This window comes from Ruegeria sp. CH11 (genome assembly GCF_056537105.1).
This window is the reverse complement of record NZ_JBQFQX010000001.1, coordinates 284061-510197: the sequence shown is the minus strand read 5'-3', so window position 1 is coordinate 510197 and position 226137 is coordinate 284061. Positions and strand designations below refer to the sequence as shown.

Below are 226137 nucleotides of genomic sequence, written 5' to 3'. Positions count from 1 at the left end.
GCTTTGAGGCGCGGAAAAATCCGCGCCGAAGAACGGCCCGATATAGGCATAGCCCACCAGCCCGATGAAACACAGGCAAATGAGGTATATCAGGAACTTGAAAAGACGGCCCATGGGTCAACGCTGCCTCAATTTTTGCTTTTGGCCAAGTTATAACTGGCATTTCCCGCAAGATCACGTCATTCACGATGAAATGAGCGAAATTAAGCATAATCCCTCGGTGGCCGGATCGGCGCGGCGATTTGATCTGCACAAAACCGTTGTTTTGGTCGGCATGATGGGCGCTGGCAAGACGGCCGTGGGCCGCGCTTTGGCCGCGCGTCTTGGCGTTCCGTTTCTGGACAGCGATGCCGAGATCGAATCGGCGGCCAATATGACCATCCCCGAGATCTTTGCCCGCGATGGCGAGGCGTTTTTTCGCACCAAGGAAAGTCAGGTCATCGGGCGGCTGCTGGACGAAGAAAAGGGCATCCTGTCAACGGGTGGCGGCGCGTTTTTGTCCGATGCCAACCGTCAGATGATTTCGCAAAAGGGCGCATCGGTCTGGCTGCGCGCCGATCTTGAGGTGCTGTGGAACCGGGTGCGCCACAAGGATACCCGTCCACTTTTGCGCACCACCGACCCGCATGCGACCTTGCGCGCGCTATATGAAGCACGCGTTCCGGTTTATGCGCAGGCTGATCTGGTGGCGGAGTCCGATGGGGAAACCGCAATCGAGGATATGGTAGACCGGGTTTTGGCGGAATTGCTTACGCGCCCGGATGTTTTGGAACTGAAATAGATGCATCAAACGGTACATGTCGAACTGGGCGAACGGTCTTATGACGTTGAGATCGGGCCAGATCTGCTGGCGGAGGCGGGTACGCGGATTGCGCCGCTGCTGCCACGACCCCGCGTAGCCGTACTGACTGACGAGACCGTCGCCGCATTGCATCTGGATGCGCTGCGCGATGGCTTGGGTGCGGCAGGCGTAGAAATGACTGCGCTGACTTTGCCCGCCGGTGAGGCCACCAAAAGCTGGCCGCATTTTGAACGTGCCGTCGAATGGCTGCTATCGGAAAAGGTTGAACGCCGCGATGTCGTCGTTGCCTTCGGCGGTGGCGTGATTGGCGATCTGGCCGGGTTTGCCGCGGCCGTGATGCGGCGCGGCGTGCGGTTCGTGCAGATCCCGACCTCGCTGCTGGCGCAGGTCGACAGCTCGGTCGGGGGAAAAACCGGCATCAACGCGCCACAAGGCAAAAACCTGATCGGCGCGTTCCATCAGCCATCTCTGGTGCTGGCCGATACGTCGATTCTGGAAAGTCTCACAGCGCGCGATTTTCTCGCCGGATATGGCGAGGTGGTCAAATACGGCCTGCTGGGTGATGCCGCGTTTTTTGACTGGCTTGAGGTCAACGGCCCCGCCTTGTCGTCGGGCGACATGGCCGCCCGAGTGCAGGCCGTGACCCGCTCGGTCCAGATGAAGGCCGACATCGTCGCGCGGGATGAGACCGAGCAGGGCGACCGCGCGTTGCTGAATCTGGGCCACACATTCTGTCACGCGCTCGAGGCGGCGACGGGCTATTCGAACCGTTTGCTACACGGCGAAGGCGTGGCGATCGGCTGCGCGCTGGCGTTTGAGCTGTCCGCGCGCCTTGGTCTGTGCGCTCAGGAAGACCCGAGCCGCGTGCGTGCGCATTTGCGGGCGATGGGTATGAAAACCGATCTGTCCGACATTCCGGGGGAATTGCCCGGCGCACAGGCTTTGGTTGATCTGATGGCGCAGGACAAAAAAGTGATCGACGGTCAGCTGCGGTTCATTCTGGCGCGCGGCATCGGACAGGCATTTGTGACTTCGGACGTTCCGCGCGATGCGGTGGTTTCCGTGCTCGAGGATGCCCTGGCGACGTGCTGAGCAAGCCTTAGCGCCCCTGTATGACCATCAGCTCACCGATATTCTCACGGGTGATGTAGCCGACCATATGCCCGGCTTTGGTGATCACCGCCACAGCCGGCGCGCCGCTGTGCAAGCCATCCAGCACCTTATTCAAGCCGCTGGTCAATGTGACTGTCGGGATTTCGGTGTCCATTAGCGAAGTCGCGGGGTCCGAACGGGGATGTTCACTGGCCAAGGCAGCCAACAGCCGGTTGCGCGTGACGAAACCGAGAAGAACGCCATTCTGATCCAACACCGGAAACTCGTGCTGAGTCGTGTGGATGACAGCCTGGGCGGCAGTGTTCAGCGTGTCGTCGGGCGACAAGGCGTGAAACTCGGTGATCATCGCGTCCCGGGCCTGAACCTTGCGAGTCACCGCCCTCAGGGCAACGTCCTGGCTTTCGGCATTGGCGGCGATAAAGACGAATACCGCAATCAGGACAAGGATCGGGTTGCCAGAAGTCAGCCCCAGGAACCCCAGTCCGACAGCAACGATCTGCCCGCCCAAGGCCGCCAGCCGCGTGGCTTTGACGCGATCCATTTTCAGACATAGCAGAGCGCGAAACACGCGCCCGCCATCCATCGGAAAGGCGGGGATCATGTTGAATGCGGCCAGTAGCAGGTTCACATAGGCCAGACGGCCCAGCAGGTCCGCCCTGGCCGAGTCGATCTGCGTCAGCGTATCCATCTGCGTGCCTGCGCCCAAAGCCACCAGAACCAGCCAGATGACAATATTCACCGCAGGCCCCGCCAAGGCTACATAGACCTCTTGCATCGGCTTTTGCGGCATACGTTCCAGCCGGGCCAGCCCGCCGATCGGCAGCAATGTGATATCCGGGGTTCGAATGCCATAGCGCCGCGCCATTAGGGCGTGGCCGTATTCATGGGCCACCACACAAGCGAAAAGAGCCAGAACGAAAACCAGGTTTTCAACTGCGGCTGGCCATCCACCATCCGCATAGGCGGCGAAGCCGACCCATGCCAGAAGAAGAAAAAAGGTGACATGGACCCTCAGCTCAGATCCGAACAAACGACCGAGCGGGAAGGACCATGCCATGATATGCCTCCGTTTCGTTTAGAACGGAATCTCGTCGTCGTCGATTCCGCCAGATGCCGGTGCCGGGGCGCTGGAGGGGCCGCCATAGGGGTCACCGTAACCACCCCCGGCCTGTCCGCCGCCATATCCGCCGGATTGACCACCGCCGCCTTCACCCCGGGAATCCAGCATCGTCAGTTCGCTGCGATAGGGCCGCAGCGCCACCTCGGTCGAGTACCTGTCCTGTCCCGATTGATCCTGCCATTTGCGTGTTTCCAATTGGCCTTCGACATAGACTTTGCTGCCCTTGCGCAGATATTGCTCGGCGACGCGGACCAAAGGTTCTGAGAAGATGGCGACCGTGTGCCATTGGGTCCGTTCCCGACGCTCGCCAGTGTTGCGGTCTTTCCACGTTTCGGAAGTCGCGATGCGCAGGTTACATACTTTTCCACCGTTCTGGAACGACCGTACCTCAGGGTCGGCACCAAGATTGCCGATCAGAATGACCTTGTTGACTGAACCCGCCATAAATTCCCTCGTTTTTGCCTTTGATGTTCTGCGCCCGAATCTGGCGCCTACTCCGCTGCTGACCCTATACGTCCTGCGCCATGGTTAAAACATGGTTGATCGCGCAACGGTGCGCTCTAAAAAGTTAGTGCGGCCTTAACCAAGCTTTCATTTTCGACCGTAATACCTATACTCTGTCTGGTTGTTGAGCGAGCGGGATTGGCTTTAATGCGTGTTCTGGTTGGTGGTTTTGCGGCTTTGTGCCTTTGTCTGACGTCTGTTTCAGTCGGCGCAGAGACTCTATCCACTAAAAACCGCAAAGCAATATTTCTTAAGCAAGCCAAGGTTTTGGACAATAGGGCGTCGACCCAATACCGCGATTCCGAACGGCTGAAGCCGAAAACCAAAAGCAAGGGGTTTTCGAAACGCTATACCGGCAACTACAAGGGCCAGTTTCTGACCCACGCGCGCAACGCAGCGCGCAAGCACAATGTGCCGGAAGAGCTGTTCCTGAGGCTTGTGCAGCAGGAAAGCGGCTGGAACCCCCACGCCAAATCGCACAAAGGCGCATTGGGTCTGGCACAATTAATGCCGCAGACAGCCAGATTGCTGGGCGTGGACCCACTTGATCCGATCCAGAATCTGGAAGGCGGCGCGCGGTACCTGTCCTGGCAGTATCGCAAGTTCAAATCCTGGCGTCTGGCCTTGGCGGCCTATAATGCGGGTCCGCAGGCGGTCGAGAAATACGACGGCGTACCACCTTATGCAGAGACTCAGAACTACGTGAAAGTGATCTGGGGCGGCTGACGAAGCCGTGCCGCAACGCGGCGGATTGGTTTGTTGATCGGCGCCGAAGGGGCGTTGTACGCTTTGGAGGTCCAAACCGAACAAAACCAGCGGCCCAATGACCACCGACCGTCCAGACATTCCGCAGGAAACGATCGCCAACTGGCAGGGGCTTGTCGATCTTGTGGCCCAGCTTGCAGATGTGCCGGCAAGCCTGATCATGAAGACCGACGCGCCAGCGCACGCGGTTCTGATCACCTCGGGCCATCCGGACAATCCATACCCTGAAGGCATGACCTTTCACCTGCATCCCAAACTGTATTGTCAGGGGGTTCTGGCACGCGACGGCGAGCTTGTCGTCGAAGATGCCGACTGCGACCCGCTGTGGATGGACAACGAGGATATGGAACACGGCATGTCCTTTTACATCGGACTGCCGTTGAAATGGCCCGACGGAGGCGTGTTCGGTACGATCTGCGTACTGGACCGTAAGCGCAACCGCCGCGCCTTGCTGTTCCGCGAAGGATTGGCGCAGTTCGCCCGTATGGTCGAAGCGGATTTGGCTTTGTTGCAAGAGGTTTACCTCAGACGCGCGCTTGAGGCGAAGCTGAACGAGACCATGGCGCATCTTGAAAGCCGCGTACAGGAACGCACCCGTGCGCTGCAAGAGACCAACACCGCGTTGCGGGTTCTGCTCAGCAGTGTCGACGCCGACCGAAAGACCCGCGAGCAGGAAATTCTGGAACAGGTCCGCGGCATGGTACTTCCGTATCTGGGTAAGCTGCGCCATCAGGTTGACGGAAACGAAGCCTCGCGGATTTACCTGGATCTGGCCGAAAAGAACCTGCGCGAAATCACCTCGGCGCTTTCAGACAAACTCACTGATGCCTTTTCGGTCATGACGCCGACCGAGATCGAGATTGCGCAGCTCGTCATGTCCGGTAAGACCACCAAAGACATCGCCAAGGCGCTGTCGCGGGAAACCTCGACCATCGATTTTCATCGCAACAACATCCGCAGGAAATTGGGGCTGGACGGGCGGGATCAGAACCTGCGCAGCCATCTCCTCGCGATTTCGTGAACAGATAATATGGGGATCGCCCCCATATTCCCCCCCTGTTTTTCCGATCTGAATCTTAATCAGACCAGTTGCTACCCTTTTTCTGTCGGTCCGGCCCACGCCGGAACCGCGCAAACAAGGGAGAAGTCAGAATGGATCGCAAAGACCTCAGGCCAACGTTGCTGGATGGGACAAAGGATAAATTGGCCGAGGGGCTCTCGCGCCGGTCGTTTTTCATGGCTGCTGGGGCGGCAGGTGTCGGGGCAGGGGCTTCGTTGCTGTCTGGCAAACCTGCTCAGGCTCAGTCACAAGCGTGGTTGCAGCCGGGTAACAACAACCATGTCATCGATTTGCAAGGCTCAACCGGGCAAGCCAGCACCGGTGCGGTTGGCATCGACTATTACGGGCATTGCGCGATCAAGATCACCTCGCCCAGCGGTGCGACCGTTCTGTTCGATCCGTGGCGCGATGATCCCTCGGGCGCGTGGGGTCTGTGGTTCCGCAATGAATTCCCTCAGATCCCGGTGGACATTACCTTATCGACGCATGCGCATTTCGATCATGACGCGATTGAACGGCCCAGTTCGACGATGGTTCTGGACCGCATGGTTGGAAATTTCGAGTTCGCGGATGTGAAGATCACCGGATTTGCGGACAAACACGCCTGCGTGGCGCCCGGTTGGTATGACTGGACCAATGCGCTGGCCGAGTTCGGGGTCGAGGCCTGTCCGCCCAACAATGTGGGCCACATGGATATGGTTGTCTACCTGATCGAGACTGGTGGTATCCGCACCCTTATCTGGGGCGACAACCGCCACAACCCACCGCAAGAGTTCTGGGACGCAATTGGTCAGGTGGACGTACTGACCCTGCCGGTCGACGGATCAGAACATATCCTGAGCTTTGAGCAGGGCAATGACATCGTGTCAAAGCTGAAACCCAAGATCATCATCCCGACGCACTATCTGAACGAAGTCACGTCTTACACGCTGACGACGCTGCAAGCCGCAGATGAATGGGTCAAGGGTCAGAAAAGCCATACGATGCTCGACAGCGCCAGCCTGCAGCTAGAGGCCGGAGAGGTCGCAGGCATGAACCAGGAATTCATGCATTTCGGCAACAATGTCATGACGGGTTAAGGCACCGAATGGGGCTGCCACTCACGCAATCCCATGCACCGCCTGTCTCCCCAACGAACTGCGGTGCGACACGAAAAGGGCCGGTCTGAGGACCGGCCCTTTTTTCTAAGATCGCAGTGGTCTATTCCGCCGCGATTTTGATCACGGGTTCCATCTTGGCCAGAATGTCCTCGGCCAGATGGCATTTGACCTGATGCCCGTCCGCAAGGGTTTGCACCGGCGGAACATGCGACTCGCAGCGGCCATCCGGTACTTCGGATTTCCAGCGACAACGGGTCTGGAATGGGCAACCCGGGGGCGGGTTCATGGCCGACGGAATATCGCCCTCAAGCACGATGTGCTGCTTTTCGACCGAGGTGTCGGCAATCGGCACCGCGCTCAGCAGTGCTTCGGTATAGGGATGGTAGGGCGGGCTAAAGACCTGATCGGTGGTTCCCAACTCGACCACATGGCCCAGATACATCACCATCACCCGGTCGCTGAGATAGCGCACGATTGACAGGTCGTGACTGATGAACAGAAGCGTTGTCTTCTGTTCCCGCTGAATCTCCATCAACAGATCGGTCACGGCGGCCTGAACCGAAACGTCCAGCGCAGACACCGGCTCATCGGCGACAACGATCCTCGCATCCCCTGCAAACGCGCGGGCAATGCCGACACGCTGCTTCTGACCGCCCGACAGCTGGCGCGGCATACGGTCGGCAAAGGCGCGGGGCAGCTTTACCAGATCCAGCAGTTCCAGCATCCGCTTTTTGCGATCAGCCTCGGAATTGCCGACGCCAAAGATTTCCAACGCGCGAATGATCTGACGACCAACCGTCATCGAAGGGTTCAGCGTGTCAAACGGGTTCTGGAACACCATCTGAACCTCGCCAACGGTCTTGGAGTCCCTTTCCTCGATCGGCACATCTTCGATGTTGCGGTTGTCCAGCAAGATCTGCCCGTCGGTCGCCGTTTCAAGCCCCATCAGAACCTTGGCAAATGTGGACTTGCCGCAACCGGACTCGCCCACGATGGCCAGAGTTTCAGATTCGTGGGCCTCAAAGCTCAGCGTTTCATTGGCTTTCACAACCTTGGTGTCGCCGCCACCGAACAAGGCGTTTGCCGCCACTTCATAGTATTTCTTGAGGTTGTCCATTTTCAGAACGGTGCGGCCGATCTCGGCTTTTTCTTTTTGTTCCCCCACCGTGAGTGGCGCGTTCCAGTCGATTTCCTGGAACTTCAGACAGCGCGTGTGATGCCTGTCGTTGCCCGGTACGGCCTCCATCAGAATTTCCTTGGCGTCGCAGCGGCCTTCTTCGAAATAGTCGCAGCGTGGGCCAAAATTACAGCCTGGCGGGCGTTCGTGCGGCAGTGGGAAGTTCCCCGGAATGGCTACCAACGGGCGCGAGTTCTTGTCGGCCCCCGGCAAAGGGATCGAGCGGAACAGCGCCTGCGTATAGGGGTGCTGCATCTCGTCGAACACATCCTGGATCGAGCCACGTTCGACCGCCTCACCCGAGTACATCACGCAAAGCCGGTCGCAGGTTTCCAGAACCAGCCCGAGGTTGTGCGAGATAAACAGCATCGAAGTGCCGTATTTCTTGCCCAGATCCTTGACCAGTTCGACCACGGCAGCCTCGACGGTCACGTCCAGCGCGGTTGTCGGTTCATCCAGGATCAGCAGCGCCGGTTTCGACATCAGCGCCATCGCGATCACGATCCGCTGCTGCTGACCACCCGACAACTGGTGCGGGAAGGAATTTAGCATCCGCTCTGGATCGGGCAGGCGCACATCGGTGACAACCTCTAACGCACGGGCGTAGGCTTCTTCCGCGCCGACGCCCTCGTGGATCATCGGAACTTCCATCAGCTGTTTGCCGATCTTCATCGCCGGGTTAAGCGAGGCCATCGGCTCCTGATAGATCATCGCGATTTCGTTGCCGCGAATGTCGCGCAGTTCTTCGGTGCTCATCTCGGCCAGATCACGTCCCTTGAACTTGATCGTCCCGCCCACAATGCGGCCATTCTTGCCAAGGTCCTGCATGACGCCCAAGGCCACAGTCGATTTACCGCAGCCAGATTCTCCGACCAGACCCACGGCCTCGCCGGGCTGCACGCTGACCGAGAAATCCATCACGGCCGGGATTTCCCTCAGCCGGGTAAAAAAGGATATCGAAAGCTTGTCGATCTCCAGAATTGGCCCTTCATAATCCGCCAGTTTATTCATCTGTGTTTCTCCTCGCGAGAGTCCGGGGGATCCCCTTCATCTGGCTAAAAAATATCCCGGGGGTCTGGGGGCAGAGCCCCCAGCCGACGCCACCTCAATCCTTCAGACTTTCTTCGCGCAGACCATCTGCCAGCAGATTCAAACCTAGAACCAGTGACAGCAACGCCAGCGCAGGCGGAAGGGCAGGGTGCAGATAGATCGACAGAAGCTTGCGCCCCTCGTTGATCGTCGAGCCCCAATCCGGGCTTTCCGGCGGCAAGCCCAGCCCGAAGAAACCCAAGGTTCCCAAAAGGATCGTGGTATAGCCAATGCGCAGACAAAAATCGACGATCAGCGGTCCGCGGGCGTTGGGCAGGATTTCCCACAGCATGATGTACCAAGGACCCTCGCCACGGGTCTGCGCCGCTGCCACATAGTCGCGGGTTTTGATGTCCAGCGCCAGGCCGCGCACGATGCGGAACACCGTGGGTGAGTTCACGAAGACCACCGAGACGAACACCACCAGAATGCCACCCGGAATATCGAACAGATCCAGATAGGTCGGCAGACCCCAGATCCGGTAGCTGTCGGTGTTGATGATGTAGCCGCCGGTCGAGATCAGCGACAGGTAGAACCACAACGCTACGCCCAGCACTCCGATCAGCAGGGGCGTGCGGAAATTCGGACGCGTGTAATAGCGCGAATTCAGCAGGACCCCGAGGAAGATGATCGGGAACACGAACAACACGGCCGCCATATAGTTCGGCACTCCGGTCGCCACGATCTCGGGCGTGACCAACAGGTAGAACAGCAGGATCACCGGGAACGCCAGGATCAGGTTCGCAAGGAACGACAGAAGCGTGTCCAGACGACCGCCATAGTAGCCTGCGGGCAGACCCAACGTGATGCCGACCATGAAGGCGAACATCGTTGCCAAGGGCGCGATTTGCACCACGATCCAGGCGCCTTTGACCATGCGACTAAAGACGTCGCGTGCCAGATTATCGCCGCCCAGAAGGTACCAGGCATACTCCCCGTCTTCGATACTGGGCAACGGCGTCCCGGGTATCTTGTTCTTCATGCCCGAGACCTGATCCAGCGGCTCATGCGTCACGATCAGATCGAGCGCGCCGAAAATGCCGGTGAACACCCAGAACATGACAAGGCCAAAGCCTATCATGCCAATGGGGCTGTCAAACAGTTTGCCATAAAGGCCCAGCTTGCGTTTGAAGGCAATCGACATCGCATAGAGGATGATCAGAGATAGCCAAACCGGCAGGAACTGCTGGGACATCGCCCCGATAATCCCTGCGCTGGTGCCCATCACGATGCCCAGAACGATATAGGCAACCGCAATGGCCACACTGGCCAGAAAGCTGTATCGCAGACTTGATTGGATCAGGATGCGCAGCCCCGAGTTTGATGACAGTGTGCCATCGGCATTGACCGTCATCTGGTCTTCCGGCAGCACGATGCTCGCCAGCATCCAGACCACGATCGACAGCACCATCAACGCCAGCGCGATCATCAGAAGCGGGTTCAGAAAGGCGATAGAGCCGGTCCAGGTAAGAGGTTCCATGTCCTATCCTCCCTTATGAAATGCGGATGCGCGGGTTGAGGTAGACATAGCCGATATCCGAGATCAGCTGCGTCACCAGCACCACAAAGACGGACACGACCGAAATCGCCAGCAGCAGCTGGATGTCGTTGTTGCCCGCCGCCTGAACCAGTGCCCAGCCGAACCCTTTGTAGTTGAACAGGGTCTCGACGATCACCACACCATTCAGCAGCCATGGGAACTGCAGCATGATGACGGTGAACGGCGCGATCAGCGCGTTGCGCAGCGCGTGTTTCATGACGATGTTCGGGAACGAGACACCCTTGAGGCGCGCGGTGCGGATGTACTGGGCCGTCATCACCTCGGTCATCGAGGCGCGGGTCATTCGGGCGATATAGCCCATGCCGTAAAGCGCAATCGTCAGTACCGGCAGAAAAAAGTTCTCGAATGTCGGGTTTTCCATCGCCTGCGTCGCTGTGCCCTTGAACCATTTCAGGCCCACGGCAGAGGATGTGAAGATCGCGATGAAGATAACGCCCGAGACGTATTCCGGCGTCGCAGTGGTCGTGATGGCAAAGGTCGAAAGCGTCCGGTCGGTGGCTGACCCTTCTTTCATTCCCGCAAGAATGCCGAGGATCAGTGCCGAGGGGACCATCAGCAGCATAACCCAGAGCATCAGGCGGCCGGTAAGATGCAGCCGTGTTCCAACAACGGTTGAGACTTCTTCTTTGAAGACGGTTGAATAACCCCAGTAACCTTGGAGGATACCGCAGAACTTCGGTGCCTCTTCGGCGGCCTGACCCGGCAGGATACATCTGCCCTGAACGGTACCGTCTTCGTTGGTGTATCGGAATGATGGCAGCACACCCAGCCATTCGCCATATTTGATCGGCGTCGCCTGAAGATATCCGTTTTTCTCCAGATAACTGCTGACCTGCTCATCCGACATCCGGAAATTGCCCTGCGTCTTCGCAAGCTTTTCCAGGTTCGGGTAGAGGTTGGTCAGAAAGAAGACCAGAAACGTCAGGCACAATGCTGTCAACAGCATGATGCCGACGCGCCTTAGAATGAAAAGTCCCATGTTAGCCCCTGTTGGTAGGCTAGCGTAAATGCCGAAAGGCTTTACGCCTCGCTGTTTTTATGGTCGTCGCGTCAGGACGAAAAGGCCGCGCCAGTGTGGCGCGGCCTGTCATTTGGCTTAGGAGATGAGGCCGAACTTATAAAGCTGCGGCAGGTCCGCAATGTGCTTTTCGACACCCACCATATTGTCACGGTGGTGGCGCATCGCGGTCCGCCAGTACGGCTGGATGACCACGCCTTCGTCGATCATGATTGCCTGAAGCTTGGCCATCACTTCGCGGCGCATATCGACATCCGCGATCGAGTTGGCTTCGGCGAGAAGTTTGTCGAACTCTTCGTTGGCAAAACCGGATTCGTTCCAGGCGACACCCGATTTATAGGCCAGAGCCAGAACCTGCGTGCCCAGCGGACGGTGGTTCCAGTTCGTGGACGAATAGGGGTACTTGGTCCAGTCGTTCCAGAAGGTCGAGCCCGGCAGAACCGTGTGTTTGGCTTTGATGCCCGCGTCGTTCAACTGAGCGACAACAGCCGCGGTGGTGTTCCGGCGCCAGTCATCATCGATCGACTGAACTTCGTGCTCGAAGTCACCCATGCCTGCTTCGTCCATCAGCGCCTTGGCGCCAGCCGGATCATAGCCAATACGCTTGACCTCCGAGTCGTACTCGGGGTGCATCGGTCCTACATGGCAGTTCTCGGCAGGAATGCCGTATCCCGACATACCCAGTTCCAGGCAGACTTCGTTGTCCACGGCCATTGCCAGCGCCTGACGGACCCGCTTATCGCCGTAGATCTTGTTGCCATCGGCGTCTTCGGCCAGCTGGTTGGGACGAATGACGATGGTAAAGCCCGACGGGATTTCCGAGCGAACAAGACCAATGCCGTCAAAGATGTCTACGAACTCACCGACCGACTCCCAGTTCATGTCGATCTCTTCGGCCTCGTATGCGGCCAGGAACGCAGCAGGGTCGGTGCCGTAGTCGATAAACTCGATGCGGTCGATATATCCGCCTTTTCCGGCTTCATATCCCCACCAGTCGAAGTCTTCGTTGCGGACAAGAACACCTTTCACGCCCACTTCGTGGCTTTCGGGCTTCATGAAGCCTGTACCGACCGGATTGCCAAGCATGTCGTTGGCATCAAAGCTGCTGTGCACGATGGCCCCAGGATAGTCAGCCATTCCCGGAATGATCGTGATGTCCGGAGCGTTACACTTCAGCTTGACGGTGTGGCTGTCGACAACCGTGATTGCGCCGTCCGCTGCCTTTTGCGTACCCTCGTCGATAAGCGACGCCATGCGCGAGGCCATCGAGTTGCCTTCGAGCGAGGTATCACACCAGCCGGTGATGTTGCGCGCAACATCTTCTGCGGTGAAGTCGTCGCCGTTGTTCCACTTGACACCTTTGCGGACGTTCAGCGTGTATTCGGTCGCGTCATCGTTGGCTTCCCAGCTTTCCAGTAGCATGGGCTTGAACGAACCGTCATTGTTGTACTCGACCAGATACTCAAGCCAGCCTGCGGTAAAGGTGGCGATCTGCGTCCAGTCATAGGTGCGCGGATCTTTCAGTGCGCGAACTTCCATCTGATAGCGGATGGTGCCGCCACGCTGAGGTTCTTGTGCAGCTGCGGGCGATTGCAGCCCGATCAATCCGTATGCCGTGGGAACGGCAACACCCAGCGCGGTTGCACGAGCCATGAATTCCCGACGGCTCAGATTGCCATCGCGGTATTCCTGCGCGTGCATCTCGGCCGCCCAGTGCACCTTGTCTTCGGTGGATGTGTGATTACTCATAGATGTCTCCCTGTGACACTGATTTTATTGATTGACTGTTGCGCTACGCGATCCGGTTCCTGCCGGACGGTAGGGCAGAGGGTTCTGTCCTTTGGATTCTTTGCATCCCCATGCCGGTATTCGGCACCACTTTTTTGGCAAGGTCAATGTTCGGAATCGTCATCAATTGTACAAAAACGACATTCCTCGGGAAAGTCGACCGGGGATGTCGTAAAGCACTTGTTACAAGTATAGTGGCAACGTGGCCGAGGCGAGCGGGATGAAATCCCTGCCGAATCTGCGATCAAGCCGTTGTAAAGTCGAACCTTTCTAGGTTCGTCACGTCGTGCCGATCCGATGCCAGGCTTTCATACGGGCGCGAAACCATGTTCGCTGGCGTTTGGCGAACTGCCTTGTCGCGATTGTCGCCTGCTCGCGGGCCTGATCCAGCGTGATCTGACCGTCCAAATACGACATCAATTCCGGCACTCCGATCGCCTTGCAAGAGGGCAAGTTCGGCTCAAATCGGTCGCGCATCGCGGCGACCTCATCGAGCGCACCCATCTCGAGCATCAGGTCAAAACGCCGGGTGATGCGGTCCAGTAACCAGTCCTTGTCGGTTTCAAAAACAAGGGGGACGGTGTCTGCAAGATCCAGAACAGGTGGCGGAGTGTCGTCCTGCCAATCCGCCAGGGGACGCCCGGTCGCGGTCTGAACTTCCCATGCGCGCTGAACACGGGCGCGGTTGTTTGTATCCAGTCTCTGCAATGTTCGCGCATCGACGCCCCGGATCAAATCGGGCAGAGGCAACTGATCGGCCTCGGCGCGAACCGTTGCGGGTGTCGCGGGTATATCAGCCATGCCTGCGGTGAGTGCGCTAAAGTAAAGCCCCGTGCCACCAACGATGATCGGGCGCAGGCCACCGGTCAGCAAGGGCGTGACCTCGCGCAGCCAATGACCGGTCGAATAGATCTGATCAAAGGCCACATGGCCGTATAGCGCATGCGGCGCACGGGCTTCGTCTTCCTTAGAAGGTCGGGCAGAAATGACCTGCCAGCAGTCGTAGACCTGGCTGGCATCAGCGTTGACGATAACGCCGCCGAGACGTTCGGCTATTTGCAGCGCAAGTTCGGATTTTCCCGACGCGGTCGGGCCTGCGATCAACACTGGTTTGTCGCTTGGAATGGGGGGCAGTTGATCCCAAAGCCGGGACTTTGAATTGTCGGCCATTTTTGGGTGCCCTATTCCTAACCATCTGCATTGAACCTGCCGCGGTTTTGCTTCATTTTGCGCCGGAAATAAACCCGTGCCAGCCCGGAGCGCCACATGACCCTTTCCCCCGCCACTGAAACCACCGAAACGCCAAAAACCAAGTACAATCGCGTGATGCTGAAGATCTCGGGCGAGGCGCTTATGGGGGATCAGGGATTCGGGCTGCATCCGCCAACCGTCCAGCGCATCGCGCAAGAGGTTAAATCGGTCCACGATCTGGGCGTCGAGATTTGCATGGTCATCGGAGGCGGAAACATCTTTCGTGGGCTGTCCGGCTCGGCCCAGGGGATGGAGCGGACGACGGCGGACTATATGGGGATGCTGGCCACGGTGATGAATGCGCTGGCAATGCAATCCGCGCTGGAAGGGGTTGGTGTGTTTACCCGGGTGATCTCGGCTATCCGCATGGATGAAGTGTGCGAGCCCTATATCCGCCGCCGCGCCGTGCGCCACCTAGAGAAAAAGAGGGTTTGTATCTTTGCCGCCGGTACCGGAAACCCTTATTTCACCACAGACACTGCCGCCACCCTGCGAGCCAATGAAATGGCGTGCGAGGCGATTTTCATGGGCAAGAACGGCGTGGACGGTGTGTATGACAAGGACCCCAAGACCCATGATGACGCCGTGCGCTATGACTCGGTCAGCTATGACGATGTTCTGGCCAAGCGGTTACGGGTCATGGATGCATCGGCCATCGCTCTGGCGCGTGACAACAACCTGCCGCTGATCGTATTCGGGCTGGACGAACCCGGCGGGTTCCGTGGCATTCTTGCGGGCGAGGGGACCTATACCAAGGTCCAGGGCTAGGATGCGGGGCATCAGCATCAAAGTGCCCTGAAAGACAGCATTTGCCAAAAATGAGCCGAGACATGAGTAGATTGGATATCGATTTCGTTCGGGCCCAGTTTCCCGCGTTTGCCGAACCAAGCCTGCAAGGTCAGGCGTTTTTCGAGAACGCGGGCGGATCCTATACCTGCAAGCCCGTGCTTGATCGGTTATTTCGGTTTTACACGCAACGCAAGGTGCAGCCATACTCGGAATTTGACGCCAGCCGACTTGGTGGCGCGGAAATGGACGAGGCGCGCCAGCGTCTAGCCGCGATTCTGGGCGTCGAAACGGATGAGCTGAGCTTTGGGCCATCCACCACGCAGAACACCTATGTTCTGGCGCAGGCGTTCCGTCAATGGCTGCAACCCGGTGACGCCATTGTGGTCACGGATCAGGATCACGAGGCAAACTCTGGCCCTTGGCGCAGGCTGGCCGAAGACGGGATCGAGATTCGCGAATGGCGGATCGACCCCGAAAGCGGAGTGCTGAATCCGCAGGACCTTGAGACCCTGCTGGACGAACATGTGCGCCTTGTGTGTTTTCCCCACTGTTCGAACGTGGTGGGCGATATCAACCCGGTCACCGAAATCACCGCCATCGCCCACGCTGCTGGCGCATTCGTTTGTGTCGACGGTGTATCATATGCGCCGCATGGATTTCCGAATGTCGGACATCTTGGGCCGGATATTTATCTGTTTTCGGCGTACAAAACCTATGGCCCGCATCAGGGCTGTATGGTTATCCGTCGTACGCTTGGTGAGATGCTGCCAAATCAGGGGCACTTCTTTAACGGAGATGTCCTTTACAAGCGCTTTACTCCGGCGGGTCCCGATCACGCGCAGATTGCCGCAAGCGCCGGGATGGCGGACTATGTCGATCTCCTGTGCGACCATCATGGAGGGCCGCAAGGGGATGCCGCCCAGCGTGGAGGCTTTGTGCATGACCTGATGCGCAGTCACGAAGTTGCGTTGTTGCAGCCCCTGTTGGATGCGGTCAAAAACCGCAATGCCGTTCGCCTGCTTGGCCCCTCGGACGCGCCGCGCCGTGCGCCGACGGTCGCATTGGCTTTGAACCGTCCGGCGGCACCTGTTGCGGCTGAACTGGCTGGTCAGGGCATCATGGCAGGGGGCGGAGACTTTTACGCCGTACGGGCATTGCAGGCGATGGGAATCGATCCTGAACAAGGTGTTTTACGGCTCAGCTTTACGCATTACACCTCACAACAGGAAGTCGATCAGCTGCTTGAGGCGCTTGACAAAGTTTTGTGATCCAGTTTCGCTTGGACATCGTACCCCTTGAAAAACAAGGTAAAGTATGAAGTCCGGGCACCCTCCGATCATCATTTGGTTCCGGCGCGACCTGCGCCTTTCTGACCACGCGGCGCTTGAACTCGCAGCGGCGTCAGGTCGTCCGATCTTGCCGGTGTTCATCTGCGACGATCTGGTTCAGGCGCTGGGTGCGGCACCGAAATGGCGGTTGGAACTGGGGCTGGCAACGTTTGCAAAGGCGCTGGCCGAACGCGACAGCCAGCTTGTTTTGCGGCGCGGGCCCGCGCTGGAGGTCTTGCGGCAATTGATCCGCGAAACCGGGGCAACCTCGGTTTACTGGACGCGCACCTACGATCCGGGATCAATTGCGCGGGATACGCAGGTCAAGGAGGAATTGACTCGACTGGGGGTCGATGCGCGGTCCTTCGATGGCCATCTGCTGTTTGAACCATGGGAGGTCGCGACCAAGTCAGGGCAGCCGTTTCGCGTTTTTACACCGATGTGGCGCGCGGTCCGCGACCGTGAGGTCAGCGCGCCGCCCGTAGCGCCCTTGATATTGCGGACGCCGGTGGACTGGCCGCACTCGGACCGCTTGTCGCAATGGCGGTTGGGGAAGGCTATGCAGCGTGGTGCAGCAGTTGTGAAGCCTCATGTCCAGCCGGGCGAGGATGCGGCATTGGCGCGGCTGGATGAATTCCTGGATCGCATCAGCGAATACCAACACAACCGGGATAGGTTGGATCAGGTTGGAACCTCGGACCTGTCCGAATATCTGGCGCTGGGTGAGATTGGACCGCGTACCATCTGGCACCGGGTTCAGACCGCTGCTGCGTTAGGTTCGGCAGGCGCGGATGCCTATTTGCGCCAGTTGGTCTGGCGCGAGTTCGCCTATCATCTGATGTATCACACGCCCCATATGTTGACCGAGAACTGGCGACCCGAATGGAACGGGTTTCCCTGGGAGACCGACGAGGATGCGCGCACGGTTCAGGCCTGGCGGCAGGCGCGGACAGGAATTCCGGTGGTCGACGCAGGGCTGAGGCAAATGTACGTGACCGGGCGGATGCACAATCGGGCCCGGATGATCGTCGCCAGCTATCTGACCAAACATTTGTTGGTTCACTGGAAGATCGGGATGGCTTGGTTTGCCGATTGCCTGATCGATTGGGACCCGGCAGCGAACGCAATGGGGTGGCAATGGGTTGCAGGTTCCGGCCCGGATGCAGCTCCGTTCTTTCGCATCTTCAACCCTCAGACCCAGCGCGAACGGTTCGACCCGAACCTGGACTATGTCAATCGCTGGATCGCCGAAGATCAGCCCGACCCTAGCGCCGAAGCGCTGAGTTATTTCGAGGCTGTGCCCCGGGCGTGGGGACTGTCAGCGGATGCGCCATACCCGCACCCAATCGTCAGTCTGCCCAACGGGCGCAGACGTGCGCTAGCGGCCTATGAAGGCCGAAAATCACCGGTAAGGAATTGAAAACTTGCCAGAAACGATTTCCGGCCCTAGCTTTGAACCGCAACCGCAGAGGGGAGAGCGGATGTTCCTAACGACCACGCAAGGGCAGGAGAATCTGCCAAGGTATTTTGTACAAGTCTTCAAGATGCTGGGCCAGATGAACGCCGGCCGCCTTGATATTTCGCTGCCGGATGGACGCGTCTTTCGCGTCGAGGGGCGGAACCCCGGTCCGGTGGCGCGCGTCGATATTCACGATCCTGAGGTTTTCGCACGCCTGGTCCGAGAAGGTGAGCTTGGTTTTTCCGACGGCTACCTTGAGGGCGACTGGAGCACGCCGGACCTGCGCGCCTTCATGGATCTTGTGCATCTGGGGACCGAAACCGTTTATGACGATTTCACGGGCAAGTTTCTGGTCCGCGCCTATGAAAGGTTGCGGTTCTGGCTGCACCGCAACAACCGATCGCAGGCCAAGAAGAACATCTCGTACCATTATGATTTAGGCAACGAATTCTATGGGTTATGGTTGGATGATACCATGACCTATTCCAGCGCTATTTTTGAGACCGGGCAGGAAAGTCTGGAAAAGGCTCAGACAGCCAAATACGCCAGTCTGGTCGATGAGATGGGAGCAAAACCCGGCGACCACATCCTTGAAATCGGTAGCGGATGGGGCGGTTTTGCCGAATATGCAGCGAAGGAACGCGGTCTGCGCGTGACGGGCCTGACCATCAGTCAGGAACAGTTGAAGTTCGCGAAACAGCGTATTGAAAACGCAGGACTTTCTGATCTTGTAGAGTTCAAGCTCCAGGACTACCGCGACGAGCGCGGCGAATATGACGGCATCGCATCAATCGAGATGTTCGAGGCGGTTGGTCAGAAATACTGGCCGGTTTATTTCGAGACGGTGCGCGACCGTCTGAAACCCGGCGCGCAAGCAACCTTGCAGATCATTACGGTCGCGGATCATCGCTGGGAAATCTACAAGAACGGCATTGATTTCATTCAGAAATATATCTTTCCCGGGGGAATGCTTCCTGCGCCTACTATCCTTAAGGAACAGATTGGTCAGGCAGGGCTTGAGGTCGTCCGATCCAAGGAGTTCGGTAAAAGTTATGATCTGACCCTGCGGCGCTGGTACGAGACGTTCAACGCCAGATGGGATCAGATTGCCGAAATGGGCTTTGATGAGCGTTTTCGCCGCATGTGGAATTATTATTTGACCGCCTGCGGCGCAGCCTTTGACACGGGCAATTGCGATGTGACACAGATCACGATAGCAAAACCCAGTTAAAGGACGGACTTAACGAATGCCTACAGCTGCTCGACTTGTCGCTTCAACCTGTTTGTTGGTGGTGGCTTTTCTGGTCTCGTCGATGATCATGTCAAATGGTGAAGAGGGTAAGTCCTATGGCTATTTTCCTGTCGTCAACATGGCGTTGGGCGTGGTGTGCGGTTGGATCGTCATGGGCAAAAGGGCCGGGCGCGGCTGGACGGCTGGTCTGAACAACGGGCTGACCGGCGTCGCGTCGCTGGTGTTCTGGGGGCTGTTTGTGCAAGGCACCTATGAAATGGTGCAACAGGCCATGCGCAACCGCTACGGCGGCCCGTTCGAGGCGGTTATCGCCATATTCGAATTGGGTGTGGGTTTTGCAAGTCAGTTGTGGGCATCCGAAATCATCCTCACATTGATTGTCGGGGCTATCGTGGCGGGTCTGTTGACCGAAATCGCTGCGCGACGCTGGAATTGACCGCCGAGACTGTCGCAAGGTTCATCACGCGTGACTGATCTGTTTTTCTATGGGACGCTGCGCTACGCGCCGCTGTTGGAATGCGTTCTGGGACGTCCGCTTGGTGATCTGGACGTTGTGGAGGCGTCGCTGCCTGACTACGCGGTCCATGCCGTTCGGGACCAGCCATTTCCCACGCTTGTCGCCGAACCGGGCGGCGCTGCACAAGGCATCGTCGTAAGCGCGCTGGGTCAGGAAGACCTTGACCGGCTCGCCTTTTACAAGGGCGGGTTCGACTACGTGCTGGAAACGCGCCAGGTTGTAACGCCCGAAGGCAAGAGTTCGCCAGCAGAGGTTTTCTTTCCTGCGCCGGGGCTCTGGGCTCCGGTCGCACCTTGGTCCCTGGCCACATGGGTCGATGCCTGGGGGGCTTTGTCGCTCTGTGCGGCAGAGGAAGTGATGGCGTATTTCGGTCGCGCAGACAGCCAGCACATCGCGCGCAACTTTCCCGCGATCCGAACCCGGGCCTGGGCCCGGTTGGCCGCACGGCAGCGCCATACAGGCGATCCCCAGGACGCCGCGCGCGACGTCATCGTTCACAAGCACAGCAGGGCGTATATCAACTACTTCGCCATGGAAGAGATCGATGTGCAGCACCGCCGCTTTGACGGCACCATGGGGCCCACGCTTAGCCGTAGTGGCTTGATGCAGGGCAGTGCTGTTATCGTATTGCCGTACGATCCGGTGCGCGATGCGGTGTTACTGGTTGAACAGTTCCGAGCCCCGGTGTTTCTGATCGACGACCCCGAGCCCTGGATGTGGGAACCCGTCGCGGGGATGATCGACCCGGGTGAGACACCGCAACAGGCCGCCTACCGCGAATCCATGGAAGAGGCCCATATCAGTCTGAACACGTTGGAATATGCAGGCGGGGCCTATTCCTCAAGCGGCTCGTCGACCGAATTTGTTCACCTGTTCGTGGGTTTGGCTGCGCTGACGCAGACGACGGAGCAGGGCGGTGTTGCGTCCGAGGGCGAGGATATTCGCAGCAAAATCCTGTCCTTCGCAGAGTTTATGGATCTGGTCGACCGCCATGTTTACAAGGATTTGCCTTTGCTGACGCTGGCGCATTGGCTGGCGCGGCACCGGGAACGCCTGCGCGCATAAGCATCCCCGCTTGTGGTTGCGGCGGGGCACCTGTAAATCTTCTGCGAAACCAAACGACAAGAGGGCGCCATGCGCATTGCACGAGACCTTGCCGACGCAGTCGGAAAAACCCCGTTGATCCGCCTGCGCCGCATCAGCGAAGAAACCGGTTGTGAAATTCTCGGCAAGGCCGAGTTCATGAACCCCGGCCAATCGGTCAAGGACCGCGCCGCGCTGTACATCATTCGCGATGCGATCGCACGTGGTGAACTGAAGCCCGGTGGCACGATCGTCGAAGGGACGGCGGGCAATACCGGTATCGGTCTGGCCCTGGTCGGCGCATCAATGGGTTTCAAAACGGTTATCGTAATTCCTGAGACCCAGTCGGAAGAGAAAAAGGACATGCTGCGCCTTGCCGGCGCACAGCTGGTGCAGGTTCCGGCGGCCCCGTATCGCAACCCCAACAATTTTGTGCACTATTCCCGCCGTCTGGCCGAAGAATTGGCGCAAACCGAACCCAATGGCGCGATCTGGGCCAATCAGTTTGACAACGTGGCAAACCGGCAGGCACATGTCGAAACCACCGGTCCCGAAATTTGGGAACAGACAGGTGGAAAGGTTGACGGTTTTGTCAGCGCCGTCGGATCGGGCGGTACGCTGGCCGGGGTGGCTGATGCGCTGCAGCCCAAGGGGGTCAAGATCGCTCTGGTCGACCCGATGGGTGCAGGGCTTTATTCCTATTACACCACCGGTGAGATCGCGATGGAGGGGAGCTCAATCGCCGAAGGCATCGGGCAGGTCCGCATCACAAAGAATCTGGAAGGGTTCACGCCGGATTTCTCGTATCAGATGACCGATAACGAGGCGCTGCCCTATATCTTCGATCTGTTGCGTGACGAAGGGCTGGTCATGGGCGGCTCGACGGCGATCAACATGGCAGGCGCCGTGCGTCTGGCCAAGGATCTGGGGCCAGGCCACACAATCGTGACGATTCTGTGCGATTACGGCACCCGTTATCAGTCGAAACTCTTCAACCCCGAGTTCCTGCGTGAAAAGGAACTGCCGGTACCTGACTGGATGACCGAGGCCCCCCGCAGCATTCCCGGCGTGTTCGAGGACGTATGATGATGCGCCAGGCCCGGCTGTTTCTGGCGCTGATCACTCTTTGCCTGATCAGCCTTGCCGGCGCGGCCATGGCGCAACTGTCCGACCGGCAAAGCGATTACTACAAGGGCTGGCTCAGCACCGCTGATCGGGCTGAATCGGTGATTGAGGCCAATCGGGCCTCGGACGCGGCGCTGGAAAATTTGCGCGCAGAAATAAATGATTACCGGGATGACTTTAACCGGGCGCGTGGTGCCAACACCGACCGGATACAAACGCTTGAAGGGCAATTGAAAGCACTGGGCCCCAAGCCCGAAGAAGGATCGTCCGAGCCGGAGGATATCGCGCAACTCCGGTCGCATCTGGAAGACCAACTTAACGGTCTGCGCGTTCCCCGGATCATTTCCGAGGAAGCTTACAGTCGGGCCAATGGCCTGATCAGTGAGATCGACAGGATCATCCGGGACCGCCAAACCAAGGAATTGTTAGAGCGGGGGCCATCCCCGCTTAATCCGATCTATTGGGGGCCTGCATGGGTCGATGTGCAGGAAGCAAGCCGCGCCCTGTTCAACGAGACCGTCAAAAACCTGCAAACAGATGTGGTTCACGAGCAATTGCATCAGCGTGGGCTTGGCATATTGCTTCTGGTTGTCATCGCCGCGGTCTTGTTGCTGTATGGGCGCCACTGGTCCGAAATCGGTGGGGACTATCTTCGCAAGCTGGGCGGCCGGGGCAGCGGTGTCTGGACATTTGTGATCTCGCTGTTTCGGATCCTGCTTCCTTGGCTGGGTGTCTGGGCGCTGGTAATGGCCGTTACCATGACCGGAGTGCTGGGGCTGCGTGGAACGCTTTTGTTTCAAAACATTCCCTATTGGGCCGCAATCGTCTTCTTCTATGACTGGATCGGGCGTCAGATCTACCTGATGGGCGCCGCGCAGAACTTCAAGCGACTGTCTGCGGCAAGGATTACAGAGCTGCGGGTCTATATAGATCTGCTGGCGGTGATGCTGATCCTGCATGAGTTGGCGATCTTGTTCGAACAGATCGAAAACATTTCGGATGCGACCCGAGCAGTCGTCTCGTTCCCGGTGATCGTCGCAACGGCCCTGCTGCTGCTGCGTGTCCGTCAGGTTCGTCAGCCAGCCCGGCTTGCTGAACAGGCAGATGTGGAAAACAACGCACGTACCGCCAGCATCTACCAGGCGATAGAGTTTCTGCGCCGGGCGTTGTTTCTGCTGGGGATCGTGTCGCCGGTCCTTGGGGCTTTCGGCTACATCAACGCGGCCGAAGCGATTGTTTTTCCCACCGTCAAAACTCTGGTGCTGTTTGCCGCGCTGCTGATCCTGCAACGGTTCTTCAGCATGCTCTACGGCTGGATCACGGGGCAGGGTGAGGCGGCCAGAGACTCTCTGTTCTCGGTCCTTGTGGGATTTGCGCTGGCGGTCCTGTCGATTCCGATCCTGGCCTTGTACTGGGGCGTACGCGAGACCGACCTGCTTGAGGCGTGGTCGCGCCTATTGTTGGGGTTCAATGTTGGCGGCGTGACAATTTCGCCCAGCAACTTCCTGACCTTTGTCGCGGTTTTCGTCATCGGCTATACCCTGACGCGGCTGTTGCAGAGCGGATTGCGCAATTCTCTGCTGCCAAAGACCAACATCGATCCCGGTGGACAGAACGCAATAACCGCAGGCACCGGTTATGTGGGGATTTTCCTGGCAGCGCTGGTTGCGATCATGGTCGCCGGTTTTGACCTGTCTTCGCTAGCGATTGTGGCCGGTGCGCTGTCGGTCGGCATCGGTTTCGGCCTGCAAACCATCGTGTCGAACTTTGTTTCGGGCATCATTCTGTTGGTCGAACGTCCGATCTCGAAAGGCGATTGGATCGATGTGAACGGGATGATGGGCTATGTGCGCGACATCTCGGTCCGATCGACCCGGATCGAGACCTTTGACCGCTCGGACGTCATCGTCCCGAACTCGGACCTGATCAGCGGCGTGGTGACGAACTATACCCGGGGCAACACGATCGGGCGTTTGATCGTGCCGGTCGGTGTGGCCTATGGCTCGGATACGCGCCGGATCGAAACCATTCTGGGCGAGATTGCCAATGCCCATCCTATGGTGCTGGCCAACCCCGCACCAAGCGTGGTCTTTCAGGGGTTCGGCGCAGATTCGCTGGACTTTGAAATTCGCGCGATCCTGCGCGATGTGAACTGGGTCCTGTCGGTCAAATCCGACATGAACCACGAGATCAACCGCCGTTTCGTCGAAGAAGGCATTGAAATCCCGTTCGCACAGCGCGACATCTGGTTACGCAACGCCGAGGTCCTGCGCGAAAGCAGTCCCGAAACAGCCGAAGAACCCCCGGAAATGACGCCCGCGCAGAAACAAACCGGACCGGTGGAAATGACCGAATCCGACATGGATTCCGGCGACGGAGACGAGCTGTAATTCTACTGCAATCGGGCCTTGCAAATCCCCGTTCAATGGTTCAAACATCGCCGGCACGGAGAGGTGGCCGAGTGGTCGAAGGCGCACGCCTGGAAAGTGTGTAGGCGGGAAACCGTCTCCAGGGTTCGAATCCCTGTCTCTCCGCCATATCAATTTGTTTCAGATTAATCGACGCCGATATTGTTATACAACGCTTTAGAGTTTTTACCCATTTATGTCGGTGTCTGAATGCGCGTTTATGAGAGAAATTGGGTTTTTCTGTACTCAAGTACTTGCTTATTTTAAATAATGCTCAAAATTTGCCGCTGAACTAAAAAACCGGCACCAAATTCTCTGAGTAGAGTTTCCGGCCCCACGCGCCAGGGTATCAGATGACTAGTACACGACTTCTCTAAGAACTGGTAAGTTGATCGCGTTGTTTCTGCATAAGATCAAAATTGCTCTGATTTCATGTTCCAATATTAACCCCAAGTCGATATGCGCTAGGTGGGTTATAATGTAGCAAGGCTAATATTGTGGTTGAAGTGCTGAACACCATCTATTCCGTTGGTCGGCTTCCGGAATTGCCGAAATTGGCAGAGCGCCTTGAGACTGAGCTGGGATGGAAACCGGTATATTGGATCACGCAGCCGGAATTGGAAGACGCCGTTCAAAACTGTTTCCCGGATGCATATCGTCATGATTTTACGTTGGGAAACCGTGCGTTAGGTGATCCGGTCGCTCGGGGAGATTTGCCACCTTTCACGCGTACAGATGTAACACCGACCGCGTTGGATTGGGTGCTGTTGATCCGGACACTCTCTCGGCATGTATTGGGAAATTCAATTGGCGTCGATCAGCAAATCGCGATCATTCAAGAACGTTTGGACTATTGTTTGCGCGTAGTATCTGCTCTGAAGATCAAGCGTTTCGTGGTTGCGTCGACTCCACACGCTTTGCTCGACATGTGTTTTTATGTGGCTGTGCGCCTACTTGGTGGTGAAGCGCGAATGCAGCATTTGACCGGGTTCCGCGGAATACAGGTTGTATTGGACGAGGTGAACAGCAATCCGTTCGCGCTAGCCGCCGTTGGTCAAGTCGATGATGGTCAGCTTTCGACCGACGGGCAGAATACTCTCTCTGACCTTCTGGATCGCGAACAGGACCAGACACCCTGGTACGTGCAAAGTCAAAACAAGAAGACACAGTCGCAAGCAAGACTGTACGAGGCGGCAGCCAAGTTGCTCGACGCAGGCCAAATTCAGCCCGGACGGGTGCGTTTTGACGCGCCGCCTTTGTTGCCCGAAGTATCAGCACCACCGCCAGCGCCAAAGCGTACACGCGGCGGTCTGTTCAAGCGCAAACCAATTGAGATCGTTGAGACGGTCGCACAGAACCGCGATCCTTTTGCACGCAAATTTCAACCCAAACATGACGAACCCATGCGTCGCGCGTTCATACATCGGTCCGAGGGGTTGGCCGCGCCTGCGATTACCTGGCGTGAGTATTACACCTATCGGGATTGGGCTTTGATCCAGAAACTCGCGTGGCGCCGAAAGTATGAAGAGCTGACCCAAGAGTTCGATGTCGAGGCCAACACCAAAGAGCCTTATGCAGTTTTTGCGCTTCACTACCAGCCAGAGCGGACAACGATGCCTGAAGGTGGTTGGTTTGCCGACCAAGAGTTGGCGATTCGAATGATTGCCGAAGCCTTGCCGGAGGGATGGAACCTGCTGGTAAAAGAACACCCGAGTCAGTTCCTTTGGCAAACAGAAGGAGAGCTAGGCCGCGACAGTGGGTACTATGACCGACTGGCAGACATTCCGGCGGTAAGGCTCGTACCCCTCGATGTTTCGTCTGAGGCTCTGGTTGCAAAGGCAAAGGCAGTCGTAACGATCACGGGTACGATCGGATGGGAAGCCGTTCTCCGCAGCGTGCCCGTCGTGACCATGGCTCACACCTGGTATGAGGCCACCGGCATTACTTTGAGCGCCGAAAATACTTCGGCAATGCTTCAAGCTTTCCAGAAGATAAACGGCGGTTGGCGCCCAGACGTTCAAGAAATTCGCAACCATGTTGCCAGAGTTGAAAAGATCGGAACACGTTGCTTCATGAACCCAAGTCACGCTCCGCTCTATGATGAATTGACTGCAGAAGCAAATTTGGAAGCTCTTGTTGAATTATTCGTCAAATCCGAGCAATTGGCCAGAGCACAGTAGGCGGTTCTTCTAGCGAGCGTGTTTGAAGGCTTGTGTCCACAGCGGGACTTGCACTAGACGTCCCTTTTGAAACGACTGAGAAGTTGAGTGAATGCAAAAACGTGATTGTCGCCTCAACAAAGGCACTGTCGCCGAGGCCGTAAGAATTTGGTTAGACAATGGTGTTGAAGAAATTTGATGTCGATTGAGTTGACCAGCCCAAAGTTGCTAGCAAAATTGAGTTTGGTTGAACTTAAGTTCTTATACGGGTTGGTGTTCGTTAATCGCAGAAAAACAAGGAAAATCCATGATTTCTAATACGAAACGCGCCGACCTATTCGCCAAGGCTCGTACGATCATGGCAAAAGGTGAAAACGTCATTGAGGGTCTGACGCAGCAAGAAAATGCGTCCCGAACTACCGCGATCGAGATAGCCTACGCTCTTCAAGCCGGAAGTTATACGGAATATTCAAAAACAGAAATGGCGGGTCTGACCCGTCGCGAGGGCCATGCCATTCTCGAGCCTCTCTTGAAAGAGTATGTGTGCGAAACGCTTCTTGATTGTGGCGCAGGCGAAGGAACACGATGGCTGGATTTTGGTGCGGTACTAGATGACCTGACCTTGTTGGACGCATCCTGGGCGCGTCTAAAATTTGCCCCAGCGATATTGGATCAGGTCCCCTCAATTGCGTCATATCATCTGGTCAAAGGTAATATGATGGCTCTTCCTTTTGCACCGGGCAGTTTCGATGCGGTTTTTACCAGCCATGCTATCGAGCCGAATACCAACGCAAACGCCGAGCACATCGTCCGCAACCTATTTAAGATGGCACGCAAGTTGGTTGTTTTGTTCGAACCAAACTACCGAGACGCGCATCCTGAAATGCGACAACGCATGGATCGACACGGGTACGCGCAAAACACATGGGATGTTGCTGAGGCTCAAACTGAGTTTTCCATAGTTGCGCAGGGGACATTCAAGTTCAGCCCAAACCCGGACAACCGGACGTCATACATCGCGCTTCGCAGAAATGAGCCGCTAGACAACACAACCGCGCGAATGCGTGCACCGGGACGTGATATCGACCTTTACGATACTCCTGACGGCTTTCGCAGCATCGACGGATCCTTTGCTTACCCGAGAGTGGATGGAATAGCTTGTCTTGCCGAGGAAGACGGTGTCTTCTTGGGCGCGCCGAGTCAGCTGCCAAGTTAGATTGTTGCGGCCTCGTCAGTTACTTGCAGGAACGAGGATACGTTTCAGCATCTTTTTGCTGCTTGGGGTGAGACTATTTTTTGAAACGGAAACTGAAGAAATTCGGTCCTGATCAATTCTGGGCGCCAGAACCCTATGCCGCGAAATACAGTTAGGGAAGGCGACAACTCAACAGGCACGTCGTAGTTCTAAATCTCGGATATCCATTTGCGACCACCATTAATACAGACAAAATCTTTAAGAGTATGTGTATTGTCGGATTGTCCGAGGGTTACTTATCGCGCCTAGCGGGTCGTTGCATTGACGTCTAAGAGATTAGATTGACGCGTACCCTGCGACGCTCGATCCAGAAACTTCGATCCGATCCGTCGCCGCAATACCGCGTCATTTTTGCGGCCTACGCGACCGGTCCTCAGACGGCTCAGAAAAACTCGTTGTCGAATTCGATTTGCTTGCGCGTTCCGCATTCTCCGAGAACTTCTAGCCCGCCGTGGCGTAGGTTTACGGATTGAAGTGGTGACCCTGCTGGCCAAGCGACAGCACCGATCGCGTGTTTGACGACCGACGTATTGTTTGGAGAAAGTTCCAGCGCCCCTGGTCCGTTCAATATGGCATCGCGGTTTTTGCCTAGAATATGCGCCGCAGCGCCTTCTTCGATGCCGAGGCATCCGAAATGACGACCGGACCAAGGCGGAAAATCGCGTCCGCCATTTGAATGCCAGAGCATTGTCATGGGAAGCGCCGTCGCGCGCTTGAGCGAGATGAACAAGTCGCCCTCGACCGGTCTGGTTACCGCTGTCCATCCCAATACCTGATCAGCCATGTCGATGCCCACGACAAAGTCTTCATGGTTTGGAAACCAAGGGTATCGCGTTAGATCTGCGGAGCCTTCTCGCGCGGGGAAACTTCTCGGGTCCTCGCTGGAGGCTGGGTAGATCAGCCCGGATCGACCGCGTTTCGGATCGGATTCCTGTGGTGTTCCAGGCGTCATCCAGCGGGATTTGGGCGAGGTCCGAATTAGGCCGCCATTGGGTAGAGAGATATTCGCGTGGTTGGCGACTGGAACTGAGCCGCTTCCGCCAACGAAGGTATGTTTTTGGTAGACAAACGGATGGCTTGGGCGAAGCCAAAGTTCCTTGTGGACTTCTGCATCGTTAACGCGGTGGTCCAGACGCGCCGACAATCGATCTGGCAATTGGTCGGCGATTGACCAAGGCGCGTTGGCGGGCCAACCATGCAGGGGAGCCCCGTCTTTTTCCTGACCGAACGGAGCGCAGAAAAAGTCGCCTCCAAGCTTGTACAAATGCGGCGCAAGCCCATCGGGAAGATCTTCGTCTACTCCGACCCATGGGGCGCGGTGCAGCGGCGAAATCTCGGTGCCATCTTCGAAAACAGTGAAGCATTTGATAATGCCGATGCTGGCGTCGAACGACAGCCGGATGCCATCTGTGCTTAGATTGATCGTTTCATCGGGCATTGGGCTACCTGGCTGATACTCTGATCTCTGTCGGTTCGCTTGCTTTGTATCCGGTGGGGATTCCTTCAAACAAGAACGAATACGCGGCCGTTTTCGACCTTGGTTTGATAGGTGCCAAGCTTATCACAAGCCGGGGCGCGCAGCGCTTTACCCGAGCGGTAGTCGAAAAGCCCGTTGTGCCTGGGGCATTCGATCTCGTAATCCATCACCAAACCATCCGCCAGATGAACGTGTTCGTGGGTGCAAAGACCGTCGGTGCAAAAAAACGCGCCGTCGGGGCTGCGGACGATCGCAAAGGTCCGATCCGCGTGATCCCAGCGAACGACGTCTTCTTCTTCGACGTCGTCGATTGCGATTGCTTCGATCCAAGGCATCTCGACCTCCTGCCAAATGAGTTAACCGTCGCTGCTCCGATCAGGCACATGTGAATGCAAGTGTTCTTTGTAAGGCTGTGCGGTAGGTGGAAGCGTTCGTCTAAGCACATAGTCCGGATCGCTCCGTTGCCGCATCACGGCCCCCATCATCTCGGTGTAGGCACCCCAGATCGAGGCGTTGGGGGCGGGAAGATCGTCCTTGATTTCCTCGTGCAACGCCGGAAGGGCGTAATATGGCACCATGGGGAACATGTGGTGTTCCACGTGGTAGTTCATGTTCCAGTAAAGCCAGCGACTGATCGGGTTCATGTAAACGGTTCGGGAATTCAGCCGGTGGTCAATGACGTCTTCGGGCAAGCCACCATGTTGCAACAGGCCTGTCATGACAAAATGCCAGCACCCGTAAACGCGTGGGCCGCCGATCAGCAAGATGGGGATTGTCGATTTCCATCCCATCCCGCCTGTAAGCATCAAGCCGGATAGCAGTAATACCGCCGCGTAGATGAGCATATGGATCCGGGCCCAAAACACGGCCTTTGGCCACTCGGTTTCGGGGATATAATCCTGTTCATCGGGCGACAAATGCCCGAGCGCATTGCGAAACAATACGCGCAAAGACAACCAGGTGTCGTAGATTCCGATAAATGCGAGGGCCTTGAGAACAAGGTTGATCGGGTGCATCCAGGCGATTTCTGGGTCCCGACCCACGATCAGAGTGTCGGTGTGGTGTCGTGCGTGGCTCCATCGCCAGTTTACGGGGTTTCGCATGATCTGAAATGACGCGATATGATAAACGACATCGTTCATCCAACGTGTGCGAAACGCGGTTCCGTGCCCGCACTCATGCCAGCGGCTGTCGCAGGCCGAGCCGTACACCACACCGTAGGCCAGCCAGAACGGGACCGCGAGCCAGCTTCCCCAGAAAAAGATGCCCCCGGCAGCAAGAATGATGTGAAGCCCGATCCACAGTGCCGTATCTCGCAGAGCAGGGGCATCCCGGCGTTTCATAAGGGATTTCATAGTTTTACGCGGGATGTCGCTGTGGTACCACTCCGCCGCTGCCAAGCCGATGTCGACGGCATTCCTGCCGGTCTCGCCGGTCAGGGAGTAATCTCGGACCGTTTTCGGCCGAGGCCTATGTTTAGGCGTCTGGGTCATCGGTCTGTGTGGTGTCGCCTCATTTTCAATTCCGGTTTTTCTGGGTGCTATGCACCGCTTGAGTCGGGTGGGGCAGTGCTAGCGCGTTCGATCAACTCGACCGGAACGGGGGCCTCTGGTTCGCCTGTAGCCAAACCTGACGCGAGGCGGTCAAGCAGCAGTTTGGCTGCGCGTTGCCCCAACAGGTGCCTGTTCTGACGGATCGTCGTCAACGCGGGCACATAGTATTCCGACATTTCGATGTCGTCGAACCCGACAACGGAAATATCGGCTGGCACGCGAACGCCACCAGCCTGCAACCCGGCGATCAGTCCAAACGCCACCATATCTGCCGAACAGAATACAGCCGTGGGCCGATCCTGCATCGCCAAGATGCGCGCGGCGGCCTCGTAACCGGATTCAAGCGAGAAATCCCCTCGGATGATCCACTCGGACGGAGCAGGCAGGCCAAGGCGTGCCCGTTCCGAAACCATGCCTTCCCGGCGCGCGGTTGTCAGAACATTCCCTTGCGGCCCTGTGACATGAGCGATCTTTTGGTGGCCAAGTTCGTGCAGATGGCGGATCGCCAACCGCGCACCTTCGACATTGTCGCTCTTGATGACCGGAAAAGTCTGGTCTTCGACCCACTCACATAAGAAAACGATCTTTTCTTTTGCACCGGCCTGAATGCACCTGCTTAGGACTGTTTCCGACAACTGCCCGTCCAGGGAAATCGCGCCATCGATGCGCCCATCAAGGAAGTACTCGGCCAGGGTGGAATCGTGAATCGGGTTGCTTTCTGTGTCTGTGATCAGCACCGCGTAACCGGTGCCCGCAAAGGCCTCGCTGATGCCTGCAAGAATGCCGGAATAGAAGGGTTTGCCCAAATTTGGGACAAGTGTCAGAACCGCATTCGCCCGCTGCATCCTGAGATTTCTGGCGGCCTGATTGACCCGGTAACCTGTGCTCTGGATCGCAAGCATCACGGCATCCTTGGTGGATTTTTTGACAAGGTCCGGATTGGATAAAACCCGGCTGACCGTAGCGGTGGAAACGCTGGCCTCGCGGGCGACATCCTGAATGGTTGCGGGTTTCTGGATCATGGGTCCTGGTTGCAAAGTGAGATTTCAGTTGACTCGAATCTCTGGTGCTGTCGATTATGTAATCGATTTCATCTCTTGAAAAGGGCGAATATCCAAAGATGTAATCGTTTGCAGACGCAAGAATCGCAACTCGGGGGAGTGCAATGATCCGCGCCGTCAAAGCTGCCAAAGGCAAGCCATTGACCCGGTGGACGGTTTGACCGCCACCGTTCAGTTTGACTATTCCGGCGCGCGGGTCACCGTAGTCGGTGCAAGCCGCGGCGGTATCGGGGCGGCCATCGCGCGCGCCTTCAAGGACGCTGGCGCCGAGGTCGAGATCACTGGGGTCGAGGCAGAATGCCTGCCCGAAGACGCTGCCCGGTTCCCATACACCCAGCTTGACGTGGTGGACACCGATGCTGTCAAGGCATTTGGACGAGAACGCGCCGAACTGGATGTGCTGGTCAATTGTGCGGCGATCACGCGGCGCGGAGAGGAAATGGAGCCCGGCTTTTTCAGCCACGTGCTGGATGTCAATCTGGTCGGAACCATGCGTTGTGCGCGCGCCTTGCATTCCGCTTTGCTCGCGCGCCGGGGGCGGGTGATCAACATCGCGTCGATGTACGCCCGTTTCGGGTCTCCGCGTAACCCGGCCTATGGCGCCTCCAAGGCGGGTGTTGAGCAATTGACCAAGTCCCTTGCAGTGGCCTGGGCGTCAGACGGCATTCGCGTGAACGCTATCGCGCCGGGATTCATCGTGACCGAGCAATCGGCAAGGGCGAGGCAGGATCCGGAATTTGTCGATGCGATCAAGGCGCGAACACCAATGTCCCGGTGGGGGATTCCAGCAGATATCGTTGGCGCAGCGCTGTTTCTTGCCTCTGACGCCGCCGCATTTGTAACCGGCATCTGTATGCCCGTGGACGGAGGGTACTCGGTTGTCTGAAGGAGGGAACGATGTCTGACGTCTCGGCCATCCGCGCTGCGGTGATCGGAACCGGTTTTATCGGAACGGTTCACGTTCAGGCCCTGCGCCGCCTTGGTGTCCAGGTTGCGGGCGTGCTTGGGTCGTCGGCAGAGCGCGGGAAAGCACGGGCCGCAGAAATCGGTGTGGCCAAAGCGTATTCGTCGTTGGACGCCTTGCTGGAAGACAACACTGTGGACGCGGTCCATGTCACGTCCCCGAACCACGCCCATTTCCCACAGGTCATGGCGATCCTCAAAGCTGGCAAACACGTGATCTGTGAAAAGCCACTGGCGATGACCAGCGCACAATCGGCTGAGATGGTGGATATGGCGGCCGCGTCGGGGAAAATCTGCGCGGTGTGCTACAACATCCGCTTTTATCCCTTGAACCAGCAAGCGCATGGAATGGTCGAGCAGGGAGAACTCGGGCATATCCGCTTTGTGACCGGTCACTATCATCAGGACTGGCTGGCAAAGCCCACCGACTGGAACTGGCGGTTGCAGTCCGAAATGGGCGGCGCTTTGCGCTCGGTCGGGGATATCGGCACCCATTGGGTCGATCTGACGAGCTTTATAACTGGCTTGAAAGCCAAATCCGTTTTTGCTGATCTGACAACGTTTCTTCCTGAACGGCAGCGACCAACGGGCCCGGTTGAGACGTTTTCCAGTGGCGAAGGTTCGACCGAAACTGTCGCCGTGGACACCGACGATGCCTCGGCGATCATGATCCGCTACGAGGGTGGTGCAAAGGGCGTGATGACCACGTCTCAGATCAATGTCGGGCGCAAGAACTCGCTTGTCTGGGATATTGCCGGCAGCACCGCCAGCGCGGCGTGGAACAGCGAGACTCCGGATCACCTGTTCGTCGGGCATCGGGATGCCGCCAACCAGATTTTGATGCGTGATTTCACTTTGATGAATGCAACCGGCACGCGGGCCGCGACCTTGCCGCCTGGCCATGTCGAAGGGTTCGCGGACAGCTTTCTCAATTTCTTCCGCGCCGTCTACACCGACGTCTGCGCAGGAAAACGCGGACCAGACAGCACCTGGGCGACGTTTGACGACGGACATTATGAAATGAGGTTCTGCGATGCCGTCGTGAAGTCCGCGCGCGAAGACCGCTGGGTCGATCTGGACGAGGTTTGAGGGAACGAAATGAAACTTGGACTACTGACCGCACCATTTGAAGATACGGAGCTGATGGATGTTGCCGCATGGGCGTCAGGCAACGGGTTTGAGGCGTTGGAGATTGCATGTTGGCCGTCCTCCGGTGGCGAACAGCGTCGTTATGCGGGCACGAGCCACATAAATGTCGACGGCCTGACGGTCGCGCAGGGCAAGGACATCGTGGATGAACTGACCGGCAAGGGTATCGAGATATCCGGTCTGGGATATTACCCTAACCCGCTGCATGCGGACGCATCGCATCGCGATGAGGTGATTGAGCATCTGAAAAAGGTGATAACGGCAGCGGGTACCATGGGGCTTTCTGTCGTCAACACCTTTGTGGGGGGCGACAGAACCCTGAATGTTGACGAAAACTGGGCGAGGGCGCAGAGCATCATCTCTCCGATTGTCCATCATGCCCGAGGGCAGGGTGTACGCCTGTGCTTTGAAAACTGTCCGATGATCTTCAGCTACGATGAATGGCCTGGCGGTCATAACATCGCCTATTCACCAAAGATCTGGCGCAGGATATTCGAGGAATGGGGCGACGATGTTGGAATGAATTTCGATCCGTCTCATCTGATTTGGCAGTTTATCGATCAGACAAGGTTCATCAAAGAGTTCGGGCCGCACATCGCGCATGTCCATGCCAAGGACCTGATGGTGGATCATGACGGGCTGTATGAACACGGGATCATGTCGGCAGGCATGGGATGGCAGGTGCCACGGCTCTGCGGTCTGGGCGATGTCGATTGGTCCGACTTTTTCTCGGGCCTCTACCGGGTGGGGTATGACGGCCCCGTCATTATCGAGCACGAAGACAGGCTGTTCGAGGGGACGGACGAAAAGATAAAACGCGGGTTTCTACTGGCACGCGACGTGCTGCAACCGTTCATCAAATAGAAGGGCGAAAGGCCCCGAGCGTATTAATGTTGTTCAAATGGGAGGTACTACCATGAAAAATCTACTCACAGGTGCGGCGACCATCGCCATTGCGGCGGCGTTCACGCCAGCGGCATTTGCTGCCGATTACACGATTGGTGTGTCCAATACCGTGCAAGGCAACGGATGGCGGGAACAGATGATCTGCGCCATGCGGGCTCAGGCCTTGGTTGAAGAGGATGTGTCGAATCTGATCGTCGCCCATCGCAATACCGATTCAGCCGGGCAACTGGAGGATATCAACAACCTGATCGAAGCTGGCGTCGATGCGATCGTCCTGAACCCGTCAAACCCGGACGCATTGAATTCGGCGCTGGATGCGGCGATGGAGAAAGGTATCGTGGTCGTTGCTGTCGATGCAGGCGTAACGGCGGATGGCGCATATATCCTGTCGAACAACCAGGAAGAATACGCCTATCTCGGCGCGAAATGGCTGTTCGAACAGTTGGGCGGCTCTGGTGACGTCGTCTATATGCGCGGCATTGCTGGGGTCTCGGCCGATACCGACCGCGACAACGGCTTCAAGCGCGCCCTGGCGGAATATGACGGCATCAATGTCGTGCACGAGGTGTTCACCGGCTGGCAGCAGGACCAGGGCAAGCAGCAGATTTTTGACTATCTGGCCACAGGTGTTCCGTTCGATGGCGTTTGGACCAGTGGAATTGACAATGTCATTGTGGATGCTTTTGTGGAATCCGGTGCGCCACTGGTTCCAATCGTCGGTGCGGATAATGCCGGGTTTGTCCAGTATTTGACCGAAGTTGACGGTCTTCAGGGCGCTGCCGTCACCAATCCGGGGTCTGTCGGCGGGGCCGGGATCGCCTTGGCGGTCGACATTCTGAATGGCAACGCGCCTGAAAATAAGACCGTTCTTGTAGATCCTGTGCTTTGGGAAAACGCTACGGACGAAGGCGTTGCCACCATTACCGCTGCGCAAAACCCGAACCTTGATCCCGAATGGCCGGTCTCGGTCACTGTTCCCGGCTGGACGGATTACACGATGGAACAGATCATCGAATGTAAGGGTCCGGGCGACAGCTGAGATCATTCGTAATTTGCAGGCATTCCCTCTGCCCGGTTGGGCAGGGGGTGGATTAAACTGGAATAGCGGGCACCGATGACCGAAACACATCTCCTCGACGCTTCAGGGATTGCCAAGAGCTTCGGTGCTGTCCGTGCTTTGACCGACGCCAATCTTTGTGTTTCCAAGGGCGAGGTGGTCGCCCTGATGGGGGCAAATGGGGCAGGGAAATCCACATTCGTGAAGATCATCACCGGTGCTTTGAAACCGGATAGCGGTCAGGTGCTGATCCGCGGGCAATTGGCGCGCGTCGGTAGCCCGGCAGAGGCACGGAAGTCGGGTCTTGTCCCGGTGTATCAAGAGCCCTCGCTGATCCCCGATCTGGATGTGGCCGATAACCTGCGTCTGACGGACACCCCGCTTGAGCCGTTCAGGCATTGGGTCAGCGAACTCGGGATTGAACAGCTGAACTTGTCGGACATGATCGGCGAATTGCCTCTGGCCACGTTGCGCATACTCGACCTCGCGCGGGCGCTGGCATCCGAGCCTGATGTGGTGTTGATGGATGAGATGACGGCCGCACTGCCCACAGATCTGGTTGAGCGGGTTCTGAGCGTCGTGCGTTCGCAAGCGAACCAAGGCATGGGCGTCATCTACGTGTCGCATAGGTTCAGCGAAATTTCTGAGCTGTGTGACCGGGCCTCAGTCTTGCGGGACGGGATGACCGTCGGTGATTTGACAATTGAGCCTGGCGTCGAAGAGCGGGCAGTGGAACTGATGCTGGGGCAAAAACTGGACCTGGGCGATCGTGGAGATACTCATGCCAACGCAGTGCGTGACAAACCGCGCCTGTCCGTCAGGAACCTCGCGATTGCACCGAAAGTGTCGAATATCTCATTCGACCTCTTTCCGGGCGAGGTGCTTGGCGTGGTCGCGCTTGAGGGGCAGGGACAGGATGAGATGTTCGAGTGTCTGGCCGGGTTTCTGCCGCCAACCGCCGGTGTGATCGAGGTCAATGGCTCGCAAGTCGGGTTCAGGCATCCAGCGGACGCCATCGAAGCCGGATTGACCTTTGTTCCGGGTGATCGCGCCGATGCGCTATTGGCACAACGCTCGGTCAAAGAGAACATAGCCCTTCCATTTTCAGCGCGTCTGCGGAATTGGGGCCAACTGAAATTGCGACAGGAACGAGACCGCGTCGATTACGCCATCGAGAAACTACAAATCGATACGCGCGCTCAGGGTGAGGTTCAGCGACTATCGGGGGGAAATCAGCAGAAAGTAACCATCGGCCGGTGGCTCGCCACAGGTGTCGAGACGCTGTTGCTGTTCGACCCGACCCGCGGGATCGATGTTCGGACGAAGCGCCAGATTTACCCTTTGGTGCGGGAACTGGCGCAAAACGGGGCCTCGGTCCTGTTCTACACCTCAGAGCTGGAAGAGGTTCCGCTGGCCTGTGACCGGGCGCTGGTCATCTTCAACGGTCGCGTCGTGGACGTCGTCGACGCAAATGATGCGGATGAGCAAACCTTGCTGCGCGCAGCCTATGGCCTGACGGAAAATGAGAGCGCGGCGTGACTAAGATACTTCGCAAAAATTCCTGGTTGCTCGGACTTGTCGTGTTGCTGCTGGTTCTGTTGGTACTCACCAAACTTATACAACCCTCTTTTGGCGCGTCCGGGCTTGAGAGCATTGCGCGCGCCGCGCTGCCCTTTGCCTTTGCGACGGCTGGTATGGCCGTGGTGGTGATTGTTGGAGGGATTGATCTGTCGGTTGCGTCGATGATGGCGGTTTGCGCAGTTTCTGCTGCTGTGTTGATGGAACGGATGGCGGGCCTTCCGGCTATCGTGATCGTGTTGGGCATTGGCTTGGCGATGGGGTTGGTCAACGGCGCCCTGATCGTATTGACGCGCGTCCCTGATATCGTGGTAACGCTGGCGATGCTGTTTGTCTGGGAAGGGACGGCTCTTCTGATACTCGAAACTCCGGGCGGATCTACAACCGGCTGGGTCCAGCAGAGCATTCGCGGCAGTATCATTCCCGGCCTACCCAGCGCTCTGGCGATAACGGTCGGTTGCATTGCGTTGGTGTGGCTGCCCCTGCGGCGATCCAAACTTGGCATTTCAATCTACGCGGTCGGATCGGACGAACGCGCGGCATTCAGGTCGGGCGTCGCCGTAGGTCGCGTGAAAATCGTATCCTACGGAGTTTGTGGGCTGTTCTGTGCCTTTGGTGGCCTAAGCCTCGCGGCGTTGACCGGGATCGGCGAGCCGGTGCCCGGACCCTATCTGCTGGCATCTGTTGCAGCCGTTGTTCTGGGCGGCGTCGTTCTGGGCGGTGGGCGCGGTGGGTTGCTTGGACCGATTGTCGCTGTGTTCATCCTGCGGATTGTTCGTACGATCCTGACATTTCTGGCCGTGGACCCCAACGTCACGACCATCATCGAAGGAACGATCATGGTAGCCGTCGTGTTGCTTGGCACCGCGGCCTCTGCGCGAGGTGCGAGACGATGAGTATGGCCGTGAATGACCCAACCGTAGTTCGCATCGGTCGATATCTTCGGGATAATCCCGTGATTCCGCTTTTGGTCTTTCTGGTTCTGCTGATCGCCGTTTTGGAGTTTATGCGACCCGGAATAGTCACCCCATTTCGTGCAGGGCGCGATGGGCTGATATCGACCTTTTGGGTCGGTAACTTGATCAAGTTTGCAATACCGCTTGCGATGCTGGCTGCCTGTCAGGTTCTGACCATGCTAACAGCCGGTATCGATTTGTCGGCAGGTATAGTCGCGACCGTCGCGGCCTTTGTCTGTGCAACCCTGACGTCACTTTGGGGCGCGACCCCGGCGGTGCTGGTTGCGTTGGCGTCCGGTTTAGTTGTTGGAGTGGTCAACGGCCTTGGGGTCGGACTGGTGCGGGTGCATCCGCTGATCATGACGCTGGGGACCGGGCTGATCGCCACGGGGTGTCTGCAGGTGTATCAGCGGCTGGTGATCAATGCCGGCTCCGAGATCCCTGCGTTTCTGACATGGCTTGGAACCGGGCGCACTTTGTCCATGCCCAATGGGTTGTTTCTGTTCGTACCTTTCGCGTTGTTCATCTTCTGGCTGATGCGGTTTACCGGATTTGGCAGATTGCTGTTTGCACTGGGCTCAAACGAAAACGCGGCCAAGCTTTCGGGCGTCAAATCCTGGCAGGTCTATCTTGCACTTTACGCTCTGTCCGGAGTGATCGCAGCAGTCGCCGGATTGCTGTATCTTGGAATGATCCGGCAAACCTCGCTGAGTCTGGCCAATCCGCTTTTGCTGCCCTCGGTCGCGGCTGCGGTGATCGGCGGTACTTCGATCTTCGGAGGACGCGGGAGTTTCGCGGGCGCCATCGTGGGCGCGTTGATCATCAGGGTTCTCGATACGATGCTGACGCTGATGCAGATGCCCGAAGGCGCCAGAACAGCCCTGTTTGGTCTGATCATTCTCGCAGTGACCGCCATTTATGTCAGGATCACGGGAAACCGGTAGAACGGAGGAAGCCCATGTTTCGGATTGTTGGAATTAGCTTTGACCACATGCATATGGGTGATCTTCTTCGCATGGTGCATGATCACCCCGACGCTGAAATTGTCGGGATATATGATCCTGATGTGTCCAAGATGGCATCGGCGATCGAGAATTTTGACCTTCCGCAAGACCGGGTGTTTACCGATTTCGATACCTGTATGGCAGCCGGTCCTTACGATATGGCCATTCTGTGCGTCGCCACAGCGGATCACGCCACGTACACCGAAAAACTTGCGGCACATAATCTGCACGTCTTTGTCGAGAAACCATTCGCAGCTTCGTCCGAGGATGCGCGCCGCATGATCGCCGCGATGGAAGGGACCGGGAAGCAGCTAATCATCAACTGGCCATTGCGGTGGGTGGAAAGCCACGTCACTGCCAAGCGCCTGATCGACGAAGGACTGATCGGCGAGTTGCGAGAGGTGCATTTCTACGATGGCAACCGCGGCCCACTGTTTCACCTTGCCGACAAGGTCGAGGTTAGCCCGGAAGAGGTCGAGCAGCAGAAACCAAACTCTTGGTGGTACAGGAAATCGTCCGGTGGTGGATCGTTGCTGGACTACCTGGGTTACGGGGCAACGCTGGGAACCTGGTACATGGAAGGCGAAGCACCAATCGAGGTGACCTGCACGGTCGATGAAACCCCCGGTATCGAAGTCGACCAGCATGCCATCGCTGTCTGCCGCTATGCGCGTGGCCTGTCCAAGATGGAAACCCGGTGGGGGACATTCACCGACCCCTGGACCACGCAACCGCAGCCCACTTGTGGGTTTGTATTTGTCGGAACAGACGGAACGATCTCGTCCCCTGATTACGCAGATCACCTTACGGTTCAGACCCGCGCGCGACCGGAGCGGCACAAGATCGCCGCCGAACCGCTGCCCGAGGGAGAAGGCAACGCGATCGAATACGCCCTTGGCTGCATTCGTCGTGGTGAAACAGTCGCGGGGCCTTTGAGCCCACAACTGTGCCTGACGGCACAAAGGATCGTTGATACCGCTGTGCAGTCGGCCGCTGAAAAACGCACCCTGGAGTTGCTGCCATGAGCGAAGATGCTGCCGACACAGACACTTACGCGTTGAAATCCAAGGATTTACCGGAAATCGACGCGCCCGAAGTCGATTACCAACCACCAAACCCTCAATCCTATCGTCCGCGGATCGGGATGATCGGGACCGGTGGCATTTCAAACAGCCACCTTGATGCCTATCGGTCGGCAGGTTGGGACGTTGTGGCACTTTGGAACCGAAGCCGAGCAAAGGCAGAAGAAAAGGCAGCAGAGTTCTACCCAAATGCCCGCATCGAAGACAGCTATCAGGACCTATTGGACGAAAGCGAAATCGACGTCATCGACATCACATTGCCAACCGACATTCGTGCGCCGGTGATTGAGGCGGCCCTGAAAGCAGGCAAACATGTGCTGAGCCAGAAACCCTTTGTGTCCGACCTGAAAACCGGAAAGGCTCTGGTTGAGTTGGCTGACCAGCACGGCGTGAAACTTGCCGTGAACCAGAATGGACGCTGGTCGCCGCACATGGCCTGGATGCGCGAGGCGTGCCGCGCCGGTCATGTCGGAGACGTGCAATCGGTTCACACTGCCATTCACTGGGACCATGGTTGGACGGCGGGGACGCCATTTGACGAGATTGAGGATCTGATACTTTACGACTTCGGAATTCACTGGTTCGATTTTGTCTCAACTATTGTCGGGGATCGGGCGAGGTCCCTGTTCGCCAGCGCCTCTTGCGCGCGGGGTCAGGCCAATAAAGTGCCGCTTCTGGCGCAGGCAGTGATCAAATTGGATCAGGGGCAGGCCAGTCTTGTGTTCGATGGCAGTACGCAACACGGGCCGATGGATACGACTTACATTTCCGGCACCAAAGGCAGCATATGCTCGACAGGACCTGATCTGGGACAGCAATCTATCACCTTGACGACTGCAGACGGGTCGGCCCGCCCAACGTTACGCGGTACGTGGTTCAACGACGGGTTTCAGGGGGCAATGGGTGAATTGCTTTGCGCCATAGAAGAAAACCGCGCACCCGACAACTCGGCCCGAAACAACCTGAAGTCACTGGCATTGACCTTTGCCGCGATCCAGTCGCAGCGCAGCGGCCAACCGGTCGCGATTGACACGCTGATGTAAGTTCCTCGCGCTTCGAGACGGCGATCCAAAATGCGCGCTTTAAGGCGAACAGGGCGACCGGAGGCGGGTTATTCGGTACCACTGTCCCGCGTGCGGCCCAGCGAAGATGCCAACTCGGGCCGGTAACGATCCAGGATACTGTCGCGCAATGTGACAAGGACCAGTTTGCGCTGAGGAGACGCCTTGGCATCCAGAGTCACCAAATCCGGTGCGCGGTATCGCTCGACATCAGGGACGGGCAGAAGCGTAAAGCCCAGCCCGGCGGAGACGCACTCCATGATGGCCTCCAGGTTATCAAGCACAACGGTCTTGGCCTGCGACGGTCGTTCATGGCGGATCATGACATGGGCAATCAACTTTCCAATTCCGGTGTCTGGCATGAAGTGAAAAAACACGCCTTCGGACAGCAGTTTGGGTGCTCCTTGGTCAAGGAGGTCTTTGTGCGCTGCAAAGACCAGCGGTTCTTTCCGCAAAACCTCCGAGGCCAGTTCGCTGGGCAAGCCGTCCGCGTCGGTGATGATCGCCGCGTCCAGCAACCCGGTCAGGACTTTCTGTTGCAAGTTGGCAGACAAACCGGTCTCGAACTCGAACGAGGCATGGGGCAATTCGCGAGTGGCGGTTTGAAGGAATCCGGGAAGCAGGCGAACTGCCGCAGTTGTCACGAAGCCCATACGGAATTTACCGGCCAACCCGCCACCTTGCCGACAGATTTCCACAAGATTGTCTTCGTGTCGCAGTAAAGGAACCGCTTCTTCGACAATTGCGCGCGCGATTGGTGTCAGGCGTGGTGGTCTGACCGAGCGATCGAATAGCTCGGTCCCTAAGGCTTCTTCCAATGATTTCATCTGCATAGACAGCGCCGGCAATGTCATTCCCAGCTGTTCTGCCGCATCGCTGAAAGATTGGACGCGCGAAATTTTGACGAGGCTTTTCAGAGATCGTGTCTGCATAAGTTCAGCATAGTTGAATAAGATATAAAGTTTAAGTTCGTTTTTTTGAATAAACACTTCTGCTATCCTGGCATTATCACGCCTTCGTGAAGTGTTTGTTGGGAGTTCCTGTGATGTCACGTCGATTGCTCGAAGCAGCCATGGACCTAGCGCCCGAGTTTGAAGCACGCGCTGCCCACTGGGACAAAACCCGCAGCTACTGCTGGAGCAACGTCGCGTCCCTGACCGACGCCGGGATCATGGGCATGACGATCCCGAGGGAGTTTGGCGGTCAGGGGGCAAGTTTTTTCGAGGTTGTCGAGATTGTCGAAGAGATCGCAAAGGTCTGCACATTGACGGCTCGCATCGTTGTCGAAGCGAACATGGGCGGTATCAGCGCGGTCATGGCCTATGGCACTGAGAAACAGAAAGCATTCTGCGCGCGTCATGTTCTGGCAGGGGACAAACCAGCGATCTGCATTACCGAACCGGACGCGGGCAGCGCCGCAACCGACATGCAGACAACAGCCCGCAAGACCGGAGACACTTATGTCATAAACGGTCGCAAACACTGGATCACGGGCGGCGGCGTTTCGAAACTGCACCTGATTTTTGCCCGGGTGATCGATGAAAACGGCGACGAGTTGGGTATTGGAGGGTTTATCGTCTGTGCCGATCCGTTGAACGCTGACCTACCCGACGGGTTTGAGGTCGTGGGCAGGGAAAACACACTGGGCCTGTGCGGTATGCCCGAGGCGGAGTTGAAGTTCACGAACCTCGAGGTACATGAGGATTGGCTACTGCAACCTCCTTCCGGGCTAAGGCGCGGGTTTGCAGATTTGATGGAGGCGTATAACTCGCAAAGGGTGGGTGCGGGTACGATTGCGATGGGTGTGGCAGCGGGTGCGCTGGAACGGGCGAAACAGTATCTGCGTGAGCGCGAGCAGTTCGGTAGACCTCTGGCCGAGTTTCAGGGGTTGCAATGGATGGTGGCTGACATGGATACGCAGGTCCATGCAGCACGTCTTATGTTGCACGACGCCGCAAGGTCTATTGGCGGAAGCCAAGGAGAATTTCCCGACATGGCCAAGGCAGCGCGCGCCAAGCTCTTTGCGTCAGAGATGGCAATCAAGGTTGTGAACGACGCGCTTCAGATGTTTGGCGCGCGCGGCTACAGTGACCGGGAACCTCTGGAGCGCATGTACCGCGATGTTCGGATGTTCACGATCGGCGGCGGAACAGCGCAGATTCTGCGCAATCAGATTGCCAGTTCGGTTTTGGGGATCAAAAGCCCGCAAACGAGGGACGGGTATCTGGCGCAGGCAGTGTCAACGCAAAACCTCGCTGCTGAATAAAGCCTGTGGCTCAGCGCACGTCGCAGCGCCACGCGATATTGCCGAACCGATAGTTCAGGCCGGTTGCGTCGGGCTGAGGTCATTCTGATAACCGAACAATGCAGGCAGTCCGCCTGTATGTATCATCACCACCTTTTGCCCTTGCTCGATCTGCACATGCTCAACCAAATCAAGCAGGCCTGCAAAAGTCTTGGCGGTGTAGACGGGATCAAGGAAAATCCCTTCGGTCCGCGCCATCAATTCCAGCGCTGCCCGGGTCTTTGGACCCAGTTTGCCATAGCCGGGGGCCAGTGCTTTGTCCCAGGTCTGGACATCAGGCACAACCATCGCCGGATCAATGCCCAAAAGATCTGACAGCAACTCAAGGACTGTCACCATCCGGTCTTGCTGCAACTGGCTGTTTCGACGAACACAGATGCCAAAGACCGGGGCCGACACGCCCGAAGTTCTAATGCCCGTCAGCAGGCCCCCGTGCGTCGCCCCGCTACCGGACGGGACAACGACGGCGTCGAAATCCTGCATCTGCTCGCAAAGCTCTTGCCCTGCGGCAACGTAACCAAGCGCGCCCAGAGGCGGGTGATGCAGGCCCAGATGAATGACGTAAGGGGTGCGACCTTGTGCTTTCAACTCCTCGGCCCGGGCGTGCAGGGCTGCGTCCGCTCCGGCTTCGTCTTCGCCGACGGGATAGCTCATGTGTTCGGCCCCGAGGATCTTGGCCAATAACACGTTGCCGGACTGATAATACTCCGCCCCCATATCCGAGACACGCTCTTCCAATTGCAGGACAGATTTCATTCCAAGCCGCGCGGCGGCGGCTGCGGCGGACCTGACATAGTTGGATTGAACCGCCCCGGTAATCAGGATCGTATCCGCACCCTGAGTCAGCGCCTCACCAAAGTAGAACTCAAGCTGCCGCGTTTTGTTGCCGCCAAACCCGAGCCCAGTCAGGTCATCCCGCTTGAGCCACAGGTCGATCCCCAACTTTTCTGACATCCGGTCCAGCCGTTCAATCGGCGTGGTGCCGGACATGAAGCGGGCCCTTGGAAACTTGGAAAGAAGATCTTTTGACATCATTTTCGACCTCTGAAATTCAAGCGACAAGGTAAGCGCGTTGGAAAAGCACAAAGCAGGCCACCAACGAGATTACGCGGATCGCAGCCCTGACAAGGGTTTGGGGCAGGTGCGATCTGACCGCGCGCCCGATCAAGCTGCCGACAAATGCGATGCCCACAAACCCCCAAAGCTGGGACCCAAAGGGAACCGATTGCCAGTCAGAAATCCCGTGCAACAGAAACGCGGCCCCATAGGCAACAAGTGCGATGGGTTGAACCAGAACGGCCACGTCCCGGGCTTCAAAGCCTCGCGCAATCAGCCCAAAGACCATCAGCGGCCCGGGTGTTGCAGCCCACACCGTTGCCAAGCCGGATAGCCCAGACACTGCCCCAAAACCGGTCGCACCAATCGCGTTCCGCATTGGAAGAATGGTCGTGATCACGCCTATCAGCAAAAGCAAACCGGTCAGCGCCAGAACGAAGGCTTCGCTGAGCCACGGGTAGACCATCAGGCCGGCAACGATTCCGACCAGGCAACCGAATATCGCCGTAGATAATGTGCGCCGCTCAGTCGTCACGACGCTCCAATCCGTTGCAACAACAGAAACGATTGTATTCAATAGCAAAAGTGCAGGAACCGCTGTTGTTGTTCCCAACAGGATCATCATCGGCGGACCGGCCAGAATGCTGAATCCGATGCCAATTCCAACCTGTAGCAGCGCACCCAGAAAAACGGCGGCCATCAACAGGGACAATCCCAGCGACATGTCATACATCTCGTGTCACGCTCATCCCCTTAGCTGACCAAAACGCCCAAACAAACGTCTAGATCGGACGAGGACAAAAAGCGAGCGCTGCGACTGCTGTGGATGATCAAGCCCAAGGCATGATGCCACCGTAAGGTGCCCGTGCTGACACCGCGTGGGCCATCTGCGCCAGCGTCGTCAGATCAAAGACCGGCAGCCTAAGCTCTTCCTGAATCCGTGCGGCATAGGGCGGCAAATCCGTGCATTCCAATACCAGCGACCTGATTTCTGGTGCCTCACGTCTCAGCTGATGCGCGGCCTGCAACACTTCGGCCTCGACCAGATCCGTATCCATGCGCGTTCGAGTGTTCCGTAAGATCACTTCGGCGAATTCCTCGGTGTCTTCCAACCCCTTCACGGCGACGGGAACGTTTGCGGCCCCAACGCCTTCGAAATGCCTGGGCGTCAGCGCCGAAGCATCCGCGGTCAAGACACCTACGGGCGCATTGGCCCCGGTCATGTTGAACGCCAGCGGCACTTGTATCAGGCTCGAGGCGAACAGCGGGACCGAGACGCTGGCTGCCAGTTCCTTTTGAAACAAGGCGAGGAAACCGCAACTGCCCGTGATAGCGCGCACGCCCTCGGCTTCCAGCCTCTGTGCGCCCTTGATGAAAGGCTGCAGCAGTTCGGGTCTGGGGTCGTTCAACAAGTCCGGCACGGTCACGCCGTCAATCATTTCGTACAGTACGGGGAAGGGCAGGCTGGACGGGTTCTTGATGTGGCCGGGCGGTTTGGGGAAGTAGCTTTCCAAACACAATACGCCGATGGAGGCACCGCAAATATTTTGTCCACCTTCAAAAATCGGCATGCCTTTTCCTTCCGTTAACAAGTCTTTGGCGCGGATAGAACGCCTAAAACCGATCCAGCGAATAGGGATCAAGTTCAATATTGAGTCGTCGATCTGACAGAAGATCGGCCACAAGCTCTCCGGTTTTTGGGGCCATCATCAATCCGTAGTGGGAATGCCCGAAAGCTGCGTAGAGACCCGACTTGCCGTTCACCTGACCAATCGCCGGTAGACTGTCGGGAAAGGAGGGCCGCCGCCCCATCCAAAAGTGCGCATCCTGCGTGTTCAGGTCCGGCATCATCGCCTTGGCCTGTTGGGTCAGCAGCGCCTTTTTGCGCGGGTCTGGCGGTGCGTCAATCTCTGCAAACTCTGCCGTCCCCGCGACTCTGAGGCCATCCAACATGGAACTGGCGACAACTTTTGCCTCAACGTCCATAACCGAATTGCTCAGTGAGCTTTGGGCATCCGGGAACTCGACGTGATACCCGCGCTCGGCCACCAAAGGCACTTTGATCCCCATCGGTTTGAGCAGATTGGCCGACCATACTCCGGCTGCCATGACGATATGTTGCGCCTGTATCGTTTCGCCCGAGGTCGTCAATTCCCAACTGCCATCCGCGCTTTGCGACAGGGTCCTGACCTCTGCTTTCACGATCTCAGCGCCCTGCGCTTGTGCTTTCTTGGCCAATACAGCGCCAACGCGCCCCGGGGAGAGTATGCGCGCCTGTCCCTTGATCAGCACGGCGGCTTTGAACTCTTCGGACAATGCCGGTTCGATGCGACGAAGCTCAGCGCCATCGACACGCTCGATTTGCGCACCTTTTTCTTCGCGGATTTGATAGTCCAATCCGCCGAGGTTTGCATTGTCGGAACGGCGGAACGCGTGCACATAATAGCTGTCGGTGATCAGGTCTTCGTGCCCGGTCCCGTTCAAATGCTTGCGGTACAGTTCGATGGAAGGGCGGCACAGCAACTCCATAGCGTCCGACGTTTTCCGAACCTTGTTTTCGTTCGAATTGCCCAGGAACCGCAGGCCCCAAGGGATCATCTTGGGCCAAAAGGCGCTGCGCACCGACAACGCGCTTTTTGGGTTTATAAGCATTGCGGGCAGTTGCTTCCAAATACCGGGCATGGCTTGCGGGATAATCGACCATGGCGACACCACGCCCGCATTCCCGAATGAAGTTTCCTGTCCAGGTTCCCCCCGGTCGATCAGGCGCACGGGAATACCGCGTTCCTGAAGCGACAGGGCGCAACAAATGCCGACGATCCCTGCGCCGATGATGGTCACGTGTTCTGTCATCGCGTCACGCCGGAGAGTGGGTGCGATTGCGGGCGATCAGTTGGGTGACGATGACGGGTGCAGCCACGGCGAGCGCGATCAGATCAGCGGTCAAGCTTGGCGCAACAAAGATCACACCAGCGATGGCCATCAGGATACGTGACACCATGTTCAGCGGTTTCAGCCAATAGCCGACCACCGCTGCGGACAAGGCAACAACGCCTGCGATACAGCTGGAAGCGGTGTAGGTGAACTCCCACAGATTGAACCCGGTCGAAGACACGAACAACAGGACCGGCGCATAGACAAACGCCATCGGTGCGATCACCTTGCCCAGCCCGAGCGTGAAGGCCGACAAGCCGGTTCGGAAGGGGTTCGAGTTGGCGATGGCCGCCGCCGCATAAGCGGATGTACAGACAGGCGGCGTAATCTCGGACACCACGCCGTAGTAGAGCACGAACAGGTGGCTGGCGATTGGCGGGACGCCAAGCTGAGCCAGCGCAGGCTGCGCGACCGAGACCAGCATGATATATAGTGCGGTGGTCGGGATGCCTGCTCCCATCAGGATGCAGACGATGGCAATGAAGACCAGCGAGATGAACAGCTGCAGGTCTTCCATCGCAAACAGCTGGAAACTGCCGAACGAGATCATGTTATAGAGATCTGACGCCAGATTGCCCGCGCCCTGCGTGACCATAAAACCGATACGGAAACCAATGCCGGTTGTGTTGATCACACCGACCACGATGCCGACAGCAGCGGCAGCGGCACCTACTGCCAGCGAGTATTTCACACCCAGCTCAATCGCTTGCAGCATCTCGGGCACTTCAATGCGTTTCTGCGGATTTAGTGTTGCGATCAGCGACAGGCCGCAAAGTATGGCTGTCATGGTCAGATCGAATCCGCCGTCCGAGAACTTCCAAAGCACAAAGGCCAGGAACGCAGCCGCGTAGATCAGCGTTGGTGGCTGTTTCAGCCGCGACATGCCCGCGATGACCGCCAGTGATATGCCGCAGAAAGCCGACATGAACGGGGTATAGCCGGTGAACAACACGACAAGCAGCCCGATCAGTGGAACGATATTGGCCCAGCCCTCGGCCCACACTGCCTTGAGTTGCGGCAGTTGCTCTTTCGCCAAGCCTTTCAGGTTCAGCTTGCGCGCCATCAGGTGCACCACGGCGAAAACGCCGACATAGTGCAGGATCGCCGGGAAGATCGCGGCGATGACAATGGTGGTGTAGGGCACCTCGAGGAACTCGGCCATGATGAAGGCCGCGGCCCCCATGATGGGCGGGGTGATCTGGCCACCGGCCGAGGATGCGGCTTCGACCCCGCCTGCGAAATGGCCGGGGTATCCAAGGCGCTTCATGTTGGGAATTGTCAGCGCGCCGGTTGAAACGGTGTTGGCCACCGAGGAACCCGAGATCGTGCCGAAGAAGGCCGAGGATACCACCGACACTTTTGCCGGACCGCCGGTGTAGCGTCCCGCCAAAATAGTAGCGTTGTCGATGAACAATTGCCCCAATCCGGTGCGCTGCGCGATTACGCCAAACAGCACGAAATGGAACACGATGGTGGAAACCACCCAAAGTGTGACGCCGTAGATGCCTTCTTGCGGGAAGTACATTGACGACACGAAGGTTTTGAAGTTCACGCCGGGATGTTGCAGCAGGCCGGGGAAATACGGTCCCAGCAGGGCGTAGGAGATGAAGACACAGATGATCAGCGGCAGCACCCAGCCCAAAGTGCGTCGCGCGATGTCCAACACCAGCAGGATGATGATTACACCTAATATCACGTCATAGGTGTTGGGGTTGCCCATGCGGAACGTCTGTTCCTCAATCCCCAGAAACGGAATGCCGCGCCAGGCAACGCCAACATAGAGGGCAGCAACGATCCCCAGTGCCATGAAAACCAGGTCATAAAGAGGGATGTTGCCGATGCGGAACCGGCTGACCTTAAGCGCATAGAGGCTCTTGGCGCCGATAACCGGGATTGTCGCGTAGACCAGAATGAACAGTAGCGCCAGATAGATGCCCATATGCCAATGGTCGGCGGGCAAGCCGAACCCGGCAGTGAAGAATTCATAAAATGCAAGGATCAGGGCAACGACGCGCAGTACCTTGCCCGCAGTGGGCGTGACCTGCCGCACGGCGGCACCTTCGTCGAACTGTTCTTCGATGGCCGCAAGTTCTTCGGCCGTCAGTTCGTGGTCATCAAGTTTCTGGGTCTCGGACATGATGGCCCCCTGATTTCGCATAGTTCCAGAGTGCGGTGCCCCGGAACAGGGGCACCGGCGATACGGTTCTGTCAGTTGCGGTTACTGAAGAAGGCCGGCTTCTTTATAGAACTTTTCGGCACCCGGATGCAGCGGGACACCCAAAGCCTCAACGCCGTCCAGGGCCGTTTCAGCCGTAATCTGCTTGCCTTTGGCGTGGCCGTTGTCCAGCAGCTTACGTGTATTGTCGTTCCACAGTGCCTTGGTCAGACCATATACCAGATCATCGGACAGTTCTGACGAGACAACCAGCATCGCGCTGACCGCGGGGGTCTTGGTTTCACCGTCGATGCCTTCATAGACGCCGCCCGGTATGGTCGAGGGGATATAGGCCGGGATGATCTCGTTGATCTTCGCCATGTCTTCGTCGGTGAAGGAATGCAGGTTCATGCCCTTGGTCGACGACAGCTGAACCATCGCGGCAACCGGCCAGCCAGCTGCGTAGAAGTAGGCGTCAAGCTGACCATCGGCCAGACGTTCGGCGCTCTGGCTGTTGTTCAGTTCGGCCTCGTCCATGTTGTCGCGGTTGACGCCCCAGGCGTCCAGCATCTGCAACACGGCAACTTGCGTGCCGGAACCCGCCTGCGCGATACCGACACGCTTGCCTTCCAGATCGCTTAGATCGTTGATCGTCTGACCAGCAGGCAGAACCAGATGCAGATCTTCGGGGAACAGGTTCGCGACGATGCGCAGGTTGGGGTGAGGTTTACCGTCGAATTTGCCCTCACCAAGATACATCGATCGGGTCACGTCGGCAGCGGCAAGACCGGCCTCAAGCTCTCCATTTTGCACGGCGGCGTTGTTGAATACCGATGCAGTGGTGGATTGCGCAATCGCAATCAGACCCGGAACACCGCATTGGCCACCTTCTTCACAGGGGCGCGAACCCGGAGGGGCCGAGATACCGTTTGCAATGGTGCCGCCAATGGGGAAATAGGTTCCACCTGCACCACCGGTGCCGATGCGGAAAAAGGTCGGATCCTGCGCCAAAGCCGGGGCGGCCAGCGCGCCAGCCAAAGCCAGACCAGTCAGGCATTTCACTAGTTTCATCGTCGTCTCCGTTGTTGGTTCGTGGGATTCGGTTTGACCGAACCTCGATCCCAAAAGCGTAAAGACAAATTTCATAAAAACAAATTTGTTATATTTCACAAAACTAAAGTTCGGCTTATAGGTTGGGGATGAACCTAACGCAGCTCACAGTCTTTCGCGAGGTGATGGAAACTGGCTCGATCTCGCAGACGGCCCGAAAGCTGAACCGTACCCAGCCAGCAATCAGTCTGGCATTGAAAAACCTTGAAAGAACCCTTGGCCTGACTTTGTTCGAGCGAAAGGGCAGGCGTCTGGTTCCGGTGCCCGAGGCGCATTACCTGTTGGCTGAAACGACAGGTATTCTGGACCGCCTTGCAACGATTTCCAACACCATGGAGGGGTTGATCAAAGGGCACTCGGGCAGCCTGAACATTGCTACAATGCCGGGGCCCTCGGCCTTTCTGTTCCCACGCTTCATCAGCCAGTCGGTCGGAGAGAGCCCGGATATCCGCATAACCTTGTCGACACGCAGTTCACCACAGATCATGGAACTGGCGGGGACGCAGAATATCGATTTTGGGTTTGCTGATTTTGACTTTTCGGTTGGCAAGGAATCTCAATACTCTGTCGAGGTGATTCAGGCCGACTGTTTCTGTGCGATTGACCGGGAAAGCCCGCTTGCCTCGCGTGATAGCATTTCGATCTCTGATCTTGACGGAGTTCCGATGGGCGGTCTGCACGAGACGCACCCGTTCCAGCACAAGATCCGAAGTAAATTTCAGGACGTAGCCGCCAGCTACAATTCGACAGTAACCTGTCAGTATTTTCTGCCTCTCATCCCTTTCGTAAGTTCCGGCCAGTGTTGCACAATCGTGGACCCTTTGACGGTTGCGACCGAGCGTGAACTGAAGTTGTCGGCGGGTAAGGTGGTGTTCCTGCCTTTCGAAGACCCTCTCAGGTATGAATATGCGATACTCGAGCCGGAACATCGCCCACCATCCCAATTGGCCCTAAAGATCAAGGCAGGCTGGAGGGCTGAGATCCTGAAGATGCTTAAGGACGTTGAGGCTCATCCGAGTGTCAAAATGGCCGCGGAAGAGAGTGACGCATGAAAACATAAGGACCAGGCTTTGGCCGGTTCGAGTTGATTCAGATGCGTGACCGTTTTGCTGCCCTCGAAAACCGCATTTGATCCACCCTTGCCGCATCGGCGTTTAAATGTGCAGGGTGGTTCGACGTCGGGGCACGGGGAATCATCATCGAATGACGGATCAGTCCAACAGCACCGCAGTATTTCTGACGGGTAGTCTGATGCGGCATGTGGTGCGCATGTCACTGACCACCAGCATCGGCTTGATGGCCATCTTTGCCGTTGATTTCGTCGATATGGTTTTCATATCGATGTTGGGCAATGATGCCCTGGCCGCAGCCGTCGGGTATGCGGGAACGTTGCTGTTCTTTACCAATGCCGTGAATATCGGCCTGTCCATTGCAGCGGGTGCCCTCGTCGCGCGTGCGCTTGGCGCGGGGCGGTCGGACGAGGCGCGGAAATATGCTTCGAGCGTGGGCGTTCTTGGGATCAGCATCGGCATTCTGGTGTCGTTGCTTGTTCTTTTTAACGTCGAGTTCCTTTTGTCCCTGTTGGGTGCGCAGCAAGAGGTTCTGCGGCTGGCGGTCCGGTATGTTTCGATCATTTTGCCCACCATGTGGGTCATGTCGGCGGCGATGACGGCGATGGCGGTGCTGCGGGCGCATGGCGACGCGCGCCGGTCGATGATGGCCACGATCTACGGCGGTGTGGTCAATGCGGTGCTGGATCCGATCCTGATCTTTGCTGTCGGGCTTGGGTTGGATGGGGCCGCCATCGCGTCGGTCCTGGCGCGGGTTACGATGCTGGCGGCGGCGTTAATACCGGCGTTGCGCGTGCATCGTGGGTTCGCGCGCCCGTCCGCAAGGCAGGTCGCGCAGGATTTCCGGGCGGTGAAAACAATCGCGATCCCTGCGATTCTGACGAATGTAGCCACGCCAATCGGCAACGCCATCGTCGTGCGCGAGATTGCTGAGTATGGAACCGACGCGGTGGCGGGCATGGCGGTGATCGGGCGCCTGCTTCCGGTTGCTTTTTCGGTCATTTTTGCGCTGTCCGGCGCAATCGGACCGATCATTGGCCAGAATTTTGGTGCCGGACGATACGACAGGGTCCGATCTGCGTTCTTGGCCGGGATCAAGTTCACAGGCACTTATGTGCTGATTATGGCCGCGGTCTTGTTCCTGCTGCGGGTACCGATCGCGGATCTGTTTGACGCGCAAGGCGAAACGCGGACCCTGATCTATCTGTTCTGTGGCCCGCTGGCGCTGGCCTCATTCTTCAACGGCGTGATTTTCGTCACCAATGCCAGTTTCAATAACCTGGGCCACCCGGTCTATTCGACCTGGATCAATTGGGGGCGGCATACCGTCGGAACCTGGGTGTTCGTGGTGATCGGTTCTCATCTTGCCGGGGCCCAGGGGGTCCTGCTGGGGCAGGCATTCGGGGGTGTCATCTTTGCGATAGTCGCCTGGCTGCTGGTGAACCGTGTGGTGGCGCACCTGTCGCGCCCAAGTCCGGCCGAACCATTCACCGAACAAGGTCGCATTCATTCGCTTTTCGGTCGTCGTGGCTGGTGAAAACCCGCGCCGCGACGACGCGCAAGCACAGGTTGCCTCAAAACCGTTAACAAAACTGTCAATTTGATATAACCTTGCAGTGTTATTGCAAATTACGAGCCGGTTAGAGTTGTGAGTCAGACGATCTATGAGAAATACGGCGGGTTCAAAACCATCAGCCGTATTGTGATGACCTTCTACGAAATGGCACTGGATTCCGATGAGATCGGTTTTCATTTCGAAGACATTGATCTGCCCCGATTGATCGACCACCAGACCAAGTTCGTGTCCTCTCTGGTGGGTGGACCGGCGTCGTTCAGCGATGACCGGATCGAGGCGGTGCATCGACACCTCAAGATTTCGCACGCGCATTTTGACGAGATGGCGGCATTGTTCAGCGAAGCTCTGGAAATGCACGGGATGTCCGAAGGAGATATCGACATTGCCCTTGCAGCCATCGAGTCGAAACGGTCCATCATCGTCGCGCGGGACGCCGCATGAGTATTCTGGCCATCAACGAGCACCTTCTGCGCGCAATCGGAGTAGGGGTCGCGGTGCTACGCGCGTCCGATCTGACATTTGTGTTTCACAACGGACCATTTGCCGATTGGTTCGGTACCCCGACCGAAGGGCAAACCCTGCTGGACCTGCTGCCGGATCTGGATGCCAAGGAACTGGATGACGTCAAGCAGTCCGGTCTGCGCTATTCCGTTGAATTGCAGATCAAACCCAAGCGCCGGACACTGATTTTTGCCACATCGGTCTCATTGGCCAATGGGCTCGAGGAACAGGTGCTGGTGGTGGAATGCCAGAATATCACCCGCATCCGCGAACTTGAAAGCATGATCGACAGCTACTCGACCATGGTTGAACGGAACACGCGTGAGCTGGAGCGCGAAAAAGAGCGGGTTGAGCGATTGCTGCTGAACCTAATGCCGCGCGCTGTGTACGAAGAGTTCAAAACTTTCGGGGTTGTCACGCCCCAACTGTTCGATCAGGTCTCGGTCGTGATGCTGGATTTTGTTGGTTTCACCGATTTTGCCGCCAAGACCGATCCGACGGTCACGTTGAGCGAATTGAACGACATCTTCACAGCCTTCGACCGGATCGTTGAGCAGTTCGGGTGCGAGCGGATCAAGACCATCGGGGACGCCTATCTGGCTGTCTCGGGCATGCCGGACGCGACGCCGGATCACGCCACCGCCGTGGCCCATTGCGCTGTCAGGTTCCTGCGATACCTGGAACGACGAAACGAAAGCCATCCGCATAAATGGCAGGCTCGGATTGGGCTGGGCATGGGGGCCGCAGTTGGGTCGGTCGTCGGTATTCAGAAATACGTCTATGACGTCTTCGGACCCGCGGTCAACATTGCCTCACGGTTGCAAGTCTTTGCGAATCCGATGAAAATTGTGGCCCCTGAAGAGATGAAATACGCCCTGATCGATGAGTTTCAGATCACTGATCTGGGCGCGGTTGATATCAAGGGGATGGGGCAGATGGAGTTGATCAACGTCACCTCACGCCTGACCACGCCGAAGCCCAGCCGGGTGTTCTAGGCCAGATCACTCGTCCGGTGCGACCAGTCCTAATCCGCGCAGGTAGATTCCGATTCCGGATTCCAGCAGATCTTCGGGCGGAAATGGGGATGTGGCCCCGGTGTTGCGGGCATAAAGCTCGACCACCCCGTGACTCATCGCCCAGATATGGGCGCTGAACATCGAAGCTGGGGGACGCTTTTCCGGGGGAATGTGGCGCGACAGGTCGGCGGCAGCTTTCTCCAGCACTTCCTTGGCCCGGTTGGCCGCCATGGCCAGTTCGGGCGTGCGGTTCAACGAAATGCCGCTTTCGAACATCGCGATGTAATGGCCGGGATGCTTGCGGGCAAATGCCAGATAGGCCCGCCCGGTCGCTTCGAACGCGGCAAGCGCCGAGGGTTGCCCCTTGTTATGTGCGAATTGCATCAGGTCGGCGAACATCTCGAACCCCTGCCGCGCGGCTTCGGCGATCAGGTCTTCGCGCCCGTGGTAATGTCGGTATACCGCCGCAGGGGTGACCCCGGCGGTCTTGGCGGCCTCGGACAATGTGAACCCGGTTGGGCCTTTCTCTTCGATCAGGGAAAGCGCGGCTTCGATCAGAGCCTGCTTCAGATTTCCGTGGTGATACCCGCGCTTTGACATTCCGGCGTTAGCTACCTTTTGCTAGAGGCCAACAGATAAACCAAAGATGGGGGCGCGTCCAACCTGAGAAAAGTGGTGAGGCATCAATACCCTATGACTCCCAGATATCCGGACCACCGCAAATTGCAGGATCCGTGGCGCCCAAGGCCTTTTCGTCCTTCTCGTCATAGTCGAGCCGGGTCAGAACGGTCCGAATGGCGGCAAGCCGCGCGCGTTTCTTGTCGTCCGAGCGTACGATCGTCCAGGGGCAATGTTCCGTATGGGTGCGGGTCAGCGTCTCGGATATGGATTGCGAATACTCATCCCACTTTTCCAGACCGGCAATGTCGATCGGGCTGAGTTTCCACTGTTTCAGGGGATCGCTCTCGCGCGCCAGAAAGCGGTTCAGCTGCTCGGCGCGACCGACATTCAGCCAGAACTTGAACAGTTCGATACCATCATTCACCAGCCCGGTCTCAAGTGGCAGCACCTGACGGAAGAACCGTTCGCGTTCATCGGGCGTGCAAAACCCAAAAACGTTTTCTACGACCCCGCGATTGTACCAGCTGCGGTCGAAAAACACGATTTCTCCGGCAGATGGCAAATGTTGAACGTAGCGCTGAAAATACCATTGGCTGCGTTCCGCATCCGATGGTTTGCTGAGCGCTACATTACGCGCCCCGCGTGGGTTCAGGTTCTCGCGAAACCGTTTGATCGTCCCGCCCTTACCAGCAGCGTCGCGGCCTTCGAATACGATCGCCACCCGTCGACCGGTTTTTTTGATCCACGATTGCATTTTGACCAGTTCGATCTGCAACGCTTCCATCTGCGTGGCATAATCCTTGGATTTCATCTTTTCCGGGTAGGGGTAGGTCGGGTTGACGATATCGCCTTTTTTTGCGTCCTCGATCGCTGTGCGAACAGATTTGGGGGCGTCGTTGCGAAAGTAGCTTTCGATCGCGCCAGTTTGAGAACGGGTCATGGGCGGCCTCGCAATAAAATCCGTAACTTACTATGGATTACAGACAGGCTTAACGCAAACCTGCGCGTTGTGCCGCGCGGTCAATTGCTGCGGCAACCTCGGGCGCTGCGACGACCTGCGGCATATGGCCGATGCCGTCCAACTCGATCAGTTCAGCGCCCGGGATCTGTTCGGTCAGCGGTTGCGAATGCCAGTCCACGCCCACGGTTGTGTCCGCAGTGCCGTGGACGATTTCCGTGGGGACCGAGATTTCCCCATATAGCGGCTGAAGCTCGGTGACCTCGGCCAACAGGTTGGCGCGTTGTTTGGCATTAGCATGCATGGACGCGCGCCTTTGGGTCAGGCCGGGACCGAAATGCTCTGCATACCCTTCTGGCGCTTTCTGAGGCGCAAACACCGCATCAAGTGTCTTGTCAACAAACCAATCCGGCACAAAGGCCGAGATCAGGGGCAGGGCGAGGGCGTTGCCAGCACCCGTGGCGGCGATGGTGTTGAACGCATCCAATGGTGTCTCCCACGGGATCGCAGCAGGCGCGATCAGAACCAGGCCCGACAGATCCTCAGGACGGGTCACAGCCCAAGCAAGCGCAACCGAACCGCCATAGCTTTGACCCGCGACAATAGGCTTGTTCGCGCCAAGCTGCGCCGCTGCCGCTTGCAGGATTTCTGCTTGTTCAACAATCGTTTCTCCGTCCGGGTTAAAGCTCTCGGAATAGCCCAACCCGGGGCGATCAAAGACGATGACGCGGTAGGTTTCGGCCAGTATCGGTGCCAGCGCAAAGGTCATGTCGCGGGTATTGCCGCTAGAGCCGTGGATCAGCACAACATCCGGTCCTTCGCCCATTACAACCGCATGAACGGCGATACCATCGATATCCAATAGCTGGCCTTCGGGCGGGAATGCGGCTTCGGTCCGGGTTTCTGTCCTGGCAGCGCGCCAAGATGCAGCGATCCAGATTATCGCGAGAACAATCAGAAGGATGAGGCCGAAACGCACCATCGCGACTCAGGCTCTCAGATCGGTCATGTCTACGCCGATGCGGTCTATGTCGAACGGCGTCGTTTCATAGATCTCGCTGATCCAGTTGCCATAGAGCAGATGCCCATGGCTACGCCAGCGGTTCTGCGGCATCTGCGAGGGATCGTCATCCGGGTAGTAGTTCATCGGCACATTGATCGGCGTGCCATTGGCAATGTCGCGATCATATTCCTGTTTCAACGTGTCGCTGTCATATTCGAAATGGTTGAAAATATAGAGCGCCCGGTGCGCCTGATCTTCGATCAGACAAGGACCAACCTCATCACTGCCCAGCAGCGTATTCAGGCCGTCTGTTGCGTCAATCTCGGCCTGTTTCATTTCGGTCCAGCGGCTGACAGGAATTACGCAATCATCAGAAAAACCGCGCAAGAACGGTGACGCAGGAGCAAGGTTGCGGTGCCGGAAACAGCCAAAGGCTTTGGCATCCAACATATGCTTTTTGACGTCGTGAAAGTGATTGATCATCGCCATTCCACCCCAGCACACGCCAAAGGTCGAATGCACGTTGGTCTGGGTCCATTCGAACACTTCACGGATCTCTTCCCAATAGGTCACATCCGCGAAATCCAGATGTTCAATAGGGGCACCGGTGATGATGAGACCGTCGAACTTTTCTTCCTTCACCTCCTGAAACGGGCGATAAAACTCGGCCATATGTGCGGCGGCGGTGTTCTTGGTCTGATGCTCGGTCATGCGGATCAGCGACAGCTCGATCTGCAACGGCGTCGCACCGATCAGTCGAGCGAACTGGTTCTCGGTCTGTATCTTTTTGGGCATCAGGTTCAACAGACCGATCCGCAAGGGGCGGATATCCTGACGGGCCGCGTGATCCTCGGCCATGACCATGACGCCCTCGCGGCTCAGGACGTCAAAGGCAGGCAGGTCAGAGGGGATCTTGATAGGCATAGGGTCACGCTGATGAAGTGTTGCGGAATTCTGGAACTTAGGCCCGGCTGGCACGGTTCTCAAGGGCACGTTCGATCACGTCATCGAAATCGACGGAATCGCGAACATTGCTGATGTCATCCGCCGAAACGGTCAGGCCCCAATTCGCAGCCATCGCTTCATATCTGGGTTTGCGATGGGCAAGGGCACGGGCATATGTCCAGCGAATAAAGTCGTCCGGGTTCACCTCGGCGCTGGCGCAGCCATGTTGTTGCAGATAGTCGGCCCAGACCCGCTCAAGAAACTCGGCCTGATAGGACATCGGTTTGGGGGCTTTGTCGAACCGGCGGATCAACTCGGCAGTGTGCGCCTCGTCGCCTTCGATCCAGATCATCAGAGTATGGCAGGACAATTCGGTCAAAATCTGGTCGTTGGGATCGTTCGGGTCCACCCATTCGCAGATCGACCCGCCAGTGTCGCAGATAAAGTTCGGGTACTCGTACAGGCGCTCGGCGCGGTCGATGAAGTACTTGGTGTCCAGCAACGCGTGGATTTCAGCAAGACGGAACTGTTCCTGTCGCCGCCGATACTCGGCAATCTCCAACCCGCCCTGATCGGGATTGCCGGGCTTGCCCAGATAGGTGGAGACCGGCGTTAGGTTGTTGAACGAGATGTTCGAGCCGATATAGATCGAATCCGACAACAGAAGATCGCGCAGAAACGGCACTTTCATCGCCTCGGTCTTGGCGTTGTCGGTGATGTATTCACCCATATAGCGGGTGCCGATGCGGTAATCGATGGAATAGTGAAACCAGTCTCCGGCATCGCGCAGGATGTTGGAAACATAGGTCTTGCCTAGACCGGACATGCCGAAAAACAGCACCTTCTTGCGCGCCGCGTTGCGCCAGTCCTTTGCCGAGGAATAGATCATGTCTCGCCGTCCCTTGTTTTGCCCTAGCTAAAACGGGCCGAACCCGGCGTCAATCGCGTCTGGTGGCGCGGTTGAGGATGATCAGCCCGATGGCAAGGACGGCGAACCCGGCAAAGGCGCTTGGCGGCAGGGATTCGTCGCGCACAACACTGCCCAAAAGGATGGCAACCGGAGGTATAATCAGCGTGACCAGCATGAGGTTGCCGCTGCCCGCCAGGGCAAGCACGCGGTAATACAGCAGATAGGCCCCCGCGGTTGCGATGATCGCATAGTAGGCAATCGCCGCCCAGGTTTGCCACGGCAGCACCAGATCGGGGACGCCATCCACCGACAGCGTCAACGGTAGCATAACGATGGTCGAGGCCGTCAGCATACCGGCGGCTGCAATTTGCGGTGGCAGGTCCCCAAGGTAGAGACGGGCCCAAACGGCGGCAAAAGCGTAGCACAGGGTGCCCGAGAGGATCGCCAACTGACCCAGGCTGCCCGGATTCAGGGCGGTGAAGTTTCCCAGGCCAATGGCGATCGCCACCCCTAGAAACCCAAGACATATGCCCAAAAGACGCATCGGGTTGAGGCGTTCGTCTTGAAAAAACAGCGCGGCGATCAGAACTCCGAACACGGCAGTTGCGGCATTCAAGATCGCGGTCAGACCCGTTTCCACATAGAGCTGCCCCCAGGCCATCAGCGAAAATGGCAGGACATTGTTCAAAAGCCCCATGACAAGAAATGCCCCCCAGACGCGCGGGTTGCGGGGGATCGGCAGCCGTTTGGCAAAGATATAGACCCACAGGACCAGCGTGGCCCAGAACACGCGATGCAGCACCGACGTCATGAACGGGATCGTGTCCAGCGCGATACGGATGGACAGGAAAGAGGCGCCCCAGATTATGCCCAACAGGGTCAGCTCGGCCCAGGCGCGAGGTGTTAGGGTTTTTTGTGTCGTCATGAGGTTTTCATGTCATGCCGCATTGCGCAGAGCGACCCGTTTCATGCGAAAAACCCCGCCGGTTGGCGGGGTTCTCAAAATTGCATTCGTATGGGCGATCAGTCCAGAGCGTAGGTGATCTGAAGTCCGACGCTCCATGCGCTGTTGCCTTCGAACGTGGCGCGGTTGTCCGGTCCGGTTCCGTTTGCGGTGGCATCACCGATATCGGTATAGCGGATACCGCCCGAGATTTTCGCTTTTTCAAGCGAATAGGTACCGCCCAGGCCAATGCTCCAGAATCCGTCGGTCGGGCCGAGGTTCGAAACCGAATTGCCTTGCGACGATTCATACCCAAAGGTCACGGCGCCCGAGAACTCTTCGGTGAACTGATAGCCAAGGCCAAGCGAGTAGGTCCAGGTGGCCTCTTCATAGTCCACAAGGTTGATGCCGGTCAGGCCGGTGTAGACCGGCGGCGCGTAAACGGTTTGCGGCCAATCGACCCAGCGAACCGATCCGAACAGCAGCGTTCTTGGCGCGACACCGGTCTGGAAATCCAGGTTGACCGACTGCGGGGTCACGACCTCGGTCGAGGAATCGGCGCTTGCGCGGGTCACTGTCGGGAACGGGGTGAATGCCAGCGAGTCATTGGCTTCGGACTGCGACAGATCATGAGTGATCTTCGAGTTGTAAGTTAGCGCCACGCGGGCAGCGATGTCGGGTCTTTCCCAAGCAACCCCAACGACATAGCCAAAGTCGATTTCCGCATCGGTTTCGACCCGGTACCCGCCCTGCGGGAACGGTGTAGATCCGGCACCTGCAATCGGAACCGAAACGCTGGCTTTCAGACGTTGAGCGCGGACACCGCCGATAACGCTGAAGCCGCCATCGAACTTGTAGCGTAGTAACGCGGTGATTGCGTCCGTATCGGCCTTGGCGCGCAGAACGTCGGTGGTTGCGCCGGGCAGACCCTGCAGCGCCAGAACGTTCTGAGACAGCGGGTAATTCGCGGCATAGGCGATGTCTGCTCCGAACGGTTGGTCATAGACAAGCGCGAAGTCCAGTTCCTCGGTCAATGCGGTCTTGTACGCCAGGTGGGGCGTCCAGAAATCGTTGGTTACATCGCCGGAATCGATCGTCTCACCAAAAGTGGGGCTGACCGGTATCTGATCCTGCATGGATCCGCTTACGTCGGGATCGGTGTATCCCAGACGAAACTGCACCACCGAACCTTCTTCAAAAAGGATGTTGACGCCCTGACCACTACGATCAAGACCACCCGCTTGCACCGTGGTTGCCCCGACACACACCGCGCACGCTTGTAACAGCGTTTTCTTCATTTCCTCTCCCTTTCACTGTCCGATCGCCTGTTTGTTACGCTTTGTGCGTACATCCGGCTTCGTTACCGGGTTGTTACTTTCTTAAACCTTAATTAATCGTCAACCTGTGACCGAACGTTACCTCGGCGACGTGTCTTGGCTGAGTGTTGCCGATTGGCTACGTTTTTCCGACAGCACGTTCAGAAAGATCCCCGAGAAAATCACGAACGCGCCCAGCAGGGTCCAGTGATCCAGCGGCTCGTGATAAAGCAGCATGCCAATGATTGCGATCGTCGGAAGGCGCGCAAAGTCGAACGGGACAACAACCGTTGCCGGAGCAATTACCAGCGCATTGGTAATGCAGAAATGCGCCAGCAGACCGGCCAGCCCGACCAGCAGAAGATAGGGTGCGGTCGCCGACGTCGGAAAGGTAATTTGACCATCCAGACCCGAGGCGAAGAGACCAAGCCCGGCCTGCATGACGGTCAGCCAGAACAGGATGCAACCGGTGCTGGCAAACCGGGTGAGAGATTTCGTGGTAATTGTTGTTAATGCGAAGAAAATGGCCGACGCGGCGGCCGCGAACAAACCGGCCCCAAACGGCACCGCACCGGGGCGCGTGACGATCAGAACCCCTGCAAAACCAATCAGCGCCGAGAGTACACGTACCGAGGTCAGACGCTCTTTTAACAGCAGCGGAGAAAGCAGGATAACCCAGATCGGCTGGGTGAATTCCAAGGCAAAGACCTGCGCCAGAGGCAAGACGGCGACAGCATAAAACCAGAGGTTTTGTCCGGCGAAATGCATGACATTTCTGATGCCATGCAAACCCAACCGTTGGGTCGAAACCTGGTGCCAGGTTCCCGACAGCGTCAGAACAAGCGCAACCACGCAAATGCCCACCAGGCTTCGGAAAAACATGATTTCGAACGTATCATGCGTCACGCTCAGCTCACGCCCGGCAACGGCCATGGCCGAAAACGACGCAATCGCCCCGGTCATCCACAGCGCCGCTTTACCGATCTGCGCTTTGTCGCTCATGTTTTCCCCAGCAAGGATCGCCGATTAATATTCTGTTTTCGAACAGATTTCTTGAACAAATCAAGAAAAAAAGACCGGGCAAAAGCCCGGCCTGTATCATTCCCACTCGATCGTGCCCGGAGGCTTGGAGGTGATGTCATAGGTACATCTGTTGATGCCCTTGACCTCGTTGATGATGCGGGTTGCGGTCTCACCCAGGAATTCATGACTAAACGGGTAATAGTCGGCGGTCATGCCGTCTACTGACGTTACGGCACGAAGCGCGCAGGCATAGTCATAGGTTCGGCCATCACCCATCACGCCCACGGTTCGCACGGGCAGAATCGCGACAAATGCCTGCCAGATGTCGTCGTAAAGACCGTGTTTGCGAATCTGATCGATATAGACCGCGTCCGCTTCGCGCAGAATGTCCAGCTTTTCGCGCGTGATCTCGCCGGGGCAGCGGATTGCAAGGCCGGGGCCGGGGAATGGGTGGCGGCCGATAAAGCTGGCGGGAAGCCCAAGTTCGCGACCCAGCGCGCGGACTTCGTCCTTGAAAAGTTCCCGCAGCGGCTCGACCAGCTTCAGGCCCATTTTTTCGGGCAGTCCGCCGACATTGTGGTGCGACTTGATCGTCACCGATGGCCCGCCTGAAAACGAGACGGATTCGATCACATCCGGATAAAGCGTGCCTTGGGCCAGAAACTCGGCCCCATCTATTGTGTCCGCATGTTTCTGGAACACGTCGATGAACAGTTTGCCGATGATCTTGCGTTTGGTCTCTGGATCGCTTTGGCCTTCCAACTCGCCGAGGAACAGCTCGCTTTCATCCGCGTGGATCAGTTGGATATTGTAATTGTCTCGGAACATGCCGACCACTTCCTCGGCCTCGTTCTTGCGCAATAGGCCGTGATCGACAAAAACACAGGTCAACTGATCGCCAATCGCCTCGTGAATCAAGATCGCCGCGACCGAGCTGTCGACACCGCCGGACAGCCCGCAAATGACTTTCTTGTCGCCAACCTGGTCGCGGATGGACTGGATCATCTGCTCGCGATAGGCACCCATGGTCCAGTCGCCGGTGAACCCGGCCAGCCTTACAAAGTTCTCGTAGAGTTTTGCGCCGCGCGGGGTGTGATGCACCTCGGGGTGGAACTGAACAGCGTAGAAATGGCGATTTGCGTCGGCAGTGATCGCATAAGGCGCGTTTGGCGATGTGCCGAAAACCTCGAACCCGGGCGCAATTTCGCTAACGTGGTCGCCGTGGCTCATCCAGACCTGTTCGTCACCATCGGTGAACCAGCCATCCAGAATGTCTAGCCGCCCTTTGGGGGTTACGAAGGCGCGACCGAACTCGGCCGTGCCGTGCCCGCTTTCGACCTTGCCACCCAACTGGTGCATCATCACCTGCTGACCGTAGCAGATGCCAAGGATCGGAACCCCGTAGTCAAAAATTTCCTGCGGCGCGCGCGGCGAGCCGTCTCGGGTCACGCTGTCCGGGCCGCCCGAAAAGATCACGGCGCGTGGTGCCAGCTTGCGCACGAAGTCCATCGTGATGTTCTGATAAGGGTGAATTTCGCAATAGACATTCAGTTCGCGCAAGCGACGTGCGATCAGCTGCGTCACCTGGCTGCCAAAGTCGATGATCAGAAGGCGGTCATGGGTGTCTTGGGTCATGCGGTCGCTTTATGCCGCCTATGGCGACAGCGCAAGAGTTTTGCAGACGCTGCAAAACAGTTCGATTTTTTGTTACACTATTGGCATTGTTTGAGTGATTGATGGGTGGGTTGTTATGCCTGAACAAACCGGCTTTGGCCTTGGCGGGACGCAAAAGGTTCTTCGTGACCGGCATCCTGTGCAGAACCACGCGGGATCTTCGAAAAGACCGAAATGCGGGTGTGGGTCCTGGCTGAACCACTGGAAGATCTATACCGGCAACGAAAAGTCGAACCCGTCCTGTTCTTACATGGGGTGCTCGTCCCCGGGAAAGCACGGGGCGCATGTCCGGTTTGTTAAGATCGACAAAACAAGGAAAGACCGGAAGGGGAACTTTGTCCCCAAGCCCTATGGGCAGTCATTTATTGTTCCAATGTGCGAAAAGCACAATAACCCCAGGTTCAAAGGGGCTTTCTTCATTGCCAAAGACCGTTGGACTGTCGACGACAAGGCACGCGAAGAATGTAAGACAGCGACTTATCGCCTGAACCGTCAAAACTACTTTCGGATGAAAGTGATATCGCTGTCCGGGAAGCCGAAATGCGGCTGTCCCAGCTATTTTCAGCACTACCGCAATGTCAGCAAAAGCGGCCGCAAGAAATGCGTTGCGATGGAATGCGGGGCGAATGCCAGCCTTGCCGTCGCGATGAAGTCGCAGGATGGGCGAACCGATTACGACAAATGGATGGCGCCAGTTTGCCGAAAGCACGCAAAATCGGGGCTGGAAATCTACATCAAACGCCAGGCAGACGTCGTCACACCGAAAAAGACGGATGAGTGCGGCTGAAGGCGGGGCATGTCGCTTTTATGTTCCAATGGCCGTTATCTTCCATTGGTCTCCCAAGTGGACAGGGTAAACAGTAGTCAATCTGGAATACCTGAACACGGGGAACACACATGGCTGAAGCATCAGCACGTCGCCGGAGTCGCGGTGGGGGCGGGGCCGCCCGTAGGGCCGAGCGCACCGCCGTCGTCATCGAAACCGCGAAATATATCGAGCGCAACATTCCAAATTTCGAGGTCCTGAACGAAGAGGCCCTGGAATTGATCGAAGCCAACGCGGAAACCGTGCTGGCCGAAGTTGGCGTCAATTTCGTTGACAATCCCGGCGCGCTTGAGCGTTGGCGCGAAGCGGGTGCAGATATTGACGGCGAACGGGTGCGCATTCCGCGCGGTCTGGCACGGCAATTGATCAAGACCGCGCCATCCCAGTTTACCCAGCACGCGCGCAACCCCGACAAGTCGGTGGTGGTCGGTGGCCGTAATATGGTTCTGGCCCCGGTCTATGGCCCGCCCTTCGTGCGGGACGCGCAGGGTGGACGCCGCTATGCGACGATGGACGATTTCAACAAGTTCGTGAAATTGGCTTATATGTCCAAATGGTTGCACCACTCGGGCGGTACCGTGTGCGAGCCGACAGACGTTCCGGTTAACAAGCGCCATCTGGATATGCTGATGGCGCATATGACCCTGTCCGACAAACCCTTCATGGGATCGGTGACCGAGCCCAGCCGCGCGCAGGATTCGGTCGAGATGTGCGAGATCCTGTTCGGCAAGGAGTTCGTCCAGGAAAACACAGTGATGACCTCGCTGACCAACATCAACTCGCCGATGACTTTCGACGATGTGATGATGGGCTCGCTGGAAGTCTATGCGCGCAATAACCAGGCGTGCATCATCTCACCCTTCATCGTCGGTGGTGCGATGGCACCGGTGTCCGTTGCGGGTACGTTGACGCAGGTTCTGGCCGAAGTTCTGGCGGGCGTTGCCTACAGCCAGCTTGTGCGCCCCGGCGCCCCGGCAATCTTTGGTGCGTTTGTGTCGTCGATCGACATGAACTCGGGCGCGCCCACCTTCGGCACGCCCGAGGCGGCTTTGATCACCTATGGCGCGGGCCAGTTGGCACGTCGTTTGGGGCTGCCATACCGCTCGGCGGGATCGTTCTGCGGGTCGAAACTGCCCGACGCGCAAGCGGCCTATGAGACTGCGAACTCGCTGAACATGGGTCTGATGGCGGGCGTGAACTTCATGCTGCATTCCTGCGGTTGGCTCGAAGGTGGCCTTGTGGCCGATTTCGAAAAGTTCGTAATGGACGCCGATCAGCTCGGTGTGCTTCATGGGCTGGCAAAAGGCGTTGCATACGACGAAAACGCGCTTGCGTTGGACGCCATTCGCGAGGTCGGGCCGGGCGGTCACTATCTTGGATGCGACCACACGCAGGCGAACTTCAAGGAGGCGTTCTGGAAGTCCGAGCTGTTGGACTACAAGCCATTTGAAACCTGGGAAGAAGAGGGCGGTCGCGACACCCGCACGCTGGCGACCTCGCGGGTCGAACATCTGCTTGCGAACTACAAACAGCCGCAGATCAACCCGGATACCAAGGCAGCACTGGACGCTTATGTTGCCGAGAAGAAAGCGTCCATGCCGGATGCGTTTACCTGATCACTGAAGGCGCGCGGCGCGGCTGGCATGGTACAGCTGCGCCTCGCCAATCAGGGCGATCATCAGATCCAAATGGCGCACTAGCGAATACGCGGCGTCATCCGCTTGGCGTTGCGCATTTAGATCCCGCTCAAGCTCCATCAAGCGGATCAATGCTGCGCCTGAAGCGGGCAAAGATCCATCGCCCAGAACACGTTGCAGGTGCCGGTCGCGGTCGTAATCCTGCGCCCCGATCTTTGCAGCCCGGGTCAACAGGCGTGGGCGGCGGAGGGTCGCGATCATTGTCATCAAGTCCTGCACGTTGTGTTCCTTTCCGTTCGATGTCGTTGGGAATGGTGTGACACAACTTTAACGGGTGTTGCCTCGCGTCACTTCGCGCCGAACGTTGGCTTCACGACTGTTTATCTTTTTGAATCAAATCTGGTCCTTGTCGTCTGTGATTAACGAACAAGTAACAAAACCGATTCTAGTTAGAATTGGTTAACTAAAAATCCGACGACGAACAGAGACGGTTTGTTTGGTCGACAAGGGCGAATAATGATGGAAAACAGCATGGCTTTCACTGTTCCTGCATGGGTCCCGGAAGGGGCGCAGCGATATCTGGATCACACCGAGTCCGGCAGATCCATACGCGATATCGCAAGGTCGGCAGGATGCCATGCCTCGACCATCCTCAGACAGATCCGCCGGATCGAGATGCGCCGGGATGATCCCCTTGTCGATGCGGCCTTGCAATCGCTGGCGCAGACGCATTTCCCGTCCGCTGGGAGATCGGCCATGCCTGTGCAAAGCAATCGGCAAGCGGAGGAGGCGCAAACTCCGGGCGAGGTCGAATTCGACCGCGAGGTTCTCCGCATCCTTCGCCGCCTGTGCGAGACGGGGGCGGTTCTGGCAGTTGCCGAGGATATGGACAAGGCCGTTGTCGTGCGTGACAGCGGTGACAATGGCACAGCACGAACCGCCGTCGTGGATTGCTCGATCGCGCAGGCTATGGCGTTGAATGACTGGATTAGCTGCGACAACCCGGGCCGAGTATCGCGCTATCGCATTTCGACATCGGGACGAGCGGCGCTGAGCGTTCTTGTGGCCAAATCCGAAAACCAGGCGCGGTCGCGTAGTGAATTCGGCATGGCCGAAGCGCCCGCGGCGTTTCAGCCTTGCGCTGCGGATACCTCGGGCGATCAACGGCAGCGGCGGGTGCGCTACAGCGCCGCTGAAAGCCCCCTGATCGCCTTGTCCCGGCGGCGGGACCGTCAGGGCAATCCGTTTCTGGATGAATCCCTTGTCGCGGCAGGCGAGCGATTGCGCGAAGATTTTGAACTCGCGCAAATCGGACCTCAAGTCGCGCAGAATTGGGAACGGTTTTTGACCGGCGGTGGTCGGGGTGGCGGGGAACCGGATGCATTTTCTGGTCAGGGGTCGTCTGATGCGCGCGGACGCGTGGCGCGCGCGTTGTCCGAACTTGGCCCTGGGCTAAGTGATGTGGCCCTGCGCTGTTGTTGCTATCTAGAAGGGTTGGAGCTTGCGGAAAAGCGCATGGGCTGGTCAGCGCGGTCAGGAAAGATCGTTCTACGGATCGCGCTGCAGCGGCTGAAGAGGCACTATGAGGATCAGGCCGAGCGGGACCGGATGATCGGCTAGTTGATTCACGTTCTGCCATTGGTTTTCATTGCGGTTTTGGTGGCAAATGATAATCAGTGGTTATGAATTTTACCCTCAGACAGTTGCAATATTTTCAGGCGGTTGCTGATCAACGAAATTTTGGTCGCGCCGCGCAGGTCTGCCATGTCTCGCAACCCGCCTTGTCGGTTCAGATCAAAGCTTTGGAGGATGTTATGGGCGGGCCGCTGTTCGAGCGGCAAGCCCGCGACATTCTGCTGACGCCATTGGGACGGGATGTTCTGGAGCGCGCAAGGCAGGTTCTGAATGCGGCCAGTGGGCTCGACCGGTTTGCGCGCGACCATTCGGGTGGTCACAGATCATTGTCGATCGGCATCATCCCCACAGTTGCGCCGTATTTGCTGCCCGGAGTTCTGGCAGGGCTTCGCGCCGGAGATGTCTCGCTAAGGGTTCAGATTCGCGAGGCCCGAACCGAGCGGCTTTTGTCTCTGCTGCGCACGGGTGAGATCGACGCCGCGGTTCTGGCTCTGCCGTCCGGAAGCAATGATCTGTACGAAGAGCCACTGTTCGAAGACAGGTTTCTGCTGGCCGGCAGTCCGGACCGTGTGGCGCGGATGGGATTGAACCCCGATGCGCTGCGCCCGGTCGACCTGAAGACCGCGCAGTTGATGCTGCTTGAAGACGGCCATTGCCTGACGGATCAGGCGCTTGAGGTCTGTGGCAAGGACCGGACCAGCGGTCAGATCAATATGGGCGCGTCATCTTTGGCAACATTGTCGCGTCTGGTGGCCGAAGGCTTCGGCCTGACCCTGATGCCCGAACTGGCCGCGAGATCTGAGACCGAGGCGGTCCCGGGTTTGCGGCTGTTGCGCTTCGGCGCGCCTCAGCCCTCGCGCACCATCGGTTTGGCGCGCCGCGCCTCGACAACGGATGAAGGCTGGTTCGCCGGGCTGGCGCAGGTGATCCGCGAAGTTGGAGAAGGGATCGTAAGCACGGCGCGGGTATGAAACGGCCCGCTTGTGGCGGGCCGGAACAGGAGCGTAAGGAGTTCAGGCCAGCGCAGGCTCGCGCGCCTCGTCCAGATGCTTCATCAGGTTTTCAGGCGACGATACGCCATAGGGATCCTCGGGGCAGTTGTCCATCAGACCAGGCTCTTCGAACCATGCTTCGACAACACCATCATTGACGATGGCTGCATAGCGCCACGAGCGCATGCCAAAACCCAGATTGTCCTTGTCGACCAGCATGCCCATCTTGCGCGTGAACTCACCCGAGCCGTCCGGGATCACCTGGACATTTTGCAGGCCCTGATCCTGCGCCCATTTGTTCATGACAAAGCTGTCATTGACCGACATGCAATAGATCGCGTCGATACCTTTGGCTGCGAAATCGGCATGGCCATTTTCAAATCCGGGCAGCTGATAAGTCGAACATGTGGGGGTAAATGCGCCGGGCAGCGAGAACAGAATCACGCGTTTGCCTGCGAAATAGTCGGCAGTGGTCTTGTCTTCCCAACGGAACGGGTTCGGACCTTCAATTGCTTCGTCGCGGACGCGAGTGTGAAAAGTGACTTGTGGAAGCGTCGTGCCGGCTTTCATGGATAAACTCCTGTGATTCACATGTATTCCGGGAGCTAGTTAAAACGATTCTAAATCGCCTTCAACAACGGAAATTCTGCGCACGCAAATACTCTGAAAGCCATGCAGTGCGTTATGAAAATTGCAAAAAAGTAAAATTTTGCATACGGTTTTCTGCGTTCGCAAAGAGCCTGCACATGGCGGCTATGCGCTGCTGCTATGGAGACATCGAAGAAACTGTGTTAGGCATGAATAAATTGACCCAAAGTCAGGAAAGCCGCCCGTGCGTGATCTGAAAATTCCCGAGCAACGTCATCCTGAAAAGGCTCATCGCCCAGATAATGCCCAACCCAAAAAGCCCAAATGGATACGGGTGAAGGCGCCTGGCGGCAAAGGCTATGCCGAAACGCATAAGATCATGCGTGAGAACAATCTGGTCACCGTCTGCGAAGAAGCCGGGTGTCCCAATGTTGGCGAGTGCTGGAGCCAGGGCCACGCCACCATGATGATCATGGGCGAAATCTGCACTCGTGGATGCACCTTCTGCAACATTGCCACCGGCCGCCCGGATACGCTGGATGTGTTCGAGCCCGGACGCGTGGCGCATGCGGTTGAAAAGCTGGGCCTGAATCACGTCGTTATCACCTCGGTCGACCGCGATGATCTTGAGGACGGCGGTGCCGAGCATTTTGCGCAGACGATCCGAGCGGTACGACACCGTTCGCCCCAAACAACCATCGAAATCCTGACGCCTGATTTTCTGAAATGTGATCCTTCGGTTTTGGAAACAGTGGTCGAGGCGAGGCCGGACGTATTCAACCACAACCTCGAGACCGTGCCGGGGCTCTATCCGCAGGTCCGTCCTGGCGCGCGGTATTTCCATTCACTGCGCCTTTTGCAGCGCGTGAAAGAGATGGACCCGTCGATGTTCACCAAGTCCGGCATCATGGTAGGTCTGGGTGAGGATGAGCAACAGGTCCGGCAGGTGATGGACGATATGCGTGCCGCGGATATCGATTTCCTGACCATTGGCCAGTACCTGCAACCCACGCCCAAGCACCACGGTGTCGACCGGTTTGTCACGCCCGAAGAGTTCGCGGCCTATGAAAAGGCGGCGTTCGGCAAGGGCTTTTTGATGGTCTCGGCGACCCCGCTGACACGGTCGTCCTATCACGCGGGCGATGACTTTGCCCGCCTGCGGGACGCGCGTCAGGCTAAGCTGAACCAAAGGTGACACCGCAGGATCTGGCGTGGCTTACGGCGCGCCGACAGGAACTGCACCAACACCCTGAGCTGTCCGGGGCCGAGCAGGCCACCGCTGCGACCATACGCGATTTGCTGCGCGACTGCGCGCCGGATCGTATCCTGACCGATATCGGCGGCCATGGGGTTGCTGCGATCTTTGACGGTGACCAGCCGGGGCCGATGGTGGCGATCCGCTGCGAGTTGGACGGGCTGCCGATTCAGGAGGTCTCGGACCTGCCTTATGCTTCAAAGCGTCCTGGCAAAGGGCACCTTTGTGGACATGACGGGCATATGGTCATGGTTCTTGGCGTTGCCCGCACCTTGGCAACGGCTCGACCAGCGGCCGGATCGGTCGCATTGATCTTTCAGCCTGCCGAAGAAACCGGCAAAGGCGCCGTAGCCTATCGTGACGATCCGCAATTCCTTTCGATTGCACCGGATTATGTGTTTTCACTGCACAACTTGCCGGGGTTGGAGCTCGGGGCGGTTGAGCTGTGCGAAGGCCCCGCCAATTGCGCCTCGCGCGGGATGCGCGTTGAACTGACCGGCAGGACCTCTCATGCAGCTGCGCCGCAGGATGGTGTTTCACCGGCGCAGGCTTTGGCCAGACTGATTCCCGCGATGGCCGATCTGGGGCAGGGTGGCGCGCTGGATGAAGCCTACGCGCTGACAACCGTGACCCATGCCAGTCTGGGCGCGGCGACCTTTGGGGTGGCTCCTGGTCAGGCGACGTTGTGGGTGACGCTGCGTACGGTCACGGACACGCGCATGGCCGACCTTGTCCGTTCGGCCGAGGCGCTTGTCATGCAGGATGCGCAGATTGAAGGTCTTGGCGTAACCATAGAATATGATGACATCTTTGACGCCTGTGCCAACAGTTCTGTAGCGGTTGAAATGCTGAAGAACGCGTGTTTGGCGCAAAACGTCTCGCTGCGACTGTCTTCTCAACCCCAGCGGTTCTCCGAAGATTTTGGCCAATTCGCAAAAAGTGCCGAAACCGCGATGTTTTGGCTGGGGGCCGGTGTCGATCACCCGCAATTGCACAACCCGGACTATGACTTCCCCGATGCCTTGATCCCTGTGGGTACCGGTGTTTTCTTGGCCGCGATTGCGCAGGTGCTTGGGCCGCTTAGTCCTCGATAAATCGAACTTTGCCAATGAACGGCAGGTTGCGATTGCGCTGCGCGTAGTCGATGCCGTAGCCAACGACAAATTCATCAGGGATTTCAAACCCGATCCAATCCGAGCGGAAGTCGACTTCGCGCCGACTGGGTTTGTCCAGCAAAGCGATGGATTTCAGACGTTTGGGTTTGCGACTGCGCAGCAATTTGGTCACGTGGTTCAGCGTATGCCCAGTATCGACGATATCTTCGACAACCAACACATCGCGACCTTCAATTGCGCCGCGTAAATCTTTGAGAATGCGAACTTCTCGGCTGCTTTCCATCGCGTCGCCATAGGATGACGCCTCAAGAAAATCGACCTCAATTGGCAGGTCCAGCTCGCGCACCAGATCGGCGATGAACACGAAGCTGCCGCGTAATAGACCGACGACAACCAGCTTGTCCGTCTCTCCGAATTCGGCGGTGATTTCCCTGCACAGTTCTTCGATCCGGGCCGCGATGGCCTTGGCCGAGATCATCTCATCTATCACATATGCGCGGTCGCTCATCACTGCCCCCTTGATCTTTGGCGCGCAACATACGACATGACGCGCCATTGTCACCTCAAAATGCCCGAAGTCATGCCAACTCATTCCGAAACCAGACATCTGCCCTATACCGCCCAGCAAATGTACGATCTGGTTGGTGATGTGGCGAAATACCCCGAGTTTCTGCCCTGGTGCGCGGCAGCACGCATCCGACGCACCTATGAGGCCGGTGAGGGCAAGGTGCTCGAGGCGGATCTGGTGATTTCCTTCAAGGTCTTCCGCGAACGCTTCGGCAGCCGCGTAACGCTGTTTGATGGGCAAAAGAAGATCGACACCGAATATCTGGACGGCCCGTTCAAGTACATGCGTTCGGACTGGCAGTTCGAGGACGCGCCCGATGGCGGTTGCAACGTGTCCTTTCACGTTGATTTCGAGTTCAAGAACGCGGTGCTTCAAGGCATCATCGGCGTTGTCTTCAACGAAGCGATGCATCGGATTGTCCGTGCCTTCGAACAGCGGGCAGCCGCACTTTACGGCTGAGGGTTTACCCCCGCACCGCGCGCGCTAGACTGCGCCCCATGACCGATCTTACCTCAGCATTGGCTGCATTCGCCGCAGGCCCCGTTTCAACAACGGCGCAGGTCCGTATCGTGACCTCTCTGTCCGCCCTGGACTGGCTCGCCGTTGGGCGTGCGGGCGTGGATGAGCCCGTATCGCGCATAATCCGTGATCTGGTCCTGTCCGAAGGCGGGGCCGAGCAGGCACAACTGTTCGGTGGCGGTGCTGCACCGCTTCGGGCGGCGGCTTTGGCGAACGGAACCGTGTCGCATGCGCTGGACTATGACGATACGCATTTTGCCCACATTGGCCATCCGTCGGTCGCCGTGTTTCCAGCGGTCCTTGGTATCGCTGCATATGAAGACAAACCCATCGTCGATGTGCTTGAGGCCGCGTTGATCGGCATGGAACTGTCCATTCGAATGGGGCTCTGGCTGGGGCGCGGCCATTACCAGTTGGGTTTCCATCAGACCGCCACGGCGGGCGCTTTTGGCGCTGCGGTTGCGGCGGGCCGCGTGATGGGCTTTGACAGCGATCAGATGCGCAAGGTTCTGGGCCTGACAGCCACTTGCGCTGCGGGTCAGAAAGCGCAGTTCGGCACAATGGGAAAACCATATAACGCGGGTCTGGCGGCCTCGAACGGGGTTGAGGCGGCGCTGCTGATCCGCGAAGGCTTTGCGCCCAATGCAAACGCCATCGAGGGTCCGTTTGGGTTCGGCGCGACACACGACGGGGCAAACGACACCGATGCTGCGCTGGATGGGCTGGGAGAGGACTGGGTATTCGAGCAGGTCAGCCATAAGTTCCACGCCTGCTGTCACGGACTGCACGCAGCGCTCGAGGCGGCGCGCGATCTGGATATCGCCGAACCCGAAGTGGCCGAGATCAGGATCAAAACGAATCCACGATGGATGAGCGTGTGCAACCAATTGGCGCCAACCACCGGGCTGGGTGCAAAGTTCTCGTACCGTACCGTGATTGCGATGCAGGCGCTGGGATATGACACGGCATTGCCCGATAGTTTCTCGGATGAGGTCTGCGCAGACCTACGCCTGCAATCCCTGCGCGACAGGATCACGGTTCAGGCGGATGAAACCTTGTCCGAGACGCAGGCACATCTGTCTCTTTTGCGCCGCGATGGCGCACGGCGCGAGGCCGATCACGATCTGATGGCACCGCTTTCGCTTTCCGTACGCGAAGACCGCGTGCGCGAAAAGGCATCAAAGCTGATTGGGGGCGATACGTCGGACGCCATTTGGTCGATGCTGCGCACCGGCGGGCGCGCAGCGGATTTGGCGGCCCGGATGAGCCGTTAAGCCACGCGCCAGTGCAAAGGGAAACCGGGATCGAATACGGTGACAGGACCGTCGCCGGTTTCGATTTTGGTCGGGTAGTTCACCGGTTCGCCCTTGGTCAGCGTGATCGTCCCGTCGTTCGCCGGCAACCGATAGAAGGCCGGGCCGTTCAGCGATACAAACGCTTCCAGAGTGGTCAGCGCGTCAGCGCGGTCGAACATCTCGGCAACCAGAGACATCGTGTTCGTCGCGGTAAAGCATCCCGCGCAACCGCAGGCCATTTCCTTGTTGTCGTCGGTATGTGGCGCGCTGTCCGTGCCCAGGAAGAACCGGCTGTCGCCCGACGTCGCTGCTGCAACAAGGGCCAGGCGGTGCTCTTCGCGTTTGGCGACCGGCAGGCAATAGTAGTGTGGCTTGATGCCCCCGACGAGGATGTGATTGCGGTTAATGATCAGATGATGCGCCGTGATGGTTGCGCCCAGATCGGTCTCGTTCGCCTTTACATAGTCAACGCCGTTTGAGGTGGTGATATGTTCCATCACAACGCGCAGACCGGGTGTCGTCCGGCGGATCGGATCCAAAACACGATCGATGAACACGGCCTCACGGTCAAAGATATCGATCTCGGCATCCGTGACTTCGCCATGCACGCACATCGGCAGGCCGATCTCGGCCATCTTTTCCAGCACCGGTCGCACATTGTCGAAATTGCGCACGCCCGAGGCTGAATTGGTCGTCGCCCCGGCCGGGTACAGCTTGACCGCTTTGACCAGACCGCTCGCATGGGCGGCGGCGACGTCGTTGGCGTCGGTATCCTCGGTCAGGTACAAGGTCATCAATGGCTCGAACGTCATGCCCTCGGGCAGAGCGGCCAGAATGCGGTCGCGATAGGCGGCAGCCTGATCGCCCCGCACGACGGGCGGCACCAGGTTCGGCATGATGATCGCGCGGCCAAAATGGCGCGCGGTTTCGGGCAAGACGGCCTGCAACATTGCGCCATCGCGCAGGTGCAAGTGCCAGTCGTCGGGGCGGCGGATCGTCAGGGTATCGGTCATGGCCCCCCCCGCTAGCACAGCCATTGCCAAAGACCAACCGGGGCTGTCGTTCCGAAAGAAAAAACTTGTCAACTTGCCGGATCGCCGTCGCTCTGACCGGGGGTGAGGGCTTGACGACCATGCGGTTGCATGACCTGTTAACCGGAACAGAGACGAGAGGCCCATGTCACAGCCAAATTCCATCGACGCGGTGCAGCAAATGCTGACAGAACAGGGCTATGTCTGTGGCCGTGCACTGGCGACAGTTGTCTTCCTGTCGCTTACCCTGGGCCGACCCTTGTTCCTGGAGGGCGAAGCAGGTGTTGGCAAAACCGAGATCGCCAAGGCACTGGCCGCCGGGCTGAATCGCCGTCTGATCCGGTTGCAGTGTTACGAGGGGCTGGATGCCTCCTCGGCGGTGTACGAGTGGAACTTTCCGGCGCAGATGGTTGCCATTCGCACCGCCGAAGCTTCGGGCAACGCCGACCGCGGGGCCTTGCAGACCGAGCTGTTCTCGGATGACTACCTGATCGAACGCCCGCTTTTGCAAGCGATGCGCCCCGATGAAAACGGCGCGCCAGTTTTGCTGATCGATGAGCTTGACCGCACCGATGAACCGTTCGAGGCGTTTCTGCTCGAAGCGCTCAGCGACTTTCAGGTTACGATCCCGGAACTTGGTACCATCTCAGCGCCCCAGCCGCCGATTGTCATCGTCACTTCTAACCGCACGCGCGAGGTGCACGATGCCCTCAAACGCCGCTGCCTGTATCACTGGGTCGACTACCCGGACTTTGACCGCGAGATCGATATCCTGCGCGCCCGTGCGCCCGAAGCAGCCGAGGCGCTCAGCCGTGAGGTCGTAGCCTTTGTTCAGCGCCTGCGCACCGAGGATCTGTTCAAAAAGCCGGGTGTCGCGGAAACGATCGACTGGGCCAAATGCCTTCTGGCGCTGGACGTGCTCAACCTGAGCCCAGAAGTGATCGGCGATACTCTTGGTGCGGTCCTGAAATATCAGGACGACATCCAGAAACTTCAGGGGGCCGAGGCCAAGCGCATTCTGGACGAAGCCAAGGCCACACTCGAACCCGCGTGATGCTTCTTCTGTTCAAAAATACCTCGGGGGTATGGGGGCAGCGCCCCCATGAAGGTTGATGGCCGAGCAACTCCCGCTGGACATTCCCGACACTCCCAAACTGGCACAGAACATTACTCATTTCGCCCGGGCGTTACGCAAGGCCGGTTTGCCGATTGGCACCGGGCGAGTCGTGGACGCGATACGGGCGGTTCAGGCCGCAGGCTTTACCGAAAAGCGCGATTTCTACTGGACCCTGCATGCCTGTTTCGTCAGCCGTCCTGAACACCGAACGGTATTTGCGCAGGTCTTTCGCCTGTATTGGCGAGATCCACGGTATCTGGAACACATGATGGCGATGATGCTGCCTGCCATTCGCGGCGTGCAGGACGAGCGGCAAGCAGATGCCGCCGAGAAACGTGCCGCCGAGGCGTTGCTGGACGGTGTCGAACGGGATCAGCCCGAGGTCGCTGAACAGGAGGGCGAAACCGAGATCGATATCGACGCGACCCAGACCGCGTCGTCCGAGGAGCGCCTGCGCAGTCTCGACTTCGAACAAATGAGCACCGATGAGGTCGCGCAGGCCAAACGTATGCTCGCGCAGCTGACTCTCCCGGTTCAGCCCATCCCTTCACGTCGTGGGCAAGTCAGCCATCTGGGCCACCGTATCGACCGCGCACGTACCCTACGCAACGCCATGCGTCAGGGCGGCGAGCTGCATCACATCGCCCTGCGTCAGCCGAAACCGCGCTGGCCCAATCTGGTGGCGCTCTGCGATATCTCGGGATCGATGAGCCAATACAGCCGCATCATCCTGCATTTCCTGCACACGGTTTCGAACGCCAAAGGTGCGGGCTGGGCCAAGGTTCACGCGTTCACCTTCGGCACTCGCCTGACCAATATCACCCGCCATCTGCACCAACGCGACGTTGACGCAGCACTGTCAGCAGCAGGGGCCGAGGCGCAGGATTGGGAGGGTGGAACACGGATCGGCGATTGCTTGCATCAGTTCAACCGCGATTGGTCGCGCCGCGTCATGGGGCAGGGGGCGGTTGTCCTGCTGATCACCGATGGGTTGGAGCGGGGCGCGCCCGAACAGCTTGAGAAGGAAGTCGAACGCCTGCACTTGTCCTGCCGCCGATTGATCTGGCTGAACCCGTTATTACGCTGGGATGGCTTTGCGCCCCGGGCGCTGGGGATCAAAACGATGCTGCCGCATGTCGACAGTTTCCGCGCCGGGCACTCGATTGCATCGCTTGAAGATCTGGCCGCCGTCATTTCTCAGCCCGACGACCAGGGGCAGAAAGCGCGGTTGATGGCCGCGCTCTCCGATTGAGCCTCAGGAAAGTTGCTCTTCGTTGCACTTGCGGGCCATTTCCATGGCCTTGTAGGTGCCGGTCAGATCGACGGTGAAGGCGAAATCCTTCTCGGGGAACACGATCATGACTTCTTTCTTAGCAAGATCATCGGCAAACTGAGGATCATCCGACAGTACGTAGCCGCCCGAATAGCCCTTGGTAATGTTGCCTTTCATGCCAGTGGCTTCGCCGACATAGATGTTTTCGCCCAGCAGAATGGCAACTGCCTCTTTCTCGCCGCGCTTGATATCAGTTTTGGCTTTGGTGAATACACCAACATAGCCGACGCCGCGATCCTCGGTCAGGCCCATCTGGACAACGTTCTCGGCGTCATCGACAGCTTCGATCAGGCAGGATTTCTTGTCTTCGTCGATAAAGACCTTCCAGCCCTCGACCTCGCCATAGCGCAGAAATGTGTCCGCCGAAACAGCCGAGGCAGCGGCCAGGCCGAGTGCGGCAGCGATTGGGAAAATGCGTTTCAACTCTTTGTCTCCGTTTGAAAATATCAGGGGGTCATGCAGATGCAGCCGCGTCTGCCCGTGCAGGCTAGAACCCGGATCAAACATAATCAATGCTTTATCTGTTTGAATGTGAAATGGGCTGAAAACCCGCATTACCGCTGCCATTTTGCTATTCGCGCATCCCCGATACGAAAGGGCCGCTTTTCATTGCCACAAAGCTCCCTATGTTTGATTGCAACACCGTCAGAGGTCTCGATGAACAGATTCGACAGCAGCCCGGAAACCGCGCTGGATTGGTATCGCAACGGCAAAGGGGCAGCCCTTGCCACCGTTGTGCAGACCTGGGGCAGCGCCCCTCGGCGTGTGGGCTCGCAGCTGGTGATCGGAGCGGATGCGCAGATCGAAGGTTCGGTGTCGGGCGGGTGCGTCGAAGGGGCAGTGATCGTCGAGGCACTGGAAGCGATCGAAGAAGGTGAGGCACGTCTGCTGGAATTTGGCGTCAGCGACGAAGACGCCTTTGCTGTGGGTCTGGCATGTGGCGGTACCATTCGGGTGCTGGTCGAGCCGGTGGGCAAGGTGCTGCCCGAGGCGATGTTGGCCGAACTGGTCGCTGCCCGGGCTGAACGTCATCCAATTGCATATGAGGTCAATGTCGAAACCGGCCACCGTGCCCTGCGCCGCAATGCCTATGCCGACCGCCTGCGGATGGACCGGTCGGGCTTTGAGGACGATGGCCAAACTTTCGTGGCGGTCCATAACCCTCCGTTGCGGCTGATCGTCGTCGGAGCAGTTCACATCGCTCAGGCGCTGGTGCCGATGGCGCGCATTGCAGGCTATGATCCGGCCATTGTAGACCCGCGCGAGACATTTGCTTCAGCCGCGCGCTTTCCGGGGGAAAAGATTCTCACTGACTGGCCGGACGAAGCCGTGGCACAACTGGGATTAGATTCGCGTACAGCGCTGGTTCTGCTGACGCATGACCCGAAACTGGACGACCCCGCATTGCAGGCCGCCCTGAAAGCCAACGTGTTCTACATCGGTGCGCTGGGGTCTACCCGCACTCACGCCAAACGGATCGAACGTATGGCAGAGGCTGGTTTCACCGATGCGGATATCGCCCGGATACACGGCCCCATTGGGTTGGATATCGGCGCAGCGGATCCATCCGAAATCGCGGTCGCGATTCTGGCGCAGATGACCGCCGTATTGCGGGGTAAGGCGTGAAGTTTGGCGCGGTCCCGGTCGCGCACGCCGAGGGTGCGATACTGGCGCATTCGGTCAAGCTGGACGATCGTAAGCTGCGCAAAGGTTTATCGCTGACGGGTGAGCACATCGCGTTGATGGGGCAAGCTGGCCTGACCGAGATCACCGTCGCGCGGCTGGAGACCGGCGATTGTCACGAAGATGAGGCCGCGCAACGTCTGGCTTCCGCATTGGTGCCGGATCCCTCTGCGGCCAACCTGCGCGTGACCGAAGCCTTTACCGGACGTGTAAACCTGCTGGCAGAGGGGCCCGGCGTGGTCGTGCTGGATGTCGCTGCTTTGGAAGAGTTCAACCGCGTCAACCCGATGATCACCGTCGCTACAGTTCCGCAACATCAGCAGATGAGCGCAGGCGGTATGGTGGCAACGATCAAGGTGATCTCTTACGCGGTGCCCGGGGCCGACGTATCACGGGCGGCAGAGCTGGCCCGCGCCGCGATCCGGCTTGCAACGCCCGTGGTCAGGACAGCAGGTTTGGTTGTCACGGATATTCCCGGTGGTCCGCCCAATGAAAAGGGTATCGCTGCGATCAGGGGTCGGATTGAGGCGCTGGGGATGAACCTGACGGATGTAAAGGTCGTTGCGCATCGCTCCGAAGTTCTTGCGCAGGCGCTGACTTCTCTCCAGGGCGAGGTGGCGATGATATTGACCGGATCGGCGACCTCGGACCCGCACGATGTCGCGCCCGAGGCAGTACGCATCGCTGGCGGCAAGGTCGACCGATTTGGGATGCCGGTCGACCCCGGAAACCTGCTGTTTCTGGGATCGTTGCAGAATCGTTCCGTGATCGGTCTGCCCGGTTGCGCTCGGTCGCCGGCGCTGAATGGGGCGGATTGGGTTTTGTCCCGAGTCGTGTGCGGGATCGAAACCTCGGGCGATGACATTTCAGCGATGGGTGTCGGCGGGCTGCTCAAGGAAATTCCGTCCAGACCGCAGCCGCGCGCCAGAAAAGGCGTGTGACGCAACGGCACTTTTGCCCTTTGTGCCAATCAGTACATGTTCTGAGTGTTTGACCGGGAAGCTGCGGAAATCCCGGACAAAAAATTTGTTCTCAAAGAATAATTACCGTGTTTAACTCGACCCCAAGGGAGAAACACAAAAATCGGGAGGAGCTTATGACACAGGTCTCAATGACCGTGAACGGGAAATCCGTGAGCGGTGATGTCGAGGGCCGGACATTGCTGTCCAGCTTTCTGCGGGATCACCTGTCGCTGACGGGAACGCATGTGGGATGCGATACAGCGCAATGTGGGGCGTGCGTTGTCCATGTGAATGGGCAGGCGGTCAAATCCTGCAACATGTTGGCCCTTGAGGCCGATGGCGCGGATGTGGGCACGATCGAGGGGCAGGCGAATGCTGATGGCTCACTGAACGTGATCCAGCAGGCGTTTCAGGATCACCACGGGCTGCAATGCGGGTTCTGTACCCCGGGCATGGTGATGAGTGCTGCGGCGTTGCTGAAAGACAATCCGCGCCCGACCGAAGCCGAGATCCGCAAGTATCTGGAAGGCAACCTGTGTCGCTGCACCGGTTACCACAACATCGTCAAGGCGATCATGGCCGCATCGGGCCAGGACGCCAGCAGCATCGCTGCCGAATGATGCCACTGCGGGCGTAAGAGGAAAGACGCCCGTGGGATGACAAAGGGTGCATCAGCATCCGTTTATGGGAGGAGAACAAGCAATGCCCAAAGACAGTGGCATCGGAGCCAGTTCCAAGCGGCGCGAGGACGTGCGCTTTCTGACCGGAGCGGGCAATTACACCGACGACATCAACGTACATGGCCAGGCCTATGTACATTTTCTGCGATCAGATATTGCGCATGGACGGATCAATTCCGTGGATACAGCGGCCGCCGAGGCCATGCCCGGCGTGGTCAAAGTTTTCACCGGCAAGGATTTCGAAGGCGTGGGCGGCATGCCCTGCGGCTGGGAGGTGACCGACAAGCACGGCGCACCCATGCAAGAGCCGCCGCATCCGATCTTGGCCCAGGGCAAGGTGCGCCATGTGGGCGATCCGATAGCTGCCGTGGTGGCCGACAGTCTGGAACAGGCCCGCGACGCGGCTGAGGCAATCGAGGTCGACATCGAAGAACTGACCGCTGTGATCGACATGAAGGCCGCAGCGCAGGATGGCGCGACGCTGGTCCATGACGATCTGAAGAACAACATCTGCTATGACTGGCAGTTGGGTGAGGCCGACGATGCCAAGGTCAATGACGTGTTCGCCAATGCGGCGCATGTCACGACGCTGGATCTGGTCAACAACCGTCTGGTTGCCAATCCGATGGAGCCGCGTGTGGCGGTAGCGGAATACAGCCGGGGAACCGAGGAATATACGCTCTATACCACGTCGCAGAACCCGCATGTAATCCGGTTGCTGATGTGCGCCTTTGTGTTAGGCCTGCCCGAGCACAAGGTCCGCGTCGTCGCGCCGGATGTGGGCGGTGGTTTTGGCACCAAGATTTTCCACTATGCGGAAGAGGCGTTCTGCACCTTCGCCGCCAAGGCGTGTGGCCGTCCTGTCAAATGGACCTCAAGCCGGTCCGAGGCGTTCATGTCGGATGCCCATGGCCGCGATCATGTCAGCAAGATCGAATTGGCGCTGGATGCGGACAACAACTTCATCGGTCTGCGGACGAATACTTACGCCAATCTGGGTGCGTATCTGTCGACCTTCTCGAGTTCGGTACCGACCTGGCTGCATGGCACGCTGATGGCGGGCAACTACAAGACGCCGGTCATTCAGGTGAATGTGAAGGCGATGTTCACCAACACGGTGCCAGTAGATGCCTATCGTGGCGCGGGTCGTCCCGAGGCGACGTTCCAACTGGAACGCGTGGTCGACAAAGCCGCGCGCGAGTTGGGGGTCGATCCGATCGCGTTGCGTCGTCAGAACTTTATCACCCAGTTCCCATACGACACGCCAGTGGCTCTGACCTATGACACCGGCAACTACAATGGGACAATGGACAAGCTTGAAGCCGCTGCAGATATGGCTGGCTTTGCCGCGCGTCGTGCGCAAAGCGAGGCGAATGGGAAACTGCGCGGTCTCGGCATAAATTGCTATATCGAGGCCTGTGGCATTGCGCCCTCGAACATCGTCGGAATGCTGGGGGCCCGGGCGGGTCTTTATGATGCGGCGACCGTTCGGGTGAACGCGACTGGGTCTATCAGCGTCATGGTGGGCGCACATAGCCACGGGCAGGGGCACGAAACGGCCTTCCCGCAGGTTGTGGCCGACATGATCGGCATCGATGAATCAATGGTTGAGATCGTGCATGGCGACACCTCGAAGATTCCGTTTGGCATGGGAACCTATGGCTCGCGCTCGCTGGCGGTCTGTGGCTCGGCCATGGTCAAGGCGACCGAAAAGGTGATCGAAAAGGCCAAGCGGATTGCAGCCCACCTGTTGGAAGCGTCCGAGGCGGATATCGAACTGAAAGACGGTCAGTTCAGCGTTGCCGGCACCGACAAGTCGGTGGCCTGGGGCGATGTGACCCTGACGGCCTATGTTCCGCACAACTATCCGCTGGAGGTTGAACCGGGGCTGGAGGAAACCGCGTTTTATGACCCGGCCAACTTCACCTTCCCGGCGGGGGCCTATGCCTGCGAGGTAGAGGTTGATCCGGAAACCGGTCAGGTCAGCATCGAGAAGTTCACTGCGGCGGATGACTTTGGCAACATCATCAATCCGATGATCGTGGATGGTCAGGTGCATGGCGGTATCGGTCAGGGTATCGGTCAGGCTCTGCTGGAGAACTGCGCTTATGACGAAAACGGCCAGCTGCTGAGCGCGTCCTATATGGATTATGCGATGCCGCGTGCGGACGATGTACCGTTCTATGCCGTGGACCATTCCAGCCAGACCCCCTGTACGCACAATCCGCTAGGCGTGAAGGGCTGTGGTGAGGCTGGTGCGATCGGATCGCCACCTGCGGTGGTCAATGCGGTTCTGGACGCGCTGAACTCTGGCGGCAAGGCGGTGGATCACATCGACATGCCGGTGAGCCCGTCGCGTGTCTGGGCGGCGATGAATGGTTGAGGCGTTGGCGTGCGAGGGGCCAGCCCCTCGCGCTCCCCGGAGTATTTCCAAAAAGATGAAGGGCGGATCGGTGCCTTTCGGAAAGGAAGAGCGAAATGTACAATTTCGAGTTTGAGAAACCCTCGACCATAGCCGACGCGGTTGCGGCGTTAGGCGGCGAGGATGCGCAGGCGTTGGGGGGCGGGCAGACCCTGATCCCGACATTGAAGCAGCGATTGGCGGCACCGTCTTCGCTGGTGTCCCTTGGTGGGATTCCCGAGATGCAGGGCGTGTGTATCGAGGATGACGGTTCGGTATCGATCGGCGGCGCGACGACCCATGCGTCGGTCGCGTCTGAGGCCGCTGCCAGCTATCCGGCGCTGGCGGCGCTGGCCGGTCAGATCGGTGATCCTGCGGTGCGCAACCGGGGCACCATTGGCGGGTCGATTGCCAACAACGATCCGGCGGCCTGTTATCCGGCAGCCGCGCTGGGGTCGGGGGCGGTCATTCGGACCAATAGCCGCGAGATCGCGGCGGATGACTTTTTTGAGGGCATGTTCAGCACCGCACTCGATGAGGGTGAGATTATCACCACTGTCCGGTTTCCAGTGCCGCAGGCGGCAAGTTATCAGAAATTTCTGCAACCGGCCTCGCGTTTTGCGCTTGTCGGTGTGTTTCTGGCGCGGTTCGCGGGCGGTGTTCGCGTCGCGGTCACCGGTGCAAGCGAGGACGGCGTATTCCGCTGGACCGAGGCCGAGCAGGCGCTGAACAACGCTTTTGGCCCTGATGCCTTGATGGATTTGCACGTAAACCCGATGAACATGATCGCAGACTTGCACGGTAGCAAGGACTATCGCGCACATCTGGTCAGCGTCATGACCAAACGGGCTGTTCAAGCCTGTATGTAATGTCTTTTGCGGACCTCCGGCACTTAGCCGGGGGTTTTCCTGATTTTAGGTGGTCTTGACGGTTGCCAATAGGCTCCGCTGTCTTCGCGCGCCTTCAGGTGTCGTTCGGCTCTTTGGCGCGCGGTTGGGCCGCCAGATGTTGTGATGTGTCCCAGCAGACATTCCAGCACCGCCATCGCACCGGAAAAACTGGAGAAATGGTGCAGCGACCGCGTGCTGATCGGCAGGATTACGTCGGGCGAAAGGCCCGGTGCGATCACGTCGCTGTCGGAAAGTAGGACGATCGCAAGGCCCTGTTCCTGCGCAAAGCGTATGGCTTGAATGGTGTCGGCAGAATAGGGGTGAACGGTTATTGCGAACAGGCAATCCGCATCGTCTGCATCCAGCAAATCGTCCGCAGCTGTTCCCACATGTCGCGGGATGAGTTGAAGACCGGGATGCGCCATGCGCCCGGCATAGTGAAAATAGTAGGCGAGCGCGTAGCTTGCGCGCGAGGCGGTGATGAAACAGCTTTTCGACCTCATAATGAGTTGGGTTGCCTGCTTGACCTTGCCCGGCTCGAGCATGCGAAGCGATCGGGTCACCACGTTCAGTTCATTCCTTGCGTGGTCTGCCTGCGCAACACCAAAGGTATCTTCCTGCCGCATACGGTGCAGCCAGTCCTGATTAAGCCGGTCCTCACCGTCAGTGACCAGCGCGTCGCGAAAGGGAAGGCGAAAGGCATCATACCCGTCGAACCCCATGCGCTGCGCGAGGCGAACCAGAACATTTGAACTGACGCCAATTTTTCCAGCCGTTACGCGAATGGGGTCGAGGCCGAAATCGCCCGGATGATCGATGATGTACTTCGCTGCTGCCTGCAATTGGGACGGCATCGCGTCGATCCCGCGGCGCAGGCGATCGGTCAATTGATTGAGGCGTTGTGTCATGTGGGTAAAAAAACAAATGTTCTGAAAATAGCAAGTTGAAAACGCTCTGTGAGCGAGTAGATCGGTTTCAGATCTAGAAAGAACTTCACATGACCGATTTGAATGACACTCAAGGTATCACGACGCGGCCCGCGTATGTTCTGGTTGCCCCGAATGGCGCAAGGCGCGGGCGCAAAGATCACCCGGAATTGCCGGCGACAACCACGCAAATTGTAGCCACTGCAGATGCTTGTCATGCAGCAGGGGCGCAGGGCATACATCTGCACGTGCGCGATGATCAGGGGCAGCATTCGCTGGATGCCGGGCGCTATCTTGAAACGATTGCTGAATTGCGTCGCGTGGTGCCGACGATGGACGTGCAGATCACGACCGAAGCCGCTGGTGTGTTCGACGTTGACGCTCAATATACCTGCCTTAAGACTGTGCAGCCGAGCTGGGCGTCAATTTCTGTGCGTGAGATTGCACGCCAACCAGAGCTTGCCGCGCGCGTGTATGCCCTGTGCGCGGATCAGGGCACGCGTGTGCAGCATATCCTGTATGATGCGACCGACGCCGAATTGTTGGCGCAGTGGCGCAAGGATGGGGTTGTCGCTCCGTCTCAGGTGGATCGCTTATTGGTTCTGGGGCGCTATGCCGAAGGGCAGGAATCCGCACCAGAGGATCTGGATCGATTTCCGGCAGAGGCCTCGCCCTGGATGGTCTGTGCTTTTGGGTCGCAGGAACATGTCTGTCTGCACCGAGCGGCGCAGCAAGGCGCAGATGTCCGGGTCGGGTTTGAAAACAGCCTGACCGGTCCAGATGGACAGCAATGGGCAGATAATGCCGTGTCGGTCGCGGCCTTGGTGGCCCGGATGAAAAGGAAGCCAGAATGAGTCACGTTTTTCCACGCCACACCAAATCGAACCTGCCTGTCGCGGCTGGAGGGGATGGGTGTTACCTGATCGACGATCAGGGCCGCCGGTTTCTGGATTGCGGCGATGCGGCGGTCTCGTGCCTGGGGCATTCGAACCCGGCCGTCATCCAAGCCGTTCAGGAGCAAGTTGAAAAGATCGCATTTGCGCATACCGGGTTCATGACCTCGGAACCCGCAGAGGCGCTGGCCGATCTGTTGATCGAACATGCGCCCGGGGAACTCGATCGGGTCTATTTCGTCTCGGGCGGATCCGAGGCGACTGAGGCGGCCATCAAACTGGCGCGGCAATATTATCTTGAAATCGGACAGCCCGAGCGGCGGCATGTGATTGCACGGCGTCAAAGCTATCACGGCAATACTCTGGGCGCGCTGTCTGCCGGGGGCAATGCGTGGCGGCGGGCGCAGTTTGCACCGATGCTGATTGAGATGACCCATATCGCCGCTTGCTATGAATACGCTGAAAAACCGGATGACGAGAGCAGCTTTGACTATGGCCAGCGCATTGCAAACGAGTTGGAGACCGAGATTTTGCGCTTGGGCCCCGACACGGTCATGGCATTCATGGCAGAACCGGTTGTTGGGGCGACGCTAGGGGCGGTACCGGCGGTCGAGGGGTATTTCAAACGTATCCGTGAAATCTGCGACCAATACGGCGTGCTGTTGATTTTGGACGAGGTCATGTGCGGCATGGGACGCACGGGGCATTTGTTCGCCTGTGACCATGACGGCGTCTCGCCGGATATTTTGTGTATCGCCAAAGGGTTGGGGGCTGGTTACCAGCCGATCGGCGCGATGCTTTGTACGGATGCAATCTATGACGCCATTCGCGATGGGTCTGGATTTTTTCAGCATGGGCATACCTATATCGGCCACCCGGTTGCCACCGCAGCGGCGTTGGCGGTCGTGACAGAGCTGACCGAAAAGAACCTGCCAGCCCGTGCAGGCGTGATGGGGCAGAAATTACAGTCCGCGCTTGAAGCCGCCTTTGGGCAACATCCCAATATCGGCGAGATTCGGGGGCGGGGCTTGTTCCGGGGGATCGAACTTGTCGCGGATCGGGATAGCAAAACGCCGTTTGACCCAGCAAAAGGCGTGGCCGGTCGCGTCAAAAAAGCCGCTTTGGCCCAAGGATTGATCTGCTATCCGATGTCCGGAACGCGGGATGGAAAAAACGGTGATCACATTCTTTTGGCACCACCGTTCATCATCGAGGACGAGCAGATAGATGAGTTGGTGACCAAGTTGAAGCATGCATTAGACGCTGTGATCTAACGAAAAAGGGCTCCTGCCAAACGGCGGAGCCCTTTTGCAATGAAAGCTGATCGATTTACTTCTGAGGAAGCGGGCCGATCATCATGATCATCTGGCGACCTTCCATCTTGGGCATGTTCTCGACCTTGCCCAAATCCTTGATGTCTTCGGCCACACGTTCCAGCAATTCACGGCCCAGGTTTTGGTGCGCCATCTCACGACCGCGAAAGCGCAGGGTGACTTTGACCTTGTCGCCTTTTTCCAGAAACTTGAAGACGTTCTTCATCTTGACGTCATAGTCATGGGTGTCGGTGTTGGGCCGGAACTTGACCTCTTTCACCTCGATGACTTTCTGTTTCTTGCGCGCTTCGCTTTCGCGTTTCTGCTGTTCGTATTTGAACTTGCCGAAATCCATGATCTTGCAGACCGGCGGGTTCGCGTTTGGCGAAATCTCAACCAGATCGAGGCCGGCATCAGCGGCGAGTTGCATGGCTTTGGCGGGATGAACCACCCCGACATTGTCACCATCGGCGCCGATCAGGCGAATTTCGGGGGCACGGATTTTATCATTTACGCGCGGTCCGGTATCTCTCTGCGGTGGCGCGTTATGGGGTCTGCGGGCTATGGGTTCATTCCTTTGATGATTGCAGAATTTCGAGCCCGGAATTTAGACCGCCACGCGCGCTGATTCAAGCGGCATAACGGCCAGATAGCCCGAAATTCCCGGGTTTTGTCAGGGGTTTTACGGTGGCCGGACCAATTTGAGCCCAGCCACAGAGCCCCTTCAGCCGACAAAGGCTTTTTCGACCACGAATTCCTTGGGCTCGGAATTTGCACCTTCGCGCAGGCCGAAACCTTCGAGAATCTCTTTGATGTCGTGGTTGAAGGCCAGCGAACCGCAGACCATTGCGCGATCCGTATCCGCCTTGATGCCGCCCTCGATCCCCAGATCGGTGAACACGGTACCATCTTTCAACAGCTCGGTGATGCGGCCCATCTTGGGACTGTCTTCCCGGGTTGTGGTCGGGTAATAGCGGATCTTGTCGGCGAAACCTTCACCCATCAGTTCGGCCAGCAATTCATCCTGACGGATGTCTTCGATCAACTGACGGCCATATTCCAGTTCCGCCACTTCGCGGCAGGTGTGGGTGATGATGACCTCGTCGTAATCCTCATAAGTCTGCGGCTCGCGCAGTAGCGAGGCAAAGGGGGCAAAGCCGGTGCCGGTGGCAAAGAACCACAGGCGTTTGCCGGGCAGCAGGGCGTCATGCACCAGCGTTCCGACCGGCTTGGGCCGCAGAATGATCTGATCCCCGGGTTTGATGTGCTGCAATTTCGAGGTCAGCGGGCCATCTTGAACCTTGATCGAGTAGAACTCGAGCTCTTCGTCCCAGGACGGCGAGGCGATCGAGTAGGCGCGCAGCAGCGGCTTGCCGTTGTCACCCAGCAGTCCGATCATCACGAACTCGCCCGAGCGGAACCGCAAGGATGCGGGGCGCGACACCTTGAAGGAAAACAGGCTGTCGGTCCAGTGTTTGACGTCCGTCACGGTCTGGGCGTCGGGCAGGACGGGGGCCTTTACGGCGGTTGCTTCGGTCACGGATTTCATCTCTGTCATCGTTTCACTGTCGGTCTGCTTAACCGACATCTCCGTTTAATCTTTGATCCAGGTCAGGAAAAGGGGCAGATTACCCCTTTCGTGTCACAAGCTGGCGATTGGCGGGATCAGCCGCGCAAGCGGGCCTGATAGTTGTGTTCTTTCCAGTCGGCGCGGGCAAGCCACTGATCCTCGGGCTGGCGGTCGGCCAGCGCGTGGTCAATTTCGACTTCGTCGAACCCGCTGCGTCGCGCCATGGCGTATTGGTCGGCCAGCACGTGTCCTTTGGCGCGCAGGCGGCCGGTATAACCCTTGAGCCGCAAAACCCGCGCAATGGTAAAGCCACGGCCATCGGCTGATGACGGGAAATCCACCCGCACCATCTGGGCACTGCCCAGGCGGTCAATCAACTCGTCAGGGTCGGTATCCGAAGCCACATCCAGCGCGACCACATCATTGGCGGCATCTTCCAGCGTGACATAGCCGTCGGTCCAGTCATCGGGGGCAAACCCCTCATCCGTTACGATTACGTTCATGTTTTCTCTCCGGCGCGCACCATCTTGCCATCGACAAAATGAATGCCGCATTCTTCTTTGTTCTGATCGCGCCAACGTCCGGCGCGGGGGTCTTCGCCCTCTTTGACCGGCGATGTGCAGGGCGCACAGCCGATCGAAGGGTATCCTTTGGCCACCAGCGGGTGCCGGGGCAGGTTGTTCTCGTCCATATACGTGCGCACGTCTTCGGGCGCCCAATGAGCCAGCGGGTTGACCTTGATCCGGCCGGTGCCGTCCTCGACCTCAAAGAACTCGAGCGCGGCGCGGGTGCCGGACTGGAACCGTTTGCGCCCGGTCACCCAGCCTTCATACCCCGCCAGTGCCTTTTGCAGCGGGAAGGTTTTGCGCAGGTTGCAGCACGCATCCGTATCACGCAGTTGCAGCGCGCCGTAAGGGTCGTCGCGTTCGATATCTTCATCCTCGGCGCGGATGATGTGAACATTTTTCAGGCCCAGACGCTCGCTCACATCTTGCTGATACTCCAGCGTTTCCGTGAACAGCATTTGCGTGTCCACAAACAGCACAGGGGTCATCTTGTCGACAACCGCTGCCATGTGCAGCAACACAACCGATTCCGCCCCAAAGCTTGAGACCAGAGCAAGCGCGTCGATCTCTTCAATGGCACCGTGCATCACATCGTGGGCGCTGTGATGGCGGAACCGGGCATTCAGCGCCTCGACCCGTTCGGTCAATTCTGCGCGGTCTTTACCCAGTTCCGTCTGGATCAGATCAAGCGGCATTCGCCTGCGCCTCGGGGTAGAGAGCGGCCTTGAAGGGGGCCATGCCAACACGGCGGTAGGTCTCCAAAAAGGTCTCTTCGGCGCTTTCGCGTTGCACCAGATAGGTGTCGACGATGCGTTCGACGGCGGGCACGATTTCGTCATAGGCAAAGCCCGGACCCGTCCGGTCACCGACGGCTGCGGTTTCAGTCGCGTCACCGCCCAGCGTGATCTGGTAGTTTTCGACGCCTGCGCGGTCCAGACCCAGAATGCCGATATGTCCGACATGGTGGTGTCCACATGCGTTGATGCAGCCCGAGATCTTGATCTTCAGGTGGCCAATGTCATGCTCAAGCTTCAGCTCATCGAAACGGGTCGCGATCTCTTGCGCAACCGGGATCGAACGCGCCGTCGCCAGCGCGCAGTAATCCATGCCGGGGCAGGCGATGATATCGCTGATCAGACCGATATTGGCGGTGGCCAGTTCGTGCTCTTTCAGCTTTGCGTGGATCGCGGGCAGGTCCGATTTGTGGACATGCGGCAGGATCACGTTCTGCTCATGGCTGATACGCAGTTCGTCATAGGCGAACTCTTCGGCCAGATCAGCCATTACGCGCATCTGCTCGGCAGTTGCATCACCCGGCGTCTGGCCGTGCTTCTTGATCGAGATCGTCACGATCGCATGGTCCGCGTCCTTGTGCGGCGCGATGTTGGTGTCGACCCAGGACCGGAAGACCGGATCGTTGGTATAGGCGCTTTCGAACGACGCAACCGAACCTTCGCGGAAGGCGGGGGGCGCAAAGTGACCCTTGATCTCTTCCAGCAGGTTCATGTCTGCGCCCTTGAACTGCGGGCGGACCTGCAGGAAACGCTCGTTCACCTTGGCGCGGATAGCGTCGATGCCTTGCTCATGCACGGTGATCTTGATACGTGCCTTGTACTTATTGTCGCGGCGTCCGATCTGGTTCCACACGGAAACGGTGGCTTCCAGATACGCCAACAGATCGTCAAAGGCGACGAATTCGGACAGCTCTTTGCCGATCATCGGCGTGCGGCCCAGGCCGCCACCGACGATGACGCGAGCGCCCAGCACGCCGTCACGCTCGACCAGTTGCAGGCCGATATCATGCGCCTTGATTACGGCGCGGTCATTTTCGCTGCCGGTGATCGCGATCTTGAACTTGCGCGGCATGAACTGGAATTCCGGATGGTCAGTTGACCATTGGCGCAGCAGTTCGGCATAGGGGCGCGGATCAGCGACCTCATCCGCGGCGGCACCGGCGAAGTGGTCGGCGGTCACGTTGCGGATGGTGTTGCCCGAGGTCTGGATGGCGTGCATGCCAACTTCGGCCAGCGCGTCCAGCATGTCCGGCACGTCGTTCAGTTTCGGCCAGTTGTACTGAATGTTCTGACGGGTGGTGAAATGGCCATAGCCCTTGTCCCACTTTTCCGCCAGCAGGGCGAGCTGACGCATCTGCGCACTGGAAAGGGTACCGTACGGGATCGCAACGCGCAGCATGTAGGCATGCAATTGCAGATACAGGCCGTTCATCAGCCGCAGGGGTTTGAATTCATCTTCGGTCAGTGAACCGTCAATACGGCGCTCGACCTGCGCACGGAACTGGGCGTTGCGTTCTGCCAGGAATGCTGTGTCGAACTCGGAGTAGCGATACATGTCTAGCTGTCCTTAATTGCAGCCCCGAACCAAAAGGGGCCTTGATGGGGAGATAGAGGGCCAGTGATCAGGCCCGGGGCTGCGGGGAGGATTCCTGTTTGCCGTGGGCATAGTTGGACGGACCAGTCCGGCGGAAATCCTCCCGAAAATGGGTGGGTTCAGGGCCGTTGTCGCCGGCGATTGCATCCGCCAGATAGGCGCCGACGATCTTGTTGGCCTGACGCGCCGCGTCCAGCAGGCGAACCTGCGCGTGTGCTTCATCGGTGATCAATTCTGCGTCGGACAGATCGCGTGACCAACGGTCATCCTCGGTCTGATAGATCACGTCGCCTTCGAGAAGATCATTGGCGGTGACAACTTTGGGGGTAAAAGCGCGGGCCATCAGGCAAGCTCCTTGTTGAATTCTGTCGCGGCCAAGGCCGCTTCGCGCGGGGCAAGGCCGTAAAATGTCAGGGCAGGGCCGTCGAGTTCGGCGGCAGCCAGGTCAGATGGCAACTGACCGAGGGTCGTCGCCACAACGCGTTGATCAGGGCGCGAGGCGTTTTCAACCAGCGTGACAGGTGTCGCGCGGTCGGCACCGTGCATAATCAGACGTCCCTGGATGAAGCGGGCCGATTTCTTGCCCATGTAAATCGCGGCCACCGATCCGGCCTGCGCCAGTGCGGTCCAGTCGTGATTGGCAAAGCCCTTCATGTCGTGCCCGGTCAGGAAACGCACCGACGCATTGCGGCCGCGACGGGTCAGGCTTTGGCCGATTGCGGACACGGCAGCCGAGGCAGCGGTGATGCCTGGCACGATCGACCACGAAATGCCTGCGGCCTCGACGGCCTCGATCTCTTCGTCGAGACGACCTAAAACCGTCGGGTCACCCGATTTCAGACGCACGACACGCTGGCCCTTTAGGGCATGTTCGACCAGCAGGGCATCGATGTCGCTTTGTTTCCAGGATGGTCCAAAACCAACCTTTCCCACGTCAACCAGCGTTGCGCGCTTACCGGCCAGCAGCAGAACCTCATCGCTGATCAGCCGGTCATGCATCACGACATCGGCCTGCTCGAATGCCAGCAGGGCCTTGACGGTCAAAAGCTCTGGATCGCCGGGGCCTGCGCCGACGAAATCGACATGGCCGGTATCACCTGTTGTTCTTGAACGCAGCATTTCTGGGTCTCGGGGTTTGTTTGACTTGCACTCCAATATAGGAAATATTCCCGCATATGCGCCATATCGCGCGGCAAATAAGAACGTTTGTTCCGGTTTTGGAGGAAAGTGGAACGACGGTTTTGAAAGATGAGGGAAATTGGAATGTCGGTGCGAATAGACGCCACAGATCAGAAAATTCTGGCCGAGCTGCAACGCGATGCCAGTCAATCGCTGGACGAAATAGCGGCTCGCGTCGGCAGTTCCAAGACGCCCGTCTGGAATCGCATTCGCAAACTGAAAAGCGCCGGTGTCATCGGACAGCAAACCGTCTTGCTGGACGCCGAGGCGCTGGGATTCGAGGCGACCTTCTTTGTGTTGATCCGCACATCCGAGCACGAGGCTGATTGGCAACGCAAGTTCCTGAAAGCGCTGCGTGACCGCCCCGAAGTGCAGGAGGCGCACAGGTTGGCCGGGGATATCGACTATATCCTGAAAGTTAGGGTGCAGAATGCCCGCGCATACGACGCGTTTTATCAGAACCTCATCTCAGAGGTTCGGGTCCACAACGTGACAGCACTTTTGTCGATGGAAGAGATCAAGTCGACAACCATGCTGCCGCTGACATCGCTGGCGGGCAATTAGGCGTTGGCTCTGGCCCGCGTTTGAACCTCAAGCCGCGTCAGGCCGTGAAAGTGGTAGCTGTCGGAATACACGGCGGGCTGTGTCAGGCGCAATTCTGGGCATCGTTCGAACAGGATGGGCAGTGCGGCACGCATCTCCAGTCTTGCCAGCGGGGCACCGACGCAGAAATGCAGCCCGGCCCCAAAGCTGGTGTTCATCGCGATCGGTCTGGTCGGATCAAACCTGTTGGGCTCTGACCAGACCGCCGGGTCGCGATTGGCCGCGCCCAGCAGCAAGGCAACCTGATCCCCGCGCGCGAAGCGGTGGTCAAAAATCTCAACCTCTTCATAGGCATAGCGGGTAAACATGTGCAACGGTGGGTCGTAGCGCAATACCTCTTCGACCGTCTGATCGATGGTGTTTTCTGCAAGTGAAGGCAAATTTCTTGAGCTGCTCAACAGCGTCTTCACCCCGTTCCCCAGACTATGCACGGTCGCCTCATGACCGGCGTTCAGCAGCAGGATGCAGGTCGAGATCAACTCGTCGCGATTCAGTTTCTCGCCATCCTGTTCGGCTTGTATCAGACGCGTAATCAGGTCGTCGCGGGGGGTCTTGCGACGCTGGTCGATATAGGCTGTCAGAAAATCGGTGAAGTCCCGCGACGCCTGCGCGGCGGCATCTTCGGTCTGACGGGTACGACCGGTCTGATACATGGCGACCATCGCATGCGACCAGCGTAACAGATCCGGGGCCATCTCCTCGGGCACGCCTAACAGACGGCAAATGGTTATGACCGGGACTTGGGTGCAATAGGCGGAGAGTAAGTCAAAAGGAGCCGTCGGGAATTCGTCGATCAGGTGGTGGCAAAGCTGCCTTACATCAGGTTCCAACGCCGCAATCGCGCGCGAAGTGAACGCCCGCAGCACAAGCGAGCGCAGCCGGGTGTGGCGAGGCGGTTCCAGTTCCAGCATGGAATGCGCTTCGACCGCCAGCCAGGGCGCCAGATGTGCCGGGCCGGGTGCGGCAAGCTCGGGCGGAACTTCGCGCCCGAACCGGCGATCTCTCAACAGTGCGTACACCGCCTGGTGCGATACCGCAGCGGCCATTCCGTAGTCCTCCCAATAGAACAGATCGCCATGGCTGCGCGCCGCGTCGTAGAACGGGTAGGGATCCTGTACAAAGGCCGGGTCGGTCGGAGATTGCGTCAGGTTCTTCATGTGTCGCACACTTGCCATCGGGCGCAGTGAATGCAAGACCCTTGGTCATGCAACGTGTTTTGGTCATTCTGGCTTTCCTCTGTGCGGTCGCGCTGTTGTCAGCGGCTGTCTGGACCTATGGGTATCGTCAGGCTTTGACGCAGCTGAGCGATAAGGCCGAAGCCGATCTGGAACTGGCAGCTGACCGGCTGAGTACTCAGATGCAGGTCTATCAGGAACTGGCGGTTCTGATGGCAGATCACCCGGATCTGGATGAGTTGGACACTCCAACCCGCCAGCGCGCGGCCGAGGCCGTCTTGTTGGACGTGGCCGATAAAACTGCTGCGGTGAACGTGATGTATCTGGATCGAAACGGTCATGTTCTGGCCGCCGCACAGCCTCTGCCTCGCTCGAATTTGGCTGGTCATCCGGCCTTTGCCCGCGCGTTGCAGGGGGCGATGGGCAGCGCGCATGGAGCCTTTCCCGGCAGCGGAGAGAGGACCTATTCTTACGCTGCCCCATCTTTTGGTCCAGACGGGCAGGTCCAAGGCGCGCTGATGGTGGTGGCCGATGTACAGGATGTGGAACAAACCTGGCGCGGCAGTACCGAGGCTGTGTTCTTCACAGATGCCGACGGGGTGGTCTTTATTTCGAACCGGTCCGACCTGCTGTTTTGGAACCGTGCGGACGGGCAACAGGGTCTGACGCCTCCGGGCGGTAACGCGGTTGATTTTTCTTCGGATATGGTTGGTCCGCATGAATTGTGGAGCATGGGCTGGGGACGCTACCTGCCGCAGCGCGCGCTGCATCTGATGCTGGATTTGCCGGTGATCGACATGACGGCCGAAGTGCTGGTTGATGTCGCCCCGGCGCGCCAGTTGGCCGGATTACAGGCGGCGACGGTTGCAGCGCTTTGCCTTGCGTTTGGCGCGCTGCTGTTTCTGGCCACCGAACGCCGGCGTACATTGGCGCAGGCCAATGCGGTGCTGGAAAGTCGTGTGGCCCAGCGTACCCGTGCCTTGACGGTCGCCAACTCGGCCCTGCGTCGCGAGGTTGCCGAGCGTGAGGAGGCCGAAGCGGCACTGAAACAGGCCCAGGCCGATCTGGTTCAGGCCGGTAAGCTGAGCGCATTGGGCAAGATGTCAGCCGGGATCAGTCACGAACTGAATCAGCCGCTGATGGCGATCCGGCAGTTTGCCGATAACGGCTCGGCCTTTCTGGCACGCGGGAATGCGGGCAAGGCGGGGGAAAACCTGGGGCGGATCTCGGATATGGCCGCGCGTATGGCGCGGATCATCAAGAACCTGCGCGCCTTTGCCCGCAACGAAAGCGAGCCGATGGGGCGGGTCGATCTGGTTCAGGTCCTGAACTCGGCCGTTGAACTGATCGAGACCCGATTGCGTTCCGAAGACGTCGCTCTGGACTGGACGCCACCGAAAGCTCCGGTCTGGGTGTGGGGGGGCGAGGTGCGACTGGTTCAGGTGTTCGTCAACCTGATCAGCAACGCCGCCGACGCGATGGTGGGAAGAAAAGACGCGCGTGTGACGATCACACTGTCCGATCAGGGCCGGCCAAAGGTGTCGGTCCGCGACACCGGCCCCGGTATCGAAGACCCGGACCGTGTGTTCGAACCGTTCTATACCACCAAATCGGTCGGCAGTTCCGAGGGGATGGGCTTGGGCCTGTCCATTTCCTATGGTCTGGTGCAGAGTTTCGGGGGTGACATTCGCGGTTCAAACACACCCGATGGCGCCGAGTTCACGGTCGAGCTTGACCCCTGTCCCAAGGAAAAAGCCGCATGACCCGCAAGGTTCTTTTGGTCGATGATGATGCTGCGGTACGAGAAGCGTTGGCACAGACGTTGGAGCTTGCGGAATACGAGCCCGTGTCCGCTGGGTCTTTCGTGGCCGCAAAGGACCATATTCGCCGCGATTTCGACGGGGTGATCGTTTCGGACATCAGGATGCCGGGTCGGGACGGCTTTCATCTGTTGACCTACGCGCGCGAGACTGACCCGGAATTGCCCGTCATCTTGTTGACCGGTGAAGGCGACATTCCGATGGCGGTCCAGGCCATGGGGCAGGGTGCTTTCGATTTTCTGGAAAAACCTTGTGCGGCAGAGGATCTGTTGGCGGTCCTCAGACGTGCGCTGACAGCACGATCCGAGGTGTTGGGGCAAAGGCGGCAAAAGCGGGAACTGGAACGCGGCGACCCGGCTGCCCGTCTGTTGTTTGGTTTGTCGCAAAAGGCCGCCGACCTGCGCACCCGCGTACGCTCGGTCGCGCCGACGCGCGCCGAGGTGCTGGTGACCGGACCGGTCGGCAGCGGGATCTCGAAAGTTGCCGAGGTAGTCCATCTGATGTCGCCGGACGGGCAGGGACCCTTTGTCAAACGACCCACTGCTGGGCTGACAGCCGGTGACCTGACGCAAAGTTGCGAGGACGCGGCTGGGGGGTCCCTGTTTCTGGACGAGGTATCGTCGATGCCCGACGCCACCCAGTTCGCGGCGCTGGATATGATCGAGCAGGGTGCGCCGGCGCGGATCATTGCCGGGTCTACAGCTGATCTGTCGGCGCTGTCGGAGAGCGGCCAGTTCAACGCGGATCTGTTCTATCGGCTGGATGTCATGCGTGTGCGCATTCCCTCGCTGGCGGAACGGCCCGAGGATATTCCGGTGATTTTCCGCCACTATGTTGCGCAGGCGGCGGAACAGGCGGGGATCGGCGTTCCAGAAATCTCATCGGATCATCTGGCGGCTTTGATGGCGCAGGATTGGCCGGGCAATGCCCGATCGCTGATGTCGGCTGCCATGCGCTTTGTGCTGGGTATGCCCGAAGAGGCCTCAAAGGCCAGTGATTTGGGCCTGAGCGAGCAAATGGCACAGGTGGAACGGTCGCTGCTGATTGCGGCATTGGGACGGCATAACGGCAAGGCATCAGACGCGGCCAAGGCGCTGAAGCTGCCCAGAAAGACGTTCTACGACAAGCTTGCGCGTTATCACATCAGGCCAGAGGATTATCGCCGATAGGTGCTCCCGCCGGTTTACCTGCATTGTCATGCAGGACACCGTTGGGCCGGCAGCCCGTCGGTGCGGGCTGCTGTCGGCGCATGCTTTGCCAATACCGATTCGCCGCATTGATTCGATAAGTGTGCGAAATTTCGCACACGGGCTGGTTTTAGCTGTGCGGATTTTCGCACAGAATTCGGCAGCGGATTCAGAATGATGTAAAATTGCCCGATAAGGTTTTATTTCTAAACAATAATAAGACTCATCCGACTTTCCCAAACAAATCGTTGAGGCAAGACCGGCGATTCGTTTCACTTCGCCCAATGCTCACCATCACGAGCGTTTCATAGTGATTTCAAAGACGTCTGGGAGGAAGAGACAAATGAAATTCCTGACTACAGCCGCCACTGCGCTGGCGCTTAGCGTGACAGCCACCGCTGGCTTTTCGGCCTGCGATGACGGCGAGATCGTCGTCAAGTTCGCGCATGTGACCAACACCGACAAACACCCCAAGGGTATTGCCGCCTCGCTGCTTGAACAGCGTGTAAATGACGAGATGAACGGCGTCATGTGCATGGAGGTCTATCCGAACTCGACACTCTACAATGACGACAAAGTGCTTGAGGCGATGTTGCAGGGCGACGTGCAACTGGCCGCACCGTCGCTGTCGAAGTTCGAGAAGTTCACAAAGCAGTTCCGTCTGTTCGACCTGCCGTTCATGTTCAAGAACATCGATGCTGTGGACGCGTTCCAGGCCTCGGCTGACGGTCAGGCGATGAAAGACAGCATGCAGCGCCGCGGCCTGCAGGGGCTGGCCTTTTGGCACAATGGCATGAAGCAGATGTCAGCCAACAAGCCGCTGGAAACCCCAGCAGATGCGGATGGTCTGAAATTCCGCGTGCAGTCCTCGGACGTTCTGGTGGCCCAGATGGAAGCCATCGGTGGCAGCCCGCAGAAGATGGCGTTCTCGGAAGTTTATGGCGCGCTTCAGCAAGGTGTCGTGGACGGGCAGGAGAACACCTGGTCGAACATCTACGGCAAGAAGTTCTTTGAGGTGCAGGATGGTATCACCGAAACCAATCACGGCATCATCGACTATCTGGTCGTGACATCGGTCGACTGGCTGGACAGCTTGGACCCCGAAGTGCGCGACCAGTTCCTGACCATTCTGGGCGAGGTTACCGAGACCCGGAACAAAGAAGCCTTTGCCGTGAATGAGGCGGCCAAAGCCTCGATCACTGATGCGGGAGGCATCATTCGCGATCTGAACCCTGAACAGCGTCAGGCCTGGGTCGATGCGATGAAGCCTGTTTGGGACAAGTTCGCTGATGACGTAGGTCAGGACAAGATTGACGCCGCACAGGCGATCAACGCCGGGTTCTGATCCCGGTTCAGGCCACGCGTCCGGGGACTGGGGAGTTATCGACGCGTGGGCCGGGCGGGCCGTAAAATGGCCCGCCACCTTAACTCTCATCAATATCGACTCTCATTACAAATTGCGGGGACAGAGAGATGTCTGGTGCGAATTCCGGCCAGGGCGGGCTGGTCGACCATATCGAAGAGACGATGATCGCGTTGCTGTTGGGTTTGATGACGGTTGTCACCTTCGCCAACGTGATCGCGCGGTTCGTGTTCAACTCTAACATTCTTTGGGCGCTGGAACTGACGGTATTCACCTTCGGCTGGCTGGTACTGCTAGGGGCCTCGTACGCGGTGAAGAAACACGCGCATCTGGGGGTGGATGCCATCCTGAACATGCTGGCCCCGGCACCGCGTCGCATTCTGGCGCTTATTGCGGTGGCCTGTTGCCTGGTGTTCTCGCTGCTGCTGCTCAAGGGATCCTATGACTATTGGGCGGTCTTTGCCGATCTGCCGCCCACCTCGGGCCGCTGGTTCCCCACCGGGTTCGACACCGGAGCGCGCAGTCAGAGCTTTTACGAGGTCGACGACATCCCGATGGTCGCGCCCCTGCGGTTTCTGGAGGACCTGATCAACTATGGCGAGGGGTACGAGAAGCTGCCCAAGGTTATTCCGTATCTGGTGCTACCGGTTTCGATGTTGCTGCTGGTGATCCGCTTTGCGCAGGTCGCTGTTCAGATCTGGCGTGGCGAGACCGACCGCCTTGTGGCCAGCCACGAGGTCGAGGACGAGATTGAAGAGGTTCGGGCCCAACAAGGAGGGCACAACTGATGGACGTCGTACTTCTTTTCTCGATGGTCATCGGCCTGCTGCTGATCGGGGTTCCGATTGCGGTCGCGCTTGGCCTCAGTTCGACCCTGTTTCTGTTGATCTATTCCGACAGTTCGCTGGCCTCGGTCGCGGGAACACTGTTCGAAGCCTTCGAGGGGCACTTTACCCTGCTGGCGATCCCATTCTTTATCCTTGCGTCATCGTTCATGACAACAGGTGGCGTGGCGCGGCGGATCATCCGGTTCTCGATTGCCTGTGTCGGGCATCTTCCCGGCGGTCTGGCGATTGCGGGAGTGTTTGCTTGTATGCTGTTTGCGGCGCTTTCGGGGTCGTCCCCCGCCACCGTGGTTGCCATTGGTTCGATTGTGATCGCTGGCATGCGTCAAGTCGGTTATTCGAAAGAATTCGCTGCCGGTGTGATCTGTAACGCGGGCACGCTGGGTATCCTGATCCCCCCTTCGATCGTGATGGTGGTCTATGCGGCAGCCGTTGAGGTCTCGGTTGGGCGCATGTTCCTTGCGGGCGTCATCCCGGGCCTGATGGCCGGGCTGATGCTGATGGTCACGATCTATGTCATGGCCAAGGTCAAGGATCTGCCCAAGGGCGACTGGAAGGGCTGGGGCGAGGTCTTTACTTCGGCGCGCGAGGCCGGTTGGGGCCTGTTCCTGATCGTGATCATTCTGGGCGGTATCTATGGCGGGATCTTCACCCCGACCGAGGCCGCAGCGGTTGCCGCTGTCTATGCGTTCCTGATCGCCAGCTTTGTTTATAAGGACATGGGGCCGCTCAGCACCGACGGGGATGCGCAGAACATTCCGCTGATCAAGAAGCCCTATGCGCTGGTCACGGCCTTTTTCCACCCCGACACAAAGCACACGCTGTTTGAGGCTGGTAAGCTGACCGTTACGCTGCTGTTCGTGATCGCCAACGCGCTGATCCTGAAGCATGTGCTGACGGACGAGCAGGTACCACAGCACATCGCCAGCGCCATGCTGTCGGCGGGTCTGGGGCCGGTGACCTTCCTGATCGTGGTGAACGTGATCTTGCTGATCGGCGGTCAGTTCATGGAACCCTCGGGATTGCTGGTCATCGTGGCGCCACTGGTGTTCCCAATCGCGATCGAACTGGGTATCGACCCGATCCATCTGGGCATCATCATGGTGGTCAACATGGAGATCGGGATGATCACCCCTCCGGTCGGATTGAACCTCTTTGTCACCTCGGGCGTGGCCGGGATGCCGATGATGGGCGTGGTCAAGGCGGCGCTGCCGTTCCTGGCGGTCCTCTTCGTCTTCCTGATCATGGTGACGTATATTCCGTGGATCTCGACCTTCCTGCCCAATACGTTCATGGGGCCCGAGATCATAACGAACTAGCCCGTGTAAATGGGTGCAAGCCGGGCGTTTCTCAGCGCCCGGTTTTTTCGTGTCTTGAATTTAGTTGATGGCCTCTTATCTCAGGCGCTGAGGACGACCTCTCCACAATGGAAGATCATTCGGGACGACCCGAACTGACATGAGGTGCCTCAATGTCCTGGATATATCTGTTGTTTGCCGGCCTGCTGGAAATCGTCTGGGCTGTTGCGATGAAGCAATCGGCAGGGTTCACACGTCTGTGGCCGACATTGGTGATGGGCGTGTCGATGATCGGATCGTTCGGTCTGCTGGCCTTGGCGATGCGCGCTTTGCCATTGGGCACGGCCTATGTGATCTGGACCGGCATTGGGGCTGTCGGTGCGTTTCTGGTCGGCGTCACGTTTTTGGGTGAGGCCATGACCGCCGCACGTGTCTTTGCGGCGGCCCTGATCGTGGCCGGAATGATCACGATGAAACTGGCCTGAGCGATCAGACGCCCTCGAGCGCGGAAATAATGCCCGAAAAGTCGGCGGCCTTGAGGCTTGCGCCACCAACCAATGCGCCGTCGACATTCGACACGCCAAAGATCTCGGACGCGTTCGAAGGTTTCACCGAACCGCCATAGAGCAACCGGACCGACCGGCCCACACCCTCGCCGAACCGGCGTTCAAGGCGGGCGCGGATGAAGTCGTGCACTTCACCGATCTGATCCAGCGTTGGCACCTTGCCGGTGCCGATGGCCCAGATCGGTTCATAGGCAACAACCAGGTTCTCTCCGGTCGATTGATCGGGGATCGATCCGGACATCTGACCGCCAATGATGTCCAGCGTGTTGGCGGCCTCGCGCTGTTCCAGGCTTTCACCGACGCAAATGATTGCCGTCAGCCCCGCATCCATCGCGGCGCGGGCTTTGGCCCGGATTGCTTCGTCCTGTTCGCCATGATCCTGACGGCGTTCGGAATGGCCAAGGATCACATAGTCTGCGCCCGCATCCTTGAGCATGTCGGCGCTGATGTCACCTGTATGCGCCCCCGACGTTTCTGCGTGGCAATCCTGGCCGCCGGTCGCAATGCCGCTGCTTGCAAGGCTAAGCCCGGCCCGATGCACCAGAGTCGCGGGGGGGCAGATTAGGATATCGATTGGCGCTGAAGGGTGCGCATTGGAGAGAAGTTCCAACTCGGCCAGCGCGGCCCCGGTTCCGTTCATTTTCCAGTTGCCCGCTGCTAGTTTGCGCCGCATCTTCGCCTCTCTGATATCGTGGTATGTCCCGTTCCAGTTAACATCCCCGACAGACGCTTACAATTCCGCTTGCGAAGCCCGGAACGGACAGGCAGGTAATGCGCGCAACAATCGGGTGCGACATGATCGAAAACCTAAACCTCCGGAAACTTGATCAACGGGACGGGGCCGAACTGGCCAAACTGGCGCAAAGCGTGCGGGATGTCGGGTTTCTGACTGTCAGCGAGACGGGGCTGGATGCAGGCCGGATCAACGCAGTATTCGATGCGTATCGCGCTTTTTTTCGGTTGCCCGAAGCTGAAAAGCGCACTGTCGACATGTCCCGGACCGGAGCGAACCGGGGCTGGGGCGCCAAGCAGTCAGAGCAGGTCGATCCGAATGCCAATCCCGACTTCAAAGAGGTATTCGACTGCGGTTTTGAGTTGCCGGCCCATCACTCATATGCAGCGCGTGGGTTAAGCGTCTATGCCCCGAACCTTTGGCCCGATAGCCCGGTGGGCTTTCGCGAGACGATACAAGCTTACTATGCAGATGCCTGCGGCGTTGCCATGCGTGTGCTGCGTGCCATTGCGGTGGCGTTGGGCAAAGAGGCGAGCAGCTTTGACCGGGCTTTTGATGCGCCGATGGCGCTGTTGCGCGGCAACTATTACCCGAAAAGGCCGGACTGGGCCGGAGACAAAGATTTCGGGATCGCGGAACACACTGATTATGGCTGTCTGACGCTGCTGGCAACCGATGGAGCACCGGGGCTTGAGGTCCGTATGCCGGACGGGTCATGGCAGTCGGTTCTCGCCGCGCCGGGCCGGTTCGTTATCAATTTTGGCGAAATGCTCGAGTTTTGGACTGCGGGGCAGGCCAAAGCAACGCTTCACCGCGTCAAAGGCGGCGCGCAAGAGAGGTTGTCGATCCCGCTATTCTTCAACCCGTCCTATGACACGAACGTGGCCCCGCCTGATACCGGCCAGATGATCGCGGCCGGCGAACATCTGACCCGCCGGTTCAATGAGACCTACGTTCATCTGAAAAAGGCGTCTTAGCGCTGGGGTGCAAGGCTTTCGTCGAATTTGATGGATTCACCACAGCCGCAGGCATCGACAACGTTGGGGTTGCGGAACTTGAAACCGGATTCCAAAAGCGAGACTTCGTAGTCGATCTCGGTCCCGAACAAGAACATCTGCGCCATTGGGGCAATTATGACCCGGGCACCATCCTGTTCGACAACCTCGTCATTGGGGTCTGCCTGATCGACATAGTCCATGGTGTATTCCATGCCTGCACATCCGCCCTTCTTGACGCCAATGCGCAGACCGGCATGGCCGCCTGATTGCATCAGGCGAACAATCTGCTCGGCGGCCTTGGGTGTCATGGTCACGGCCTGCTTGCCGGGAATGCCAAACATTAAGAGACTCCGTTTTCTCGCGCTGACACCTAATCTAAGGCCGACAGCGGGCAGGCTCAAGAGAGGGGCGGCCAAAGCACGCAACAATTCTGCGAGGATATGCGCCGTTCGACTTGCCCTAAACCCGTGAATGACCATAGCCTGCCAAAAGTTTCGAACCCTTTTCAATGACCAAGGTGGAGTGATGATGGCTATCCTAAAACGAGCGTTTAACGCCTTTGCGGCCGCAACTGTCGGGCTGGTGGGCCTGACACAAACCGTGATCGCTGAAACCGAGCGGCACCCCGTTAATTGCTCGACCGCCGAGGGCGATTTGCGCGCTATCGCTGCCGAGAAGAAACATGCGGAAGATCAACAGGTTGAAAGCGTTATCTCAATCACTCCGGCTGGTGCGCTGCTTGGGTTGGCGACAGGGACCGAGAACAAGCGGCTCAAGATGCTGTCTGGCGACTATATCAAGCAGCTGGACGACCGCGCGGCAGAGATCAAATCGACCTGCAACGTGAATTAGCGCGTGGCACAGACCGGGATATTGGCGCTGATCGAAGCCAAAGTGCGGCACTTGCAGACAAAAATGGACCGCCCTCGGGCAAGGGCGGTCCAGGATGGGCCAAGCTTTCATGGGGGCGGCTTGTTTATAGGCCCATGCAGTTCGCGTAGTAGGTGACTGTCGCAGGCCAGTCCGAGAAAACGCCCTCGACGCCTACATCCTGTGCCAGCACGTGCAGCAATTGGTAATACATGCTGTCATCCGCCGTCACATCCGCAAGCGACTGGAAGTACCAGCCACCGCCGGTTGACAGCGGCCCCGAGCGTTCCAGCGTCCAGGTGATCAGTTTCAGACCGGCCTCTTTGGCTTGCTTCGCCCAGACCGAGGGGACAATCTCACCGTTGTCAACGGTGACCAGCATCCACATCGGCGGTGCGATATAGTTGACACCTTTAGCGTGTAATTCATTGAAATCATGCGGAAAGGTAGTTTGGTCGTTGGGGTCGAAGCCATCGATATTGTATGAGTTGTCCAGGAAAACTGCCTGCTTTCCGAACTCGGGCTCAGCCTCGATCCAGTACAAAACATCATCAAGGTTGAAACTTTGCGCCCAAACATCCGAGGCGGGGATACCGGCGGCCTTGTATTCGTCGACCAGCTTTTGCGCATAGTCCTGCTGGCTGAACCCGTTGAACGGCATTTCAACCGATGGCGATTTCAGCTCAGGCGTAAATTTGACCCCCAGATCGCGGAACAGTGCGATGGATTCGGCGTGGGTCATGGTGCGAGCGTCATCCACAAACAAGGTGGTGCGCCAGCCCGCGACACCTGCCTGATAGTCTTGCGGAGTTGTGGCGGATTTGTCGGCACTGTCCATTTTCGGGATCAGCGTTCTGAACTGTGCGAGTGTCAGTTCGGATGTCCGGCATTCGGCCTGTGCCTCGGTCTCTCCTTCGGCGGGCGCGAATGGAACCACGCAGATATCAGCCAGATCGCTGGTCAGAATATTTGTCGTTTTATGAAGGTCGTTCTGCGCGTGGCGGCAGACCAGTTCGTGATCCTTGGTAAAGGTCACGTCGCATTCCAGAATCCCGGCCCCCATACGCGCTGCTGCAACGTTGGATTCGACCGTATGTTCCGGGAACAGCAACGGCGCGCCGCGATGACCGATCGAAAACTCCGAGGCTTTCGGGGTCTGAGCGGCGCAGGCTTGCAGCGTCGATTTCAGCTCACCCTCGGGCAGTTTGTCGATCAAGTATGCCGGGCGCGGGCCATAGCTTATCTGTGGGGCGACACCGTTGGCCACAGCGATCGTGGGCAGCAATAGGGCGGCGCAAAAGGTTGGTAAACGCATCATAATCTCCGGTCAGTCTGCGAGGGCGTTCTGGCCCAGCAATGTGACGTCTCGAAAACGGTTGCGTAACAATCAACACACTGTTTTGTAACAGCGAAGCGAATTCTGTGGATAAGTCTTGTTTACATGAAGCCCAGTTCAAGCCGGGCTTCGTCCGACATCATTTCCATGCCCCAGGGGGGCTCCCATGTCAGTTGGACGTCAACCTCTTTGACGCCAGCAACAGGTTCGACTGCCTCGACGATCCAGCCGGGCATCTCACCCGCAACCGGGCAACCCGGTGCGGTCAGGGTCATGATGACCTTCACGGCGTTCTCATCGCTGATCTCGATGGTGTAGATCAGACCCAGATCGTAGATATTGACCGGAATTTCGGGGTCAAAGACCGTACGGCAGGCGTCGACGATCGAATCGTACAACGGGTGTTCGATCGTTGAAGGTGCAATCAGGGGCGTGCCTTCAAGATGTTCGCTGGGGTGAGTCATTGATGCCTCGGGTCTGTTACCTGACGGATTATATAGGGAAAGCATCCACCAGCGTCCAGAGGTGCGGTGGCGCCTTGTAGCAGGCACCAACCGCGCTTAGTCGTTTATGTCACGGTCGAAGGTTTTTACCTGACCGTGGGGCGAGGCAAACATCCGGCGCAGACACAGCCATGCAGCCAGCGACAGTATTGCAAAGATCAGCATCAGTGCCGGTAGGACAGGCGTTACGCCCGGGATCAGCAGCAAGATACCGGTGATGGCCGCGCCGATCGCAAAACCCAGAAATATGAAACCCGGCAGCACGACCTCGAGGATCGCCAGAACCAGCGCTGCTGCCAGCCAGATCCACCAGGTCAGCCAGTAGGGATCGGCCATTATTTGTTTCCTTTCAGCATGTTGAAGGCGTTTCCGAAAGCTTCGATCGCGTTGGCAGGAACAACGATGGTCTGTGATCCCGATCCGCCGCCGAGCGCGTTCAGCGATTCAACCTGTTTCAGGGCGACTTGGTATTGCGCGGCCTCAAGGCCGTTGTCCTGAATGGCCTTGGCGACCACTTCGGTGGCATAGGCCTCGGCTTCGGCCTGAATGCGGCGGGCCTTGGCGGTCTGCTCGGCTGCATAAAGCTCAGCATCGGCCTGGAGCTCGACGGCGCGTTTCTGGCCCTCAGCTTCGGTCACCTGTGCGCGGCGCGCGCGTTCGGCGTTGAGCTGTTGCAACATGGCGTCACGGGTGGCCTGATCCAGATTCACGTCCAGAATTTCGGCGCGCGTCACCTCGATGCCCCAATCATCAACGGCGGTCTCGACACTTTCCTGGATGCGTTCGATCAGTTGGGCGCGGTTGGACTGCACCTCATCCAGATCCATTTTGCCGATCTCGGCGCGGACGATACCGGCCACAGTGGTGGCAATGGCGCCGTCAACGTCGCGGATACGGTACACCGTCTTTTCGGGTTCCAGAATGCGATAAAAGACCGAGGTGTCGATCTGCACCAGAACGTTGTCTTTGGTGATGGCGTCCTGGGTCGCGTTAGGAAGCTGGCGTTCAAGAATGGATATCTTATGGCGCGCAACATCCAGAAACGGAACGATAAAGTTGATGCCAGGGCCAAGAACCGAGTGCAACCGGCCGAACCGTTCAACCACGTATTTCTCGGATTGCGGTACGATTTTGATGCCTTTGAAAATGACGGCGATAATGAAGGCCGCCGCAAGCAAATAAATAATGTTCGAAGTAAGCAGGCCGATAATCTGTTCTTCGGTCATTTCTGTCCTCTGTTATTGTGTACTGTGGTATACATGTGGGGATTGAGTCGCCCGATTTCAACTCTGGTATGGCGTGCGGTGCTCGCGATGCAAACTTTTGGGACCGCCGACGCGGCCTTAATTGAGCGCTGTGACTGCTTTGCACCCTGTTTCGACGCCCCGCAACGTGTGTCTGACGGGTTGCAATGCCCAGGCGGATCAGGCAAATGCTGCCCGGTTCCGCGACCCGAGGCGTATAGATGACCGACCGTTTCTCGTTTGATCTGAAAGCAACCGATGGCAAGGCCCGTATAGGAGTGATCCATACGCCGCGCGGGGATGTGCGCACACCTGCCTTTATGCCTGTGGGCACCGCAGCCACGGTAAAGGCAATGATGCCCGAAAGCGTGCGCGCCACCGGTGCTGACATCCTGCTGGGGAACACATACCATCTGATGCTGCGCCCAACGGCCGAGCGGATTGATCGTCTGGGTGGTTTGCACAAGTTCATGAACTGGGAGCGGCCGATCCTGACCGACTCGGGCGGGTTTCAGGTGATGTCGCTGGCCGGGTTGCGCAAACTGACCGAGAAGGGCGTGACCTTCAAATCCCACATTGATGGGTCCAGACACGAACTGACGCCGGAACGGTCGATGGAAATCCAGCGACTTTTGGGCTCGGACATCGTCATGTGTTTTGATGAATGCCCCGCATTGCCTGCCGACCGCGACCGCATCGCCGAGTCGATGCGCCTGTCGATGCGGTGGGCGGAACGGTCCCGCGTAGCATTCGGCGACCGCCCAGGCCATGCTCTGTTTGGCATCATGCAGGGCGGGCTGGAACAGGATCTGCGCGAAGAAAGCGCTGAGGCCCTGAAATCCATCGGGTTCGAAGGCTATGCCGTCGGTGGTCTGGCCGTGGGCGAGGGGCAGGAGGCCATGTTCGACTGCCTCGACTATGCGCCCGATTATCTGCCGAGCGACAAGCCGCGTTATCTCATGGGTGTCGGCAAACCCGATGATATCGTCGGTGCCGTTGCGCGCGGGATCGACATGATGGACTGCGTATTGCCGTCGCGTTCGGGCCGAACCGGGCAAGTGTTCACGCGTCACGGTGTTGTGAACATCAAGAACGCGCGCCACGCCGACGATCCGCGCCCGCTGGACGAAAGTTGTTCATGCCCGGCTTGTTCGAACTATTCCCGCGCCTATCTGCATCACGTTTTCCGCTCGAACGAAATGATCTCGGGCATGCTGCTGACCTGGCACAATCTGCATTACTTCCAGGAAATCATGCAGGGAATGCGTGACGCCATCGCGGCCGGAACGTTCGCAGACTGGCAGGCCAATTTTCATGCGCAGCGCGCGCAGGGCGATATCGAGCCTTTGTAGGCCGGTGACAATATTTTCGAATTTTGCTAGTCTCAGCGGATTAGATCAGTGAATTTGCGTGTGTCAGGAGGATATTGTGCCTCGCTTGATTGTTTTGTTTTGCATCTTTTTTGCCCCGTTCGCCTATGCAGATGTCTGGACGTTTGAAACGCCGTCCGAAAACATCCAATGCGTTGTCGGTCACGGACCATCATCGTCGGATATCGAATGCCGAATAATCGAACGGCACGGTGCCCCGGCATTGCCACGTCCGGCAAGCTGCGCTTCGGATTGGGGTCACTCTTTCCTTATGTTCGACACTGACCCGGTTCAGATGCTGTGCCAGCCGCTCAGCCGCGATCGCAGCGGTTATGAGCGAGCCGAATATGGCGTGACCGGAGAGTTTGGCGGCTTTGTCTGTCACTCGTCCCGAAATGGATTGGATTGTCGCAACCGGGACGGGCACGGGTTCTTCCTGTCTAGGGCGGTTCAGAGGGTATTCTGACGCGATTAAGCCGAACTCTGTCTCGCTGTGACATAAAATCGGTGGATATGTCTGCGCGACGCCTTGCAGTCGCCTGTGCCTCGGGTCATTCTGATCCGCGAATGATAATGGTGAGGTTGAAATGTGGTGCAAACCGCCCCACCTTTACCGTCCAAGACAGGAGACAGCCAATGGTTGCCTGAACAGGGACCAGCGCCGTCTTGCCAATGATAAGGATTGAGCATGCAAGAGCCTCTGAATTCCTCATACCCCGTCCTGCCGCTGCGCGACATTGTGGTGTTCCCGCATATGATCGTGCCGCTGTTCGTGGGCCGTGACAAATCGGTCCGTGCGCTGGAAGAGGTGATGCAGGATGACAAGCAAATTCTGTTGTCCAGCCAGATCGACCCCGGCGTCGATGACCCAGAAATTGACGGTATCTACCGGTCCGGCGTTCTGGCCAATGTGCTGCAACTGCTGAAACTGCCCGATGGCACGGTCAAGGTGCTGGTCGAGGGGCAGGCACGGGTACAGATCACGGAATTCCTTGAAAACGAAGACTTCTTCGAAGCCCGCGCCGAGTATCTGACCGAGATCCCGGGAGACGTGACCACAACCGAGGCGCTGTTGCGAACTGTCGCGGACGAGTTCGAGCGCTATGCCAAAGTGCGCAAGAACATCCCCGAAGAGGCTTTGGCTGCCGTTGGCGAGACCACCGAGCCTGCTAAGCTTGCCGATCTGGTTTCGGGTCATCTGGGCATCGAGGTCGAACAAAAGCAGGAACTGCTTGAGACGCTTTCGGTCAGCGAGCGGCTGGAAAAGGTCTATGGCCTGATGCAGGGCGAAATGTCGGTTCTGCAAGTAGAGAAAAAGATCAAGACCCGCGTCAAGTCGCAGATGGAGAAGACCCAGCGCGAGTACTATCTGAATGAGCAGATGAAGGCCATTCAGAAGGAACTTGGCGATGGTGAGGACGGCAGCAACGAGGTCGCCGAACTGGAAGCCAAGATCGCCGAGACCAAACTGTCGAAAGAGGCGCGCGAGAAGGTTGAAGGCGAGCTGAAAAAGCTCAAGAACATGTCGCCCATGTCTGCCGAAGCAACGGTCGTGCGCAACTACTTGGACTGGATTCTGGCTCTGCCATGGGGCACCAAGTCCCGCGTCAAAAAGGATCTGGGTCGCGCGCAGGACATTCTGGACGCCGATCACTATGGGCTTGAGAAGGTCAAAGAGCGGATCGTCGAATATCTGGCGGTTCAACAGCGTTCGAAAAAGCTGAAAGGCCCGATCCTGTGCCTTGTTGGCCCTCCGGGCGTGGGTAAAACCTCGCTTGGTAAATCGGTTGCCAAAGCCACGGGGCGCGAGTTTATTCGCATCTCGCTGGGCGGCGTACGCGATGAATCCGAGATTCGTGGCCACCGTCGGACCTATATCGGTTCGATGCCCGGCAAGATCATTCAGGCGCTGAAAAAGGCGAAAACCACGAACCCGCTCATCCTGCTCGATGAGATCGACAAGATGGGGCAGGACTTCCGTGGCGATCCGGCCTCGGCGATGCTCGAAGTGTTGGATCCGGAACAGAACAATACGTTCATGGACCACTACCTGGAGGTCGAATATGACCTTTCTAACGTGATGTTCCTGACCACGTCGAACAGCTATAATATGCCCGGCCCTCTGCTGGACCGGATGGAAATCATCCCGCTGGCCGGCTACACCGAGGACGAAAAGCGCGAGATCGCCAAGCAGCATCTGATCAGCAAACAGATCAAGAACCATGGCCTGAAGGCCAAGGAATTTGAGCTGACCGATGAGGCGTTGCAATCGATCATCCGTACCTACACTCGTGAGGCAGGTGTACGGAACCTTGAGCGTGAGATTGCCAAAGTGGCGCGGAAATCGCTGACAAAGATCATCAAGAAAGAGGCGGAAACTGTTGAAGTTACGCCGGAAAATCTTGATGACTTCCTGGGCGTGCCAAAGTTCCGCTATGGTCTGGCCGAGCAGGACGATCAGGTTGGAGTTGTCACCGGTCTGGCCTGGACTTCGGTGGGCGGCGACCTGCTGCATATCGAGGCTCTGAAACTGCCCGGCAAGGGGCGAATGAAGACCACTGGCAAGCTGGGCGATGTGATGAAGGAATCCATCGACGCGGCGTCGTCCTACGTGCGGTCCATTTCGCCTCAGATCGGAGTGAAACCACCGCAGTTCGACAAGATCGACATCCACGTGCATGTGCCCGATGGCGCCACGCCCAAAGACGGCCCATCGGCCGGCCTGGCGATGGTGACGTCGATCGTTTCGGTTCTGACCGGCATCCCGGTGCGCAAAGATATCGCCATGACAGGCGAGGTATCACTGCGTGGCAACGCCATGCCGATTGGTGGTTTGAAAGAGAAACTGCTGGCAGCTCTGCGCGGCGGCATCAAGACGGTTCTGATCCCCGAGGAAAACGAAAAGGACCTGGCGGAAATCCCGGATAACGTCAAGGAAGGTCTCGAGATCATTGCCGTCAAACATGTCTCAGAAGTTCTTGAGCATTCTCTGGTCCGCGAGCCTGAACCGATTGAGTGGGACGAGGCTGCCGAAGAGGCCGCTGCGGCAGCGGCCAAAACGACTGAAAGTGCTGGTCCTTCGGCCACGGCGCACTGACGAAGATGGCGCGAACGAAGGGGCGGGCTCAAAGCGCGCCCCTTTTTGCATGGCAATGAAACTGCGTTGCGTCATTAACAGTTCAGTTGGTCAGCATTTGCCTTTTCTGTCCGACTCTGTGTAACACGTGATGCATACGTGAAGGGCGTTCATAAGAAACTTTGCAAGGGATAGTAATTTCGAAGATGAAACTCACGCTTCACATCGGAATGGGAAAGGCTGGGTCGACATCGATTCAAGACTCGCTTTATGCGGCGCGGAATGAAATCCGAGAATATGGGTGTCTATTTCCAGACACACTATACATTCCCGCCCGCCACCACTGGCTACAGCCTCTGATCCTTGATGATCCTATGAGAGCTCCTTCTGTGATGCACAGAATGGGCTTTAGCAGTGAGTTGGCGAAAAAAGGCGCGCTTGAGGAGTGGGACTATCTCCTCCGGCAACTGGATGCGGGAAAACCCGATAACCTGATCTTAAGCAGTGAAGTTTTGTTCGCGACGCATTCACCTGAAGAAATAGCCAGAGCGCGTGAGTTTCTGCCCAAACTGTCAGAAGATATATCTGTCTTTGCTTATGTTCGAAGCCCGGTAAAACGCTATTTGTCCAGTGTGCAGCAAGCGCTCAAATCAAAAAACCGGATCGTCCAACCGGGTGGAGCTCATGTTTCAACGATTCTCAAGAACTACAGTGACATATACGGAGATGTCGTCAACGCACGTGTTTTTGAGAAAGAAAGGCTCCGGAACCACGACGTAATCGCCGACTTTCTGGAGTGGGCGGATCTGCCCATTCCGTACGAAACTTTACCCAAAATGCAAAGCAATGAAAGTGTCTCCGCTGAAGGCATGGCCATTCTGCAGGAAATGTCCCCTGAGACCGGGCCTAGCAACCCTGACGAACTAACGTTGAAGAGAAAACGTTTCAGAGCGGTTCTGAAAGCAGATCAGGCGATTGCTGCGCCAACCAAACCCGAGCTTAGGCCGGAAATCGCAGAGTATATTGTGGCTCGGAGCAAAGAACTACCGATACTCCGCGATGAATATGGTCTTTATTTTGATGATATCGACTATTCTTTGATAAATGATAAGTCGGTCGAGAAACTGGAAATTACCCGAATTGATGAGATTTGCTCGTATGATGCCGAACGAAAAGAAATGGTGCAGAATAAGGCGGAAAAAATTCTTGCCAGAGTGATCGAGCGCGATAAGCGCAAAGTGGAAAAGCAACAAACGGCTTCGAAACCCAAGGGGATGATGCAACGAATGAAAGAGATTTTCACTGGCGGCTGAAATTGCTACCGACATTAAGCAGAAAATTGAATGGTGGGTGATAAGAGATTTGAACTCCTGACATCTTCGATGTGAACGAAGCGCTCTACCACTGAGCTAATCACCCGTGAGGCGGGGTCTTACAGGCTCTGACCATTTGCTGCAAGGGGGGTGAGCATGATTGATGGGCGCAAATCCCTGCATCAAAAGCAGGGGCGGCAGGAAAAATTCGAAAAGCGGAAAAAACTTGAAAACGCCGCTTGACGCTGCCCGAGCGTAGCCATAATACACCCCAACGTTCCATCGGGAACGGGCAGCGGGCGGTTGTAGCTCAGTTGGTTAGAGTACCGGCCTGTCACGCCGGGGGTCGCGGGTTCGAGCCCCGTCAACCGCGCCATCGCTGCACCCCTTGGTCCAGGGCAAAGGCCACAAAAAAAGATGCGCGGTTGTAGCTCAGTTGGTTAGAGTACCGGCCTGTCACGCCGGGGGTCGCGGGTTCGAGCCCCGTCAACCGCGCCATTTTTCCCAAAGATTACCCGGCCCCAAAGCCTCTGCGATTTGGCTTCGGTGTTGGCTGTCAGTAGGTGTCGGCAATAAACCGTCCGTTCACACTTTGTTCTAACTTTTTTGTTGGAGACTCAGCGCGGCTCGCCTATTTCTAGGGAACTTGTTTGTTGGGGGCCGAAATGGCTGAGCTGAAGAATATCGAGGTACGCGGCGCGCGGGAACACAACCTCAAGAACATCGACGTAGATATTCCACGCGATCAGCTGGTCGTGATCACTGGCCTGTCCGGATCGGGCAAGTCTTCGCTGGCTTTCGATACGATCTATGCCGAAGGGCAACGCCGCTATGTCGAAAGCCTGTCGGCCTACGCACGGCAGTTTCTGGACATGATGGAAAAGCCCGATGTGGATCATATCAGCGGGCTTTCTCCGGCAATTTCGATTGAGCAGAAGACGACCTCGAAGAACCCGCGCTCGACCGTGGGGACCGTGACCGAGATTTACGACTATCTGCGCCTGCTCTTTGCGCGCGCCGGTACGCCCTATAGCCCCGCAACCGGCCTGCCGATCGAAGCGCAGCAGGTGCAGGACATGGTCGACCGCATCATGACGATGGAGGAGGGGACGCGAGGGTACCTTCTGGCCCCCATCGTGCGTGACCGAAAGGGGGAATATAAGAAAGAGTTCCTTGAGCTGCGCAAGCAGGGTTTTCAACGCGTCAAGGTCGATGGCGAGTTCTACGAGCTGGACGAGCCGCCCACACTGGACAAGAAATTTCGCCACGATATTGACGTCGTCGTTGACCGTCTTGTTGTTCGCGAGGGTATGGAAACCCGCCTGGCCGACAGTCTGCGCACGGCATTGGATCTTGCGGACGGAATTGCGGTTCTGGAAACTGCGCCGCGCGAAGGCGACCCCGAACGCATTACGTTCAGCGAGAATTTTGCCTGCCCTGTCAGCGGCTTCACCATCCCCGAGATTGAGCCGCGCCTGTTTTCATTCAATGCGCCGTTTGGGGCTTGCCCGGATTGCGACGGGCTTGGGGTCGAGCTGTTTTTTGACGAACGTCTCGTAGTGCCTGACCAGACGCTGAAACTGTATGACGGTGCTCTGGCCCCGTGGCGTAAAGGCAAGTCGCCCTATTTTTTGCAAACCATCGAAGCCATTGCGCGGCATTTTGAGTTCGACAAGAACACGCCGTGGAAAGATCTGCCCAAGAAGGTGCAGCAGGTATTTCTGCGCGGCTCGGGCGATGAGGAGATTCAATTCCGCTATGACGAAGGCGGGCGGGTCTATCAGGTCACGCGCAGTTTCGAGGGCGTTATTCCCAACATGGAGCGGCGCTATCGCGAAACCGATAGTGCGTGGATTCGAGAGGAGTTCGAGCGTTATCAGAATAACCGCCCCTGTGGTACCTGCGAAGGCTACCGCCTGCGCCCCGAGGCGCTGGCAGTAAAGATCGCTGGGCTGCACGTAGGGCAGGTGGTCGAGATGTCCATCCGCGAGGCGCTGGCCTGGATCGAGGACGCGCCGAACCATCTGAGCGCTCAAAAAAACGAAATCGCGCGGGCAATTCTGAAGGAAATTCGCGAGCGGCTCGGGTTCCTGAATAATGTGGGACTGGAATACCTTACGCTGTCACGTTCAAGCGGAACACTGTCGGGTGGCGAAAGCCAACGCATCCGTTTGGCCAGCCAGATCGGTTCGGGGCTGACCGGGGTTCTCTACGTTCTGGACGAACCCTCCATCGGGTTGCACCAACGCGACAACGACCGTCTGCTGGGGACTCTCAAAAACCTTCGGGACCAGGGCAATACGGTTATCGTTGTAGAACATGACGAAGAGGCCATACGCGAGGCGGATTACGTCTTTGACATCGGTCCCGGCGCAGGGGTTCACGGCGGGCAGGTGGTCAGCCATGGCACGCCCGAGGTGATTGCCAGCGATGCGGCCTCGATCACCGGGCAGTATCTGGCAGGAACGCGCGAAATTGCGGTACCTGCGGAACGCCGCAATGGCAAAAAGCAAAAGGTCACAGTGGTCAAGGCGACCGGGAACAACCTGAAGAACGTCACCGCTGAGTTTCCGCTGGGCAAGTTTGTCTGCGTCACGGGTGTTTCTGGTGGCGGCAAGTCCACCTTGACGATCGAGACGCTGTTCAAAACCGCTTCGATGCGTCTGAATGGCGCGCGGCAGACGCCAGCGCCTTGCGAAACGATCAAGGGGCTGGAACATCTGGATAAGGTCATCGACATCGACCAGCGTCCGATCGGGCGGACTCCGCGTTCGAATCCAGCGACTTACACCGGGGCCTTCACCCCGATCCGTGACTGGTTTGCCGGACTGCCCGAGGCCAAAGCACGGGGGTACAAGCCCGGCCGGTTCAGCTTTAACGTCAAGGGCGGTCGGTGTGAGGCCTGCCAGGGCGACGGTGTCATCAAGATCGAGATGCACTTCCTGCCGGATGTTTATGTTACTTGCGAGACCTGCAAGGGCGCGCGGTACAACCGCGAAACGCTAGAGATCAAGTTCAAGGGCAAGTCCATTGCGGATGTGCTTGATATGACGGTGGAAGACGCGCAGGAGTTCTTTAAAGCCGTGCCCTCGATCCGGGACAAGATGGACGCTCTGGCGCGGGTCGGATTGGGTTATATCAAGGTTGGCCAGCAGGCGACGACCTTGTCGGGGGGTGAGGCGCAGCGGGTGAAGCTGTCGAAAGAGCTCAGCAAGCGATCGACCGGGCGGACGCTGTACATTCTGGACGAACCGACCACGGGTCTGCATTTCGAAGATGTGCGCAAGCTGTTGGAAGTGCTGCATGAACTGGTCGATCAGGGCAACACCGTTGTAGTGATCGAACACAATTTGGACGTTGTCAAAACCGCAGACTGGATCATCGATATCGGTCCCGAGGGCGGTGATGGCGGAGGTCAGATCGTGGCCGAAGGAACGCCCGAAGACGTGGCGCAGGTCGAGCGCAGCCATACGGGGCGATATCTGAAGCCGATGCTGGATGGGCGCGCCGTAGCCGCCGAATAGATATTTACGTCTGGTTTCGTCAGGATGATCGCAACGATTGCGGTTCAATCGTCTGGAAAGGTCAGGGCGTTCTGTCCCAGAGGTTCCAGCATCCTGGAAACTGCGTCCGCCGGAACATCGCCGCCGGAATACTTCCAGTTCGGATTGCGATCCTTATCGATGATCAGGGCGCGGATACCTTCCATTATGTCTCCGTGTTCCATCGACCGGTATGTGAACCTGTATTCCATGCCCAAAGCAGTCCTCAAACCGAGCGCTGGTTCACGCAATCTGCCCAGCATTTCGATTGTGCATGCCATTGAAAGCGGGGAGTTTCGATGCATGGTTGCCAGAGATTGGGCGGCGAATTCGGTATCCAGCGTGCGGAGGGCGCCCATGGCCTCCGCCAAGGTTTCACCTTTGAAACAGTGGTTTATGTCATCTTGCATGCCCGCAAGATCGCCATCCGGTGGTGTTTGCGCATGCTCTGCGATGATATCCGCTTGGCCAGACGCTTCGAGTATCTCGATCAGGTCCGGCCATTCGGACTGAGGCACAAAGTGATCCGCAAACCCGGCCAGTATTGCGTCTGCCGCGCCCATTCTGTGACCGGTTGTTCCCAAGTATTCGCCCAGACGTCCGGGTGCCTGCGCCAGCATCAACGTACCCCCGACATCCGGGACCAGCCCGATTGCGCATTCTGGCATCGCTATCCGAGAGGTTTCGCCCACGATCCTGTGGCTGCCGTGGCACCCGATGCCAACACCACCGCCCATCGTGAACCCTTGCAAGAAGGTGATCACGGGTTTGGGGTATTCGTAGATCAACGCGTTCAGGCGGTATTCATCGCGCCAGAATTGTCGACCGTAGGCAAAGTCGCGTTTCATGCCTCTTTCATAAAGCTCGGCGATGTCGCCACCGGCACAAAAGGCTTTGTCGCCCTCGGCGTCCATTATGACCAGATCGACTGCATCATCCTCGCGCCAGTTGCGCAAGGCGCTGTCGATGGCCATGCACATATCATAGCTCAGCGCGTTCAGGGCCTTAGGGCGCGTCAGTGTAATGCGTCCGGCGCGTCCGCTCGTGCGAATATCGATGTCGGGCATGGGGTCCTCAGCGATGGGTCAGCATCTGTCGCGCAACGATCACGCGCATGATTTCATTTGTGCCTTCCAGTATCTGATGCACGCGCAGGTCGCGCACAAGCTTTTCGATGCCATAATCAGCAAGGTATCCGTAACCCCCGTGCAGTTGCAGGCACTGATCCACGACCTTTGATCCGGTTTCGGTGACGAACTTCTTGGCCATGGCGCAGAACTTGGTCGCATCCGGCGCCTGGCTGTCCAGTTTCCACGCTGCCTGCCGCAGAAAGACGCGCGCGGCCTGAAGTTCGATCTCCATATCCGCCAGACGGAATTGTAGCGCCTGAAACTGATCAATGCTCTGCCCGAATGCCTTGCGTTCGGACATGTATTGCAGCGTCGCGTCCAAACCCGCCTGCGCGGCGCCCAAAGAACACGAGGCGATGTTCAGGCGACCGCCATCCAAACCCATCATGGCGTATTTGAAACCGTCGCCTTCGACGCCAAGCAGATTGCCGGACGGGATTTTACAATCATCGAATTGAACTTGCGCGGTGGGTTGACTTTTCCACCCCATTTTTTGCTCCAACGCACCAAAGCTGAGGCCCGGGGTGCCGTCTTCGACATAGACCGTCGATATGCCCTTGGGGCCGTCTTCACCGGTCCGCACCATGCAGATATAAGCGTCAGAATATCCACCGCCCGAGATAAAGGCCTTGGTTCCGTTCAGTGTGAACCCCTCATTCGTTCGTTCGGCCCGGGTTTTTAGCGCCGCAGCATCCGAGCCCGAACCCGGCTCGGTCAGGCAATAGCTGAGGACAGTGTTCAGACCCAGCACGTCCGGCATGATCCGCGACTTCAGGTCGTCATCCGCGAAACTGTCTAGCATCTTGGCGCACATGTTGTGGATCGACAGAAATGCCGCGACCGAGGGGCAGGCCATCGACAGGGCCTCGAACACCAGCGTCGCGTCCAGCCGGGAAAGCCCAGACCCTCCACCATCCTCTGATACGTACAGCCCGCCGAACCCCAGCTCTCCGATCTTGGGCCATAAATCTTTCGGGATGGTGCCATCGGTTTCCCACTGGCGGGCGAATGGGGCAATGTGGTCCTGTCCAAAGGCATAGGCCATGTCGAATATGGCTGTCTGTTCCTCGGTCAGCGCGAAATCCATGGCGGGCGGTCCCTGTTGTCTGTGGAATTGAACAAGTGTTTTATTCCGCAATTCTTACAGAAGTTTTGCAGCCCGGCAATTGGTTGTAAGCGCTGTTGGCAATTACAGGTCGGCGTGAAATTCCCCGATCAGATGTTCGACCACGGCCTTGCCGGGATCAGCGCCGCGGGCAGCAGCCTCGGCATAGACGCGTCTTTGCCGGGTCGCCGAGGTGCCGTTTTCGGCAATCTGACGCAGCCGGGCCAGTTCGGTCATGGTGCCCAGGGCTTCGGCATCTTCGGCCAGCATGCCCATCAGTTCGCCCATCAGATCCGCCATCGGTGTGATCGAGCGGTCGCCGAAATCGATCAGACCTTCGCCCACGCCATAGCGTTGTGCACGCCAACGGTTTTCGCCGATCAGAAAGCGGTCATATTGCCGCCAACGCAGATTGCGGTCCTTGAGACGGCACAGCATCCGGGTCAGCGCCTGCGTCAATGCGGCGAGGGACAGGGTATGCTCCATCCGGGGCTGCACATCCATGATCCGCGTCTCAAGCGTTGGAAAGCGATGCGACGGGCGCAAGTCCCACCAGATTTTCGAAGTATCCTCGATCACCCCAAGTTCGACCAGAATTCCGGTCGTTCGCTCATATTCAGCCCAACTTCCGAAAATGGGCGGCAGACCGGTTCGGGGCAGGTTGTCGAACACAGTCAGGCGATACGAAGAAAGCCCTGTATCCTCGCCGTTCCAATACGGGGACGAAGTGGACAGAGCCAGGAGATGAGGAAGGAAATAGGCCAGTTGCGGTATCAGATCAGCGCGCAATGCGGGGTCCTCGACCCCGATGTGAACATGCATGCCGCAGATCAGCATACGGCGCGCGACACCGCCCAGCGCATGTTGCAGCGCGTCATAGCGTTCTTTCCGGGTGTGGGTCTGGTCCTTCCAATTGGCAAACGGATGGCATGAGACCGCGATGGGGGCAAGATTGTACTCGGCGGCGCGTTGGGCGACGCAGGAACGCAGCCGCTTCAGGTCTTCACGCGCGCTTTTGATCGTTGCGTGCGGGCGGGTGCCGACCTCGATCTGGCATTGCAGAAACTCCGGGCTGACCTGACCCTGAAAATCGGCTTGGCAGGCCTCCATCAGCGCATCCGGGGCCTCGGCAAGCTGCAGACTGTCCTGGTCGACCAGCAGATACTCTTCTTCGATGCCCAGCGTAAATTCTTGCTGCATGGTGTCCCCCGTCGTTCAGGTTGGACCAGTGAATACGGAATTTTGCAGTTTGCCAAGGGTTTGGCACGGTACCGCTTGCGAAGCCCCGGCAAGCGGGGGTATGGATCGCGGCAACGACAACTCTTGGGAGCGGACCGCGTGAAACCCAGAAAATTCCCCCGGATTAACGCCATTCTGGATCGATTTGGCGTCAGGCTGATCGACAAGGTCACCGAGCGGGACGAGCGCGCGCGGCTGGAAGCCTTTGAAGCGGCCGGTGGCCTGACCCGTCCGGCCTATGCCCTGTCCCCGGGCATGGAAGAGTTCGACCTGACGCAACTGACGGCGGAGTATCAGCAACATGCAGCCGCGCTGGAGGCGTTGAAAGATCCCGCGCGCAATCAGACCGGATATCGGATCGGCAATGGCTATTATGACAGCCCGGATGCGGATGCGTTGTACCTGATGATCCGTCGATTTCAGCCCAAGCGCGTGATCGAGGTCGGCTGTGGCAACTCGACCCGCGTGACACGACAGGCGGTCATCGACGGCGGCTTGCAGACCCGGATCACCGCGATCGACCCTTACCCGCGCGCCGATATTGCGCATGTTGTCGATACCTTCGAACAAAAACGTTTGGAAGAGGTCGATCCTGCGCTGTTCGACCAGCTTGAAGCTGGTGACGTCTTGTTCATCGACTCAAGCCATGTCGTACGGATGAGCAACGATGTAGCCCATCTGTTCTGCCGGATCATCCCGACGCTGAAACCCGGAGTGGTGATCCATGTGCATGATGTTTTTTTACCCTATGAATATCCCAAGCGTTTCTTCTATGACTGCCCCGGATGGGCCGAACAGTACATACTGCATGCGTTGCTTCAATCTGGTTCGTTTTCAATGCTTTGGCCCGGATACTATCTGCAACAGGCGCGACCAGAAGCTGCTGAATCTTTACCCTTTCTGAGCGAGGGTCGGGCGCAAAGTATCTGGGTGCAGGTCAAATAACTCTGATCCCAAAGTGATCCGCTATCAGCAACCTGCCGTACCCCTTTCCATAACCAACCGGAGAGGAGAAGACAGTTATGTTTCGCCGCACATTCATGGGCGCCGCCGCTGCCATGGCCCTTGCACTGCCAATCAAGGCCCAGGCCGCAGATATCGTCGATACAGCAGTATCGGCAGGATCATTCAACACACTGGTCGCCGCCGTCCAGGCTGCTGGCCTTGTCGACACGCTGAAGGGTGATGGCCCGTTCACCGTATTCGCACCAACGGATGAGGCCTTTGCCGCTTTGCCCGAAGGTACGGTTGAAACGCTGCTAAAGCCTGAAAACAAGGACCAGCTTGTGTCGATTCTGACCTACCACGTTGTCCCGGCCAAGGTGATGTCCGGCGACATTGCAGGCAAGCGCGCGAAAGTGCTTACAGTTCAGGGTGACCGGCTGAGCGTGAACGCCAGAAACGGCGTCAAGGTGAACGATGCAAAGGTGATACAGGCCGATATTGAGGCCAGCAACGGCGTCATTCACGTGGTCGATGCAGTCATCCTGCCCGAATAAACTCGTCATGACCCCCTGACGACAAAGCCCCGGTCCAAATGGCCGGGGCTTTTCTTGTTGGATCCGGTCTGGATCAGACCAGACGCACTTGGGTTCCGACCTGTACCAGCGGATAGAGTTCCTCGACATGCTGGTTGTAGAGGCCGATACATCCCGATGAGCTTTGGCGGCCGATCTTTCGGGTGTCGTGGGTGCCATGTACCAAATAGGCAGGCCATCCCAGATACATCGCGCGGGTGCCCAGCGGGTTGCCCGGGTCGCCACCCTCCATCCGTACAGGCAGGGATGGGTCGCGTTCGCGCATCGAGGCGGTGGGCGTCCAGCTTGGATTCTCGGTCTTGCGGACCACTTTGGTGTAGCCGCGCTTGGTCAGTTCCTCGCTCATCGGAACCGAACTTGGGTACAGCTTATAGGTGCCGTCTGGTGCCCAATAGTGCACCGCGCGGCTGGTGATATCGGCCAGCAGACATCCGACACCGATCTCGTCGAAATGATCCTGCCAGTTCTGCTGCGAAAACGAAGAGGTGTTCCGGCGCACCGGCAGTTGCGTACTGATTGCCTCTTCGTCTTGCGGAAATGCATCAATGCTTTGCGCCCGGACAAGGGCAGGGGTCGCCAGCAGGGACGTCACGCCCAGCAGGGCAGAGCGGCGGGTCATGCGGGAATTGGACAAGGCTGCCTCCGAAGGAAAATCTGCTCGTAATCTGTAGTTGGCGGCAAAATATTATTCCGCGCCTTGTTTTACTAGGGGGCTGAGGCTGAATTTCTCGTGATTGCGTGTGCTGGGCTATATTCTGTAAAAAGCCCGACCCCAAAACGGGGCCGGGCTTTTGTGTTTTCGATGGCGATCGATCAGTCCATTGCCTTGAAGTTGAACTCGCCACCTTCCTTGATGCCTGACGGCCAGCGTGCGGTCACGGTTTTGGTGCGGGTATAGAACTTGAAGCTGTCGGGTCCATGCTGGTTCAGGTCACCAAACATGGATTTCTTCCAGCCGCCAAAGGTGTGATAGGCCAGCGGAACCGGGATCGGGACGTTGATGCCAACCATGCCGATGTTCACGCGGCTGGCAAAATCGCGCGCGGTGTCACCATCGCGGGTGAAGATTGCGGTGCCGTTTCCGTATTCGTGATCCATTGCCAGCTTCAGGGCCTCTTCGTAGGAACCGGCGCGAACCGTGCTGAGAACCGGACCAAAGATTTCCTGCCTGTAGATGTCCATGTCGGGCGTGACGTGATCGAACAGGTGCGGGCCGACGAAGAACCCGTTCTCATAGCCTTGCATGCTGAAATCGCGGTTGTCGACGACCAGCTTTGCGCCTTGCTCGACACCCGAATTGATCAGACCCAGAATGCGTTCCTTGGAGGCGGCAGTTACGACCGGTCCCATGTCGACATCGTCACCGGCGGTATAGGGACCAACTTTCAGCTTTTCGACCCGTGGGATCAGCTTTTCGATCAGCGCGTCTGCGGTTTCTTCACCAACCGGTACCGCGACCGAAACCGCCATGCAGCGTTCGCCTGCCGCGCCGAAACCGGCGCCAACCAGCGCATCTGCGGCCTGATCCATGTCTGCGTCAGGCATGACGATCATGTGGTTCTTGGCGCCGCCAAAGCACTGCGCGCGTTTGCCGTTCGCCGTGGCGCGGCTGTAGATGTACTGCGCCACCGGGGTCGAACCAACAAAGCTGATGCCTTGGATGATCTCGCTGTCCAGAATGGTGTCGACGGCCTCTTTGTCGCCATTCACAACCTGGAACACGCCTTTGGGCAGACCAGCCTCGACGAACAGTTCAGCCAGCATCAGCGGGACCGAAGGATCACGCTCGGAAGGTTTCAGAACCACAGCGTTACCGCAAGCCAGTGCCGGACCGACGTGCCACAGCGGCATCATGGCCGGGAAATTGAACGGCATGATCGAGCCCACAACGCCCAGCGGCTGACGCATCGAATACATGTCGATGCCAGGACCGGCACTGTCAGTGTACTCGCCCTTCAACATTTGCGGCGCACCGATGCAGTATTCGATCACTTCCAGACCGCGCTGCAAGTCACCCTTTGCGTCGGGGATGGTCTTGCCGTGTTCGCGGCTGAGAACCTCGGCCAGTTTGTCGATGTCGCGATTCATCAGCGCGACCATCTTCATCATCACGCGCGCACGTTTCTGCGGGTTGGTTGCACCCCATTCGACCTGCGCGGCGGCTGCGTCTTCGATGGCCGCAGTGGTTTCGGCTGCGCTTGCCATCGGGCACTTGTACTGCACTTCGCCGGTCGCCGGGTTGTAGACATCATCGAAACGGCCGGATGTGCCCGCCACCATTGCGCCGTTCAGGAAATGGGTCAGATCGTTCATTTCAAACTCCTCTGGAATATTTGCGCGCAGAATAGAGTTGCAAAAATGGCTTGAACAGAGGCATCTTCTCAAAGATGTTTTGCAAAAATGCAAAGGCGGTTAAGTGAATCCAAATTGGGACGACATGCGGGTGTTTCTTGCCGTTGCGCGCGAAGAAAGCCTGTCGGCGGCGGGGCGGTTGCTCAAATTGGATCCGGCAACGGTTGGTCGTCGGATTTCCCGGCTCGAATCCGATCTGAAGGCGACGCTTTTTACGAAATCGCAACAGGGATACGTTCTGACTTCGGTTGGGGAACGGCTTCTGGATCACGGCATGCAGGCGGAAGAAGCGATGCGTGCGGCAGCCGGGGCGATGGCAGGATCCTCGAAAACGCTGAGTGGGCAGATCCGCATCGGCGCGCCCGATGGCAGCGCGAATTACCTGTTGCCGCAAGTCTGCGCCAAAATCAGTGATGCCAATCCCGATCTCGACATTCAAATTCTGGCGCTGCCTCGCGTCATCAACCTGTCGCGGCGCGAGGCCGACATGGCGGTTACGGTCAGCATTCCCACTGGCGGTAAACTGCTGGTGCAGAAAATCTGTGATTACAAGCTGCACCTGGTGGCAACAGCCGAATATCTGAGCGCGCACGACGACGTGCGCTTGGTTTCGGACCTGAATGGCCACCGAATGATCGGGTACATTCCAGACATGATATTCGATCGCGAGTTGGACTATCTGGTCGATATAGGTGTCGACCGTGTCGCATTGGCATCAAATTCGGTCTCAGTGCAGCTGCGTCAGGTCAGCTTTGGAACCGGTATCTGCGTTGCGCATGACTTTACGCTTCCGTTTCACCCGAACCTCAGAAAAATCCTGACGGATCAGGTCAGTCTGACCCGCAGTTTCCACCTGGTGCGCCATCAGGGAGATCAGCGAAACGAGCGATTGAATCGATTTGCTCAGGCTTTGACGCATGGCCTGCGCGAAGAAGTCGCACGGCTGGAAGCCCAAGCTTCACCTTGACAGGTACCGGCATTCCGGCAACCTTTTGGAAAACAGTACGTTATTTCGGAGGTTTTTTTGTATGCTTGTTCAAGCCATTCTTAAATCCAAGGCGACAGAAGGCGTGGTGACGGTCGAGCCGACCGCGACGGTTTCGGAAGCTGCGAAAATTCTGGCCGAAAGACGTATCGGGACGGTTGTTGTCTCCAAAGACGGTGGGCAGACGGCAGAAGGGATATTGTCGGAACGCGATATTGTTCGCGAACTGGCGGCCAGCGGCAGCGGGTGCCTGACAAAAGCTGTCGAAACATACATGACGCATGACCTGATAACGGCGACGTTGCAGGATACGGTGCAGGACGTGCTGTCGCAAATGACCGAAGGCCGTTTTCGTCACATGCCGGTGCTGGAGAATGGCCAGCTGGTTGGCATCGTGACCCTTGGTGACGCCGTCAAAGCGCAGTTGGCCGAACTTGCGATGGAAAAAGATGCGTTGGAAGGCATGATTATGGGGCACTGAGACCCCAACGCGTCGTGACTGCCTCTTGCGCCAGCGGTGAAGTTATGTTTGCTTGCGCAGAAATTTTGTTGCGCGGGAGCACCTGATGCGCGTTGGATTATATCCCGGAACCTTTGATCCCATCACTCTGGGCCACATTGACATCATTCGCCGCGCCGCAGCGCTGGTGGACAAGCTGGTGATCGGTGTTGCAATCAACCGGGACAAGGGACCGCTGTTCACGCTCGAAGAACGCGTCGGCATGATTGAGGCCGAATGCGCGCACCTGTCGGATCAGACCGGGACTGAAATCGTGGCGCACCCATTCGAAAATCTTCTTATCGACTGCGCGCGCGACGTGGGCGCTCAGATCATCGTGCGCGGTCTGCGCGCGGTTGCAGACTTCGAGTACGAATTTCAGATGGTTGGCATGAACCGTGCACTGGATAACTCGGTCGAGACCGTATTCCTGATGGCCGAGGCCAAACATCAGGCGATTGCGTCGAAACTGGTCAAAGAAATTGCGCGGCTTGATGGCGATGTGTCGAAATTTGTCACCCCCAGCGTCAACGCAGCTCTGCGCGAAAGACTGGGTTAGCGATCACCGCCAGAAAGCGACCCAATCGAGGAAATCGTAGAGTTTCTTGCCCAGAAACAACAGATGTTCGGTGCCGACCAGGGCAACGTCCAGCATCACGCCTCCGAGGATGAGAACACCAAGCCATATGGCGATTTGATTGGTCATCGGTTGCCCTGAACGAAAATGCCCGCCCAGATAACCTGAGCGGGCAAACGGGTTCAAGCAGAGTCGGTCAAGTCAGTTAAGACGACCCATTGCAACCGCGACATCGGCCATTCGGACCGAGAAACCCCATTCATTGTCATACCATGCCAGAACGCGCACCATGCGGTTGTCAACAACGCGGGTCTGGTCCGGCGCGAAGATCGAGCTTTCTTCGGTATGGTTGAAATCGGTGGAAACCAGCGGCGCCGGTTCAAAACCCAGAACGCGCTGCATTGGGCCTTTGGCAGCCTCTTCAACGATGGCGTTTACTTCTTCGACGGATACGTCGCGCGATGCGCGGAAGCTTAGGTCAACAGCCGAGACATTCGGGGTAGGTACGCGGATGGCCGATCCGTCCAATCGGCCTTTGAGGTTCGGCAGAACCTCACCCAGTGCCGCAGCGGCCCCGGTCGAGGTCGGGATCATCGACATGGCAGCAGCGCGGGCGCGGTAAAGATCGCTGTGACGGCGGTCAAGAGTTGGCTGGTCGCCGGTATAGGCATGGATCGTGGTCATGATGCCGTGTTCGATGCCGATACCTTCGTCCAATACCTTGGCAAGCGGAGCCAGGCAGTTCGTGGTGCATGAGCCGTTCGAGACCATGTTGTCATTGGCGGCCAGGGTATTGTGGTTCACACCGAACACGATGGTTTTGTCGACATTCTTGCCGGGGGCCGACAGAAGAACCTTACGTGCGCCACGTTCCAGGTGGGTCTTTGCCTTAAGCCCGTCGTTAAACTTGCCGGTGCATTCCAGAACGACGTCGCAGCCTTCCCAGTCCAGTTCATTCATATCGTAGGTCGAGAACATCTCCATCGGGCCACGGCCCAGATCCATGGTGCTGCCTTCGATCGAGATATCGCGCGGGAAACGTCCGTGGATGCTGTCATACTTCAGCAGATGCGCCGAAGTTTCCAGTGGGCCGGTCGCGTTGACCTTGATCACCTCGATGTCGTTGCGGGCCGAGGCCGCAATATGCGACAGCGTACAGCGGCCAATACGGCCAAAACCATTGATACCGACCTTGATGGTCATATGACGTCTCCAAATCCGCTTGCTTTACCGCGCATATAACGGCGAAATCGGAATCTCAAAAGGGCAAAAACGGCATATTTTTAAGGTGTTAGCGCAAACCTCGTCCGGTTGCGCTAACGCTTGCGCTAGCCGTTGGATCGGTTAGGGTCCGATAGCGACGGATGAAAAGAAAGGAAGCGCAATGAGTGGTCTTTTGGCCCTTTTGGACGATGTGGCAGGGATCGCCAAAGTTGCAGCCTCATCCGTTGACGATGTTGTCGCGGCTGCGGGCAAAGCAGGGGCAAAGACCGCAGGTGTTATCATCGATGATGCCGCCGTGACGCCGAAATACGTGCAGGGATTTGCCCCGGCGCGCGAATTGCCGATCATCTGGCGCATCGCGCGCGGCTCGATATTCAACAAGATCATCCTGCTATTGCCGGTGGCTTTGCTGTTGGCGAATTTTGCACCCTGGCTGATTACGCCTTTGTTGATGATCGGCGGGTCATATTTGTGTTTTGAAGGTGCTGAAAAGATCTTTCACGTGCTGTTTCCCCATGGCAGCCACGTAATCGACGAGGACATGAAGATCAAAGACCCAGGCCATCTGGAAGAACAGAAGGTCAAGGGCGCGATCAAGACCGATTTTATCCTGTCGGCTGAGATCATGACCATCGCTTTGGCGGCTATCGAGGCCCCGAATATCTGGATGCAGGCGGCGACACTGGCGGTTGTGGGGATTGGGGTGACGGTCGCCGTTTATGGATCGGTGGCTCTGATCGTGAAGATGGATGATGTGGGTTTGTACCTTGCGCAGAACGCAACGACGCCGGTTGGGCGCGGATTGGGCAGGGGCCTTGTCCGGGCGATGCCAGGTGTGATGAAAACGCTTTCTGTTGTTGGCACAGCTGCAATGTTGTGGGTCGGTGGGTCTATCGTCATTCACGGAATGGAGGTTTTGGGCTTTGGCTGGTTGGGGCACCATATCCACGACTGGGCCTATGCCATCGGTCATTCGGTCGCGACGCAATGGGTCGGGGCCGTGGAGTGGATATCCAAGGCCACAATGGACGGAGTCTTTGGTCTTGCCTGGGGACTGGTGCTGATACCGGTGGCGACGAAGGTGATCGGGCCGTTGATCTCAAAGTCGTCTCACTCAAACGGGTCTCACTGATTCATGAACAGAGCATCAAGGTGGATGCTGATCAACCTATCATTCGTCTTGTAGCAAAACGCCGTAAAACCAAGGCATCCGGTCTAACGGGCGGCGGGTTGTCTTCGATGTTGTCGGCACTCAGCATCGCTGCGGAAGAAATGCCGTTTGACAAAGACGAGCTGTTTCGGTTCCTGCACGTTCGCATTCACACTGCGCGCTCTGCGCGGCGTCGAGCAAGCTGGATCGGTGGGCGGAATTATAACGCTTTGTCCGGTCAGTCTGCGGAGTACGTTCCGTTGACAGGTACGCATCTGCGACAAGCTTTGTCTTGCATCGGATTGCAAGCACCGGAGCAGGTGTTGGTTCAGGGGCGCTATGAGTTGCGATTGGATTACGCCGAGCGCGCGTATGATCGCCTTAAGTCAGAGTCAGGTAAATCCAATTGAAAAGGGCGGCCAAAGCCGCCCTTTGCTTGATGCTAAGTGCAGTGGCTCACTGCCCCAGCAATTCCTTGACCTTGGCAACTGTCGCCTCAGACGTAATGCCGAAATGCTTGTAAAGCTCGCCTGCGGGCGCTGAGGCGCCAAAGCTGGACATGCCGATGAAACCGGCTTTGGCTTCGCGGCCACGCTCGCCCAGCAACCAGCGGTCCCAGCCACCGGCGCGGACGGCGGCCTCGATGCCGACGCGGACGGGGCCACCGGGCAAGACGCGCTTGCGATAGGCTTCGTCTTGTTGCGCAAACAGTTCCATGCAGGGCATCGAGACGACGCGGGTGCCGATCCCTTCGGCCTCGAGCGTCGCCTTTGCTTCCATCGCCAGCGATACCTCGGAACCGGTTGCGATCAGGATCGCCTGGCGTTTGCTTTCGGCTTCGGCCAGAACGTAGGCACCTTGGGCGACCAGGTTCTTGGTCTTGTGATCCTTGCGCACCGTCGGCACGCCCTGACGGGTCAGCGACAGGACCGAAGGGCTGTCTTTGAAGGTCAGCGCCAGTTCCCACGCTTCGGCGGTTTCGACCGTGTCAGCAGGGCGGAAGACATAGGTGTTCGGCGTCGCGCGCGAGATTGCCAAATGTTCAACCGGCTGGTGAGTCGGTCCGTCCTCGCCCAGACCGATCGAGTCGTGGGTCATCACGAACACGCTGGGTACTTTCATCAGCGCTGCGAGACGCATGGACGGGCGGGCATAATCGGTGAAGGCCATGAACGTGCCGCCATAGGGGCGGATGCCGCCATGCAGCGCCATGCCATTCATCGCCGCGGCCATACCATGTTCGCGAATGCCATAGTGAATGTAGCGACCCTTGCGGTTTTCCGGCAGGAAGACGCCCATATCAGCCGACTTGGTGTTGTTCGATCCGGTCAGGTCGGCCGAGCCCCCTACGGTCTCGGTCATGATCGGGTTCACGACGTTCAGAACTTTCTCGGACGAGGCGCGGGTGGCCAGCTTTGGCTGTTCCTCTGAGATCTGTTTCTTGAAGGAACGGATCGCTCCGGCCAGCTTCTTGGGGGCGTCAAACGCGTAGGCGCGCTTGAACTCGGCCTGCTTGCGCTCGGACAGTTGTGCAAAGCGCTCGTCCCAGGCTGCACGCTCGGCCGCACCACGGGCCCCGATGGCTTCCCATGCGGATTTAACATCTGCCGGAATGTGAAACGCCTCATGCGGCCATCCATAGCCTTCTTTGGCGGCTTTCAGTTGATCCTGATCGGTCAGTGCACCGTGGCCTTTCGAGGTGTCCTGAGCTGCGTGACCCAGCGCGATATGGCTTTCGCACGCAATCATGGTTGGCTTGTTCGACTTTTTCGCCTGGACGATGGCGGCGTCGATTGCCTGCGGATCATGTCCGTCGATCTCGATGACCTGCCAACCGGATGCGGCAAATCGCTTCACCTGATCAGTGCGATCGGCCATGTCTACTGTGCCGTCGATGGTGATGTTGTTGTTGTCCCAGAACACGATCAGTTTGCCGAGTTCATGACGTCCGGCCAATGTAATCGCCTCTTGGCTGACGCCTTCCATCAGGCAGCCGTCGCCTGCGATCACGTAAGTATAGTGGTCGACGACCTTCTTGCCGTAATGGGCGCGCTGGATTTCCTCGGCCATGGCAAAGCCAACGGCGTTCGAAATGCCCTGACCCAGTGGCCCGGTCGTGGTCTCGATTCCGTCAACCAGGAAGTTCTCCGGGTGACCCGCTGTTTTTGCGCCCAATTGGCGGAAGTTCTTGATCTCGTCCAGTGTGACGTCAGCGTGGCCGGTAAGGTAGAGCAGCGAATAGACCAGCATCGAGCCGTGACCAGCCGACAGGATGAACCGGTCGCGGTCGGGCCAATTCGGGGCCGATGCGTCGAATTTCAGGTGCTTTTCGAACAGGACGGTCGCGACATCGGCCATGCCCATGGGCATGCCGGAATGGCCGGAATTGGCGGCGGCGACGGCATCAAGGGTCAGGGTGCGGATGGCCGCCGCTTTGTCCCAGTGTTCGGGGTTTGCATTGCGCAGCGCAGTCAGGTCCACGGGCGTTGTTCCTTTGGATTACAAGCAGATTGTGGGCTGCATACCATTCACCCCCCAAAGTGCAAGCGGAACTGGCCCAAAGGGCTTCAGACCGCTTCAAGAGCGCGGCCCAAGCCTTTGAAAGCAAACAGTGGGTATTTTCCGCAACATTCCGTTAGACTAAGGCTGAGAGCCGCCGTCCGTGATTCGGTCAGGCGTGCAGCAGAACGAACCTTGGTTAAGAGGTGACAGGGGCATGAGCCAAATCGAGGAATTGCAGCGCCGTATTATGGCGGCAATGGAACGGATCGGGTCTGGGGTCGAATTGTTGGGAACCGCGAGCCGGCCAGAAGGCGAAGACGGCTTGCGGGCGGCGCTGGAAGACGAGCGTGTGGCCAACGCGCAATTGGAAGAACGCCTGAAATCGCTTAAGGATCGCCACGATCAGGAAATCGACGCGATGCGCGCGGATCTGGATGGCTTGCGGGCCCAACCGACACAGAACGCCGAAACGGATCAGTTGCGGGCGCAATTGGCCGAGGCAACCGCGCAGCTAGCGACGGTCGAAACTGCCCGCGCGGATTTGGCCGAGGCAAAGGCCGCATTGGAAAACAGCAGCGAAGTCGAGGAGTTGAAGGCCGAGATCGAGCGGCTTTCTCCTCTTGCGAACCGTGCCGGTGCACTCGAGGGTGAACTGTCTGCGCTACGGGCCGATATGGCGGACACGGAACGGCTGGGTGACTTGAACGCCGAGCTTGAGATGTTGCGCGCCGAACGTGCCAGCCATGGCGCTGCGATGTCTCGGTTGGATGATGATCTGCAACGTTTGCGCAAGGCAAATGACGAATTGCGCGGTGCTGTCGAGGAATTGCGGGCGGCGGCTGAAGCTGGCGTGCCCGACGCGGATATGCTGAACCGCGCCACCGCCGCAGAACTTGAAGCGACGCGCGCGGCGCAGGCATCGGACGCAGCTGAAGCGCGCGCGGTTCTTGCGCGGCTCGAGCCATTGCTGACGCAGGCCAATCTTGCGGAAGGAGAGGTAGAATAATGCCCGAATTGACGATCAATATCGGTGGGCGGGGGTTTGATGTGTCCTGCCGCGAAGGGGAAGAGGAATTTCTGCAAGCCGCCGCCAAACTGTTGGATGACGAGGCGCAGGTCCTGTCCGATCAGATGGGTCGGATGCCGGAATCGCGAATGCTGCTGATGGCTGGCCTGATGCTGGCGGACAAGACTGCAGGTCAGGAAGAGCGTGTGCAGGCGGCCGAAGCGCGCCTGGCCGACGCCGAAGCCGAACTCAACCGACTGCGCAACGCGCCGCAACCCGAACCCGAACGGATTGAAGTCGCGGTCGTGCCGCCTTCGGTTACTGACACTCTGGCCGAGATGGCCGCGCGCGCCGAAGCGATGGCAGCGGTTATCGAAGAAAAGGCAAAAGGATAAGCGGTATGCGCGTATTCGTGACCACAGCTATTTTCGCGGCTATAGGCTCGGTTGCGGCGGCCGAAATCGATATCTTGTCCGTCACCTTCACCTGCGAAAACAATACGCAGGTGCCAGTGTCCTATTTCAACGCATCAGATGGGTCGGGTGCTGCGGCGATGCTGATCGACGGCCAGCTTGTAGCGATGCGGCAGGCACCAAGCGGGTCCGGTATCCGTTATCTCTCGGAAGGAGGGGTAGGGACGTACACTCTGCGTTCGAAGGGATGGGACGCTTCGATTTCCTATCAAGGCGAAGGCAGCACAGCCCCCGAACAGCTTGTGTACGGGGATTGCACCAGCAAATAGGTCGATCAGGCGTTGGCTTCGCGAATCTTGTCGGCGGCGTCCTTGTCATAGCCGACGCCGTTTTCGTCAAACAACGTATCCAGTTCACCCGAAAGGGTCATTTCAGTGATGATGTCGCATCCACCGACGAACTCACCTTTGACGTAGAGCTGTGGCACGGTCGGCCAGTCGGAATAATCTTTGATGCCCTGCCGGATACCTTCATCAGCCAGAACATTCACGTCGGCATAATCGACGCCCATGTAGTTCAGCACTCCGGCGACGCGGGACGAGAAGCCACACTGGGGCATCTCTTTGGTGCCTTTCATGTACAGCACTACATCGTTGGCTTTGACGGTTTCGTCGATCTGGGTTTTGACGTCAGTCATTTCGCGTTTCCTTGTCGATGGCGCTTAGTCGCGCCCATTCATTCGTTCTAGTCGTTCGTTCTCGGCCTGCACCTTGTTCACAAGGTCTGTATCCGTTGCCTCCATTCCAAGCGGAGGTTTGCCGTTCGATTTGGGAACGCGCCAACGCACAAGCGCTGTCAGCAAGTCCCAAAGCGTCAATTTCATTCCGGCACTTTGGTCGTCAGCGCCAGCGCGTGCAGCTCACCATCTGGTCCATCCATCTTGCCTTTTAGGGCCGCATAGACCGCGCGTTGCTGTTGCACCCGGTTCTTACCGCGAAAGCTTTCGTCCACGACCATGGCGGACATATGCACGCCATCGCTGCCGCCAACCTGAATTTCCGCGTTGGGAAAGCTCTCGCGCAGCAGGGTTTCAATCTCGTGGGCGCTCATCGGCATGTAAGTTCACTCCTGAAGGTCTTTCCCAAGATTTAGAGCGCCGGGAAGGGGCGCGCAAGGTGCGGCGGGCGCAACTGAAACAAATCCTGCACCCGGTGTCGCGTGCAGGATATTGTTTCGCGGTCTTCAGCGCACATCGACCGTCAGGCTACGGCCTGAGCAAAGCTGCTGCGGAATGTGTCGGTCAATTCGGCAAGCGGCGCCTCTGAGCTGCCGATCTTCACCGCATCGCCGGTAAACCGCCCGACCGAAACCAGGGGCACGCCAACCTGACCGGCTGCGATCATCAGTGCCTCTGCCTGATCAAAGTTGCAGGCGACCAGATAGCGGGCCTGATCCTCGCCGAACAGAAACTCGGTCGCGGCATCATCAAGATGCACTCCGACGCCCGCAGCCTCGGCCAGTTCGAACGCGGCCAGAGCAAGCCCGCCGTCGCCAAGATCGGTGCAGGCCTTGATCATGTTGCGGTTGGCGCGGATGAACTCGCCATTGCGTTTTTCAGCGTCCAGATCGACATGCGGCGCATCACCGTCTTCGCGGTTGAACACTTCGGCCAGCAGGGCGGATTGGCCAAGGTGCCCATTCGTTTCCCCGATCACCAACGCGACATGACCTTCGCGCACTTCGTTGCCGATAACCTCATCCGTGTGTGTCAGCAGACCAACCGCGCCGATTGTAGGCGTTGGCAGGATCGCCTGACCGTCTGTTTCGTTGTAGAGCGACACGTTGCCAGACACGATGGGCATATCCAGTGCGGCGACGGCCTGACCAATGCCCTGAATGGCGCCGACGAATTGACCCATGATCTCGGGCTTTTCGGGGTTGCCGAAATTCAGGTTGTCGGTTGTGGCCAGCGGTTTGGCCCCAACGGCGGTCAGGTTGCGGTAGGCTTCGGCCACCGCCTGCTTGCCGCCCTCGATCGGGTTTGCGCGCACATAGCGTGGTGTGACATCGCTGGTGAAGGCCAACGCCTTGTCGGTGCCGTGTACGCGGACCATGCCTGCGCCCAGTCCCGGTGTGCGCGCCGTGTCAGCCATAACCATCGTGTCGTATTGTTCGTAGACCCACTGCTTGCCGGCATAGTTGGGTGACGCCAACAGCGCGCGAAGCCCGTCAATCGGGTCGATCTGAGGGACCTCGTCCAACTCGCCAGCTTCGGGCGTAGGTTCCCACGGGCGATCATATTCAGGCGCGGTCGACGAGAGTTTCGAGAGGACCAGATCCGCCTTGACCTCACCATTGTGGACGATCAGGAAACGGTCTTCGGCGATGGTTTCGCCAACGATGGCAAAGTCCAGGTCCCATTTTTCGAACACGGCGCGGGCTTCGCCCTCAAGCTCGGGCTTGAGGACCATCAGCATGCGTTCCTGAGATTCTGACAGCATCATCTCATACGCGGTCATATTCTCTTCGCGTTGGGGTACGTTTTCCAGATCCAGACGCACGCCCAGACCGCCCTTGTCGCCCATTTCAACGGCAGAACAGGTCAGGCCCGCAGCGCCCATATCCTGGATCGAGATCACGGCACCGGTCTGCATCAGCTCGAGCGTTGCTTCCATCAGGCGTTTTTCGGTGAAAGGGTCGCCGACCTGAACGGTGGGGCGCTTTTCCTCGATGGTGTCGTCGAACTCGGCCGAGGCCATGGTCGCACCGCCGACGCCGTCGCGGCCGGTTTTGGCGCCCAGATAGACGACGGGCATGCCGACGCCTGAGGCGGCCGAGTAGAAAATCTTGTCGCTGTCGGCCAGACCAGCGGCAAATGCGTTCACAAGGCAGTTGCCGTTATAGGCAGGGTGAAACCGCACTTCGCCCCCGACGCAAGGCACGCCGAAACAGTTGCCATAGCCGCCGATGCCTTCGACCACGCCGTTGACCAGTTGCCGGGTCTTGTGGTGGCCGGGCTCGCCAAAGGACAGTGCATTCATCGAGGCGATGGGCCGCGCGCCCATGGTGAACACGTCGCGCAGGATACCGCCCACGCCGGTGGCAGCGCCCTGATAGGGCTCGATATAAGACGGGTGGTTGTGGCTTTCCATCTTGAACACCACGGCTTGCCCGTCGCCGATATCGACCACGCCTGCGTTTTCACCGGGGCCGCAAATCACCTGAGGGCCAGAGGTAGGCAGAGTGCGCAACCATTTCTTGGACGACTTGTACGAACAATGCTCGTTCCACATGGCCGAAAAGATGCCGAGCTCGGTAAATGTCGGCTCACGCCCGATGATCTCGAGGATCATGTCGTATTCGTCGGGCTTGAGCCCGTGTGCGGCAATCAGATCCGGGGTGATGGCGGGCTCTTGCATCGTCTGTCCTTGTCCAGGGTGGCCGAATTTGCGGGCCTTTTACGGCAAGGGCGCGCCGGGGGGAAGGGCCAAGACAGCGCAAGTCAGCGCACCGTCCTGACCGATGCAAAAAAGAACCGGGCGTTTGCCCGGTTCGATCTTTGTTTATGCAGGGCCCTGTTCAGGGTTGGTCTGCGCGCTTGCGGCCGCCCCGACCGCTGCTTTCTGCTGATCGGTCAGGTTCTCGGACTCATCCAGTCCCGGGATGGCTACGCGTACCTCGCGGCGGGCAAAGTCGATGCCGTTTTCCTTGAACGCGGCCTTGACCCGGTTGAAGATTTCCTTGCGCAGGGTGAACTGCTTGCCCGGTTTGGCCATGAACTTGCCGCGGATGATCATGCCGACATCGTCAAAGTCGAACACGCCCTGCGATTTGAACGGTTGCAGGAAGCCATCCTTGTGGGTCTCGTCCTCCATCATCTCGGCCCCGATCTTTTTGAAGATCTTCTTGACCTTGTTCGGGTCGGTATCAAAGGGCACGGTGAACTTCAGCTTCATGATCACCCAGTCACGGCTGTAGTTGGTCAGCTTCTGAATCTCGCCATAAGGGATCGTGTGAACCGGCCCGCGATGGTGGCGCAGTTGCATCGAACGGATCGAGATTTTCTCGACCGTGCCGGTAGTACCACCCACATCGACATATTCACCAACGCGGAAGGCATCGTCGATCAGGAAGAATATGCCGCCAACGATATCCGACACCAGTTTCTGCGCACCAAAACCGATGGCCAGACCCAGAACACCGGCACCCGCCAGCAGCGGAGCGATATTGATCCCCAACGCACCCAATGCCAGCAGGGTGAAGATCACCGCAATCGTGACCTGAGCGGTGACCCGCAGCAGCGGCAGGACGGTGGTCAGACGCGACCCGCCTGCGCCACCGCCTTCGCCGGCCTCTTCATCGGGGCTTTGTTCCGATGCGGTTTGCTCTTTCGCCAGACGACGGTTGATCCACAGCGAGACTAGCTCGTTGATGATGTAACCGATCGCAGCGATGATGAAGAACTGAATCAGCTTGCTGCCAGATTCAGCACTGCCACCCGCGATTTCCTGAACATCGAGGTCCCAGGCCCGCGCAATCATCAGGATCACGAAGATACCGGCAACGACCCGGCCAATACGAATATAGCTGCGTTTGGTCGATTTATATGCGCGCTCGGCCACCGGCCCCATGCCTTGCATGGGTGGCTGCAGATGGCGCACCAAGCCACGGATTAGCGTGTCCAGAGCGGGCGCACAGAGCAGCCAGAACATCGTTGCGAAATGTGCACCATTAACCAGCAAAGCGAGAGTCGAAGGATGGCGTTGCGCCACCAGAAACTCGACCAGCAACCAGATCACCGCCGACACACCGATCGCGAAATAGGGGTAGTAGCGGGCCACTTCCTCATCGAATTTGGTGTGATCGGGGTCGGTGCCCAGCATCATCTGCGACAGACCTTCGCGCGCTTTCCAGGCGATCACGGCGATGTAGATGTGAATTCCCGCATTCAGCCAGAAGCCGATACGCGTTTCGCCGCCGGTGATCCCGTTGAGCCGGTTAAAGTGCAACAGGAACAAGGTGAAACCAATCAGGATCAGCAGTCCGATAATGTTGCGATGCAGGTACTTTGCCCAGTGATCGTCGATGTTGACCAGACGGTAGTGCGGCTTTTTGGGCGCAAGCACGAAACGCGAAGCGGCCGCACCCAGTCGCGGGATCCAGATCAAATAGAAGACAAACGGTGCGGCATAAGTGATTTGCTCTGGTGTCAAAAGACCGCGACCGACGGCACGAATGACAACATAAAAGACAACGAGCCCGGCGATTTCGCGGCAAAAACGTCCAAACAGATAGCGGACAGCGCCCCAAAGGTCATTCTCGTCTTCGGCTTCGCTCTGTACGTGCCAACGGCGCGTGAGCAATTCAAACAACTTTTCCGCGACCAGGCCAACGACCAGAACACTCAGAACCAGGCCCATCAAAGTAAACGCACCGGCTGTTCCGAAAGTTCCCGTGAAATTGCTTACAGCCTCGACCTGCGCGTGGAAGATATTTGGAACGGTCATAATGACCTGGGTCCACGAGGTCACCATTTCAGCCCAGATCTCATTGAGCTCGGTAATCGGGTCCTCGCGCTCTTCAGCCTCAGCCGCGTTTTTCTCGGCGACGGCATCCAGGCGTTCAAGAAGAATGGACCGGACCTGATCGTCGGACATGCGCGCAACCAGATCATCGACCTGTTCGGGGGTCAGATCCTCGGGGATTGAAACGGTTGCTGATGTTGAACTGTCCTGTGCGAGTGCCGGTAATGCCAGCAAAATCGCTGAAACCAGCGCCAGAACGAGGCGGAGTGGGTGGAACATGGATTTGCCCTCAAATACGAAATTTTGATCGTTTTTTCCGCATCATAGGAGCAGCGACGCAAATTTGACAGCGTGTTGTGCGGGAAAAGGCAAAAAACCAAAAAAAAGGCCGAGCACTAAGCTCGGCCATAGTCCAACAGGGAGGTATGAAGATGATGAGCGTTTCAGCATCACCGCCTTCGAGTGCTCATTTAGGGATCACTTTGTTAACGATCAAGGGGTTTTCATTAAGTTTGATACATGTCCGCTATGCGAATTTTGCATAGCTAGATTTTCCCCATTTGCCTCAACTGCTTACGGTGCAGGATGATCTCGTCCTGAACGAAGTCGCGAAAGGCGGCAATACGCTTGGAATGGCGCAATTCCTCGGGGTAGGCGAGGTAAACGGGGACATCCGCGCCGCTGATATCGGTCGGCACATGTACAAGATCGGGGAAGTCCTCGGTCACGTAGTTCGGAAGCACGCCGATACCCAAGTCATGCAGCACACCTTGCAGAACGCCGAAATAGTTGTTCACGGTCAGCAGCGAGCCCGGGTTGTAGGTCATCAACTGCCGTACCAACGCCGCGCTGGCCGAAACTTGCGCTGCCGAAGGGGTTTGACAGATCAATCTGTGTTTGGCGATATCCTCAAGCGTCTCTGGCGGGCCGCCATGTGTGTCCAGATAGGTGCGGGTCGCATAAAGTTGCATCTGAACCGTCATCAGTCGTTTGCGCACCAGATCGGCCTGGCTGGGCTCTTTCATGCGGATGGCCACGTCGGCCTCGCGCATCGGCAGGTCCAGCACACGCTCTTCAAGCATGAGGTCGACGTTGATGTCGGGGTATTGTTCGTAAAGCTTGGGCAGGCGCGGGGCCAGCCACAGGGTTCCGAACCCAAAGGTCGTGGTGACGCGAAGAACGCCAAAGACCTCATCCTCGCTGTCGCGAATGCGGGCGGCGGTGGCATCCAGACGTTTGGACATGGCTTTGGTAGCATCGAACAGCAACTCGCCCTGTTCGGTGAGAATCAACCCGCGCGCATGTCGGTGAAAAAGGGTCGCGTCCAGCGATTCTTCCAGGGCGCGAATCTGGCGGCTCACGGCGGATTGAGACAAGTTTAGCTTGTCACCCGCATGCGTGAGGCTGCCCGCATCGGCAACCGCGTGAAATATTCTGAGTTTGTCCCAATCCATCGACGCAACTTTCGTTATCCGTTTGCAGCCCTATATGAAAGACGTAACAAATTCCACATTCGAACCGGCGAAATCGTTAGATAATAGGGGAAAATGCTATACAGGTCAGCAATCATGACCTAAAATGAATAAATATAGAGCACACTAATCCGACGAGGGGAGACGTCAGATGAGTCAGCCAAAAGTATCCCTGAATGACAGGTTCGATCTGTCGAAAAGTCCGGTTCTGATGAACGGCACGCAGGCACTCGTGCGCCTGATGCTGATGCAAAAGGCACGCGACACGGCGGTGGGGTTGAACACGGCGGGTCTGGTGACCGGGTATCGCGGGTCGCCGCTTGGGGCGGTGGACCAGCAGATGACCCGCGCCCAGAAACAGCTTGCCGAAAGCGACGTTACCTTTCAGTTCGGATTGAACGAAGATCTGGCGGCAACGGCGCTATGGGGCAGCCAGCAAGCCGGTTTGCGCGGAGACGGCAAATTCGATGGCGTCTTTGGTCTGTGGTACGGCAAAGGTCCCGGGGTCGATCGGTCTGGCGATGTCATGCGTCACGCCAATATGGCGGGAACTGCCGAGCATGGTGGCGTGTTGGTCGCCATGGGCGACGACCATACCGGGGAAAGCTCGACCGTGCTGCACCAGTCTGAATGGTCGCTGGTTGACATGTACATGCCGGTCGTCAGCCCGGCTGGCGTGCAGGAAATTCTGGATTATGGCGTTTACGGCTTTGCCCTCAGCCGGTTTGCCGGGGTCTGGGTCGGTCTGAAGACCATGAAGGACACGATCGAAGTGACCTCGGTTGTTGATGGTGCGATCAACCGGATGCAGCTGATGACACCCGATTTCGACATGCCCGAAGGCGGCCTGAACATCCGACTGGGTGACACTCCGCATCTGCAAGAGGCGCGGGTCATCGACTATAAGCGCTTCGCGGCCGAGACATTTTCACACGCGAACAAGCTGGACAAACGGATCTGGGGCAAGCCCGGGGCCAAGATCGGCATTGTCGCGGCGGGTAAGAACTGGCTGGATCTGGTTCACGCCATGTCGCTGCTGAACATCGACGCGACCGAAGCCGAACGGCTGGGGATAACAACCTACAAAGTTGGCCAGACTTTCCCCTTGGATATGAAAGGGTTCCACGACTGGGCCGAAGGGCTGGACCTTATCGTTATCGTCGAGGAAAAGCGCAAACTGATCGAGGTTCAGGTCAAAGAGGCGATCTTTGACGATCGGCGCGGCCGGCGGGTCTATGGCTGGTACAAGGGCGGCGCGGGCACTTTGCATCGCGAGGAACTGTTCCCGACACGCGGCGCGCTGGACCCGATCATGATCGCCGAAAAGCTTGGCGATATCCTGATCGAAGAAGGGCGGGATACCGACGGAGTGCGGGCCGGTCTGGCAAAACTGTCCGAGGCGCGTCGCGCCGACAACGCCGAAGAAATAGCCGAGCGTCTGCCATATTTCTGTTCGGGTTGCCCGCATAACAGCTCGACCAAGGTGCCGGAAGGCAGCCGCGCCTATGCCGGGATCGGGTGTCACTACATGGTTCAGTGGATGGATCGCGAAACCACCGGTTTCACACAAATGGGCGGCGAGGGCGCGAACTGGATCGGCGAAGCTCCGTTTTCGACCACGGAGCATGTGTTCCAGAACCTCGGCGACGGCACTTATAACCATTCGGGCGTGCAGGCCATCCGCGCGGCGCTTGCGGCCGGAACCAACATCACCTTCAAGATACTGTTCAACGATGCCGTCGCCATGACCGGCGGACAGGAAAACGACGGCGACCTATCAGCCGAGCGTATCGTGGCCGAGGTTACGGCAATGGGCGTGCAGCATGTCGCGCTGGTCTATGATGAAAAGGAAGATGTGAACCTAAATGCGCTGCCATCAGGTGTTGAAGCGCATGAACGCGCTGAACTGATTCAGGTTCAGAAAAAATTCCGGGAAATTAAGGGGGTATCGGTCATTGTTTACGTTCAGACCTGTGCCGCAGAAAAGCGGAGACGACGCAAGCGCGGTACGTTTCCTGACCCCGACAAGCGCGTGTTTATCAACCCGGACATCTGCGAGGGCTGCGGAGATTGCGGCGAACAGTCGAACTGTGTCTCGATCGTTCCGAAAGAGACGGAACTGGGCCGTAAGCGGGCGATTGATCAGTCTAGCTGCAACAAGGATTTCTCATGCGTGAACGGGTTTTGCCCATCTTTTGTAACGCTGGAAGGCGCGCAAATCCGCAAAGAGGCGACAACTCAGATTGACCTGCCGGATCTGCCTGACCCGGTGCTGCCCGAAATCGATGGGACGCATAACGTGGTGATCACGGGTGTAGGTGGCACCGGTGTCGTCACGCTTGGTGCGATTCTTGCACAGGCGGCGCAGATCGACGGCAAAGGGGCTGGCATGATGGAAATGGCCGGGCTGGCGCAAAAGGGCGGAGCGGTGCATATCCATTGCCGGTTGGCGAATTCACCGGACGACATAAGTGCCATTCGGGTCGCAACAGGCGAAGCGCATGCATTGATCGGGGGCGATCTTGTAGTGTCTGCCGGGGCTAAGACTTTGGGCCTGACCGAAACCGGACGCACAGGCGCAGTGGTCAACAATCATGAGATCGTAACCGGAGATTTCACCCGTGACACTGAGTTCAGAATTCCCGGCGACCAGTTGGAACTGGCCTTGCAAGCCAGGTTGAAGGATCGGTTGGACCTGTTCGATGCCAGTGCCTTGGCACGCGTCGTTATGGGGGACTCGATCTATTCCAACATGATGGTTCTGGGCGCGGCGTGGCAGCGCGGTCTGATCCCGATCCGACATTCAGCAATTCAGCAGGCGATCGATCTGAACGGGACTGCGGTCGAACGCAACAAGCGGGCATTCGAAGTGGGCCGCTGGGCCGTTTTGCATCCCGACGCGGTGACTGGAATTTTGGGTCAGAACGTAACCGAACTCCCGAAAACACTGGACCAGATTATCGCCTTTCGCGCCGATCATCTGGTGCAGTATCAGGGCAAGGGGCTTGCGAAACGATATCGTAAGATGATCGACGCCATTGAGGACGAACAAGTCCGCGAAGCCGCTGCAAAAGGGTATCATAAGCTGTTGTCCTACAAGGATGAATATGAGGTCGCACGCCTGTTGATGCAAACTCGTGACATGGCGCAGGCAGAGTTCGACGGCGACTTCAAAATGACATTCCATTTGGCACCGCCGTTTCTGGGGGGCAAAGAAGTAAATGGGCGTCCGCCAAAACGCGCGTTCAGCGAAAGGTTCCTTCGGGCTTTCGGGCTCTTGGCACGGTTCAAGATGCTTCGCGGCACGCCATTTGACCTGTTTGGATACAGTGCGGAACGCCGGATGGAGCGCGCCCTGATCACGCAATACGAAATGGACATGAAACAGGTTTTGCCCAAGTTGAACGCTGATACGCGCGATGCCATCACGGCGCTGGCCCGTTTGCCCTTGGACATTCGCGGATTTGGCCCGGTGCTCAAGGCGAATGAGGCAAAAGCTGCGAAACGGCGCGAGGAACTGCTTGCAGTCATTCGCGATGGTGGCCCCGACATGCGGGCTGCGGCGGAGTGAAGCGTTACGCGCCTGTAATGTTTTTTGGGTAAATCTGTTACCTAAGTTCTGAATGCAGGCAGCAAACCGGAGAACCTGATGCCCTCGCGCCGCCACGTCGCACGTGACATTTCCTATGCTCATTCCGCCGAAACCAAAGGCGGGCGAATGGTCATAAAGCTGATGGAGAACACGACCGGGCGTCTACGCCTGATCAAACGCGCCGACGGGTACGAACGCGAGGTGGCCAATGGGCGCGACTTCTGGGGCGTCATGGTCGACCGTTACGGGTTGTCGCTGGATGTTGTTGGTGGCGCACTGTCGAATATCCCCAAGGACGGTCCGTTGATCCTGATAGCCAATCACCCTTACGGGATTCTGGACGGGCTGATGATGGGCCATATCCTGTCTCAGACGCGGGGCGACTTCCGTATTCTGGCCCATCGCGTTTTCCGCAATGCCGAAGATCTGAACCGGATCATCCTGCCGATTTCGTTTGATGGGACCAAAGAGGCGATGAAACTCAACCTCGCAACGCGGAAGACGGCATTGAACTATCTGGGTGAGGGGGGTGCCATAGGTATCTTTCCAGGTGGCACCGTGAGTACAGGTATCAAGCCTTTCGCCCACCCAATGGACCCCGGCTGGCGGGGTTTTACGGCGCGAATGGTGGCGAAATCGAATGCGACGGTTGTGCCGGTATTCTTTGACGGCCATACCTCGCGATTGTTCCAGATCGCCAGTCACCTGCACAACACGTTGCGCATGGGCCTTCTGATCAAAGAGTTCAAGAAACGGGTCGATACCCCGGTCCGCGTTGTTGTTGGCGACCCTATCGGGCGCGATGTTTTGGACCCGTTGTCCAAAGACACGCGCAAGATGATGGATTTCCTGCGCAAAGCCACGTATGAGCTGTCTCCAACGCCGTTGAAGTCCTATGACTACGGCTATGAATTCGAGGAACGGCATCGCGCCTGAAGGGCAAATGGCAGTAGGTATCTTTGATTCCGGGTTGGGCGGGCTGACCGTCCTGAACGCCGCGCAGAAACGTCTGCCGGACGTTGATTTTCTGTATTTTGCAGACAGCGCACACGCGCCTTACGGCGTGCGTGACGCCGAGGATATTTTTAACCTGACGCGCGCAGCCGTGCGGGATCTTTGGGATCGCGGATGCAATCTGGTGATTCTGGCCTGCAACACAGCCAGCGCTGCGGCGCTGCGGCGGATGCAGGAAGAAGGCGTGCCCGAAGGCAAGCGGGTTCTGGGCGTCTTTGTTCCTTTGATCGAGGCGCTGACTGAACGGCAGTGGGGCGACAACTCGCCTCCGCGCGAGGTCGAGGTGCAGCACGTGGCGCTGTTCGCCACCCCTGCCACCGTATCCAGCCGGGCCTTTCAGCGTGAGCTGGCATTCCGGGCGATCGGCGTGGATGTCGAGGCGCAGGCCTGCGGCGGTGTTGTCGACGCCATCGAGGACGGCGACATGATTTTGGCCGAGGCGTTGGTGCGGTCTCATGTGGACGCTCTGAAACGCAAGATGCCGGAACCGCAGGCGGCAATCCTTGGCTGTACGCATTACCCGTTGATGGCTGAGACCTTCCAGCAGGCGCTGGGGGCTCAAGTCACGGTCTACAGCCAGGGGGACCTGGTGGCCGAAAGCCTTGCGGATTACCTCGACCGTCATCCAAATATGCTGGGTGAGGGCGAAAGCGGCTACCTGACGTCCGGAAAACCCGGTGTCGTCAGCGATCGTGCGACCCAGTTCCTCCGACGACAAATCACCTTTGAGGCTGCCTGACTTAGGTCAAGGACGGCCATCTACTGCTTCCCTATCCAAAGACCGTCGCATCGGCGGTCGTGACATGTGACATACAAGTGAAAGAGGTCTGACATGACCCACAAAATCGCAATTCTGGGCGCATCCGGGTACACCGGCGCCGAACTGGTGCGGCTGATCGCCGAGCACCCGAACATGGAAATCACCGCCCTTGCTGCCGAGCGTAAAGCGGGCAAGACCATGGCGCAGGTCTTCCCGCATCTACGCCATCTGAATCTGCCGGTGCTGTGCAAGATATCTGAGATCGACTTTTCCCGGATCGATCTGTGCTTTTGCGCGCTGCCGCATAAAACCAGTCAAGAGGTGATCAGCGCGCTTCCGAATACGCTGAAAATCATCGACCTGTCGGCGGATTTCCGGCTGAGCGATCCCGACGAATACCAAAAGTGGTACGGCAATCCGCATGCCGCGCTGGCGCATCAGGAAGAGGCTGTCTATGGCCTGACCGAGTTCTATCGGGACGATATCCGCGACGCGCGGCTGGTTGCTGGCACGGGGTGCAACGCAGCGACCGGGCAATATGTTCTGCGGCCTCTGATCTCGGCCGGCGTGATCGATCTGGACGACATTATCCTTGATCTGAAATGTGCGGTTTCGGGCGCGGGACGGGCGTTGAAGGAAAACCTGCTGCATGCGGAACTCAGTGAAGGCGCAAACGCCTACGCGGTTGGTGGCACACATCGGCATTTGGGAGAGTTTGATCAGGAATTCTCAAAGCTTGCGGGCCGGACGGTGCATATTCAATTCACCCCGCATCTGATACCGGCGAACCGTGGAATTCTGGCGACGTCTTACGTCAAAGGCGACCCGCAAAGCGTCTATGAGACGTTACAGGCAGCATATGCAGAGGAGCCCTTCATTCAGGTGCTACCTTTTGGTGAAACGCCTTCGACCCATCATGTGCGGGGCTCGAATTTTTGCCATATTGGCGTGGTTGGTGATCGGATCGAACGCCGTGCCATCGTGGTTGCGGCTTTGGATAACCTGACAAAAGGTAGCAGCGGGCAAGCCTTGCAGAACGCCAACCTGATGTTAGGTGAACAGGAAACCCGGGGGCTAATGATGGCTCCGCTATTCCCGTGAGGACGGTATGAAAACGCTCAAGAAACGTCGTCGAGTACAGGTCATTTTGCTGGCCGTTGTGGCCTTGGTTCTGGCGACGGTATTGATTGGGTACGCCATGCGCGATGGCATCAATTTTTTCCGCTCGCCAAGCCAAGTGATTGCTGAACCGCCTAAACCGACCGAGGTGTTTCGCATCGGTGGTCTGGTCGAGGAAGGCTCGATCGTGCGCGGGCAGGGCGAAACCGTGCGTTTTGTCGTGACCGATGGTGGTGAAAGTGTTTCGGTGGCGTTTACCGGGGTTCTGCCCGATCTGTTCTCGGAAAATCAGGGTATGGTCGGCACGGGCAGCTATGTGAACGGTGTCTTTGAAGCCACTGAAATTCTGGCGAAACACGATGAAACCTATATGCCGAAAGAGGTTGTGGACGCGTTGAAAGAACAGGGCGTGTACAAAGAGAACACCGACGGCTGAAAACCGGTCATGAAAGCGACTCGAAAGGGCGTTGCGCGCAATAGGCGGGCAGCGCCCTTTGTCTTATGCCAGACTTAACGGCTTTGCCTGACGGTTTGCCTTGCCAAGCAAAGGGAAGCGCCATGAAAACCGTGCAGCAGATTGCCCGCGAAATTGTCGACCGCGAAGGCGGGTTCGTGGACGACCCCGACGACCCCGGTCGTGCCACAAAACATGGCGTGACCATTCACACGCTGCGCCGGTTGGGAATGGATTTGAACCGCGACGGTGCCGTTGACCGTGCGGATGTTCAGTCTTTGACGCGGCAGCATGCGGTTGAGATCTTTGTAGAGCATTACTTCGAAAAACCTCGCATCGGATTGGTCCCAAAGACTTTACAGCCGTCGTTGTTCGATATGTATGTCAATGCGGGCGCACAGGCTGTTCGAACACTTCAGGCTTTGCTGCGTGAGATGGGTTTTGATGTAGCAGTTGATGGGGTCATCGGTCCCCAAACCGGGGCGGCAACACATGCAGCAGCAGACCCGATTCCCGAGATACTGAGGGATGCGTATGGCGTTGCACGACGCAATTACTATTCCCGGCTGGCGGACGGGCGACCACCGCTGCGTAAATTTGCGCGGACCCGCGCTGGCGGCAAGGGCGGCTGGATAAAGCGCGCGGAAGAGTTTCTGTCGCCGAAATATCACCTCAGCCAGGCGGAGTTCAGCAAACGGGTGTCGGCATGGGTTTGATCTCGGGGATTTTGGGATTGTTGTTTGGCGGTGGACGGAACGTGGTCCGCGACACTGCCGAGGTGTTTCGAGAAAATGCCGATACGGCGGCGGCGCGGTCTGTGGCCTTGCGGGAACAGGCGATGATTCAGTTCGGTGCCGAGTTTCAAGCGACGCAAAAGGGTGGGTTCGATCGGTTCATGGACGGGTTGAACCGCCTGCCACGTCCTGCGATGGCTTTGGCAACGCTGGGGTTGTTCGCGGCGGCGATGGCGGACCCACTTTGGTTCGCCGCTCGGATGCAGGGCATCGCATTGGTGCCCGAGCCGCTTTGGTGGCTGCTGGGTGTGATCGTGTCGTTCTATTTCGGCGCGCGCCATCAGGCCAAGGCACAGGACTTTCAGCGCGAAGTCGGCGCAACGTTGCTGCACGCACCGACGGTCATGTCGAATCTGGACGCGCTTGAGGCGTTGCGCGTTGACACCCCGGCACCTGCTGCCATGCGGTCGGAGCAAACGGACCCAAACCCGGCTTTGGATGACTGGAAGCGCAAGCGAAAGGGCATTGCCGCGACATAATGTGCGCCGTCGACAGGCGAATGTGAATGGCGCAGGCTGCGTGCGGGCGATATATACGGGGCATGATTACCGAGCTCGGCCATTTCGCACTGATCTTAGCCTTCCTTGTCGCCATCGTTCAAAGCGTGGTGCCCCTGATCGGGGCTGCCAATCGCTGGGCAGGATGGATGGCGTTTGCTGAACCGGCAGCGATTTCGCAGTTCTTGCTGACGGCGTTTTCGTTCGGAGCGCTGGTCTGGGCCTTCACTTCATCCGATTTTTCATTGCGGATCGTGGTGGAAAACAGCCACTCACTGAAACCGATGCTCTACAAGATTAGTGGCACTTGGGGAAACCACGAAGGATCCATGTTGCTTTGGGTCCTGATCGTCACGATTTTCGGCGCAATGGCAGCATTTTTTGGCGGCGGCCTACCGCCTACGCTCAAGGCGCGGGTGCTGGCTGTTCAGGGTGCAATCGGGGTGGCTTTCTTTGCCTTCATCCTGTTCACCTCGAACCCTTTTGACAGGTTGCCGGTTCCACCATTTGACGGACGCGATCTGAACCCCTTGCTGCAGGATCCCGGCTTGGCCTTCCACCCGCCGTTTCTGTATCTGGGTTATGTCGGACTAAGCATGGCCTTCAGCTTTGCCGTGGCCGCGCTGATTGAAGGGCGCGTTGATGCGGCTTGGGGGCGTTGGGTGCGGCCCTGGACGCTTGCAGCCTGGATATTCCTGACGATCGGTATCGCGCTGGGATCGTGGTGGGCCTATTACGAGCTTGGCTGGGGCGGGTTCTGGTTCTGGGACCCGGTCGAGAACGCAAGTTTCATGCCATGGCTTCTGGCCGCCGCGCTGTTGCATTCTGCAATCGTCGTCGAAAAGCGTGAGGCTCTGAAAAGTTGGACCATTCTGCTGGCCATCATCGCCTTTGGCTTTTCGCTGATTGGCACTTTCATCGTGCGGTCGGGGCTTCTGACCTCTGTTCACGCCTTCGCGAATGATCCCGAGCGCGGGGTCTTTATCCTTGTCATCATGGTGATCTTCATTGGCGGTGCGTTGACCCTGTTCGCCTCACGCGCGCAGGCAATGGAGGCCAAAGGCGTCTTTGGTGTGGTCAGCCGCGAAAGCGCATTGGTTCTGAACAACATCCTTCTGGCTGTCAGTTGCTTTGTCGTATTCTTCGGAACCATGTGGCCGATCGTGGCCGAGATGGCCTTCGGCCGGAAACTCTCGGTCGGCGCGCCATTCTTCAACGCCGCTTTCACGCCGTTCATGATCGCCTTGGGTATCGCCTTGCCGATCGGATCGATGCTGCCCTGGAAGCGCGGCAGGCTGGGCCGTGCGGCTTGGTCCTTGCGCTATGCGTTCGTGCTTGCGGTTGCATTGGCGGTTCTTGTCTGGGTTCTGCAATCGGGCCGCAGTGCCCTGGGGCCCGTGGGCCTTTTCCTGGGGGCGTGGGTCACGTTTGGCGCCGTTGTCGACCTTTGGGGTCGTGCCGGCCGTTCAGGCAGCGTTGCGCGTTTGTTCCGATTGCCGCGCGCCGACTGGGGTAAGGCTGTGGCCCATACCGGGATGGGCGTCACCATGTTTGCCATTGCCGGACTGACCGCGTGGGAGGTTGAGGATATCCGTGTGGTCCAGCCCGGTCAGCCATTCCAGGTGGGGCAGTTCACATTGACGCTGCAAGACGTGCGCAGGGTTCAGGGGCCGAATTATTATTCGACAATGGCGGATGTGAGCGCCGAGCAGGGCGGGCGGCACGTCGCAACATTGCATCCCGAAAAACGTGAATATCCGGTGGCGCGCATGCCCACGACCGAAGCGGCCATCGACTATCGTTTCTTGCGTGACCTTTACGTCGTGATCGGCGATCAACAGGCTGACGGGGGCTGGGTGATGCGCACCTATATCAAGCCGCTTGCCAATTGGATCTGGGGCGGTTGCATCCTGATGGCATTGGGCGGCGCGCTCAGCCTGTCGGATCGGCGCTTCCGGGTCGCAGCCGGTGCGCGCAAGTCGCCCAAGTCCGGAGTGCCAGCGGAATGAAATGGCTTGCCTTTGTCCTGCTTTTGCTTGCGTCCCCGGTCCTTGCCGTGCAGCCGGATGAGGTTCTGGACGACCCGGAATTGGAAGCGCGCGCGCGCGATCTCAGCGCCGAGCTGCGCTGTCTGGTCTGTCGCAACGAAAGCATTGACGAAAGCAACGCAGAACTCGCCCGTGATCTACGCATCCTGCTGCGCGAGCGTCTGGTGGCGGGCGACACCGACCAGGAGGCCGTGGATTTCATCGTGGCCCGGTATGGCGAATATGTCTTGCTGAAACCGACAACCTCGGGCGCGAATATTCTGCTCTGGCTTGCAGGCCCTGTTATGTTGCTGATTGCCGGAGCGGTCGGGTTCAGCTTTGTTGGTCGACGCGCGCGGTCGCAAAACGCGGGCGAGGCGGATCGGTTGACCAAACAAGAGCAGGATCGTCTGCGGCAAATTCTGGAAGACTGACGCCCAGTTAGGCTTTCCCTTGGTTGGGATTTGCGTCAGGGTCTTGGACGACTCTGTGCAGGCGAGGTTTTTCATGGAATACGAAACCGTCCATCTGGACATCACCGATGGTCTGGCCGTCCTGACCCTGAACCGGGCGGACAAGATGAACGCGCTGACCACACGTATGCGCGCCGAGATTACCCATGCAATGAAACACGCGGGCCAGAACGCCCGTGCCGTCGTGTTGACTGGTGCGGGGGCGGCGTTCTGTTCGGGCCAGGACCTTGGGGATGCCTCAAGCACGGGCAAGATCGACTTGGGACGCGCTCTCAGGGACGAATACGAACCGATGTTGGAGTCAGTCTATGACTGCCCGGTACCGACCATTGCGGCGGTTAACGGACCGGCAGCTGGGGCAGGGGCCAATCTTGCGCTTTGCGCCGATGTGGTGATCGCCACTGAAAGCGCGTATTTCCTGCAGGCATTCGCCCGGATCGGCCTGATCCCGGATGCGGGCGGTACGTGGTTCATGCCGCGTCAGATGGGGTTTGCCAAGGCGATGGGGGCCGCGCTGTTCGCCGACAAGATCACCGCCCGACAAGCCGATGATTGGGGGCTGATTTGGGAGGCCGTCGCAGATGACGATTTCGACGCACATTGGAGAAAACGCGCCGCCTATCTGACCAACGGACCGACTGCTGGGTTCGCGGCAATCAAGCAGGCCATTCGCGGCACTTATGACCGGACATTGCCGCAGCAACTGGCAACCGAAGCGGATTTGCAGGAAAACTGCGGACGCACCCGGGACTTTGCCGAAGGCGTCGTAGCATTTCTGGAAAAAAGGCCCCCGAAATTCGAGGGCCACTAAGCGCTTATAGCGTCAGGCGCGGCGGCGTCGCCTGCCGCGCCGTTCGGGCTGGGCAGCAGTCTCTTCGGTCCCGTCGAATTCGGATGAGAACGGGCCCAGCGCAGATGTGATCTGGTCCAGCGACGGGCGCGCGCCGCTTGGGGCGCTGTCCAGCGCCGCACGCATTTCGCGCAGATGCGCAGGCATGGTTCCGCAACATCCACCAATGATCGTCGCTCCGGCATCGCGCGCCATGGCGGCATACTGACCCATCAGCTCGGGCGTGCCGTCATAGTGAATGTGACCGTCAACATATTTCGGGATACCTGCGTTGCCCTTCGAGATCAGGGGACGCTCAGTGCCTTGTGCCGAGAACCCCAGCACCGTTCGCAAGATATCCGAAGCGCCGGTGCCGCAATTCGCTCCGAACGCGACCGGCGGGTTGGGCAATGTTTCGACGATCATTGCCAGATCAGCCGAGGTCACGCCCATCATCGTGCGGCCTGCGGTGTCGAAACTCATCGTGCCGCACCAGGGCATGTCGGCCAACGCGAATGCTTCGGCCGCGGCGCGAAACTCTTCGGGGGCACTGATGGTTTCCAGCCAAAGAACATCGACGCCGCCCTCTTTCAGCGCTTCGGCCTGTTCGTGGAACATTTCGACAGCTTCGGAATGCGACAGGCTGCCGACCGGCTCCATGATTTCGCCAGTTGGACCCACCGATCCGGCGACGACGACGGGGCGCCCGGCTTGATCCGCGACCTCTCGCCCCAACTCAGCACCGATCCGGTTCAACTCTCCGACGCGATTCTGCGCGTCGTGCAGTTTCAGTCGGGCGGATGTTCCGCCGAAAGTGTTGGTCAGAAACAGATCGCTGCCAGCGTCGACCGACCCTTTGTACAGGGCGCGGATCTTGTCTGGTGCGTCTACGTTCCAAAGCTCGGGCGCATCGCCTGATTGCAGACCCATATTGAACAGGTTCGTTCCTGTCGCCCCATCTGCCAGAATGGCATCTTTCGACTCCAGAAGTTTGCTGAGCGCGTTTGTCATTGAGCTATTCCAAAATTGGCCAAATGGGCCGAAAATACAGAGACGCCCCGTGTCTCATGACCGGAGCGTCAAATCAAATTCATAAAACTCATGAAGATCATGAGGTGGCTTTCAAGTGCCTTAAATATCGGCCTCGGCCATGACCTGTTCTTTGGCTTCGACCAGAAGCTCGGCCATCTTTTCGCGAATCTTGGCCTCGTCTGCCAGATCACCCAGATAGCTTTTGACCGCCTCGACAACGTCGTCTTCGCTGACGTTTTGAAGGTCGGTATGGACAAGTTCCTGCCCGTATTTTCGCGCCTGTTCGACGGTTTCCCCTTTCAGGGTCGAGGCCCAGACGGCCATGAACCGGTTGCGGCGCATCCGGGCGATGAATTGCATTTTCTCATCATGCGCAAATTTGTTCTCAAACGCGGCTTCACGCTCGTCAAATGTGGTCATTGGTTGGGGACCTCTTGGGTTACACATCGTTTCCTGATGATATGACTGTACAGCGCTTCCGGTTCAAGGGATTTGCGCTGCGTCAAACTCCTTTGGTGCGGTGAACTTGCGGGAAGGCGGGGCTTGCACTATGAGGGCGCCAACGGAGAGGGACTCATTTCCTCGCCCCGGACTGGAAAGGTCGCTTATGGCGCGTCGCAAGAAAATCTACGAAGGCAAAGCCAAGATTCTGTATGAAGGCCCCGAACCGGGCACGATCGTGCAGTATTTCAAGGATGACGCCACCGCGTTCAACGCCGAGAAAAAAGACGTGATCGATGGTAAGGGCGTGCTGAACAACCGCCTGAGCGAGTTTTTCATGAACGGTCTGACACAGATCGGCGTACCTAACCATTTCATCCGTCGCCTGAACATGCGCGAACAGCTGGTTCGTAATTGTGAGATCGTGCCGCTGGAAGTGATCGTTCGGAACTATGCCGCGGGGACAATGTCCAAACGTCTGGGCATTGCAGAAGGCACTCAGTTGCCGCGCCCGATCGTTGAATACTGCTACAAGGACGATTCTCTGGGTGATCCTCTGGTCACGGAAGAGCATATCGCCGCCTTCGGCTGGGCCAGTCAGCAGGACATGGACGATATCCTCAGCCTGGCGCTGCGCGTGAACGATTTCCTCAGCGGCGTTATGCTGGCTGTTGGTATTCGCCTGGTGGATTTCAAGATCGAGATCGGACGGGTTTTCGATGGTGACTATCAACGTCTGATCGTCGCGGACGAGATCAGCCCCGACAGTTGCCGCCTTTGGGATATCGAAACCGGTCAGAAACTGGACAAGGACGTCTTTCGCCGCGATCTGGGCAGCCTGACGGATGCCTATTCCGAAGTCGCGCGTCGTCTTGGCGTTCTGCCAAAAAGCAATGTGGCCAAACCGACGCTGATCAATTGATACGCGCCCGCATCGGCGCGGGTATTGGAACAGGTCTGGCGGGGCATCCCGCACGCAAAGAAACGGGCTGGCAATCGGTCCCAGAGTGGAGTTCTCGAATATGAAGGCACGGGTGCATGTGATGCTCAAGAACGGGGTGTTGGACCCGCAGGGCGAAGCGGTGCGGCACGCGTTGGGTGCGATGGGCTTTGATCAGGTCGAAGGTGTCCGTCAGGGCAAGGTAATTGACCTGGAACTGGCCGAGGGCGCGACCGAGGCGGACGTTACCCAGATGTGCGAAAAGCTCTTGGCCAACACGGTCATCGAACGCTACGAAATCGAACTGGTCTGATCCTTTTTCCGGAGGCCCCGCCATGCGCGCTGCTGTTATCGTATTCCCAGGGTCCAACTGTGACCGCGACCTTGCCGTTGCTTTCGAACAGGCCGGTTTTCAGGTCGATATGGTCTGGCACAAGGACGCCTCGCTGCCCGAGAGCGTTGACATTGTCGGGGTTCCGGGCGGGTTTTCCTATGGAGACTACCTGCGGTGCGGGGCAATCGCGGCGCAATCACCGATCTGCAAGGCAGTCGTCGAACATACGGAACGTGGCGGCTATGCCTTTGGGGTCTGCAACGGATTTCAGGTTCTGACTGAGACCGGCATTTTGCCTGGTGCATTGCTGCGCAACGGCGGGCTGAAATATATCTGCCGGACGGTGGGACTGAAGGTTCAGACCAGCAACAGCGCCTTTACCGAAGGATACAACGCGGGCGATGTGATCGACATTCCGATCGCACACCATGACGGCAATTATTTTGCCGATGACGAGACGCTTGCAGAGCTAAAAGATCAGGACCGCATCGCCTTTACCTATACCGAGAATCCCAACGGCTCGCGCGAGGATATTGCAGGCATTCTGTCGCACAACCGCCGCGTGTTGGGGATGATGCCGCACCCTGAGCGGGCGGCGGATTCAGGCCATGGCGGCACCGATGGGGCGGCGCTCTTCCGCGCATTGTCGGGTGTGCTGACGCCGGCGTGACTTGAGGTCACGGTCGCGGGCGCGTAGCGTCGTGGGATGAGTTCAGACGCTAAATCAGACGGCTCCGGTCTCCTGAACCGGCTCCGCGTGTCGCCACTTGGCTGGCGCCTGCGTCTGGCTATTGTCGCGTTGCTGGTCGTTACGGTTGCAACGGTCTGGGTCACCAACAGCCTTTTGACCAGCCGGTTCACCGAATCAACGCGCAACAGGGCCGAACTGCGGCTGGCGCTATATTCCGGCAATTTGCTGAGCGAACTGCGCCGCAATGCGATCGTGCCGCAGTTGCTGTCACGCGACCCCACTTTGATTTCGGCATTGCAGTCGAGTGACTATACACTGTCCAGCCAACGTCTGATTTCGTTTGTCGAGGAGATTGGCGCCGCGTCGCTGGTGTTGTTGGACAAAGACGGGCTGACCCGCGCAGCAACGGACAGAAACCGTCTGCAGGAAAGCCATCGCAATACCGCGTATTTCATTGATGCGATCCGCTCGAACGCGACGATCTTTTCGGTGATCCCAAGGGAATCCGGCGGTTACAGCTTTGTCTATTCGCGACGGATCGACGCCAATTCCGAGATGCTGGGTGTGATCGTTGTCGAGGTTGATCTACAGAAATTCGAGCGCGCCTGGGCCGGAATTTCGGACGCTGTCATGGTCACCGACAGCACCGGCACGATCATCCTGTCCACCGAACCGCAATGGCGCGGGCTCGAGGAAAGCGCCGCATTGCTGCGCCAACCCCCACAGGGCGCGATTCAGCGCGCGATCCGTGCCACCACAGATTGGACCGCTTTGCCCCCCGATGCCTATCTACAGGGCGAGGCGGTGATGCGAATGGAAACGCGAATTCCGTTTCGAGGATGGCAGATGACGTCGTTCACCACCTATTCCTCGATCCGGGAGCGGGTGAACAGCGTTCTGGCGCTGGAAATCATGGCCTTTGCGATTCTTCTGGCGCTGGCCTTCTATGCGCTCAGCCGCAGAGCCACGTCGCGCATGACGCTGTTCCAACGCGAGTCGGCGGAGCTTCGCGCATTGAACGCAAGGCTGCAGCGGGAAATTGCTGAACGCGAACGGGTTGAAAAGACGCTGGAAGTTGCCGAGCAGACCCTTGCTCAGAGCTCCAAACTGGCGGCACTGGGAGAGATGTCAGCCGCCGTCAGTCACGAGCTGAATCAACCGCTGGCGGCGATGAAAACCTACCTCGCCGGGGCGCGTCTTTTGCTGCGCCGGGACCGTTCGGAAGAGGCGCTGGCCAGCTTTGGCCGCATCGACGGTCTGATCGAGCGCATGGGCGCGATCACGCGGCAGCTCAAATCCTATGCGCGCAAGGGGGCGGATGCGTTTTCCCCTGTAAATCTTGGCGAAGCGCTGGCCTCAAGCCTGTCGATGATGGAACCTCAACTGCGGCAGCGCCATGTAAAGATTACCCAGATTTTGCCCGAAGAACCTGTTATAGTGATGGGGGATCGGATGCGAATTGAACAGGTTATGGTCAATCTCTTGCGCAATGCACTGGACGCCACCAAATCTGTCGAAGAGCCGGATGTCGAGATCATCCTCGCGGCAGGCGATACTGCGGTTCTGACGGTTCGCGATAACGGCTATGGAATCGAAGATATCGAAAACCTGTTCGAGCCGTTCTACACCACCAAGCGACCCGGTGACGGGGTCGGGCTGGGGCTTGCCATCTCGTCGGGGATCGTGAACGACCACGGTGGACGGCTGACCGCACGCAATGGACAGCATGGGGGCGCTGTGTTCGAAATGCAGTTGCCGATACTTGGAAGCGACGGCCTAGAGGCCGCGGAATAACGAGGAATGACTATGGCACAGGCCATGAAGATCGCCATTGTGGATGACGAACAGGACATGCGCCAGTCGATCAGCCAATGGCTGGCGTTGTCCGGATACGATACCGAGACCTTTTCGAGCGCTGAGGATGCGCTCAAGGTGTTGGGGCCCGAATATCCCGGGATCGTGATTTCGGACATCAAGATGCCCGGCATGGACGGTATCCAGTTGTTGAAGAAACTGATGGGGGCCGACAGTACGCTACCGGTTATCATGATCACCGGTCACGGCGACGTACCGATGGCGGTCGAAGCCATGCGTGTCGGGGCGTTCGACTTTCTTGAAAAGCCGTTCAACCCCGATCGCATGTCAGAACTCGCCAAACGCGCCAGTAACGCGCGGCGTCTTACGCTGGACAACAGGGCCCTACGGCGAGAGCTATCGGGCGGTACGCAGATCATGAACAAACTGATCGGCGCCAGCCCTGTGATGGAGCGTCTGCGCGAGGATATTCTGGATCTAGGCCAAGCCGACGGTCACGTTCTGATAGATGGCGAAACCGGCACCGGCAAAACGTTGGTGGCACATGCGCTGCACGCGGTTGGTAGCCGGGCGGGCAAAAAGTTTGTCCTCGTGTCCTGCGCCGCATTGGAAGAGGACGCGTTGTCGAAACGCTTGTTTGGCCCGATGATGCCCGAAGACACGCAACTGCCCGCGATCGAAGAGGCGAGGGGCGGCACGCTGGTCCTTGAGGATGTCGAGGCGCTAAGCGACACGTTGCAGGCCCGTCTGCTAAGCGTGATGAATGAACAGGGGACACCCGCAGAAACACGGATCGTCGCAATCTCAAACCTGCAAGAAGCTGGCAAGACCAGTGAAGATGTTTTGCGCCCCGACCTGTTCTATCGCCTGGCCGCGCTGCGCATCACCATGCCGCCGCTGCGACAGCGCGGAGAAGACATTCTGACGCTGTTCACGCGCCTCAGCGAGCAGTTTGCCGAGGAATACGGATGTGACTCGCCGCAGGTCAGTGCTCAGGAAGCGGCGCAACTGCTGCAGGCCCCGTGGCCGGGCAACGTGCGTCAGTTGATCAACATCGCCGAGCGCGCCGTTTTGCAGTCGCGCCGAGGGTCCGGCACGATTGCGTCGTTGCTGATGTCGGATCACGAGGAAATGCAACCGGTCATGACGACCGAGGGCAAACCTCTGAAAGAGTATGTCGAGGCGTTTGAGCGGATGCTTATCGACAACACGATGCGCCGCCACAAGGGCTCGATCGCGTCGGTGATGGATGAGCTTTGTCTGCCGCGTCGGACCTTGAACGAGAAGATGGCCAAATACGGATTGCAGCGCTCGGACTATCTGTAAGGGCAGAGAGGGGACCAGCCCCTTCTTGAGCCGTAGGCTCGATTCTCACGCCGGTACATTTTTTAGCCAGATGAAGGGATCCTGCGTCGCGTTCTGATCGCGCGATGCAGTTTGCCCATTGTCTTTTCCACAAGACTGCTTTTATTGTGTCCGGACGGGTCGGGCATTTTTTTGCGCCCATAAGTCCCGAATCTTTGAGTTTCGCTGCATCGCCACATGTGATGAACACCCCGATGGCTTTGCAGACCGATTGTGCCCCACGCGGGCAACAGAGCACCTGAGCCCGACCAACGGGCGAAAGGAATAAATGGGCAGGTCGCGCATCGCCGCGCCTGTCGGAGAAGAACCGCGATGACGCGCGCGCAACGATTGAGACAACGGGCAGGGGGCCACAGCGCCGAACCCTGCCGCGCGCCGTCCGATATCGCCCTGACAAGACACCACCCCAAAAGCGCCTGTCCACCCGGACGGGTCAGGACGACGCGTTTGGCGCGGTGCACCAAGGACACATGGCTAAGAAAATGCTTATCGATGCCACCCACGCGGAGGAAACCCGCGTCGTGGTGGTCGACGGAAACAAGGTCGAGGAGTTTGACTTTGAATCCGAAAACAAACGTCAGCTTGCCGGAAATATCTATCTAGCAAAAGTTACGCGGGTCGAACCCTCGTTACAGGCGGCATTTGTGGACTACGGCGGAAACCGGCACGGGTTTCTGGCGTTCTCGGAGATCCACCCCGACTACTATCAGATCCCGGTCGCAGATCGCGAGGCGCTGATGGAGGAAGAGCGCGCTTACGCCGAGGCGATGAAGGCGCGGGACGAGGCGGAAGAGGCCAAGCCCAAGAAACGTCGCTCACGCTCGCGCAGCAAAGCCGCAGATGTGAAATCCAACGACGCGGTGGAAACGCTTGATGTCGCATCCGAACCGACAGGTATGGAAACCATCGATCTGGACCACGGCGACGAAAACGACGACGCCTCGGTGCCGGAAGGCACGTCTCCGATGGAGATGGTTGCTGAAACACCGGTGGAAGAGCCTGTCGATACCCCAGAGGACGCAGGCGCAGACGCGGTAAGTGAAGATCAGCCTGAAGAAGCTGCCGCCGAAGTTGTCGAAACTTCGGAAGAAACTGAAGCGGAAGCAACCGAAGAACCTGCCGCTGATGAGGTCGCGCAAGCCGAGACTGCGGACGACGAATCTGAACCTTCGGAAGCCGTCGAAACCACGTCTGAGGATGCTGAGGCATCGGACGATGAGGGCGACGACGAGGCAGAGGGCGAGCAGGCCGGATCGAAAGCGTCGGACAAGGACGAGACAATCGAATCCGTCGCTGACGAGGATGACAGCGAAGACATCCGTCCGCCACGCAAGCCGCGCCCGCGCCGGTACAAGATTCAGGAAGTGATCAAAGTCCGCCAGGTCATGCTGGTGCAGGTCGTAAAGGAAGAACGCGGCAACAAGGGCGCCGCTCTGACCACCTACCTGTCGCTGGCAGGCCGGTATTGCGTATTGATGCCGAACACCGCCCGGGGCGGTGGTATCAGCCGCAAGATCACCAATGCCGCCGACCGCAAGAAACTGAAGGATATCGCAGCCGAGATCGACGTTCCGACCGGAGCAGGCCTGATCGTGCGCACCGCAGGTGCTAAGCGCACCAAGTCCGAGATCAAGCGGGATTATGAATACCTGCAGCGTCTGTGGGAGCAGATCCGCGAGTTGACGCTAAAATCCATCGCGCCGGCAAAAATCTATGAAGAAGGCGACCTGATCAAACGCTCGATCCGCGATTTGTACAATCGCGATATCGACGAAGTTCTGGTCGAGGGCGAGGGCGGGTACCGCATCGCCAAGGACTTCATGAAGATGATCATGCCGTCTCATGCCAAGAACGTGAAACGGTATGAGGATGGACTGCCGTTATTCGCGCGCTATCAGGTGGAAAGCTATCTGGCAGGGATGTTCAACCCGACGGTTCAGCTGAAGTCCGGTGGCTATATCGTGATCGGCGTGACCGAAGCGCTGGTGGCAATCGACGTGAACTCGGGCCGGGCGACCAAAGAAGGCTCGATCGAGGAAACCGCGCTCAAGACGAACCTTGAGGCGGCCGAGGAAGTGGCGCGTCAGCTGCGCCTGCGCGATCTTGCGGGTCTGATTGTCATCGACTTTATCGATATGGACGAGCGCAAGAACAACTCGGCGGTTGAAAAGCGTTTGAAAGAAAAGCTTAAAACCGACCGGGCGCGCATTCAGGTTGGCCGTATCTCGGGTTTCGGCCTGCTGGAGATGAGCCGTCAGCGCCTGCGCCCCGGCATGATTGAGGCGACGACGCAACCGTGCCCCCATTGCCACGGAACCGGTTTGATCCGGTCGGACGACAACATGGCCTTGTCGATCCTGCGTCAGATCGAAGAGGAAGGCACTCGCCGTCGCTCGCGCGAGGTATTGGTACGTTGCCCTGTCAGCATCGCAAACTTCCTGATGAACCAGAAGCGCGAACATATTGCGCAGATCGAACAGCGCTATGGCCTGTCGGTTCGGATCGAAGGCGACGTGCATCTGGTCAGCCCTGATTTCTCGATGGAGAAATTCAAGACCGCCAGTCGCAATGTGCCCGAGGCGACCGCTCCGGTCGTGTCCGTGGATGCGTCGCTGATGGACCTTGTTGACGCACCGGAAGATGAAGAAGAGGTCGCGGACGACGCCGGACAGGCGGAAGAAGAGACCAAGCCCAAGCGCAAACGTCGCCGCCGTCGCCGCAAGAAGAATTCCGGAAACGGAGAGACAAACGACGCTGCAGCGGCCGATGGCGAGGCTGCGCCAGAAGAAGCGGCCGAGGATGGCCAAGCCGTCGAAGAGAACACCGAGGCGGGGGAAGAGGCCGAGAAACCCGCCAAACCCAAGAAACGCCGTGCGCCGCGCCGCCGCAAGAAAGACGCCGAGGCCGAAGAGGCCGAAGCAGCGCCGCAAGAGGCCGATCCGGTTCAGGCTGAGGCTTCGGAAGAGCAAGCGGAGGCCAATGCGGAACTGGTGGTCGAGCCCGCGCAGGATAGCGTTGCTGAGACCTCGGATCAGCCGGTTGAACCAATTGCCGAAGAGACAACTGCGGCAGCCGAGCCGGTCGCTGCCGAGGAGGTCGCGGAAGCACCCGAGGCAACCCAAGCAACGGAAGAACCGACAGCGGAAGAACCCGAAGTGGCGCAGGCCGCAGACGCATCGGAAGTTACGCAGGCGGCGGAAGAACCTGGACCGGTTGACGCGCCAGCGGAACCCGTTCTCGAGACCGTCACCGAAGAACCGGAACCAGCACCCGCCAAGCCCAAGCGGCGCGGTTGGTGGTCATTGGGTCAATAATCGGATCAGAAACAAGAAAAGGCGGGCCTTCATGCCCGCCTTTTTTCTTGGTGCCGCGGGACGTTATCCGGATTTCCGGATCACATAGACTTGATGGTCCGCTGCCTGCTCCTGCGAGACCAGTATGTGCCCGGCCTCGGCGCAGAAATGAGGCACGTCGACAATCGCCGCCGGATCATCCGCCAAAACGCGCAAGACAGCCCCTGCAGGCAAGGATTTCAGGCGTTTTCGCGCTTTCAGGACGGGCAGTGGGCACAGCAGCCCAAGCGCGTCGAGTGTTTCTGTCGGTTCGCTCATGTCCTTGGGGATAGGTGTTGCGCCCGGGACTGTCCAGCGGGCAACCACGAGGATGTGACCGTTTTGCCCCGTGACGAAGCCCGCGCGATACCATATGTGCAGATCCATGTTCGGAATTGATATCATCGATGCGGGCCTGCTGCCTGCCATGCTCATCGCCATGATCGGCGGGTTGATCAGCTTTCTGTCGCCCTGCGTGCTGCCCATCGTGCCGCCATATCTGGCGTATATGAGCGGCGTGACGATCAACGAGATGCAGGACGAGGCACGCGCGCGGCGAAAGGCAACGCTTTCGGCTCTGTTTTTTGTCATGGGGCTATCGACGGTCTTTTTGCTGCTTGGGTTCACGGCCTCGGCGTTTGGGGCGTTTGTGCTGCAAAACCAGGTTCTGTTCGCTAAATTGTCCGGCGCGGTGGTCATTGTCTTTGGTCTGCATTTCCTGAACGTGTTCCGTATTCCGCTGCTGGACCGCGAAGCCCGCGTGGATACCGGTGATTCTGGCGGTTCAGTGTTTGGCGCGTATATTCTGGGACTTGCTTTCGCCTTTGGATGGACCCCGTGTATCGGGCCGCAGCTGGGTGCGATCCTGTCTTTGGCAGCGTCCGAAGCGTCAGTCGCACGCGGAACGTTGCTGTTGGGCGTCTATGCGGCGGGTCTGGGTATTCCGTTTCTGCTGGCGGCCATGTTCCTGAACCGCTCGATGACCGTGATGAACCGGATCAAGCCCTATATGGGCACGATCGAGAAAGTCATGGGGGGCTTGCTGCTGTTTGTCGGTATCATGCTGGTCACCGGGCTGTTTACGGAATTCAGCTGGTGGCTGCTCGAGACTTTTCCGGCTTTGGCAACGCTTGGTTAACGACCTGACGATTTAGTGGGTCTGCAAAGGGTGCAGGTCTTACCATGACCGTCGCGCTGCGCTAACCTGCGGGACAAAGGCTAGGGCATGAGCAGTCAGAAACGCCATCCGCAGATTTTCAAACGCCGGGTTTTCTATATTCCCGGCTTCGACCCGTTTCCGCCGCGTCGCTATCGCGAGCTCTATCGCAGCGAGGGCCGCGCTCAGGCCGAAATTTCAGGCTATTCCGTCAGTGTTGCGGGCCGGACCGGGCCGGGGCCTTATGGTTGGCATGTCACGTCCTTGCAGGAAGATACTGAAATCCAGACGGAATTCGAGGTTCTGGCCTGGTCGGATATCGTGCGGGACAGCATGGCGCAATCTATCCCGGCGACCTTTTGGCAATTGGCTCGAACCGCGTGGATCTACGGATCGACCGGAACGCTCAGCCGTTTGGTGCGCCTGCGCAAAGGACCCGTTATCGCGGCGCTATACCCGGTCGCGATGCTGCTGTTGCAACTGTTGGCGGCGGTGTTGGTTCTGTGGGTGGCGACTGCGTCACTGACACCTCTCCTTGGGGCACTGGCTTTTGTGCCGGGGGCGCTGACCGCTTATGGTTTGTTGGTTGGGTTTCGCCGTTTCGATAACCGGCTCTATGCTTATTACCTGATGTTGGACTACGCGCATTCTGCACATCTATATGGCGCTATTTCAGAGGAACTCAACGAACGCCTGAAGCAGTTTGCAGACCGTATCGAACAGGCGCTAGCTACGGATGTGGACGAGGTGCTGGTCGTCGGCCACAGCTCGGGCGCACATCTGGGGGTCATGGTCCTTGCGGATGTTTTGCGCCGAGGCGCGGTTTCCGGTCACAGACCCGCGTTATCATTTTTGTCGTTGGGGCAGGTCGTGCCAATGGTGTCATTCCTGCCAAAGGCAGACCGACTGCGGTGCGACCTTCGCGATCTCTCGATTAACCCTGACCTGACCTGGGTGGACGTTTCCGCGCCCGGTGACGGTTGCACCTTTGCCCTGTGCGATCCGGTCGGGGTCAGCGGCGTGGCCGGTCCGGATCAGAAATGGCCTTTGATCCTGTCCGCAGCCTTCACCCAGACCTTGTCGACAGAGCGATGGAACACACTTCGCTGGCGGTTCTTTCGGCTGCATTTTCAATATCTTTGCGCGTTCGATCAACCCGGAGATTATGACTATTTCCGGATCACTGCAGGGCCGCTGACTCTGGGTCGGCGTTTTGAAGGGCGCGCGCCCTCGCGCTCGCGGATCACGCATGCGGTGTCCAAATACAGGTCGGTGCAGGTATGAAGCCGCCCAAACCAACGCCGCGCGCTGATAAGGTGTCGTTGCTGAGATATGCCAAGCTGTTCCGACAAGATCTGCTGTCGGCCCAGCCGCAACGCCTGTACCGCGCCTGGATGGCCGAATTTCGCACGCCGTTCTTTCGGTCCTACATGATCAACCAGCCCGAGTTGATAGATGTGGTGCTGAAACAACGCCCGGACGCCTTTCCAAAATCCAATCGGATCAGCGAAGGGTTGCGCCCTCTGTTGGGAAATTCGGTGTTCCTGACCAATGGTGCGCAGTGGAAACGGCAGCGGCGTATCATCGACCCGGCCTTTGCGGGCGGACGCCTGAAAGATACATTCCCCGCCATGGTGGCGGCGGCTGATCAATGCGTCGCGCGTTTGGGGCAAAACAGCGCTGCTGAGATTGAGGTCGAGGAGGTCACCAGCCACGTCGCGGCCGACGTGATCTTTCGGACCTTGTTCTCGGTCCCAATCGAACATGAAATCGCCGCGCAGGTCTTTGATAAGTTCAAGGCCTACCAACGTGAACAACCATTGCTGAACCTCGCGGCCTTTTTGCCATTGCCGCAGTGGGTACCCCGGCTTCATTCTCGGAAAACCCGCGAAACAGCGCGTGATATTCGCGATCTAATCGGGCGTCTGACCCGGGACAGGGCTGATTTGATTGCGGCTGGACAGGCCCCCGACGATCTGGCGACCAAGATCATGACAACACCCGACCCAGAGACCGAACGCTGTTTTGACACCGACGAGATGATAGATCAGGTGGCGATCTTCTTTTTGGCAGGGCATGAAACCAGCGCCTCAGCGCTGGCCTGGTCGCTGTACCTGCTGGCGCTCTACCCTGAATGGCAGGACAAGGCGGCGGCCGAGGCGCAGGCGGTGGGCACACCGGATTTCGCCTCGCTGTCGCAACTCCAAATCTGCCGCGATGTGTTTCGCGAGGCGTTGCGGCTGTACCCTCCGGTGCCGATGATGGTGCGCGAAACGACCTGCCCCGAGACCTTCCGTGGTCGGGCTATCGGAAAGGGGGCACAGATTGTGCTCAGCCCCTGGCACCTGCACCGGCACGAGCGTCTGTGGGACCGCCCGGACGAATTTGACCCCGCGCGCTGGCAGACCGAAAACGGCAGGGCGTGCCAGAGGTCGGCCTATATGCCGTTCTCGGCCGGTTCCCGCGTGTGCACAGGTGCCGGATTTGCCATGGTCGAGGGGCCGCTGATTCTGTCGCAGCTGTTGCGCCGCTTCCGCTTCGAAACAATACCGGGTCAGACCCCGGTACCGGTCGCGCATCTGACCGTCCGCGCAAAGGATGGGATTTGGTTGCGCCACAGTGGGCGCTAACAATCTACCATCCTCGAAAGCCTTGCTGTATTCGGGTGGGAAAGCGGAATCATTTTTTGAACGGGATTGACTCATGTCCAATGCAGAACAACGCGCGCAGATGACGAATGGCGCAGGATTTATCGCAGCGCTGGATCAAAGCGGCGGGTCGACGCCCAAGGCTTTGGCTTTGTATGGGGTTGATGCTTCGCAATATGGATCAGACGAAGAGATGTTCGGTGAGATCCAGCAAATGCGCGCCCGTATCATTCTGGCAGATGACTTCACAAAGGACAAAGTGATCGGTGCGATCCTGTTCGAACGCACTCTGTCCGAAGAGATCGAGGGTCGCAAAGTCGCGGACTACCTGTGGTCGGTTAAGGGCATCGTTCCGTTTCTGAAGATCGACAAAGGGCTGGAAGACACCGCTAATGGCGTACAGGTGATGAAACCGATCCCCGGACTGGCCGAAACTCTGTCGAAAGCTGATGGCGTGTTTGGCACCAAGGAACGCTCGGTCATTCATGAGGCCAACGCCGAAGGGATCGCAGCAGTCGTGGCGCAACAATTCGACGTGGCCCGCGAAGTAACCGACGCAGGCATGGTTCCGATTGTCGAGCCCGAGGTCAACATTCATTCCGAAACCAAGGCCGAGGCCGAGGATATTCTGAAGACCGAACTTCTGAAAAACCTGGATCAGTTGGCAGAAGGGCAGGAAGTTATGCTGAAGCTGACCATCCCCAGCCAGGCCAACCTGTACGACGAAGTTGCCGATCATCCGCGCGTGATGCGGGTTGTGGCCCTGTCGGGTGGCTATTCCACCGAAGAAGCCTGTGATCTGCTTGGGCAGAACGGCAAAATGATTGCATCGTTCTCGCGGGCGCTGACCGAAGGGTTGTCGAAACAGCAATCGGATGCCGAGTTCAATGCAGCCCTAGGCGGCAATATCAACAAAATCCATCAGGCCTCTGTCTGAGCCTAAGTCGGCTTGATGAACGAGCGGCGCAGTTGCGTCGCTTTTTCACGCATGGTGCAGCCATGGGCGTGGTCGTTGACCAGACCCATGGCTTGCATGAACGCAAAAACCGTTGTCGGCCCGACGAATTTCCAGCCACGTTTCTTTAACTCTTTCGACAGGACCACCGACTCGGGTGAAGTCGATACGGTTTGTGGCTCCGGCGCGGTCTCGGCCTCATATCGCCAGACAAATGCGCCCAGAGATCCTTCGGAGTGCACAAGTTCCTGCATTCGGCGTGCATTGTTTATGACGGCTTCGATTTTTCCACGATGACGGACGATACCTGCATCCTGCAAAAGCCGTTCGACATCGGCCTCGGTAAATGCCGCGACCTTGTTATGGTCAAACTGGCAGAATGCCTTCCGAAAATTCTCGCGCTTGGACAGAATAGTGCGCCAGCTTAGCCCTGACTGAAAGCTTTCAAGGCACAGTTTTTCAAACAATCTCTGATCGTCCGAAACGGGATAACCCCATTCATTGTCGTGATATTCAAAGAACTCAGGCGCGGATCGGCACCAGGCGCAGCGTGGCTTGCCATCTGGTCCGAGAACGGTATCGGTCATGCGTGTACCTCTTTTGTTCCGGTCAGATTAACCGTCAGACGCCCGACGACGCAAGAGGCGTTCAGCGTTCTCGATACCAGTTGAGAATGAACACCCGAATGGCAGAGGCAAGCCCTGTTTCCGGGTCCCGATCGACATCGATTTCGGCTGCCAACACATTGATTGGGATGCCTTTTTGTTTTGCGATGTCGCGAAACGCGCCCCAAAACTCATCTTCCAGGGAGACGGAAGTCCGGTGCCCTTTGAGGGTCAACGAGCGTTTGACCGGGCGGCCACTCATTCGTCAAGCTTGTGACCATCAAGATCACGGCGCTGTTTGTTCTGCTGCTGCTCTGCCATTTGTTTCTCGCCCTTGGTGCGCCCAAAGGTGACAGCGTTCTGGTCGGCGCGGGCTTTTTTTTCTGCCCGCGCCTTGTCTTTGCGAAACCGGTTCAGATTGACCGGCTTACCCATCAGTCTTTGGGCCCGATCATGTGTTCCGGGCGTACCACTGCGTCAAAGGTTTCCTCGTCAACGAAGCCAAGTGCGATGGCTTCTTCCTTGAGGGTCGTGCCGTTCTTGTGGGCGGTCTTGGCGACCTTGGTGGCGTTGTCGTATCCGATGGTGGGCGCCAGTGCCGTGACCAGCATCAGCGATTCTTTCATCAGCTTGTCGATGCGTGGTTCGTTAGCCTTGATGCCCAGCAGCATCCGTTCGGTAAAGCTGTCGGTGGCGTCGCCCAACAGCTGGATCGATTGCAGCAGATTGTAAGACATCATCGGGTTGTAGACGTTCAGCTGGAAATGCCCCTGCGAACCGGCAAATTTCATCGCGGCATCATTGCCCATCACATGTGCGGCCACTTGGGTCAGCGCCTCGGCCTGGGTCGGGTTGACCTTGCCGGGCATGATCGACGATCCCGGTTCGTTCTCGGGCAGGATCAACTCTCCAAGACCCGAACGCGGGCCGGAACCCAGCAGGCGGATGTCATTGGCGATTTTGTAGCAGCTGCCGGCAATTGTCGCCAAGGCACCGGACAGGAACACCATGGCATCATGGGCGGCCAGCGCCTCGAACTTGTTGGGCGCTGTCACAAAGGGCAGGTCGGTGATATCGGCCATGTTCTTGGCCACGGCCTCGTCCCAACCGTTATGCGTGTTCAGACCCGTGCCGACGGCCGTGCCGCCCTGCGCAAGTTCGTAGATGCCGGGCATCGAGGCCTTGACCCGGGCGATTCCCTGTCGGATCTGATGTGCGTAGCCGCCGAATTCCTGCTCAAGCGTCAGCGGGGTCGCATCCTGCGTATGCGTCCGGCCGATCTTGATGATGCCTTCGAATTCCTTCGCTTTCTGTTCCAGTGCGCTCGCGAATTTCTCGAGACCCGGCAGCAGCACGTCCCGCACGCTCATCGCCGTTGCGATGTGCATAGCGGTGGGGAAAGTGTCATTCGAGGACTGACCCATATTGCAATGGTCGTTCGGGTGAACCGGGTCTTTCGATCCGATTTCGCCACCCAGAATCTCGATTGCGCGGTTGGCGATAACCTCATTCGAGTTCATGTTCGACTGTGTGCCAGATCCGGTCTGCCAGACCACCAGCGGGAAGTTGTCGTCAAACTTGCCGTCAATGACCTCACCAGCCGCCTGAATGATTGCATCGGCGATTTTTGCGTCCAGCTTGCCAATCGCCTTGTTTTCCATGGCGCAGGCTTTCTTGATCACACCCAGCGCACGAACGATCGCCACTGGCTGTTTTTCCCAGCCGATCGGAAAGTTCATGATTGAACGTTGCGTCTGCGCGCCCCAGTATTTGTCCGCAGGGACTTCTAGCGGGCCAAAACTGTCGGATTCGGTGCGGGTCTGAGACATTGGTCACTCCGTTTGGTATGCAGTCGTATGCCGTTTAACCTCGGTGCGGTTACAAAGCAACATGCCACTTTCGCGCACCATAAACTCTGACCCGTCAAAGGTATAGACGAAGGACAGCGTCAAATAATCGACGTTAGCGAAAACAGTGCCATTGTGCCTGACCGGGCTAGAGTTAAGATAAGAGAGCAACCGCGACGGAGTCTTTCATGCGCGTATCCTCCTTTGACCGCCCTTTGCATGTCATCGCATCCGCGCTGGCCCTGGTTTTCTGTCTTCTCGTCACCGTTGGGGCCGCACAGGCAGCGGATATCGCACCTTTTGTCGGCGACTATACCGGATCGGCGGATGTCGTCGACGCGGACGGCACCGAAACGCCCCGGGATATGAGCGTGTCAATCCACGAAACCCGCGGTGGGTTCAATGTAAGCTGGTCGACGACCACCTATAAAGGCGACGGTCGCGTGAAGGAAGAAAAGTACTCGGTCGACTTTCAGTCTTCGGCCAGGCCCGAGGTCTTTTCGGCGGCGATGAAGCGCAATGTCTTTGGGCATGAGGTGCCGTTGGATCCGATGGCCGGAGAGCCGTTTGTTTGGGGCCGGATCGACGGCGACACGTTGACCGTGTTCTCGCTGTTCATCGATGAAAACGGTGGGTATGAATTGCAGCAATTCGACCGGACCCTGGCCGAGGGTGGGTTGAATCTGTCCTTCTCGCGCTTTCGCAACGGTGAAAAATCGCGATCGGTCCAGACATTCCTGAAGAAAGACTAAACCCCGCAGCGGGCGGGGTTTGCGTTATTTGCGGAAACTGTCCAACGACACCACATCGGCGTCGTGATGAGGTTCATCCTCCTCGGGCTCGACCTCGATGCTTTCTTCGGGGATGAAATCCGCCTCATCCTCGTCTTCGGGGCTTTCAAAGCGCAAGCCGAATTCAACCGACGGGTCGACGAAGGTCTTGATCGCCATATAGGGAATATACAGCGGTTCCGGCGCGTCGCCGAAGTTCAGCGTGATCGAGAATCCTTCGTCACCGACTTCAAGGTTCTCGAACCAATGCTGCATGACGATTGTCATTTCTTCCGGGTAACGGTCGCGCAGCCAATCGGCGATGTCCACGCCTTGTTGCTGCGTGTCGAAAGTGATGAAGAAATGATGCGCGCCCGGCAGGCCGTTTTGGGCAACACCCGTCAGCACGGTCTTGATCAGACCGCGCATGGCCGTGTGCATCAGGTTCCCATAGTCGATGTCTTGCGACATGTTTGATCCTCGAAAGTGGTGGCTCTCAGCATAAGGGATTTGAACGGAAACGAAAGGCTGGGATGCGGGTGATTGATTACAAAATCTCAAACACCAGCCCGGCCAAACTCATCACGATCAGTGTCACCGCTAAACCGGATTTCAGACGGAATATCAACAGGCTTGCGGCCAGTGTCAGCACAAGCGCGCGCGCATCCAGCGTCGAAAGCTCGGGCAGGGGCATGGATACCGGACCCCAGACCCCGGCATTCACGTTGCCGAAAAGAACGTTCATGCCGAACCACACGGACAGGTTGAGAATCACACCCACCACAGCGGCTGTGATACCCTGCATCGCCGCTGCCAGACGCGGGCGCGCGGCGATTTTGTCCAGATAAGGACCAGCCAGAAAAATCCACAAGAAACAGGGAACAAAGGTTGCCCACAGAGCAACAGCCCCGGCGGCAAGGCCCAGCGCCGTGCCGCCCGATTGCTGGCCTGTCAGCATCGCAACGAACTGTGTGACCAGGATCAATGGGCCGGGTGTCGTCTCAGCTAGACCCAGTGCGTCAATCATCTGATCGGTGCTGATCCACTGATAGGTGTCGACCACGGTCTGCGTCATGTAGGCCAGCACCGCATAGGCTCCGCCAAATGTCACCACGGCAAGACGCGCAAAGAACCACCCCAGATCCGCCAAAAGAGTCTGCCCCGCCAGTTCAAGCGCCAGAAGCGGCGCCAGCCAGAGTGTCAGCCAGATCGCCGCCGTCCGCACTGGTCGCGCCAAAGCCGGAGAGCCGGATTGTACCGGAACCTGCGTGTTTTTCGCAGTCGCATAGCCCCAGGTGGCCGCCGCCAGAATGATCAAAGGAAACGGAAGGTTAAGCGCAAAGATAGCTAGAAAACCCAATCCGGCGATGACCTGGTAACGTTGCTCGGTCAGCGCCTTTCGGGACAGATTGCGCACTGCCTGAATGACGATGACAATCACCGTCGCCTTGATGCCCAGAAACCCGGCCTGAACCAGAGGCAGTTCGCCATAAGCCGCATATAGCCCGACCAGTACCGCGATAACGAACGCACCCGGCAGCACGAAAAGAGAGCCCGCGATCAGACCGCCGACAACACCCCGGAGCCTCCATCCGGCATAGGTCGCCAATTGCATCGCCTCGGGGCCCGGCAATAGCATGCAGAGTGACAGAGCCCGCAAATAGGTCTGTTCATCCAGCCAGGGCCTGCGCTCGACCAGTTCCTGGTGCATAAGCGAAATCTGGGCTGCTGGGCCGCCAAATGACAGTAATCCGATGCGTCCAAATACGCGGCAAAGCTCTTGCAGGGATGGGCTCATTGGCCATGTCCCGCTGGCCAGTCATGGCTTTCCTCGAACCCATCGCGCGCCCAGCGGTAAAGCGCGTCGTAGAGGTGCAGCCCGGCGGTGAGCTGCTGCTGGTCATCTTTGTACTGGCGCGACAATCCAACCGAAATCGCCAGAAGACCCGCCGCCTGTGCGGCATCTTCATGCTGATTGGTGTCTGCGGCGCGGATGATCGCGGCCATACGGTCCAGTGGTTTCGATCGGATGTCGAACGCGTCCAGCATCGTATCAAACGTGCAGCCGTCGTTCCGGTGGCCAAAAAACACGTCACCCACATCAAATGGCGTAGCGCCGAAATTGTCGGCCACGCCTTGAACTTCGGATGGCGCGACAAACAGAAACCGCGCCTTTGGGTCTACGAAGCGCCGGATCAACCAGGGACAGGCGATGCGGTCGATCTTTGGGCGATGCCGCGTCACCCAGAGCGTGCCGCCATCGACTGGCGAGGGCAGGGCGGTGAGGTCGGCAAGCAAAGCGTCCGGTGAATCACGCCAGGCAAAATGCCCGCCCTCAAGATATTCCGCGCTGCACCCTTCGGCCTGCAGCCAGGACACCACGCCCTGGCTCAGTTTCTTTCCTTTCTGGCAGATGATCACGCCCGACCCGGACCCGATCAGGGCCCTAAGCCCGCCGATATCGTCATGCGAATGCCGGATCGATCCCGGAATGATCCGTGGATCATCTGCGAAATCCGGCGGCGTCCGTATATCGATCAGAACCGGCGCGTCGGGTGTTCCGATCAACCGGGCGAGTTGTCGTGGTGTAATAGCGTTGGGCGCAGCCATGGCATGTCTCCTGCGTGTCTTCGGATCCATGCGAAACTTGGGCTTTCGCCTCACGGGGTGTTCGCAAGCTTACCCCATGAGGGTGTGCTAGCGCGGAACCAAGGGATGGGTCAAGCTTGCGAAATTTCAAGCTATGACCAATCCAGCCGTTGTCCGGTCATGCAGACCGGTAGAGTATCCTGTGGAAACTGCCCCAGCTGTTCGAACAGCGAGATAAAGTCGAACTGATTATACGCCTCGACCATCTTGTCGCCCTTGAACCGCGCCATCACCTGCCCCGTGACCTCGAGCGGGGCGCCGTTATCGGCGCGAAAGGTGCGCACGTGCAGGATCGCGGATACCCAGTCGTCATGTTCAACGATTTTGGGCAGATCGACCTTGATCTCACCCAGTATGTGCCGGAAGGCCATCACCAGATCACGGAAATCATCGGCACCGACCTGCATCTCCGGAATAAGACCTTCGGCCATCGTGTCAGGGGCAAAAAACTGATCAATCGCTTCGGTGTTGCCGTTTTCCCAAACTTCCGAATACCACGCGCGCAGTGTGTCTGTATTAGTCATCCCGACTCTCCTGTCCTGTCAGGGCAGGATGCGCATCAAACGTGAACAAACTCTGAACACGCGTTAAATTGGCGGAAAACATCAGACATAATTTTGGAAATGCAGGTTTCTGTTGCCAGGTACCTGCGAACCCCGCCTTACGCGGCTAGGCGTAAGGGCTTAAGTTTCGGTCTTGTTACTGCTTACGCAGCAACTGCAACCGGAGCACGATTGTCGTTTGCAATTGTACTATTTTCGCCGGTAACGGTGGCAGACAGCCGAGACAAAGCTAACCCCTTTAGACGTTCGTCGATCCTGTTTCGGCCCCATGATCTTCAAACGAAAGATTTTGGTGGAGCCGCCGGGTACCGCCCCCGGGTCCGATCCGCTTATTACGAGCGCGTTTATGTCCATAGTCCCGAAGGACATTACCTATATAGGTGAGCAAGGGACGGGATGCAAACTGGGATTTCTGGATTACGTTTGCATTCAAAACAAAGGTTTACGCGGCTCTGTTGATGTTCGCCAAAATAAGCCAAAGCGCAAGTGCCAATTCGATTCCGCCAAATGTCACTGCTTTGACCAGCGGCGGGTTGTCCAGAACGACGGAAACAAACCGACCCAGCGCCGCGCCCGCGTAGACGACACCCAGCATTGCGTATGCCATCGGATGGTTCAGCCACAGTACCGCAAGACCAGTCACCACGAACAGCCCGCCGACCGAGGCGCGCATTTCGCTCAGCCCCATATTGCTGTCCGTTGGGGCCAAATCCAGCGCTTGTGCGGTAAAAGCGGGGGCCAAAAAGCCGAACAGTCCGAACGTAATTGTCAGCGCGGCAGCCATTATGTTCAGCGTTGATACCATCTGTGCTCCTCCGCTCAGGCGGCGTAGGCCGCATCAAAGAATTCTCGTTCCAGTTCAACCGCGCGATTGAACAGGCGCGTCACTTCGGCCTGCGCGGATGGGTCCAGTGTGGGCCAAACCGCATCCAATTGACCCCGCAGATATGCGACGACGCCCTCGAACCCTTCGCCCGCATGTAGCGTGATCCATTCCGCAAACCAGAACGGTAGGTCAGGCGAAGGTGGATTTACCGGCGTCGCCCATGTCAGATAGACCCATTCGGCAACCACCAGCACCGCCAGCATGTTCTCATACCGGCCCGAGGCGGCGGCTTCGGCCATCAATTCCTGAAACGCGCGTGTCGCGGGGGGCGGGTCCGAGATTGGCTGGGTGCCCATCGCCTCCATCGCGCGTAGGAAATAGGTGTTCTCCGGGCCGGTGATGACCGCAAGAAACTGCGCCGCGGGCACGCTGTCAGCCAATGTGGGAGCCTGCGCGATGGCGCTGGCCAGCAGGCGGACAAATCCATCAACAAATTGGTAATCCTGTTGCAGATACCATCGCATCTTACGCGCAGGCAGCGTACCGTCGGCCAGTTCGCGGGTGAAGTCATGGGCGGTGGCAGCCTGCCAATCCTGCAATTTGCCAAGTCGCAGAATTTCGGTCGGGCGGGCGCTGTCCAGCATGCGGAAACTCCTTGGTTTTTCCTGCGCAGACAAAGCCTGTTTCGGGACAAAGCGCAAGGTCAGCATGCCTGCGGTATCAGGCGGGTTTGCGGTGGCGTTCGGCCACATCAGCGGCCAGTTGGCGCGTATATGTCTCTAACTCGGCCAAAGTCGCGTCAACCGTAACTGCATCGCGGGCTTCGAGCGCGTCCGCGATTTTGCCATGCAGCACTATGATCGCCTCGCGAGAGCGGGCGGTGAAGGTTATCATGTTCATCAGCGGTTGCATGGCCTCGACGGCGCCCGCCAGCTGGTAGGACAGCACCGGATTGCTTGCTCCGTCCACCAAAGCGCGATGAAAATTCACGTCCGAGGCGCAAAATGCCTCGTCCGTAAGACCGGGCTGCGCCTGACGGTGGATCTCGGCCCGCATGGTCGCCAGTTGATCCGCAGTCCTGCGCTGCGCGGCCAGCACGGCACAGGCGCGTTCCAAAGCAAAGCGCGCCTCGCAAGCCGTGTCGAAACTGACGGCATTCATCGACAACAACAGGGTCGACGTCGTGATTTGCTGGGAATAGGCGTCCTCGAAACTCAACCGGTTCACGAACGCACCGCCGGTGGCGCCGCGCTGCGTGCGGATCAGAGATTGCGCTGCAAGGCGTTTCAACGCTTCGCGCACGGTTGGGCGCGAAACCTGAAACTGATCCGCAAGCTCGGCCTCGGAGGGCAGGCGTTCATCCACGATCAGATCCCCCGAAATGATCGCGTCGCGGATGGCATGCGCAATCTGTGCCGACAGATCAGAGCGGTTCCGGGGGTCGATTTTCATATTCACGGGCCTGCAGGTCAGATTTTATTTGTCTGACATTTAAAAGTCTGACATTTGAAAAGCAAGGACCGAGTCGGGAGGAAAGCATGAGTCGCGCCGTTCTACGCAGTGCCGTGTGGCTGGGTTTTTACGCCGCGATCCTGTGGGCATGGTGGATCATGTTCTCGATGAGCCGCGAAATGGACCTCGATTGGATCGGTCGCCCCGGGCCGATGGGCCAGGCCATGGCCGCGATGGATCCGCGGATGGACATGTACATGCCGATGGCGGAGTTCGGTCCGCTGTTCTGGATGTGGGCGATCATGATGGCGGCGATGATGCTACCAACGCTGGTGCCAACGTTGCGCAGCTATGACGACCTGATCCACAGCGCCGACGGAACCCGAGCCGGCTGGGTTGGCGTTCTGACGGGGTATTTCGTCGTGTGGGTCGGTTTTGCCGCAGCGATAACCGGGTTGCAGCTGGCACTGTTGTTTGGCGGAGCGGTTGACATGCTTGGGATCGCAAAATCCCCCTGGCTGGCGGGCACTTTGCTGATCGTTGTAGGCGCGTTCCAGTTCAGCCGCACGAAAGAGGTCTGCCACGGGGTCTGCCACGCGCCGATGACCTATTTCCTGGGGCACTGGAAAACCGGCTTTGCCGGCGGGATACGCATGGGACTGGGGCTGGGCGCGTTTTGCGTCGGCTGTTGCTGGGGTTTCATGGCGCTTGGATTTGTCGGTGGGGTCATGAGCTTGCTGTGGATGGGCCTGGCGACGCTGTTCATGGTTCTCGAGAAACTCCCTCAGATTGGTCACGCAGTAACGCGCCCCATGGGGTTTGCATTGATCGCAGGCGGAGCAATTCTGCTAGCGCATCACATAATTTACGGAGGATAACGCAATGGCAAAAAACAGAAAACCTGATGCCGACAAGCTGCCGGTGAGCCAGCGGATCGACAGCCGGATGCCGAACCCGAAGCGGCGCGAGATGAGCCCGACGGACTGGGCTATCAAGGGTGAGCTGATCCTGAACTGTTCCTGTGATGTGTTTTGTCCCTGTGTGGTATCCTTGGGCGCGCATCCTCCGACCGAAGGCCACTGCCATGCCTGGATGGGCGTGATCATTGATGAAGGCCATTACGAGGGCGAGGACCTGTCGGGCCTGAATGTCGGCCTTCTGGTCGATATCCCCGGTCGAATGGGGGAAGGCCAGTGGAAAGTCGCGGCCTATGTGGACGAGCGCGCCAGCGGCAAAGCCTATAACGGACTGCTCCAGATCTTCAGCGGTCAGGCGGGGGGCACCACCGGTTTGTTTACCATGCTGGTCAGCGAGATCATCGGGGCCGAGCGTGCTCCGGTGCAGATCGAACGTGACGGCACCAAGCGCCGGATTGTCATCGGGCGGAAAATTCAGGGCGAGATCGAGATGCTGGCAGGCAAAGATCCGGAACACCCGGTGATGGTGTCGAACTCGAAATACTGGATGGGTCCGGACATCATCGTTGCGCGCGGCACCAAGTCCAAAGTGCGAGACTATGGCCGCGTCTGGGACTTTGGCGGCAAATCCGCAGAAATCTGCCCGATCAATTGGCACGGACCAAAATAAGCTAATGTTATCGGGATATTGCCCGGAAAAGATCAATCTGCCTGAAGGACGTTGAGATGGCAGTCATCACTCCCAACCGCCGCGTGCGGAAAACTCCGTTTACCCCGGGTGTCGAAGCAGCGGGTGTCGGCGGCTACACCGTCTATAACCACACGCTGCTGGCGACGTTCTTTGAAAGCGTTCAGGCCGATGCAGCGCATCTGAAACAACATGTTCAGGTCTGGGACGTGTCCTGCGAACGACAGGTGCAGATCAAGGGGCCGGACGCGCTGCGCCTGATGAAGATGCTCAGCCCGCGTGACATGGATAAGATGCGGGCGGATCAATGCTATTACGTCCCGGTCGTCGATCATCTGGGCGGAATGCTGAACGACCCTGTGGCGATCAAACTTGCCGATGATCATTATTGGCTGTCCGTTGCGGACGGAGATCTTTGGCAATTTGCCTTGGGACTTGCCATCGCGTTGGATCTGAATGTCGAAATTATTGAACCTGATGTTTCGCCGCTTGCAGTCCAAGGGCCGAAGGCGGACGACCTTATGGCACGGGTTTTCGGCGAAGACGTGAGGGACATTAAATTCTTTCGCTACAAACGGTTGCGCTTTGAAGATAAAGAATTCATCGTTGCGCGATCTGGTTGGTCGAAACAGGGCGGTTTCGAGATCTATGTCGAAGGGTCAGAATATGGCATGCCGCTTTGGGATACGCTGTTTGCCAATGGTGCGGATCTGAATGTTCGCGCCGGCTGTCCCAACAATATTGAACGGGTCGAAAGCGGATTGCTTAGTTTCGGGTCCGACATGCGCCGCGAGAACACGCCTTATGAATGCGGTCTGGCACGGTTCTGCAATTCACCATCGGATTATTTCGGCAAGGCGGCGCTGGCCGATCAGGCCCGGAACGGACCACCGCGCCAGATCCGACCTTTGGTGATCGAAGGAGAGATTGGACCTTGCACAGGGTCCTGGCCCTTGATGGCGGGCGGTGGTCAGGTCGGGCAGGTGGCCTCGGCCGTGTTCTCGCCCGAGTTTGGGGTCAATGTGGCGATCGGCATGGTGGATCGCGCTTACTGGGATCCCGGCACACGGATCGAATTGATCACCGAACACGGCATGCGATGGGCAGAAGTGCAGAAGGAATTCTGGCGCTAGCCCGAAATGACACACCAAAACCGGTTTAAGGAGACGAGATTATGTTCAAGGCGTTAGTTGTTGAGAAAGATGAGGAAAGCGGTCTGGCAAATGCGGCGATCAAGGAATTGTCGGCAGACGATTTGCCAAATGGAGAGGTGACGGTCGCTGTTGAATACTCAACCGTCAACTACAAGGACGGTCTGTGCATGTCGCCCAAGGGGGGTGGGCTGGTGCGCAGCTATCCTCATGTGCCGGGGATCGACTATGCGGGGACGGTCGAGGCATCCTCGGATGATCGCTACAAACCCGGTGACAAGGTTGTTCTGACCGGCTGGCGCGTTGGCGAGGCGCATTGGGGAGGCTATTCGCAGAAAGCCAATGCGTTGGCAGATTGGCTGGTGCCGTTGCCGGATGGGTTGACCACGCGACAGGCGATGGCGGTCGGTACTGCAGGTTTTACGGCCATGTTGGCCGTCATGACGCTGGAAGATCACGGATTGGCCCCTGGACACGGACCGGTTCTGGTCACAGGGGCCGCAGGGGGTGTCGGATCGGTCGCAACGGCCATTCTGGCGCATCTGGGTTACGAGGTCGCAGCGGTCACCGGGCGCCCTGAAACGGGCGACTATCTGAAATCGCTGGGTGCAACCACCATCGTGCCGCGCGAGGAACTGAACGAAACGACCAAACGCCCGCTGGAAAGCGAAACATGGGCTGGATGCGTCGACGCCGTTGGTGGCGAGATGCTGGCCCGCGTTCTGGGTCAGATGAAATACGGCGCTTCGGTCTCGGCAGTTGGTCTGGCAGGCGGGGCAGGCTTGCCAGCGACGGTCATTCCTTTCCTGCTGCGTGGCGTGAACCTTCTGGGGATCGACAGCGTCATGCAGCCCTATGAAAACCGGGTTCGCGCCTGGCAGCGGGTGGCAACCGATTTGCCCATGGACAAGCTTGAGGCGATGATTCAGCCTGCGGCATTGGACGATCTGCCGAAACTGGGGGCCGATATCCTGAAGGGTCAGGTCAAGGGCCGGGTCGTGGTCGACCTGAACGCCTGATCCTGAGATGCCGGATGACGGTCGGGCAGGGTCCGGCCGTCGCGCCAAGCCGACCAGGGCAAAAAAGAACGTCCAAACCTCTGGTCTTCGTCACAATTCGCACTCATGATTGCTATACAACCCAATTCCGATGGCTTATGACCCACCGGAACAGCACCTGAAGACGGGGAGTGAGCAGAATGTCTGACGATTTCGAACTGGACACCGATGATCTGAAACGCCGCATGGATGGCGCGATGGCCAACCTCAGAACCGAATTCGCCTCGTTGCGGACCGGGCGCGCCTCGGCCTCGATGCTCGAGCCTGTCATGGTTGACGCCTATGGTTCGATGACGCCGATCAATCAGGTCGGAACGGTGAACGTGCCCGAACCGCGGATGGTCACGGTAAATGTCTGGGACAAGTCCTTGGTCGGCAAGGTCGAAAAGGCGATTCGTGAAAGCGGGTTGGGGATCAACCCTCAGCTGAACGGAACGATCATCATGCTGCCGATTCCCGAACTGAACGAAGAGCGCCGCCGCGAACTTACAAAAGTTGCCGGGCAATATGCCGAAAGCGCTCGTGTTTCGATCCGCAATGTGCGCCGCGATGGCATGGACCAGATCAAGAAGGGCAAGGCGGACGGCTTGTCCGAAGACGACCAAAAGTTGTGGGAGAGCGAGGTTCAGGACCTCACGGATGAGATGATCAAATCGGTGGATGAGGCGCTGGAAACCAAACAAGCCGAGATCATGCAGGTCTGAGAGCGTCTGATGCCAAAGGATCCCGATACCGAAACGCTGCAAGGCCCAAGGCACGTTGCCATCATCATGGATGGCAATGGCCGTTGGGCACAGGCCCGGGGACGTCCGCGGCTGTTCGGCCACCACGCCGGTGCGCGCAAGGTGCGCGAGGTGGTCGAAGCCTGCCCGCGATTGGGGATCAAGTATTTGACGATCTTTGCTTTTTCGACTGAAAATTGGAAACGGACGCAGGTCGAAGTCGCCGGTCTGATGAGCTTGTTCAAACGCTATATAATCAAGGAAACCCAAACCCTGAAGGACAACGGCATCCGGGTTCGTTTCATCGGCGATCGGGTGCGCCTGGACAGCAAACTGACCGGGCTGATGGACACGCTGGAACAGGAAACCGAGGGTAACGATCTGGTTCACCTGACAGTTGCGCTGAACTATGGCGGTCGGGACGAGGTCGCGCGCGCCACGCGCCGTCTTGCGCGCGACGTTGCCGAGGGTCATTTGCATCCCGATGAGGTGGATGAGGAAACGCTGCCAAAATACCTCGATACGCGCGTTTTACCCGATCCTGATCTGGTCATTCGCACCAGCGGCGAGGCGCGGATTTCGAACTTTCTTTTGTGGCAGTCCGCCTATTCGGAATACGAGTTCATCGATACGTTGTGGCCGGATTTCACCGCCGCTGAACTGGAACGCCTGTGCCGCAATTTCGGTGCCCGGGATCGCCGGTTTGGGGCTGTTCCGGCATGAGCGATGGCCGATGGTCTGATCTGACTGCGCGGGTTCTCTCGGCAGCGGTTCTGGTCGCCGTAGGCGCAGTTGAAGTCTGGCTGGGCGGCCTTTGGTTCGAAGCATTTGTCGCGGCTGCCTGCGCCATCATGACTTGGGAACTGGTGCGCATGGTCGATCCGCAGCGCAATGGGATCGCCTTGCAATTGGCTATACTCACTGCCGTTGCGGTGGTGATCAGTTACCATTTGCCGTCGGGTTACAAGTTGCCGATCTTGTTGGTTCCGGCTGTGGTCGGGGCGGCGCAAATTACGCAACATCGCGGTCTGTTTGCAGCCTTTGCGATCTGGATCGCCGCGTCAGGGCTGGGCTTTATCACGATCCGAGAAAGTATGGGCTTTGGCTGGATGGTCTGGCTGATTGCGGTGGTTGTTGCGACAGATGTAGCCGGGTATTTTGTTGGAAAATCTATCGGAGGCCCTAAATTCTGGCCAAAGGTCAGCCCGAAGAAAACCTGGTCCGGAACGGCCGGAGGATGGGCAGCGGCAGCTTTGGTAGGCGCGATTTTTGCCTATCACGCCGGGTTCGGAATTCTGTTCGTTCTTGTCTCGGTGGTGACGTCAATGGCCAGCCAAGCAGGGGATATTGTGGAAAGCGCCACCAAGCGGAAGTTGGGGGTCAAGGACAGTTCGTCCCTGATCCCGGGCCATGGCGGGTTCCTTGATCGGTTCGACGGCATGATGGGGGCCGCGTTTTTTGTGCTGATCGCTGGGCTGGTTTACGCGCCAGGGGGAATGTGATGCGCAAGGTTTCCATTTTCGGTGCAACCGGATCAATCGGGCAGAACACCATCGACCTGATTGCGCGTGATGCCTCTGCGTATGACGTCGTCGCACTTACCGGCGGCTCGAACATAGCGCAACTGGCTGAGGATGCCCGAAAGCTTGGCGCCCAGTTGGCCGTCACCGCGCATGAAGATCGGTTGCAGGACTTGCGCGATGCTCTGTCCGGCAGCGGGGTCGAGGTTGCAGCGGGGCAGGCTGCCCTGACCGAAGCTGCAAATCGTCCCGCCGATTGGGTCATGTCGGCCATTGTCGGATCAGCCGGGTTGGCACCCGGGCTTGAAGCGTTGAAACAGGGTGCAACACTGGCATTGGCCAACAAGGAGACGCTGGTCTGTGCAGGTCCCTTGGTGCTCGAGACCGCTCGGGCGCACAACGCGCGCCTTTTGCCTGTGGACAGTGAGCATTCGGCGGTGTTTCAGGCTCTGGCTGGTGAGGACATGACCGCGGTCGAGCGGATTGTCATCACTGCCAGCGGCGGTGCCTTCCGCGACTGGCCGCTACAAGACCTGGCTCGGGCGACGGTCGAACAGGCCTCGAGCCATCCGAACTGGGATATGGGGCAGCGGATCACGATTGACAGTGCGTCCATGTTCAACAAGGCGCTAGAAGTTATCGAAACCAAAGAATATTTTGGAATCTCGCCGGAAAAGATCGAGGTTTTGGTTCATCCGGAATCCATCGTGCACGCCTTGGTCGGTTTTCGGGATGGCGCCTTTATGGCCCATCTGGGGGCGCCGGACATGCGCCATGCGATCGGGTATGCGTTGCACTGGCCGAAACGGCGCGAATTGCCGGTACAAAGGCTGGATCTGGCCGCCTTGGGGCAATTACGTTTTGCAGCGCCTGACGAGGCGCGCTATCCCGCGCTGCGCCTTGCGCGCGAGGTTATGGCGCGCGGAGGGCTGTCAGGAGCCATATTCAACGCCGCCAAGGAACGCGCGCTTGATCTTTTCATCCAGCGCCAGATCGGATTTCTGGACATGGCCGACACCGTTTCGGCGGTACTCGAGCGATTTGAAGGCACAGATAGCCTTATTGACGCCGAATTGACCCTTGATAACGTCCGGCAAACGGACCATCTGGCACGTCATTGGGTCGATGAAGCCGTACTGAAAAGAGCAGGATAAGTTTTTGGACATTTTTTCTCTGATCCCACAGTTTGGCGGGCTGCTGTACACGATTGCGGCCTTTGTTGTGGCGTTGTCCGTGATTGTCGCGGTGCATGAATATGGCCACTACATTGTGGGGCGTTGGTCCGGCATCCATGCCGAAGTGTTTTCGATCGGTTTCGGCCCTGTGTTGTGGAGCCGAATGGACAAGCACGGGACCAAATGGCAGATCGCCCTGTTACCGTTCGGAGGCTATGTCAAGTTCTTGGGCGACGCCAATGCCGCGTCCGGCAAGGACGAAGACGCGATGGCAGAGATTCAGGAACAAAGCCCCGAGGAATTGCGCCGCACCATGCACGGTGCGCCGTTGTGGGCGCGGGCGGCCACTGTTGCAGCGGGGCCTGTGTTCAACTTTATCATGTCCATTCTGGTGTTTGGGCTGATTTTCTGGTCGCAAGGCGTGTCGCGCGAGCCGCTGACGGTCGATACGCTCAAGCCGCTTCCCGGGACCATCCAGGGCTTGCAGGATGGCGATGAGATCATCGCCGTGGCCGGTATCCCGACGCCAGACTATGACAACGCCGTCACCTGGTCCGACTTCACCGATGCGCTGCCGGTTGAACCGGTGCTGGATTATACGGTTGTTCGCGATGGCCAAACCCTTGACGTTCAGGCGCCTTGGCTGTTTCCGCCGTTGATCCATCAAGTCGCGCCACGCAGCGCGGCCATGGATATCGAATTGCAATCGGGCGATGTGATTACCGCTGTGGACGGCGACCCGATCTTTGCATTTGAGCAGCTCAAGGAAAAGGTCGAGGGATCGAATGGCCGTGCGCTGCTGCTGAACGTCTGGCGCGACGGATCCGAGCTTGAGTTTGCGCTGGTTCCACGCCGCACGGACGAACCAAAGCCGGATGGCGGCTTTGTCACCCATTGGCGCATGGGGATTGTTGGCGGGATGATGTTGGAACCGGCGACCGAACCTGCTGGGGTCTGGGACTCGCTGACTGGTGGTGTCAGCCAGACCGTTCGCATTATCGAGGGCTCTTTGTCCGGCATGTGGCACATGATCACCGGCGCGATAAGCACCTGCAACATATCGGGACCGATCGGGATTGCCGAAACCTCGGGTGCGATGGCCAGTCAGGGCGCTCAGAATTTTATCTTCTTCATCGCTGTTCTGTCCACGGCGGTCGGGTTGCTTAACCTGTTCCCGATCCCGGCGCTGGATGGTGGGCATCTGGTGTTCTATGCCTATGAGGCTGTCGCCGGGAAACCGCCCAGTGACAAAGCATTGCGGGTTCTGATGGCGATTGGCATCACGCTCATCCTGTCGCTTATGATATTCGCGCTCAGCAACGATCTGTTCTGCTAAATAAGGCAGGCGCGGCACCACAAGGACGCAAAATTGCCTCAATTCAGGGTTACGGTGTGTACCGAGTTTAATCGGGACACGCCTGCGATGACCAAAGCCCTTAGAAAATCCTATCAGAGTTTCAGCACGCTTTTTGTTCTGAATTGGGACATGCTGCTCAGCTTCGGCATCACGGCTTTGGCGATGGCGCTTGGCGCCTATCTCGTCGGTTTGTGATTCTTCACAACAGCGATGCGATTTATGAAAGCGGCCCATCGGGCCGCTTTGCCGTTTTGCGCTTTTGACAAGACCCCTCAATCCCGCTACTCAGCACGTAAAGTCTGAAAATTCTGGGTAGTGAAAAAAATGAATGACAGCAGGGGCACGGGCACATTCTGCGGCTCTGACAAGCCGCGAGGCAATATTTTGTGGCAGGCACTAACGTTCTTTTTTCTCTTTGCAACAGTGGGTTTTGTGGCAGCGCCACAGGTCGCGCAGGCGCAGACCTATACGATTAATTCGTTCGAGGTTGAGGGAAATCGCCGCATCGAAACGTCGACGATTATCGCGCGAACGGGAATCGAACCCGGGCAGACGGTTACTGCCGGGCAGTTGAACGACAGTTTTCAACGTTTGCTTGACAGTGGTGTTTTTGAAACAGTCGATCTGACGCCGCGTGGTTCTACGCTGGTGATTTCGGTCGAGGAATATCCGACGATCAACCAGATCAGCATCGAAGGAAACCGCCGGATCAAAGACGACGTGCTGCTCGAGGCGATTTCGTCACAGCCGCGCCGTGTCTTCACGCCGCAGGTCGCGGAAACGGATGCGGACCTGATCGCGGATATCTATTCGGCGCAGGGACGGGTTGCCGCAACAGTTATCCCGCGCATCATCCGCCGCAGCGACAACCGTGTCGATCTGGTGTTCGAAGTCGCCGAGGGTTCGGTGATTGAGATCGAGCGCGTCAGCTTTGTCGGCAACCGTGCCTATTCCGACCGGCGCCTGCGCCGGGTTCTGGAAACCAAGCAGGCCAACATCCTGCGGACTTTCCTGCGCGGTGATACGTTCATTGCCGATCGGATCGAGTTCGACAAACAGGTGATCCGCGACTTCTACCTGTCACGCGGCTATGTCGATTTCCGCGTCAACAGCGCGAACGTCGAATTCACGCGCGAACGGGATGCGTTCTTCCTGGTGATGAACATCACCGAAGGGCAGAAATTCTCATTCGGACAGATCTCGACCGTCAGCGAGATACCGGGAGTTGATCCGGCTGCCTATCAGGCGGCGCTGAAGATCAAACCGGGCGTTACCTATTCTCCGTCGCTGGTCGAAAACTCGATCGCGCGTCAGGAACGTCTGGGCCTCAAGCAAGGCGTCGACTTCCTGCGCGTTGAGCCACGCGTGACGCGCAATGACCGTGATCTTACATTGGACGTTCAGTTTGTACTGACCCGCGGGCCGCGCATTTTTGTGGAACGGATCGATATCGAAGGCAACACGACCACGCTCGACCGTGTGATCCGCCGTCAGTTCGACACCGTCGAGGGCGACCCTTTCAATCCACGCGAAATCCGTCAAAGCGCCGAACGTATTCGTGCGCTTGGGTTCTTTGCGGTGGCAGATGTCGAGCCGCGCGAAGGATCGACGCCGAGCCAGGTCATCGTCGATGTCGACGTTGAAGAACAGCCAACCGGATCGCTGAACATTGGCGGTAGCTACTCGGTCTCGGACGGTTTCGGGGTTGCGATCGGCCTGCAGGAAAGCAACTTTCTTGGCCGGGGCCAAACCCTCGGGCTGTCGCTGTCTACGGCTCAGGATTCCGAACGGTACACGATCAATTTCACCGAACCATACCTGCTGGGCCGTCGATTGCAGTTCGATTTGGGGCTGGGTTTGACGACGACAAACTCCAGCTTTGCCAGCTATGACACCAAAAGCGTGTTCTTCAATCCGCAGCTCAGCTATCGGATTGGCGAGCTGTCTTCGTTGCGGTTGCGCTATGGTTGGGACCGCAGCGAAATGACCCAGCAAAACAATGATGTGAACGGTGCGGTGATCTCGTCAGAGATCGATCAGGGAAAGCGCACGTCCAGCACGCTGGGTGTGTCTTACGTCTATGACAGCCGCCTGGGCGGGTTGAACCCGAATGCCGGTGTTCTGTTCGAAGTCGGTGTGGACGCGGCCGGATTGGGTGGCGACAACGAGTTCGTCAAGACCACCGCCCGTGCCATCGCACAGCAGCGTGTTCTGAACGAAGAAGTCGTCCTGCGCGCGACACTGGAGCTTGGCGCACTGAACTGGACCGGGAACGACTTCAGCCGCACCATTGACCGCTTTGTTCTGGGGCCGAACACTTTCCGGGGTTTTGAGCCTGCGGGTCTGGGACCGCGCGATCTGTCAGAAGGTCAGGACGATGCGATTGGCGGTAACTACTATTGGGTGGCACGGTTCGAATCCGATTTCCCTCTGGGTCTGCCCGAGGAATTCGGCCTGCGGGGCGGTGTGTTCTATGACGTCGGAAACCTGTACAACATCAGTAACGTGAACACGGCTGGTGCGGACATTGTCGGGGCCGACGGATCGATCCGGCACGTCCTGGGTGTCTCGGTCCTGTGGACCACGCCATTCGGACCGCTGCGCTTCAACTTCTCGAAGGCCCTCAAGAAAGAGGACTTTGACAAAGAGCAGAACTTTGACCTGACCATTCAGGCCAGGTTCTGATCTTCGGATGGAGAACAGATTCAAGCTGTTCATGCAGGGCCCGATCCGGGCCCTGTGTGTTTTGTTGGGGTTATGGGTCGCATCGCCGGTAATGGCGCAACAGTTGGGTGTGCCGCAATCGACGATCCTGACGATATCCAGCGACCGGCTGTTTGCCGAATCCCAGTTCGGCCAGCGTGTGTTTCGTGAAATCGAAGCCGAAAGCGCCCTTTTGGCGGAAGAAAATGAGCGCATCGTCCAGGAACTCAGCGATGAAGAGCGTGACCTGACGGAAAAACGCGCCGAACTTGACGCCGAAGCGTTTCGACCTCTGGCCGAAGCCTTTGATGAAAAGGTGCAATCCCATCGCGAAAGCCAGCGCGCAAAGCTGGACACGCTGGCCCGGCGCTCTGAACGGTCGCGCGCGATGTTCATTAATCTGGTCGAGCCGGTGCTAATCGACCTATTGCGCGATACCGGCGCCTCGGTGATCCTCGAGCGGTCGGACGTTTTCCTCAGCCCCGATGCGCTGGATATTACCGATACCGCGATTTCCCGGATCAATGCCGCGATTGGCGATGGCGAGGGATTGCAGACCGAAGACGGTGAATAGGTTGCCTTGCCCTTGAAGGGCAGTATTGCTAACCACGCCAGTAAGAAACATCAGACACAGGACTTCTGCTTATGACCACGGAAACCCAGAGTGCCGACATTCAGCTGATTCAGCGGATATTGCCGCATCGCTACCCGTTTCTGCTGGTCGATAAGGTGGTTGATATTTCAGGCTATCACTCTGCTGTCGGTATCAAGAACGTCACCATGAACGAACCGCATTTTCAGGGGCATTTCCCGGGCACTCCGATCATGCCCGGTGTGACCATTGTCGAGGCCATGGCGCAGACCGCTGGCGTGATGTTGGGCGTTGGCATGGATGTCATCGACAGCGATCTGCTGATCTACTTCATGAATATCGACAAATGCAAATTCCGCCGCAAAGTCGTGCCCGGTGATGTGCTTGAGATGCATGTGGAAACCGTGCGCGGCAAGAAGGGCGGAAAGATATTCAAGTTCAGCGGCCGTGCAACGGTCGATGGCGAGGTGGCCGCCGAAGCCGAGTTTTCGGCCTATGTCGACTGGGACATGGAAAAAACGACATGAGCAACATTCACCCCAGCGCGATAATCGAAGACGGCGCGCAAATCGGGGCTGACTGCAAGATCGGTCCTTTTTGTTTCGTCGGTCCTCAGGTGCGGCTCGGGGACCGGGTGGAGCTGAAATCGCACGTTGTGGTAACCGGCGATACCTCGGTCGGAGAAGACAGCGTCGTGTTCAATTTCTCGGTCATCGGGGAAATTCCGCAGGATCTGAAATTTGGCGGTGAAAATACACGGCTAGAGATCGGCAAGCGCAATCGTATCCGTGAGCATGTGACGATCAACACCGGCACTGATGGTGGCGGTGGCGTGACGCGGATTGGCGACGATTGCCTGCTGATGGCGGGGGTTCATGTGGCCCATGACGTGCAAATTGGCGACCGCGTCATCATGGTGAACCACTCGGGTGCGGCGGGCCATTGCGTTGTTGGTGATGATGCGATCATCGGTGGCATCTCGGGATTGCACCAGTTTGTGCGCGTTGGTCGCGGGGCGATCATCGGGGCCCTGACCATGGTGCCAAAAGATGTCATTCCCTACGGTTTGGTTCAGGCCGCGCGAGGCGAGCTGGACGGTCTTAACCTTGTGGGCCTGAAGCGTCGCGGCGTCTCGCGCGAGGATATATCTGCGCTGCGCGCCGCCTTCCGCGAGCTGTCCGAGGGTGACGGTACCTTTATGGATCGCGTAGACCGGCTTGAAGGTGCAGACAGCGATTACGTCCGCGAGATTCTGGACTTTGTCACCGGCGCGTCGGATCGGTCGTTCCTGACGCCAGGGAAGTAACGGCATGCTGGCTTTGATCGCAGGTACAGGCGCTTTGCCGGACGAGGTGGTGAGCCAACTGGACGAGCGCCCGCTGGTGTGCGCACTGGAAGGGTTTCAACCCGACACTCTGACCCCGGATATTGTATTTCCGCTGGAGCAGCTCGGCAGCTTTATCGCTGACCTCAAGGTGCGCGGGGTGGATGAAATTTGCATGGCGGGTGCGGTGCGCAGACCTGCCGTTGATCCTGCGCGGATCGATGCGGCAACGATGCCGCTGGTTCCGATCTTGCAGCAGGCCATGATGTCCGGTGATGACGGCGCGCTGCGGGCGGTCATCGCTATTTTCGAACAATCGGGCCTGACGGTGCGCGCCGCGCACGAGATCGCGCCCGGGGTTCTTCCACCCGTTGGATGTTTGACGCAGGCTCAGCCGTCCGAGGCCGATCAGGCCGACGCGGACCGGGCTGCGGGTATCCTGCGCGCGATGGGGGCCGCCGATATCGGTCAGGCGTGTGTGGTCCAGAAAGGGCAGGCTTTGGCGGTTGAAGGGATTTATGGCACCGCATGGATGCTGCAATCCCTGACCCAGCGCCCCGATGCTGGTGGTGGCGTGCTTTTCAAAGGCCCGAAGCCGGATCAGGACCGCCGCGTAGACCTGCCCACCATCGGCCCGGACACTGTGACCGAAGCGGTCGCGGCCGGTCTGACAGGCATCGTTATCGAAAAGGGCGGTGTCATCGTCCTGGACCGCCAGCGCGTGGTGGCAGAATGCGACCGGTTGGGCCTGTTCCTGCTTGTGCGTGAGCGGGCCGTCTGATGCGTGTCTTTCTGGTCGCCGGAGAACCTTCGGGCGATCGGCTGGGTGGCGCGTTGATGGAAGGCCTGAAAACACTGGTCCCGGATGTCGAGTTTGACGGTGTCGGTGGCCCGCTGATGCAGGCGCAAGGGCTGGTCAGTCGCTTTCCGATGGCCGAACTCAGCGTTATGGGGCTGGTCGAGGTTCTGCCCAAGTTCTTTCACCTCAAGCGTCGTATCGCCGAGACGGCTGAGGCCGTGCTCGACACGCAGCCGGATGTCTTGATCACGATTGACAGTCCCGATTTCTCGCTGCGCGTGGCCAAGATCGTAAAAGCGGGCAGCAAAATCCGCACGGTCCATTACGTCGCTCCCAGTGTCTGGGCGTGGCGACCGGGCAGGGCGGACAAGATGGCAAAGGTCATCGATCACGTTCTGGCACTGCTGCCGTTCGAGCCGCCGTACATGGAACGCGCCGGCATGGAGTGCGACTTTGTCGGTCACCCGGTCGTCAACGAACCCGTCGCAACTGACGAGGACATACAAGAGTTCCGGCAGGCCCATGGGTTGGGGCAAAGCCCGGTTATTCTGGCGCTGCCGGGATCGCGTCGGGGCGAAGTCGATCGGCTTGCGCCGGTATTCGGTGAGGCTCTGCGTCTGTTTCTGACTGGTCGACCCGAAATGCGGGTGGTCGTTCCTGCCGTCGCTCACATGGTCGAGACCGTGACCGATCACGTGCAGAACTGGCCGGGGTCTCCGGTCGTTGTCGATCCGCGCAATATCCCTGCAGATCTTGCGGTTCAGCAGAAACGCGCAGCCTTTGCTGCTGCGGAATTGGCCTTGGCCGCATCGGGCACCGTATCGCTTGAACTGGCCGCGCAGGCGACACCGATGGTCATCGCCTACAAGCTCAGTTGGCTGACCCAGAAAATGGCCGAACGAATGGTCAAGCTGGACACGGTGACTCTGGTCAATCTGGTATCCGATACGCGGTCGGTTCCCGAGCGTTTGCTGGACGATTGCGTCCCCGACAAAATCGCAGCCGCGCTCAAAGATGTGGCGGCTGATCCGGAGGCGCAGCGCGAGGCGATGACCTTGACAATGGACCGCCTGGGACGCGGTGGAGAAGCACCGGGTTTGCGCGCAGCCAAGGCGGTACTAAAGCGACTGCCAAGCCAACATGATTGAGCATATCCTGTTCGCCGTGTCGGCCGGGATCGTGACGATCTCGACCAATTTGGACAATCTGGTTGTCCTGTTCGGCCTGATCATGGTGATGGAAACACGGCGCGCAGTTGCGGGGTTTGTTGTAGCGCAGGCGATCATCCTGATACTGGCAATGGTGATCGCCAGCGGGCTGGATCAAACCGGGTTTCTGCGGTGGGTCGGCTATCTTGGGATCATACCCTTGTCTTTGGGTCTCTACGGTATCTGGCAACAGCTTTCAGGTGCCGAAGGCCGTAAACTGCCGGATACGGGTGCGATAACATCGACCGTTGCGCTGTTTCTAAGCCTGTCGTTCGACACTTTGGCGGCCATGACGCCACTGTTTGCGGATTCGACCCCGGCATTTCGTTTGACGGCCTTGATCGGAGCTTTCTCTGCGCTCGCTATTCTGAGTGTGGTTGCAAGCTGGGGCGCACCGCGTGCGCAGGTTCTTGGGCCGCGATTTGCCCGACTCGACAGGATTGCGCCTTACATCATGGTGTCAGTGGGGCTGTATATTCTGGTCAACAGCCCGACAGACGTCTTGTAGGAAGCACGCTTCGGCCTCAGTAACCGCGCCAGATCCAGCCGCCGCCAAAGATGCGGCTGCCCTCGTTGGCGTAGAACACACAAGCCTGTCCGGGCGAAATACCTTCCTCGGGCGTCAGTAACTCGACCTCTGCGGTCGTGTCGGACAGTGGGCGGATGATCGCCTCGCGCGGGGGGCGGGTCGAGCGGACTTTGACCGACAGGTGCCATTCTTCTTGCGAAGTGAACGGCGCATCGCCTAGCCAGTTGATCTCGCGCACGGGGATGGTCCGCGTGGCCAGCAATTCCTTGGGGCCGACCACGACCTGTTTTTTGTCTACATCCAGCTTCACCACATAAAGCGGCTCACTCAGGCCACCAATGCCCAGACCGCGGCGCTGTCCGATCGTGTAGTGAATGACGCCATTGTGCTGGGCCAGCACCCGACCATCTGCATGCACGATCTCGCCGGGTTCGGCAGCGCCGGGACGCAGATTTTCGATCACGCTGGCATAGTTGCCGTTTGGCACAAAGCAAATGTCCTGACTGTCGGGCTTGTCGGCCACGGCCAGACCGTATTGCGCCGCCATCTCACGCGTTGCGTCCTTTGAGGGCAGGTGACCCAACGGGAAACGCAGATAGTCCAACTGCTCTGGCGTGGTCGAGAACAGGAAATAGGACTGATCGCGATTGGCGTCTTCGGCGCTGTGCAACTCAGGCCCGTTTGTGCCCATCTTGCGCTGAATGTAATGACCGGTCGCCATGCAGTCAGCCTCGAGGTCCTTGGCGGTTTCCAGCAGGTCCTTGAATTTCACGCGTTCATTGCAACGAATGCAGGGGACGGGTGTCGCGCCAGCCAGGTAACTGTCGGCGAACTCGTCGATCACGGCGTCCTTGAAGATGTTCTCGTAGTCCAGCACGTAATGCGGAAAACCGCGTTCCTCGGCCACGCGGCGCGCATCGTGGATATCGATCCCGGCGCAGCACGCGCCTTTCTTGGCCAGTGCCGCGCCGTGGTCATAAAGCTGCAGGGTCACGCCGACCACGTCATAGCCCTGTTCGGCCAGATAGGCCGCAACGACCGAACTGTCGACACCACCCGACATGGCAACAACCACTCGCGTTTCCGAGGGCGGTTTGGCAAAACCAAGCGAATTGAGTTTGGTCTCGGCAGCGAGGGCCATGGCGATTCCAGTCCGGGTTAAGAAAGACCGGCAGAATATAGGAAAATTCTACACACTCTCAAGGGGTGGTTTCACCTCCTTTTAAGTAGGCTGGGGGCAGCTTTGTCGCAGTTGAAAAAGGGGCGAGAGATGTATTTGCACAAAGTGGAAGGACCGCGGTCAATTACATTACCGGACGGAACCATCCTGACGCGCGCTGATTTGCCGTCTGCCGACACAAGAAGATGGGTCGCGTCCCGAAAGGCGCTGGTCGTCCGGGGGGTGCTGTATGGGCTGATCACCTTGCCGGATGCCAAGAAACGCTATGGCATCAGTGATGAAGAGTTCAACACCTGGGTCGCAGCCGTGGCCGAGCACGGTGTCGACGCTTTGAAGGTCACCACATTAAAAAAATATCGACAACTTAAAGATGAGCGTGAATAAACGATTCAACGGTAACGTCAGATTAACCATTTTTATTCAGGCTCAATTCAGTTGAAGAATTTGACCTAAATTGGAGCAGTAATATGCGAATACTTCTTGTCGAGGATGATCCAACAACGTCCAAAAGCATCGAATTGATGCTGACTCATGCAAATTTGAACGTTTATGCGACAGATCTTGGCGAAGAAGGCATCGACCTGGCAAAGCTCTATGATTACGATCTGATCCTGCTGGATCTAAACCTGCCTGACATGAATGGTCACGAGGTTCTTCGCCAGCTTCGCATTGCGCGCGTGGAAACGCCGATTTTGATTCTGTCCGGCGCAGATGACACGGAAAGCAAGATCAAAGGTTTCGGCTTTGGTGCCGACGACTATCTGACCAAGCCCTTCCACCGAGAAGAGCTGGTGGCTCGTATCCACGCCATTATCCGCCGCTCCAAGGGTCATTCCCAATCGGTCATTCACACCGGACGGGTTGCAGTCAACCTGGATGCCAAAACGGTCGAGGTCGAAGGCAAGACTGTCCATCTGACCGGCAAGGAATACCAGATGCTCGAGCTTTTGAGCCTGCGCAAAGGGACAACCCTGACCAAAGAGATGTTCCTCAACCATCTCTATGGCGGCATGGACGAACCGGAACTCAAGATCATCGACGTGTTCATCTGCAAGCTGCGCAAGAAACTCAGCAACGCTACGGGTGGCGAGAACTATATCGAAACGGTCTGGGGCCGGGGATATGTTCTGCGTGATCCGCAGGCGGCGGCAAACTCGGAAACTCGTTTGGCCGTAGGTGCCTGACTAAAACACCGCCGCCGTTGGTCCAGGGCGGCACCTCCACTCACGGTACAGCACAACACTGGACCTCGCTTCGGCCTCGCCCTATCACTGGGTTTCAGAACGACGTGACAGGGCGAGGCCATGAGCGAAACTACCCCCGTATCCGAGCTGACGCAGGATGAGGCCCGCGCCGAGTTAGAGCGGCTCGCCCATGTCCTGCAACGGGCCAATCGACTATATCACGCAGAAGATGCGCCCGAACTTTCGGATGCGGACTACGACGCGTTAAAACGTCGAAACGCCGATATCGAGGCGCACTTTCCGGCACTGAAGCGCAGCGACAGTCCGACCGATCTAGTTGGTGCGCGGGCGGCTGACGGGTTTGCCAAGGTCTCTCACGCGGTCCGGATGATGTCGTTGGGTAATGGTTTTGACGATACCGATATCGCAGATTTCGACCGTTCAATTCGGAAATATCTGGGGCTGAGTGACGACGCGCCGCTCTCATACACCGCCGAACCCAAGATCGACGGCCTGTCCCTTTCGCTGCGCTACGAGCGGGGCGTTTTGGTCCAGGCGGCGACGCGCGGCGATGGAGAGGTCGGCGAGAATGTCACCGCCAACGCGCGCACTGTTGCGGATATTCCGCAACAGATCGAGAACGCCCCGGACATCCTGGAGGTGCGCGGCGAGGTCTACATGTCGCACGCGGATTTTGACGATCTGAACGCGCGCCAGACCGCAACCGGCGGCAAGACCTTTGCCAATCCGCGCAACGCGGCTGCGGGGTCGCTGCGTCAGTTGGATGCCACAATCACCCGCTCCCGGCCTCTTCGGTTCTTTGCCTATGCGTGGGGAGAGCTCTCGGCGCCAATCGCGACCACACAGATTGATGCCATCGAACGTCTGCACGCCTTCGGGTTTCAGACCAACGAGTTGACGCGAAAATGCGACTCGGTCCCAGAAATGCTGAACCATTACCGCGATATCGAAGCGCAGCGGTCGACTCTCGGATATGATATCGACGGCGTTGTCTATAAGGTCAACGATCTTGCCTTGCAGGCGCGGCTTGGCTTTCGCTCGACCACGCCGCGTTGGGCGATCGCCCACAAGTTCCCCGCTGAATTAGCCTGGACCCGGTTGGACGGGATCGACATTCAGGTAGGGCGCACCGGAGCACTTAGCCCGGTTGCACGGTTGCATCCCGTCACGGTCGGGGGTGTGGTCGTCTCGAACGCCACGCTGCATAACGAAGACTATATCGCGGGCCGCGATGCCAAAGGCGGTGTGATCCGGGACGGCAAGGATATCCGCATCGGGGACTGGGTGCAGGTCTACAGGGCTGGGGATGTCATTCCCAAAGTGGCCGATGTTGACCTGTCGAAACGCCCGGATGACAGCGCACCCTATGAATTTCCGACGACTTGCCCCGAATGTGGTAGTGACGCCATTCGCGAGGACGGCGATGCGGTCCGGCGCTGCACGGGCGGGCTGATCTGCCCAGCTCAAGCCGTTGAAAAACTGAAGCATTTTGTATCGCGCAAAGCCTTTGATATCGAGGGTCTGGGCGCCAAGCAGATTGAGATGTTCCATGGTGACACGGCTCTGCCGATCAATACCCCCGCCGACATTTTCACTCTGCATGAGCGCGACGCAAAAAACCTGTCGCGGCTCAAGAACCGGGACGGGTGGGGTGAAACATCGGCCAGAAATCTGTTCGCGGCCATCGACGAAAAGCGGAAGATCGAGTTTGGGCGTCTGTTGTTCGCCCTGGGCATTCGCCATGTCGGTGAGGTTGGCGCACGGGACCTTGCGTTGCACTATCTCGATTGGGATGTGATGGCGCAAGCGATTGACACGGCCCGTCCGGCGGCCCTGGCCCAACGACGCGCAGACGCAGCGGAAGAGGTCGAACGGCAAACCGCAACGCTGGAAGGCCGCCGCGCCCGGGTGAAAGAGGCGCGGGACGTCGCCATTGGCAATTCCGATGTACCTTCGGCCGCTGTTTCGGCCTGGTCGGACCTGATTGGCATTGACGGGATTGGCACCACATTGGGCCTTTCCCTGTCGGATGCATTTGCAAATGCTGATGAGCGCCGGGCCTTCGATGACCTCCGGCAGCACCTGACGATCATTGCGCCAGATCTGCCAGCCGCTGACAGCCCGGTTGCGGGCAAAACGGTTGTGTTTACCGGAACGCTGGAAAAAATGACCCGGGCCGAGGCCAAGGCAAGGGCCGAGGCGCTGGGGGCAAAGGTGTCGGGCTCGGTCAGCCAGAAAACCGATCTGCTGGTGGCAGGTCCAGGTGCGGGCTCCAAGGCAAAAAAGGCGGCGGATCTGGGGATTGAAACGCTGGACGAAGATGGCTGGCTGCAACTGATCGGGGATGCATGAGCAGCCGTCCGGAGATCCTGTTTCCGCTGTTTGCGGGCCTCGAGACGCTGGACGGTGTAGGCCCCAAAACCGCGCAATTGTTTGGGCAATTGGGGGTCGAAACACCACGGGATGTTCTGTTTGCGTTGCCTTACGCGGTGATTGACCGGCGGCGGCGAGACACGATCAAAGGAGCTGATCTGCCGACGACGCTGACTGTTGAGGTTACCGTCGGCCCGCATCGCCCTTCTCGCAATCGGGGCGGTGCTTACCGCATTCATGTTGAGGATAGCCAGGCGGATTTCCAGATCGTGTTCTTCCACGCGCGCGGTGACTATCTGAAAAAGATCCTGCCGCAAGGGTCGCGTCGGGTAGTTTCTGGCAAACTTGAACTGTTCGACGGTATGGCGCAGATGGTTCACCCGGATCATGTGGTTGCCCCAGCGGATGTCGCCGAACTGCCAGAGTTTGAACCCGTCTACCATCTGACCCAAGGGGTGACGCAGAAAACCGCGTACAAGGCGGCGCAAAGTGCGCTGGACCGCGTGCCCAACCTTCAGGAGTGGATTGACCCCAACCAGATCGAGCAGAAAAGCTGGCCGGGCTGGGCGGCGGCGATCCGCGATGCGCACCATCCGCAAGGTGCGGATGACGTCGCGCCATTTGCCCTCGCAAGGGAGCGGCTGGCTTATGATGAGCTGTTCGCGCACCAACTCACGCTTGCGCTGGCCCGGCAAAGGGAAAAGAAGGCACGCGGAACTGTCAGTGTTGGAACCGGGGCGTTGCAGGGGCGAGTACTGCAATCCCTGCCGTATCGACCGACCGGAGCGCAAGAGCGCGCGATCCAGGAAATCACCGCTGATATGGGCTCGGATACGCGGATGAACCGTTTGTTGCAAGGTGATGTGGGTGCGGGCAAAACGCTGGTGGCGTTCATGGCCCTGCTGGTCGCGGTTGAGGCCAAGGGGCAGGGTGTCATGATGGCCCCCACCGAGATCCTTGCCCGCCAACATCTCGAAGGGCTGCGCCCGTTGGCCGAAGAGGCTGGCGTGGTTCTGGAGATCCTGACGGGCCGCGATAAGGGGGCCGAGCGAAAAGCCAAGCTTGCCGCGCTGGCGCGAGGGGACATTCACATTCTGGTTGGCACGCATGCCGTGTTCCAAAGCGATGTTGAATTTCAGGATCTGCGTCTCGCGATCGTTGACGAGCAGCACCGTTTCGGTGTGCGTCAGCGGATGGAGCTGTCCGAAAAAGGGCAGGGAGCAGATGTTCTGGTCATGACCGCCACACCGATCCCGCGCAGTCTGGCGCTGGCGCAATATGGTAACATGGACGTATCGGTGCTGGATGAAAAGCCGCCGGGTCGTAAGCCGATCAAAACCGCTATCATCAGCACGCAGCGCATGGACGAGGTGGTCGACCATTTGCGGCGTGCGATCGGTGAGGGTAGGCAATGTTACTGGGTCTGTCCTTTGGTGGACGAATCCGAAGTTTCGGACCTGACAGCGGCCGAGGAGCGGTTCAAACGACTGCGTGCCTTGCTGGGCGACGATACGGTCGGGCTGGTGCATGGCCAGATGCCGCCAGCGGATAAGGACGCCGCGATGGCAGCGTTTCAATCCGGACAAACCAAGGTGCTGGTCGCAACAACAGTGATCGAGGTCGGTGTCAACGTGCCGAACGCCACGATCATGGTGATCGAGCGGGCGGAGATTTTCGGTTTGGCGCAGCTACATCAGTTGCGTGGTCGGGTCGGACGTGGCGAGGAAGCCTCGACCTGCTTGTTGATGTATCAGCCGCCGCTAAGTGAAGGCGGTCGCAAACGTCTGGAGGTTCTTCGTGAGACCGAAGACGGGTTTCGTATTGCCGAAACCGATCTTCAGATGCGCGGCGCCGGAGACCTGATCGGAACCGCGCAGTCGGGCCTGCCAAAATTTCGGATCGCTGATCTGGAACGGCAGGCTGGATTGATGGCTGTTGCGCAATCTGACGCGCGGAATCTGCTCTCCGGTGACCCGAAACTCACCTCTGATCGGGGGCAAGCCGCGCGTGTTCTGTTGTGGTTGATGAAGCAGGATCAGGCGATCCGTTTGATATCAGTGGGTTAGGCAGAAAGTTCCGGTAAGTTCACAAATGTTCTCAAAAAGTTCTTTACCGACTCGGGAAAATATGAGAACAAAAGGTCAACAAAGGATTAAACCCTGACCGGAGGTGAGACCATGCTGACCCAAATCAAGACCGCATTCAGCCGTTCGCAAGCAACAATCTTGCAAGACGCTGTTGGTGCCGTGTCCTTGGTTGTGATGCTGGTGGTTGCCCTTCATCTGCCGCTGGGGTTCTAAGCCTTTCTGCCTGCGATCTCGTGCCGTTCAACCCGCGTATGTCATCCCCATTTCAGTCAAGGGTGACCTGCCTGTCCCAAACCCCTTGAGGGGCCTGCCTCGGCCCCGCGCGGAATTCCGGATCCCACGCGAGAAACGCAATACCTGCCGCCGCCCTTTCCGCCCGGAAGGTGCGGCGGTTTTTTCTTACAATTGACCCGTCTTCATGATCTCAAGGATCGCTGAAAGCACGGAGTTGACTGCGACAGAGGCCAGGATCATGCCCATCACGCGGCTGATGATGGCAGCGCCGGAATGGCCGATCAGCCGAATGATCGGCTCGGCCAGCAGCATCAAGACAAAGGCTATCGCGATGACCAAAAGCATGATCAGCGCGGTGATACCCTGATCCGCTGCGCTAAATCGGTTGTTGTCGGTCAAAATGACGATCGCCAGCATCGCACCAGGCGATGCGAGTGACGGAACAGCCAACGGGAAGATCGCTGGATTGGATTGGTGAATCTTGTCTTCCTGATCTTCTTCGGCTTGGCGCTGCTCGATTTCCTGTTTGCTTTCTCCAAAGATCATTGTCAGCGCGAACAGAAACAGGATGATACCACCGGCAACCTGAAACGAGTTGAGGCCAATATCCAATGCCTCGATCAGCAGCTGTCCGAAAACAAGGAAGAACAGCAAAACTCCGGCGCTGATGAATGCTGCAAGTAATGCCGTGCGACGGCGGGCAGACGCCTCGATACCGGCGGTGACGGCGATGAATACCGGGATCGTGCCGATCGGGTCAATCACCACCCAAAGGGTCACGAAATGTTCAAGCAGATTGTTCAAACCGCGACCCCCTCAGGACATTCGCGCGAGGTTATTCGGCGTCCGTGCAGAAGGCCAAGGTCAGGCGCAATTGGCCTGTTCAGCTTGTCCCATCGCCTCGGCGGTGGCCTCCAACGCCAGCAGGATTGAGGCGTGACGGTTCTTGTAATCCCGCGCAGGCATCAGAACTTCGAGCCCGTCAAAGGGCGCATCCGGGGCAGGGCCGTCTTTCTTCAACATGGCTGAGAGCTGATCGCGGGCGGTTTCAACCTGTTGACGCGTCGCGCCAATCACCGCATCACCAACGACAGAAGCCGAGGCCTGACCAAGCGCGCAAGCTTTTACATCCTGTCCGTATTCGGCAACCTTGCCGTCACGCAGCGTTACATCCACCGTCACCGTCGAGCCGCACAGAGGCGCGCGCTTTTTGACGGTGGCATCGGGGTTTTCCAGACGATCAAGATGAGGAATATCCGCCGCCAGCGCAAGAATGCGGCCGGAATACAGCTTGATCAGGTCAGTTTCGCCGGACATGGGTTTCCCTCGGTAGCGGTTCCCAATACATAGTGACCAAACCCGGCGATGCAAAAGGTTTTTTGGAATGGCACAGACAGTCGCGTTCGACCCATCGACGCTGAAATTCAACGAGGTGGGTCTGATCCCAGCCATCGCTCAGGACGAGAGCACGGGCGAGGTTCTCATGATGGCCTGGATGAATGTCGAGTCGGTTTCGCGCACACTTGAGTCGCGGCGGGTAACCTATTGGTCGCGCTCGCGTAAATCGTTCTGGGTCAAAGGCGAAACCTCGGGTCACGTGCAAGAGCTGGTCGATTTCCGGGTCGATTGCGACCGCGACTGTCTGTTGGTTGTGGTGCGTCAGCAAGGGCCTGCCTGTCACACGAACCGGCGGTCCTGCTTCTACACCGCTGTTCGCGAAGGCGAAGAAGAAGAATTGATGAAGCCGATGCAGTGAACATCCGGTGCGTGGTGTTTAACGTGCTTCGTCGCTAAGGGGTGGATTTGGCTCAGATTCCAATCATCCGCCGGATATCTTCGGGGCTGGCACCTTCTTCACGGTATTTGGCGATCGCGCGCGCATCGTCGCGTTTAGCCAGACGCTTACCCGTTTCGTCACGGATCAGCCGATGATGCATGTAATGAGGGGTCGGAAGGCCAAGCACCGCTTGCAGTAGGACGTGAATACGCGTTGCCTCGAACAAATCCTGCCCGCGCACGATATGCGTGATGCCCTGATCGGCATCATCCAGCACCACCGAGAGGTGATATGACGTCCCCATGTCACGCCGGGACAAGACGACATCTCCGATGGTCTGCGACAAATCCTGGGCCGACAGTGCGATCGTCCCAGTCTCACCGTTTGGACCTGCCCCTAATTCGTGAAACCCCGGCGCGCGGGCCTGAACCAATTGTGCCGCCTTGGCGATATCGAGCCGCAGGGGAATATCGATTGGCCGCGTCCTGCTGCCGGGATCGCCGTGTTTCCAACGTTCCCGGCAGGTGCCGGGGTAAATGAGACCATCGGGCCCATAAAGCGGCGCACCTTCCTGCGGCGCATTGGCTGCCGCGGCTATGTCCTTTCGGTTACATGTACAAGGGTACAACAGACCCAGCGCCCAAAGCTGATCCAAGGCGACCTGATAGGCAGGCAAGCGGTCCAACTGGCGCATGACAGGCTTGGGCCAACGCAGGCCCAGCCATTCAAGATCATCATAGATCAGATTTTCCCACTTTGGGCGCGCGCGGGATTGATCAATATCTTCGATCCGCAGCAGGAACTCTCCGCCCTGTTCACACGCCAAATCATGGGCCAGGATCGCCGAATAGGCGTGACCCAAGTGTAACGGTCCGGTTGGAGACGGCGCAAAACGGGTCCTGAAAGTCACGCTTTTTCAATCACGTAAACGTCTGATCTCATGTCCATGCCGCGTAGGTGGGGGCCGTTCTCGCGAAACAGAAGACGGGCATGCCCCATGTCCAGCCAATCACCCAAACGCGTGGTATAGCTGCGTTCTGCAAGCGTCAGGTCATTGAACGAAAACGCCAGCAGACCTTTCTTTGGCAAGGCGTGCATCAACATATCCAGTGTTTCCGGCGGTGCGGCACCTGTGCCGATCACACCAATGGCTGTAATCACCGAATAGGAGCCTGACTTGACCGGAGCAGGGTCAGTGATATCGAACTCGGTCAGGGTTCGGTATACGCCCTTTGCTTCAGCCCCTCGCAACATCTCAGAGGTCGGGTCCATGCCATCAATCACCCGATACCCGACGGTGTGCAGAGCCTCGCCGGACAGACCCGTGCCACAGCCATAGTCCAGAATAGGGACATCCGCCTGCGGTTTTTTCGACCACAAGGCCTCGGCCACCCGTTGCGGTGTCACATAACCTTGCCCGCCGACCTCGTCGTCATACGACGTCGCCCATTCCCGGTAATGGTCCTGCGTTTCCTGCACAGACCCAAGCCCATAGACATCCTTGAGAAATTTTTTGCTCATGCAGGCATGTTAAGCGGTCGCAGGGGTCATCGTCCAGCCAGCCACTCGGTCCACGCCGCTTTGGCGCGATCGGTATAGGCTTTGTAGCGGTCCTTGCGGCCGCGACGCCCACCTTTCAAGCCCTCAACGGGGCGGAACAGGCCGAAATTTACGTTCATCGGCTGAAAGGTTTTTGCCTCGGCGCCGCCGGTAATGTGGTGGATCAAGGCCCCCATCCCGCTGTCCTGGGGAAGCGGTGGAAGGGTGCGATCCTGAATCTCAGCCGCAGCAAACCGCCCGGCCAGCAATCCCATCGCGGCGCTTTCCACATAACCTTCGACCCCGGTGATTTGGCCGGCAAAGCGTATGTTGGGACGCGATTTCAGACGCATCTGTGCATCCAGCAGGGTCGGTGAATTGATGAATGTATTGCGATGAATGCCGCCCAGCCGGGCAAAACTGGCATTCTCAAGCCCCGGGATCATGCGAAACACGTCGGCCTGCGCACCGTACTTCATCTTGGTTTGGAAACCCACGATATTGAACAGCGTACCCAGAGCGTTATCGCGCCGCAATTGCACCACCGCATAGGGCTTGTCGTCCGGATTGTGCGGGTTGGTCAGGCCAACTGGTTTCATCGGTCCATGGCGCAGCGTCTCGCGGCCACGCTCCGCCATAACCTCGATCGGCAGGCAGCCATCGAAATATCCTGCGGTTTCGCCTTCATGAAATTCGGTCTTGTCTGCCGCCAATAGGGCATCAATGAACGCTTCGTATTGATCACGGTCCATCGGGCAGTTCAGATAAGCGGTGCGCTCTTCTTCGGTCTCGCCCTTGTCATAGCGCGATTGCATCCACGCCTGGCTCATGTCGATGCTGTCTGCATAGACGATCGGTGCAATCGCATCGAAAAACGCCAGCGCTTCGGCCCCGGTTTCGGACTGGATCGCAGCGCCCAGATCAGCCGAGGTCAGCGGACCTGTGGCAAAGATCCAGTGACCGTCTGACGGCAAAGACGTGACTTCTTCGGCGGTGACGGACACGCGCGGGTGAGCGTGCAGCCTGGCCGTAACCGTTTCGGCAAAGGGATCCCGGTCAACCGCCAGCGCGCCGCCAGCGGGCAAGCGATGTGCGTCTGCAGTGGACATGATCAGCCCGTTTGCGGCGCGCATCTCCCAATGCAGCAGGCCAACGGCGTTCTGTTCGTCATCGTCCGAACGGAACGAGTTCGAGCACACCATTTCTGCCAGATTGCCGGTCTGATGCGCAAACGTGCCCACCTTGGGGCGCATTTCGTGGATAACGACATCCACACCCAATTCAGCAGCCTGCCAGGCGGCCTCGGACCCGGCCATTCCGCCGCCGACGATATGCAATCTCTGTGTCATGAGACGCCACATAGGGCAGGGCGCGTGAATGCGCAACGTGGGTTTGCGGTGTTATTTCAACGACGCGAATATCTGGGAAGTCTTGGGGTCGCCGCTGCGGGAATGTCGACGCCGGTGAGAGAAACCAGCTTGGAGGGACCTTCCGCCCACGGCGACCCAAAAGTGTCTTTCAGGCCATGGCCTTGTCCCACCTTTGCCACAGTGTCGCCGCTTTGAAAAGTGAAAAATTGCGAACAGTTTGTAAAATTGTGCCGAATAATCGCTTCATTGCTGCCAATTTGGAGGCCGTTTTTCGATGAATGCGTTTATTCCTTCTTCGGTATCGCGATGCAGCATATTCTGCGCCATTACCTCGGCGGTATAGGCATATGCCTGATCGGTGGGCAGTTGAAGTTGTTGATAAAACGCCTCTTTCCCGACTTTGACTGCCGATCCCAACTTGTTTGCCAGTTGTTCGGCCAGCGCATTGGTTTCTTCTTCTAGCCTGGTTTCCGGCACGACGCGATTGATCAGGCCAAGCTCGGCGGCGCGCTCGGCCGGGATGAAATCGCCAGTTGTCAGCATTTCGAACGCGAGTTTGCGTGGGATATTGCGGCTGAGCGCAACCATCGGTGTCGAACAGAACAGGCCAATATTCACACCGTTGACCCCAAACCGGGTTCCTTCTGCAGCGATGGCCAGATCGCAGGTCGCAACCAATTGGCAACCTGCGGCGGTGGCAATGCCGTGGGTCTGGGCGATTACTGGCTGAGGCAAGGTCTGTATCGACATCATCATTTTGGCGCAGCGGTCGAAGAGGTCCTGAAAATAGGCCAGTCCTCCGTCGCTTGCCTGCCGCCCGTTTGTCATCTGTTTCAAGTCATGACCTGCGCAGAATGCCTTGCCAGCACCCGACAGGATCACCGCGCGAATTGACCGGTCGTCGCGCAGTGCGTCGAGTTCCGCTTGCAGAGCACCAAGCATCTCGTCGCTGAGGGCATTGAGACGCTCGGGCGCGTTCATCGTCAGGCGGGCGACGGCGCCCGTGTCGTTACGTTCCAGATTTGCCATATTGCCCTCCCGCTGGCTGTGGGCCAACTCTAGGGCGGCACGGCAAGGAGGAAAAGCATGTCATTGGCGCTGACGAAAAAAGAATTGTCTGACTATCTGGTGCAGGTCTTTCCGCAGGTCCACGCGGATTTCGTCATCGAGGACCTGACCGAGACGTCGATCACCGTGCGCCTTGTTGTAGCCGAGCGTCACTTGCGCCCGGGCGGCACCATCTCGGGGCCTTCGATGTTTGGACTGGCGGATGTAAGTGTCTATGCCATGGTTCTGGCCCGCAAGGGCCGTCAGTCTCTGGCCGTCACCACCAATAGTTCGGTCGACTTTTTGCGCAAACCCGTTGGTGGTGCTGATATGATCGCCAAATGCCGGTTGCTGAAACTCGGGCGCAGCCTGGCTGTGGGGGACGTACTTATGTACTCGGAAGGATATGACGAACCAGTTGCGCGCGCCACTATGACCTATTCGATCCCGCCCGAAGGTTCGGCTGCGGCAAAGTTCGGATAAAAAAGGCCGGGGACAAGCCCCGGCCCAGGAAGAGGTCCCAAAAAAATGGGACTGGGGATAACTCAGTTCATCCAGAAATATCGGCTGGTTTCGTTGCGCGATTGAAACCGCGTCAGCCCGACGTCGCGCAGCAGGCGATCATCCAATCGGCCGAGGTTTACGCGACTGCGGCGGCGTTGCTCCCATTTGGTGACCGTCGCTGCAAACTGCACGGCCAGCGCTGCTATTAGCGGCAGCCGGGGGCTGTCGGTCAGCAGGGTAAGGGCGGGTGTGTGCATTGCGCGTGTCATCTTGGGTATCCTTTCAAATTGTATTGACACAAAGCGTAGATGTTCGGTACAAGGCGTTGATACATTCAGCATTGTGTCAAAATCAAAGGAAGAATTGTAATGGATACAATTTGGCCAGAGGCGCTGCCGAAATCCAAAAGTCCTAAATATGCCATTGTGGCCGACACGATCCGAAAAGCGATAGATAACAACATGCTGGAGGTTGGAACCAAGCTGCCTCCGGTGCGTGAACTTGCGTATCAGCTACAAATCACGCCAGGTACGGTCGCGCGTGCGTATACAATCCTGACGGATGAGGGATTGTTACAAGCCGAGGTCGGGCGTGGTACATTTGTCGCCCCGCCCAAATCTCCGGTTCCGGATGATGTCTGGGCGCGCGAGCTGCATCTGCAGGATGACAAATACGATGCCAATGTCAGCCTGTTCAGCCCAAGGCTGGCGGATGTGGGGCAGGTGTCTCTGATCCGCGAATGTCTGCAAAAGGTGTCTCAGGCCAATCCGGGCCTGTTTCTGAACTATCCGACACGCGACGCTTACCAGCCGATGCGGCAATCGGTGGTCGATTGGTTGTCGGACCTGCCGTTGGGGCCTTTGACACATGACGATATCGTGCTGACACACGGAGGACAGAACGGCTTGTGCCTTGTGTTTCAGACAATTCTGCACGGTCCGAAGCCCGTTGTTCTGGTCGAGGACCTGTCCTATGCCGGATTTCGCCGGGCCGGGGAATTGATGCGAGCAGACATCGCGGGCGTGAAGATGGACAATTGGGGTTTGGACCCCAAAGCGATGGAGCATTTGCTGCGCCAGACCCCTGCGCAGGCGGTTTGCGTTTCGCCCGAGGTGCAAAACCCGACCGGCTCTCATACACCACTTGAACGCCGCAAAGAGATCGTCGAGGTCGCCCGGCGCTTTGATGTGCAGATCATCGAAGACGATTGCTATCGCATGGGCGACGCCCGCGAGCCGAGCTATCGGGCGCTTGCGCCAGAACGTGGATGGCATGTGTCATCGATTTCGAAAATCCTGACGCCAGCGCTGCGTGTCGGATTTGCCATCGCCCCGCGCGAGCGCAGCGTCGATCTGCGCCGATCTGCCGAGTATGGGTATTTCGGCCTGGCCCAACCGCTGGCCGAGGTGACACGGCTTTTGTTGTCCGACCCACGGACACGGGAAATTGCCCGGGATGTGCGCGTCAGGATGGGGGAATATGTTCGGGTGGCGGTGAACGCACTGGGTGGTTTCGACCTGAATTGGGCGCCGGATGTCCCCTTTGTCTGGCTCAGCCTGCCCTCGGGATGGCGCGCGGGGTCTTTCACGCGCGCGGCCGAGCGTGAGGGGATACAATTGCGGTCCGCCGATGAATTCGCCCTGCGCGACGGGCGCGCGCCGAACGCCGTTCGAATTGCGATGAATGGCCACGTATCGCTGGAGCGTTTCGAGGACGCGATGCAGCGGCTGAGGGCGCTTTTGGACAACCCGCCGGAACAGATCAGCGTTTGATCATCAGTTCAGAGGGGCAGGGTCACCAAAGAACCCGGCCAAGTGCGCGATCTGACCGGTCTCGTTCAATCGCACAAAATCGTGCCCGGCGACCATGACACCACCGTCTTGACCGACCATATGCCAGGTGAAGTGAACGACGTCATGGTGATTTGAGGGTTCGCTGGTCAATTCAACGCGCCCGCCAGAACCCTGCAACACCTCTCCGATATGATCACAGAGGTTGGAACGCCCAGTTACCTCCGCAGTTGGATCCACATATTGCCCGTTTTCCGCGAAACACCCGGTCAGCAGAGCAAGACGTTTGACTGCATCCTCTTCTTGCCAGGCCAGCCCATAGTCCGCGATTGTCTTTTGCCAGTTCATTTTACAACTCTCCGTTGGCCCGCGTATCCAATGGCAGTATAGCGGTCTTTGTGACATGCGCGAAGGCCCGCAAATTATGGGGTAAAATAATACCTATTTTGTAACATGTTGATTTAACACGTTAAAAACATGCTTACATGTATTGACCCAGAAAACCAGTAGGTCTAAACCCCGTGCATCGAATTCGGACCGGTCTGCATTCAGGCCGGTCTTTCACATCAAACAGGACTATCCTGCCATGAAAACCTTTTCTGCAACACCTGCAGACATCGACAAGAAATGGATCCTGATCGACGCCGAGGGCGTTGTTCTGGGCCGTCTCGCCTCGATCGTCGCCATGCGCCTGCGTGGCAAGCACAAAGCGTCGTTCACCCCGAACATGGACATGGGCGACAATGTCATCGTGATCAACGCTGACAAAATCCAGATGACCGGCAAGAAGCGCGAAGAGAACTTCTACTGGCACACTGGCCACCCGGGCGGCATCAAGTCGCGCACCAAGCAGCAGATCCTCGAGGGTGCACACCCCGAGCGCGTCGTGACCCAGGCGGTCAAGCGCATGCTGCCGGGCAACCGTCTGGCGCGCCAGCAGATGACCAACCTGCGCGTTTACGCCGGTGCCGAGCATCCCCATGAGGCGCAAGCGCCCGAAGTTCTGGACGTGAAGTCCATGAACAAGAAAAACACCCGGAGCTAATGACCGATGGCTGATCAGATCAATACTCTCGAAGAGCTGAGCGCCGTCGCAGGCGTTGAAACCGTGGCCGAAGAAGTTGTTGCACGTGAGCCCGTGCGCGACGAGCTGGGCCGTTCCTACGCCACAGGCAAGCGTAAAGACGCTGTTGCCCGCGTTTGGATCAAGCCGGGTTCCGGCAAGGTCACCGTGAACGGCAAAGATCAGGACAAGTATTTCGCGCGTCCTGTTCTGCAGCTGATCCTGCGCCAGCCGTTCCAGGTTGCCGGTGTAGAAGGTGAGTTCGACGTTGTTGCTACCGTCAAAGGCGGTGGCCTGACCGGTCAGGCCGGTGCGGTCAAGCACGGCATTTCGAAAGCGCTGCAACTGTATGATCCGTCGCTGCGTGGCGCGCTGAAAGCCGCAGGCTTCCTGACCCGCGACAGCCGCGTTGTGGAACGTAAGAAATACGGTAAGCGCAAAGCGCGTCGTTCGTTCCAGTTCTCGAAGCGCTAATCCCGCAGCTGGATCGAAGAAAAAACAAACGGCCGCAGAATGTTGCGGCCGTTTTTTTATGTACAACGAAGGAGACCGATCGGTCAGGGCGTGATAATGACCTTGCCATCGCTTTTCTTCAGCGCGTCAGCCAGATCTGGCACCACCTCGCGAAGGGTCAGACGTTCGGAAATATCCGTTTTCCAGCGGCCATCGGCAAATCTGGCCTGCACCTCACCGACCACGCGCATCTGGTCAGTTGGTGGCGTGGACATCATCCACTCTGTCAGCCAGAAGCCCTCGATCCGTTTGCTCATGAATATCAGCTGGCCGGTCTGGGTGAGTGTTGGCAGGTCGGGGCTCAGTTTACCATAACACACCCAGCGCGCGCGATTGGGCATCGCGCAGAAGATCTGCTCGGACAGTTGATCCGCCACTGCATCAAGGAACACGCGCGGTTTCAGGTTGGCGCTGATGGATGCGAATTTCTGGGCAACATCAGGGTCCGTTGTCACCAGAACCTCGGCAGCGCCCAGGTTCTTTAGCGTGTCGACCGTTTCGGCCCGACGGACCAACGCAATCGGGCTCAACCCTAGATCGCGTCCAAGGCTGCACATCAGCTTGCCCAATTGGCTGGTCGCAGCAGAGACCACAAACGCATCCCCGTTGCCGCGCGCGATATCGACCATCGCCATAGCGGTCAACGGGTTGACGATTTGCGCCGCACCATCCTCATCCGAGATTTCAGGGCGCAAGGGGATGCACATCTGGGCCGGTGTCAGGGCATATTCCGCCCATGCGCCCGAGCCAGAGGCGACAAAGGCCACGCGCTGGCCCAACAGTGCTTCGGCCCCGTCGCCCGTTGCAACAACATCGCCGCAGCCTTCGAAGCCTGCGGGCGCGCCTTTGACCCGGGGCTGGCCATATTCGCCTTTGATGAAGTGGATGTCGGATGGGTTCACCGAGGCGGTGCGCAAGCGGATCAGGACTTGTCCCGGGCCGGGTTTGGGCACCGGTATTTCAGCCGCCTCCAACCAGGCGGACGCGCTGTCCAGCGTGGGACCGGATGCTGATCCCGAATAACCATCCTGCGTCTGAATGACTGCGAACATTGTGGCTGGTAGGTCTGTCATGGGTTTTTCACCTATTTTCTTAACGACGCCGACTCAGCCGAGCTAAAGCGGGCCGCCCGATGGGACGGCCTCGCGTTCATCATTGCTGCGTCAGCAGTGTGCGCATTTCCTGGATTTTCTGCACGACCGTTTCGGGCGCGGCTTTGATCTCGTCCAGTATGGCGACTGCCTGGGTTTTGATGTCTTGTGACAGCGTGCTCTCCTGTACGGCTGCGACCATGGTGTCATAGTCGAATTGTTGCGCCGTCAGCTTGCCGTCTTCAACCCATGTATTGAACAGGTCCTGACCCTGATCCACAAGCGAGGCAACCTGATCGCCTGCCTCAGATGCGGCTTCGTTTGCCTGATCCGCCACGGACGAGGCGGCTTCGCTGGCCTGTTCGGTCACCGAAGAAGCTGCCTCGGACGCTTGTTCAGCAACTGTGTTAGCAGCGTCCGCTGCCTGCTCGGTTACAGCATCAGCGGCATCACTTGCGGCTTCTTGCAGGGCCGAAGCTGCCTCGCCTACTGCGTCGCCAGCATCCTGTGCTGCGGTCTCCAACTGCTCGGCTGGTGTGGGTTCGGTCTGATTCAGATAGTAATACGCGCCGACGCCAATCGCGGCGACGATAACGATAAGCAATATACGGGACATGAGGGTCTCCTTCTCAAAAAGATATGCGCCCGAGATGGGGTGAATCAATTGAGTCGAAAAGGGGGAAAACCGGGGTATTTCGGTCATTTAACGGGCATGAGCCAGCTGACGCTGATAGCAACCATTCAGGATGGCGGGTTCATGCCGCTTAACGTCCCGCGCGACAAAACCTGTTGCCGGTCAAAGGGCGTGAACCAGCCACAGGATCATGAACCGCAGCCGGCAAGCCGGCGTTCATTGCGTCTGGTTCAGCGAACCCGCAGCTTTCATTGCATTGATCAGGGCATCGACCGGTTCAGGGGTGGAAAAGGCGCGTCTTTTGACGGCCTCCAGGGGGAAATTGGGCCAGGTTTCATTGTAGACGCTGGCAAGCCGGCGTGCTTCTGCTTGTTCCCCATTCTCCCAGTGCGAGGCCATGAGATAGGCGGCAGAGATTGGGCCGAACGGTCCCCCGCGTGAAATGGTCGTCTCATAGGTCTCGATTGCGGCTGCGTAATCACCAGTGTGAAACTGTGCCGACCCAAGCGCGTTCTCGAAGACAAGGCCGCCGCTGGACTTGGCCAGTTCTCGAAAGTGGTCTGCTTGTCCAAGGAGCTGATCGAACTGTGACGTGTAGAGCAGGATCAACGCATCGAATTCCGCGATTTGGGCATCCATCGGCCGCAGTTTGACGGCCCGATCCGAAAGCGTCAGCGCGGAATCATAGTTGCCTAACCCAAGTTCCAACCACGCCCGCGCGGACAATGCCCAGGCATCGCTGGGGGCAAGCTCCAGCGCGCGGCGGCTGTTTTTGTCAGCGGCTTGCAAAAGCCTTTCCGTGTCGGGTTTTTCCGGCTGAAGAATTGCAAACATCGTCTCGATCTGAGCCGAACCGGCATAGCCGCAAAAATAGTCCGGGTCCCGCTCAATCGCGGTTTCGAATATCTGCAATGCGGGGCGCAGTCTTGCCAAGGTGACGACCGGAAAGATCAACTCACGTCCAGCGCTGCACAGGTTGATCGCCTCGATGCGCGCGGGGGCTACATCATAGATCATCGGACGACCCATTTCTGAATTTTCCGATGAGGAACGGAGCCAAAAAAAGGTCCCTGCCAGCACCGCGCATAGCGCCAAAGAAACTGTCAATACCAACGCAGCGGGCAGGGGTGCTCGCTGCCCATTCCCGGCGTTTGTCCGGCGTTCAAAAACTGGAACATAGCTGCCAACCGGCAGCGATATGACAACCGGATCGGAAGTTCCTACCCCTTCGTAATACGCGTCAAGCTTTCGGCGAACGCGACCAGCATCGACCCTGACGACACCCTCGCGTCTGGACAAATCCTCGACATCGTACCCGTAAACGTCCATCGCGATTGTCTTCGCGCGAATGTTGTCGGAGCGACCTGAAATCGCTTCGGTGACAACATAGGTCAGAAACGAGCGCATCCGGGACGATCCGCGGAATTCATCGGATCCCAGCACGCTTTGCAAGGCGGTTTCGATCTCGAAATTCGAGGCCGATCCCGCGCCATCCTTTCGTGTGTCACCTTCCGCCGCTGTCACGAACTATCCTTTCGTCACAGGGATTTGACCCCGTGTTGCTACGGTAGCATGCGCGGTTTTACCTTCAAGACATATTCTTCGCAGCGCATGCTTGGTGGGCAAGTTTATGGAATTTGCTGCCCATGACCGAGGATGACTTTTTCGATGCGCAATTCCCCAGATCAGCATCCCTGCTGACCGAAATGCGCGCCGCTGACACGGAACTCGATCGGATCTGCAAGGATTATCGCGATCTTTTTGCAGAGCTGTCTCGACAGCGGCAATCAGCTGACGTTCCGCAGTCCCGCTATATCGCGGATTTGGCGGAAAGCCTGTCGGATCTGCGTAGCACGATCGAAAGGCGGCTGCGCAGTCGTGAAACCCAAATGGCCGGCAAGTTTAACCAGATTGGAGAAACCTGACATGTTGTTAATTCGTATCCTGCCCGCGCTTCTATTGTGTGCGAGTCCTGGTCTGGCTCAGGACAGCCCAATCATTCACGATGGCGAGTATGAGTATCTACGCGCCCAGTTCGGAGACGCATGGGATGCGCAAGACGCGGAAATCGACGCCAGACTGGCCGAAATACGCGAAGCGAATGGCGGGAAGCCTCCGAATTTCCTCTATATTCTGATCGACGATATCAGCTTTGGTCACATGGGGGATCGCAAGCTGAACTACGTCACCGGGATCGAAACGCCGAACATCAATCACTTTGCGACCGAGGGGCTGTCGCTGATGCGTATGTATACCGAACCCTCGTGCACGCCGACCCGAACCGCGATGCTGACAGGGCGTCATCCGGTGCGCGCAGGTGTTGAAGAGGTCAAGGTTGCGTTAGTTGGTGAAGGCCTTCCAGCCAGCGAAGTAACTCTCCCCGAAATACTGAAAGAAGTCGGCTATTCGACCACGCATGTCGGCAAGTGGCATCAGGGTGATATCGAAGAAGCCTATCCGCATAATCAGGGCTTCGACTGGGCCGCATTCCCGCTGCATCAACAAGTGCAGCTTAGCCTAATGACCCCCGAGGCGATGCGGTCCAACAACATGTTGGGTTACGTGCCAGAGGGCCAGAACAACCAGTTTCAGATCGATGAACGGTTCAAGCCGTATGGTCTTGTCACGGGTGTTGAGGCCGTCGCCGGGGGGACGGCGTCAGAGGTAGAAATGGCCGCGGGCGAAATCTGGACGCAGGCCAAATACGAAGAGATGAATGAACGCTATCAGCGTCAGGCACTGGAACAGATCGAACGTGTGGCCAATGACGATGCGCCGTTTTTCCTGCAATACTGGCCTTTGTACCCGTTGAACTTCGTCTACGCGGATCAGGCGATATCCCGAAATGGCGGGTTCCATGCTGATAAGCTGCAACTGCTCGACGGTTGGATAGGGGATGTACTGGCCAAGCTGGACGAAACCGGTGCGGCTGAGAACACCATCGTCATCGTGATGGCGGATAACGGCCTGATGTATCACTACGAGGGCATCTCGGGCCTTAATCAGTTGATCTATCGCGGCGGCAAGACGCAGCATCTGGAAGGCGGTGTGCGCACCGATGCGTTTATCCGCTGGCCTGGCGTGATCGAGGCCAACAGCGCCGCCGGTGACATCTTTCACGTCTCGGACATTTACACCACGATGGCACGCATTGCCGGTGCGACCGACTACATCCCTCGTGATCGTGTGATTGACGGCATCGACCAGACCGCACTGCTGTTGAACGGCGAAGGCAATGGGCGGCGCGACTATGTGTATGTCTACGAAGGTCCTGTTCTCAGGTCGGTTGTCAAACAAGAATTCAAAATGCATTTACCAGCGCCGGGCCAACCGGGCGCGGCAGCCCCGACCTACAACATCTATCGAGACCCGCGCGAGGAACACCCACTTGTCGGATACTCACTTTGGGCCGGTGCATCGTTTCAGGACATGATCAAACGTCATCAGAAGACGATCGCAAAATACCCGCATTCCGAGATTGCGAAGGGCGTTCCCTATGGGGGAATCGACAACCTGCGCCCGGAGTCAGAACTGACCCGCGATGTCTTCATGAGCTGGCAGTAAGGACAAACAACACAAAGCGTAAAAATATGCTAATGTTTCAATGTGAAAGGCTTGGCGCATGAGTTATTGCACGTCGCCCAGCACAGGGAAGAGGGGTTTGGGATGAGGATTTCCAAGGTACTGGTTTTGTTGGCAAGCTGTCTTGCGACTGCCGTGTCGGCTCAGGATGAGCCCATTCAACACGATGCGGAATTCTATATTCTAAAGGCTCAGCACGGTCCGCAATGGGTTCAGGATGATGCCGCAGTAGATGACGCATTGGCTGCGTTCCAAGACGCCAATAACGGCAATCCCCCCAATATTGTCAGTGTTCTGATCGACGATCTGGGGTTCGGCGACATGGGGATACCAGAGCTGAACGCCGTGCGCGGGTATGAGACGCCAAACATCAACGACTTTTCCGACGAAGCCATGCGCATGGTACGCATGTACACCGAACCGTCGTGCACTCCGACACGGGTCGCGCAGATGACAGGGCGTTTGCCGGTTCGCATGGGCATGGGGGACACGACGGTCGACATCGCTGGCTTTGGTTTGCCCGCAGACGAGGTGACGCTTGCGGAAGTTCTGAAGCAGGCGGGGTATGCCACAAGCCATGTCGGCAAATGGCATATGGGCGACATTGCCGAGAGCTGGGCGATGAACCAGGGCTTCGACTATGCCCAAATGGCAGTGCATCAGCAGGGACAACTGACGATTTTCAACGACGACGCGATCAAGGAACAAGTCTCGGTCGCGATCCGCGACTATGATGACAAATACACGTTGGACGACTGGTTTCGCCCCGATGCCTCGGCGATGATGACGGTGATTGAGGGTGAGGCAGGCGGGCCGATACGCGAAATCAGGATGCAAGAAGGCGAGCGTTGGAACGCTGCCAAATACGATGAAATGAACGAAGCTTTCCAGAACAAGACACTGGAAGAGCTGGAGCGGCTAAGCGGAGGTGAGGAACCGTTCTTCCTGCAATACTGGCCGATGATCCCGCTGGACAACACACGCGCTGGACGCAGCGGACCCGAAAGCGCCAATGGCGGGCTCTATGTGGACAAGATGCAGCTGCTGGACCAGTGGCTAGGCGATCTGTTTGAGAAGATGGAAACGCTGGGACTGGCCGACAATACGATTGTCATCGTCATGGGCGACAACGGGCACTTTACAAAATACGCGCCGCAATCTGGCTTTACGCCGATGATCTATGCGGGCGGCAAGGGCGATACCACCGAAGGTGGCGTGCGCGTGGATGCCTTTATTCGCTGGCCCGGAATGATCGAGGCCGATGGGATGCTGAACAGCATCATCCATGTCTCGGACCTTTACACAACGCTGGCGCGGTTTGCGGGGGCTGATCAGCACATTCCCCGCGACCGTCTGGTGGACGGGGTCGATCAGTCGGCAGCCCTGTTGTTCGCCGATGAATCCAAAGCGCGGCGCGATCACGTGATCATCTATTCGGTCGCCAAGCCCGAGGCGATCGTGAAAGATCAACTCAAGCTCAAACTGCCCGGGCCGGGGGAAAGTGCAATTCTTGCTAAGTTCTTCGATCTTTATAGAGACACCCGCGAGGAATATTCGGTTTCAACAGAAGTTGGTTCTTGGGGTGGGCAGGAGTTCGTACGTATCCTGGGGCGCCACAAGGCGCGCAAAGAGAAATTCCCCGATACGCCCCCAGCTTATGGAGTGCCGTATGAGGGGATCGAGAACATACGCCCTGAGACCCAGAAAGCCGTCGAGGCTTTCGCAGTCAAACGCCAAGCGCCACAGCAATAGGACCGTGTTCGCCGGGTTTTAGCTACAGATACTGGGATTGACCGCATGTTTGGAACCATCGTTTTCGCTCTTGGCCTGATGGTCTCGCTAGGGATCGGCTTCGTCTATTTCCGCGACCTCGGGGATGTCTCGCAAATGCTATTGAAGGTTAAGCGCGAGAATATGGTGCGTTTCATCCGCAACGAATATCGCCTGATTGCAGTCGGGCTGGGCGGGTTTGTGGTGGCAACGCTGGCTCATTTTATATTCGGCGGCGGGCCAACCTGGCTGTGGGTCGTATGCACTGTGCTGGTCGTGTTCCTCTATGGGTTTCCATATGTCTGGGTTCATCTTGGACTGCGCAATCAATTGAACGACGCATATTACGCCCCGATTGAAGAGGCGCGGAAATTTGTCGGTCCCACCGCTCCGGTCATCGTCATCGACAACAACGGCCATGCCCGCGCACATCCCGATGCTCAGATCATGCGACCTCATCTGGCCGGCGATGCGCAGGGGCTGGGCGGAGAAGACGTTGTCATGACCTACTGCGCCATGGCCAATCTGGGGCAGGGCTATACGCCCCGGATCGAAGGCAAGCGTCTGAACCTAGAAGTTTTGGCGCAGCACGGCAACAACTTGATCCTGCGCGACAACGACACGGGCGAGCCCATTCAGCACATCTATGGCTTTCGCGAGGCCGACCAAGACCCGAAAACTGACGGACCTGCCTGTCCGATCCGGCCCGAGGCGCAAATGACCCCTTGGCCCACCTATCGAATGACGTTCCGCGGGTTTCAAAAGGCTTTCCCGGATGGTGAGGTCTATCTGAACAGGCCTTCGCCAAACCCGCTGTTGCGACTGTTGGACATGGCGACCGAAATAACCTTTGGCTGGGGCATCGGTCGTCAGCATCAGGAAGACGCGCCGGTCATGGATAACATGGATCGTTCGGACAATCGGCTGCCGAACAAAACCTATGTCTGGGGGATCAGCATCGGGCAAGACGCTGCCTGCTGGACCGATGATTTCGTCGTCGACAACAATTGGATCGTGAATGCCCGCGTCGGCGGGCGCGATGTCGTTGTCAGCCTTGATCCGAAATACGAGAGCCTCGGCGTTTGGTACAATGACAGCGGGCAGCCGGTGTCCCACTGCGATTTCTGGGGAAAGTCTGACCGGGGGCAGTTGCAACGGGTCGAAACCTTGCGGGCTGGGGTTTTCTGGCACGTCTGGTCCGAGTTTTTTCCAAACACAGACATCAACCGTGTCGGCAACAGCGCAGCGCAATCTGAGGAAACCGCTGCATGAACTGTTTTCGCGCGGCGGAACAAAGGACATATTCAATGGTTCTGATGAGGCTCGGGACAATGTATTTTCAGGGAGTTAACTGATGGCTACGGCAAAAAAACTTGGAACCGCCTTGGGGTTGGCTTTGACGACTGGGATGGCGACATCCGCATTGGCGCAGCAATCCGACTGGTCTTATGAGGCGTCGATCTATCTGTTTATGCCCGAGACGGACGTTTCGCTGGGAACACCTCGCGGCACGCTGAGCGGGACCCTTAGCTTTTCCGACGCACTCGAAAATCTGGACCTTGCTTTTATGGGGGCCTTTTCCGCCTCGAATGGGCGTTGGCTGGTTTTGGCAGACTACAACTACACCGATTTGTCATTCAGCAACGATACGCCGGGTCCGGCCAGTTCCGGCCTGGATACCTCGTTCACGGTTCAATATCTGAGCGGCTATGTCGGCTATCGCGTTTACGATGCACCAACGGTTAGCGTCGATCTGGCTGGCGGTTTCAGGTGGTTCAGCACCGATACCGAATTTGACCTACAGCCCGGTGCAGCACCCGGGCGTCGGACGACGGCAGATGACAGCTGGACCGACCCTGTCATCGGCGCACGCGCGCGTGTGCAGTTTTCGGACAAATGGTCCGGGACCGGGTTTGTTGACTATGGGGGCTTCAGTAGCGACAGCGAAACCTGGCAGGTCTTGCTGACCGCAGATTATGCGATCAACGACCGGTGGTTGCTGCGAGGCGGATATCGGTTCATCTCGTTCGATCACGAGATCGACGGCAATGACTTCAAATTCGAACAATCCGGCCCGCTGTTTGGCGCCACCTACCGCTTTTGAACGGGCGTTAGCGCTGAGTTGCCGGCGCTGAAGCGCACGGCACTGTTGACGCCGCAAACCGAAATAGCCTCGAATTCGCGCAATAACAGTTCGTTTGGAGTGTTAGTGGCGGAGAGACAGGGATTCGAACCCTGGGTGGGCTTGCACCCACAACGGTTTTCGAGACCGCCCCGTTCGACCACTCCGGCACCTCTCCGCGGGGGTCTGTGAGGGGGGGATTTAGTGAGGATTGGGCAGGGGTGCAAGCAGAAAATTCCCGATTCCGGCCTTGTCGGGATTTTCCATTGCCTGCGGGCGGAAAACACCTAGGCTGATAGGTATGACCTACTTAGCAAACCGTCTGTTTTGGCCGGGCCTGTTAGGCCTGATCGCTGCCTGTCTGACAGCGAGCGCCGCCTTATCGTCCAACCGGGACCGGATCGAGGCGTTTTTGACCACAACCGGGTTCGACGTAGCGCTTGAGAGCATCGCGCTGTCCTCGGCCTCTGCCCCAAGGATGTTGGGGATTGATACCGAAGGTTTTGGTTCGGATTGGGCGCGCCTGACCGAAGAAGTGTTCGATACCGCCGAAATGCACGAGACTGCCGTAGGCATTCTGGAGCAGACGCTCAGCGACGAAGCGTTAGGCCATGCAGTTGAGTTTTATGCCTCGGACCTCGGCCAACGTTTGGTGGTCGCCGAGAACGCCGCGCATATGGACGAGGACGATGCCGCAAGGCAGGAGGAGGGGCAGCGGATTGTCTCGGACCTGATAAAGCAGGGGTCGCAGCGTGTCGAAAGCCTGAAACGGATGAACCGCGCTGTAGATTCCAGCGGCACGTCGCTCAGGGCTTTGCAGGAAATTCAGCTTCGGTTTCTGTTGGCCGCAAGCGCATCGGGCGTGATCGATTTGCAGTTGGGCGGCGATGAGCTGCGCGAGTTGATGAAGCTGCAAGAGCCTGAGATGCGCCGCGTGTTACAATTGTCCGCTCTGGCAGGAGCTGCGCAGACATATCAGGAGTTCTCTGACGCAGATGTAGACGCCTATGCCACCGCGCTGGAACACCCGCTGATGCAAGAGGTGTATGAACTGCTGAATGCCGTCCAGTACGAAATCATGGCAATGCGGTTCGAGGTTCTGGCGGCCCGGATGGCCGAATTGCGACCCGCGCAGGATATCTGATGCGACTACTGGCCCTTGCCATTGCAGGTTTTGCGCTTTTTGCGGCGCCTCTGGCGGCCAATGAACGGGTGGCGCGCCTGATGCAGGCGATGCAGGTGCAAGAGGTCATGGCGATCATGGGGCAGGAGGGGCGCGCGCAAGGCGACGAGCTTAACGAAAGCGTACTGAACGGCACTGGGGGTGCCTATTTTCGCGCCCAGGTCGCGGAGATCTACGACCCTGACTGGATGCAAGAGAGGATAACGCGCACCGTCGGAGAAAAAATGGACGACGGCCAGCTGGAAAAAGCCGCCCTGTTCTTCGAAAGCGAATTGGGACAAACAATTGTCGCGCTCGAAAACTCCGCTCGAAACGCCCTGAGGGACGACTCAGTTGACGAATTGGCGCGTGAAACTTACCTGGAATTTGACCGAGACACCGCATTCTTCAAGCTCATCGACGAATACGTGCAGATCAACGATCTTGTCGATTTGAACGTTCAGGGATCGCTGAGCGCCGACTACAACTTTTATCTCGGCATGTCCTCGGGCCAGGCGTCGCCTGTCGATGCGGATGCCATTCTAAACCAGCTTCTGACCCGGAAACCCCAGTTGGCCGAAGAAACCGAGACCTGGATCTATGCTTTCCTAATCATGGCCTATCAACCGCTGAGCGAAGCGCAGATGCGCGAGAACATCGCGTTCTCGCGGACTGAAACCGGGCGCGCGCTGAACGAGGCGCTGTTCATCGGGTTTGACGACATGTTAGATGCAATTTCCTATCGCTTGGGCGAGGCCGTCGCCCACGCTATGAACGCTTCGGATTTATGACCCGAAAAGCGGTTGACTTTTGATCGCAATATTCGGATAAGCCCGCATCCCGGCCGGAATCTCCGCGCCGGGTATCGTTATTATTTGACCTCAGGGTTCGCCCGAGGTCGTCACACAGCCCGAAAAGGGCGCGCTGTTCGAGGTGGCTTAGGCCGACAACACCCGATTGGGGACCACAGAACGCGGTTAGACAAAGGAAAGACGCATGTTTGCGGTCCTCAAGACTGGCGGCAAGCAGTACAAGGTTCAGGCGGGCGATGTGCTCCGTGTTGAAAAGCTGGCTGCCGACGCAGGTGAAACAGTTCAATTCAACGATGTTCTGATGCTGGGCGGTGACGCTCCGGTTGTTGGCGCACCTTTCGTTGAAGGCGCAGGCGTACAGGCCGAAGTGATCGAACAGATCAAAGGTGACAAGGTCATCAAATTCGTCAAGCGCCGTCGTAAACACAGCTCGAAGCGTACCGTTGGCCACCGTCAGAAACTGACTCTGGTCAAGATCACCGACATCTTGTCGTCGGGCGCTGACAAATCGGGCATCAAAGCTGCAACCGGTTCGGTTTCCGCGGCGGCTGTCGAAGCGGCAGCACCCAAGAAAGCACCGGCTAAGAAAGCTGCCAAAGCCGAAGCTCCTGCTGTCGACGCAGGCGCGGACGATCTGAAGAAACTGTCCGGCGTTGGCCCCGCGCTTGAGAAAAAGCTTCTCGAAGCCGGCATCACCACCTTTGCCCAGATCGCGGCATGGACGGATGAAGACGTAGCTGCTATGGACGAGAAACTGTCGTTCAAAGGCCGGATCGAGCGTGAAGGCTGGATCGAACAGGCCAAAGAACTGGCTAAAGGCTAAGGAGAGAGAGAATGGCACATAAAAAAGCTGGCGGTTCCTCCCGTAACGGTCGCGACTCAGCAGGTCGCCGCCTTGGCGTGAAACTCTATGGTGGTCAGGCGGCCATCGCGGGCAACATCATCGTGCGTCAGCGCGGCACCAAGTTCTGGCCGGGCGAAGGCGTAGGCATGGGCAAGGATCACACCATCTTTGCAACTGTCGATGGCGCCGTTAAGTTCCATAAGGGACTGAAAAACCGCACCTTTATTTCGGTCCTGCCAGTGGCGGAGGCCGCAGAGTAAGCCGAAACCCAGAAGGTTTAAGAAAATTTCATGGGGGACCGGCAGAAAATGCCGGTCCCCTTTCTCGTTTTAACGCAGTTGTGAAGCCACGAATCAATGACAGTCGCGACCACCAGTTTCCTGATCTTTGCCGCCAGTCAGGTCGGCACGCCGGGACCGGCCAATATGGTCCTGCTGGGTACCGGTGCGCGCTATGGGTTCAAGGCGGCGCTGCCATTTGTGGCGGGCGTCATTCTGGGTAAACAACTGATAATCTGGCCGGTCGGTTTCGGACTGATGCAGATGGCCGAGCAGGCGCCGATGGTTTTTGCGGTGCTGAAATATGCCTCTGCCGCTTATATTTGCTGGCTTGCTTGGAAGATCGCCAACCTGAGGCTGTCGCGTGAAAGTGCCGGGGGCAAGGTTCCGGGGTTCTGGGCGGGGCTGATCGTGCATCCGCTCAATCCCAAGGCCTGGGCCATGATTATCGCCGGGTTTACCGGCTTTGTCGCCGCAGGGACGTCAAGCTTTAACGCAACGTTAACAATCGCTCTCTGTTTATTGTTTTGCCAAGTGATTCTGCACCCGATCTGGACATTTGCTGGGGATAGAATTGCCCATGCGGTTGAAGGTCGGCCTGCGGAAAAATATCTGATGTGGACGTTAGCGAGTGTCACTGTTGCGTCCGTACTTTTTGTGTTGTTCGGAGGAGGAACGCACTCATGAAACTTGAGACAATAATAAACCAGCCGGTCATCGAAACCGAGCGGTTCGATCTGCGCCCGTTGCGTCGGTCGGATATGGGTCTCATCGAACATTATGCAGGCGATGAGCGCGTCGCGCGTATGACCACGTCGATCCCGCATCCGCTGCCGCCCGGCTCGGTCGAGGCGTTTGTGGCACGGTCGATGTCGGAAGACCGGGACGAGGACGTCTGGGCATTGGATGCGACCAAGGATGGCGGTCCGGAACTGATCGGGTTGATCTCGCTTGAACGGTTGGATCGCAACCAGTCCGAAGTGGGCTATTGGGTCGCACCGGTCTATTGGAACACAGGTGTTGCGTCGCTGGCGGTCGAAGCGTTGGTACTGGCGAACCCGCTTGAGAACTCGACCATGTTTGCCAGCGTGTTTCAGGACAACCCGGCCTCGGCGCGGGTGCTCACGCATTGCGGGTTCCAGTATTTGGGTGATGCCGAAAACTATTCGGTGGCGCGCGATGCGAATGTGCCCACCTGGACGTATAGCAAAAAACTCTGACTTGTGGCCGATGGGGCCTTTGCAGTAGGGGACAGTCATGAAATTTCTCGATCTTGCAAAGGTCTACATCCGGTCCGGGGCCGGAGGTAACGGCTGCGTCAGCTTCCGACGCGAAAAATATATCGAATACGGCGGCCCCGATGGCGGGGACGGCGGCAAAGGCGGGTCTGTCTGGGCCGAGGTTGTGGATGGGCTGAACACCCTGATCGACTTTCGTTATCAGCAGCATTTCTTCGCCAAGAACGGTCAGCCCGGCCGTGGTCAACAGCGCACCGGCAAGGATGGTGACGACATCATCTTGCGCGTGCCCGTCGGCACCGAAATTCTGGACGAGGACGAAGAGACCGTCATTTGCGATCTCACCGAGGTCGGGCAGCGGTTTCTTCTGGCCAAAGGCGGCAATGGCGGCTTTGGCAACCTGCATTTCAAATCCGCGACCAACCAGGCCCCGCGCCGGGCAAACCCGGGGCAGGCGGGCATTGACCGCACCATCTGGCTGCGGCTGAAGCTGATTGCGGATGTCGGCCTCTTGGGACTGCCCAATGCCGGGAAGTCTACATTTCTTGCAACGACGTCGAACGCACGGCCGAAGATCGCAGACTATCCGTTTACCACGTTGCACCCAAATCTGGGCGTTGTTGGTGTAGATAACGTGGAATTTGTCGTGGCTGACATTCCCGGACTGATCGAAGGCGCGCATGAGGGCCGGGGGATCGGGGACCGTTTTCTCGGCCATGTGGAACGCTGTGCGGTTCTGTTGCATCTGGTTGACGGCACATCGGAAACCGTGGCCGAGGACTACCAGACGATCATCACAGAGCTTGAGGCGTATGGCGGGGAACTGGCCGAAAAGCCACGGATCACCGTGCTCAACAAGATCGATGCGTTGGATGCAGACGACCTAGCATTGAAAACGGCCGAGTTGGAAGATGCGGTGGGCGGCCCGGTGATGACCATGTCTGGTGTCGCTCATCAGGGCGTGACTGAGGTACTGCGCAGTTTGCGCGCTCGGATCGACGACGACCGGGTCCGCCAGAAGCCCTCTGAGGAGGCCCAGCCTTGGCAACCCTGACGTCCGCCAAACGCCTTGTCGTCAAGATCGGGTCGGCGTTGCTGGTCGATCGTGAAACAGGGTTGTTGCGATCGGATTGGTTGCGCTCTTTGGCGCTGGATGTGGCCTGGCTGAAAGGGCAGGGCACAGACGTGATTTTGGTCTCGTCCGGGTCCATCGCCCTGGGCCGGGGCGTGCTGAACCTGCCGATGGAGGCTCTGGCACTCGAGCAATCTCAGGCCGCCGCTGCGGTCGGGCAAATTCGACTGGCACGGGCCTATGAAGAGGCTCTGACGCCGCACAAGATCAAGACAGCGCAAGTTCTGGTGACGCTTGAGGATAGCGAAAACCGGCGGCGTTACCTGAATTCGCGCGCAACGCTGGAAACTCTGCTGGGTTTGGGTGTGGTGCCGATCGTCAACGAAAACGACACGGTGGCCACGGACGAAATCCGCTATGGGGATAATGATCGCTTGGCGGCACAAATCGCAGTAACGGTCGGGGCCGATCAACTGGTGCTGCTTTCGGATGTCGACGGTTTCTACACCGGCAATCCGAACGAGGACAGCACCGCGACCCGTTATGATGTGATCCGCGAGATCACGCCCGAGATCGAAGCGATGGCGGGTGATGCAGGCTCTGGACTGTCAAAGGGTGGTATGAAGACCAAGCTGTTGGCTGCCAAGATGGCAACAGCAGCGGGGTGTGACATGGCAATTACCGAAGGGTCGATCCTGAACCCATTGAAATCGCTGGAAAATGGCGCGAACAGCACCTGGTTTACGGCGACGCTGGACCCACATGCGGCACGCAAACGCTGGATCTCGGCCATGAAGCCACGGGGTGAGATTGTTGTCGATCAAGGTGCAGCGCGGGCTCTGGCAAACGGCAAGAGCTTGCTGCCAGCGGGGATCGTCAAGGTCACCGGAGATTTCGGTCGCGGCGATCCTGTTGCTATTCTGGATCCTGAAGCACGGCGACTGGCGCAGGGCCTGAGCCGATATACCGCGCAGGAGGCGGACGCGATCAAGGGGCGCAAATCCTCGGAAATCGAGGCGACGCTGGGTTATCCGGGCCGGGCTGCGCTGATCCACCGGGACGATCTGGCGCTGTGACGGCGTGATTTGATAAGTTGGAACAAGAAAGGCAGATGAGATGAAGGACTTTGACACCATTCCCGCCCTGATGGCCGATCTTGGGAAGCGGGCCAAGGCTGCGTCTCAGGACCTTGCTTTTGCGTCTGCAGAACGCAAACACGCCGCGCTGATTGCTGCGGCTGAGGCTGTGTGGACCAACCGCACCCAGATCATTGAGGCCAATAAAAAGGACCTGGAGTTCGGTCGCGAAAAGGGCCTGAGCCCGGCGATGATGGACCGGCTGATGCTGGACGAAGCGCGCGTTCGGGGCATGGTCGATGGGCTGCGCACAGTTGCCGATCAGGCAGACCCCGTTGGCGAGGTTCTGGCCGAATGGGACATGGCCTCGGGGCTGAATATCCAGCGGGTCCGCACTCCGCTCGGTGTCATTGGCGTGATTTACGAAAGCCGCCCGAACGTGACAGCCGATGCCGGGGCGCTGTGTTTGAAATCCGGCAATGCCGTAATACTGCGCGGCGGGTCCGAGAGCTTTCATTCCTCCACGGAAATCCACGCCTGTCTGGTCAAGGGGCTGAAGGCTGCGAACCTGCCCGAAGATGCGATTCAACTGGTTCCGACTCGTGACCGTGCTGCGGTTCAGGAGTTGCTGACAATGACGGATTACGTGGACGTGATCGTTCCGCGCGGCGGTAAGGGCCTTGTGGGGCTGGTCCAGCGCGAGGCACGCGTGCCGGTCTTCGCGCATCTTGAAGGGATCGTGCATATCTACGTCGACAAGGACGCTGATCCGCAGAAAACGCTGGACGTGGTGCTGAATGCCAAGACGCGTCGCACCGGTATCTGCGGGGCCGCCGAATGCCTGCTGATCCATCAGGATGTCGCTGACACGCTGGGACGCGATCTGATCGCAGCACTTATTGCGGCCGGCGTTGAGGTACATGCCAAAGGTACATTGGCGGTGGATGGAAGCCACGCGGCCACTGACGCGGATTGGGGCAAGGAATTCCTAGATAGCATCATAGCCGCCAAACCCGTCGCGAATATCGACGAGGCGATCGCGCATATCCGTCAGTATGGCTCGAATCACACCGATTGCATCATGACCGAAGACCCCGCAGCAGCGGCCCGGTTTTTTGAGCGTCTGGACAGCGCAATTCTGATGCACAACGCCTCGACCCAATTCGCGGATGGCGGAGAGTTCGGAATGGGGGCAGAGATCGGAATCGCTACCGGCAAAATGCATGCGCGCGGCCCGGTTGGCGCCGCGCAGCTGACAAGTTTCAAGTACCTTGTGCGGGGAAATGGAACGATCCGAGATTAGAACCGAAGAACAACGCGGGTTGGGGCGGTTTCAGCTGCAACCCGCCGCCCGAGTGCGCTTGCAGCCTGCGGCAGCAACGCAAACTGGACCTGTGCGGGCGTGATCTTTTGGGGAAATCGGCCTGTGGTCACGTTTTTCCACAAATCGCCATCGATATTCAACTTGTCTGCGATACCGGTGACGACCCAACCATCGCCCTGCGCCTCGACACTGGCCTGACCACCCATGGGCATGGCGTTTTCGCAGCACATCAGTGCCAGAAACACCAATTTTACCTGATCACGCGGAATGGCTTCGCTCAGCGGCCAAACCACGCGCAAACGCCCGGCCTTTTCAACGTCTTGCAACAGGCCGTTAACCTCGGTCCGCCCCAGCGGCTGATCGCTTGCGGCCCCGAAGGCCACGCGAAAGAACCGGATTTTGGCTGCGGCGCTTCCCACACTGCCGGTGATCAGGTCCATCTCGGGGCCTTGCATCGACCCCACCATCTCCAACAGTTCCAATCCGTTGGTAATCGCCCCGACAGGGCTGATCAGGTCGTGACAAATCCGGGACCCGACCAGCTCGGTCAGGTTGACGTCTGTGCCGCCCATGCGTACCTCCTGCTGCATCTGCCGCCGGACCGGAGCCCATGCATGACAGACCTCAATGCCATTCTTGCACCGGGCATGTATGTCCGCCACCCGGATTTCCCCGACTGGGGCGTCGGACAGGTCCAGTCCAACATCGCAGGTAAGATCACCGTTAACTTTCGCGAGCAGGGGAAAGTGGTGATTGACGGGACACGCATTGCCCTGGTGCCGGTCTTTGATCCGTGAAACTGGTTTAGGAAAGGTTAACAACCTTGACCAGAGTCGAGTTGTTGCCTTGCCCCGGAAATCTGGGGTATCAGCGCACGACACGAACAACGGACAACCCGAATGCCCGACCCAGGCCCATCCTTCACTATAAAGCTCGCCGAAACCGACGCTGAACTCAAAGCCGCGCAACGGTTGCGCTATGACGTGTTTGTGCGCGAGTTGGGCGGCGGTGGAGAGATGGTTGATCACGAGGCAGGTCTGGAACAGGACCGGTTCGATCCGGTGTTCGATCACATGCTGGCCTATGACGATGCGACAGGCGAAGTCATCGGTGTTTACAG

At 58.1% G+C, this 226137-nt stretch carries 222 protein-coding genes, 5 tRNA genes, 1 other RNA gene and 1 pseudogene (2 of these 229 running past the window's edge); 137 read left to right on the top strand and 92 right to left on the bottom strand.

The window, feature by feature from the left end; translation table 11 throughout:
- Positions 1-114: the 5' portion of a hypothetical protein gene (locus ACR0LX_RS02540; protein ID WP_480569128.1), read on the bottom strand. Its footprint begins 36 nt before the window's first position; only the first 114 of its 150 coding nucleotides appear in the window; the start codon lies at positions 112-114; its stop codon lies beyond the left edge, outside the window.
- Positions 115-193: 79 nt separating this feature from the next.
- Here ACR0LX_RS02540 and ACR0LX_RS02535 point away from each other — a divergent pair, with 79 nt between their 5' ends.
- Together ACR0LX_RS02535 and aroB are read left to right on the top strand one after the other, a co-directional pair.
- A complete protein-coding gene (locus ACR0LX_RS02535; RefSeq protein ID WP_480782430.1) occupies positions 194-781 on the top strand; it encodes a shikimate kinase in 588 nt (195 codons plus the stop codon).
- Positions 782-1894, top strand: coding sequence for a 3-dehydroquinate synthase (gene aroB / locus ACR0LX_RS02530; protein WP_480782429.1), 1113 nt, complete (start codon positions 782-784; stop codon positions 1892-1894).
- A 7-nt stretch (positions 1895-1901) separates the two neighbouring features.
- On the opposite strand, the gene ACR0LX_RS02525 is transcribed toward aroB, so the two are convergent.
- Positions 1902-2972, bottom strand: a complete 1071-nt coding sequence (locus ACR0LX_RS02525; protein ID WP_480782428.1) for a site-2 protease family protein — start codon at positions 2970-2972, stop codon at positions 1902-1904.
- Positions 2973-2990: 18 nt separating this feature from the next.
- Complete coding sequence (ssb, locus tag ACR0LX_RS02520) at positions 2991-3479, bottom strand: single-stranded DNA-binding protein (RefSeq protein WP_480782427.1); 489 nt, start codon at positions 3477-3479, stop codon at positions 2991-2993.
- Positions 3480-3686: 207 nt separating this feature from the next.
- On the opposite strand from ssb, the gene ACR0LX_RS02515 reads away from it, so the two are divergent.
- From ACR0LX_RS02515 to ACR0LX_RS02505, 3 genes are all read left to right on the top strand, one after another.
- Positions 3687-4265, top strand: coding sequence for a lytic transglycosylase domain-containing protein (locus ACR0LX_RS02515; RefSeq protein WP_480569142.1), 579 nt, complete (start codon positions 3687-3689; stop codon positions 4263-4265).
- A gap of 97 nt (positions 4266-4362) precedes the next feature.
- Positions 4363-5325 (top strand): LuxR C-terminal-related transcriptional regulator, encoded by a 963-nt coding sequence (locus tag ACR0LX_RS02510; RefSeq protein WP_480782426.1) that lies wholly within the window; start codon positions 4363-4365, stop codon positions 5323-5325.
- A gap of 131 nt (positions 5326-5456) precedes the next feature.
- Positions 5457-6443 carry an MBL fold metallo-hydrolase gene (locus ACR0LX_RS02505; RefSeq protein ID WP_480782425.1) on the top strand — a complete coding sequence of 329 codons (987 nt, stop codon included), beginning with the start codon at positions 5457-5459 and terminating at the stop codon, positions 6441-6443.
- A gap of 121 nt (positions 6444-6564) precedes the next feature.
- Here the strand turns inward: ACR0LX_RS02505 and ACR0LX_RS02500 are convergent, their stop codons facing one another.
- The 5 genes from ACR0LX_RS02500 to miaA form a co-directional block, all read right to left on the bottom strand.
- Positions 6565-8652 (bottom strand): dipeptide ABC transporter ATP-binding protein, encoded by a 2088-nt coding sequence (locus tag ACR0LX_RS02500; RefSeq protein ID WP_480782424.1) that lies wholly within the window; start codon positions 8650-8652, stop codon positions 6565-6567.
- 94 nt (positions 8653-8746) lie between these two features.
- A complete protein-coding gene (locus tag ACR0LX_RS02495; protein ID WP_480782423.1) occupies positions 8747-10210 on the bottom strand; it encodes an ABC transporter permease in 1464 nt (487 codons plus the stop codon).
- 13 nt (positions 10211-10223) lie between these two features.
- Complete coding sequence (locus tag ACR0LX_RS02490; RefSeq protein ID WP_480782422.1) at positions 10224-11270, bottom strand: ABC transporter permease; 1047 nt, start codon at positions 11268-11270, stop codon at positions 10224-10226.
- Between the two features lie 117 nt (positions 11271-11387).
- Positions 11388-13058 carry an ABC transporter substrate-binding protein gene (locus tag ACR0LX_RS02485; protein WP_480782421.1) on the bottom strand — a complete coding sequence of 557 codons (1671 nt, stop codon included), beginning with the start codon at positions 13056-13058 and terminating at the stop codon, positions 11388-11390.
- Between the two features lie 318 nt (positions 13059-13376).
- The gene (miaA, locus tag ACR0LX_RS02480; RefSeq protein ID WP_480782420.1) at positions 13377-14267 is read right to left on the bottom strand and encodes a tRNA (adenosine(37)-N6)-dimethylallyltransferase MiaA; all 891 of its coding nucleotides are present in this window, start codon (positions 14265-14267) and stop codon (positions 13377-13379) included.
- A 96-nt stretch (positions 14268-14363) separates the two neighbouring features.
- On the opposite strand from miaA, the gene pyrH reads away from it, so the two are divergent.
- From pyrH to ACR0LX_RS02425, 11 genes are all read left to right on the top strand, one after another.
- Positions 14364-15116, top strand: a complete 753-nt coding sequence (pyrH, locus tag ACR0LX_RS02475; RefSeq protein WP_480569166.1) for a UMP kinase — start codon at positions 14364-14366, stop codon at positions 15114-15116.
- A gap of 62 nt (positions 15117-15178) precedes the next feature.
- The gene (locus ACR0LX_RS02470; protein WP_480782419.1) at positions 15179-16405 is read left to right on the top strand and encodes an aminotransferase class V-fold PLP-dependent enzyme; all 1227 of its coding nucleotides are present in this window, start codon (positions 15179-15181) and stop codon (positions 16403-16405) included.
- 46 nt (positions 16406-16451) lie between these two features.
- A complete protein-coding gene (locus ACR0LX_RS02465) occupies positions 16452-17885 on the top strand; it encodes a cryptochrome/photolyase family protein (protein ID WP_480782418.1) in 1434 nt (477 codons plus the stop codon).
- A 61-nt stretch (positions 17886-17946) separates the two neighbouring features.
- Positions 17947-19155 carry a class I SAM-dependent methyltransferase gene (locus ACR0LX_RS02460; RefSeq protein WP_480782417.1) on the top strand — a complete coding sequence of 403 codons (1209 nt, stop codon included), beginning with the start codon at positions 17947-17949 and terminating at the stop codon, positions 19153-19155.
- 16 nt (positions 19156-19171) lie between these two features.
- Positions 19172-19612, top strand: coding sequence for a TrgA family protein (locus tag ACR0LX_RS02455; protein WP_480569177.1), 441 nt, complete (start codon positions 19172-19174; stop codon positions 19610-19612).
- A 30-nt stretch (positions 19613-19642) separates the two neighbouring features.
- The gene (locus tag ACR0LX_RS02450; protein ID WP_480782416.1) at positions 19643-20758 is read left to right on the top strand and encodes an NUDIX domain-containing protein; all 1116 of its coding nucleotides are present in this window, start codon (positions 19643-19645) and stop codon (positions 20756-20758) included.
- Positions 20759-20827: 69 nt separating this feature from the next.
- Positions 20828-21862 (top strand): cysteine synthase A, encoded by a 1035-nt coding sequence (locus tag ACR0LX_RS02445; protein ID WP_480569183.1) that lies wholly within the window; start codon positions 20828-20830, stop codon positions 21860-21862.
- Positions 21862-24291 carry a DUF3772 domain-containing protein gene (locus ACR0LX_RS02440; RefSeq protein ID WP_480782415.1) on the top strand — a complete coding sequence of 810 codons (2430 nt, stop codon included), beginning with the start codon at positions 21862-21864 and terminating at the stop codon, positions 24289-24291. Before ACR0LX_RS02445 ends, ACR0LX_RS02440 begins: the two co-directional genes overlap by 1 nt.
- A gap of 57 nt (positions 24292-24348) precedes the next feature.
- Positions 24349-24438, top strand: a tRNA-Ser gene (locus ACR0LX_RS02435).
- A 368-nt stretch (positions 24439-24806) separates the two neighbouring features.
- Positions 24807-26489 carry a capsular polysaccharide export protein, LipB/KpsS family gene (locus ACR0LX_RS02430; RefSeq protein WP_480782414.1) on the top strand — a complete coding sequence of 561 codons (1683 nt, stop codon included), beginning with the start codon at positions 24807-24809 and terminating at the stop codon, positions 26487-26489.
- Positions 26490-26775: 286 nt separating this feature from the next.
- Positions 26776-27684 carry a class I SAM-dependent methyltransferase gene (locus ACR0LX_RS02425; protein WP_480782413.1) on the top strand — a complete coding sequence of 303 codons (909 nt, stop codon included), beginning with the start codon at positions 26776-26778 and terminating at the stop codon, positions 27682-27684.
- Between the two features lie 421 nt (positions 27685-28105).
- On the opposite strand, the gene ACR0LX_RS02420 is transcribed toward ACR0LX_RS02425, so the two are convergent.
- The 4 genes from ACR0LX_RS02420 to ACR0LX_RS02405 all read right to left on the bottom strand — a co-directional run bounded on the left by ACR0LX_RS02420 (position 28106) and on the right by ACR0LX_RS02405 (position 31775).
- Complete coding sequence (locus tag ACR0LX_RS02420) at positions 28106-29161, bottom strand: hypothetical protein (RefSeq protein ID WP_480782412.1); 1056 nt, start codon at positions 29159-29161, stop codon at positions 28106-28108.
- Positions 29162-29226: 65 nt separating this feature from the next.
- On the bottom strand, positions 29227-29535 hold the full coding sequence (locus ACR0LX_RS02415) for a MocE family 2Fe-2S type ferredoxin (RefSeq protein WP_480782411.1): 309 nt from the start codon (positions 29533-29535) through the stop codon (positions 29227-29229).
- 21 nt (positions 29536-29556) lie between these two features.
- A complete protein-coding gene (locus ACR0LX_RS02410) occupies positions 29557-30543 on the bottom strand; it encodes a fatty acid desaturase family protein (protein WP_480782410.1) in 987 nt (328 codons plus the stop codon).
- 197 nt (positions 30544-30740) lie between these two features.
- Positions 30741-31775, bottom strand: coding sequence for a LacI family DNA-binding transcriptional regulator (locus ACR0LX_RS02405; RefSeq protein ID WP_480782409.1), 1035 nt, complete (start codon positions 31773-31775; stop codon positions 30741-30743).
- A gap of 196 nt (positions 31776-31971) precedes the next feature.
- On the opposite strand from ACR0LX_RS02405, the gene ACR0LX_RS02400 reads away from it, so the two are divergent.
- The 9 genes from ACR0LX_RS02400 to ACR0LX_RS02360 all read left to right on the top strand — a co-directional run bounded on the left by ACR0LX_RS02400 (position 31972) and on the right by ACR0LX_RS02360 (position 41552).
- Positions 31972-32700 carry an SDR family NAD(P)-dependent oxidoreductase gene (locus ACR0LX_RS02400; RefSeq protein WP_480782408.1) on the top strand — a complete coding sequence of 243 codons (729 nt, stop codon included), beginning with the start codon at positions 31972-31974 and terminating at the stop codon, positions 32698-32700.
- An 11-nt stretch (positions 32701-32711) separates the two neighbouring features.
- A complete protein-coding gene (locus tag ACR0LX_RS02395; protein ID WP_480782407.1) occupies positions 32712-33866 on the top strand; it encodes a Gfo/Idh/MocA family protein in 1155 nt (384 codons plus the stop codon).
- A 9-nt stretch (positions 33867-33875) separates the two neighbouring features.
- The gene (locus tag ACR0LX_RS02390) at positions 33876-34790 is read left to right on the top strand and encodes a sugar phosphate isomerase/epimerase family protein (protein WP_480782406.1); all 915 of its coding nucleotides are present in this window, start codon (positions 33876-33878) and stop codon (positions 34788-34790) included.
- A 52-nt stretch (positions 34791-34842) separates the two neighbouring features.
- Entirely contained in the window at positions 34843-35871 is a 1029-nt protein-coding gene (locus tag ACR0LX_RS02385; protein ID WP_480782405.1) for an ABC transporter substrate-binding protein, read from the top strand.
- Positions 35872-35946: 75 nt separating this feature from the next.
- Complete coding sequence (locus ACR0LX_RS02380; protein WP_480782404.1) at positions 35947-37428, top strand: sugar ABC transporter ATP-binding protein; 1482 nt, start codon at positions 35947-35949, stop codon at positions 37426-37428.
- The gene (locus tag ACR0LX_RS02375; protein WP_480782403.1) at positions 37425-38363 is read left to right on the top strand and encodes an ABC transporter permease; all 939 of its coding nucleotides are present in this window, start codon (positions 37425-37427) and stop codon (positions 38361-38363) included. The genes ACR0LX_RS02380 and ACR0LX_RS02375 overlap by 4 nt, the downstream gene beginning before the upstream one ends.
- Positions 38360-39367: an ABC transporter permease gene (locus ACR0LX_RS02370; protein ID WP_480782402.1), complete on the top strand. Its 1008-nt coding sequence runs from the start codon at positions 38360-38362 to the stop codon at positions 39365-39367. Before ACR0LX_RS02375 ends, ACR0LX_RS02370 begins: the two co-directional genes overlap by 4 nt.
- 14 nt (positions 39368-39381) lie before the next feature.
- On the top strand, positions 39382-40452 hold the full coding sequence (locus tag ACR0LX_RS02365; RefSeq protein WP_480782401.1) for a Gfo/Idh/MocA family protein: 1071 nt from the start codon (positions 39382-39384) through the stop codon (positions 40450-40452).
- Positions 40449-41552 carry a Gfo/Idh/MocA family protein gene (locus tag ACR0LX_RS02360; protein WP_480782400.1) on the top strand — a complete coding sequence of 368 codons (1104 nt, stop codon included), beginning with the start codon at positions 40449-40451 and terminating at the stop codon, positions 41550-41552. Before ACR0LX_RS02365 ends, ACR0LX_RS02360 begins: the two co-directional genes overlap by 4 nt.
- A gap of 68 nt (positions 41553-41620) precedes the next feature.
- On the opposite strand, the gene ACR0LX_RS02355 is transcribed toward ACR0LX_RS02360, so the two are convergent.
- Positions 41621-42502, bottom strand: a complete 882-nt coding sequence (locus ACR0LX_RS02355) for a LysR family transcriptional regulator (protein ID WP_480782399.1) — start codon at positions 42500-42502, stop codon at positions 41621-41623.
- Positions 42503-42615: 113 nt separating this feature from the next.
- Here ACR0LX_RS02355 and acdA point away from each other — a divergent pair, with 113 nt between their 5' ends.
- Positions 42616-43836, top strand: coding sequence for a 3-sulfinopropanoyl-CoA desulfinase (gene acdA / locus ACR0LX_RS02350; protein ID WP_480782398.1), 1221 nt, complete (start codon positions 42616-42618; stop codon positions 43834-43836).
- Positions 43837-43890: 54 nt separating this feature from the next.
- Here acdA and ACR0LX_RS02345 read toward each other — a convergent pair whose 3' ends face one another.
- From ACR0LX_RS02345 to ACR0LX_RS02320, 6 genes are all read right to left on the bottom strand, one after another.
- Positions 43891-44907: a D-cysteine desulfhydrase family protein gene (locus ACR0LX_RS02345; protein ID WP_480782397.1), complete on the bottom strand. Its 1017-nt coding sequence runs from the start codon at positions 44905-44907 to the stop codon at positions 43891-43893.
- A gap of 19 nt (positions 44908-44926) precedes the next feature.
- Entirely contained in the window at positions 44927-45655 is a 729-nt protein-coding gene (locus tag ACR0LX_RS02340; RefSeq protein WP_480782396.1) for a TSUP family transporter, read from the bottom strand.
- A gap of 106 nt (positions 45656-45761) precedes the next feature.
- On the bottom strand, positions 45762-46502 hold the full coding sequence (locus tag ACR0LX_RS02335; RefSeq protein WP_480782395.1) for an aspartate/glutamate racemase family protein: 741 nt from the start codon (positions 46500-46502) through the stop codon (positions 45762-45764).
- Between the two features lie 43 nt (positions 46503-46545).
- Positions 46546-47784 (bottom strand): NAD(P)/FAD-dependent oxidoreductase, encoded by a 1239-nt coding sequence (locus ACR0LX_RS02330; RefSeq protein WP_480782394.1) that lies wholly within the window; start codon positions 47782-47784, stop codon positions 46546-46548.
- Between the two features lie 4 nt (positions 47785-47788).
- Positions 47789-50002 carry a TRAP transporter permease gene (locus tag ACR0LX_RS02325; protein WP_480782393.1) on the bottom strand — a complete coding sequence of 738 codons (2214 nt, stop codon included), beginning with the start codon at positions 50000-50002 and terminating at the stop codon, positions 47789-47791.
- An 81-nt stretch (positions 50003-50083) separates the two neighbouring features.
- Positions 50084-51091, bottom strand: a complete 1008-nt coding sequence (locus ACR0LX_RS02320) for a TAXI family TRAP transporter solute-binding subunit (protein WP_480569249.1) — start codon at positions 51089-51091, stop codon at positions 50084-50086.
- Positions 51092-51219: 128 nt separating this feature from the next.
- Here ACR0LX_RS02320 and ACR0LX_RS02315 point away from each other — a divergent pair, with 128 nt between their 5' ends.
- The 4 genes from ACR0LX_RS02315 (at position 51220) to ACR0LX_RS02300 (ending at position 55272) form a co-directional block, all read left to right on the top strand.
- Positions 51220-52182 (top strand): LysR family transcriptional regulator, encoded by a 963-nt coding sequence (locus tag ACR0LX_RS02315; protein ID WP_480782392.1) that lies wholly within the window; start codon positions 51220-51222, stop codon positions 52180-52182.
- A gap of 151 nt (positions 52183-52333) precedes the next feature.
- Positions 52334-53737 (top strand): MATE family efflux transporter, encoded by a 1404-nt coding sequence (locus ACR0LX_RS02310; RefSeq protein ID WP_480782391.1) that lies wholly within the window; start codon positions 52334-52336, stop codon positions 53735-53737.
- Positions 53738-53848: 111 nt separating this feature from the next.
- Positions 53849-54217, top strand: coding sequence for a group I truncated hemoglobin (locus ACR0LX_RS02305; protein ID WP_480782390.1), 369 nt, complete (start codon positions 53849-53851; stop codon positions 54215-54217).
- The gene (locus ACR0LX_RS02300; RefSeq protein WP_480569261.1) at positions 54214-55272 is read left to right on the top strand and encodes an adenylate/guanylate cyclase domain-containing protein; all 1059 of its coding nucleotides are present in this window, start codon (positions 54214-54216) and stop codon (positions 55270-55272) included. The genes ACR0LX_RS02305 and ACR0LX_RS02300 overlap by 4 nt, the downstream gene beginning before the upstream one ends.
- Positions 55273-55278: 6 nt before the next feature.
- Here the strand turns inward: ACR0LX_RS02300 and ACR0LX_RS02295 are convergent, their stop codons facing one another.
- The 9 genes from ACR0LX_RS02295 to guaA form a co-directional block, all read right to left on the bottom strand.
- Positions 55279-55893, bottom strand: coding sequence for a TetR/AcrR family transcriptional regulator (locus ACR0LX_RS02295; RefSeq protein WP_480569264.1), 615 nt, complete (start codon positions 55891-55893; stop codon positions 55279-55281).
- A gap of 91 nt (positions 55894-55984) precedes the next feature.
- Complete coding sequence (ppk2, locus tag ACR0LX_RS02290) at positions 55985-56854, bottom strand: polyphosphate kinase 2 (protein WP_480782389.1); 870 nt, start codon at positions 56852-56854, stop codon at positions 55985-55987.
- Between the two features lie 49 nt (positions 56855-56903).
- Positions 56904-57854, bottom strand: a complete 951-nt coding sequence (locus ACR0LX_RS02285; protein WP_480782388.1) for an alpha/beta fold hydrolase — start codon at positions 57852-57854, stop codon at positions 56904-56906.
- Positions 57855-57860: 6 nt separating this feature from the next.
- Positions 57861-58799: a homoserine O-acetyltransferase MetA gene (metA, locus tag ACR0LX_RS02280; protein WP_480782387.1), complete on the bottom strand. Its 939-nt coding sequence runs from the start codon at positions 58797-58799 to the stop codon at positions 57861-57863.
- Positions 58800-58836: 37 nt separating this feature from the next.
- Positions 58837-59709 (bottom strand): ATPase, encoded by an 873-nt coding sequence (locus ACR0LX_RS02275; RefSeq protein ID WP_480782386.1) that lies wholly within the window; start codon positions 59707-59709, stop codon positions 58837-58839.
- Positions 59710-59758: 49 nt separating this feature from the next.
- Positions 59759-60655 (bottom strand): DMT family transporter, encoded by an 897-nt coding sequence (locus ACR0LX_RS02270; protein ID WP_480782385.1) that lies wholly within the window; start codon positions 60653-60655, stop codon positions 59759-59761.
- Positions 60656-60753: 98 nt separating this feature from the next.
- On the bottom strand, positions 60754-61971 hold the full coding sequence (locus tag ACR0LX_RS02265) for an OmpP1/FadL family transporter (protein WP_480569280.1): 1218 nt from the start codon (positions 61969-61971) through the stop codon (positions 60754-60756).
- Between the two features lie 117 nt (positions 61972-62088).
- The gene (locus ACR0LX_RS02260; protein ID WP_480782384.1) at positions 62089-62991 is read right to left on the bottom strand and encodes a DMT family transporter; all 903 of its coding nucleotides are present in this window, start codon (positions 62989-62991) and stop codon (positions 62089-62091) included.
- 96 nt (positions 62992-63087) lie between these two features.
- A complete protein-coding gene (gene guaA, locus ACR0LX_RS02255; RefSeq protein WP_480782383.1) occupies positions 63088-64647 on the bottom strand; it encodes a glutamine-hydrolyzing GMP synthase in 1560 nt (519 codons plus the stop codon).
- 115 nt (positions 64648-64762) lie between these two features.
- Here guaA and ACR0LX_RS02250 point away from each other — a divergent pair, with 115 nt between their 5' ends.
- Together ACR0LX_RS02250 and ACR0LX_RS02245 are read left to right on the top strand one after the other, a co-directional pair.
- Positions 64763-65473 carry a hypothetical protein gene (locus ACR0LX_RS02250; RefSeq protein WP_480782382.1) on the top strand — a complete coding sequence of 237 codons (711 nt, stop codon included), beginning with the start codon at positions 64763-64765 and terminating at the stop codon, positions 65471-65473.
- A 110-nt stretch (positions 65474-65583) separates the two neighbouring features.
- Positions 65584-67128, top strand: a complete 1545-nt coding sequence (locus ACR0LX_RS02245) for a trimethylamine methyltransferase family protein (protein WP_480782381.1) — start codon at positions 65584-65586, stop codon at positions 67126-67128.
- On the opposite strand, the gene ACR0LX_RS02240 is transcribed toward ACR0LX_RS02245, so the two are convergent.
- Entirely contained in the window at positions 67129-67416 is a 288-nt protein-coding gene (locus tag ACR0LX_RS02240; RefSeq protein WP_480782380.1) for a DUF6477 family protein, read from the bottom strand. It lies immediately after the preceding gene.
- A 252-nt stretch (positions 67417-67668) separates the two neighbouring features.
- Here ACR0LX_RS02240 and ACR0LX_RS02235 point away from each other — a divergent pair, with 252 nt between their 5' ends.
- Both ACR0LX_RS02235 and ACR0LX_RS02230 read left to right on the top strand, forming a co-directional pair.
- Positions 67669-68769: a DUF6456 domain-containing protein gene (locus ACR0LX_RS02235; RefSeq protein ID WP_480782379.1), complete on the top strand. Its 1101-nt coding sequence runs from the start codon at positions 67669-67671 to the stop codon at positions 68767-68769.
- Between the two features lie 62 nt (positions 68770-68831).
- Positions 68832-69755 (top strand): LysR substrate-binding domain-containing protein, encoded by a 924-nt coding sequence (locus tag ACR0LX_RS02230; protein WP_480782378.1) that lies wholly within the window; start codon positions 68832-68834, stop codon positions 69753-69755.
- A gap of 42 nt (positions 69756-69797) precedes the next feature.
- Here ACR0LX_RS02230 and ACR0LX_RS02225 read toward each other — a convergent pair whose 3' ends face one another.
- Complete coding sequence (locus tag ACR0LX_RS02225; protein WP_480569302.1) at positions 69798-70346, bottom strand: redoxin family protein; 549 nt, start codon at positions 70344-70346, stop codon at positions 69798-69800.
- Positions 70347-70608: 262 nt separating this feature from the next.
- Here ACR0LX_RS02225 and lipA point away from each other — a divergent pair, with 262 nt between their 5' ends.
- Both lipA and ACR0LX_RS02215 read left to right on the top strand, forming a co-directional pair.
- Entirely contained in the window at positions 70609-71559 is a 951-nt protein-coding gene (gene lipA, locus ACR0LX_RS02220; protein ID WP_480782377.1) for a lipoyl synthase, read from the top strand.
- Entirely contained in the window at positions 71556-72713 is a 1158-nt protein-coding gene (locus tag ACR0LX_RS02215) for an amidohydrolase (protein WP_480782376.1), read from the top strand. Before lipA ends, ACR0LX_RS02215 begins: the two co-directional genes overlap by 4 nt.
- Here ACR0LX_RS02215 and hpt read toward each other — a convergent pair.
- On the bottom strand, positions 72700-73242 hold the full coding sequence (hpt, locus tag ACR0LX_RS02210) for a hypoxanthine phosphoribosyltransferase (RefSeq protein ID WP_480782375.1): 543 nt from the start codon (positions 73240-73242) through the stop codon (positions 72700-72702). The genes ACR0LX_RS02215 and hpt overlap by 14 nt on opposite strands.
- Before the next feature lie 72 nt (positions 73243-73314).
- Here hpt and ACR0LX_RS02205 point away from each other — a divergent pair, with 72 nt between their 5' ends.
- Together ACR0LX_RS02205 and ACR0LX_RS02200 are read left to right on the top strand one after the other, a co-directional pair.
- Positions 73315-73761, top strand: a complete 447-nt coding sequence (locus ACR0LX_RS02205) for a type II toxin-antitoxin system RatA family toxin (RefSeq protein WP_480782632.1) — start codon at positions 73315-73317, stop codon at positions 73759-73761.
- Positions 73762-73799: 38 nt separating this feature from the next.
- The gene (locus ACR0LX_RS02200) at positions 73800-75095 is read left to right on the top strand and encodes an MmgE/PrpD family protein (RefSeq protein WP_480782374.1); all 1296 of its coding nucleotides are present in this window, start codon (positions 73800-73802) and stop codon (positions 75093-75095) included.
- On the opposite strand, the gene pyrC is transcribed toward ACR0LX_RS02200, so the two are convergent.
- Entirely contained in the window at positions 75092-76129 is a 1038-nt protein-coding gene (gene pyrC / locus ACR0LX_RS02195) for a dihydroorotase (protein WP_480782373.1), read from the bottom strand. The two genes, ACR0LX_RS02200 and pyrC, sit on opposite strands and share 4 nt — an antisense overlap.
- 163 nt (positions 76130-76292) lie before the next feature.
- Here pyrC and ACR0LX_RS02190 point away from each other — a divergent pair, with 163 nt between their 5' ends.
- Both ACR0LX_RS02190 and ACR0LX_RS02185 read left to right on the top strand, forming a co-directional pair.
- Positions 76293-77201, top strand: coding sequence for an AAA family ATPase (locus ACR0LX_RS02190; protein ID WP_480782372.1), 909 nt, complete (start codon positions 76293-76295; stop codon positions 77199-77201).
- A gap of 58 nt (positions 77202-77259) precedes the next feature.
- Entirely contained in the window at positions 77260-78516 is a 1257-nt protein-coding gene (locus ACR0LX_RS02185) for a vWA domain-containing protein (RefSeq protein WP_480782371.1), read from the top strand.
- 3 nt (positions 78517-78519) lie between these two features.
- Here the strand turns inward: ACR0LX_RS02185 and ACR0LX_RS02180 are convergent, their stop codons facing one another.
- A complete protein-coding gene (locus ACR0LX_RS02180) occupies positions 78520-79020 on the bottom strand; it encodes a hypothetical protein (RefSeq protein WP_480569324.1) in 501 nt (166 codons plus the stop codon).
- Between the two features lie 234 nt (positions 79021-79254).
- Between ACR0LX_RS02180 and ACR0LX_RS02175 the strand changes: the two genes are divergently transcribed.
- The 5 genes from ACR0LX_RS02175 (at position 79255) to ACR0LX_RS02155 (ending at position 85192) form a co-directional block, all read left to right on the top strand.
- The gene (locus tag ACR0LX_RS02175) at positions 79255-80223 is read left to right on the top strand and encodes an XdhC family protein (RefSeq protein ID WP_480782370.1); all 969 of its coding nucleotides are present in this window, start codon (positions 79255-79257) and stop codon (positions 80221-80223) included.
- The gene (locus ACR0LX_RS02170; RefSeq protein ID WP_480782369.1) at positions 80220-81221 is read left to right on the top strand and encodes a molybdopterin-binding protein; all 1002 of its coding nucleotides are present in this window, start codon (positions 80220-80222) and stop codon (positions 81219-81221) included. The genes ACR0LX_RS02175 and ACR0LX_RS02170 overlap by 4 nt, the downstream gene beginning before the upstream one ends.
- 155 nt (positions 81222-81376) lie before the next feature.
- Complete coding sequence (locus ACR0LX_RS02165; RefSeq protein WP_480782368.1) at positions 81377-81862, top strand: (2Fe-2S)-binding protein; 486 nt, start codon at positions 81377-81379, stop codon at positions 81860-81862.
- An 82-nt stretch (positions 81863-81944) separates the two neighbouring features.
- Positions 81945-84305 (top strand): xanthine dehydrogenase family protein molybdopterin-binding subunit, encoded by a 2361-nt coding sequence (locus ACR0LX_RS02160; RefSeq protein WP_480782367.1) that lies wholly within the window; start codon positions 81945-81947, stop codon positions 84303-84305.
- Positions 84306-84400: 95 nt separating this feature from the next.
- A complete protein-coding gene (locus ACR0LX_RS02155) occupies positions 84401-85192 on the top strand; it encodes an FAD binding domain-containing protein (protein WP_480782366.1) in 792 nt (263 codons plus the stop codon).
- 23 nt (positions 85193-85215) lie between these two features.
- Here ACR0LX_RS02155 and ACR0LX_RS02150 read toward each other — a convergent pair whose 3' ends face one another.
- The gene (locus tag ACR0LX_RS02150; RefSeq protein WP_480782365.1) at positions 85216-86121 is read right to left on the bottom strand and encodes a MurR/RpiR family transcriptional regulator; all 906 of its coding nucleotides are present in this window, start codon (positions 86119-86121) and stop codon (positions 85216-85218) included.
- Between the two features lie 89 nt (positions 86122-86210).
- Here ACR0LX_RS02150 and ACR0LX_RS02145 point away from each other — a divergent pair, with 89 nt between their 5' ends.
- On the top strand, positions 86211-86993 hold the full coding sequence (locus tag ACR0LX_RS02145) for a beta-keto acid cleavage family enzyme (RefSeq protein ID WP_480782364.1): 783 nt from the start codon (positions 86211-86213) through the stop codon (positions 86991-86993).
- Positions 86990-88306 (top strand): aspartate aminotransferase family protein, encoded by a 1317-nt coding sequence (locus ACR0LX_RS02140; protein WP_480782363.1) that lies wholly within the window; start codon positions 86990-86992, stop codon positions 88304-88306. Before ACR0LX_RS02145 ends, ACR0LX_RS02140 begins: the two co-directional genes overlap by 4 nt.
- Before the next feature lie 55 nt (positions 88307-88361).
- Here the strand turns inward: ACR0LX_RS02140 and infC are convergent, their stop codons facing one another.
- The 7 genes and pseudogenes from infC to cobA all read right to left on the bottom strand — a co-directional run.
- Complete coding sequence (gene infC, locus ACR0LX_RS02135) at positions 88362-88823, bottom strand: translation initiation factor IF-3 (protein WP_480504410.1); 462 nt, start codon at positions 88821-88823, stop codon at positions 88362-88364.
- A gap of 246 nt (positions 88824-89069) precedes the next feature.
- The gene (locus ACR0LX_RS02130; protein WP_480782631.1) at positions 89070-89903 is read right to left on the bottom strand and encodes a ferredoxin--NADP reductase; all 834 of its coding nucleotides are present in this window, start codon (positions 89901-89903) and stop codon (positions 89070-89072) included.
- Positions 89904-90010: 107 nt separating this feature from the next.
- Positions 90011-90418 (bottom strand): DUF934 domain-containing protein, encoded by a 408-nt coding sequence (locus ACR0LX_RS02125; protein WP_480569352.1) that lies wholly within the window; start codon positions 90416-90418, stop codon positions 90011-90013.
- Positions 90415-91176 (bottom strand): phosphoadenylyl-sulfate reductase, encoded by a 762-nt coding sequence (locus tag ACR0LX_RS02120; protein WP_480569355.1) that lies wholly within the window; start codon positions 91174-91176, stop codon positions 90415-90417. The genes ACR0LX_RS02125 and ACR0LX_RS02120 overlap by 4 nt, the downstream gene beginning before the upstream one ends.
- Positions 91166-92830 carry a nitrite/sulfite reductase gene (locus ACR0LX_RS02115; RefSeq protein ID WP_480782362.1) on the bottom strand — a complete coding sequence of 555 codons (1665 nt, stop codon included), beginning with the start codon at positions 92828-92830 and terminating at the stop codon, positions 91166-91168. The genes ACR0LX_RS02120 and ACR0LX_RS02115 overlap by 11 nt, the downstream gene beginning before the upstream one ends.
- A 67-nt stretch (positions 92831-92897) precedes the next feature.
- Positions 92898-93212 carry a DUF2849 domain-containing protein gene (locus tag ACR0LX_RS02110; RefSeq protein ID WP_480569360.1) on the bottom strand — a complete coding sequence of 105 codons (315 nt, stop codon included), beginning with the start codon at positions 93210-93212 and terminating at the stop codon, positions 92898-92900.
- Positions 93212-93958: pseudogene (cobA, locus tag ACR0LX_RS02105) on the bottom strand (uroporphyrinogen-III C-methyltransferase); the annotation flags it as partial. The pseudogene cobA and the gene ACR0LX_RS02110, both read right to left, overlap by 1 nt.
- Before the next feature lie 174 nt (positions 93959-94132).
- Here cobA and ACR0LX_RS02100 point away from each other — a divergent pair.
- Entirely contained in the window at positions 94133-94612 is a 480-nt protein-coding gene (locus ACR0LX_RS02100) for an Lrp/AsnC family transcriptional regulator (RefSeq protein ID WP_480782361.1), read from the top strand.
- Here ACR0LX_RS02100 and ACR0LX_RS02095 read toward each other — a convergent pair.
- Positions 94609-95808 carry a cytochrome P450 gene (locus ACR0LX_RS02095; RefSeq protein ID WP_480782360.1) on the bottom strand — a complete coding sequence of 400 codons (1200 nt, stop codon included), beginning with the start codon at positions 95806-95808 and terminating at the stop codon, positions 94609-94611. The genes ACR0LX_RS02100 and ACR0LX_RS02095 overlap by 4 nt on opposite strands.
- A gap of 47 nt (positions 95809-95855) precedes the next feature.
- On the opposite strand from ACR0LX_RS02095, the gene ACR0LX_RS02090 reads away from it, so the two are divergent.
- From ACR0LX_RS02090 to ACR0LX_RS02065, 6 genes are all read left to right on the top strand, one after another.
- A complete protein-coding gene (locus ACR0LX_RS02090) occupies positions 95856-97589 on the top strand; it encodes a sensor histidine kinase (RefSeq protein ID WP_480782359.1) in 1734 nt (577 codons plus the stop codon).
- Positions 97586-98815, top strand: coding sequence for a sigma-54-dependent transcriptional regulator (locus ACR0LX_RS02085; RefSeq protein ID WP_480782358.1), 1230 nt, complete (start codon positions 97586-97588; stop codon positions 98813-98815). Before ACR0LX_RS02090 ends, ACR0LX_RS02085 begins: the two co-directional genes overlap by 4 nt.
- A gap of 361 nt (positions 98816-99176) precedes the next feature.
- The gene (locus ACR0LX_RS02080) at positions 99177-100178 is read left to right on the top strand and encodes a DctP family TRAP transporter solute-binding subunit (RefSeq protein WP_480782357.1); all 1002 of its coding nucleotides are present in this window, start codon (positions 99177-99179) and stop codon (positions 100176-100178) included.
- 128 nt (positions 100179-100306) lie between these two features.
- Positions 100307-100984 carry a TRAP transporter small permease gene (locus ACR0LX_RS02075; RefSeq protein ID WP_480569378.1) on the top strand — a complete coding sequence of 226 codons (678 nt, stop codon included), beginning with the start codon at positions 100307-100309 and terminating at the stop codon, positions 100982-100984.
- Positions 100984-102360, top strand: coding sequence for a TRAP transporter large permease (locus ACR0LX_RS02070; protein ID WP_480782356.1), 1377 nt, complete (start codon positions 100984-100986; stop codon positions 102358-102360). Before ACR0LX_RS02075 ends, ACR0LX_RS02070 begins: the two co-directional genes overlap by 1 nt.
- 152 nt (positions 102361-102512) lie before the next feature.
- Positions 102513-102824 (top strand): DMT family transporter, encoded by a 312-nt coding sequence (locus ACR0LX_RS02065; RefSeq protein WP_480782355.1) that lies wholly within the window; start codon positions 102513-102515, stop codon positions 102822-102824.
- A 4-nt stretch (positions 102825-102828) separates the two neighbouring features.
- On the opposite strand, the gene tpiA is transcribed toward ACR0LX_RS02065, so the two are convergent.
- Positions 102829-103578, bottom strand: a complete 750-nt coding sequence (gene tpiA / locus ACR0LX_RS02060; protein ID WP_480782354.1) for a triose-phosphate isomerase — start codon at positions 103576-103578, stop codon at positions 102829-102831.
- Positions 103579-103676: 98 nt separating this feature from the next.
- On the opposite strand from tpiA, the gene ACR0LX_RS02055 reads away from it, so the two are divergent.
- A complete protein-coding gene (locus ACR0LX_RS02055; RefSeq protein ID WP_480782353.1) occupies positions 103677-104615 on the top strand; it encodes an isopenicillin N synthase family dioxygenase in 939 nt (312 codons plus the stop codon).
- On the opposite strand, the gene ACR0LX_RS02050 is transcribed toward ACR0LX_RS02055, so the two are convergent.
- Positions 104612-104977: a HesB/IscA family protein gene (locus ACR0LX_RS02050; protein WP_480782352.1), complete on the bottom strand. Its 366-nt coding sequence runs from the start codon at positions 104975-104977 to the stop codon at positions 104612-104614. The two genes, ACR0LX_RS02055 and ACR0LX_RS02050, sit on opposite strands and share 4 nt — an antisense overlap.
- 187 nt (positions 104978-105164) lie before the next feature.
- Between ACR0LX_RS02050 and ACR0LX_RS02045 the strand changes: the two genes are divergently transcribed.
- Entirely contained in the window at positions 105165-105488 is a 324-nt protein-coding gene (locus ACR0LX_RS02045) for a hypothetical protein (protein WP_480782351.1), read from the top strand.
- Positions 105489-105612: 124 nt separating this feature from the next.
- Here ACR0LX_RS02045 and ACR0LX_RS02040 read toward each other — a convergent pair whose 3' ends face one another.
- From ACR0LX_RS02040 to ACR0LX_RS02025, 4 genes are all read right to left on the bottom strand, one after another.
- The gene (locus tag ACR0LX_RS02040) at positions 105613-106824 is read right to left on the bottom strand and encodes a glycerophosphodiester phosphodiesterase family protein (RefSeq protein WP_480782350.1); all 1212 of its coding nucleotides are present in this window, start codon (positions 106822-106824) and stop codon (positions 105613-105615) included.
- Positions 106825-106943: 119 nt separating this feature from the next.
- Positions 106944-107306, bottom strand: a complete 363-nt coding sequence (locus ACR0LX_RS02035) for an SUF system Fe-S cluster assembly protein (protein WP_480569402.1) — start codon at positions 107304-107306, stop codon at positions 106944-106946.
- Between the two features lie 96 nt (positions 107307-107402).
- Positions 107403-107681 carry an NfeD family protein gene (locus tag ACR0LX_RS02030; protein ID WP_480569405.1) on the bottom strand — a complete coding sequence of 93 codons (279 nt, stop codon included), beginning with the start codon at positions 107679-107681 and terminating at the stop codon, positions 107403-107405.
- The gene (locus tag ACR0LX_RS02025; RefSeq protein WP_480569408.1) at positions 107681-108571 is read right to left on the bottom strand and encodes an SPFH domain-containing protein; all 891 of its coding nucleotides are present in this window, start codon (positions 108569-108571) and stop codon (positions 107681-107683) included. Before ACR0LX_RS02025 ends, ACR0LX_RS02030 begins: the two co-directional genes overlap by 1 nt.
- Before the next feature lie 239 nt (positions 108572-108810).
- Between ACR0LX_RS02025 and tgt the strand changes: the two genes are divergently transcribed.
- From tgt to ACR0LX_RS02005, 4 genes are all read left to right on the top strand, one after another.
- On the top strand, positions 108811-109941 hold the full coding sequence (gene tgt, locus ACR0LX_RS02020) for a tRNA guanosine(34) transglycosylase Tgt (RefSeq protein ID WP_480782349.1): 1131 nt from the start codon (positions 108811-108813) through the stop codon (positions 109939-109941).
- A 76-nt stretch (positions 109942-110017) separates the two neighbouring features.
- The gene (locus ACR0LX_RS02015; RefSeq protein ID WP_480782348.1) at positions 110018-110425 is read left to right on the top strand and encodes a DUF6636 domain-containing protein; all 408 of its coding nucleotides are present in this window, start codon (positions 110018-110020) and stop codon (positions 110423-110425) included.
- Positions 110426-110647: 222 nt separating this feature from the next.
- The gene (gene lon, locus ACR0LX_RS02010; protein ID WP_480782347.1) at positions 110648-113056 is read left to right on the top strand and encodes an endopeptidase La; all 2409 of its coding nucleotides are present in this window, start codon (positions 110648-110650) and stop codon (positions 113054-113056) included.
- A 185-nt stretch (positions 113057-113241) separates the two neighbouring features.
- Positions 113242-114348, top strand: a complete 1107-nt coding sequence (locus tag ACR0LX_RS02005; protein ID WP_480782346.1) for a hypothetical protein — start codon at positions 113242-113244, stop codon at positions 114346-114348.
- Positions 114349-114379: 31 nt separating this feature from the next.
- Here ACR0LX_RS02005 and ACR0LX_RS02000 read toward each other — a convergent pair.
- Positions 114380-114454, bottom strand: a tRNA-Val gene (locus ACR0LX_RS02000).
- Between the two features lie 193 nt (positions 114455-114647).
- Between ACR0LX_RS02000 and ACR0LX_RS01995 the strand changes: the two genes are divergently transcribed.
- The 3 genes from ACR0LX_RS01995 (at position 114648) to uvrA (ending at position 117872) form a co-directional block, all read left to right on the top strand.
- A tRNA-Asp gene (locus ACR0LX_RS01995) sits at positions 114648-114724 on the top strand.
- 45 nt (positions 114725-114769) lie between these two features.
- Positions 114770-114846 (top strand) — tRNA-Asp (locus ACR0LX_RS01990).
- A gap of 167 nt (positions 114847-115013) precedes the next feature.
- On the top strand, positions 115014-117872 hold the full coding sequence (gene uvrA / locus ACR0LX_RS01985; protein ID WP_480782345.1) for an excinuclease ABC subunit UvrA: 2859 nt from the start codon (positions 115014-115016) through the stop codon (positions 117870-117872).
- 44 nt (positions 117873-117916) lie between these two features.
- Here uvrA and ACR0LX_RS01980 read toward each other — a convergent pair whose 3' ends face one another.
- The 3 genes from ACR0LX_RS01980 to ACR0LX_RS01970 all read right to left on the bottom strand — a co-directional run bounded on the left by ACR0LX_RS01980 (position 117917) and on the right by ACR0LX_RS01970 (position 121325).
- Complete coding sequence (locus ACR0LX_RS01980; RefSeq protein ID WP_480782344.1) at positions 117917-118957, bottom strand: enoyl-CoA hydratase/isomerase family protein; 1041 nt, start codon at positions 118955-118957, stop codon at positions 117917-117919.
- 7 nt (positions 118958-118964) lie between these two features.
- Positions 118965-120107, bottom strand: coding sequence for an acyl-CoA dehydrogenase family protein (locus ACR0LX_RS01975; protein ID WP_480782343.1), 1143 nt, complete (start codon positions 120105-120107; stop codon positions 118965-118967).
- A gap of 102 nt (positions 120108-120209) precedes the next feature.
- Positions 120210-121325, bottom strand: coding sequence for a carboxylate-amine ligase (locus ACR0LX_RS01970; RefSeq protein WP_480569432.1), 1116 nt, complete (start codon positions 121323-121325; stop codon positions 120210-120212).
- A gap of 138 nt (positions 121326-121463) precedes the next feature.
- Between ACR0LX_RS01970 and ACR0LX_RS01965 the strand changes: the two genes are divergently transcribed.
- Together ACR0LX_RS01965 and ACR0LX_RS01960 are read left to right on the top strand one after the other, a co-directional pair.
- Complete coding sequence (locus ACR0LX_RS01965; protein WP_480782342.1) at positions 121464-122309, top strand: class I SAM-dependent methyltransferase; 846 nt, start codon at positions 121464-121466, stop codon at positions 122307-122309.
- 77 nt (positions 122310-122386) lie between these two features.
- Positions 122387-122863: a fasciclin domain-containing protein gene (locus ACR0LX_RS01960; RefSeq protein WP_480782341.1), complete on the top strand. Its 477-nt coding sequence runs from the start codon at positions 122387-122389 to the stop codon at positions 122861-122863.
- 73 nt (positions 122864-122936) lie between these two features.
- On the opposite strand, the gene ACR0LX_RS01955 is transcribed toward ACR0LX_RS01960, so the two are convergent.
- Both ACR0LX_RS01955 and ACR0LX_RS01950 read right to left on the bottom strand, forming a co-directional pair.
- On the bottom strand, positions 122937-123521 hold the full coding sequence (locus tag ACR0LX_RS01955) for a L,D-transpeptidase (RefSeq protein WP_480571114.1): 585 nt from the start codon (positions 123519-123521) through the stop codon (positions 122937-122939).
- Positions 123522-123715: 194 nt separating this feature from the next.
- Entirely contained in the window at positions 123716-125215 is a 1500-nt protein-coding gene (locus ACR0LX_RS01950; protein WP_480782340.1) for a CoA-acylating methylmalonate-semialdehyde dehydrogenase, read from the bottom strand.
- 103 nt (positions 125216-125318) lie between these two features.
- Between ACR0LX_RS01950 and ACR0LX_RS01945 the strand changes: the two genes are divergently transcribed.
- The 3 genes from ACR0LX_RS01945 to coaD all read left to right on the top strand — a co-directional run bounded on the left by ACR0LX_RS01945 (position 125319) and on the right by coaD (position 127297).
- The gene (locus tag ACR0LX_RS01945; protein ID WP_480782339.1) at positions 125319-126221 is read left to right on the top strand and encodes a LysR family transcriptional regulator; all 903 of its coding nucleotides are present in this window, start codon (positions 125319-125321) and stop codon (positions 126219-126221) included.
- 61 nt (positions 126222-126282) lie between these two features.
- On the top strand, positions 126283-126720 hold the full coding sequence (locus ACR0LX_RS01940) for a CBS domain-containing protein (RefSeq protein WP_480569447.1): 438 nt from the start codon (positions 126283-126285) through the stop codon (positions 126718-126720).
- A gap of 85 nt (positions 126721-126805) precedes the next feature.
- Positions 126806-127297, top strand: a complete 492-nt coding sequence (gene coaD, locus ACR0LX_RS01935) for a pantetheine-phosphate adenylyltransferase (RefSeq protein ID WP_480569450.1) — start codon at positions 126806-126808, stop codon at positions 127295-127297.
- A 3-nt stretch (positions 127298-127300) separates the two neighbouring features.
- Here the strand turns inward: coaD and ACR0LX_RS01930 are convergent, their stop codons facing one another.
- On the bottom strand, positions 127301-127444 hold the full coding sequence (locus ACR0LX_RS01930) for a hypothetical protein (RefSeq protein WP_480782338.1): 144 nt from the start codon (positions 127442-127444) through the stop codon (positions 127301-127303).
- 72 nt (positions 127445-127516) lie between these two features.
- The gene (gap, locus tag ACR0LX_RS01925; protein WP_480569453.1) at positions 127517-128518 is read right to left on the bottom strand and encodes a type I glyceraldehyde-3-phosphate dehydrogenase; all 1002 of its coding nucleotides are present in this window, start codon (positions 128516-128518) and stop codon (positions 127517-127519) included.
- A gap of 181 nt (positions 128519-128699) precedes the next feature.
- Between gap and ACR0LX_RS01920 the strand changes: the two genes are divergently transcribed.
- Both ACR0LX_RS01920 and ACR0LX_RS01915 read left to right on the top strand, forming a co-directional pair.
- Complete coding sequence (locus ACR0LX_RS01920) at positions 128700-129671, top strand: DUF808 domain-containing protein (RefSeq protein ID WP_480782337.1); 972 nt, start codon at positions 128700-128702, stop codon at positions 129669-129671.
- 20 nt (positions 129672-129691) lie between these two features.
- Entirely contained in the window at positions 129692-130099 is a 408-nt protein-coding gene (locus tag ACR0LX_RS01915; protein WP_480782336.1) for a hypothetical protein, read from the top strand.
- Positions 130100-130145: 46 nt separating this feature from the next.
- On the opposite strand, the gene tkt is transcribed toward ACR0LX_RS01915, so the two are convergent.
- Positions 130146-132170 (bottom strand): transketolase, encoded by a 2025-nt coding sequence (tkt, locus tag ACR0LX_RS01910; protein WP_480782335.1) that lies wholly within the window; start codon positions 132168-132170, stop codon positions 130146-130148.
- A gap of 235 nt (positions 132171-132405) precedes the next feature.
- Between tkt and ACR0LX_RS01905 the strand changes: the two genes are divergently transcribed.
- Genes ACR0LX_RS01905 through ACR0LX_RS01895 form a run of 3 tightly spaced genes read left to right on the top strand, consistent with a single transcriptional unit; the run spans position 132406 to position 133939 of the window.
- Complete coding sequence (locus ACR0LX_RS01905) at positions 132406-133197, top strand: hypothetical protein (RefSeq protein ID WP_480782334.1); 792 nt, start codon at positions 132406-132408, stop codon at positions 133195-133197.
- Complete coding sequence (locus ACR0LX_RS01900) at positions 133197-133592, top strand: cell division protein ZapA (RefSeq protein ID WP_480569468.1); 396 nt, start codon at positions 133197-133199, stop codon at positions 133590-133592. Before ACR0LX_RS01905 ends, ACR0LX_RS01900 begins: the two co-directional genes overlap by 1 nt.
- Positions 133593-133597: 5 nt before the next feature.
- A complete protein-coding gene (locus ACR0LX_RS01895; protein ID WP_480782333.1) occupies positions 133598-133939 on the top strand; it encodes an MliC family protein in 342 nt (113 codons plus the stop codon).
- Between the two features lie 5 nt (positions 133940-133944).
- Here ACR0LX_RS01895 and grxD read toward each other — a convergent pair whose 3' ends face one another.
- The 6 genes from grxD to ACR0LX_RS01865 all read right to left on the bottom strand — a co-directional run bounded on the left by grxD (position 133945) and on the right by ACR0LX_RS01865 (position 140589).
- Positions 133945-134307, bottom strand: coding sequence for a Grx4 family monothiol glutaredoxin (grxD, locus tag ACR0LX_RS01890; protein ID WP_480569474.1), 363 nt, complete (start codon positions 134305-134307; stop codon positions 133945-133947).
- A gap of 24 nt (positions 134308-134331) precedes the next feature.
- Complete coding sequence (locus ACR0LX_RS01885) at positions 134332-134493, bottom strand: hypothetical protein (protein WP_480782332.1); 162 nt, start codon at positions 134491-134493, stop codon at positions 134332-134334.
- Positions 134490-134726, bottom strand: a complete 237-nt coding sequence (locus ACR0LX_RS01880; protein WP_039530494.1) for a BolA/IbaG family iron-sulfur metabolism protein — start codon at positions 134724-134726, stop codon at positions 134490-134492. The genes ACR0LX_RS01885 and ACR0LX_RS01880 overlap by 4 nt, the downstream gene beginning before the upstream one ends.
- Positions 134727-134869: 143 nt before the next feature.
- Entirely contained in the window at positions 134870-137029 is a 2160-nt protein-coding gene (purL, locus tag ACR0LX_RS01875) for a phosphoribosylformylglycinamidine synthase subunit PurL (protein WP_480782331.1), read from the bottom strand.
- A gap of 144 nt (positions 137030-137173) precedes the next feature.
- Positions 137174-139414, bottom strand: coding sequence for a mechanosensitive ion channel family protein (locus ACR0LX_RS01870; protein ID WP_480569482.1), 2241 nt, complete (start codon positions 139412-139414; stop codon positions 137174-137176).
- Between the two features lie 266 nt (positions 139415-139680).
- Positions 139681-140589 (bottom strand): LysR family transcriptional regulator, encoded by a 909-nt coding sequence (locus ACR0LX_RS01865; RefSeq protein ID WP_480569485.1) that lies wholly within the window; start codon positions 140587-140589, stop codon positions 139681-139683.
- A 169-nt stretch (positions 140590-140758) separates the two neighbouring features.
- Between ACR0LX_RS01865 and ACR0LX_RS01860 the strand changes: the two genes are divergently transcribed.
- The 10 genes from ACR0LX_RS01860 to ACR0LX_RS01815 all read left to right on the top strand — a co-directional run bounded on the left by ACR0LX_RS01860 (position 140759) and on the right by ACR0LX_RS01815 (position 152148).
- On the top strand, positions 140759-144178 hold the full coding sequence (locus ACR0LX_RS01860) for an indolepyruvate ferredoxin oxidoreductase family protein (protein WP_480782330.1): 3420 nt from the start codon (positions 140759-140761) through the stop codon (positions 144176-144178).
- A 78-nt stretch (positions 144179-144256) separates the two neighbouring features.
- Positions 144257-145135 carry a lysophospholipid acyltransferase family protein gene (locus ACR0LX_RS01855; protein WP_480782329.1) on the top strand — a complete coding sequence of 293 codons (879 nt, stop codon included), beginning with the start codon at positions 144257-144259 and terminating at the stop codon, positions 145133-145135.
- A 7-nt stretch (positions 145136-145142) separates the two neighbouring features.
- Positions 145143-145952: a glutamate racemase gene (locus ACR0LX_RS01850; protein WP_480782630.1), complete on the top strand. Its 810-nt coding sequence runs from the start codon at positions 145143-145145 to the stop codon at positions 145950-145952.
- Positions 145953-146045: 93 nt separating this feature from the next.
- Positions 146046-147074 (top strand): N-acetyl-gamma-glutamyl-phosphate reductase, encoded by a 1029-nt coding sequence (gene argC / locus ACR0LX_RS01845; protein WP_480782328.1) that lies wholly within the window; start codon positions 146046-146048, stop codon positions 147072-147074.
- 7 nt (positions 147075-147081) lie between these two features.
- Positions 147082-147528: a cytochrome c maturation protein CcmE gene (gene ccmE, locus ACR0LX_RS01840; protein WP_480569498.1), complete on the top strand. Its 447-nt coding sequence runs from the start codon at positions 147082-147084 to the stop codon at positions 147526-147528.
- 122 nt (positions 147529-147650) lie between these two features.
- Positions 147651-148262, top strand: coding sequence for a holin-associated N-acetylmuramidase (locus ACR0LX_RS01835; RefSeq protein ID WP_480782327.1), 612 nt, complete (start codon positions 147651-147653; stop codon positions 148260-148262).
- Positions 148253-148819 carry a holin family protein gene (locus ACR0LX_RS01830; protein WP_480782326.1) on the top strand — a complete coding sequence of 189 codons (567 nt, stop codon included), beginning with the start codon at positions 148253-148255 and terminating at the stop codon, positions 148817-148819. Before ACR0LX_RS01835 ends, ACR0LX_RS01830 begins: the two co-directional genes overlap by 10 nt.
- Positions 148820-148881: 62 nt before the next feature.
- Complete coding sequence (locus ACR0LX_RS01825; RefSeq protein ID WP_480782629.1) at positions 148882-150846, top strand: heme lyase CcmF/NrfE family subunit; 1965 nt, start codon at positions 148882-148884, stop codon at positions 150844-150846.
- Positions 150843-151298, top strand: coding sequence for a cytochrome c-type biogenesis protein (locus tag ACR0LX_RS01820; RefSeq protein WP_480782325.1), 456 nt, complete (start codon positions 150843-150845; stop codon positions 151296-151298). Before ACR0LX_RS01825 ends, ACR0LX_RS01820 begins: the two co-directional genes overlap by 4 nt.
- Positions 151299-151371: 73 nt before the next feature.
- Entirely contained in the window at positions 151372-152148 is a 777-nt protein-coding gene (locus tag ACR0LX_RS01815; protein ID WP_480782324.1) for an enoyl-CoA hydratase-related protein, read from the top strand.
- Between the two features lie 12 nt (positions 152149-152160).
- Here the strand turns inward: ACR0LX_RS01815 and bmt are convergent, their stop codons facing one another.
- Both bmt and ACR0LX_RS01805 read right to left on the bottom strand, forming a co-directional pair.
- The gene (bmt, locus tag ACR0LX_RS01810) at positions 152161-153177 is read right to left on the bottom strand and encodes a betaine--homocysteine S-methyltransferase (RefSeq protein ID WP_480782323.1); all 1017 of its coding nucleotides are present in this window, start codon (positions 153175-153177) and stop codon (positions 152161-152163) included.
- Between the two features lie 120 nt (positions 153178-153297).
- On the bottom strand, positions 153298-153618 hold the full coding sequence (locus ACR0LX_RS01805) for a DUF1476 domain-containing protein (RefSeq protein ID WP_480782322.1): 321 nt from the start codon (positions 153616-153618) through the stop codon (positions 153298-153300).
- 187 nt (positions 153619-153805) lie between these two features.
- On the opposite strand from ACR0LX_RS01805, the gene purC reads away from it, so the two are divergent.
- The 6 genes from purC (at position 153806) to ACR0LX_RS01775 (ending at position 162098) form a co-directional block, all read left to right on the top strand.
- Entirely contained in the window at positions 153806-154561 is a 756-nt protein-coding gene (gene purC / locus ACR0LX_RS01800) for a phosphoribosylaminoimidazolesuccinocarboxamide synthase (protein WP_480782321.1), read from the top strand.
- A 100-nt stretch (positions 154562-154661) separates the two neighbouring features.
- Positions 154662-154892: a phosphoribosylformylglycinamidine synthase subunit PurS gene (gene purS, locus ACR0LX_RS01795; protein WP_170683997.1), complete on the top strand. Its 231-nt coding sequence runs from the start codon at positions 154662-154664 to the stop codon at positions 154890-154892.
- Positions 154893-154914: 22 nt separating this feature from the next.
- Positions 154915-155583 carry a phosphoribosylformylglycinamidine synthase subunit PurQ gene (gene purQ, locus ACR0LX_RS01790; RefSeq protein WP_480569517.1) on the top strand — a complete coding sequence of 223 codons (669 nt, stop codon included), beginning with the start codon at positions 154915-154917 and terminating at the stop codon, positions 155581-155583.
- A gap of 36 nt (positions 155584-155619) precedes the next feature.
- Positions 155620-157398, top strand: a complete 1779-nt coding sequence (locus ACR0LX_RS01785) for a sensor histidine kinase (RefSeq protein WP_480782320.1) — start codon at positions 155620-155622, stop codon at positions 157396-157398.
- Between the two features lie 12 nt (positions 157399-157410).
- Positions 157411-158745 (top strand): sigma-54-dependent transcriptional regulator, encoded by a 1335-nt coding sequence (locus tag ACR0LX_RS01780; protein WP_170711441.1) that lies wholly within the window; start codon positions 157411-157413, stop codon positions 158743-158745.
- 509 nt (positions 158746-159254) lie between these two features.
- Positions 159255-162098, top strand: coding sequence for an Rne/Rng family ribonuclease (locus ACR0LX_RS01775; protein ID WP_480782319.1), 2844 nt, complete (start codon positions 159255-159257; stop codon positions 162096-162098).
- Between the two features lie 63 nt (positions 162099-162161).
- On the opposite strand, the gene ACR0LX_RS01770 is transcribed toward ACR0LX_RS01775, so the two are convergent.
- A complete protein-coding gene (locus ACR0LX_RS01770; RefSeq protein ID WP_480571120.1) occupies positions 162162-162395 on the bottom strand; it encodes a sulfurtransferase TusA family protein in 234 nt (77 codons plus the stop codon).
- Positions 162396-162501: 106 nt separating this feature from the next.
- On the opposite strand from ACR0LX_RS01770, the gene ACR0LX_RS01765 reads away from it, so the two are divergent.
- The 4 genes from ACR0LX_RS01765 (at position 162502) to ACR0LX_RS01750 (ending at position 166857) form a co-directional block, all read left to right on the top strand.
- Positions 162502-163254: a cytochrome c biogenesis CcdA family protein gene (locus ACR0LX_RS01765; RefSeq protein ID WP_480782318.1), complete on the top strand. Its 753-nt coding sequence runs from the start codon at positions 162502-162504 to the stop codon at positions 163252-163254.
- Between the two features lie 87 nt (positions 163255-163341).
- The gene (locus tag ACR0LX_RS01760) at positions 163342-164556 is read left to right on the top strand and encodes a hypothetical protein (RefSeq protein ID WP_480782317.1); all 1215 of its coding nucleotides are present in this window, start codon (positions 163342-163344) and stop codon (positions 164554-164556) included.
- Positions 164553-165902, top strand: coding sequence for a cytochrome P450 (locus ACR0LX_RS01755; RefSeq protein WP_480782316.1), 1350 nt, complete (start codon positions 164553-164555; stop codon positions 165900-165902). Before ACR0LX_RS01760 ends, ACR0LX_RS01755 begins: the two co-directional genes overlap by 4 nt.
- Positions 165903-165975: 73 nt before the next feature.
- On the top strand, positions 165976-166857 hold the full coding sequence (locus tag ACR0LX_RS01750) for a fructose bisphosphate aldolase (RefSeq protein WP_480782315.1): 882 nt from the start codon (positions 165976-165978) through the stop codon (positions 166855-166857).
- 2 nt (positions 166858-166859) lie between these two features.
- Here ACR0LX_RS01750 and ACR0LX_RS01745 read toward each other — a convergent pair whose 3' ends face one another.
- The 4 genes from ACR0LX_RS01745 to fumC all read right to left on the bottom strand — a co-directional run bounded on the left by ACR0LX_RS01745 (position 166860) and on the right by fumC (position 169309).
- Complete coding sequence (locus ACR0LX_RS01745; protein ID WP_480782314.1) at positions 166860-167462, bottom strand: DNA-3-methyladenine glycosylase I; 603 nt, start codon at positions 167460-167462, stop codon at positions 166860-166862.
- A gap of 61 nt (positions 167463-167523) precedes the next feature.
- Positions 167524-167742 carry a ribbon-helix-helix domain-containing protein gene (locus tag ACR0LX_RS01740; RefSeq protein ID WP_480569539.1) on the bottom strand — a complete coding sequence of 73 codons (219 nt, stop codon included), beginning with the start codon at positions 167740-167742 and terminating at the stop codon, positions 167524-167526.
- Positions 167739-167915 (bottom strand): DUF4169 family protein, encoded by a 177-nt coding sequence (locus tag ACR0LX_RS01735; RefSeq protein WP_480569542.1) that lies wholly within the window; start codon positions 167913-167915, stop codon positions 167739-167741. The genes ACR0LX_RS01740 and ACR0LX_RS01735 overlap by 4 nt, the downstream gene beginning before the upstream one ends.
- Positions 167915-169309, bottom strand: coding sequence for a class II fumarate hydratase (gene fumC, locus ACR0LX_RS01730; protein ID WP_480782313.1), 1395 nt, complete (start codon positions 169307-169309; stop codon positions 167915-167917). Before fumC ends, ACR0LX_RS01735 begins: the two co-directional genes overlap by 1 nt.
- A gap of 206 nt (positions 169310-169515) precedes the next feature.
- Between fumC and ACR0LX_RS01725 the strand changes: the two genes are divergently transcribed.
- A complete protein-coding gene (locus ACR0LX_RS01725; RefSeq protein WP_480782312.1) occupies positions 169516-170079 on the top strand; it encodes a hypothetical protein in 564 nt (187 codons plus the stop codon).
- A gap of 24 nt (positions 170080-170103) precedes the next feature.
- On the opposite strand, the gene ACR0LX_RS01720 is transcribed toward ACR0LX_RS01725, so the two are convergent.
- From ACR0LX_RS01720 to ACR0LX_RS01685, 8 genes are all read right to left on the bottom strand, one after another.
- Positions 170104-170568 carry an SspB family protein gene (locus tag ACR0LX_RS01720; RefSeq protein WP_480569551.1) on the bottom strand — a complete coding sequence of 155 codons (465 nt, stop codon included), beginning with the start codon at positions 170566-170568 and terminating at the stop codon, positions 170104-170106.
- Positions 170569-170644: 76 nt separating this feature from the next.
- The gene (gene chrA, locus ACR0LX_RS01715) at positions 170645-171895 is read right to left on the bottom strand and encodes a chromate efflux transporter (RefSeq protein ID WP_480782311.1); all 1251 of its coding nucleotides are present in this window, start codon (positions 171893-171895) and stop codon (positions 170645-170647) included.
- Complete coding sequence (locus tag ACR0LX_RS01710) at positions 171892-172707, bottom strand: chromate resistance protein ChrB domain-containing protein (RefSeq protein WP_480782310.1); 816 nt, start codon at positions 172705-172707, stop codon at positions 171892-171894. Before ACR0LX_RS01710 ends, chrA begins: the two co-directional genes overlap by 4 nt.
- Before the next feature lie 131 nt (positions 172708-172838).
- On the bottom strand, positions 172839-173270 hold the full coding sequence (locus ACR0LX_RS01705; RefSeq protein WP_480569560.1) for an ester cyclase: 432 nt from the start codon (positions 173268-173270) through the stop codon (positions 172839-172841).
- Positions 173271-173368: 98 nt separating this feature from the next.
- Positions 173369-173715: a transfer-messenger RNA gene (gene ssrA, locus ACR0LX_RS01700) on the bottom strand.
- Between the two features lie 36 nt (positions 173716-173751).
- Entirely contained in the window at positions 173752-174114 is a 363-nt protein-coding gene (locus ACR0LX_RS01695) for a DUF4345 family protein (protein ID WP_480782309.1), read from the bottom strand.
- Between the two features lie 14 nt (positions 174115-174128).
- Complete coding sequence (locus ACR0LX_RS01690; protein WP_480782308.1) at positions 174129-174779, bottom strand: TenA family protein; 651 nt, start codon at positions 174777-174779, stop codon at positions 174129-174131.
- Between the two features lie 76 nt (positions 174780-174855).
- Complete coding sequence (locus ACR0LX_RS01685; RefSeq protein ID WP_480782307.1) at positions 174856-175587, bottom strand: FadR/GntR family transcriptional regulator; 732 nt, start codon at positions 175585-175587, stop codon at positions 174856-174858.
- Positions 175588-175673: 86 nt separating this feature from the next.
- On the opposite strand from ACR0LX_RS01685, the gene ACR0LX_RS01680 reads away from it, so the two are divergent.
- The 17 genes from ACR0LX_RS01680 to ACR0LX_RS01600 all read left to right on the top strand — a co-directional run bounded on the left by ACR0LX_RS01680 (position 175674) and on the right by ACR0LX_RS01600 (position 191309).
- Complete coding sequence (locus ACR0LX_RS01680) at positions 175674-176465, top strand: DUF2182 domain-containing protein (protein WP_480782306.1); 792 nt, start codon at positions 175674-175676, stop codon at positions 176463-176465.
- Positions 176466-176469: 4 nt separating this feature from the next.
- Positions 176470-177174: a DUF1326 domain-containing protein gene (locus ACR0LX_RS01675; RefSeq protein ID WP_480569573.1), complete on the top strand. Its 705-nt coding sequence runs from the start codon at positions 176470-176472 to the stop codon at positions 177172-177174.
- Positions 177175-177230: 56 nt separating this feature from the next.
- Complete coding sequence (locus ACR0LX_RS01670) at positions 177231-178325, top strand: dimethylsulfoniopropionate demethylase (RefSeq protein WP_480782305.1); 1095 nt, start codon at positions 177231-177233, stop codon at positions 178323-178325.
- A gap of 41 nt (positions 178326-178366) precedes the next feature.
- Complete coding sequence (acuI, locus tag ACR0LX_RS01665; protein WP_480782304.1) at positions 178367-179362, top strand: acryloyl-CoA reductase; 996 nt, start codon at positions 178367-178369, stop codon at positions 179360-179362.
- A 179-nt stretch (positions 179363-179541) separates the two neighbouring features.
- Positions 179542-180105, top strand: a complete 564-nt coding sequence (gene frr, locus ACR0LX_RS01660) for a ribosome recycling factor (protein WP_480569582.1) — start codon at positions 179542-179544, stop codon at positions 180103-180105.
- A gap of 9 nt (positions 180106-180114) precedes the next feature.
- Positions 180115-180846 (top strand): polyprenyl diphosphate synthase, encoded by a 732-nt coding sequence (uppS, locus tag ACR0LX_RS01655; RefSeq protein ID WP_480569585.1) that lies wholly within the window; start codon positions 180115-180117, stop codon positions 180844-180846.
- A complete protein-coding gene (locus ACR0LX_RS01650; protein WP_480569588.1) occupies positions 180843-181625 on the top strand; it encodes a phosphatidate cytidylyltransferase in 783 nt (260 codons plus the stop codon). Before uppS ends, ACR0LX_RS01650 begins: the two co-directional genes overlap by 4 nt.
- Positions 181625-182797, top strand: a complete 1173-nt coding sequence (dxr, locus tag ACR0LX_RS01645) for a 1-deoxy-D-xylulose-5-phosphate reductoisomerase (protein ID WP_480782303.1) — start codon at positions 181625-181627, stop codon at positions 182795-182797. Before ACR0LX_RS01650 ends, dxr begins: the two co-directional genes overlap by 1 nt.
- A gap of 4 nt (positions 182798-182801) precedes the next feature.
- Positions 182802-184154, top strand: a complete 1353-nt coding sequence (rseP, locus tag ACR0LX_RS01640; protein WP_480782302.1) for an RIP metalloprotease RseP — start codon at positions 182802-182804, stop codon at positions 184152-184154.
- An 87-nt stretch (positions 184155-184241) separates the two neighbouring features.
- The gene (locus ACR0LX_RS01635) at positions 184242-184370 is read left to right on the top strand and encodes a hypothetical protein (RefSeq protein ID WP_480569597.1); all 129 of its coding nucleotides are present in this window, start codon (positions 184242-184244) and stop codon (positions 184368-184370) included.
- A 129-nt stretch (positions 184371-184499) separates the two neighbouring features.
- Positions 184500-186860: an outer membrane protein assembly factor BamA gene (bamA, locus tag ACR0LX_RS01630; RefSeq protein ID WP_480569600.1), complete on the top strand. Its 2361-nt coding sequence runs from the start codon at positions 184500-184502 to the stop codon at positions 186858-186860.
- Positions 186861-186867: 7 nt separating this feature from the next.
- Positions 186868-187452: an OmpH/Skp family outer membrane protein gene (locus ACR0LX_RS01625; protein ID WP_480782301.1), complete on the top strand. Its 585-nt coding sequence runs from the start codon at positions 186868-186870 to the stop codon at positions 187450-187452.
- A gap of 71 nt (positions 187453-187523) precedes the next feature.
- Positions 187524-187997 carry a 3-hydroxyacyl-ACP dehydratase FabZ gene (gene fabZ, locus ACR0LX_RS01620; protein WP_480569606.1) on the top strand — a complete coding sequence of 158 codons (474 nt, stop codon included), beginning with the start codon at positions 187524-187526 and terminating at the stop codon, positions 187995-187997.
- Positions 187994-188776, top strand: coding sequence for an acyl-ACP--UDP-N-acetylglucosamine O-acyltransferase (gene lpxA / locus ACR0LX_RS01615; RefSeq protein ID WP_480782300.1), 783 nt, complete (start codon positions 187994-187996; stop codon positions 188774-188776). The genes fabZ and lpxA overlap by 4 nt, the downstream gene beginning before the upstream one ends.
- A 4-nt stretch (positions 188777-188780) precedes the next feature.
- Positions 188781-189575 (top strand): LpxI family protein, encoded by a 795-nt coding sequence (locus ACR0LX_RS01610; protein WP_480782299.1) that lies wholly within the window; start codon positions 188781-188783, stop codon positions 189573-189575.
- Positions 189575-190741, top strand: coding sequence for a lipid-A-disaccharide synthase (gene lpxB, locus ACR0LX_RS01605; protein ID WP_480782298.1), 1167 nt, complete (start codon positions 189575-189577; stop codon positions 190739-190741). Before ACR0LX_RS01610 ends, lpxB begins: the two co-directional genes overlap by 1 nt.
- Positions 190734-191309 carry a hypothetical protein gene (locus ACR0LX_RS01600; RefSeq protein WP_480782297.1) on the top strand — a complete coding sequence of 192 codons (576 nt, stop codon included), beginning with the start codon at positions 190734-190736 and terminating at the stop codon, positions 191307-191309. The genes lpxB and ACR0LX_RS01600 overlap by 8 nt, the downstream gene beginning before the upstream one ends.
- Positions 191310-191325: 16 nt before the next feature.
- Here the strand turns inward: ACR0LX_RS01600 and mnmA are convergent, their stop codons facing one another.
- Complete coding sequence (gene mnmA, locus ACR0LX_RS01595; RefSeq protein ID WP_480782296.1) at positions 191326-192471, bottom strand: tRNA 2-thiouridine(34) synthase MnmA; 1146 nt, start codon at positions 192469-192471, stop codon at positions 191326-191328.
- A gap of 129 nt (positions 192472-192600) precedes the next feature.
- Between mnmA and sciP the strand changes: the two genes are divergently transcribed.
- From sciP to ACR0LX_RS01570, 5 genes are all read left to right on the top strand, one after another.
- Entirely contained in the window at positions 192601-192894 is a 294-nt protein-coding gene (sciP, locus tag ACR0LX_RS01590) for a CtrA inhibitor SciP (protein ID WP_480782295.1), read from the top strand.
- 83 nt (positions 192895-192977) lie between these two features.
- Positions 192978-193694, top strand: a complete 717-nt coding sequence (gene ctrA / locus ACR0LX_RS01585) for a response regulator transcription factor CtrA (RefSeq protein WP_480569628.1) — start codon at positions 192978-192980, stop codon at positions 193692-193694.
- Positions 193695-193814: 120 nt separating this feature from the next.
- Positions 193815-196067: an NAD-dependent DNA ligase LigA gene (gene ligA / locus ACR0LX_RS01580; RefSeq protein ID WP_480782294.1), complete on the top strand. Its 2253-nt coding sequence runs from the start codon at positions 193815-193817 to the stop codon at positions 196065-196067.
- The gene (recG, locus tag ACR0LX_RS01575) at positions 196064-198154 is read left to right on the top strand and encodes an ATP-dependent DNA helicase RecG (RefSeq protein WP_480782293.1); all 2091 of its coding nucleotides are present in this window, start codon (positions 196064-196066) and stop codon (positions 198152-198154) included. Before ligA ends, recG begins: the two co-directional genes overlap by 4 nt.
- A 111-nt stretch (positions 198155-198265) precedes the next feature.
- Positions 198266-198388 carry a hypothetical protein gene (locus ACR0LX_RS01570; RefSeq protein ID WP_480782292.1) on the top strand — a complete coding sequence of 41 codons (123 nt, stop codon included), beginning with the start codon at positions 198266-198268 and terminating at the stop codon, positions 198386-198388.
- Between the two features lie 186 nt (positions 198389-198574).
- On the opposite strand, the gene ACR0LX_RS01565 is transcribed toward ACR0LX_RS01570, so the two are convergent.
- Entirely contained in the window at positions 198575-199213 is a 639-nt protein-coding gene (locus ACR0LX_RS01565; protein WP_480782291.1) for a MarC family protein, read from the bottom strand.
- A 60-nt stretch (positions 199214-199273) separates the two neighbouring features.
- Complete coding sequence (locus tag ACR0LX_RS01560) at positions 199274-199726, bottom strand: iron-sulfur cluster assembly scaffold protein (RefSeq protein WP_480782290.1); 453 nt, start codon at positions 199724-199726, stop codon at positions 199274-199276.
- 67 nt (positions 199727-199793) lie between these two features.
- On the opposite strand from ACR0LX_RS01560, the gene hisI reads away from it, so the two are divergent.
- Positions 199794-200165, top strand: a complete 372-nt coding sequence (gene hisI / locus ACR0LX_RS01555) for a phosphoribosyl-AMP cyclohydrolase (protein ID WP_480782289.1) — start codon at positions 199794-199796, stop codon at positions 200163-200165.
- Between the two features lie 52 nt (positions 200166-200217).
- On the opposite strand, the gene gluQRS is transcribed toward hisI, so the two are convergent.
- From gluQRS to ACR0LX_RS01535, 4 genes are all read right to left on the bottom strand, one after another.
- Positions 200218-201096 carry a tRNA glutamyl-Q(34) synthetase GluQRS gene (gene gluQRS, locus ACR0LX_RS01550; RefSeq protein ID WP_480782288.1) on the bottom strand — a complete coding sequence of 293 codons (879 nt, stop codon included), beginning with the start codon at positions 201094-201096 and terminating at the stop codon, positions 200218-200220.
- Entirely contained in the window at positions 201093-201707 is a 615-nt protein-coding gene (locus ACR0LX_RS01545) for a class I SAM-dependent DNA methyltransferase (RefSeq protein ID WP_480782287.1), read from the bottom strand. Before ACR0LX_RS01545 ends, gluQRS begins: the two co-directional genes overlap by 4 nt.
- A 26-nt stretch (positions 201708-201733) precedes the next feature.
- The gene (trmFO, locus tag ACR0LX_RS01540; protein WP_480782286.1) at positions 201734-203074 is read right to left on the bottom strand and encodes a methylenetetrahydrofolate--tRNA-(uracil(54)-C(5))-methyltransferase (FADH(2)-oxidizing) TrmFO; all 1341 of its coding nucleotides are present in this window, start codon (positions 203072-203074) and stop codon (positions 201734-201736) included.
- Positions 203075-203338: 264 nt separating this feature from the next.
- Complete coding sequence (locus tag ACR0LX_RS01535) at positions 203339-204124, bottom strand: enoyl-CoA hydratase (RefSeq protein ID WP_480782285.1); 786 nt, start codon at positions 204122-204124, stop codon at positions 203339-203341.
- Positions 204125-204181: 57 nt separating this feature from the next.
- Between ACR0LX_RS01535 and ACR0LX_RS01530 the strand changes: the two genes are divergently transcribed.
- Positions 204182-204625 carry a PaaI family thioesterase gene (locus ACR0LX_RS01530; RefSeq protein WP_480569661.1) on the top strand — a complete coding sequence of 148 codons (444 nt, stop codon included), beginning with the start codon at positions 204182-204184 and terminating at the stop codon, positions 204623-204625.
- A gap of 62 nt (positions 204626-204687) precedes the next feature.
- On the opposite strand, the gene ACR0LX_RS01525 is transcribed toward ACR0LX_RS01530, so the two are convergent.
- Entirely contained in the window at positions 204688-204915 is a 228-nt protein-coding gene (locus ACR0LX_RS01525) for a DUF1127 domain-containing protein (protein WP_480782284.1), read from the bottom strand.
- Between the two features lie 99 nt (positions 204916-205014).
- On the opposite strand from ACR0LX_RS01525, the gene ACR0LX_RS01520 reads away from it, so the two are divergent.
- On the top strand, positions 205015-206418 hold the full coding sequence (locus ACR0LX_RS01520; protein ID WP_480782283.1) for an aminotransferase-like domain-containing protein: 1404 nt from the start codon (positions 205015-205017) through the stop codon (positions 206416-206418).
- Between the two features lie 3 nt (positions 206419-206421).
- Here ACR0LX_RS01520 and ACR0LX_RS01515 read toward each other — a convergent pair whose 3' ends face one another.
- On the bottom strand, positions 206422-206784 hold the full coding sequence (locus ACR0LX_RS01515; protein ID WP_480782282.1) for a nuclear transport factor 2 family protein: 363 nt from the start codon (positions 206782-206784) through the stop codon (positions 206422-206424).
- 238 nt (positions 206785-207022) lie between these two features.
- Here ACR0LX_RS01515 and rplM point away from each other — a divergent pair, with 238 nt between their 5' ends.
- Complete coding sequence (rplM, locus tag ACR0LX_RS01510) at positions 207023-207481, top strand: 50S ribosomal protein L13 (RefSeq protein WP_039536983.1); 459 nt, start codon at positions 207023-207025, stop codon at positions 207479-207481.
- Positions 207482-207487: 6 nt separating this feature from the next.
- Positions 207488-207973 carry a 30S ribosomal protein S9 gene (rpsI, locus tag ACR0LX_RS01505; protein ID WP_170466890.1) on the top strand — a complete coding sequence of 162 codons (486 nt, stop codon included), beginning with the start codon at positions 207488-207490 and terminating at the stop codon, positions 207971-207973.
- An 83-nt stretch (positions 207974-208056) separates the two neighbouring features.
- Here the strand turns inward: rpsI and ACR0LX_RS01500 are convergent, their stop codons facing one another.
- From ACR0LX_RS01500 to ACR0LX_RS01490, 3 genes are all read right to left on the bottom strand, one after another.
- Positions 208057-209085 (bottom strand): zinc-binding dehydrogenase, encoded by a 1029-nt coding sequence (locus tag ACR0LX_RS01500; RefSeq protein WP_480782281.1) that lies wholly within the window; start codon positions 209083-209085, stop codon positions 208057-208059.
- A gap of 79 nt (positions 209086-209164) precedes the next feature.
- Positions 209165-209719 carry a hypothetical protein gene (locus tag ACR0LX_RS01495; protein WP_480782280.1) on the bottom strand — a complete coding sequence of 185 codons (555 nt, stop codon included), beginning with the start codon at positions 209717-209719 and terminating at the stop codon, positions 209165-209167.
- 234 nt (positions 209720-209953) lie between these two features.
- Positions 209954-211261, bottom strand: a complete 1308-nt coding sequence (locus tag ACR0LX_RS01490; RefSeq protein ID WP_480782279.1) for a tetratricopeptide repeat protein — start codon at positions 211259-211261, stop codon at positions 209954-209956.
- A 122-nt stretch (positions 211262-211383) separates the two neighbouring features.
- On the opposite strand from ACR0LX_RS01490, the gene ACR0LX_RS01485 reads away from it, so the two are divergent.
- The 5 genes from ACR0LX_RS01485 to ACR0LX_RS01465 all read left to right on the top strand — a co-directional run bounded on the left by ACR0LX_RS01485 (position 211384) and on the right by ACR0LX_RS01465 (position 217193).
- The gene (locus ACR0LX_RS01485) at positions 211384-211662 is read left to right on the top strand and encodes a hypothetical protein (protein WP_480782278.1); all 279 of its coding nucleotides are present in this window, start codon (positions 211384-211386) and stop codon (positions 211660-211662) included.
- 1 nt (position 211663) lies between these two features.
- Positions 211664-213301, top strand: a complete 1638-nt coding sequence (locus ACR0LX_RS01480) for a sulfatase-like hydrolase/transferase (protein ID WP_480782277.1) — start codon at positions 211664-211666, stop codon at positions 213299-213301.
- 102 nt (positions 213302-213403) lie between these two features.
- The gene (locus tag ACR0LX_RS01475) at positions 213404-215071 is read left to right on the top strand and encodes a sulfatase-like hydrolase/transferase (protein ID WP_480782276.1); all 1668 of its coding nucleotides are present in this window, start codon (positions 213404-213406) and stop codon (positions 215069-215071) included.
- Between the two features lie 45 nt (positions 215072-215116).
- Positions 215117-216361 (top strand): DUF3179 domain-containing (seleno)protein, encoded by a 1245-nt coding sequence (locus ACR0LX_RS01470; protein ID WP_480782275.1) that lies wholly within the window; start codon positions 215117-215119, stop codon positions 216359-216361.
- An 82-nt stretch (positions 216362-216443) separates the two neighbouring features.
- Positions 216444-217193, top strand: coding sequence for an outer membrane protein (locus ACR0LX_RS01465; protein ID WP_480782274.1), 750 nt, complete (start codon positions 216444-216446; stop codon positions 217191-217193).
- 106 nt (positions 217194-217299) lie between these two features.
- Here the strand turns inward: ACR0LX_RS01465 and ACR0LX_RS01460 are convergent.
- Positions 217300-217389 (bottom strand) — tRNA-Ser (locus ACR0LX_RS01460).
- 123 nt (positions 217390-217512) lie between these two features.
- Here ACR0LX_RS01460 and ACR0LX_RS01455 point away from each other — a divergent pair.
- The 9 genes from ACR0LX_RS01455 to ACR0LX_RS01415 all read left to right on the top strand — a co-directional run bounded on the left by ACR0LX_RS01455 (position 217513) and on the right by ACR0LX_RS01415 (position 224996).
- Positions 217513-218355 carry a DUF2059 domain-containing protein gene (locus ACR0LX_RS01455; protein WP_480782273.1) on the top strand — a complete coding sequence of 281 codons (843 nt, stop codon included), beginning with the start codon at positions 217513-217515 and terminating at the stop codon, positions 218353-218355.
- Positions 218355-219164 carry a DUF2059 domain-containing protein gene (locus ACR0LX_RS01450; RefSeq protein ID WP_480782272.1) on the top strand — a complete coding sequence of 270 codons (810 nt, stop codon included), beginning with the start codon at positions 218355-218357 and terminating at the stop codon, positions 219162-219164. The genes ACR0LX_RS01455 and ACR0LX_RS01450 overlap by 1 nt, the downstream gene beginning before the upstream one ends.
- A 205-nt stretch (positions 219165-219369) precedes the next feature.
- A complete protein-coding gene (locus ACR0LX_RS01445) occupies positions 219370-220008 on the top strand; it encodes a 50S ribosomal protein L21 (RefSeq protein WP_480782271.1) in 639 nt (212 codons plus the stop codon).
- Positions 220009-220019: 11 nt separating this feature from the next.
- Positions 220020-220289, top strand: a complete 270-nt coding sequence (rpmA, locus tag ACR0LX_RS01440) for a 50S ribosomal protein L27 (protein ID WP_010440093.1) — start codon at positions 220020-220022, stop codon at positions 220287-220289.
- Positions 220290-220385: 96 nt separating this feature from the next.
- A complete protein-coding gene (locus tag ACR0LX_RS01435; RefSeq protein WP_480782270.1) occupies positions 220386-220994 on the top strand; it encodes a LysE family translocator in 609 nt (202 codons plus the stop codon).
- Positions 220991-221527, top strand: coding sequence for a GNAT family N-acetyltransferase (locus tag ACR0LX_RS01430; RefSeq protein WP_480569710.1), 537 nt, complete (start codon positions 220991-220993; stop codon positions 221525-221527). Before ACR0LX_RS01435 ends, ACR0LX_RS01430 begins: the two co-directional genes overlap by 4 nt.
- Before the next feature lie 37 nt (positions 221528-221564).
- The gene (gene obgE / locus ACR0LX_RS01425) at positions 221565-222599 is read left to right on the top strand and encodes a GTPase ObgE (protein ID WP_480782269.1); all 1035 of its coding nucleotides are present in this window, start codon (positions 221565-221567) and stop codon (positions 222597-222599) included.
- Positions 222587-223693 carry a glutamate 5-kinase gene (gene proB, locus ACR0LX_RS01420; RefSeq protein WP_480782268.1) on the top strand — a complete coding sequence of 369 codons (1107 nt, stop codon included), beginning with the start codon at positions 222587-222589 and terminating at the stop codon, positions 223691-223693. Before obgE ends, proB begins: the two co-directional genes overlap by 13 nt.
- A 40-nt stretch (positions 223694-223733) precedes the next feature.
- Positions 223734-224996 carry a glutamate-5-semialdehyde dehydrogenase gene (locus ACR0LX_RS01415; protein WP_480782267.1) on the top strand — a complete coding sequence of 421 codons (1263 nt, stop codon included), beginning with the start codon at positions 223734-223736 and terminating at the stop codon, positions 224994-224996.
- Here the strand turns inward: ACR0LX_RS01415 and ACR0LX_RS01410 are convergent.
- On the bottom strand, positions 224993-225589 hold the full coding sequence (locus tag ACR0LX_RS01410; protein ID WP_480782266.1) for a histidine phosphotransferase family protein: 597 nt from the start codon (positions 225587-225589) through the stop codon (positions 224993-224995). The two genes, ACR0LX_RS01415 and ACR0LX_RS01410, sit on opposite strands and share 4 nt — an antisense overlap.
- A gap of 42 nt (positions 225590-225631) precedes the next feature.
- On the opposite strand from ACR0LX_RS01410, the gene ACR0LX_RS01405 reads away from it, so the two are divergent.
- Entirely contained in the window at positions 225632-225814 is a 183-nt protein-coding gene (locus ACR0LX_RS01405) for a DUF3553 domain-containing protein (RefSeq protein WP_480569724.1), read from the top strand.
- A gap of 102 nt (positions 225815-225916) precedes the next feature.
- Positions 225917-226137, top strand: the 5' portion of a protein-coding gene (olsB, locus tag ACR0LX_RS01400) for an L-ornithine N(alpha)-acyltransferase (RefSeq protein WP_480569727.1). Its footprint extends 535 nt past the window's final position; the window shows 221 of its 756 coding nt (coding positions 1-221); the start codon lies at positions 225917-225919; its stop codon lies off the right edge, out of view.

Bases quoted from the DNA above. Each gene is read 5' to 3' on its own strand.
- purL (WP_480782331.1), bottom strand. From the start codon at position 137,029: ATGCAAGAGCCCGCCATCACCCCGGATCTGATTGCCGCACACGGGCTC.
- ACR0LX_RS02025 (WP_480569408.1), bottom strand. From the start codon at position 108,571: ATGACCGAAGAACAGATTATCGGCCTGCTTACTTCGAACATTATTTAT.
- ACR0LX_RS02260 (WP_480782384.1), bottom strand. From the start codon at position 62,991: ATGAGCGACAAAGCGCAGATCGGTAAAGCGGCGCTGTGGATGACCGGG.
- ACR0LX_RS01950 (WP_480782340.1), bottom strand. From the start codon at position 125,215: ATGAACGATCTGACCCATTTCCTGAACGGCGCAATGGTGGCGGGCACA.
- ACR0LX_RS01865 (WP_480569485.1), bottom strand. From the start codon at position 140,589: ATGGATTGGGACAAACTCAGAATATTTCACGCGGTTGCCGATGCGGGC.
- ACR0LX_RS02390 (WP_480782406.1), top strand. From the start codon at position 33,876: ATGAAACTTGGACTACTGACCGCACCATTTGAAGATACGGAGCTGATG.
- ACR0LX_RS01975 (WP_480782343.1), bottom strand. From the start codon at position 120,107: ATGGATTTCGCGCTGACCGAGGAACAGACAGCCATATTCGACATGGCC.
- ACR0LX_RS01920 (WP_480782337.1), top strand. From the start codon at position 128,700: ATGAGTGGTCTTTTGGCCCTTTTGGACGATGTGGCAGGGATCGCCAAA.
- purC (WP_480782321.1), top strand. From the start codon at position 153,806: ATGGCGCGTCGCAAGAAAATCTACGAAGGCAAAGCCAAGATTCTGTAT.
- guaA (WP_480782383.1), bottom strand. From the start codon at position 64,647: ATGACCCAAGACACCCATGACCGCCTTCTGATCATCGACTTTGGCAGC.
- ACR0LX_RS02470 (WP_480782419.1), top strand. From the start codon at position 15,179: ATGAGTAGATTGGATATCGATTTCGTTCGGGCCCAGTTTCCCGCGTTT.
- ACR0LX_RS02115 (WP_480782362.1), bottom strand. From the start codon at position 92,830: ATGTATCGCTACTCCGAGTTCGACACAGCATTCCTGGCAGAACGCAAC.
- ccmE (WP_480569498.1), top strand. From the start codon at position 147,082: ATGAAAACGCTCAAGAAACGTCGTCGAGTACAGGTCATTTTGCTGGCC.
- ACR0LX_RS02465 (WP_480782418.1), top strand. From the start codon at position 16,452: ATGAAGTCCGGGCACCCTCCGATCATCATTTGGTTCCGGCGCGACCTG.
- ACR0LX_RS02240 (WP_480782380.1), bottom strand. From the start codon at position 67,416: ATGACAATGATCGCGACCCTCCGCCGCCCACGCCTGTTGACCCGGGCT.
- mnmA (WP_480782296.1), bottom strand. From the start codon at position 192,471: ATGGCCCTCGCTGCCGAGACCAAACTCAATTCGCTTGGTTTTGCCAAA.
- ACR0LX_RS02425 (WP_480782413.1), top strand. From the start codon at position 26,776: ATGATTTCTAATACGAAACGCGCCGACCTATTCGCCAAGGCTCGTACG.
- ACR0LX_RS01745 (WP_480782314.1), bottom strand. From the start codon at position 167,462: ATGACCGATACCGTTCTCGGACCAGATGGCAAGCCACGCTGCGCCTGG.
- ssb (WP_480782427.1), bottom strand. From the start codon at position 3,479: ATGGCGGGTTCAGTCAACAAGGTCATTCTGATCGGCAATCTTGGTGCC.
- ACR0LX_RS01500 (WP_480782281.1), bottom strand. From the start codon at position 209,085: ATGACAGACCTACCAGCCACAATGTTCGCAGTCATTCAGACGCAGGAT.
- ACR0LX_RS02190 (WP_480782372.1), top strand. From the start codon at position 76,293: ATGTCACAGCCAAATTCCATCGACGCGGTGCAGCAAATGCTGACAGAA.
- ACR0LX_RS01670 (WP_480782305.1), top strand. From the start codon at position 177,231: ATGGCAGTCATCACTCCCAACCGCCGCGTGCGGAAAACTCCGTTTACC.
- ACR0LX_RS02285 (WP_480782388.1), bottom strand. From the start codon at position 57,854: ATGGTGCGTTTCGGCCTCATCCTTCTGATTGTTCTCGCGATAATCTGG.
- ACR0LX_RS01775 (WP_480782319.1), top strand. From the start codon at position 159,255: ATGGCTAAGAAAATGCTTATCGATGCCACCCACGCGGAGGAAACCCGC.
- lon (WP_480782347.1), top strand. From the start codon at position 110,648: ATGCAAGAGCCTCTGAATTCCTCATACCCCGTCCTGCCGCTGCGCGAC.
- ACR0LX_RS01690 (WP_480782308.1), bottom strand. From the start codon at position 174,779: ATGCTGGACAGCGCCCGCCCGACCGAAATTCTGCGACTTGGCAAATTG.
- ACR0LX_RS02440 (WP_480782415.1), top strand. From the start codon at position 21,862: ATGATGCGCCAGGCCCGGCTGTTTCTGGCGCTGATCACTCTTTGCCTG.
- acdA (WP_480782398.1), top strand. From the start codon at position 42,616: ATGTCACGTCGATTGCTCGAAGCAGCCATGGACCTAGCGCCCGAGTTT.
- ACR0LX_RS02090 (WP_480782359.1), top strand. From the start codon at position 95,856: ATGCAACGTGTTTTGGTCATTCTGGCTTTCCTCTGTGCGGTCGCGCTG.
- ACR0LX_RS02495 (WP_480782423.1), bottom strand. From the start codon at position 10,210: ATGGAACCTCTTACCTGGACCGGCTCTATCGCCTTTCTGAACCCGCTT.
- ctrA (WP_480569628.1), top strand. From the start codon at position 192,978: ATGCGAATACTTCTTGTCGAGGATGATCCAACAACGTCCAAAAGCATC.
- ACR0LX_RS02500 (WP_480782424.1), bottom strand. From the start codon at position 8,652: ATGAATAAACTGGCGGATTATGAAGGGCCAATTCTGGAGATCGACAAG.
- ACR0LX_RS01870 (WP_480569482.1), bottom strand. From the start codon at position 139,414: ATGTTCCACCCACTCCGCCTCGTTCTGGCGCTGGTTTCAGCGATTTTG.
- ACR0LX_RS01880 (WP_039530494.1), bottom strand. From the start codon at position 134,726: ATGCCGATGAGCGCCCACGAGATTGAAACCCTGCTGCGCGAGAGCTTT.
- ACR0LX_RS02355 (WP_480782399.1), bottom strand. From the start codon at position 42,502: ATGCAGACACGATCTCTGAAAAGCCTCGTCAAAATTTCGCGCGTCCAA.
- ACR0LX_RS02050 (WP_480782352.1), bottom strand. From the start codon at position 104,977: ATGTTTGGCATTCCCGGCAAGCAGGCCGTGACCATGACACCCAAGGCC.
- ACR0LX_RS01735 (WP_480569542.1), bottom strand. From the start codon at position 167,915: ATGGGTAAGCCGGTCAATCTGAACCGGTTTCGCAAAGACAAGGCGCGG.
- grxD (WP_480569474.1), bottom strand. From the start codon at position 134,307: ATGACTGACGTCAAAACCCAGATCGACGAAACCGTCAAAGCCAACGAT.
- lpxB (WP_480782298.1), top strand. From the start codon at position 189,575: ATGCGTGTCTTTCTGGTCGCCGGAGAACCTTCGGGCGATCGGCTGGGT.
- gap (WP_480569453.1), bottom strand. From the start codon at position 128,518: ATGACCATCAAGGTCGGTATCAATGGTTTTGGCCGTATTGGCCGCTGT.
- ACR0LX_RS01415 (WP_480782267.1), top strand. From the start codon at position 223,734: ATGAAGGACTTTGACACCATTCCCGCCCTGATGGCCGATCTTGGGAAG.
- ACR0LX_RS02140 (WP_480782363.1), top strand. From the start codon at position 86,990: ATGAGTCACGTTTTTCCACGCCACACCAAATCGAACCTGCCTGTCGCG.
- ACR0LX_RS01610 (WP_480782299.1), top strand. From the start codon at position 188,781: ATGCTGGCTTTGATCGCAGGTACAGGCGCTTTGCCGGACGAGGTGGTG.
- miaA (WP_480782420.1), bottom strand. From the start codon at position 14,267: ATGGCCGACAATTCAAAGTCCCGGCTTTGGGATCAACTGCCCCCCATT.
- ACR0LX_RS02335 (WP_480782395.1), bottom strand. From the start codon at position 46,502: ATGCCGATTTTTGAAGGTGGACAAAATATTTGCGGTGCCTCCATCGGC.
- ACR0LX_RS01680 (WP_480782306.1), top strand. From the start codon at position 175,674: ATGAGTCGCGCCGTTCTACGCAGTGCCGTGTGGCTGGGTTTTTACGCC.
- metA (WP_480782387.1), bottom strand. From the start codon at position 58,799: ATGCCTATCAAGATCCCCTCTGACCTGCCTGCCTTTGACGTCCTGAGC.
- tpiA (WP_480782354.1), bottom strand. From the start codon at position 103,578: ATGCGGCGCAAACTAGCAGCGGGCAACTGGAAAATGAACGGAACCGGG.
- ACR0LX_RS01430 (WP_480569710.1), top strand. From the start codon at position 220,991: ATGAAACTTGAGACAATAATAAACCAGCCGGTCATCGAAACCGAGCGG.
- ACR0LX_RS02035 (WP_480569402.1), bottom strand. From the start codon at position 107,306: ATGACTCACCCCAGCGAACATCTTGAAGGCACGCCCCTGATTGCACCT.
- ACR0LX_RS01930 (WP_480782338.1), bottom strand. From the start codon at position 127,444: ATGACCAATCAAATCGCCATATGGCTTGGTGTTCTCATCCTCGGAGGC.
- ACR0LX_RS02055 (WP_480782353.1), top strand. From the start codon at position 103,677: ATGCGCGCAACAATCGGGTGCGACATGATCGAAAACCTAAACCTCCGG.
- ACR0LX_RS02165 (WP_480782368.1), top strand. From the start codon at position 81,377: ATGACACAGGTCTCAATGACCGTGAACGGGAAATCCGTGAGCGGTGAT.
- ACR0LX_RS01960 (WP_480782341.1), top strand. From the start codon at position 122,387: ATGTTTCGCCGCACATTCATGGGCGCCGCCGCTGCCATGGCCCTTGCA.
- ACR0LX_RS01720 (WP_480569551.1), bottom strand. From the start codon at position 170,568: ATGTCGCAAGACATCGACTATGGGAACCTGATGCACACGGCCATGCGC.
- pyrC (WP_480782373.1), bottom strand. From the start codon at position 76,129: ATGACCGATACCCTGACGATCCGCCGCCCCGACGACTGGCACTTGCAC.
- ACR0LX_RS02330 (WP_480782394.1), bottom strand. From the start codon at position 47,784: ATGACAGAACACGTGACCATCATCGGCGCAGGGATCGTCGGCATTTGT.
- ACR0LX_RS02235 (WP_480782379.1), top strand. From the start codon at position 67,669: ATGGAAAACAGCATGGCTTTCACTGTTCCTGCATGGGTCCCGGAAGGG.
- ACR0LX_RS01955 (WP_480571114.1), bottom strand. From the start codon at position 123,521: ATGACCCGCCGCTCTGCCCTGCTGGGCGTGACGTCCCTGCTGGCGACC.
- ACR0LX_RS01600 (WP_480782297.1), top strand. From the start codon at position 190,734: ATGATTGAGCATATCCTGTTCGCCGTGTCGGCCGGGATCGTGACGATC.
- fumC (WP_480782313.1), bottom strand. From the start codon at position 169,309: ATGTCTCAGACCCGCACCGAATCCGACAGTTTTGGCCCGCTAGAAGTC.
- ACR0LX_RS02415 (WP_480782411.1), bottom strand. From the start codon at position 29,535: ATGCCTTGGATCGAAGCAATCGCAATCGACGACGTCGAAGAAGAAGAC.
- ACR0LX_RS02420 (WP_480782412.1), bottom strand. From the start codon at position 29,161: ATGCCCGATGAAACGATCAATCTAAGCACAGATGGCATCCGGCTGTCG.
- bamA (WP_480569600.1), top strand. From the start codon at position 184,500: ATGAATGACAGCAGGGGCACGGGCACATTCTGCGGCTCTGACAAGCCG.
- ACR0LX_RS01740 (WP_480569539.1), bottom strand. From the start codon at position 167,742: ATGAGTGGCCGCCCGGTCAAACGCTCGTTGACCCTCAAAGGGCACCGG.
- ACR0LX_RS02065 (WP_480782355.1), top strand. From the start codon at position 102,513: ATGTCCTGGATATATCTGTTGTTTGCCGGCCTGCTGGAAATCGTCTGG.
- hisI (WP_480782289.1), top strand. From the start codon at position 199,794: ATGGCACAGACAGTCGCGTTCGACCCATCGACGCTGAAATTCAACGAG.
- ACR0LX_RS01755 (WP_480782316.1), top strand. From the start codon at position 164,553: ATGAAGCCGCCCAAACCAACGCCGCGCGCTGATAAGGTGTCGTTGCTG.
- recG (WP_480782293.1), top strand. From the start codon at position 196,064: ATGAGCAGCCGTCCGGAGATCCTGTTTCCGCTGTTTGCGGGCCTCGAG.
- ACR0LX_RS02395 (WP_480782407.1), top strand. From the start codon at position 32,712: ATGTCTGACGTCTCGGCCATCCGCGCTGCGGTGATCGGAACCGGTTTT.
- ACR0LX_RS01570 (WP_480782292.1), top strand. From the start codon at position 198,266: ATGCTGACCCAAATCAAGACCGCATTCAGCCGTTCGCAAGCAACAATC.
- ACR0LX_RS02145 (WP_480782364.1), top strand. From the start codon at position 86,211: ATGACCGATTTGAATGACACTCAAGGTATCACGACGCGGCCCGCGTAT.
- ACR0LX_RS02275 (WP_480782386.1), bottom strand. From the start codon at position 59,709: ATGATCTATTCCTCGGCAAAGGACTGGCGCAACGCGGCGCGCAAGAAG.
- ACR0LX_RS01530 (WP_480569661.1), top strand. From the start codon at position 204,182: ATGTCATTGGCGCTGACGAAAAAAGAATTGTCTGACTATCTGGTGCAG.
- ACR0LX_RS02320 (WP_480569249.1), bottom strand. From the start codon at position 51,091: ATGAAACTAGTGAAATGCCTGACTGGTCTGGCTTTGGCTGGCGCGCTG.
- ACR0LX_RS02385 (WP_480782405.1), top strand. From the start codon at position 34,843: ATGAAAAATCTACTCACAGGTGCGGCGACCATCGCCATTGCGGCGGCG.
- ACR0LX_RS01860 (WP_480782330.1), top strand. From the start codon at position 140,759: ATGAGTCAGCCAAAAGTATCCCTGAATGACAGGTTCGATCTGTCGAAA.
- uppS (WP_480569585.1), top strand. From the start codon at position 180,115: ATGCCAAAGGATCCCGATACCGAAACGCTGCAAGGCCCAAGGCACGTT.
- ACR0LX_RS01625 (WP_480782301.1), top strand. From the start codon at position 186,868: ATGGAGAACAGATTCAAGCTGTTCATGCAGGGCCCGATCCGGGCCCTG.
- ACR0LX_RS01465 (WP_480782274.1), top strand. From the start codon at position 216,444: ATGGCTACGGCAAAAAAACTTGGAACCGCCTTGGGGTTGGCTTTGACG.
- ACR0LX_RS01485 (WP_480782278.1), top strand. From the start codon at position 211,384: ATGACCGAGGATGACTTTTTCGATGCGCAATTCCCCAGATCAGCATCC.
- ACR0LX_RS01445 (WP_480782271.1), top strand. From the start codon at position 219,370: ATGTTTGCGGTCCTCAAGACTGGCGGCAAGCAGTACAAGGTTCAGGCG.
- ACR0LX_RS01450 (WP_480782272.1), top strand. From the start codon at position 218,355: ATGCGACTACTGGCCCTTGCCATTGCAGGTTTTGCGCTTTTTGCGGCG.
- ACR0LX_RS02125 (WP_480569352.1), bottom strand. From the start codon at position 90,418: ATGAACGTAATCGTAACGGATGAGGGGTTTGCCCCCGATGACTGGACC.
- ACR0LX_RS01770 (WP_480571120.1), bottom strand. From the start codon at position 162,395: ATGAGCGAACCGACAGAAACACTCGACGCGCTTGGGCTGCTGTGCCCA.
- ACR0LX_RS02205 (WP_480782632.1), top strand. From the start codon at position 73,315: ATGCCAACTCATTCCGAAACCAGACATCTGCCCTATACCGCCCAGCAA.
- ACR0LX_RS02085 (WP_480782358.1), top strand. From the start codon at position 97,586: ATGACCCGCAAGGTTCTTTTGGTCGATGATGATGCTGCGGTACGAGAA.
- ACR0LX_RS01685 (WP_480782307.1), bottom strand. From the start codon at position 175,587: ATGAAAATCGACCCCCGGAACCGCTCTGATCTGTCGGCACAGATTGCG.
- ACR0LX_RS02030 (WP_480569405.1), bottom strand. From the start codon at position 107,681: ATGGCCGATCCCTACTGGCTGACCTGGTGGATCTGGCTGGCAGCAGCG.
- ACR0LX_RS02340 (WP_480782396.1), bottom strand. From the start codon at position 45,655: ATGTCGCTGGGATTGTCCCTGTTGATGGCCGCCGTTTTTCTGGGTGCG.
- ACR0LX_RS02265 (WP_480569280.1), bottom strand. From the start codon at position 61,971: ATGAAGAAAACGCTGTTACAAGCGTGCGCGGTGTGTGTCGGGGCAACC.
- obgE (WP_480782269.1), top strand. From the start codon at position 221,565: ATGAAATTTCTCGATCTTGCAAAGGTCTACATCCGGTCCGGGGCCGGA.
- ACR0LX_RS02100 (WP_480782361.1), top strand. From the start codon at position 94,133: ATGTCGGTGCGAATAGACGCCACAGATCAGAAAATTCTGGCCGAGCTG.
- ACR0LX_RS01705 (WP_480569560.1), bottom strand. From the start codon at position 173,270: ATGACTAATACAGACACACTGCGCGCGTGGTATTCGGAAGTTTGGGAA.
- ACR0LX_RS02005 (WP_480782346.1), top strand. From the start codon at position 113,242: ATGAAACTCACGCTTCACATCGGAATGGGAAAGGCTGGGTCGACATCG.
- ACR0LX_RS02075 (WP_480569378.1), top strand. From the start codon at position 100,307: ATGTCTGGTGCGAATTCCGGCCAGGGCGGGCTGGTCGACCATATCGAA.
- tgt (WP_480782349.1), top strand. From the start codon at position 108,811: ATGACCGACCGTTTCTCGTTTGATCTGAAAGCAACCGATGGCAAGGCC.
- ACR0LX_RS01515 (WP_480782282.1), bottom strand. From the start codon at position 206,784: ATGAACTGGCAAAAGACAATCGCGGACTATGGGCTGGCCTGGCAAGAA.
- ACR0LX_RS02325 (WP_480782393.1), bottom strand. From the start codon at position 50,002: ATGTCCGAGACCCAGAAACTTGATGACCACGAACTGACGGCCGAAGAA.
- ACR0LX_RS01650 (WP_480569588.1), top strand. From the start codon at position 180,843: ATGAGCGATGGCCGATGGTCTGATCTGACTGCGCGGGTTCTCTCGGCA.
- ACR0LX_RS01710 (WP_480782310.1), bottom strand. From the start codon at position 172,707: ATGGCTGCGCCCAACGCTATTACACCACGACAACTCGCCCGGTTGATC.
- ACR0LX_RS02310 (WP_480782391.1), top strand. From the start codon at position 52,334: ATGACGGATCAGTCCAACAGCACCGCAGTATTTCTGACGGGTAGTCTG.
- ACR0LX_RS01905 (WP_480782334.1), top strand. From the start codon at position 132,406: ATGAGCCAAATCGAGGAATTGCAGCGCCGTATTATGGCGGCAATGGAA.
- ACR0LX_RS01560 (WP_480782290.1), bottom strand. From the start codon at position 199,726: ATGTCCGGCGAAACTGACCTGATCAAGCTGTATTCCGGCCGCATTCTT.
- ACR0LX_RS02080 (WP_480782357.1), top strand. From the start codon at position 99,177: ATGAAATTCCTGACTACAGCCGCCACTGCGCTGGCGCTTAGCGTGACA.
- ACR0LX_RS02185 (WP_480782371.1), top strand. From the start codon at position 77,260: ATGGCCGAGCAACTCCCGCTGGACATTCCCGACACTCCCAAACTGGCA.
- ACR0LX_RS01835 (WP_480782327.1), top strand. From the start codon at position 147,651: ATGAAAACCGTGCAGCAGATTGCCCGCGAAATTGTCGACCGCGAAGGC.
- ACR0LX_RS01525 (WP_480782284.1), bottom strand. From the start codon at position 204,915: ATGACACGCGCAATGCACACACCCGCCCTTACCCTGCTGACCGACAGC.
- ACR0LX_RS02525 (WP_480782428.1), bottom strand. From the start codon at position 2,972: ATGGCATGGTCCTTCCCGCTCGGTCGTTTGTTCGGATCTGAGCTGAGG.
- ACR0LX_RS01495 (WP_480782280.1), bottom strand. From the start codon at position 209,719: ATGTCCCGTATATTGCTTATCGTTATCGTCGCCGCGATTGGCGTCGGC.
- ACR0LX_RS02225 (WP_480569302.1), bottom strand. From the start codon at position 70,346: ATGAAAGCCGGCACGACGCTTCCACAAGTCACTTTTCACACTCGCGTC.
- ACR0LX_RS02345 (WP_480782397.1), bottom strand. From the start codon at position 44,907: ATGTCAAAAGATCTTCTTTCCAAGTTTCCAAGGGCCCGCTTCATGTCC.
- ACR0LX_RS01635 (WP_480569597.1), top strand. From the start codon at position 184,242: ATGACCAAAGCCCTTAGAAAATCCTATCAGAGTTTCAGCACGCTTTTT.
- ACR0LX_RS01855 (WP_480782329.1), top strand. From the start codon at position 144,257: ATGCCCTCGCGCCGCCACGTCGCACGTGACATTTCCTATGCTCATTCC.
- ACR0LX_RS01750 (WP_480782315.1), top strand. From the start codon at position 165,976: ATGTCCAATGCAGAACAACGCGCGCAGATGACGAATGGCGCAGGATTT.
- aroB (WP_480782429.1), top strand. From the start codon at position 782: ATGCATCAAACGGTACATGTCGAACTGGGCGAACGGTCTTATGACGTT.
- ACR0LX_RS01850 (WP_480782630.1), top strand. From the start codon at position 145,143: ATGGCAGTAGGTATCTTTGATTCCGGGTTGGGCGGGCTGACCGTCCTG.
- fabZ (WP_480569606.1), top strand. From the start codon at position 187,524: ATGACCACGGAAACCCAGAGTGCCGACATTCAGCTGATTCAGCGGATA.
- ACR0LX_RS01825 (WP_480782629.1), top strand. From the start codon at position 148,882: ATGATTACCGAGCTCGGCCATTTCGCACTGATCTTAGCCTTCCTTGTC.
- ACR0LX_RS02155 (WP_480782366.1), top strand. From the start codon at position 84,401: ATGTACAATTTCGAGTTTGAGAAACCCTCGACCATAGCCGACGCGGTT.
- ACR0LX_RS01695 (WP_480782309.1), bottom strand. From the start codon at position 174,114: ATGGTATCAACGCTGAACATAATGGCTGCCGCGCTGACAATTACGTTC.
- trmFO (WP_480782286.1), bottom strand. From the start codon at position 203,074: ATGACACAGAGATTGCATATCGTCGGCGGCGGAATGGCCGGGTCCGAG.
- ACR0LX_RS02370 (WP_480782402.1), top strand. From the start codon at position 38,360: ATGAGTATGGCCGTGAATGACCCAACCGTAGTTCGCATCGGTCGATAT.
- ACR0LX_RS02270 (WP_480782385.1), bottom strand. From the start codon at position 60,655: ATGACGACACAAAAAACCCTAACACCTCGCGCCTGGGCCGAGCTGACC.
- ACR0LX_RS02315 (WP_480782392.1), top strand. From the start codon at position 51,220: ATGAACCTAACGCAGCTCACAGTCTTTCGCGAGGTGATGGAAACTGGC.
- ACR0LX_RS02150 (WP_480782365.1), bottom strand. From the start codon at position 86,121: ATGACACAACGCCTCAATCAATTGACCGATCGCCTGCGCCGCGGGATC.
- ACR0LX_RS02245 (WP_480782381.1), top strand. From the start codon at position 65,584: ATGGCTGAAGCATCAGCACGTCGCCGGAGTCGCGGTGGGGGCGGGGCC.
- ACR0LX_RS01815 (WP_480782324.1), top strand. From the start codon at position 151,372: ATGGAATACGAAACCGTCCATCTGGACATCACCGATGGTCTGGCCGTC.
- argC (WP_480782328.1), top strand. From the start codon at position 146,046: ATGACCCACAAAATCGCAATTCTGGGCGCATCCGGGTACACCGGCGCC.
- ACR0LX_RS02045 (WP_480782351.1), top strand. From the start codon at position 105,165: ATGGCTATCCTAAAACGAGCGTTTAACGCCTTTGCGGCCGCAACTGTC.
- frr (WP_480569582.1), top strand. From the start codon at position 179,542: ATGTCTGACGATTTCGAACTGGACACCGATGATCTGAAACGCCGCATG.
- ACR0LX_RS02130 (WP_480782631.1), bottom strand. From the start codon at position 89,903: ATGACAGAGATGAAATCCGTGACCGAAGCAACCGCCGTAAAGGCCCCC.
- ACR0LX_RS01885 (WP_480782332.1), bottom strand. From the start codon at position 134,493: ATGAAATTGACGCTTTGGGACTTGCTGACAGCGCTTGTGCGTTGGCGC.
- ACR0LX_RS02360 (WP_480782400.1), top strand. From the start codon at position 40,449: ATGAGCGAAGATGCTGCCGACACAGACACTTACGCGTTGAAATCCAAG.
- ACR0LX_RS01900 (WP_480569468.1), top strand. From the start codon at position 133,197: ATGCCCGAATTGACGATCAATATCGGTGGGCGGGGGTTTGATGTGTCC.
- ACR0LX_RS01980 (WP_480782344.1), bottom strand. From the start codon at position 118,957: ATGCCCGACATCGATATTCGCACGAGCGGACGCGCCGGACGCATTACA.
- ACR0LX_RS02295 (WP_480569264.1), bottom strand. From the start codon at position 55,893: ATGTCAAAGCGCGGGTATCACCACGGAAATCTGAAGCAGGCTCTGATC.
- ACR0LX_RS02175 (WP_480782370.1), top strand. From the start codon at position 79,255: ATGAACAGATTCGACAGCAGCCCGGAAACCGCGCTGGATTGGTATCGC.
- ACR0LX_RS02230 (WP_480782378.1), top strand. From the start codon at position 68,832: ATGAATTTTACCCTCAGACAGTTGCAATATTTTCAGGCGGTTGCTGAT.
- ACR0LX_RS01760 (WP_480782317.1), top strand. From the start codon at position 163,342: ATGAGCAGTCAGAAACGCCATCCGCAGATTTTCAAACGCCGGGTTTTC.
- ligA (WP_480782294.1), top strand. From the start codon at position 193,815: ATGAGCGAAACTACCCCCGTATCCGAGCTGACGCAGGATGAGGCCCGC.
- purS (WP_170683997.1), top strand. From the start codon at position 154,662: ATGAAGGCACGGGTGCATGTGATGCTCAAGAACGGGGTGTTGGACCCG.
- ACR0LX_RS01435 (WP_480782270.1), top strand. From the start codon at position 220,386: ATGACAGTCGCGACCACCAGTTTCCTGATCTTTGCCGCCAGTCAGGTC.
- ACR0LX_RS01535 (WP_480782285.1), bottom strand. From the start codon at position 204,124: ATGGCAAATCTGGAACGTAACGACACGGGCGCCGTCGCCCGCCTGACG.
- ACR0LX_RS01765 (WP_480782318.1), top strand. From the start codon at position 162,502: ATGTTCGGAATTGATATCATCGATGCGGGCCTGCTGCCTGCCATGCTC.
- sciP (WP_480782295.1), top strand. From the start codon at position 192,601: ATGTATTTGCACAAAGTGGAAGGACCGCGGTCAATTACATTACCGGAC.
- acuI (WP_480782304.1), top strand. From the start codon at position 178,367: ATGTTCAAGGCGTTAGTTGTTGAGAAAGATGAGGAAAGCGGTCTGGCA.
- ACR0LX_RS02365 (WP_480782401.1), top strand. From the start codon at position 39,382: ATGTTTCGGATTGTTGGAATTAGCTTTGACCACATGCATATGGGTGAT.
- chrA (WP_480782311.1), bottom strand. From the start codon at position 171,895: ATGAGCCCATCCCTGCAAGAGCTTTGCCGCGTATTTGGACGCATCGGA.
- uvrA (WP_480782345.1), top strand. From the start codon at position 115,014: ATGGCTGAGCTGAAGAATATCGAGGTACGCGGCGCGCGGGAACACAAC.
- ACR0LX_RS01940 (WP_480569447.1), top strand. From the start codon at position 126,283: ATGCTTGTTCAAGCCATTCTTAAATCCAAGGCGACAGAAGGCGTGGTG.
- ACR0LX_RS02455 (WP_480569177.1), top strand. From the start codon at position 19,172: ATGCCTACAGCTGCTCGACTTGTCGCTTCAACCTGTTTGTTGGTGGTG.
- ACR0LX_RS02410 (WP_480782410.1), bottom strand. From the start codon at position 30,543: ATGAAACGCCGGGATGCCCCTGCTCTGCGAGATACGGCACTGTGGATC.
- ACR0LX_RS01470 (WP_480782275.1), top strand. From the start codon at position 215,117: ATGTTTGGAACCATCGTTTTCGCTCTTGGCCTGATGGTCTCGCTAGGG.
- ACR0LX_RS01970 (WP_480569432.1), bottom strand. From the start codon at position 121,325: ATGCAGCAAGAATTTACGCTGGGCATCGAAGAAGAGTATCTGCTGGTC.
- dxr (WP_480782303.1), top strand. From the start codon at position 181,625: ATGCGCAAGGTTTCCATTTTCGGTGCAACCGGATCAATCGGGCAGAAC.
- ACR0LX_RS02120 (WP_480569355.1), bottom strand. From the start codon at position 91,176: ATGCCGCTTGATCTGATCCAGACGGAACTGGGTAAAGACCGCGCAGAA.
- ACR0LX_RS01545 (WP_480782287.1), bottom strand. From the start codon at position 201,707: ATGAGCAAAAAATTTCTCAAGGATGTCTATGGGCTTGGGTCTGTGCAG.
- ACR0LX_RS02095 (WP_480782360.1), bottom strand. From the start codon at position 95,808: ATGAAGAACCTGACGCAATCTCCGACCGACCCGGCCTTTGTACAGGAT.
- rplM (WP_039536983.1), top strand. From the start codon at position 207,023: ATGAAAACCTTTTCTGCAACACCTGCAGACATCGACAAGAAATGGATC.
- lpxA (WP_480782300.1), top strand. From the start codon at position 187,994: ATGAGCAACATTCACCCCAGCGCGATAATCGAAGACGGCGCGCAAATC.
- pyrH (WP_480569166.1), top strand. From the start codon at position 14,364: ATGACCCTTTCCCCCGCCACTGAAACCACCGAAACGCCAAAAACCAAG.
- ACR0LX_RS02515 (WP_480569142.1), top strand. From the start codon at position 3,687: ATGCGTGTTCTGGTTGGTGGTTTTGCGGCTTTGTGCCTTTGTCTGACG.
- ACR0LX_RS02110 (WP_480569360.1), bottom strand. From the start codon at position 93,212: ATGGCCCGCGCTTTTACCCCCAAAGTTGTCACCGCCAATGATCTTCTC.
- ACR0LX_RS02510 (WP_480782426.1), top strand. From the start codon at position 4,363: ATGACCACCGACCGTCCAGACATTCCGCAGGAAACGATCGCCAACTGG.
- ACR0LX_RS01780 (WP_170711441.1), top strand. From the start codon at position 157,411: ATGGCACAGGCCATGAAGATCGCCATTGTGGATGACGAACAGGACATG.
- ACR0LX_RS02460 (WP_480782417.1), top strand. From the start codon at position 17,947: ATGTTCCTAACGACCACGCAAGGGCAGGAGAATCTGCCAAGGTATTTT.
- ACR0LX_RS01520 (WP_480782283.1), top strand. From the start codon at position 205,015: ATGGATACAATTTGGCCAGAGGCGCTGCCGAAATCCAAAAGTCCTAAA.
- ACR0LX_RS02485 (WP_480782421.1), bottom strand. From the start codon at position 13,058: ATGAGTAATCACACATCCACCGAAGACAAGGTGCACTGGGCGGCCGAG.
- ACR0LX_RS02490 (WP_480782422.1), bottom strand. From the start codon at position 11,270: ATGGGACTTTTCATTCTAAGGCGCGTCGGCATCATGCTGTTGACAGCA.
- coaD (WP_480569450.1), top strand. From the start codon at position 126,806: ATGCGCGTTGGATTATATCCCGGAACCTTTGATCCCATCACTCTGGGC.
- bmt (WP_480782323.1), bottom strand. From the start codon at position 153,177: ATGACAAACGCGCTCAGCAAACTTCTGGAGTCGAAAGATGCCATTCTG.
- ppk2 (WP_480782389.1), bottom strand. From the start codon at position 56,854: ATGACCCGTTCTCAAACTGGCGCGATCGAAAGCTACTTTCGCAACGAC.
- ACR0LX_RS02380 (WP_480782404.1), top strand. From the start codon at position 35,947: ATGACCGAAACACATCTCCTCGACGCTTCAGGGATTGCCAAGAGCTTC.
- purQ (WP_480569517.1), top strand. From the start codon at position 154,915: ATGCGCGCTGCTGTTATCGTATTCCCAGGGTCCAACTGTGACCGCGAC.
- ACR0LX_RS01475 (WP_480782276.1), top strand. From the start codon at position 213,404: ATGAGGATTTCCAAGGTACTGGTTTTGTTGGCAAGCTGTCTTGCGACT.
- rpmA (WP_010440093.1), top strand. From the start codon at position 220,020: ATGGCACATAAAAAAGCTGGCGGTTCCTCCCGTAACGGTCGCGACTCA.
- ACR0LX_RS01785 (WP_480782320.1), top strand. From the start codon at position 155,620: ATGAGTTCAGACGCTAAATCAGACGGCTCCGGTCTCCTGAACCGGCTC.
- ACR0LX_RS02405 (WP_480782409.1), bottom strand. From the start codon at position 31,775: ATGATCCAGAAACCCGCAACCATTCAGGATGTCGCCCGCGAGGCCAGC.
- ACR0LX_RS01830 (WP_480782326.1), top strand. From the start codon at position 148,253: ATGGGTTTGATCTCGGGGATTTTGGGATTGTTGTTTGGCGGTGGACGG.
- ACR0LX_RS01410 (WP_480782266.1), bottom strand. From the start codon at position 225,589: ATGGGCGGCACAGACGTCAACCTGACCGAGCTGGTCGGGTCCCGGATT.
- ACR0LX_RS02535 (WP_480782430.1), top strand. From the start codon at position 194: ATGAGCGAAATTAAGCATAATCCCTCGGTGGCCGGATCGGCGCGGCGA.
- ACR0LX_RS02040 (WP_480782350.1), bottom strand. From the start codon at position 106,824: ATGATGCGTTTACCAACCTTTTGCGCCGCCCTATTGCTGCCCACGATC.
- ACR0LX_RS01895 (WP_480782333.1), top strand. From the start codon at position 133,598: ATGCGCGTATTCGTGACCACAGCTATTTTCGCGGCTATAGGCTCGGTT.
- hpt (WP_480782375.1), bottom strand. From the start codon at position 73,242: ATGAGCGACCGCGCATATGTGATAGATGAGATGATCTCGGCCAAGGCC.
- ACR0LX_RS01725 (WP_480782312.1), top strand. From the start codon at position 169,516: ATGCGCGTATCCTCCTTTGACCGCCCTTTGCATGTCATCGCATCCGCG.
- ACR0LX_RS01455 (WP_480782273.1), top strand. From the start codon at position 217,513: ATGACCTACTTAGCAAACCGTCTGTTTTGGCCGGGCCTGTTAGGCCTG.
- ACR0LX_RS01805 (WP_480782322.1), bottom strand. From the start codon at position 153,618: ATGACCACATTTGACGAGCGTGAAGCCGCGTTTGAGAACAAATTTGCG.
- ACR0LX_RS01675 (WP_480569573.1), top strand. From the start codon at position 176,470: ATGGCAAAAAACAGAAAACCTGATGCCGACAAGCTGCCGGTGAGCCAG.
- rpsI (WP_170466890.1), top strand. From the start codon at position 207,488: ATGGCTGATCAGATCAATACTCTCGAAGAGCTGAGCGCCGTCGCAGGC.
- ACR0LX_RS02070 (WP_480782356.1), top strand. From the start codon at position 100,984: ATGGACGTCGTACTTCTTTTCTCGATGGTCATCGGCCTGCTGCTGATC.
- ACR0LX_RS01820 (WP_480782325.1), top strand. From the start codon at position 150,843: ATGAAATGGCTTGCCTTTGTCCTGCTTTTGCTTGCGTCCCCGGTCCTT.
- ACR0LX_RS01405 (WP_480569724.1), top strand. From the start codon at position 225,632: ATGACAGACCTCAATGCCATTCTTGCACCGGGCATGTATGTCCGCCAC.
- ACR0LX_RS02505 (WP_480782425.1), top strand. From the start codon at position 5,457: ATGGATCGCAAAGACCTCAGGCCAACGTTGCTGGATGGGACAAAGGAT.
- ACR0LX_RS02300 (WP_480569261.1), top strand. From the start codon at position 54,214: ATGAGTATTCTGGCCATCAACGAGCACCTTCTGCGCGCAATCGGAGTA.
- ACR0LX_RS01480 (WP_480782277.1), top strand. From the start codon at position 211,664: ATGTTGTTAATTCGTATCCTGCCCGCGCTTCTATTGTGTGCGAGTCCT.
- ACR0LX_RS02445 (WP_480569183.1), top strand. From the start codon at position 20,828: ATGCGCATTGCACGAGACCTTGCCGACGCAGTCGGAAAAACCCCGTTG.
- ACR0LX_RS02250 (WP_480782382.1), top strand. From the start codon at position 64,763: ATGCCTGAACAAACCGGCTTTGGCCTTGGCGGGACGCAAAAGGTTCTT.
- ACR0LX_RS02200 (WP_480782374.1), top strand. From the start codon at position 73,800: ATGACCGATCTTACCTCAGCATTGGCTGCATTCGCCGCAGGCCCCGTT.
- ACR0LX_RS02160 (WP_480782367.1), top strand. From the start codon at position 81,945: ATGCCCAAAGACAGTGGCATCGGAGCCAGTTCCAAGCGGCGCGAGGAC.